This is a genomic window from Asticcacaulis sp., from assembly GCA_024707255.1.
GTDB lineage: Bacteria > Pseudomonadota > Alphaproteobacteria > Caulobacterales > Caulobacteraceae > Asticcacaulis.
Genome location: JANQAC010000001.1, coordinates 340,059 through 570,744 on the forward strand (window position 1 = coordinate 340,059; position 230,686 = coordinate 570,744).

Below are 230,686 nucleotides of genomic sequence, written 5' to 3' on the forward strand. Positions count from 1 at the left end.
CGTCACCACCCAGTTCCGCCCGCACCACTTTCCCTTCACCGAGCCCTCGGCCGAGATGGACGTGCGCTGCTCGTGGGAAAAGGGCGAACTCAAGGTCGGCACCGGCGACTCGTGGCTGGAAATCCTTGGCTGCGGTATGGTTCATCCGAACGTGCTGCGCGCCTGCGGCGTCGATCCGGACGAATACCAGGGCTTTGCCTGGGGCATGGGCGTCGACCGCCTGACCATGCTGAAATACGGCGTGCCCGATTTGCGCGACATGTTCGCCGCCGATACGCGCTGGCTCGGCCACTATGGCTTTAGTGGGTTTAGCGCACCGAATTCGGCCTCTGGTTTAAGCTGATCCAAAGGACATCCATCATGGATAGGGAATTTGCCATCATGACCCTGAACGCCTGTTTCAGGGCCTCACGGGAATTAGGTGAAACCGGCACGATGGTGAAAGCCTTTTCTTCTGATGAAACAGGGGCAGAAATAAAATCACAAATTGGAATGGCTATCGCCCAGATCGGCAATGTCATGGAATCGGTTTTCAAAATTCACCCCGATCTTCGCGACTGGATTGACGAGCGAATTGAGAAATACGGCCGCGTCTCCTGACCAGAAATTCAAATATTAAGACGAGGAGGCGCGCCTCCTCGACCTCGAAACAAAGACAAGCACATGAAATTCTCGCTCTCCTGGCTCAAAGACCACCTCAAAACCGACGCCACCATCGATGAGGTGGCCGCAAGCATGACCATGGCCGGTCTCGAAGTCGAAGACATCCACGATCCCGCCAAGGCGCTCAAGCCCTTCTCCGTGGCCAAGGTCATAGAAGCCGCGCGTCACCCCAATGCCGACAAGCTCCAGGTGCTCCAGGTCGATACCGTCGACGGCCGCAAGGAAATCGTCTGCGGCGCCCCCAATGCCCGCGCCGGCATGACCACCATCTATGCCCCGATCGGCGCCTATGTGCCCGGCCTTGGCGTCACCCTGGTCGAAAAGCCGGTGCGCGGCGTCGTCTCCAACGGCATGATGTGCTCCGGCGCCGAACTGGAACTCGACAGCGATGCCGACGGCATTCTCGACCTGCCCGACAGCCTGGCCGTAGGTACCCCCGCCGCAGAAGTCTTCGGCGCCGAACCGGTCATCGATTTCGAAGTCACCCCCAACCGCCCCGACTGGCTGGGCGTCCATGGCATCGCCCGTGATCTCGCCGCCACTGGCCTTGGCAAATTCACCGAAACCACCATTCCGGCGGTCCCCGGCAAATTCCCATCGCCGATCACCGTCAAGACCGATGGCGATGCCTGCCGTCATTTCACCGGCCGCGTCATCCGTGGGGTGAAAAATGGCCCTTCGCCAAAGTGGTTGCAGGACAAGCTCAAGGCCATCGGCCTGAAGCCGATCTCGACCCTTGTCGATATCACCAACTACCTGTCCTATGACCGCGCCCGCCCGCTGCACGTCTATGATGTCAAAAAGCTGTCCGGCAACACCCTCGAAGCCCGCCTCGGTCACCATAACGGCACACACGACGAACAACTGATCGCGCTCGACGGCAAGACCTATGATATCGGTCCGGATATGTGCGTCATCGCCGATGCTGACGGCCAGCGCCCGATCGGCCTGGGCGGCGTCATGGGCGGCGAAAGCACGGGCGTGGATGAAACCACCACTGAGGTCTTCCTCGAATCCGCCTGGTTCGAACCGATCCGCATCGCCCAGACCGGCCGCACATTGAGCCTCAATTCCGATGCGCAATATCGCTTCGCGCGCGGCGTCGATCCGCAATCGACCCGTCCCGGTCTCGAACTGGCAACGCAACTGATCCTCGACCTGTGCGGCGGCGAAGCCTCCGAAGTCGTAGAAGCCGGTGCGCCAGTTGAAGGCCGCGCCGCTGTGACCTTCGATCCGGCCTATGTCGGTCAATTGACCGGCCTTGATGTCCCGACCGACAAGATCGAACAGATTCTCGTCGCATTGGGTTTCGGCGTGACCAAGGGTGCAAACTGGACCGTGACTGTGCCGTCATGGCGTCGTGACGTGGATGGCAAGGCCGACCTGGTCGAGGAAGTCGCCCGCATCTACGGTTTCAATAACATCCCCGCCACGCCCTTGCCAGTCGTCGGCCTGCGTCCCGGCGGCGTGCTGACCGGCCAGCAGGCCAAGGCCCGCACGGCCCGCCGCGCCTTGGCCGCTTTTGGCTACAGCGAAGCCGTCACCTGGTCGTTCATGCGCCAGGACTGGGCGAAGCTGTTCGGTGGCGGTGACGACACAATCGTCCTTGCCAACCCGATCGCCTCGGAACTGAACTGCATGAGGCCCTCCAGTCTACCGAACCTGCTGGAAGCCGCCGGCCGCAACGCCGCGCGTGGTTTTGCAGGCGTGCAATTGTTCGAGATCGGGCCTATCTATCAGGGTCTCGAACCTTCCGACCAGAAGACCACCATCACCGCCATCAAGGCGCCGGACAAGTCGCGCCACTGGCAAGCGCGCGGCGAAGACGCCCTGTTCGCGCTCAAGGGCGACCTGATGGAACTGCTGGAAGCTATGGGCGCCCCCGTCGCCTCGTTGCAACTGGTCCAGGGCAACAACAATGGCTGGTGGCATCCCGGCCGTTCGGCCCGCCTGCAACTGGGCCCGAAGCAAATCGTCGCCGAGTTCGGTGAACTGCATCCGGCAGTCCTCAAGGCGCTGAACCTTGATGGTGCCCATGTCGGCTTCGAAATCCGCCTCGACCTGCTCCCCTCGCCCAAGGCGAAATCCGGCAAGTCAAAAGGCGCGCTGTCGATCTCCAATCTGATGCCGCTAACCCGCGACTTCGCCTTCCTGCTGCCGGCAGAGGCGACTTCAAGCGATCTGGTCCGTGCCATCAAGGGCGCCGACAAGGTCCTGATCGGTGACGCCCAGGTGTTCGACGTCTATACCGGCGCCGGCGTGCCCGATGGCCAGAAATCCCCGGCGATCGAGGTGACCCTCACCCCGACCGACAAGACCCTGACCGAGCCGGAAATCGAAGCGATCAGCGCAAAAATCATCGCGGCGGCCGGCAAGTTTGGTGCGGCCTTACGCGCATAAGCGAACACAAACCGCTTGCGGGTAAGGCCCCGCAGGCGGATTTTCGATCACGATTCTGTTTTTGGGAGAACGCAGTTCCCCTATTTAGGAAAACGTTAATAACTGGCCAACATAGCTTTGTTTCGCACCTGAAACAGTTACAGCATCTTGGCGAGGGTAAAGACGTGGATTTCCAGGATACGCGCCCAGTAGAACACCCAGAAACCCGAGATGAGCCTGTAGTTTCGCTGGAAGCGGAGCCGGCAGTCGATACAGTTCAAAGTTCGCCCCTGCCCGGCCTGGGCCTGCTCGGCGCCCTCTCGGTAGCCTTGTCCGCCTGTGGAGGCGGCGGAGGCGGTGGCGGTGGCGGCAGCACGGGCGGCGGCACCACGCCCACACCTGTCAATTACAACTACGCCCCGGCTGATGCCGCCCGCTTCCTGCTGCAGGCGCAGTTCGCGTTCAAGGACGCAGATCTCGCCACGCTGAATTCAAAAGGCTATGACGGCTGGCTGACCGCCCAGTTCAACGCGCCAGTCAGCCAGACCGGTGCCCAGTGGCTGACAGCCCAGGGTCATGGCACACCGGATCAAAATGGCAATTATTTCGACGGCAACCCTGGCGACTTTATGGCCTGGCGGATGCTGATGACCGGCGACGACCAGTTGCGCAAGCGCTGTGCCCTGGCCGTCTCGGAAATGATGGTCGCCTCGCTCAATTCGATCGACGGTTTCTGGCCGCCTTATGTCATTGCCGGCTACTGGGACATGCTGAACGCCAATGTATTCGGCAATTTCCGCACCCTGCTGGAAGAGGTGACTCTCAACCCCGCTATCGGCAAGTTCCTGAATACCAAGGGCAACCTCAAGGAAGATCCGGCGACCGGCCGTGAGCCCGATGAAAACTATGCCCGCGAGGTGATGCAGCTTTTCACCATTGGCCTGTACATGCTCAATAATGACGGCACGCCAAAGACCGACCTGCTCGGCAACAAGACCGAGACCTACACGCAATCGGACATCAGCAACCTGGCGCGCGTCTTTACAGGGTACGACTGGGATTTTTCAAAAGTCACCTGGCAGAGCGGCTTTGAGAGCTATGATATCCCAACCACAGAATTTGCCAGCACCCGCATGGCGCTTGATCCGAACGAACACTCCATGCTGGAGGTCACATTTCTCGGCGTCACCATTCCGGCCAATACGCCCGGCAAGGACGCGCTGAAAATCGCGCTCGATACCCTTTTCAACCACCCGAATGTCGGCCCCTTCTTCGCCAGACAGATGATCCAGAGGCTGGTCACTTCCAATCCCTCGCCGGGCTACGTGTCGCGTGTCGCCGACAGGTTCAACAATAACGGCGCCGGCGTGCGCGGCGATCTGAAAGCCGTCTGGCGCGCCATCCTGCTGGACGATGAAGCCCGTACCCTGCCGACCAACACCACCGCCGGCAAGCTGCGTGAGCCAATGATCCGCCTGGCGCAGTTCGCCCGTACCTTTGACATTTACAGCACCACCGGCAAATGGGGCATCTACGATCTGTCGAGTTCCGACTGGGGCCTTGGCCAAAGCCCGCTGCGTTCACCCTCGGTATTTAATTTCTTCAGGCCGGGTTATGTGCCGCCACAGACGGCTATAGCCACCGCCGGTGATGTGGCGCCGGAATTCCAGCTTCACAATGAAACCACGGTCGCCGGTTTCATCAACTTCTTTACCTCGGTCATGCGTGACGGCTATTACGACGTCAAGCCAGACTATACCGCCATGCTGGCCAAGGTGACGGATTCGCAAGGGCTGCTGGACTGGATGAACCTGCACCTGAGCGCCAACCAGGTTTCCCCTGCCACCATCGCCCGGATAAAGACCGCGATCGATGCGAGGCCAATTACAGCGACAAGCACGGACGATAACAAGCTGGACCGCATCTGCAACTGCGTCCTGCTGCTGATGACCTGCCCCGAATACCTGATCCAGAAATAGGAATTCATATGTACAATAACCGAATTCCCGATCTCAACCGTCGCGCCTTCATGAAGCGGGCGGCCGCCGTTGCCGGTCTGGGCGCCGCAGCCCCGATGGCGCTCAATCTCGCCAGTGTCAGCGAAGCCGCCGCCATGGATGCCACCGATTACAAGGCCATTGTCTGCTGCTTCTTCTACGGCGGCAATGATTACGGCAACACCGTCATTCCCTACGACTTGCCAAACTACGATCTCTACAGCGCCATCCGCGGCGGAGCGGCTGGCCGCAAACGCGGTGGCGTGGCACTGGCCCATAGTGAACTGGACGGCACGGCACTGACCACACTAACATCGCAAACCCTGACCAATGACATCCGGTACGCGCTCGCCCCTGAACTGACTGGCGTGGCCTCCCTGTTCAATTCGGGCAAAGCGGCCGTCCAGCTCAATGTCGGCCCTTTGGTGGTGCCCCTGACCCTGGCACAGTACAACAGCGGCAGCAAAGCCTATCCCCTGCCACCCAAGCTGTTCTCCCATAATGACCAGTCATCGGTCTGGCAATCGCTCGGTTCCGAAGGCTCGACCGTTGGCTGGGGCGGGCGCATGGGTGACCTCGCCCTGTCATCCAACGGCCAGAGCCTGATGACGTGTATCTCGGCATCGGGCAATGCGGTGTTTGTTTCCGGGAACAATACGCTGCAATACCAGATCAGCCCGGATGGCGCGATCGCCATCTGGCCGACCAAGGGCTGGGTCTTCGGTTCGGGAGAATCTTCCAATCTGCTGAAGGAACTGATTACCGAACCGCGCACCCATGTCATGGAAAACGCCTTCAATGCCGTGACCAAGCGCTCGATCAACATGGAAACCATCGTCAATACGGCGCTTGACCCGATCACCCTCACGACGACTTTCGATCAGACCAACTATCTGGCTCAGCAGTTCCAGATCGTGGCCAGGCTGATCGCCGCTCGCAACGCGCTCGGCACCAAGCGCCAGGTGTTCTTCGTTTCCATGGGCGGCTTTGACAATCACGATGGCCTGATGACGGACCATCCCAAGCTGATGGCCAAGTTCAACTCAGCGGTGACATCGTTCTACAATGCCACGGTCGAACTGGGCGTGGCCAACAAGGTCACGACCTTCACGGCATCGGATTTCGGCCGCACCCTGGCCTATAATGGCGATGGTTCCGATCATGGCTGGGGCTCGCACCACTTCGTCATCGGCGGCGCGGTCAGGGGCGGGCAATATTACGGTACGGCCCCGCATATCTCGCTGGAAACCGACGATCAGGTCGGCCAGGGGCGTCTTCTGCCATCGACATCGGTGGATCAGATGGCTGCCACCCTCGGCAAGTGGTTCGGACTGTCGGGTTCGGAAATAACATCGGTCCTGCCGAATATCGGCAACTTCGCCACCAATAATCTGGGCTTTATGGGTTAACCCCGGTTAACCGCATCTCTAAAATCCGCTTTAAACTTTGGCGCGCATACTGTGGATATGTCCGCGATCAGCATAGCCACAGCCGGGATAATGTCCGCCACGCAGCGCTTCGAGAAAGCCGCCGCGAATACGGCCCGTAATTCCACCAATGGCCAGGATATCCTGAGCGACCTGGTCGACCAGATCGACTCGCGCAACGCTTTCAAGGCCAATATCAGCGTCATCAAAACCGCCGACGAGATGCTGGGCAGCCTCCTCGACATCAAGACTTAAAGCGCTCATAGGCCGCGCAGGCTCACCGCACTGGCGGTGGCGGGCCTCGCCCTTGCCAAATCAAAGACGATTTGGAGATTTCTTCCTGACTGCAGCTTCCAAACGTTCCCTGCCTGAAACTCAAAAGCCCGCCGGATGATCCGGCGGGCTTTCTTTATGTTCGTTGAGAGACGATCAATAATCTTCGTCTTCTTCCGGCTCGGAAAGCTTGCCGCCGCCGACCCCAAAGACATCCTCAACCGACAGATCGTTCTTCTTGGCGTAGGGGCTGTCCTCTTCTTCCTCGAAGGCGGGCTGCACGGTCACAGCCGGCTTCAGCGACGGATCATCGAGCGGAATGCCGAGCTTCTCCGCCTGCTTGCGCTTGGCTTCCGCGCCCTTACGCACAGCAGCGTCAAGTTCGATCTGGCCGATCAGACCGAGCGTCACCGGATCGACCGGCTTGATATTGGCCGAGTTCCAGTGCGTGCGCGAACGGACCTGTTCGATGGTCGATTTGGTGGTGCCGAGCAGCTTGGAGATTTGCGCATCGGTGATTTCCGGGTGGTTCTTGACGAACCACAGGATGGCGTCCGGGCGATCCTGGCGGCGCGACACGGGGGTATAGCGCGGGGCCTTCTTGGACGGCTTCAGCAACTCGGCGTGGCGCGACACCAGCGCCTTCATGCGGTACTTCGGATTTTCCTCGGCGCGGGTCAGTTCTTCGCGCGTCAACTGGCCGTTGGCGATCGGATCGGCGCCGCGGATATCACGCGCCACTTCACCATCGGCAATGCCCTTGACTTCGAGCGGATGCAGCCCGCAGAACTCGGCGATCTGGTCGAAGGCCAGCGAGGTGTTATCGACGAGCCAGACGGCGGTCGCCTTTGGCATCAGGATATCGGACATAGGCTTATCCTTTATTTGAGGGGACTATGCCCCTCCAGAAATGGCTACGCCCGGCCTTTTCGGCCGGGCGCGGGTGTTGTGGGGGATGGTATAGAGCGATTTTAAGCCGAAGGGAAGCCTGTTTGACACATCCCCTGGCGGAGGCGCGGGAACATGCCTATGTAACGGACTATGAGCGACCTGCCCGTGCCCCACATCGACCTGACGCCCCTGTTCTCGGCCTTCGACCTGACACCCGAGCGGCGCGGCGACTGGTGGCTGATTGACGGCCTCTATCCCGCGATCCGCGTTCAGAGTACCGGCCGAGCCATGACCATCGACCTGGCCCTGACGGATGAGCTGCGGGTCAGCGAAACCTATGCGGCGGATGACGGCCTGTTCCTGTTCGGTGAGGGCGCCCTTCCCCTTCTGCTCAGCGCCTTCTGGGGGCGGCATAATCCCGGCCAGGTCACGCGCCAGATCATCAAACGAGCGGATGGCCCGTGGCAAATCCTGACGGGCCGCTACCTGCGCCAGGTTGAAACCGGTGAACGCCCGCCGCTGCCTTACCTGTTGTTCGGGACCATCGAGACATTTCTGAAAGACCTGCCCCTGCAAGGTGATATCCACTGGCTGTCCATTGGCGTCTCGGTCGATGAAGACGGCCCTTATGCCGATATCCGCCACAATGGCAACCGCCAGCCGGAACTGGAAGCGGCCGTCTGCGCGCTCGACTGGATCCATGATGGCCGTGATTACAGGCTGCGCTTGGCGGTGCTGATGATGAGGGTTTAGATACTCACAGTGGACAGCTTCGTCACGCTTTTTTCGCAAATGATTTGGCGATGAAATCATCCATGGCCTTCAAAGCCATCAACCGCTGCTCCGCATCATTGGGCCCATGTCGCATGGATTTGACCTCAATATAGGTCACATCCTTCCCCGCGGCCTTCATCGCCGCATTCATCTTTCGGCTGTGGGACACATTTACGTTGTCATCCGAGTCACCGTGGATCAGAAGCAGAGGCGCACGGATAGCGTTGACATGTTCGATAGGTGAAGTTGCGTGAATCTTGTCCGCATCTCGCCCCGGATTGCCAATGACACCGCGCCAGTATTCTCTGCCGTAGCCTCCCCACCAAACATCATCGTCGTCGCGGAGCGAACTGAAGAGATCCGAAACGCCGGCGCCAGCGATACCGCAGGCATAGGTATCGGGCGTAAAGGCCAGAGCCGCTTCGGCAAGATACCCGCCCCACGACCATCCCGCGACACACACCTTCCGGGGGTCGATCGTGCCCTGGGCAGCCAGAAAACGCACGCCGTCTTCAAGATCGGTCGTCATCAGATCCAGGTGAATATTCCCGGCGCGTTCCAACGCATCGCCGAAGCCGCTCGAACCGCGATACTGCGGCTGGAGAACAACATAACCTTTCGAAGCCAGATACTGCGCCTGGTAATCGAAATAATAAATATCACGCGAAGCCGGCCCGCCGTGAGGGAAAACAATCAAAGGCGCGTGGGCCGGCGTATCCTTGCGTTTGGTCACATAAGCGGGAATGTCCAGGCCATCGCGCGCCTTGTAGGTGATATAGGTCATGGGCGCCAGCGTCTGGCCTTCCAGTTCCGGATAGTTACCGCCGATACGCACAAGGTCGTGGGTTTCGGCGCTGTAATAGTAATAGCTGTCTGGCGCCTCCGGAGCCGAAATCAGAAAAACAACGCCTTTTTGATCTTCCGTCATGTCGGCAATATCGACAAAGGAATCGGGGAACAGCTTTTCGACCGCGCTGATGATCTTAAGATGAAACGGATCGATCCATTCCGTATGAATCCGGTCGGTGATCGTGCTGATGCCGACAATATGACCGAACTTATCAAAGGTAAGGTCCATATCCTTGTTCGGTCCGCTGCGATAAAGCGACTTCTGGCTTGTGGCGATATCAAAGCGGTACATCGAACAGAGGCTTTTCGAATAGTCGAACTCCGTCCAGTAAATCGCGTTATCGTATTCGCAGTAGTTGAAGTTGATGTAATAGACCTTATTCTGCTCAGGAAGGCGCAGGACCTGCTGAGGCGCTCCTGGCTCAACCCGGTAGTGGAAAATCAGGGAAGTAGAGCCGTAGCTTATCTTCCCATCCATTATTTGCACGGCCACGCGCTCACGGCCCTGCCGGTCGATGAAATGATAATCGGCCGGTAAAAGATGTTCACCGGATGTGATCTTGCCGGTGGCGACGTCCAGATGATGGCTGAATGTCTGGCTCAACGTGACGGCATAGGGGGCCGGACCTTCAACGAAGCCGCCGATCGGCGCCAGATCGCCCGCGCCGACGGGATGGTCCTCGGGCGCGAACAGAAGACGCAGAAATTTGGCGTCTTTAGTTATGACGGCCGGAGAATAGTCGATGACTCTGAGCCAGTTTGTACTTTTCTGAATCTTGTCGTCCTTCAGATAGACAACCAGATAGTCGTTACCTACCCACTGAAGGACGTTGAACATGTGCGTCCCGGCCTCAAGGGCTTTTTCCGAATGGGTGAGCAGATCATGAACAATGATCCGGTTGTCCTCTACCCACGCCAGATGTGTTCTGTCCGGCGATAACTGCGGCGGACTCATGAACATATCACGTGTGAAGAATTCGGGCTTCAGCGGCATTGCTGCGGCATCCGCATGAGCGCGACGCGTTGCCGCAAGCGCATTGGTCATCAGTAAGGCGGCCGATACCAGAAGCAGGTGACGCCGTATCATTTTATCCCCCCAATTTCCCCACTATTCAGAATAGCACATCATACCTTCCACTTTCTTTCAATAGCATCCTTCGCTTCAGGACGATGATTAAAACCGGCCCTTATTCAATACTCGCAGTGTGCCTCTGTCCACTTCCCGCCGCTGTTGCGGCAGGCGTCATGCGGATCGAACACCTTGGCAACGCCCAGAGCCGCGCCGGCAATAATCACCACCGTCAGCCCCAGCCAGATCATCCATTTCTTCATAAGCACACCACAAAATTGAACAACGTTCAAATTTCTATATCATGATGAAACGCGCAGCACAACCTTACCCTTGTGATCGCCCTTGTCCATCCATGCATGGGCGCCGGCGGCATCGGCGAATGCAAATTCCGCCGCCAAGATCGGCTTGATTTGCCCGCTCTCTATTAGCGGCCAGACGCGTTCATGCACCTTCGCCGTAATCCGTGCCTTTTCATCCGGCGAGCGCGGCCGCAGCATCGAACCGGTAACGATAGCCTGTTTTGCCATGATGCGGCGCAGGTCGACCTCAACCACTGCATCCTTGCCGAAACCCACCTGCACAATGCGCCCGCCCATATTGAGGCAGGCCAGGTTTTTGGCGAAGAAATCCCCGGCGACAATATCAAGCACTACATCGGCACCACCAAACGCCTTGACCGCCGCCACAAAGTCCTCCGCGTCGCTGTCGATCACCAGGTCCGCGCCCATCGACCGGGCAAAGGCGCACTTGTCCGCGCCCCGCGCCGTGGCGATGACCTTCGCCCCAAACGCCTTGCCCATCTGGATCGTCATGGCGCCGATACCGGAATTGCCGCCATGCACCAGCACGGTCTCGCCCGCCTTCAGCGCGCCATGCTCCATCAGGTTGGCATAGACGGTCAGGATGTTTTCCGGCAGGGACGCCGCCTCGGCCAGGCTGAGCCCGCGCGGCACGGGCAGCAGGTGGCGGATATCGACCGAGACATATTCCGCATAGCCGCCGCCATTAACCAATGCGCAGATTTCATCCCCAACTTTCCAGCCAATATCGTCCCCGAAATTCACAGGCGGACGGATAGTTTCGATCACACCCGAGACTTCCAGCCCCAGAATCGGCGAGGCACCCGGCGGCGGCGGATAACTGCCTTTCCTTTGAAGGACATCCGGCCGGTTCACGCCGGCGAAAGCGGTCCGGATCAGCACATGTCCGGGCGCCACATCCGGCCTTTGTGTTTCATTCAGGTATAAGTCGGACGGGTTCTGGCCGTCGCCGCGGACCGAAATGGCTTTCATGACTGATTCGTTTTCCTTGATTTCTTCGCGCAAGAGGCGTTTCATCTGTGAGCGGAGGATGGCGCGGAACGCAGCCTGATGTCCATACGGGATAGATAAGCATGGCGATACAGGATGACAATGAACCCCTGGCCCGGCAGACTGCCGGACCGTTGCATGGCCTGGTCCGCGAAGACCTGGACCCTTACAGTGTAGAGGATCTCGAAGCGCGCATAGAGATGCTGCAGGGTGAGATCAGCCGGGCGAATGCGGCGCTGGAGCGCAAAAAAAACCGTCGTTCCGCCGCCGATGCTTTATTCTCTTTTAAGGATAACTAACGATTACTAACCGTCATGCGTCCCCGCTGAATGGCACAAGCGTTGCAGTGCTTAAGGCAGGTTTCAATGACGGTACGTCCGCCGGGTCAGGTGCCCGCCCGGATTTACGCAGGTCAGAACAGACCTTCGCCGACCCGATTTCAGCATAAGGCTTACAGTATATGTCCGACAGCACCTCTTCCAACGCCCGCGTCAGTATCGTACGCGATTTCGCCTCCTCCGATCTGTTCGATCGCACCTTCAAGGAAGGTATGGCGCTGGTAGAAGAAACGGCCGCCTATCTGGATGGCGACGGCCGCCGCGATTCCCGTCTGCTGCCGCGCGAGGATGCCCTGCTTTATGCCGGCGAAAGTATGCGCCTGACCACCCGTCTGATGCAGATCGCCTCTTGGCTTCTGGTACAGCGCGCCGTGCGCGAAGGCGATATGCCGGCCCAGGATGCCTGCGATGAAAAATACCGCATCGCCGCCCTCAATGCCGAAGGCACGGAAAAGCCCCAGACCCTGCCCGGCGGCCTGCTCAACCTGCTCGACCGCTCAAACCGCCTTTATGAACGCATCTCGCACATGGACAAGCGCATGTTCATCGATGGCGAGGCCGAAGAGATCACCGTCAACCCGGTCATGAACCAGATGGCCATGCTGCAAAGCGCCTTCGCCGGTGAAGCCTTTACTGGCCAGTAAGCCGGACAAGTAAGTCAATTTTTCTTCAACAGGCGCGCATAATATGCGCGCCTGTTCTGCGTCGAGGCGGACATAAAGTCGGCGCCTGAACTCACCCCTCTATATATTTTGACATTTCACTGTTATTTATTAAGGTTAACAGCGATACGCGGCGCGGTCGCCTGTCATGGCCTGTGGGGGGCTTCTGATTATGATCAAATATCATTCTGTCTGGATTTTTGGCATGGCGGCGGTGATGGCCGCCATGACGGGAGCGGCTGAGGCGCAGACGCTTCAGGGGAACAATGGCCCGCCGGCTGTCCTCCAGCGCCGTCCCCTGCCCCCGGCCCCGGTCCAGTGGCAGGCCGTCCTCGATCGTCTGGCTCGCGTCAGGGCCAGCCGTCAGGGGCCCGGCGTCGCGGCGCGCCTCGTCAAATCCGAACTCGACAAGACGGAACTGCCGGTGCTGCTGCCGCGGGAAGGCGTGCTGGACACCGCCAAGGCCAGGCTGATGAGCTTTGGTGACGCCTATGCCCTCGACCTGCCGCAGCCCAAGGGCGTCCATATCACGGCCTATGGCAATCGCACCTTCCTGCCCGCGCCGGCAGGGGCTGTGTCCCGGCGCCCCATTACCCGGCTGAAGGACGTGGCGGAAGATATCCGCATCACCCAGATGGAAGACGGCTGGACGGCAACCTTTACCCGCTACGGCATGGTCTATTCCCTCGATGTGAGTTGCGATGATGCCGCCGCGCCCGAATGCAAAACGGACGGCTACCTGAAAACGGTCATTACGCAGTTTGATGATGTCGGCCTGGGCGCCAGGGCACAGGCAGAGGCCGAGAGGTTCAGGGCAAACGCCAACCAGACCGGCAGCCTTGTGGATCAGCTCACCAAGAGCTTCCGCGACCTGACGAAGGGGGGCTGATCATGCAAACCCACACGCGCCTTCAGCCCGTCCTCATTAGCCTTCTCTTCGTCCTGGCCGGCTGCGATCGCTTCACGCAAACGGCCGAGCCATCATCATCATCATCCGGCACCGAAGTTTCGTCCCCGGCCTCTGAGGCTGACGTTTCGGCCGAAGCCAGCGCCGATCTGTCAGAGGCGAGCGCATCTGCCTCGGACTCGGCCTCCGAAGCCGCGTTGACGGACTTCCCGCATGACGACCCCACCAAACTGGTCAGCGGTTCGGGCAGCGGCTATGCCGAGGTCAGCAACTGGGCGCCAGGCATCTGTTTCCCCATACAGAGCGTGGCCTATGCCAATTCCCAGGTCTACAGCCCCGGCGGAGATCACTACCCCACCACCAGCGCCAGCAACCATGGCAGCCAGTGCGATGCAAAAAACTATGCCTATCCCTGGCATGACAATTTCTGCGAGGCGCGAAGCTGGACCAACCCTGTCTGCGCCAGCGGCAGCGGTCATCAGGGCCAGGATATCAGGCCATCGACCTGCAAGGCCAACCTGTACTGGGCCATAGCGGCGGAAGACGGCACCGTCACCCAGGTGGGCTCCTATACGGTCGCCATCACCGGCAATGCGACGCCGCACCGGATCTACCGCTATCTGCACATGCAGAAGACGTCGGTCCAGGTGGCGGTCGGTGACCATGTGGTACGCGGCCAGAAGCTGGGACTGGTCTCGAACAATCTGGGCGTCTCCAATGGCGTCCAGCAATATACCACCATCCACCTGCATTTTGAGGTGCGGGTGGCCCAGGCCGAAACCACGAGCGACGGCAAGCAACTGGCGGCAAACGCCTTTGTCCCGCCCTATGCCGCCCTCGTCGATGCTTATCAGCGAAGACTTTCCGGTGATTGCACCACCGCAACGCCGTAGTCCGCATTTCCCTTCACCGGTGCGTATACACCCCTGTTTAAACGTGTGGCACGAGTTGTGAAACCTATAAGGCGAGCTGTTTCACTCTGAGACAGCGCCACACGTCTGTTTAGGGGTTCCAATCATGGCCACCGATATCGATCTGCACCTGGGTAAGCGTCTGCGTCGCCGCCGCCGTCTGCTCGGTTTGACGCAACAACAACTCGCGCTGGCGGTCGGCATCCGCTTCCAGCAAATCCAGAAGTACGAATGCGGCGCCAACCGCATCTCGGCCGCCCGCCTGTTCCAACTCGCCAAGGCGCTGGAAACGCCGATCAACTATTTCTACGACGGCCTGTCCGACGACAAGACCGAAGTGGCTGCCGTCAATAACGAAGGCATCGAAGTGTTCTCGCGCAAGGAAACGCTCGACCTGATCCAGGCCTATTACCGCCTGTCGGAGCGCCCGCGCCGCCGTCTGCTGGACTTGGCGAAGTCGCTCAATGGTGACAACGAACAGGCGGCTTAAGCCTTTGGCTTACATGGCTTGATTCTTGTATGAATTTTGGAGCCTGTCTTTCTTGTACCTCCCCATCTTTGATGGGGAGGGGGACCGCGCGCTTCTTCAGCGCGTGGTGGTGGGGCTTCTTTCTTCTCCTTGGAATACCCGCACAAACATCTGGACCCGCATGGCTGCTCAGGCTATGCGGGTTTCATGTCAGAAAGCACCCCCGATTTCGCCGTCCTTGAAGCCTTCGCGCTCGACCGGCCGCCGCCGCCGCCGCTGTCGCCGTCCCCCTGTTCCGCCACCGGGATTTAAGCGAAATCAACAAGGGCAATGCCAGCCGCGCCGATGTCCATTTCGACCCGGTGACCGAGGCCGACAAGGGTGCCGAACGCGCCGTCCGCGCCCTGATAAACCAGCACTATCCCGCTCACGGCATTATCGGCGAGGAATATGGCAGTGAAAACGCCGATGCCGACTATGTCTGGGTGCTCGATCCGGTCGATGGCACCCGCGCCTTCATTTCGGGCCTGCCTCTATGGACGACCCTGATCGGCCTGCGTCACCAGGGGACGCCCCGTGCTCGGCCTGATCGCCCAGCCGGTGCTTCAGGAGGTCTATCTCGGCTCGCCTCTGGGATCGCGCTTGGTGACGCCACAAGGCAGCACATCATTAGCCGTGCGCACCTGCCCGGACCTCGCCAACGCGGTGATCGGCACCACCGATCCGCATCTCTATGCCGGTGATGAAGTCGCCGCCTATACGGCCCTTCGCCAGGCCACAAAACTGGTCCGCTATGGCTGCGACGCCTACGCCTTCGCCATGGTGGCGGCCGGCACGATGGATATCGCGCTCGAAACCGGTCTCAAGCCCTGGGATATTGAAGCCATCATTCCGGTAATCGAAAATGCCGGCGGGACGGTCAGCAACTGGCATGGCACGGCAGTGGGACCGGAAGCCGGCCAGGTGATCGCCGCCGGCTCGCAAGCCCTGCTCGATCAGGCTTTGACGCACCTCAGGCCGGCAGCGAGTTAAGCGCTTTTTTGGCCTTCCGGATCGGGCACGTCCGGCAGGATTTCTTCTTCCGCGATCAGGCTTTCCGGCGAAATGCCTTCGGGCAATTCCGAAGCCACCTCGGCGATATCGGCAGCCATCAGCCCCATGCCGACGCCGGCATGATTATCCTGTACATGCATATGGTGGCTGATACCGCGGGGCGCCGCGAAATCAGCCAGTTCATCGAACTCGGCCATTGCCTGGCGGCGGTAGTCATCAATCTCGATCAGCACCTCATGCTCGGCGCCGGCGATCTCCAGATACTGCCCCTTGCCCAGCTTCTTGGCGAAGGTTTTGGACGGCTGCTTATTGATGACATGGTCATCGCCCGAACACACGATGCTGATCGGAAGCTTGAGCTTTTTCAGCACCTTGGCCTTATCGAGCAAAAGCCCCTCGCCCAGCTTCAGGGCAAATTGCAGCCAGCCCCAGGTTGGGGAACCCACCGCCAGATGGGGACAGGCGAATAACTGTTCGTGCCACACCGCGTAACGCTCGCGGTCGTGAGTCAGGGCATCTTCCTCAAAGGTGTGCATGAACGGATCATCGAACAGTTCCGGCACATAGTCCGTGCCCCTACCATGATTGACTTGCCAGTTGACCTGGAAATTGACCGACCACAGCGAATGCTTGCCGGTTTTGACGCGCAGCATCGGATTGGTGAAAAAGGCGCCGGAAATGCGCTGCTCGCCCTTGGCCAGGGTAGCGAGATTGAGCGCCGCCCCCATCGAATGGCCGAGCATGAGCCAGGGCCGGGGCGCCCGGTCTTCAAAGGTATCGAGCAGGCGCTGATAGTCGTCGAGGAACTCGTCCGCCGAACGGGCATGGCATTTCAGGCGGTCGGGCAGCAGCCGGGCCGAAAGGCCCTGCCCCCGCCAGTCATGCGCCACCACGCAGAAATCGCGCGCCATCAGATCGCGGATGATTTCGTAATATTTTTCAATCGGTTCGGAACGTCCTGGCGAAATGAATACCGTGCCTCGCGCCGGCCTGACCGGCTGCCAGAAGCCCAGCCGCAGACGCAGGCCTCCGGCGCCGCGGTACCATTCGCCCACCCCGCCTTCGGGCACGCGCGATTCCGGCGTGAACATCAGCGGTGCGCTGGTTGAAAGGGCGGCGATACGGCTCACGGTTATAACTTCCCCACACAGCGCAATCCGATAAAGTGGATACCACTTTTCGGATAAATTGCGCGACAAACAAAAACTTGGAGCAACCGTTTTGCTTGCATTAAAGCGGTTGATCCAGTTACTGCGGCTTCCTGAACTTGAGCGTCATGCGGTCGCTCTCGCCAATCGATTCGTACAGGCTGCCGTCGAATTCCGGATTAGGCGCCTGTCCGCGGGGTGCTGTCAATCTCTGAGGCGGCAAAGTCCACACCCCGAACGGGTGATCCTTGTCGTCCTTCGGGTTGGCATTCATCTCGCTCTCATTCACGAACTGGAAGCCGGCCTCCGCCGCCATCTGCTTGACCAGGGGTTCCTGAACATAACCCGTGGTGGCGCCAGGATCCTGCACATTGCCGATATCGGCGCGGTGCTGCTCCACCCCCAGAATACCACCGGGCCTGAGCGCGGCAAAGGCATCCGCGAAAGCCTTTTCGGCGATGCCCTTGGCGATCCAGTCATGGATGACCAACAGGAACAGGACGCAATCAACGCTGTCGGCCTCCGCCAGCGCACCACTGGTCTCGCCGAAGGCGGCATAGGTCAATTCGCCATAACGCTTTTTGTCGGCGTCGAAATGCGCCCGGTACTTGGCCTCAAGGGAAGCGGCCGCCTCTTCCGGCACAGGTCCGGCCTCGATCAGGGCGGCTATATACTGGCCCTTGCCCTTGTTTAGGTAGGGCGCCAGGATTTCGGTCATATAGCCGGCACCCGGCCACATATCGATCACCGTATCCTTCGGCTTGATCTCGAAGAAGGTCAGCATCTCGACGGGATGGCGGTATTTGTCGCGGCCCTTGTCAACCGCATTGCGCCAGTTGCCGCTGACCGCCCACTCCAGCGTGCCTTCCTGCGCTGCCAGCTTGGGGTCTATGGGCGTGGCCGTATCGGCATCGGGATCTATTACCACATCGTCGTCCCGCTTGCGTCCGCAGGCCGCAAGCCCTGAGCCGCCCAGCGCGAACACGCCGGCCAAACCCAGCCTGGTAAAGGCTCTGCGACTATAAACGCTCAAAAGACCCGTCCGCTCACTTCATCAATGCGATTTGCCGCGGCACGTTAGGAGGTTCACCCGAAAAGGTCAAAGCTCATTTAGGGGTTTGTTAACCCTCGCCCTCGATTTCCTTCATAGCGCTCTGGATATAGTTCGCCTCGCCCATCAGTTTGATCAGGCCGAGCTGGGTTTCCAGGAAGTCGATATGGTGCTCGGTATCTTCCAGGATGCGGCGCAGCAGTTCGCGGCTGACATAATCCATGTGATCGTCACAGTATTTCACACCGGCTACCAGTGTGGCGTGGCCGCCGGTCTCTACCGCAAGGTCGGCCGTCAGGCATTCGGTGATGTTTTCGCCGATCTTCAGCTTGTTGAGATCCTGCAGATTTGGCAGGCCGTCGAGAAACAGGATGCGCTTGATCAGCAGGTCGGCGTGCTTCATCTCCTCGATCGACTCTTTATAGACGATGCGACCGAGGTGATACATGCCCCAGTTTTCGATCATGCGGGCGTGCAGGAAGTACTGGTTGACGGCGGTCAGCTCATTGGTGAGCACCTTGTTCAACAGCTTGATGATTTCGGGTTGGCCCTTCATGGCGCGCTCCTGCCTGCGGATTGATCAGCGCGCATCCTATCGCGGCAAATCACCGCTGTGAAGACATTTTTTTAATTAAAACAAAAACTTGTGCGAATGAAAATAGGATTTAGTCGCACACATAAACGATGGAATTTAAATACTATTCCGCAGCCATGGCCATGGTGATCTGAGCATTGTCGATCATCTCGCGGATATCGCAGACGCACTTGGCGCATTGTGGACGCGTCTGGCAGTGGTCGAAAACCGCCTTGACCGTGCAGGCGCCCGACTCGATGGCGGCATGGGCGTCACGTTCGCGGATGGCGTTACAGTTACAGATGTACACGGTAAACTCAGGCTGCTGACAATGCGAATGCGTCTCAAATAACACGCCAACAGTTCGATTGCAAGTCATTCGCATCAAAATCCGTGCAAAAAATGAACCCTCCGAAAAGTTCCGAAGGGCTCGTGAGGTCGGCTTAGTTATTGTTGTACCCGTATGACGGGGCACTGCTTTCACGCCAGCGGCCGCTGCTGTCCTTGTAGCCATAGGTCTGAAGCTGGCCCTCATGCCACTTGCCGCGGCTGTCCTTCCAGCCAAAGGCGGCCGGACGGCCTTCATGCCAGGTGCCGTTGTCATCGCGCCAGCCCTGGACACCAGAATAGCCACCGGAATTATAGGCATAGCCGCCATTGTTGTAGCTGCCGTTATAGCCATAGTTCGCGCTGGTGTGGCGCTCGGCATCATAATAGACCGTGCTGTACATCTTGGCGTTCGGCCGCGACTTGTAATAGACGACATTATACCCCTCCGGCGCATAGGCCGGCGAATAAGAGCCATTCTGATAGGAATAGTATTCGCCGTTCAGGCAGGTGTCGTTGCTCTTGTCGACCTTGTTGCCGATCACGCCACCCAGAACCGCGCCGGCGATGGTGCCGAGGCCCTTTTCGTTCTTGGATACCTGGCTGCCGAGCGCGCCACCGGCAACCGCACCGACCACCGTGCCCGTGGTGTTAGAGCCTTTCTTGACGTAGCAATAACCGTCATATTGGGTCTGAGCCTGCGCCGCCAAAGGCGCGCCGGCAGTCAGGGCCAGGATAATCGCGGCCCCCGCCGTCATTGTTTTGGTATTGAAGGTCATAAGATACTCTCCGTTCGTGCCTGTTTCTGCCGCCCGCCAGATGTCCGCCATTCTAGGCATCGATGGCGGTAAAACCATCTGGAAGGCATTGCCTGACGTAAAATGCAGGTAAGGCGTCACCTTTAGCTTTTCCTTGTTCCCAAACGCCTTTTCCCGACTTCAATCTTGCGTTTACGCCCAATTTCGGCCAAACACCGCCTATGTCAGAAAACGCCTTCACCACCCGCCTCTATCTCATAACGCCGCCCGTTATTCCCGATGTCGACGCCTTTGTACGCGAACTGGAAGCAGCGCTCGATGCCGGGGATGTCGCCGCCCTGCAGATCCGCCTGAAGGATATCAATGACTACGATCTGATCGCGGCGACAAAGGTCATCGCGCCGATCGCGCAAAGCCGGGGCGTGGCCGTACTGATGAACGATCGCGTGCAACTGGTGAAATCACTGAAGCTTGATGGCGCCCATATCGGCCAGTCGGACATGCCGCTGAAGGAGGCCCGCGCCCTGCTGGGCAAGGAGGCCATGATCGGCGTCACCTGCCATAACAGCCGCGACCTGGCCATGGATGCCGCCGAGGCCGGCGCCGACTATGTCGCCTTTGGTGCCTTTTACCCGACCACGACCAAGACGGTCGAGCACATGGCCGATCTGGAAACCCTGACCATATGGCAGGAAATGGTCGAAATTCCCTGCGTCGCCATCGGCGGCATCACAGCGGAAAATGCCGGTGAAGTGGCTGCAGCCGGTGCAGATTTCATCGCGGTCTCTGGCGCGGTGTGGAACCATCCGCAAGGCGCGGCGGCAGGTGTAAAAGCGCTTCTGGCGGCGATTTCTGCAACCTGACAGGGTTGTAACTTGGCATATTCCGGAAATATGGCATGGTGCGCCCGAACTGGTGGGGGCCATGAATGGATTACAAACTCAAATATACGGTCGCCTTCGCGGCCCTGGGCTTTTTCTTTGTCGCCGGCCTGGTGCTGGCGGCCGGCCTGCTGTCCTACTGATCGGTATCGTCCTCTGTCGGCGCCTCAGGCTTCGGCCAACCGATAGATAATGCCTGCACGACAGGCCTTGCCGCAATAACCGCCGGATCGGTCGAAACCAGCGTCTTCTCCCCTTCAATCGACTCCGCCACGGGCCCGCCATTATCCGGGATTCCGAAGCGCACACCAAAGGTGCATTTCCCCTTGATTTTCGCCAGCTTGCCGCGATTGAAGTCGCTGACATAACCGCCATAATCCCAGTCAAAACCACCGAGCTTGAACGGCTTTTCGTTCGCCGCTTCGACCTCAGCCAGGCTGCTGTCGAGATGCAGGCCGCCAGGGCCAGACCATTGCGAGTCGCTGCGGATCAGCACGGTTGACACCTCGGTTAAGGCATCATCATAGAAGAAAACCTCCACGCGGCGGCGCGGGTCATTACCATAAAGCACCACGCCTTTTTGCGTGATGCCTTCGGCGCCTGGAATATCGGTCACCTGGGCATAGCTTTTGTAGGTGGCCAGCAGGCTTTCTGCGGTGTCCGTCTTCTTCACCGGCCAGTCGCAGGTCATGACATTGGCCAGAGACGTATAGTCCGCCGGCGCCAGGCTTGAGACTGCCATTGCCTCAGATGCCGCTTCAGATGAGGCGGGCGTTTCAGACGGGCCACGCGGCGAACAGCCCGCCAGCATGATCACCGCCAGACTGGCCACTACGATCTTCGATTTCATGATGCCCTCCCCTGTTCCTTAACAGCTTAACGTCGAGCGAGCCCGGCGTCTATCTGCGTTTGGACCCAAAAGTTTGAAGGGGAGCCACAGATTTCACAGATGACCACAGATGGCGCTGCGCGCCCCTATGTTACGACAATTGAAATATCTATCCACGCAATGAATATCTATGCCCATCTGTGAAATCTGTGGCTCCCCTTACACTTTCCGTTACACCCAAACCGGCTGGGTGGCGCGCATGGCTTTCGCGGCTTCCACCAGGCGCTCCAGCGCGGGCCTCGTTTCGGCCCAGCCGCGCGTCTTGAGGCCGCAATCGGGATTGACCCAGATCTGTTCCGGCTTCAGGCGTTGCGCCGCCCTGGCCAGCAGGCGCACCATCTCTTCGGTTTCCGGCACGCGCGGGCTGTGGATGTCATAGACGCCGGGCCCGACCTCGTTCGGGTATTTGAAGTCGATAAAGGCTTCCAGCAGTTCCATGTTCGAGCGCGAAGTCTCGATCGAGATTACATCGGCATCCATGGCGGCGATCGCCCGGATGATATCATTGAATTCCGAATAACACATGTGGGTGTGGATCTGGGTCTCGTCCGCCACGCCGGCGGAGGCGATGCGGAAGCACTCCACCGCCCAGTCGAGATAGGACGGCCACCCCGCCGGATCGATCGGCAGGCCCTCGCGGAAGGCGGCCTCGTCGATCTGAATGATGCGGATACCAGCGGCTTCGAGATCTAGCACCTCATCGCGGATGGCGAGCGCGATCTGGCGGCACACCGTTCCGCGCGGCAGGTCATCGCGCACAAAAGCCCATTGCAGCATGGTCACCGGGCCGGTCAGCATCCCCTTCACCACCTTGGAAGTAATAGATTGGGCATAAACCGCCCACGCCACCGTCATCGGCCTGGGGCGCGACACATCGCCGAAAATGACCGGCGGCCGGACATAGCGCGATCCGTAGGACTGCACCCAGCCGGCTTGCGTAAAGGCATAGCCCTCAAGCTGTTCGGCAAAATACTGCACCATGTCGTTGCGCTCGAATTCGCCATGCACCAGCACATCAAGCCCGATCTCTTCCTGCCAGCGTATGGCTTTTTCGGTCTCTGTTTTCAGGAAGGCATCATAATCGGTATCGCTGAGTTGTCCCTTGCCGTGCTGCAAACGCGCGGCGCGGACCTCGGCCGTCTGCGGAAAGGAACCGATGGTCGTGGTCGGGTAAAGCGGCAGGCTCAGGCGCTTGCGCTGTTTCAGAATGCGCTCAGCAAACGGGCTTTGGCGTTCCGACATCGGCGGCGTCAGGCTGGCCACGCGTCCGGCCACCGCCAGATTATGGATGCGCGGGGAGGTCTTGCGCGCGGCGATGGCGGCGGCGTTTTCCGCGAGTTGCGCGCCGACATTTTCGCCCGACAGCGCAGCTTTCAGAACTGCCAACTCCTCCAGCTTTTGCTCGGCAAAGGCCAGCCAGGATTTAAGGTCGGCATCCAGCTTTTCTTCCTGTGCCAGGTCAATCGGCACATGCAGCAGCGAACAGGACGGCGCCAGGATTACCCGTTCAAGCTGGCTCACCACCGGTTTCAGGCGCGCCAACAGCGCATTCAGATCGGTTCTCCAGATGTTGCGGCCATCGATCACACCCAAAGACACCGTCTTGTCGCCCGCCAGCACCGGCAGCTTTTCCAGAACGTCCGGGCGGACGGTCAGATCGACATGCACCCCCGTCACCGGCAGGGAAAAGGCCAGGTCGAGGTTGGCATCATGGACATCGAAATAGCTGGTCAGCATCAGCTTGAGCCCCGGCACTTCACGCGCCAGATGGGCATAGGCTTCCGTGAGGGCCAGGGCTACCTGGCCACCCGGCGCATTCGCCAGCACCGGCTCATCGATCTGCGCCCAGCCGGCGCCGGCATCGCGCAGGGACCGCAACACCTCGGCATAGACCGGCAGAAGACGCGGCAACAGGCTGAGCGTATTGAATCCGCCGATCGCCGGCTTGGACAAGGCCAGGAAGGTCACCGGTCCGACCAGCACCGGGCGGGTCTGGTGGCCCAGCGCCTTCGCTTCGTTATAGTCAGCCAGTGGTTTGTTATGCGTCAGTTCAAAACTCTGGTTCGGCTTCAGTTCGCTAACCAGTACATGATAGTTGGTATTGAACCACTTGGTCATTTCCAGCGCCGTGACACTGCTGTGATTATGCCCGCAGGCCGAGACCTCGCCGGCGCCGCGCGCCATGCGGAAATAAGTATCAAGATCACTGCCTGCCCTGTAGGTCTCCGGAATGGCCCCAACCATAAAGGCCGTATCGAGCAGATGATCATAAAGCGAGAAGTCGTTCGACGGCAGGATATCGATGCCAAGGTCTTTCTGGCGTTGCCAATTGCGCGCCCGCAAAGTCGCCGCCGTTTCAAGCAGGGCGGCCTGGTCGCTCTTGCCCGACCAGAAGGCTTCCAGCGCGGTCTTCAGTTCGCGCCGCTTGCCGATCCGCGGAAAACCGAGATTGGCGGTTTGGATGATGGTCATGTCTTGATCCCGAAAACAGGGAGCAAGGGTTTATCGGGCACAAGGATACAGCCAGGCCTGAACCCGTCGCCTGCGCCCACTGGAAACCCCGCCCGTGGTGAATATGAGAACTGGGGCAGGTCTCCTGGCTTGCGCCTCAATGCGCCGAACCACCTTCCCAGGCTGTCACCCAGTGGATTTTGGCTCGGAACTCCGCGCTTACAGTTGCGGGAACAGCGCCGGATTTAAACCGGCTTCCCTCTTAGCTCCCGGCACACGAATGCGACGGCAGACCTCAGTCATAGGGAGGTTAGCGCCTCATTTTGACAGAGTCAATAAAGATATAAAGATATCTTTATATGATTATATAATTGTCAAAAGAGACGGGATGGCCGCCCCCCTTGCCTTTGACCGCCATTCCGAGTAGGAACGCCGCCAACTCAAACGAAATTGACAAGTTGTATCCATGCCGAAAATCAACGCCAACCAGATCAAGCCCGGTCAGGTGCTCGAATATCAGAACGGTCTGTGGACCGTGGTCAAGACCGAACACGTCAAGCCCGGCAAGGGCGGCGCCTTCGCGCAGGTCGAACTGAAGAACCTGATCACCGGCACCAAGCTCAACGAGCGCCTGCGTTCGGAAGAAACCGTCGAGCGCGTCACGCTGGAACAGCGCGAGCACTCCTACCTCTACGAAGACGGCGACATGCTCGTTTTCATGGACCAGAACAATTACGAGCAGATCAGCCTCAGCAAGGACTGGGTTGGTGAAGACCAGGTCCAGTACCTGCACGACGGCATGATCGTCACCATCGAATTCCACGAAGAACGCGCCATCGGCATGACCCTGCCGGATACGGTCGTTCTGGAAGTGATGGAAACCGAGCCGACCATCAAGGGCCAGACCGCCTCTTCCTCCTACAAGCCGGCCAAGGCCAGCAACGGTATGCGCGTCATGATCCCGCCGTTCATGGGCGTGGGCGAACGCATCGTCGTCTCGACCGAGACCGGCGAATATATGAAAAGAGCTGATTAATACAGATTGCGCCCCCTTTATCCTCCCCTGCAAAGCGGGGGAGGTGACAGCGCGAAGCCCGGAGGGCTGGTGTCGCTGACGGAGGGGGCTTTTTGAATTCGGCATTATTACCCCTCCGTCGCGGACTTCGCTCAAGAGGGCGAGCGCCGTGCCACCTCCCCATTTGAGAAATGGGGAGGAGATTAAATTGTAAATCCCCTTTAAAGGCCCTTCCCATGGTGACCGTACTTCAATCCTCTCTCATTCAGGTTATGGTCGGCGCCGTGCGCAAGGCCTGCAAGGGCGTGGCCCGCGACTTCGGTGAGATCACCGAATTGCAGGTCTCGAAGAAGGGCCCCGGTGATTTCGTCACCGCCGCCGACAAGCGTGTCGAGGCCGCCCTTAAGGAAGAACTGCTGCGCGTTCGCCCCGGCTATGGTTTCCTGGGCGAAGAATCCGGCGAGGTCATCGGCACCGACAAGACCCACCGCTGGATCGTCGATCCCATCGACGGCACCACCAATTTCATGCACGGCATTCCGCATTTCGCCTGCACCATCGCCCTGGAACGTGAAAACGAAATCGTCGCCGGCGTCACCTTCAATCCGGTGACCAACGACCTCTACTGGGCCGAAAAGGGCAAGGGCGCCTATCACAACGACCGCCGCCTGCGCGTCTCCGGCCGCAAAACGCTGGATGATGCCCTGATCGGCACCGGCCTGCCCTTTATTGGCAAGGCAGGCCATGCCCAGGCGCTCAAGGAACTGCACCAGATCATGCAGCGCACGGTCGGCATCCGCCGCAACGGCGCCGCCTCTCTGGATCTCGCCTGGGTAGCGGCGGGTCAGCTTGACGCGTTCTGGGAACGCGGCCTGAAGCCGTGGGACATGGCGGCCGGCCTGCTGTTCATCCATGAAGCCGGCGGCAAGTTCGGCGCGATCGACAATGACGAGCGCAGCCCGCTCCTCACCGGCGACCTTATCTGCGGCAATCTGGAGCTTTATCCGCTGCTGCTGGAAAAGCTGCACCTGGCCAAATAGCCTATTGATATTACAAATGAAATAACTTGACGGCGGACGATTTCCGGCAACTACTCTGCAAAAACAGAGAGGATACCATGGGAATCACCCGCCGTTTTGCTTTGGCCGCCGGCGCGGCCGCCTTTGCCCTGCCTGCCTTTGCTCTCCCCACCTTGGCACATGCCGAAGACACGCCGATTGCCCGCTCTTCCGGGGGCGCCATTCTCGGCGAAGGCCCCCTGTGGTCCGCGGCTGACAATACCGTTTACTGGGTCGATATCCGGGGCAAGAAACTGAATGCCCTGAGACTGAGCGACAACAGCGCTCAAAGCTGGGACATGCCCGACCTGATCGACTGGATCGTGCTGCGGAAATCAGGCGGCTTCCTGGTCGCCATCCTGCGTACCGTCCATGCCCTGACGCTCGATCCCTTCAGCCTGACCCCGCTGTTTACCATCGAAGCCGACAAGACCGACAACCGTCTGAACGACGCCAAGGTGGATGCGAAAGGTCGGCTGTGGACCGGCACCATGCATATGCCGTTCAAGGAAAAGACCGCCGCCTTCTATCGCATCGATACCGACCTGAGCATCCATCAAGTCGATGCCCCCTACCTCTGCACCAATGGCCCAGCTTTCTCGAAGGACGGTCGGACGCTTTACCATAACGAAACCAGCGAAGGCTTCGTCTATGCTTTCGATGTGCTGGCGGATGGATCCCTTTCCAACCGCCATGTTTTTGCGAAATTTGCCGAAGGCGTCGGCTTGCCGGACGGCATTACCACCGACGCCGATGACGGTGTCTGGGTGGCGCATTACGGCGGCAGCCGCATCAGCCGCTATACGCCTGATGGCCAGCTCGATTTCGATATCATGATCCCGGCAAAACAGGTCACCAGCCTAACCTTCGCCGGCCCGGATCTCGACCGCCTGTTCATCACCTCCGCAGCCCAGCCGCCAGTCGATACCGATGACCCGCACGCCGGCACATTGTGGGAAATTCCGAAAGCCCTTCTGCGCGGCCATAAGGGGCTGCCGACCAACGCCTTCGCGGGATAGATCAGGCGGAAACCTCATTCCTGATTGGGGAAACAGCTTGCCGACTCAGTTGGTAAAGTGCCAATTCATTCGCGTTGCAGAATGATGAAATGATGAAGATTACCCGTCGTAGCGTATTGATTTCGGGCGCAGCCGCCGGAGGCGCCATTGGATTGACTGCCCTCGCCTTGCCCACACTGGACAATGCGCCCGCGCTCATTCGCCGTTCCCCGCCAGGCGCGATCCTCGCGGATGAACCCTTGTGGTCGGCACGGGATAACACCCTTTACTGGGTCGATATTCGCGGCAAAACGCTTCACGCCCTGTCATTGACGGATGCCAGCACAAAGTCCTGGACAATGCCGGGCCTGATGGACTGGGTCGTATTGCGGGAAAAAGGCGGTTTCCTGGTCGCTATTCTGCGCACGGTCTACACCCTTACGCTTAACCCCTTTCTGCTGACGCCGCTTTTCACGATCGAGGCCGATAAAACAGAAAACCGGCTGAATGACGCCAAGGTCGACGCCAAGGGCAGAATATGGACCGGCACCATGCACATGCCCTTCAAGAAAAGGGATGCCGCTCTCTATCGCATCGATACCGACCTGAGCGTTCGCCTGATGGACGCCCCCTATATCTGCACCAATGGCCCGGCATTCTCGCACGACGGCCGGCATATGTATCACAACGAAACCGGTGAACGCATCATCTACGTTTTTGATCTGGCTACGGACGGATCGCTTTCCGGCAAACGTATTTTCACCCGGTTTTCCGAAGATGCCGGCCTGCCCGACGGCATGAGGGTGGACGCCGATAACGGCCTGTGGGTGGCACATTATGGCGGCGGCCGGGTCAGCCGCTATACGCCGGATGGCCAGCTTGATTTCGATATCAGGGTGCCGGCGAAACAGGTTACCAGCCTGACCTTCGCCGGTCCGAATCTCGACCGAATGTTCATCACCACCGCCGCCCAGCCCCCCGTGGCTGCCGATGACCGGCTGGCCGGCACGCTGTTCGAGGTGCCTGTGGCGCTGCTGCGCGGCCACAAGGGCGCGCCGACCAACGCTTTCGCGGGCTAATCGCTTAAACGCTCGGTCACAAGTTGCACCAGCGCCCGCAGCCGCGCCAGTTTCCCCAGGTCGCGGTGATAGCCGAAATACAGGTTTCGTGGCGGTGGCACCTCGCCCAGGTCAACCGTCTCCAGCCCCTCGATTTGCGCCGCGAGACGGCGCGGCAGGACCGCAAGCCCGGCTCCCATCCGGCACATACGTGCCTGGGCTTCGCGGTTGTTACTGCGGAATATGACCGGCGCGTCTGGTCGCCTCGCCTTGAGCCAGGCGACATCAGGCATATGGTCCAGAGCCGTATCCATCAGGATCAGCCCCATGTCGCGGTGATCGCTGCCCGCTTTTTTGTAGACGTCATAGGTCTGGACCAGCAGCCGGCGTTGCCTGATGTCGGGCTCATCAAACGCGCCGATGCGGAAAACCAGGTCGGCTTCGCGCCGCGACAGGCTGTAAAGCCGCGTATCGGTTACCAGTTCGATCGTTACATCGGGATGCCGGCGGCTGAATTCAGCCAGAATCGGCGTGAGCACATAGGTGCCGAACCATTCCGAAGCCGACAAACGCAGAAAGCCACTCAGGCGATCCGGCTTGCCGCTGACCTGGCGCGCTATGCCCAGCGCTTCCTCTTCCATCCGTTCCGCATGAGCCAGCACGGCCTGACCTTCATCGGTCAGGACAAATCCGCCGGACGTGCGCTGAAAGAGGCTCTGCCCCAGAGCCCCTTCAAGCGCCCGCAGGCGACGCCCCAGGGTCGGTTGGGTCTGACCGATTTGTCGCGCGGCCGCGCCAAGCGTGCCCGCGCGCGCAACCGCCAGAAAGATTTTCAGGTCACTCCAGTCCATGACGCCTCAATCAATTTTGCACGACGACTATGCATGAATAGCGATTTCAAATCAAATTTGCATGAATTAAAGTGGCGTCATTCACGAAAGGATACTGTCATGCGCGCCGCCCTCCTCACCGCAGCCCAGGCCGATTTCACCCTTGCCGATTTGCCCAAGCCCGAACCAAAAGCTGGAGAGGTGCGCGTGCGCATCAAAGCCAGCGGCGTCAATCCACTCGATACCAAGATACGCGCCGGAGTCGCGGCCCATGCGCGCCAGCCCTTGCCGGCCGTGCTCGGCATGGATCTGGCCGGCGTGGTGGAAACCGTCGGTGACGGCGTCACCGCCTTCAAGCCCGGTGATGAGGTTTACGGCATGGCCACGGGCATTGGCGGCCTTCAAGGTTCCCAGGCGGAATATGCCGCCGTCGACGCGGATTTTCTGGCGCTGAAGCCCGCCGCGCTTGATTTTCGTCAGGCCGCTGCCCTGCCTCTGGTGGTCATTACGGCCTGGGAGGGGCTGGTGGATCACGCCCGCCTCCAGCCGGGCCAGACGGTCCTGGTTCTGGGCGGCGCCGGCGGAGTCGGCCATGTGACGGTGCAAATCGCCCGGGCAATGGGCGCGAAGGTGTTCGCCACGGCCTCCCGAAAGGACTTCGACTACCGGCCTCGATCGGCGCCACGCCGATTGACCGTGATATGCCGGTCGCTGACCTGGTCGCGCAATATTCCGGCGGCGAAGGCTTCGATATCGTCTATGATACCGTCGGCGGCCCGGCCATCGACATGGCCTTCGAGGCGGTGAAGGTTCGCGGCCACGTCACCAGCGCCCTGGGACGCGAGGCGCACAATCTGGCGCCGCTCTCCCTCCGGGCCGCCACCTATTCGGCAGTCTTCACCCTGCTGCCCCTGCTGACAGGCAAGGGCCGCAAACACCATGGCGATATCCTGCGTGACATCGCCCAACTGGTCAATGCGGGCCAGATAATACCGCGCCTCGATCCGCGCCGGTTTGGATTGGCGGACGTTACCGCCGCCCATGCCGCCGTCACCGGCAAACCGGCCGGCAAGGTCATCATCGATATATAGATGGTGCGCTTGCCGGCAGGCCAAGGGGTCAGGCCGGAACGAGGTCCGCCGCCAGATAGCCGAGGATCGCTGTCCAGCCCTTGATATGGCCGTCGCGGGCGTCTTCACTGCGGAACTTGACCTGTTTCAGCGTAATCTCGGTCTGGCCCGGCGCCGGCTCGGCGAAATCGATCGTCACCACGCTGTCATCGAGCGAATGCGGCGATTCCCAGGTGAAGGACAGCCGCGTATGGGGCGATACCTCCAGATAGGTGCCGGAATGCGGGATTTCGCGCTCCGGCGTGACCATCACGATCCTGAAACGCCCGCCCTTGACCGGATCGGTCGTGACATGGGCAGCTTCCACGCCATCGGCGGCCGTGCGCATGAATTTCGCCAGGGTCGCCGGCGACAGCCAGGCATTGAATACGGCCTCGCGCGGGGCGGCAATGGTACGGTTTACGGTTAGTTCAAGCTCACTCATCAGGTTTCTCCTTAGATAAGAGTATGTTTTCCAGCGCAGCCAGGCGCAGGTCCCAGATCGACTTCAGTTGCCCGAACCAGCTCTCAGTCAGCCGCAGCGGTTCGAGCGCCGCGGTGAGGAAATGCTCGCGGCCCAAGGTCTGGCGAGTGACAAGCCCGGCCTCCTCCAGCACCTTGATGTGCTTGGAGACGGCATTGAGGGACATGTCGAAATGCGCGGCGAGCGCGGTCACTCTCATCGCCCCTTCCTGAACAAGGAGCGTGAGGATGTGCCGTCGCGTGGTATCGCCAACGGCCTTCAGTATGCGTGACAGATCATCGTCGTTCATTTATTCACCCATTTAGTTGAATATATGAACGCAATGAATTAGTCAACCATTTGGATGAATATTTTCAGTCGAATGGATTTAACGCGGGATCAGGCCCGCAAAGGACGCCCGGACGAGTTGCTCGACCTCATGGTCATTGACCAGGCCGTGCCCGGTCAGGAGCCGCATGATAAGCGGGCCATAAATAATATCCAGCGCCAGTTCGACGCCATAGCAACCGTCTATATCGCCGCGCGCCACGCCGCGTTCGTGGATGACATGCAGGCCGGCACGCCGCCGGCTGAGGAACCTTTCCCGGTAAAGCGCCAGCAGGTCCGGCGAGTTCAGGCACTCCCCCCAAAGCTGCATGATGCAGGGGCCGATCTTTGGATCGGTATAGAAGCGCGAAATCCCCTGGGCGTTCAGGACGAAATCTTCCACCGCCGAACCGGTATCTGGCACTACGGCCTGCACCTTGCCGCGACTCAGCAAGGCATCCAGTCCCAGGTGGAGCTTGCTGGGCCACCATTTATAGAGGGTGGCCTTGCTGACACCGGCGCGCGCCGCGATGGCATCCATGGTCATATCCTTGAGCCCCACCTCGATCAGCAGATCGATCGTGGTCTGGAGCACCGCCTCTTCCACCGCCTGGCTGCGCGGGCGGCCGGGTTTACGTTTCGGTTCATTTGCCGCGGGTGTCGTCACAGAATATGGTCCATCGCCAGGGAAACATCGTGCCAGGCCATATGTTCCTGGCGCAGGCTTTCAAGCTTTTTCAACGCCTTGTAATAGCCCTTGTGGCCCAAGACCAGACGCAGGGGTGGTTTTTCGGCCGTCAGGGCCTCGATCACCGAACTGACCCCGGCCAGCGGATACCAGGCGGGATTGCCAAGCGGCACACCCTGGCGCCGGCGCGTCCGGCCGGAGGTGTCATAATAGTCGTCGATCACCCGCTGGCCCACGATCAGCGAGTCGATCATGAAATCCGAACGAAACGGCACCGGCTCCAGCAGGGTGACGCCGATACCGAGCGGCCCGACCTCTTCGGCCAGCACTTCCGACAAGCCATCAATCGCCGACTTGGTGGCGGCGTAAATGCCCCAGCCCGGCCCCTCGCCCGTGATGGCGAAGGTCGACATATTGACGATCTGGCCCGATCTCTGCCGGCGCATCTGCGGCAAAATAGCACGAGTCATGCGCACAACACCCAGCAGATTGCCTTCGACGGCCTGAAGCACTTCCGCATCGGAAACCTCTTCGATGGCACCCAGAACCCCCATGCTGGCATTATTGATCAGGAGATCGATGCCGCCAAAATGCGCCACGGCCTGATCCACGGCATACGACACCTGGCCGGCATCGGCGAGATCGAGCGAGAGTACCAGCAGGCTGGCATCGCCATCTGGAAACGCCTCGATCACCTTGTCGATATTGGCGGCGGTGGCCACAACCTTGTCGCCGCGCGCCAGAACCTGGCGCACCAGTTCGAGGCCAAAGCCGCGCGTCAGGTTGGAAATGAACCAGACCCTGGGCTTTGGCGCAGGCATAGATTCAGCCGGCGCAGAGGCCGCACTCGCAAAAGATGACATTCGCTTCAGACCTTCCATCTGACGGGCTCAGGCCCGATGCCTCAACCACGGCGGGGTCTGAATGATGGACAATATATATACTATACGTTCAGTATTTACAATTGGTATCGCTATCACATTTTTATTCACAGGCTGAAGCAGGCCGTGACATCAATATAAGTAACTGAAATTATTTAAATTGGCTGTTGAATTGCAACTGTGCCAGGCGGGCATAAAGGCCGCCGCGGGATACCAGTTCATCGTGCGTGCCGACATCGACGACACGGCCGGCCTCCATCACCACGATCCGGTCGGCCTTGAGCACTGTGGCCAAACGATGGGCGATCACCAGGGTGGTGCGCTCAGACATGGCTTCATTGAGCGCCATCTGCACCAGGCGCTCATTTTCGGCATCGAGCGCCGAAGTCGCCTCATCGAGCAGCAGAATCGGCGCCTGGCGCACAAGGGCACGGGCAATGCTCAGGCGCTGCTTCTGCCCGCCGGAGAGCGACTTGGCGCGCTCGCCCAGCGGCTGTTTGAAGCCTTCCGGCAGGGCCTCGATAAAGGCGCGGGCCTGGGCCTTGTCGGCGGCGATGCGGATTTCGGTATCGCTGGCATTCTCACGTCCGAAACGGATATTGTCCTCCGCCGAGCCGGAGAACAGCGCCGTATCCTGCGCCACCAGCGACAGACGTTCACGGACCTCCCCGGGATCGGCAGAGCGGATATCGACGCCATCGATCTCGATGCGTCCGCTCGCATAGTCATAATAGCGCAGCAGAAGCTTGAAGACGGTCGACTTGCCGGCGCCCGAAGGCCCGACCAGGGCTACGGTTTCGCCCGGCTGCACAATCAGCGAGAAGCCATCAAGCACCTTTTGACCCGGCCGCGAGGGATAGGCGAAATGGATATCCTGAAAACGTATCTCGCCCCGCGCCAGCGCCGGCAACGCTACCGGCGCTTCCGGCACGGTAATGGTCGGCCGCGATCCCAGAAGTTCATCGATCCGCATCATGGCACCCGCCGCCTTCTGCACATCGCCCCAGGTCTCATTCAGATTGGCAACCGAACCGCCGGTCAGGATGGCCAGCATGACGAACTGGACCAGGGTGCCGTTCGACATCCGGCCATGCAGCACATCCTGCGCGCCCAGCCACAGCACGAAGGCGATGCCGCCAAAGACCAGCGTGATCACCATGGCGGTCATGGTGGCGCGCGTGGCCATGCGCCCGACCGAGGTGCGGTAGGTTTCTTCTACTGCCTCATCGAAGCGCTTACGCGTAAAGGCCTCACGCACAAAGGCCTGAACCGTTTCCAGCGCATCCAGCGATTCGGAGGCGAACCCAACAGCACGGGCGAAGCGGTCCTGCGTCTCGCGCGTCGCCTTGCCGACCTGGCGGCCGAAGACGATCAGCGGCACCAGCACGAAGGGGAAGGTGCAGAAGACCATCAGGGTCAGTTTCGGACTTACAAAGCTCATCATCACCAGCCCGGCCAGGAAGGTCAACAGGTTGCGCAGGGCGATGGAGATGGACGAAGCGACTAGTGTTTCGATGATCTGGATATCGGCGGTCAGGCGCGAAATCACCTCGCCTGTGCGGATCTTCAGGAAATAGCCCGGATCGAGCTTCAGGATGTGGGCGAAGACATCCTCGCGCAGATCGGCCACGACGCGCTCGCCCATGCGGGTGATGCAGTAGTAACGCAGAGCGGTGGCTATGGCCATGACGAGCGCAACCGCCCCCAGCACCAGAAACCACTGGTTCAGCACGGCGATATTACGCGAACCGAAGCCTTTATCGATCAGTTGCTTGGCGACGAAGGTCATGGCAGGCGTCGCCGCCGCCGACAACAGCAGGAACAGAATCATCGCCGCCCCAAGGCCTTTCTGCTTCCACAGATAGGGAATGAGCCTTGCCAGCGGCCTCAAATTGCGCGTCTTGCCGCGTGTGCCGGCGGCCTGACGGATATCGGCCACCAGTTCGGCGCCCGTGCCGGGGCGCCCTTCGGCGGTGTCTGTTTGTGCGGGAGTTGAATCAGCCATGGACCTGAGCTTTATACAGTCAGGACTTGCCTCGCAAGGAAGCTTCCTGTAAGAGCCGCACCTTCGGCACTCATGCCTCACACTTTTTATGGCGTCCGCACGCTGCTGGCCGGACGTATAAAGGAACAGATCGATGAAAAAGAAGGTCACCCCGACTATCACTGGATCACCGTCACCCTGACCGACGGTTCGACCTACCGCACCCGTTCGACCTACGGCAAGGAAGACGCCGTGCTGAACCTCGACATCGATCCGCGCACCCATCCGGCCTGGACCGGCGGCACCGGCACCCTGCTCGACCGCGGCGGCCGCGTTTCGCGCTTCAACAACAAGTTCGCCGGCTTCCTCAAGAAGTAAGGCGGGGCCGCCCCGCTGCGGTCACTTGTCAGAGTTTGGAAATCCGGTCCGGGGATCGCCCTGGACCGGATTTTTCTTTGGTCGGGAAAGTATCTTTCTTGTACCTCCCCACCTCTGGTGGGGAGGGGGACCGCACGAGACGCGAAGCGACGAGATGTGGTGGTGGGGTATCTTACTTTCTGCCTTTCCCATGCTAGAACCAGCCTATGCACACGCCCTACGACGGTTCCCACAAGCTTTTCACCATCGGCGTAAAGCCGCTCGATCCGGCTGACTGGATCGATGTCGATGACAGGCTGCTGGGTTATCTCGATGAAAAAGATCGGCTGGCCGAGCGTGTGCCGGAGAAAATCTTCGTGGCCGAGCCGGGCACCGAGGATGCGCAAGACGAAGTCCTGACCTTGCTGGCCGATCATCTGCCCGAACGTTTCCCCGACATCTATCAACGCATCGGCCCACAGATCGATATTATTCCAGCCTTCCGCCGCGTCCGGCTCGATACCCCCTATCCGCCCCTGCTCGTGGCCGGCGGGCTGGTGCAGGAAGACCTGGTGCTGATGCGGCGTGGCGAGGATGGCTGGCGGCTGGCGGCAGCACATCTGTGCTTCCCGTCCTCATGGCGGCTGCACGAAAAATTCGGCAGGGCCCTGCAGGACATCCACGCCCCGGTGCCGGATTTCGGCCGCGACACCCGCAACGCCACCATCATCGAGCGCATGTTCGACAATCTGCGCACTGAACAGCCGGTAATGCGCTGGAACTGGTCGCTGCACGCCGACGACACCCTGCATCACCCTCATTCCGCCGGGCAATGGCGCTTTGGTGATGAAAAGATCGACAGCCTTTATTTCCGCCTTGAACGCCAGACCCTGCGCCGTCTGCCCGAAAGCGGCGACATCCTCTTCACCATCCGCATCTATCTCGATCCGCTGGCGGCATTGGAGCAGCAGCCCAATGCCGACGAACTGGCCCGTGCCCTGATCAGCCAGCTTCAAGCCTATACGCCGGCCCAGCTTGACTACAAGGGCCTGACGCTGGAACGCGACCGCCTGATTACGCACCTCGAAGCCATAGCCAGCCGCTGACCCTCGCATTGTTTGCTTACAAATCGCCATGATAGCTTTAGCGCAAATCCGCGCGGGACTTCTCATGACAAAGACGCTTTGGCCTGTTGTTTTGCTGATGCTTTTAGGCGCCTGCCACAAGCCGACGCCCGAAGAACAGGCCGCCGCCGCTTTTACCGTTAGTCCGCTGCAACAGGGCGATGGCGCCGACCTGACCGGCTGCATCACCAAGATCGCCCGCGCCGTTGCCAAGCCTTCGTACATCCTGATCGAGGATTCGCTGCAGGGCGGCGCTACTGGCTACATCCGCATCAACGGCCGATTGACGAAGATTAGCATGATCTCTGGTGGCTCGGACAGCATTCACAGCGTCCGCAGCTTTGTCGACGCCTCGAACACCCTGTCCGTGGTCGAATCCTACGATATCAAGGACGCCGTCCCCGGTCAGACGGTGCGTCCGCTGACCGGCCAACTGATCGTTACCTGGAAGGGCGACACCCAGACCATAGCCATAGGCGGCGCCCGCAACTGCATCGATGCGCCATAAAACTATTCTTCCTTATGCACAAACGGAGAAAAGCCTTCAGTTTGGATGAGATGCTAGCCGGCTAGCGCTGCAGGTACGCTTGTACCTGCAAGCGACGACTGCGACGCAGATCGCCAAAATCAAGGCTTTTCTAAGCGGCCAGTTGTTCCTTGACCCTCTCCGCCAGCGTCTTGATATCCAGCGGCTTGGGCAGGAAGGAGATATTCTGCTCGGCTTCCAGCAGGTCGGAGAACTCCGATTCGGCATAGCCTGAAATGAACATCACCGGCACATTGCCCAGGATCGGCCGCGCCAGTTTCAGCATCGACGGTCCGTCCATACCTGGCATAATGACATCCGAGATCAGCAGGTCGAAGCGGCCATTTTCCGCTTCAATGATGGCCAGGGCTTCCTCGCCATCCTCGGCTTCCAGCACCTCGTAACCGCGCTGGCGCAGCAGGTGCGCTGCGATACCGCGCACGATCTGCTCGTCCTCGACGAACAGGATGCGGCCGACGCCCGACAGATCCTTCGGCACCGGCTTGGCGACGGCTTCGGGCTTCGCTTCGGCCTCAGGCTTTTCCACCTCGATCCATACCGGCAGGAAGATGCGGAAGGTCGCGCCCTTGCCCGGCGGCGAGACGATCTGGATATGGCCGCCGGCCTGCGCAATGATGCCGTGGACAGTTGAAAGGCCCAGCCCCGTGCCCTCACCCAGAGGTTTGGTCGTGAAGAACGGCTCGAACACCTGGGCAAGGATCTCCGGCGGAATGCCGGGGCCGGTATCGGAAACCTCGATCAGGGCCGATCCCTGTGCCGGCGCTTCCGGCCAGCCGTAGTCCTTTGCTTCATCCTGGGTCAGGCTGGCGGCGCGGATATTGACCTTGCCGCCGCCCTGGCCGCGCATGGCATCGCGCGCATTGACCACCAGGTTCATCATGACCATTTCCATCTGCCCCTTGTCGACATGGACATTGGGCAGGTTGCGGCCATATTCGGTTTCCAGCTTGACATCCTCCCGCACCAGTCGGCGCAGCAGAACCTCGGCCTCCGAAACCATCTCGCCGACATTGAGCGTGACGCGCTTGACCGTCTGCTTGCGGGCGAAGGCCAGCAGGTTGCGCACCAGATCCTCGGCGCGGGCAATGATCTGGCGGATGCCGTTCAGGTCTTCATAGGAAGGATCGCCAAGCGGGTGATTGACCAGCAACTGGTCATTACGGAACTTGAAGCCGGTCAGAAGATTGTTGAAATCGTGCGCCATGCCGCCGGCCACCTGGCCGATGGCCTGCATCTTCTGCGATTGCACCAGGGTCTGTTCCAGCTTCTTCTGCTCGGAGACATCGAACAGATAAAGGCTGTAGCCGCCGGAGACCTGCGACACATAGATTTGCAGGGCTCGGTCGGACTTGACGTTCAGACTGATATCGAACGGCCCGCTCTTATGGGTTGCCAGTTTCTCGGCCAGGGCCGCGCGGGAGTTTTCGGTCACCAGGTCGCCGAACACCATGCCGGTCAGCTTATCCGGCGCCAGCTCGGTCAACGCGGCGAAGACCGTGTTGAAATCGGTGATGCGCGCGGCGAAAAGATCATTGCCCGCTACCAGTGCCGCACCGAAGGGTGCCGCCTCGGCGAAGGCGTCCATCACGGCCTCCGGCAGGTCAGTCTTATGGTTTTCGGTTACATCCGGCAGGAAGGCGTCGTCCTGCACTGCCGGCGGATTTTCATGTTTCAGCATCAGGCCGTTGCCGAGCACGCCCTGGGAGGCCGCGCGCACCAGCACCAGGTCTTCGCCTAGGCGCGACACCACCATTTCATAATCGAAGCCACCGAGCCGGACCAGGGCGCGGCCGGTGCCCTGTGCTTTCGCTTCGCGCAGGGCGACGAAAAGCGCCGGCGCATGTTCGCCCTGCGGCAAACGTTTCATGCCGCCGCCGGCATCGCTCCAGGCCGGATTGACCGCCAGCACATGGCCGTCAAAAGCCGCCACCGCGGCCGGCTCGCTCAAGGCGCCGACAATATCGGACGCCCGGAAGCCTTCGCCGCTCAATATATCCGTCTCGCCCGTAAAGGCGAACAGGCCCAGCAGGGCCACACCGGCTACCGCCGCGATCAGGATGCCCAGCACGATACCCACCGGCAGATGTCCGGAAACAAGCCACACCGCCACGCAGGCGCAAACCACGATCACGGCGACAATGCCCGCCGTCAGCGGATTGACGAGATCACGCAGCCGGCTGATCAGCGAGGTCGCGGTGTTTTCCGGTGCGGATACCGGCGGGGCAATAGGCGCTGCGGACAAGAGACAACCTCTCTACACGAAATGCGGATGCTGAACGCCTGTTGTGCAAGCGAATCACTTCCTGAATACTAGACCATTTTGCATTCCGTGCGCAGGTTAACAAAACCGTGCGTTTTCAAGGCACTGATCTTAGAAGGCACGCTTCTTTTTCGCCATGACGAAGCTGATCAGCTTGGCGACGGCAGCGAAGTGCTGCTCGGGGATCACGTCATCCACCTCCATGCTGGCGAACAGGGCGCGCGCCAGGGGCGGATCTTCGATAATCGGCACATTGTGCTTGCCGGCCTCTTCACGGATTTTCAGCGCCACATTATCCATGCCCTTGGCGACGCAGACCGGTGCCGCCATCTCGCCCATTTCATATTGCAGGGCCACGGCATAGTGGGTCGGGTTGGTGACAACGACCGTGGCATTTTTCACATTGGACATCATGCGCCGGCGGCTTTTTTCCATGCGCAACTGGCGCAGCTTGGCCTTGATATGCGGGTCGCCTTCGGTCTGCTTGTATTCTTCCTTCTGCTCCTGTTTCGACATCTTCATGCGTTGCAGGAAACGGAACTTCTGCAGGGCAAAATCGGCCACGCCCTCGACGAACAGGAAGATGCAGACGGCAATCGCCAGGGCAATGACCGCCTCATGCACATAGGGCAGGATCAGCATCGGCGAGGCGGCGGTCAGGGCCAGAATATCCGTCAGGCGGTTCTTGACCACCATCCAGACAATGACGCCGGTGATGGTCAGCTTGAGCAGGGTTTTGCCGAACTGGATGAGGGCATCAACGCCAAACAGCTTTTTCAGGCCGTTCATCGGATTAAGCTTGCTGAAATCCGGCGCCAGTTTCGACGGCGTGAACATCAGGCCGGTCTGCATGACGTTGCCGAAGACACCCAGCGCAATGGAGGCCCCCATGACCATTAGCAGGATGGGGATGATATCCATCACCACGGCACGGGCGATTCCCATGCCGCCGTCGCCTTCCAGAGACCCCAGCAACTGCTCCGGATGGGCCAGGAAGGGCAAGAGGTCACCGGTCAGGGTGCGCGCCAGTTCGGGGCCTTTCATGGCCACGATGGCGCAGGCGCCGATCAGGGAGAGGGCTTGCGGCAGGTCGCCGGACTTGGCGACATCGCCCTTGTCCCGCGCCTGCTGGAGTTTCCGCCCGGACGCCTCTTCTGTTTTATCTTCGCCATCCGCTTCGTCAGCCACTGCGGGCTCCCTTCAGGAACACCCCAAGATACTGCTGATAATGGTCGATGAAGACCATTCCGATGGTGCCGAGCGAGAGGGCCAGCAAGGCCAGGCCCGCAAGGACGCTGACGGGCGTGGCGGCAAAAAAGATCGGAAAATTGGGCATCATGCGCCCGATGAAGCCGGTGGCGATATTGAAGACCAAAGCGAACACAATCACCGGTGCCGAAAGCTGAAGCGCCAGAACAAAGCTTTCCCCCAGAGTCTTGACCATCAGGGAGCCGGCATCGCCGATCATGACGTTTTTGACCGGAGAGAATATCTGGTAGGAATCGACCATGGCCCGGATGAACAAATGGTGGGTATTGGTCACCCAGATCATCACCAGGCCAAAAATGGCGAGAAAGGCACCCAGGCTGGTGCTGGATTGCGCTTCGGTCGGATTGGCGGTCTGGGCAAACGAGAGCGTGGTTTGCAACGACAGGATTTCGCCTGTCGTCACCAGGGTGAACAGCAAGACACGCATCAGGCTGCCCAGCATCAGGCCGATGATCGTTTCGTGCAGCACAATGCCGGTCAGGGCGCCGAGCGTCGGCGGCATGGCCGGAATATAGGGCCCGACAATCGGCGTGATCATCATGGCCAGCAGCAGGGCGAAGCACAGGCGCAGGCGCGGCGGCACGGCCGGGTCGCCCAGCCCCGGCACCAGCAGAACGATGCTGGCCAGGCGGATAAAGATCAGCCCCACCACCCACAATTGCGCCGAGGTGCCGAAAAAGGAGGCAAAATCATCGCCGCCCGTATCCGGAAGACTTGAGCGCAGTTGTACGGCCTGCAACAGAAGCATGGCCTAGATGGCCGCGATCTTGTTGATGATTTCGTGCATGAATGTGGCCAGCAGCGATCCCATCAGGGGCAGCAGCAGCAGCAGGGCAAGAAAGACCGAAATGATCTTCGGGGCATAGATCAGCGTGGCTTCCTGAATCTGTGTCAGGGCCTGAAAGAGGCCGATCACCACGCCCACCACCAGCCCGACCAGGAGAATCGGCAGGCATAGCTGGATGGTCAGCCAGATGGCGTCACGCCCAATTCCCAGAACCTCGGCACCCGTCATTCGTTTTACCCGTTAAATCAAAACACAACCCGGCAATATTTGCCGCGCGAACGGTTAATTTGCCCTTAACCTATGATGAGATTCTCATTCGCCTTAAAGCCCGAAATGACGGGGAAAATTATCGCGGCATTAACTATGGTTAAACCCCGTTCAGGCAAGTTAACGGGAAATGAGTCGAGACCGTAAACCGTCTGTAACGAATGCCGGCCCTGCCGGCATCGCGCCCTCACCTGAGCCGGCGCTTGAGCGTGCGCGCGTTTTACTCGACACACCGTCACCGCCCCCCTCTTCCCGTCAGGCCGCCCTGCGCACCACCGCCATCTTCGCCGCCACCCTGTGCATGGGCATGGCCACATTGGCGCTGGGGGATACCATTGCCCCGCCCCAGGTGGCGCCGCGATCGGATATCGATATCCGCGTCGGCCGCAACAAGTCCTCGGGCCGCATCGAAATCTACGGCGCCATCGGCAGCCGCGCCTCGGTCCGCCGCGAGAAAGGACAGGTGGTCATCCGCCTGCCTGGCCAGAAAAAGCCGGATCTCGGCGATATCCGCTCAAATCCGCCCGTCGGCATCAAGGGCGTCGATCTCAAGTCCGATGCCCGCGCCAGCGAGTTATGGCTCACGGTCAATGACGGTTTCGAGACCCATTTCGGCCGGGAGGATGGCGCCGTTTTCGTCCAGATCGATCCGACCGCCGAAGACAATGCCAGGCCTGATGACGGCAAAAAGGACGGCCAGGTCACGGTCAATCTCCAGGACATCATCAGGGGCGAAGAGACCAGACCCGCTACCCCGAATGACGCCCGTGTCAACAAGGCAGCCAAGGTGCCGGTCGTGGCGCTGGAAGTCGAGGCCATCGATGGCGGCAAGGATATCGCCTTCCCGTTTGAAGGCCCCGTTGCCAGCGCCGTTTTCCGCCGCGGGGAATCGGTATGGATCGTCTTCGATTCCGAAGCCGACCTGCGCCTGCCGCCGGAGCTGAAGGACGGCGCCATCGTTCAGGACGCCCAGTGGACGCGCAATGACGGCTTCACCGCCCTGCGCCTCAAGGCCCCGACCATCGGTGCCCTGTCGGCCATCAATGACGGGCTGGTGTGGCGGGTCCGGCTGGGCGGCCGGCCACTGGACAACAAGGCGGTCGAGGCCAGCGTCATCCGCGACGACAGCGCGGGCGTGCCGGCCTGAACATCAATCTGGCCGGCGCCACCCGCATTGCCTGGATCCGTGACCCCAGCGTCGGCGACCGCATGGCGGTGGTTCCGGCGCGCGGCCCGGTGAAAAACCTGACCACCGCCCGTACGGTGCTGGAAGCCACCCTGGCCTCGACGGCGCAAGGCGCGGCGGTCGTGCACATGACGCCGGACGTAAAGGTCGATGTCTCCGGGGACCTGGTCGAGATATCGCGGCCGGGCGGCCTGACACTGTCTACCCTCGATCCCAATGCGTCACCCAGCGATCCGACCCTGGCCTACAAGAATGCCCTTTATCCTGCCCTGATGAACGCCGACTGGTCGGCCGCACCGGCCGAAGGCTTCCTCGTGCGTTATAATGCCCTCCAGGCCGCCGCCGCCGATGAGGCCAGCCTGGGTCCGGCCGCCGCCACCAAGGCGCGCCTGGCCTTGGCGCGGTTTCTGGTCGGGCAGAATCTCAATTTCGAGGCGCAGGGTGTCCTCGACCTGCTGATCAAGGAAAGCCCGCGCGCCCAGGATAATCCGCAGGTCCGCGGCCTGCGCGTCGTCGCCCGCATGTTGTCAGGACGTTTTAGCGACGCCACCGGCGACCTGTCCTCTTCGCAACTCGTCAACGACCCGGCCTCTCGCCTGTGGGCCGGCTATGGTGAAATGCAGTCGGGCCACCACGCCGATGCCGTCAAGGATTTCAAGTTCGGCCTCAAGGCGCTCGATCAGTTTCCGCCGGAATGGCGCGTCAAGATCGGTTCGGCCTATGCCTATTCCGCCCTGCAACAGAACGACCTGGCCACCGCCGAAGCCATGATCGGCTACAGCCTCGCCCAGGCGGTAACGCCGCTGCAAAAGCTTCATGCCTATCTGATCGACGCTCAGATCATCGAGGCCCAGGGCGACAAGGCCCGCGCTCTGAAGGTCTATCAGGCGGTGGCGCGCGCCACGGACGACAGCATTGCCGCCCCGGCCGCCATGCACGCCGCCATGCTGAGCTACGATCTCAAGAAGGCGACTTCGGCCGAGACCCTGGCCACGCTCGATTCCCTGCGCTTCCGCTGGCGCGGCGGCGACACCGAGATGAAGCTGATCAATGACATGGGCAGCATCTATCTCAGCGAAGGCCGCTACCGCGAGGCCCTGATGGTGCTCAAGAGCGGCGGCCAGACCTTCATGAATGATCCGCAGTCAATCCAGATCCAGGCGACGCTCAACCAGGCGTTCCGCGGCCTGTTCCTCGGCGGCATGGCCGACGGCCTGCAACCGGTCGAGGCGCTCGGCCTGTTCAACGACTTCAAGGAACTGACCCCCATCGGTTCTGACGGCGATGAAATGGTGCGCCGGATCGTGCGCCGCCTCGTCGATGTCGACCTGCTCGATCAGGCCGCCGACCTGCTGGAATACCAGGTCAGCCACCGCCTGGATGGCGTGGCCAAGTCCACGGTGGCCGCCGATCTCGCCGCCATCTACCTGATGGACCACAATCCACAAAAGGCCCTGGCGGCCCTGTGGAACACCCGCACCACCCTGCTGCCGAAGGCGGTGATGGCCGAACGCCGCGTGCTGGAAGCCCGTGCGCTCAACGAACTGAATGAACCGGACAAGGCGCTGGACGTACTGGGCAATGACAATTCGCCGGACGCACAGGATATCCGCGCCGATATCTTCTGGAACAAGCAGGACTATGCCCATGCCGGCGCGATTCTTGAAAAGCGCCTCGGCGACCGCTGGAAAAGCGACGCGCCCCTGACCCTGGCCGACGAAGGCCGACTGCTGCGTGCCGCCATCGCCTACAGCCTGCAAAAAGACCAGCCGTCGCTGACGCGTCTGTCTACGCGCTATAGTAAGTTCTCCGATACCGCTTCTTCCTCCGATGCCATCCGCGTGGCTCTGGCCCCGCTCGATGGCGGCACATTGAGCGCCAAGGATTTCGCCGCCTCGACCGCCGCCACCGACAGTTTCGCCGGCTGGGTTACGGGCATGAAGAAGAAGTTCCGCGAGCGGGACGACGCCGCGGCAAAAGCCGCCGCCAATGCGCCAAAGGGTAAGGCGGCGTAACGCCGACCTTCACAATTATTTCATGCTTCCAAATTTCTTCGTGAGATTTGGCAAGGGCAAACGCCCGCCGCGCATGTTTGCGCGTTCTTCGCACTTTCGTGCGCAAAGTCACATCCATGTGATCGATGTCGTGTTTCGCTTTAAGGACAGCGAATGAACCTGTAACATATGCAGGTCCCCAAGGTTTGGGGGATGTGAACCAAATGAAGGAAAATGATCGTCAGTTAAGTCAGGCATAGCCGCAAGTCTAATGCGCGGCCATTCGTCGAAATCTCGGCACCAGCCCATATTTGCTCTTACGCGATCAAGCCCTCCCCGAAACCAAGACTATAGTCACTCTCAAATCCGAGAGCGCGCATTCGCTTGTTCTGTTTACTTGTTAACTCAACTTATGAAAGGTCGGGGGACCTGAGCCGCGTTCGTAATGGCCGCAGCCCTTGAAACAAAATACATGAATATGAACAACATCCGTCCCAATGGCATCTCCATTCCCGGCAAGTGGAAAGTGCTGATCCCCACCGGAGCGGCGGCCGTCTTGCTGCTGGTGTCGCTGGTTTCGTGCGGTCAAACCATCCAGCCCGGCAATGTCGGCGTCAAGATCCGCACACTTGGCCCCAATGCCGGCGTCGACAAGACGCCACTGCCTTCCGGCTGGCATCTGAACCTGCCTGGCGAGCGTATTGCCGAATTTCCGGTGATCCAACGCACCTATACCTATACGCGCGAACAGGATGAGCGCGGCCCGGAAAACGAGGAGGTCACCTTCTCGGACAACAACGCCCTGCCGATGACCGCCGATGTCCAACTGGTGATGCGCATCGATCCATCCAAGGCACCGGCGCTTTATACGCGTTATCGCCTGACCTTCGACCAGCTCTTTGAAGGGCCGATCCGCAATGATGTGCGCTCAAGCATCGCGGCGGAAACCGAACTGGTCAGCGTCGAATACCTCTATCGCGGCGGCCGCCAGCAGGTGATCCAGAAGGCCCTGGCGCGCGTCAACCGCAAGTGGGAGGCGCAGGGCGTCAATATCAGCCAGCTCGACTGGATCGGCACCATCCGCTACCCGCAGGTAATCCTCGATTCGATTCAGGCCAAGACCAAGGCTGACGCCGACGCCTCTGCCGCCCAGGCGCAGGTGGCCGTGGCCAAGGCCCAGGCCGACGCCCTGATCGAGCAGGCGCGCGGCCAGGCCGAATCGAACCGCCTTCTGGCGCAGTCGATCGCCTCTTCGCCGGAAGTGGTGCAGTTGCGCGCCATCGAAAAGTGGGACGGCAAGCTGCCCACCACGACCGGCGGCGCTGTGCCGTTTATTGATATCAGCAAGCGCTAAACCAAGAGGGAGGTTGCATTGGCAGCCTCCTTTTTACCCGCTTCCGGCCACCGGGTGGAAGCTCTGCACCAGCGAGCCGGCGACCAGATGCCAGCCATCCACCAGCACAAAGAAGATCAGCTTGAACGGCAGGGATATCACCACCGGCGGCAGCATCATCATGCCCATCGACATCAGCACCGAAGCGACGACAAGGTCGATCACCAGGAACGGCACGAACAGCATGAAGCCGATCTCGAACGCCTTTTTCAGTTCGGAAATCATGAAGGCCGGCGTCACCACGCGCACCGGCAGGTCCATCTTGTCGGCCGGCATTTCGAGCTTGGACAAGCCCACAAACAGGCCCAGATCCTTCTGATCAACCTGGGCCAGCATGAAGGCTTTCACGGGCTGGCTGGCGGCATCGAAGGCTTGCGGCAGTTCCATTTCCTGATCCATCAGCGGCCGGATGCCCTGGCTGTAGGCGGCCTCATAGGTCGGCGCCATGACGATCGCGGAAAGAAACAGGGCCAAAGAGATGATCACCGCATTGGGCGGGCTTTGCTGCAGGCCGAGCGCCGTCCGCAGGAGGGACAGCACGACCACGATCCGGATGAACGAGGTCGTCATGATGACGATCGACGGCGCCAGCGAAAGCACCGTCATCAGGCCAATCAGTTGCACCACGCGGGCACTCAGGGAACCGCCCTTGCCGAGATCGACATTCACCGACTGTGCCAGCGCACTGTACGGCATGATCATCATGGTGAAGCCGAGAATGAATACCACAAGAACGATGAAATTCATCGTTTTCGGCCCTAAGGGTTTGCGAACCTTGGGCTCGCTCTCAGTAGTACGCGCGTCAGAACAGGTCATCATTGGGGTCCAGAGGCGCTTTTGAGGAAACAGGAACGGGCTTCGCTGAAACAGAGCCGGGCGCATCGAGTTCGCGTCCTTCTCCCAGCAGAATCAGGCGTTCGGTTTTATCGAGCCGCACCAGCACCAGCCGGCGGGCGGGATCGAGTACGAGTGTTTCGATCACTTCCAGGCGTTTCGTACCGCGCTGCGCCTGCAGTTTCGCCATCAGCGCCGGCGCATAGCGGCGCAACACATAGGCCAGGCCGAGGATCAGCCCGATAACGATGGACAGGCCAAAAAAGGCCCGCAGGATTTCTACCAGACTCATCTCATCCTTCTGCGCCCGCGCCAGTTAACGCGCCGTTTACTTAAAGCCTTCGTTAACCAAAAGGTGGGCATAATTTGCCCCGTATCTGTGGCATAACCTTCATTAGATTGAGTCGCGGGATTTCGGAAAGGCCAGAGCATGACAACAAATATGGCTAATCAGGGCATCGGGTTTTTAAACGCGCTGCAATCGCGCATGAGCTGGCTGAACGACCGTCAGAAGGTCGTGGCGCAGAACGTCGCCAATGCCTCGACGCCCGGTTTCAAGCCGCGTGACCTGATGGGCCAGGACTTCGGCAAGCTGATGGCCGGGCAGGATGAGGCGGCCAATGGCCTCGGAATGACCATGACCAACGCCATGCACCTGCCCTCACCCGATGGCGGCGCCACCCGCGCCAGGGAGATCGTCTCGCTCGATTCGGAAACCACCATGGACGGTAACAGCGTCGTCCTCGAAGAACAGATGCTCAAAATGGCCGAAAGCCGGATGCAATTTCAGGCAGCGGTCTCCTTCTATGAAAAATCGATGTCCATGCTGCGCATGGCAGCCAAGGCGCCGGGTAAATAGGTGATTTATGATCAATAATGACAAGCCTCCTCAATCCAGCCAGACCATGGCGGTCGCCGCCAGCGCGCTCAAGGCGCAGCAGGCGCGGATGCGGGTCATCGCCGAAAATATAGCCAACTCCGATTCGACTGGCCGCACGCCGGGCGCCGATCCCTATCGCCGCCAGACTCCGGTCTTTACATCGGCGCCCGTCGATGGCGCCACCGGCGTCAAGCTGGCCAATGTGGTGCAGGACATGAGCGCCTTCCAGCAGGAATATGACCCGACGCATCCGGCGGCGGACGCCAGCGGTTACGTCAAGAAGCCCAACGTCAACCCGCTGATCGAAACCATGGACATGCGCGAGGCCCAGCGGTCTTACGAAGCCAATTTGAACGTCATCGAGACGGCGCGCGCCATGACCCAGAAAACACTCGATATTCTTGAAAAATAAGGCGTAAATCATGGACCCCTTATCCGCCGCCCGCGCCTATGGCGCCGCCGTCAAACAGGCGCAGAATGCCGTCAAGGACTCAAGTAATGAAGCCGGCGCCACCTCGGCGCCCGACTTCGGCAAGATGCTCCAGGGTGCGCTCGAACACACGATGAAGACGACCCAGGGCGCCGAAAACATGATGGTCCAGCAGTCGCAGGGCAAGGCGGAACTGATCGACGCCGTCACCGCCGTGTCGAGCGCTGAAACCAGCCTGCAAACCGTCATCGCCATCCGCGATCAGGTGATCAGCGCCTATCAGGAAATCATGCGAATGCCGATCTAAATCCGCCTATACCTCCGCACCTATGGCGGAGAGCGGGATCGCGCCACCTATGTGGCGGGGTGGTAGGGCATCTGGCTGTCTATGCAAATTGTTCGCACAAATGGCGGGCGGGCAGGCGTTCGGGAGGGGAATTAAAGTGTCACCGTTAAGAAGCTTTGGTGCCAAATCGGTCGGGTTACCTTCGGTCGCTGCAGGAAGCGTAGCGTTACCGAGTGGCACTATGCCTTTTATATTTCCGTTCCAGAGCCGTACGGTATTTAAGATTCTGAATACTACATATTTGGTGGTCTTGTTATGTCTGTTAAGCCTGCCGTTGTCAGGGTGCGATTATAATGCCCGAGATTACAGGCTTCGGATAACTGCAAACGTCGAGGTTAACGGTAAAGTCTACACGGGTTCGTCCGTGCAAACGTTCCATTGCCGCCCAAGTGGCGGATTTTGGGGAAATATGAACGCGGGAGGGTGTACGGCGAAAGGTGAAGCAGTCGTAGTCGATCTTCCTGGCAACAGACCCTTGTTCCTTTTGTTTAAAGGGCCTCACGGCGATGTTACGTCTGAAGCACATTCTTTGACGGTAGGGCGCAGAGAAGGGGCATGGGCGCTTTCGCTAGCGCAAATGCCAAAAATGGTCACGTTTGACAATTTAATGGACCCTAAATCCGTAAAGGCCGTTAATCCAGCCGCTCTGAAAGATACATTTGGGGCCGAAGTCCAGTTAAAATCCGTGGTAATTGAGAATGCGTTTTCTCTCGTGAGCCGCGGAAAATTAAAAAAATACATACCGTGGATTTATTCTTTGGGACGTTATGCTCTAAGCGGTGAAAACAATATTTCGGATAACAGGCTTTCGTCTGAATTATACACTATAGATTTTGTGAGGTAGAAAAATGTCCGTCACCTACGATCAAATTTTCTTCTCCATTTTGTCGATGGATGTTTACAACAGAATGGAGAACCAAAAATTACGACGATAGGAAATCAATTACACAATCCCCCTGAACTGAATACTCGCATATTTACCCAACTTATCCCCCTGCTATTTTCCCGGTGCATCTTATGCGGATGTCCCTCGATGACCGCACAGCACAGGAAAAACTGACCCCGGAAGAGCGGCGTGCGCTTTTGCGCGCCTTTGCCGACCGGATGCTGCTTAAGGTCACCGCCATGGATGATCCCGCAGATATGCCGGGCATCGAAAAGGCTGTACGGACAGCCGCCGTCATCGAACGCCTTTATAGCCGCTGTGACCGTGCCGAGCGCCAGAAACCGGAGCCTCGCAGGGTCGAAGCCGAACGCGCCACTCATGAGGAAGCGGCAATCAAGGCGCAGGTGTCCCTGGCCAGTACGCTGAGATGGAGCAATGAGCGCCGGCGCGATCTGGGCCAATGGTGGGAGGCGGCCCAGAACGTCACAAAGACGGTCACTCAGGAGGCTCAGCTTGCAACACCGGCGCCGCAAATGGCTATTGCGCCTGAACATATCATGCCGTCTGAGCCAAAAGTCACCTATGTCGATTACACCGATTGTATCGAGCAAGCGCGCGCCGAACTGGCCTTGAAAAAACGCTTAGCGACGCAATCGTCACAAGTTCCGCGCCCACCGTTTCGCGGCCCGCCTTAGATTACCTGTCCTGTAGCTTCCCGCCTGCGGAGTTTGGCGTCAGCGAAAGTATAGCTTTCGAAAGCCATGGGACCGCGAGCCAAAGGCGAAGGGGTGGTGGGGGGCTATAAGGCTGATCGTGCAGAAATTCGCTCTCTTCAGTCTTGAGGCAAATCAAGGCCCCACCACCACGCCGTGAAGAATGGCTCGGTCCCCCTCCCCATGAATGAGGAGGTACAGGACAGGCATAGTCAGCCCTTCTTCGCGGGCGTTGCCGGTTTGGCACCAGCAGGTCCGGGCGCAGCCGGACCACCGGCCGTGGTCTTGTTAAGTTGCTGTTGCAGGCCGTCGGCGCGCTGCATCCGCTTGGCCAGCTTTTCCGTGAGGTCTTTGGCGGCATCGGCCGACATGGCGCCGAGAATAGCCGCCAGCGCGCGATCCTTCATCTTGGACGCAATCGGCAGGCGGACATCGTCGCTCATGATGGTCATGGCGGCGGCCGCGTCCTTTGGCTTCATGGCCGAATAGACGGCAACCAGACGCGTTGTATCGTCATCCTGCACCTTGGTGGCCTGATCGAGCAATCCCTGTATCTGGGTTTTCAGATCGGCCAGTTGCGTGATGCGGGCATCGAGCTTGGAATCGGCGGCCTCGATCAACTGGACGCGCGAATTAAGCTGTTGCTCGCGCTGATCGAGCTGGACCCGGCGCTGGCCAAGGCTTTGCAGGATATTCAGTTCATTGGGCGATATGCCCGCCTGCTTGGCCAGATCGTTTACAGATGTGGCGCAGATCGGCGTCATGGGGGCCGTAGCGGCGGCGTCCTTGGCTTGCGACGCCGCGTCTGCCGCCTTGAGCGCGGGATCAACGCCGTAGCTCTGCGTCGGGTCGTCGGCACGATCGACCTCGCCCTTGCCGCTTGCTTTCGGCGCCACCGTCTTGGCCGCCGGCTTTTCCGCCTTTTTGCCGTCGGCGGCAAAGGCGGAGGCCGCATGAAATACATCCGGCATCACTTCCAGGCTGGTGATCGCCTTGAGGGCAAGCACACCACCGGCGGCGACGGCGATAAGCGGCAGGAAACGGGGTAAGGCCATCTAAAAATACTATCTCTTGATATGGAACTGACGCGGACGGCCTTTCGGCGCTTCCACCGGTGCTGCCGCTTTGTCGCCTGCCACGTCCTTGGCGAAGTCCCCGGCCGCGTCCCCTGGCGAACAGGTCGTCTTCAACGGAAGCAACCTGTCGGGCAGGCAGGTTGAGCGTGCGGATCATTTCGTTGAGATTGGCGACCACCAGTTCGGACATCTGGACCTTGTCGATGATCTCGCTCTCGTCTTCCGGCTCGATATCGGGCAACAGGCTGCGGCCCGTACGATTGTTAGCCGTGCGGACATAGGGCGTCCGATCTGGCCGGACCTCATTCATGAAGGCCGAGCGATCACGCGGCCGCGCCACCGCTTCGGCCTCATGGTGCGCCGGGCGAATGACCTCGTTCGCGGCCGGGCGTGTCACGGTCTGGCTGCGGATCGCCTCATAACTGACCAGTCCCTTGTCCAGTTCGGCCTGAACCCGTTCGGCGCGCGTCACCTGCATGTCGAGCTTTTGCAGCACATCGCGCGCCGCCAGAATCCGGCCATGCAGCAGATCCTGCGATTCATCGGCATGGCCACGCAGTTCCTTCAGCGAGGCATGAGCCCGGATGGCCGCGTCATCGAGATCATGCACTGCCTTGGCGAAGCCTTCATGGGCGGCGCGCAGCGCTTTCAGGCGCTTGTCGAGACGCATACCGAACACCAGCGCCGCCACCAGCAGCGCCATCAGGATCACATCCATGATAATGTTCGTCAGGCTCATTGCGGCACCCTATTTCTTCACCTGCATCAGCCGGCGCTTGGCCGCCGAGGCGAGCGGTGAATCAACCCGCACAGCGATCGAGTGCCCCTTGCGGCCCATCCGTCCCGTGGTCAGCGGAATGGCACCGCACTTGATCTGCACCGGCGATTCCGCATTGGCGTTGAGGATGAGGGTTTCGCCCACCTCAAGGTTAAGCACTTTGGACAGCGGCATCTGCTGCTCATCGAGCACGGCGCGCACCTCCATCTGGGTGGTCCAGATTTCGGTGGCCAGGTGGCTTTCCCAGATATTGTCGCGGCCGAACTTTTCCCCCATGAACTGCTGGAGCAGCATCTTGCGGATCGGTTCCAGTGTAGCATAGGGCAGCAGCAGCTCGACGCGTCCGCCGCGGTCTTCCATATCGATGCGCAGCTTGACCAGGATCGCCGCATTGGCCGGACGGGCAATGGCGGCAAAGCGCGGATTGGTTTCCAGGCGGTCGAGATTGAAATTGACCGGCGTCAGCGGCTCGAAGGCGGCCTTGGCGTCATTGAGGATCACCTCAACCATCCGCTGCACCAGCACGCGCTCGATCGTGGTGTAGGGCCGGCCTTCGATCCGCAGCGCCGCCGTGCCGCGACGACCGCCTAAAAGCACATCGACGATCGAATAGATCAGGTTGGAATCGACCGTCAGCAGACCATAATTATCAAGCTCTTCGGCACGGAAGACGGCGAGGATGGCCGGCAGTGGGATCGAGTTCAGGTAGTCGCCAAACCGGATCGAGGAAATATTATCGAGCGACACTTCAACGTTATCGGAGGTGAAGTTCCGCAAACTCGTCGTCATCAGCCGCACCAGCCGGTCGAAGACGATTTCGAGCATCGGCAGGCGCTCGTAAGACACCATGGCCGAATTGATGATCGCCCGGATGCCGGAGCGTTCATTATAGTCGTCTTCCGACAGGTCGAAGCCGAGAAGGCTGTCGATTTCGTCCTGGTTGAGGATGCGTTCTGCGCCGGCGGGCACATTGAAGCGCTCTCCCATGCCGCCACCGCCGACCATGGCTTCCCATTCGGCCGCCAGGTCGCCGCCGGCGTCACCATCGCCGCCACCGCCGCCACCTGATCCCCCGGAGGCAGCTTCGGCTTCGGCGGCAAGTTCCGCCTCCCAAGCCGCCATCATGGCTTCCTGATCGACTTCTTCCGCCATTAGGTAATCAACATTTCTTCAATAAGAACGGCATTGATCTTGTGGGGCGCCAGAACCAGATTGATCCGGCGCAGGATTTCCAGGCGTAACTGGTAATTGCCCTGCGAACCGCTGAGGTCGTCCGGGCGCAGTTCACGCAGGAAACCCTGCATCACGTCATTGATACGCGGCATGTTCTCGGTCAGGGCCTCAACTGTCTCGTCATCCGGACATTCCAGGGTCAGCTTGAGCTTCAGATAACTGGCGCGGCCATCCGGCGACTGGATATTGGCCACCATGTTCGGCAGGGAAAGATAGGTCGTGCCGTTAGGGCCTTCCGAAGGCACAGGCTGTGTAGCCGGATCGAGCTTGGCATCTGCCCCGCCGCCGTGTTCGCCGCCTTCCTTCTTCTTGTCCTTCTTGGCGTCCTTTTTCTCGCCATGGCCGGCCTTTTCACCCTTGCCATGCTCACCCGCCTTCGCGGCATCCGCCGGCGGCTTGGGCGCCAGGAAAAGGAAATAGGCCGCGGCTCCGCCACCGCCCAGCAGCAGCACGGCCGCGGCGATAATGACGATCAGCAGGGGAAACTTCTTCTTGGGCGCGGCTTCGCCTTCACCACCTTCGGCGCCATCCACCGGGGGCGCTTCCGCATCCTTGGACTTCTTCTCTTTCTTGGCCAAACTGCCCACCCATCGATAATACGCGCCTTAAAGACGCGACAGAGCTGAAAGCCGAAGTCTAGGCCCAACTCTTAAACAAACCTTAAGCACCCGCCTTCAAGTGTTAAGATCACTATCGCCAAACATGGTTAACGATTGCTTGTTATCCGCGCCCCGCACGGCACTTTTTGCCGCCCCTCCATGTGTCGGGATTCGGCGCAAACCGTCAACTTCCTTTTAAAACAAGGCTTTGGCAAAATTAACCATCCGTGGCACGGCGCTTGCATCTTACAAAAACATGGTTAACGGCGCATCTGAGGATTGGCGACGTTTTCCGGTAAGACCCTGAATTTGAACCTTTAATCGGGAGCCGCTGACATGGATAATGCCAACTACGTCGCCTTGTCGCGCCAGATCACCCTGCAACGGGAGCTGGATATCAGCGCCAATAACCTCGCCAACATGAACACGACGGGCTACAAGTTCGAGGAATTGCTGGTCAATGCCGAGCCGGGCGCCCCGGCCGTCAACGCCCCCATCCGTACACCGGCCAATTTTGCCTATGACAACGGCGTCGGCCGTAACTTCACCCAGGGCACGATGAACCAGACCGGCGCGCCGCTCGATCTGGCCCTGAATGGCGAAGGCACCTTCTTCACGGTGGCCGGCAAGAACGGCCAGACCGCCTATACCCGCGATGGCGCCTTTACCCTCAATGGTGAAGGCACGCTTGTCACCGCCCAGGGCTATGTCGTCCAGGGCGATGGCGGCCCGATCACGCTGGACCCCAAGAAGGGCGAGCCCAGCATCTCGGCCGACGGCATCATCACCCAGAGCTACCAGGGCCAGGCCGAACGGGTTGGCAAGCTCAATGTGGTCCGCATCGCAAATATGAGCGACCTCTCCAAGCAGGGCGACGGCACCTACACCCTGACCAGCAACCAGACGCCGATCACCGCCACCGACGCCCAAGTCCGCCAGGGTTTCCTCGAATCGTCCAATGTCAATCCGATGACCGAGATTACCAACCTGGTGCGCATCAACCGCGCCTACACCACCCTCGCCAATATCGTCGACCAGAACAGCCAACTGAACCGCAGCGCCGTAGAGCGCCTGGGCAGAGTTGCATGATGACGATGACGGGCATCGCCATCACTTCATCTTTTGCGTTCAAACGCCACGCAGGCTTAGCCTCGCAACGGCTCGGGCGCGCAGTCGCGCTTGCCGGATCGCGTCACGATCCGGAAGTCACTATCAATTTGAATTTGGGAGCATAGTCATATGCGCGCCTTAAGAACCGCGACAACGGGCATGTCCGCCCAGCAGATGAATGTTGAAGTCATCTCCAACAACATCGCCAACATGAACACGATCGGCTTCAAGAAGCAGCGGGCCGAGTTCCAGGATCTGCTCTACCAAAACGTCGAGCGCATGGGCGCGCAGTCTTCCGATGCCGGCACAGTTGTCCCTACCGGTATTCAGGTCGGTTCCGGTGTAAAGACCGGCAGCGTTTATCGTATTATGGAAGATGGCAGCGCCACCCAGACGGGGAATGATTACGACGTCATGATCCAGGGCAAGGGCTATTTCCAGATCGAACTGCCTTCCGGCGAAACCGCCTATACGCGTGCCGGTAATTTCTCGCTCGATGACCAGGGCCGTCTTGTCACCACGGACGGCTATCTCGTTCAGCCCAGCATCACCATTCCTCAGGGAACAACAGGTGTCAGCATCTCCAAGGCCGGCGAGGTTTCCGTCACCACGGCCGGTGTAACGGCCCCTACCGTGGTCGGCCAACTGCAACTGGCGACCTTCGCCAATCCCGCCGGCCTCGATGCCCAGGGTGATAACCTCTTCCTCGAAAGCGGCGCTTCGGGCGCGCCCAATGTGTCAACTCCGGGCGACACCGGTTACGGCACCCTGTTGCAGGGCTATACGGAATCGTCGAACGTCGATGCGGTCTCGGAAATCACCGCCCTGATCGTGGCCCAGCGCGCCTACGAGATGAACTCCAAGGTCATCACCACGGCAGACGAAATGCTGCAAACCACCAGCCAACTGGCGAGGGCGTAAGTAAATGAAAGTTTTAGCCGCCCTTTCCGTGATTTTGTTGGCAGTTCCCGCCATCGCAAATGCCCAGACCTCGCCCAATCCACTGGTCCTGAAATCCAGCGTCACCGATGGCGACGGCCGCATCACGCTCGGCGACGTGTTCGACAATGCCGGCCAGGCGTCGGACGTTCTGCTGGGCTACCGCCAGGGCTCAACGGCCGTGCTCGACGCCGCCATCGTGCAGTCGATCGCCGCGCGCAACGGCGTTTACTGGGATAATGCCCGTGGCCTGCGCCGCATCATTGTGGCCGCCGGTCCGGAAACCGGCTCCGGAAATGCTCCGCAACTGGCCACCATCACCGGCCCGCAAAGCCCGGTGAACTGGGGTCAGCCCTCGGTCAGCGGCCCAATCGCTGTAAAACGTTCTGAAATGGTCGCCGTCACCTGGACGCAGAACGGCCTCAGCCTCACCCTCTCCGGTCCGGCGCAAAAGGATGGCGCGGTCGGCGATGTGATCCAGATACAGAACCCATCATCGAAAAAGATGATCGACGCCGTTGTGACCGGCCCCGGCCGCGCCGTTTCCGGCCAGGCCGCCGCCCAGATCCGCAACCAAACATTCCTCTCTTCGCGTTAGTTTTGAAGGTCTTCACATGTCCAGACTCCTTCTTGCCGCTCCTGCCCTGCTCACCGGTCTTGTCGTTCTCAGCGGCTGCGGCTCCGTCCGCGAAGCCGTCAACGGCCCGAACCTGACGCCGATGGCCTATCCCTCTGCCCTGGTGCCTTCCGAACAGGCCATCGCCTATCCGCCGGCCAACAATACGCCGGCCTCCAGCAATTCGCTGTGGCGCGTCGGCGCCCGCACCTTCTTCAATGACCAGCGCGCCCGCGCCGTGGGCGATATCGTCACCGTCCAGGTCGATATCAATGACAGTGCCCAGACCAGCAACGCAACCGACCGCTCGCGTACCAACGATTTCAATGCCGCCACGCCATCGATCTTCGGCCTTGAATCCTCGCTCGGCAAGATTCTCCCCGGTGCCTATAATCCCGCCAAGGCGCTCGGCAATTCAAGCGATTCCAGTTCGACCGGATCTGGCTCGGTCAAGCGGGCGGAAAAAATTTCCGTCACCGTCGCCGCCATCGTCACCGGCGTGCTGCCCAATGGCAATCTGATCATCCAGGGTACGCAGGAAGTCCGCACCAACCGCGAGGTGCGCGTCCTGACGGTTTCCGGCATTGCCCGCCCGGAAGATATTTCCTCCACTAACGCCATCAAGCACACCCAGCTTGCCGAGGCGCGCATCTCCTACGGCGGCCGCGGCGACATCACCAACATGCAGAAGCCGCCCGCCACCCAGGCCCTGATGGAAAAATATTCGCCATTTTAGTCGCTCAAGCGCCGCGAGGGCTCGCTGCATCGGCAGCGGCGGGCCTCGCCCTTGCCAATCCTCATGAAAGAGCATGAGGATTGGAATTCATCGCCTTGACCATATATTGAGACTTATAGGCTAGAAGTGGCGGTCAGGTTCCCTGATCGCCACAAGGTCTTATGCCCGCTTCGTCTTCCAGCCTGAAGGACGCCCGCCCCAAAATGCGGGCCGACGGCGCCGCCAGCCCGGCGCAATGGATTATGTATGCCGAAGTAGCGCTAACCGTCTTCTGCCTTCTGATGTTCTCCAATGCCCTGATCGGCCCGCTGTTCGCGCCGCAGACGCTTGACGCTGCAGCGGCCGAGAGCGATTCCGCCATCCTGCGCGTGATGTGGCTGCCGGTCTATGCGGTGACGCTGCTCCTGATCGGCCTGCGCGTAACCCGCCTGATGCACATCCTGCCCGCCCTGTTCATGACCGGCCTTCTGGTCGGCTTGTGCTTTGCTTCCAGCTACTGGTCGATCGCGCCGGACATCACCACCCGGCGCACCATCGCCGTGGCCGTCACCTCGCTGTTCGGGCTTTATCTGGCCGCGCGCTATACAGGCGAGGAACTGGTGCAGATCATTGCCCTGAGTTTTGCGATGCTCGCCTTGGGCAGCTATTTCGTCTGCCTCTTCGTACCGCATCTCGGCATCCATGACGACATCAATGCCGGCGCCTGGAAGGGCCTGTGGTACGAAAAGAACCAGATGGCCGCCATGATGGTGCTGGGCTTCATCGCGTCCTGCGCCTCCGCCTATATCGCGCCGGACCGCCGGAAACTGTGGATCGGGCTGGCCATAGCCATCTTTCTCCTGGTCGTTCTGTCTCGCTCCAAGACTTCGCTTCTGGCCTGTATGGCCAGCGCCGGTGCCTTCCCCGTGCTGACCGCCCTGCAGCGCGGCGGCGTGCGCAGCATCGTCTTTACCTGGCTGGCGGCGACGGCGGCCCTCATCGGCGGCGCTTTGTTTTATATCGCGCCGGATATGATCTTCAAGATGCTCGGCAAGGACCCGACCCTGACCGGCCGTACCGAAATCTGGGCATCGCTGATGCGCCTGTCCGACAAGCATCCTTGGCTGGGTTATGGCTACAAGGCGTTCTGGACGCCGACCTCGGTGCCGGCCTCGGTCGTGCGCGCCGAAACCCACTGGGACGTGCCTTCGGCGCATAATGGCTGGCTCGACCTGCTGATCCAGTTGGGCTGGGTCGGCGTGATCCTGTTCGGTGCGGTACTGGCGATCGGCGTCTTCTGCGCCCTGTTCCGCTTTGCGCGTGTTAAGGATGGCTTCTTTTCGGTGCTGATCCTGCTGCTGTTCAGCTTTCTCATTCTGTCGGAAAGCTTTATCCTGTCGCAGAATTCGCTGATCTGGGCCCTGTTCGTCTGCGCCCTGGCCCGGCTGACAGCCAACGAGATCGAAAACTAGCTATCCGTGCCGGCCGCTTCAGTTACCGAGCGGAAACCATCGGCCTTGAGACGCCCCACCAGATCGCGGCGAATGGCGTCAGCCAGGCCCGGCCCCTTGTAAACCAATGCCGAATAGAGCTGGACCAGCGAAGCCCCGGCCCTGATCTTGGCATAGGCTTGCGCACCATTCGAGACGCCGCCGGCGCCGATCAGGGTCAGTTTGCCGCCGGAGGCCGCCCGTGCGACCTTAAGCGCGCGCGTTGACAGATCGAACAGGGGCGCACCGGACAGGCCGCCCGCTTCCGCCGCCTGCGCGGAAACCAGCCCGTCACGTGACAGGGTGGTATTGGAAACGATCAGGCCATCGAGTTTGTGATCCAGCGTTGAGGTGACGGTATCGATAATTTCCGCCTCGGTCAGGTCCGGCGCGATCTTGAGGAAGATCGGGCAATTGCTGGCGGAAACCTTCACCAAGGCCGCACGGGTTTCCGCCATCTGGCCCAGCAGGTCGTCGAGATAAGACTTGCCCTGAAGTGCGCGCAGGCCAGGCGTATTGGGCGAGGAAATATTGATGGTGAAGTAACTACCTTGGCCCCACAGGCGTTTGAGCCCGGTGACATAGTCGGCCATCCGGTCGGTGGCGTCCTTGTTGGCGCCGATATTAAGCCCGATCACCGCCCCCTTCCGGTGCGCATTGATATGCTCCAGATGACGCAGGAAAACATCCAGCCCCTTGTTATTGAACCCCATGCGGTTGATCACCGCCTGGTCTTCACTCAGGCGGAACAGGCGCGGCTTCGGATTGCCATCCTGCGGCAGCGGCGTGACCGTGCCGCATTCGGCAAACCCGAAGCCGGCGCGCACCATGGCCAGGGGGACGTCGGCATTTTTATCGAACCCAGCCGCCAGGCCGATACAGTTGGGGAAATGTAAGGTTCCGCCCTCAAAAGGCACATCGACAGCCAGTTGCGGGGTATTGAGACTCGATACCGGTCCCAGACCGGCCTTGAGCAGCAGGATGGTCAGGCTGTGCGCGTCTTCGGGCGGCAAAATATGCAGGGCGCGCGTGGCAAGACCGTAAATCATTTGGCTAAATATAATCCATCATATATCGGCCGGCCGGCGGCATCGATCTCGAAGACCGCCGCCGTCGCCGTCGGGAAATTTCCACGCACCTTGTCGGTAATCTCCGGTCCTGCCGCGCCTTCAAACAGATACTCAGCCACCAGATACTGCACACCAGGATTATGCCCGACGACCAGGATACAATGCCCGTCCTCCTCGTGCGTCTCGATGGCCCGGCGCAGCGCCTCGGAGCCGGCATTATAGAAATCCTTCGAGACAAGAGCCGGAATATCGCCCATCACGGCCTTCACGGCTTCAAACGTGCCCAGCGTGCGCGCGGCGCTGGAAACCAGGGCAAAATCGGGCTTCAAACCATAGGCTTTCAGCGCTTCGGCGACGCTTTTGGCCTCCGCCCGGCCGCGATCCGCCAGCGTGCGGTCGAAATCCTCACCGGATTCGGCGTCTTTTTCCGCCTTGCCGTGGCGCATGATGATCAGTTGTTTCATGCTTTCCCTATGGCGCAGAATCTGACCGAGGGTCAAGCCAGCTCACGCGTCACCGGCGCTTGATCACGCGAGGTCGGCACCGGCTGCTGCGCCGGAGCCAGCACCCCCGCAGTTCCTGCAGGATCGACTTCTGCGGCCGCGCCGTATGGGCGATGAATGGCCGGCGCCCGGCCTCCATCAGGATCAGACCGCCGGTGATCGGCCAGACCCGCGGCAGGATATTTTCCAGCGCCCCCGACCAGCGCAGGAACGGACTGAAAGGCGGCGCATACAGGGCATAGGACCAGGCCAGCGGTTCCAGTTCGGCATCGCGCAGCGCGGATTCAAGCTGCATCCGGCTATAGGGCTGGCCATAGCCGAAGGGCGTTTTTTCGGCATGGGCCCAGAAGCCGCCACGCGCCGCCACGCCCAGGATCAAGCGGCCATTGGGCGCCAGCAGGCGCGAGGCTTCCAGCAGCAGCCCCTGCGGCACCGGTGATTCTTCGAGCGCATGGACCATCAGAATGCGGTCAAACAGGGCGGTCGGAAACGGCAGGGCCTCTTCCTCGACCAGAACCGAGCGGACGCGCATATCCGCCGGCCAGATTTCCGCGCCTTGCGAGGCTGGCATGGCCGAAAGCACGCGCCGGGCCTCGTTGAACCGGTCGAGATAGGGCGTGCAGTAACCGATGCCGAGCACATCCAGCCCCCGCACATCCGGCCAGGCTTCCCCCAGTTTGCGATCGATCAAACGCCTGGCCGCAGCGCCTTCCGGCGACTGGTAAAAGCGGTTGAGATCTTCGACCGGACGACGCAACGGGGTTCCTTTGGCTCTGGCAAGTCCTATATAGGTTAGAACATCCAGTTTATCAGGGCGACTCTAAGATGGGCCTAAAGGTCGATATCTTCCCGGCACTGCAGGACAATTACGGCTTTATCCTCCAGGATGAGGCGTCAGGTCAGGTCGCCATTATAGACGCGCCGGAACCGCGCGCCATCACGGAAAGGCTGTCCGCTCTGGGGCTGGAACGGCTCGACTATATCCTCAACACCCACTGGCACCCGGACCACGCCGGCGGCAATGCCCTGCTGAAAAAGCGTTATGGCGCTGAGATTTACGGGCCGCAGGAAGTGACGCGGATCGCGCCGCTGGATCATGTGCTGAAACCCGGCGATGTATTCCGGTTGGGTGAGGCCGTGCTGGAGGTGATCGATCTCAACGGCCATACGCTCGGACATATCGGCTACTATGATCGCGCCGGCGGTCAGGCATTTGTGGCCGATACCCTCTTTCCGCTGGGGTGCGGCCGCCTGTTCGAGGGCACGCAAGAGCAGATGTGGGGCGCGCTGCAACGCATTGCCGAGCTATCGGACGATACCATCCTCTACAGCGCCCACGAATACACGCTGTCCAATTTGAAATTCGCCGAGAGTTTGGGAAGATATCCGGCACTTGAGGCACGGGCCAGGCTTATCCGGGAAAAACGCGAGCGCGGCGAAGCAACCGTGCCATCGACCGTGGCCGAGGAAAAAGCGACCAATCCATTCCTGATCTATCCGTTACAGGAAAAGGATTTCGCATCCCAGGCCGCGAAATTCGGCGAATTGCGCCAGGCGAAGGATAACTTCTAACGGTGATATCAGCGTCTGGCTGTGCTGCCGACCGGAACAGATGTCACAACGACATTGAGGATGCGGCGCGAAGATGGCCGGCCGCTCCAGTCGCCGCGCGAGACATCAAGCTTGAGCACCAGCACGCCGTTTTGCACGGTGGCGCTGGGCGGACGGCCTTCGATGAACTGCACCCCGCGTAAGGGCGCCATGATCTGCTTGCCGCGCGGCTGCTGGGACGCCTGAACGAGGGCTTCGGCAGCCACGCCGGCCGCATCGGCATAGAGAAAATCAGCGCCCGGCGTCACATCAGGGGCATCGAAACCGATGGTGCGGCCGACCGCCAGACTGACGCGGCGGCTGGCATGGACCAGGGACTGGAACAGCAGGCTGGGCGACATGCGTCCCGGCGTAAAGGCATCAGCCTTGCCGGTGACGGCGGCGGGGTCGCCCATTGGCCGGTCATCGCTGAACAGGATCATGCCGCCCCAGCGGGTCGATTTCAGGACGGATTCGCCGACATCGTTCTTGTAGATGACATCGCCTTTCGGCCCTTGCGTCGGCGTCAGCAGCCAGACCTCGTCATCGCCATCGAAGCGCATCAGGCTGCGGCTGCCCGATTCATCGAGAATAAAGCCCTGCCCGTCTTCGGAAGTGAAATGCGCCACGGGCGGGCGGGCGGCAGAACGGTTGTCATCGGCCTTCTTGCCGAACATGGCTTCCTTGAGCGAGCGCGGCCCGTCGGCCAGCGCCGTCCCGGCTTCCGCCAGGCAGAACAGAAGCATCAATGCGGCCAGAAGCTGTGCCAGAGATCGGGCCAAAGGATGTGCCAGGGTCTTGTTCATTGGGCGCAGATTTACCGACCGACTTGGGCAGATTTAAGACGCCAAACCAATTTAGACCGCCCCAATGCAGGTGCAAAAAAGGCGCGGATACCACCATCCGCGCCTTTTGAATCTTGATCAGGAAGCACTTTGATCGAGAGATAAGCCGGCTCGATGTGGCGAAAATTGTTAGCTTTCGAGACCCGTAGCGCAGCGTACTTTTGGGTACGTGAGCAACGGAAGCTCAAAAGATGACGATTTGCAGGCCATCGAACCGAGCTTAGATCCGATCAAAGCATGTGTTGCCCGCCATTGACGGCGATCGTCGCCCCCGTAATGAAGCTGGCCATGTCCGATGCCAGGAAGGCGCAGATTTCGGCGACTTCTTCCGGCGTGCCGAGACGACCTACGGGGATACCGGCCACGATCTTGTCGAGAACGGCCGGCGCAATGGCCGAGACCATTTCCGTCGACGTATAGCCCGGCGCCACGCAGTTGACCGTAATGCCCTTGTTGGCCGATTCCATCGCCAGGGCCTTGGTGAAGCCGATCATGCCGGCCTTGGCAGCGGAATAGTTGGTCTGGCCGGCCTGGCCCTTCTGGCCGTTGATCGAGGAGATATTGATGATACGGCCGTAACCGCGCTCGCGCATACCTTCGATCACCTGGCGCGTCATATTGAAGACGCTGTCCATATTGGTGTGGATGACTTCCTGCCACTGCTCCAGCGACATCTTGTGGAAGAAGCCGTCACGCGTGATGCCGGCATTATTGACCAGCACATCGATCGGTCCCAGCGCGGCCTCGACTTCCTGCGCGCAACGCTTGCAGTCATAGAAGTTATCGACGCTGCCCTTGACGATGAAAACGCCCAGTTCCTCGGCGACGCGCTTGGCGTTTTCCTCATTGCCGGCATAACCGGCGGCAACCGTCAGGCCAGCATCCTTCAGACGCTTGACAATGGCCTTACCAATACCGCGCGTACCACCGGTCACCAGTGCAACTCTGCTCATAGATATTCTCCCTCGAAATTTCTCAGAAACTCTCACAACACCGCTAAGGCGATCCGGTGAGTCGAAAATTATTAGCTCGTGAGAAACGGAGCGGAGCGTACTCTAGTACGTGAGCACCGTCTCGCAGCGAGATGAAGATTTGCAGACCTCCGGAGCGCCTTAGCTGACGGCCTCGACGCAGAGGGCGACCCCCATACCGCCACCAATACACAGCGTGGCGACGCCCTTTTTTGCGCCGGAACGCTGCATTTCAAACAGCAGGGTGGTCAGGATGCGCGCGCCGGAGGCACCAATCGGGTGACCGATGGCAATGGCGCCGCCATTGACGTTCACCTTGCTGAGATCCCAGCCGAGTTCACGGTTGACCGAAATAGCCTGAGCGGCAAAGGCTTCATTGGCCTCAATCAGGTCGAGATCGCCAATCGACCAGTTGGCCTTCTTCAGCGCCTTCTGCACCGCCTGGATCGGGCCGGTGCCCATGATCGCAGGATCGACACCGGCAATGCCGGAGGAAACGATGCGGGCCAGCGGCTTGAGGCCGCGCTTGTCCGCTTCGGCGCGCGACATCAGCACCACGGCGGCCGCGCCATCGTTGAGGCCGGACGCATTGGCGGCGGTGACAGTGCCTTCCTTGGAAAAGGCCGGGCGCAGACCGGAAATGCCATCGATGGTCACGCCATGACGGATGAATTCGTCCTTGTCGAACACCATGTCGCCCTTGCGGCCCTTGATGGTATAGGGGGCGATTTCGGCATCGAACTTGCCGGCCTTCTGGGCAGCCTCGGCCTTGTTCTGCGAGGCGACCGCGAACTCATCCTGCTCCTGACGCGAAATGCCGAACTTTGTGGCGATGTTCTCGGCCGTGGTACCCATATGGTAGTTATTGAAAGCGTCCCACAGGCCGTCCTTGATCATGGTGTCGACCATAGAGAGGTCGCCCATCTTCTGGCCGGCGCGGATATAGGCCGCGTGGGTGGCCATGGACATGCTTTCCTGACCACCGGCCACGACAATGGCGCTGTCACCCAACGCTACCTGCTGGGCCCCAAGGGCAACCGCGCGCAGGCCGGAGCCGCAGATCTGGTTGATCGACCAGGCGGGGGAATCGTAAGGAATGCCGGCCTTCACCGATGCCTGGCGCGCCGGTCCCTGCCCTTGGGCCGCCTGGAGCACCTGACCGAGAATAACTTCGTTGACGTCAGACGCCTGCAAACCGGCCCGCTCGACGGCCGCCTTGATGGCGTGGGCGCCCAGATCATGCGCGGGTACGGTGCCTAAGCTGCCGAGGAAAGAACCGACCGGCGTGCGGGCGGCGGAGACGATAACCACTTCATTGACGGACATGTCGGACTTCCCTTGTAGACTGTATACACCAAAAAAGACTTGTGTAACCGCGACTTAAGGCACCTGAGGGGCGAAATCAAGTTACGCTGTTATCCTTGCGCCTGAACACTGGTTTCAGTTTATGACGGCATTCGTGCCCTATCGTGATGACCGCGTCACGCCCAAAATCCGGTGCGGCCGCCCCTGGCTATTCAACTTTTTGTGCGCAGCATCACCTGCAATAGGACTTGCGCGGAAATTGCGCAGGACACAATAATGAAAGCCTTGAAAAGAAAGGATTTGTGCCATTTTCACACCCCCTCTTTACGCAAAGGCAAAAAAGCGCTTATGTTGTAGGTGCGAAATAAACGCAGACCCGATCAATCGGGCGCACTAATCTCAAGGATAGAGTACAGGAGAAACTGCTCAGATGGCCGAAACAAAAACACGGGCAAAGCGCGGTGAGGGCGATCGCGTCATCATCAAGAAATACGCCAACCGGCGTTTGTACAATACGGCCACCAGTTCCTATGTCACGCTCGACAATCTCAGCGACATGGTGCGGGAAGGCGTCGATTTCGTGGTCTTTGATGCCAAGTCCGGTGATGACATTACCCGCGGCGTCCTGGCCCAGATCATTTTTGAAGAAGAGAGCCGCGGTCAGAACCTGCTGCCGATCCAGTTCCTGCGTCAACTCATTGGCTTCTACGGCGACAGTATGCAGAACCTGCTGCCCACCTATCTGGAAATGTCGCTCGATGGCTTCGCCAAGCAGCAGGAGCGCTTCCGCTCACAGTTTTCCCAAGCCTTCGGCGCAGCACCAGGCATCGGCTTCTTCGACGAGCAGGTATCGCAAAACCTGGCCATGTTCGATCGCGCCATGCGCATGTTCTCACCCTTCTCGTTTGCCAATACCGCTGCGGCCGGCACTGCCGCGCCGGCGCCCGAACCCACTGAGCCGACAGGCAAGCCGGAAACCGACCAGGTCCGCGAACTCCGCGAACAGATGGAAGCCATGAAGGCCCAGATCGACCGCCTGGCTCAAAAGGGATAAAAGAACCGGGCGGTTATCTGGACGGTGGCCGCCCGGCTTTCTATTGTTTTAACCCATGCGGGTTATATTGCCGCCATGAGCGGAAACCTGCCTCCCAATAACCTGCCCGTGCCCGCCGGCCCCGTCATCGACCAGGGGACGAAGGAGGCACCGCACCGCAGGCGGAAAACTTCGACGGAAGCCAATGACGCCACCTATGCCGCCCAGCTTCTGAGCGGCGGTGAAAAGCGCGGTCTGCGCGGCGGGTCGGAAACCCTGGATCGGGCAAAATCGACCTACCTCAAGTCGGAATATTCGGGTCCAAACGACCGCAGGCCGGCGCCCGGCCGCATGACAAAGACTGAAATTTAGAGCGTTTTCCGATCTGATTGGATCAGATCGGCGCTCTAGTTTTTTGCTTTTACGCACTTTTTAATCCGAAAAGTGCGTCACACTTTTCGGAAAGTGCTCTAACAGAAAATTCGCGGCACGCTTATTGCAGCCGATCTGGTTCCCTTACTGCGGAGCCTTGCGTGCTGTCTCTTGTCAAAGCCCATAAAACCCGTCCGGCCTGGACACGCTACGCCACCCGCGCCTTCGATATTTTCGCGGTAACGCTGATTTTCGCGGTGTTTGGGTAATTCAACCAGCCTGAAAAATGCAATTCAAATTCTCCACGGCTCAATGTTCACTTCAAACTGAGCCGTGGCAAGGGCGACCGCCCGTCGCGCAGGTTTGCGCGGGCCATGCGGCCTGAGCTGAAACAAAGCATTTATACCGCAAAGCGGTATCAATGTCCGAAGTCGATATCCTTGCGGGCCGAAACCGCCGTAACGATAAAGCCAGCCAGCACATCCATGAGCGTCATGAAGGTCAGCAGGAAGAAGGCCGAGGTGGCGAAGGGGCGGAACAGCAGGAACTCGACCAGGCAGACGATGAACAAAACCATCGACAGCGAATGATTGACGATGGCCACCTTGTCTGACTTGGTCGATTTCAGCAGTTCGAAGAACAGGCAGATCAGGGCGCCGAACAGGATGACATCACCCACATTGACCGACCAGTGCGTGCCGGCCGAAGGCATGGGCAGGTTGAACAATACCTGCGTGACGGCATTATAGGCCGCTTCATCACTGCCGCCGAGCGAAAACAGGGCCAGGATGTTGTAAACGATGAAGGGTATGACGAGTAGCGGAAACGCGGTAATCACACTGAACCCCCTTTGATGATTATCAGCAGGCTGCTGGTCGTACATGCCGATGGCCGCTTCCTTGGCGATAAGATCACGATCGATAGCCATGAAAAACCCGCTCCTGAGCTGTCGCCTATCGCTCGCTTTCGGTCACCTTGCCGGGCTGGCGTAAACGACTGTTTAACCACATTACACCGGGGAGGTCGGAAAGCGCTACAGCTAAACGTCCGATATTGGTATATTTGGAGTGACCTGTGGTACGCAGGCGATCATCCACCGGCTCGAATAAGATTTCAAAGCCCTCCCGCGTCACCAGGGAAGGCAGGTAGCGGTGCATCTGGTCGAAATAAGGCAGGCGTAGAAAAGCCTCGCGGCGTAAGGCTTTCAGACCGCAGCCGGTATCGTCGGCCTTGTCATTCAGCAGGGCCTTACGGATGCGATTGGCCCAGCGAGAGGCCACGCGCTTGGAGGATGTATCCTGGCGGTTACGGCGCTGGCCGGCCACCATGCCCACGGTTTCCGGTGCGTCACGCAGGATCTGCGACATGCGGGCGGCATCGGCAGCCGGGTTCTGACCATCGCCGTCGAGCGTCACTATCAACGGTGCCCTGGCGGCGAAGACACCGGTACGCATGGCACCGCTCTTACCGACATTGTTCTCATGTCGCAACACGCGCAGGGACGGGATATCAGCCTGTGCTGCAATAAGGCGCGCGTGAGTATCGTCCGAACTGCGGTCATCGACAAAGATGATCTCGAAACCATCGCCCCCGAAAGCTGTCGTGAAAGCCGTCTCTATCTCCCTGGCGACTTGTACGGCCGCCCCTTCTTCATTATAGACGGGCACCACGGCAGAGACGGTTAAGGGCATGATCTGACTGGCTCGCTATAGTGTGGGCAAGGGATTGAAACCCATTGGGTTTTATGCCTCATAGACCGTTTGCCATATTGCGTAAATAGGGACGGCGATGGCTTCGATATCGGCAACGACACAAACTGTGTTTCAGTTTATCCAGAGTCACTTCGCGCAACTGGTCTCAAAAGGCCGCCGGGGGCCGCTGATCGCCGCCCTGCTGGCCATCGCCGTCGCCCTGCCCTGCGCCGTGATGATGCCGCCGCTCGACCGTGACGAATCGCGTTTCATCCAGGCCTCGGCCCAGATGATCGAGACGCACGACTACATCAATATCAATGTCCAAGACGTGCCGCGCTATAAGAAGCCGGTGGGTATCCACTGGCTTCAGGTGGCGGCGGTCAAGCTGACCTCCAGTGTGGCCAAACGCGATGTGCTGGCGTTCCGCTGGCCGTCAATCCTTGGGGCGGCCCTGGCCGCCTTCGCCTGCGCCTGGGGAGCTTCCTATGCCTTCGGCACGCGCGTCGGCACCAAGGCCGGCATCATATTCGCCGTCACCTTCATGCTGTCGACCGAAGCCTTCATCGCCAAGACCGACGCCGTACAGTGCGGTTTCATAACCCTGATGATGGCGGCACTGGCGCAGATCTACCTGCGGACGCGAGATCTCGGCAAGGACGATCCGCGCCCGAAAATGCCCTGGGTCAAGCTGGTCTTCTGGCTGGGGCTGGCCGGCAGTATCATGATTAAGTTCATCATCGGCCCGATGATACTGGCTACCACCCTGCTCACCCTCTGGGCCCTGGACCGCCGCATCCGCTGGGCACGCAATCTCGGGTGGGGCTGGGGATTGATCCTGGTCGCCCTGATTTGTGGTCCATGGATCATGGCTATCACCGTCACTACTGATGGTCAGTTCTGGGTCGGCGCGGTCGGCAAGGACTTCGCCGACAAGCTGAAAGGCGGCTCAGAAGGCCATTTCATGTGGCCCGGCTATCACCTGGCGCTTTTACCGGTGACCATGTTCCCAGCAGCCTGGTTCCTGGGCGGCGCCCTGCAGACGGCGATTTCCCGCCGTCATGAAGCCGCCATCCGCTTCGCCATCGCCTGGTTCGTGCCGGCCTTCCTGATCTTCGAATTATCCCCAACCAAGCTGCCGCACTATACTCTGCCGACCTTCGCGGCCCTGGCCTGGCTGTGCGCCCTGTCGCTCGACGTGCCGCTGAAACTGTGGGCGCGGATCGTCAATGTGGTCCTGGGCATCATCGGTGGGCTGGTTTTGAGCGCTCTGGCAATCGCCGGATATGTACTTTATGGTAATAGTGCCGCTTTCGTCTTCATGATCGCGGTTATCCTGTCGGCTGGTGTTCTGGGCGGGCTGGGCGGCTGGCTGATGTGGATCAACCGCCAGCGTACCGGCTTCGCCTTCATCCTGGCCGCTGGCATACTGGCCCACCTCAGCTTTGTCAGCGAACTGGCCCAGTTAAAGCCCCTGTGGATATCAAAGCAACTGGAAGCCGCCCTGGTTTCCAATCACCTCGATCCGCGCCACGACCTGCGCACGCCCGGCCCGGTGGCCATCATCGGCTATTCCGAACCCAGCTTCGTCTTCGCCATGGGCACCAAGACCCAGTTACTCAATGATGACGTGAAAGGTGCCGTCCGGGCCCTGCGCGAAGGGCGGCCGCTGTTCGTGGAATCGCAATTTGAAAAAGCCTTCCAGAGCGAAGCGGCAGCGCAAGGTCTTTCCCCCCATGCTGTCACCCAGGTCAGGGGGCACAATTACAATGGTCGCGATCAAACCCTGACGCTTTACGATAATCCGCCCACACAGTGATTCCAAATGCCTGCATTTGGCAAGGATGACCGACCGTCGCGCCTGTTGGCGCGTTAGCCAGGCGGCGTTTGAGCAGAAAAAGCCTATTCGGCCGGCAGTTCGTCTTCCTCATCACGCAGGCGATCACGGAACATGGCGCGCGTGACGGATACACCGATAATCAGCGGTGCCAAAAGTCGCACATAGGCCATGCGCCAAAAACCCTTGCCCCTGGCGCGCTTATTAAAATAATAGATCAGGCCGTTGCCCTTGTTGCGCTCGACGAACACCGGCTCAACCCGCGAAGTATGACCTTCGTGAACCACCTCGGCGGTCGGATGAAAAAGTACAGCCCCCCCCATTTCCCGCGCGCGCCAGCACAGGTCAACATCTTCGACATGCAGGAAGAAGTTGCTGTCAAAGCCCTTCAGGCGGCTGAAATCCGACCGCGAAACAGCGAAACAGGCCCCCGAAATGGTCGGGACGGCTTCCGGAGCTGACGGCAGGGGCTGATCCTCCTGGTGGATTTCGTACTTTCGCCAAGCCGGCACATATTTGTGCAGTTGGAGAAGGGATACCAAAGTGGTGAAGGGCGTGACCTCCCCGCGCCGCGCACCACGCTGCTCTGTCAGGTCCGGATTAAGCAAACGGGCGCCAACAATACAGGGACCGTCTGGCGACAGCTTTTTCTGTGCACTGACCGCCGTGACAAGCTTGCGCGGGCAATCCGGTTGCAGCAAGGCGTCCGGATTGAGGAACACCAGCCACGGCTGGGTAGCCAGATGCGCCCCCAGATTGGCCGCTTTCGCGAAGCCAATATTGCCCTGTCCCTGAATCAGCAGAATATGATCATGCTCTTCCTTCAGGTCGCGCAGCCATTGCTCCACTTTTTCGGAACTGCCGTTATCGATCAGGATGAACTGCCTGACACACGGATCATTCAGCACCCGGCCGATACTGTCGAACAGCACACGGCCGGTATGGAAAACGATCATGATGACCGTGATTCCGTCCTTTTCATCGCAGGGCGCGATCTCGTTATGCTGCATGAAGTACTGCGCTTCGCTGGTGGCCAGCTTGCGTTCTTTCAGCATTTCGATGATGGACGGCGGCAGTGCGGTCATCAGGCTTCCTTTAGATCGGGCGGCGTGGCGTCTTCAGCCAGCTTCTTCACAGCATCAGTAATGCTGAGAATGGTCTGGCCTTCGGAACCGAGGAAGCGCAGGGCCACCTCGCCGGTTTCGGCTTCCTTACGGCCGACAACGGCGATCACCGGCACCTTGGCCAGAGAATGTTCACGAACCTTGTAGTTGATCTTCTCGTTACGCAGATCGGCCTCGACGCGCAGACCCGCCTTGCGCAGCGCCTCGACGACAGTCTCCGCATACGGGTTGGCGTCAGAGGTGATCGGCGCGACCACGACCTGGACCGGGGCCAGCCACAGGGGGAAACGGCCGGCATAGTTTTCGATCATGATGCCGATAAAGCGCTCGAACGAGCCCAGGATGGCGCGGTGAAGCATGACCGGGCGCTGGCGCGAGCCGTCTTCCGCCACATATTCGGCTTCCAAGCGCTCAGGCAGCACATAGTCGAGCTGGAGCGTGCCGCAGGTCCATTCACGACCGATGGCGTCCTTGACGATGAAGTCGAGCTTCGGCGCGTAGAAGGCCCCATCCCCCTCAGCAATCACCGGTTCCACGCCGGCGGCGCGGGCGGCCTCGGCCAGCATCCCCTCGGCCTTATCCCAGAATTCATCAGAGCCGGCGCGCGTTTCAGGCCGCGTGGCCAGGTTGATATAGGCGGTTTCCATGCCGAGATCGGCGTGAATCATCTTGGTCAGGCGGACGAACTTCTCCGTTTCCTCGACGATCTGGTCCTCGCGGCAGAAGATGTGGGCGTCATCCTGGGTAAAGCCACGCACGCGCATCAGGCCATGCAGCGAACCGGACGGCTCATAGCGGTGGCAGGCACCGAATTCGGCCATGCGCATCGGCAGTTCTTTATACGACCGCAGCCCCACCTTGAATATTTGGACATGGCCGGGGCAGTTCATCGGCTTGAGCGACAGGGTTTCGCCTTCGACCGTCTCGCAGACGAACATGTTCGGGCGGTACTTTTCCCAATGGCCCGACTTTTCCCAGAAGGTCCGGTCGAGCACCTGCGGCGTCTTGACCTCGACATAACCGGAGGCATCGAGACGGCGGCGCATATAGGCTTCCAGCGTGCGCCACAGCTGCCAGCCCTTGGGATGCCAGAAGACCATGCCGCGGCCTTCTTCCTGCATATGGAAGAGGTCCATGGCGCGACCAAGCTTGCGGTGATCGCGCTTCTCGGCTTCTTCGATGCGGTGGATATAGGCTTCGAGATCGGCTTCCGTAGCCCAGGCTGTACCGTAGATGCGCTGAAGCTGGGCGTTATTGTGGTCGCCCCGCCAGTAAGCGCCGGCCAGTTTGGTCAGCTTGAACGCTTTGCCTATGAATTTCGAGGACGGCAGGTGCGGCCCGCGACACAGATCCTTCCAGGCATCGCCGTGACGATAGACCGTGATGGTTTCGGTGCCCGGCAGGTCACGAATGATCTCGGCCTTGTAGGCTTCGCCGATACCTTCAAAATGCTTGATGGCGTCATCGCGGTCCCAGACCTCGCGCACGATCTTTTCGTCGCGGTCGACGATTTCCTTCATCTTGGCTTCGATTTTGGCGAAGTCGTCCGTCGAGAACGGCTCATCGCGGGCAAAATCGTAATAGAAGCCGTCCTCGATCGATGGCCCGATAGTGACCTGCGTGCCCGGAAACAGTTCCTGCACCGCCTCGGCCAGGATGTGGGCCGTGTCGTGACGGATCACTTCGAGCGCCTCGGGGGCGTCGCGCGTCAAGATTTCCAATGCCCCCCCTCTTCAAGCGGTCGATCCAAGTCCAGCAACACTCCGTCGAGTTTGATAAGGACTGCCTTCTTCGCCAGTGATTTTGACAGGCTTTCGGCAATGGCCCTGCCGGTGGTCCCCTTATCAAAGCTGCGAACGGCGCCATCGGGGAACGTCAAGTCTATCATCATCTTAGTCACTTTGTAGCTGGCGACCTGTAGCCCTTACGGCGGGCTTCATCGCGCAATAATTTAAATAAGGATTCGATGTTGCCTTTAAAAAGCCACACCAAATCCGGCGTCGTGTGCCATCAAAAACACACTGACCTTACTCTTGCCCTCACGCGCATTTAAGTCCGAAAAGTGGGTTACACTGTTCGGGATGCGCTCTAAGTTTCCCTTCCCGGAACCGGATCATAGCCTGTGCCTCCCCCCGGACGGCAGCGACAGATACGTTTTATACCCAGCCACGAACCTCTGACGGGTCCGTGTGTTATCAAGGCTTCGGCCATATATTCGGAACAGGTGGGCCGAAAGCGGCACGCCTGTCCGATATAGGGCGACAATGTGAGCTTGTAAGCCCGCAAGGCCGCGCGCACGGAACGTTTATAAAGAGCGGTCATGCGCAACCGAATGAAGAAAAAGCCTGACGGCGTCAACCCCCGCGACAAGCCCCCTCGTCTCACATATTGAAAAGACATTCGCCCCGGTTGGCAAGCCATAAGCAAGCCCATATCAGTTTTAGTTTATTTCAGTGATGAAATAGCCGCACTGGTTGCCTCGAAGGCCAAAAGCGTCGAGGCGTGGCGCGCGGGGAAATCCTTTACAGATTCAAGAATTTGCAAATCGGAGAAGCGTGCCGGGAAAATTCCCGGCTCACCCTTGAGTAGATTCCGCAACGCATCACAGGCAGCCAGCACCTCATCACCCGTGGCGCCGATGACATGCTGGCTCAAGATCGCCGCGCTGGCCTGGCCCAGCGCACAGGCCTGAACCTGCTGGGCAAAATCCGTCACCACATCGCCCTCCATGTTCAGTTCCACATGGATGGTGCTGCCGCACAGCTTCGCCACCTTGTCGGCCACGGCTTGAGGTTGGTCCAGATGACCGACATGCTGGAGCTGGGTCGTGCGGCGCAGAATTTCGCGGGAATAAAGGTCGTCGATCATTGTGTGTAGATGGCGGAGGATACAGGGAAACGCAAGTGACCGGGGTATCCTAAATGATTCCCTCCAAGATGGATAAAAGACTGCGGCCCATACCCCCTCCGGCGCTGCGCGCCACCTCCCCCTCCAAGAAGGGGAGAGTAGCAAGGCTTATTTCTTCTTGCCCCAGAAATGGGTGTTGAGCCATTTCGGCCTTGGCTTGTGCAGCGGGTCTTCCTTCGGCACCGGCGGCACAATGACCGAAGAGGCGTGCGGATTAGAGGCAGATCTGGCCTCGGCCCGCGCCTTCAGGGCCTCGCCGAAAGCGGCAAAGCCCGTGCGGATATGCTCGCGGTAGGCTTTTCCTTCACGTTCCGACAGGAAGCCAGTGAACAGCGCGCCGATTGAGAAACTGCTGCCATATTCCGACAGGGCATCGAACTCGAAATAACGGATCAGGCTGCCGGCATAGAAGGGCTTCGGCACGGTGATATGGATATGCGACAGGGGCGTCCAGTCGGCGATGATGCCATCGGTTTCCCAGGTGCCGAGACCCTCGAAATATTCTTCCAGATGCACCGCAGCGCCGAAATGCACTTCGCCTTCGGCCTTTTTGTGGATGGGGCTCCATTCCGGCCAGGCATTGATATCGGCGATGACCTCATAAACATCGTCAATGGGCGCGGCGATGCCTACGCGTTTTTCGATTTTGAGCGCCATTATGCCTTGCCTTTCAGTTTCCAGGTCGCGCCCTGCGGCCCGTCCATAACCTCGACATTGAGCGCATTGAGCGCATCACGGATGCGGTCCGATTCCGGCCAATTCTTGGCGGCACGGGCGGCGGCACGCTCGACCAGCAGAGTCTCTACCTGAGCGGTCAGGTCATCGGAAGCCCCCTGCTTGAACCAGACTTCGGGGTCTTCTTGGAGAATGCCGAGGATGTTGGTCAACAACAAGAAATCATGTTTTACGAGTGATGCCGCGGTTGGAGCAACCTCGGCAGCATCAGGAGCTCGCGGAACATCTGGGTCCGCGAAGTGCTCAAGATTGCGTGCCAGACTGGTCGCACTCTCATAAAGCTTAGCCCGTGCGGCCGGTGTATTCAGGTCGTCCATCAGAACGTCCAGAATTTGATCACCGCGCCTGTCCCATGGCACAACATCTTTTGTTCTAAGCTTTACGCCATAAAGATAGTCGAGTTCTTTCTTGCTCTGCTCCAGCAGTTCCGGCGTCCAGTTGAGTGGCGACCGGTAATGTCCGCTCAGCAAGGCCCAGCGGATAACTTCCCCCGGATAGTCCTTGATCAGGTCGTGAACCAGCACGACATTACCCAGTGACTTCGACATCTTCTCACCGGAGAAGTCGAGAAAACCATTGTGCATCCAGTATTTGGCATAAGCTGCCGGATCAGAATGGCCGTGCGCGGCGCAGGATTGCGCTATCTCATTGGTATGGTGCGGGAAGATCAGATCCTGGCCACCGCCGTGAATATCGATCGGCAACTGCAAAACCGCCTCGCTCATGGCAGAGCATTCGATATGCCAGCCCGGACGGCCCGGCAGACCCTTTGGCCCCGGCCACACCGGCTCCCCCGGCTTGGACGGTTTCCACAGCACGAAATCGGCCGCGGCATCCTTGTTTTCCGCTACTTCCACTCGCGCGCCGGCGATCATATCGTCAAGCGAGCGCTTGGCCAGCTTGCCATAGCGGCCTGATCCGCCGTCATAATCCGTCACGCGGAACAGGACTTCGCCGTCGTCGGTGACATAGGCCGCGCCCCGCGCAATCAGGTCTTCGATCATCGCCACCATATCGGGCATGTGCTCCGTGGCGCGCGGCTGATAGGTCGGCGGCAGGGCATTCAGCGCCGCCATATCGGCATTATAGATATCGGCGAACCTATTGGTGATGACGGAGATATCGACGCCTTCGTCGATCGCCTTCTTGTTGATCTTGTCGTCCACGTCGGTGATGTTCCGCGCATAAACGACCTTGTCCTCGCCATAGAGATGGCGCAGCAGCCGGAACAGCACGTCGAACACCACGACCGGCCGCGCATTGCCGATATGAGCGTAATTATATACGGTCGGGCCACAAACATACATGGTCACGCGATCGGGATTTGTCGGTTCAAACGGGACTTTCTGGCCGCTCAGCGTATCGTGTATGTACAGTGTCATAGGCGCTTTTTGGAGGTTTTCGGTTGTAATCAAAGGGCTCCCTCCCATATAGACACCGGCGAACCTTTGCACCACGGAAAATCTCGGCCGGAATGATCCAATTTCGGTCTATGTGTAGTATAAGGGACTGTCTGCTGCGTGTTTCGGCTGCTGCCATCGTCTGGTGAAAGCGTCAAGCATAAGGCCAAATGAGGGATGTCACGCGTCATTCCGGAACCGTCGTTCCGGCGCCACTCGGCCCTCGGGGAACTGTATTTATAATGGATAGCCTTGATCCTGTGTCGAACCTGACCGCCTCTGAAAACAGCCTGCTCAACACCTCCAAGCCCAAGAGCGTCGTCACCTTCACCAACCGCCCGTCGCGCGAGGAAGCGATGAAGGCCGTTAAGACCCTGCTCGCCTGGGCCGGTGACGACCCCGAACGCGAGGGCCTGATCGATACGCCCAAGCGCGTGGTCGATGCCTATGAGGAATGGTTCCAGGGCTATCAGGCCGACCCCAAAAAGGAACTGTCGCGCACCTTCGAGGACGTGCAGGGCTATGATGATATGGTCATGCTGCGCGAGATCGATGTCGAATCGCACTGCGAACACCATATGGCGCCCTTCCTCGGCAAGGCTTGGGTCGCCTATATGCCGACTTCCAAGGTGGTCGGCATCTCCAAGATCGCCCGCGTGGTCGAAATCTTCGCCAAGCGCCTGCAAACCCAGGAAACCATGACCAAGCAGGTGGCCGATGCCATCGAGGAATCGCTGGCCCCGCTCGGCGTGGCCGTGATGATCGACGCGGAGCATCAGTGCATGAGCACCCGTGGCGTTCACCACAAGAACGTCACCACGGTCACCACCCGCTTCACCGGCGTCTTCAAGACTGATATCGCCCTGCAGGAACGTTTTATGCGCCTGACGCATAAGTAAGACTCCCCCTCATTATCAAAAAGCGGCCCCGCTCCGGCAGGGCCGCTTTTTTATTGCCTGAACTTCAGTCTGCATATTTTTCACATACCTTGCTTTACAAAGTATAATGTAAGGCATAAATTATGGTCACGCAATGTGAAAAGGAGAGGCAATCATGGCTATCAAAATCGGAGCCAGCGGCGGCAGCCGCTACACCATCGCGCAGAATGCCGACATCAATGTCACGCCGTTCGTGGATGTCATGCTGGTGCTGCTGATCATCTTCATGGTGTCGATACCGGCCGCCACCGTCTCGATCAAGCTAGACCTGCCGCCGGCCCAACCGCAGGCAGGCCCCAAGCGCCCCGATCCGGTGTTTATATCGGTCATGGGACCGGACGATATCTATATCGGCGCGCAAAAAACCAGCATGACGAACCTGATCAGCGACGTGGCGGCCGCCCTGCGCACTTCAGACCCGGACACGCCTTTGAGCGAGCAACGCGTGCTAGTGCGCGGCGACAAGGACATCGCCTATGCCGACTTCGTACAGGTGATCAACCAGTTGCAGCAGAACGGTTATCTCAAGATTGGCCTGATCAACGAAGACATCGAATAGCGCCTCCCATGATTTGGGATAACATCGGCTGCTTCCTGATTTCCGGTGTTTTGGCTTCTACAGAGGCGCCGGACATGAAATATTCTTAATGATGGGCCGGTTTGAGTGCCTTTCAGGCTTTACTTTTATCCGGGAGTTGTCCTAAATCGCTTCCGACCGGCAAAAGGCGGCGCACTCGATGCGCGGTCGCTGAGCCGATGGCATAATGTTCTTCCCCTGCGGGCTGTTCGCCTGCGGTGGCATAAAGGGAGTTAGACTATGGGCGCAAAGCTCGGCGGCGGCGGCGGTAGCCGGTATACCATCGCACAGAATTCGGACATCAACGTCACGCCTTTCGTCGACGTCATGCTCGTTCTGCTCATCATCTTCATGGTGTCCATCCCGGCCGCCACAGTGTCGATCAAGCTCGACCTGCCGCCCGCGAAGGCGCCCCCCACGAACGAAAAGCGCCCTGACCCGGTGTTTATCTCGATCATGGGCCCCGATGACATCTATATCGGGCCACAAAAGACCAGCATGGACCGCCTGATCGGCGATGTGGCCGCTGCCCTGCGCGTCACCGACCCGAACACCCCGCTCAGCGAACAGCGCGTCTTGGTCCGCGGCGACAAGGACATCACCTATGCCGACTTCGTCAAGGTGATCAACGAACTGCAACAAAACGGCTATCTCAAGATCGGCCTGATCAACGAAGACATCGAATAGTCTTCGGATTGTTTGCTACAGTTATAAGAAACACCGGAGACCACTGGTTTCCGGTGTTTTTGTTTTATACCTCCCCAGTTTACTGGGAAGGGGGACCGTCCGGCGCAGCCTTTAGGCGAAGGCGGATGGTGGTGGGGTTTCTTACTTTTTGACGGCCACAAGTATCCATGACCAACACCTCTGACGACATTGATGACGATGATAGCGCCCCTGAAGACGAGGCCGGTGACAGCCAGATCCTGACAGCGGATATTGAACCCGGCGAGATCGGGCGAGCGGCTGGATCGCGTCCTGGCCGGCCATTTCAACGATCTCTCCCGCGCCCGCCTGCAGGCCCTGATCGCCGAAGGCCGCCTGAGCATCGACGGCAAGGTGATCGCCGACGGCAAGCACAAGGCGCGCGCCGGCACCTATACGCTCTCCATCCCCGCACCCGTCGCCGCCAAACCTGAGCCGCAGAACATTCCGCTCGATATTCTGTTCGAGGACGAACACCTGATCGTGGTCAACAAGCCCGTCGGCATGGCGGCGCACCCGGCCCCCGGCACACGCGACGGCACCCTGGTCAATGCGCTGCTTTTCCATTGCGGAGACACCTTATCAGGAATCGGCGGCGTGCTCCGCCCCGGCATTGTCCACCGGCTCGACAAGGATACGTCCGGCATTCTGGTCGCCGCTAAATCAGACGTGGCCCACCGCGCCTTGAGCGAGTTGTTCTCCCGCCACGATATTGACCGGGAATACAAGGCGATTGTACGCGGCGCCCCGCGCTATATGTCCGGCACGGTAACCACGCGGATCGGCCGTTCGCACCATGACCGCAAGAAAATGGCTGTGCTGCGCGCCGGCGGCCGTGAGGCCATAACGCATTACCAGTTGGAAGAGGTCTATGGAGACACCAAGCCTTTAGCCGCGCTTCTGACCTGCCGGTTGGAAACCGGCCGTACCCACCAGATCAGGGTTCACATGGCGCATCTCGGCTGCCCCTGCCTCGGCGATCCGGTCTATGGTTCCGGTGCGCCGGCAAAGGAGGTTCAGGCCATTCTGAAGGAACTGGATTTCAACCGTCAGGCCCTTCACGCCGGATTGCTCGGTTTCGTCCACCCGATCACCGGCCAGAAACTGAAGTTCAAAGCCCCCCTGCCCGACGACATGCAGGAACTCGCCGATGCGCTGGCGGATATGTTTACCTGATTTCCGGATGCCGTGCATCCGGCAAGGGCAACTGCCCGCCCGAGCTGTTGCGAGGAGCCAAGGGGGACGCCTAGTCCGGCGCTTGAGCGGCAAAAAAGCAGCAGAAAGCCGCCATGCGGCTCTGCTGCACCGCACTCACCTAAGTGTGATCATGTAACAGCGGCCGGTGTGATACCTTTCTGCAACAAATTCGCAGCTTGATGCCATTTTTTTGCGATTTCGCAGTTTATGGGTCTTTTTTTCGCCGAAAGGCTTCCTAAATCTAGGCGCAGTTGTCGGGCAGGATATCCCCTTCGTCTGTGCTCCCCTCACTGATAAGGCGCGGGTCTCATGTCCGACACACCTTCTTTCTCTGACCGTTCGTCAGAATCCCGACCAGAAACAGAAAATTCTACAGAAAGCGACGCGCCGATGAGTTCTCTTGCCCTGACCTCCTCCTCTTCGAACCTCGCAACCCGCGACGGTGCCAGCCTGCCGGCCCTGACGCCGGACGGCGGCCTCAATCGCTATCTGTCGGAAATTCGCAAGTTCCCCATGCTGGCCAAGGATGAAGAGTTCATGCTGGCCAAGCGCTGGACCGAGCATCAGGATCCCAAGGCCGCTCACAAGCTGGTTACCTCGCACCTGCGCCTCGTCGCCAAGATCGCCATGGGTTATCGCGGCTATGGCCTGCCTGTGGGTGAAGTGATTTCGGAAGGCAATGTCGGCCTGATGCAGGCGGTCAAGAAATTCGACCCCGATCGTGGCTTCCGCCCGGCCACCTACGCCATGTGGTGGATCAAGGCGTCGATCCAGGAATATGTCCTGCGCTCGTGGTCGCTGGTCAAGATGGGCACCACCGCCGCGCAGAAGAAGCTGTTCTTCAATCTGCGCAAGGTGAAGTCGGAAATTTCCGCCCTGGAAGACGGTGACCTGCGCCACGAACATGTCGAACAGATCGCCACCAAGCTCGGCGTTTCCGAGGCTGATGTCGTCAGCATGAACCGCCGCATGTCCTCGGCCGATTCGTCGTTGAACGCGCCCCTGCGCGCCGCCGAAGGCGAGTCGGAATGGCAGGACTGGCTGGTCGATGACACTCAGCAGTCGCAGGAAACCGTCCTGGCCGACAATGAAGAGTACGGCCAGCGCATGGACCTGCTTCAGGCCGCCATGGGCGAACTGAATGATCGTGAAAAGGAAATCCTGACCGAACGCCGGCTCAAGGATTCGCCCACGACCCTGGAAGACCTGGCGGAGCGCTTTGGTGTTTCACGCGAACGCGTCCGCCAGATCGAGGTACGGGCGTTTGAAAAACTGCAAAAGGCCATGATCGCCGCCTCTCAGGCAGCGACACCGGTTCCGGCCTGACGACTGAAACTCCAGGCTGTATACAGCCTGGCAAGGGCAAGCGCCCGCCGCGCATGTTTGCGCGAAAGCCCCTGCGGCGATTGAGCTTAAAGCAAGATAATGCCCGCGGTCATTTATGACCGCGGGCATTATGCCGCGTTTTCTTTTTTGGCGTCGTCTATGCGGAAGAGCTTGGCCAGGGCCGCTACCGGCGCCTTGAGCATCTCACCCGTCATTTCATTGGACTTGTAGGCGGTGAAGATTTCCGTCACGGCGGCTTTAAACTTCGGGTCCGTGATTGCCTTGCAGGCCGGCACCAGGACTTCAAGCTGGGCCGTAATGGCCCGCCTCGCCTGTTTGCGGTCATTATCAAACTGATCGGCGGCGGCGCGCAGAATACGCACGCTCTGCTCAAGCCGCTTCATGCCGTCCGACATGTTTTCCGGCGGCCGTGTCGTCGCCCCGCCCAAGCCGGAATTGAAGCGCCGGCGATCAGGGCCGACATACATGACCGCCTCGATCCACGGCCGCGACTTGGTGACAACGTGATTAAGGCGTTGCAGCAGATCACCCGAAGCAAACGGCTTCTTCATGATCTCATCACTGCCGCAGTCGCGTGCCTGCTTCAGGGTTTCCGGCAGGTCGTTCGGCGCCATCATGATCACCGGAATCTTGCGGCACTTCATATCCGAACGGCGAAGCCCCGTCACGAAGGACGCGCCTTCGATATTCGGCCCCTTGAGATCGCAGAAAATGATTTGCGGATCGAAATCCTGGCAGATCATCGTGGCGCGGCGGTCATCCGTTTCGACCTGGACCTTTTCGGCACCCAGGACACGCAGCATATCCATCAGGATGCGCGCATAGGCAGGATTGCCTTCAAGCACCATTACCCGCTTCAGATGCGGTTTCAGTTTGGCTTCCAGTTTGGGATCGAGCGAAAACACGAGGACACTCTGCTGATATTGTGCCGCGATCCTATGCCCGATTAGTAAAAATAGATTTTATGACGCACTGCAATTTCACAACATTTAAAAAAGCAACGCGTATCGGGCTTAGTCCTGAAACGGGTCACGCATCAGAATGGTGTCTTCTCGCTCAGGGCTGGTCGACAGCAAGGCCACCGGCGCGCCGATCAGTTCCTCGATACGGCGGACATATTTCACCGCATTGCCCGGCAGGTCTTTCCATGAACGCGCGCCTTGCGTGCTTTCGCTCCAGCCTTCGATCTCTTCGTAGACCGGCTCGATGCCTTGCTGGTCCTTGAAGCCGGCCGGCAGATAATCGAGCACCTGGTCACCGACCTTGTAGCCGACGCAAACCTTGATGGTTTCGATGCCGTCAAGAATATCGAGCTTGGTCAGGGCGATGCCGTCAATGCCATTGATGGCAATCGACTGGCGGGCCAGCACCGCATCCAGCCAGCCGACGCGACGGGCGCGACCGGTGACCGTACCGAATTCATGACCGCGCGTGGCGATGCCCTGGCCGATTTCGTCAAATAGTTCGGTCGGGAACGGGCCGGAACCGACGCGGGTGGTATAGGCTTTCAGGATGCCCAGCACATAGCCCACGCTCTTCGGCCCCATGCCGGAACCGGCAGCGGCCTGACCGGCCACCGTGTTGGACGAGGTGACGAAGGGATAGGTGCCGTGGTCGATATCGAGCAAGGCGCCCTGCGCCCCTTCAAACAGGATGCGCTTGCCTTCCGTCTTGGCCTTATCGAGCACATACCAGGCCGGCTTGACGTGCGACAGCAGGCGCGGCGCGATGGCTTTCAGCTTTTCGGTCAGGGCGGCAACATCGACCGGCGCGAGTCCCAGACCGGCGCGCAGCGGATTGTGATGCGCCAGCAGGCGGTCAATCTTGGCGTCCAGGGCGTCGAAATCGGCCAGGTCGGCGACGCGGATAGCCCGGCGCCCCACCTTGTCCTCATAGGCCGGGCCGATGCCGCGGCCCGTGGTGCCGATCTTGCCGGTGCCGGCGGCGGCTTCGCGCGCCAGGTCGAGTTCGGAATGGATCGGCAGGATGAGGCAGGCATTGTCGGCAATCACCAGCAGGTCAGGCGTGATGCTCAAGCCTTGCGCTTCAACACGGGCGATTTCATCGAACAGCGCCCACGGATCGATGACCACGCCATTACCGACGATCGAGAGTTTGCCCTGGACCACGCCGGAGGGCAGCAGGGAGAGCTTGTAAACCTTGCCATCAACCACGAGCGTATGGCCCGCATTATGCCCGCCCTGGAAACGAACGACAACGTCGGCGCGATTTGAGAGCCAGTCGACAAGCTTGCCCTTGCCCTCGTCGCCCCACTGAGCGCCAATTACGGTTACGTTTGCCAAGATGATTGCTCCGGTCACAGAATATTGCAGCGCAGGCACAGATCATTTTTTCGGGCCATGCGCGTGTTAGCCGGTGGCACCCTATAGAGGATGAATCAGGGCTTGTAACCCTCTAATTTTGCATGGTCACTGATGTCAGATTTAGGAGGGGAAAAAGATCACGGACAGGCACGGAAAAAAGACGGAAAGACACGGAAGTCTGAATATCGTGGTCTTCGTCTGCCCAATCATACACGGTATGAAGCGCTTTCGCGCGATAGGCATTACATACACCTTCCGTGTCTTTCTGTCTTTTTTCCGTGCCTGTCCGTGATCCTCTTGATCATGCCACTTCCAGCGCCGCAAGCGCCTCAGCATAAGCCCATTCCAGCCACGGCAGCAGGGAATCGATGTCGTCCGCTTCGACCGTGCAGCCGCACCAGATACGCAGGCCCGGCGGGGCGGCGCGATAGCCGTTGATATCAAAGGCCACCCCCTCGATCTCCAGCAGTGACGCCATCTTGGCCGCCAGCTTGGCCTGGACATCGGCCGGCTGTGATTGCACCGCCGGATCGACAAACTTCAGGCACACCGAAGTGGTCGAACGCGTTTCCGGCACTTCGGCAACAAAATCGATCCACGAAGTGGCCCCAACCCATTCGCGCAAGACATTGAAATTGTGATTGCAGCGATTGATTAGCCCTTCCAGCCCGCCTTCCAGCGAGGCCCAGCGCAGGGCATCGAGATAGTCCTCGATCACCAGGAAGGAATAGGTGTTGATGGCATCGCCGCCAATAATCTTCATGTCAGCGGCACCCTTGGCCTTCAGGCGCAGCACCTTGGGGATCGGGCGGCCCGACTCCCAGGTGTTCAGGCGGTCAAGCGCCTTGGGCGACAGCACCAGCACACCGAAGCCCGCCTCGCCGCCCAGCGCCTTCTGGAAGGAGAAGGTGGCGACATCCAGTTTTTCCCACGGCAGTTCCATGCAGAAGGCCGCTGATGTGGCATCGCACAGCACGAGTCCTTCATGGCCATTGAGGAAATCCGAATTGGGCACGCGCACGCCCGACGTAGTGCCGTTCCAGGGGAACACCAGATCAGCCTGCGGATCAATCTTCGACAGGTCGGGCAACTGGCCATAGGGCGAGCTTAGTACCTCGCAATCAAGCTTCAGATGGCTCACCGCGTCATCGGCCCACAACTGGCCGAAACTTTCAAAGGCGAGCAGCTGCACCTTGCGTTGGCCCAGCAGGTTCCACATGGCAGCTTCGAAGGCGCCGGTATCCGAAGCCGGCATAACCAGCACCTGATAATCCGCCGGAATTTGCAGGATCGAGCGCGTCAGGTCGATCGCTTGGTTGAGCCGTCCCACCGTCACCTTCGAGCGGTTCGAGCGGCCCACCGGCGCGCCCGCAAGCGCCTGAACGCTCCAGCCGGGGCGCTTGCTTGTCGGGCCCGACGAAAACCACGGACGCTCAGGGGCGCGGGCGGGTTTATTGGCGGAAAAAGTCGACATGCGGACCCCACTATACGGTACATTTTCCCTCGCTCTTTGCGCTTTCGGGCCTGTCAGGGCAAGCCTTTTTTCAGTCGGGGTGGCTATCCTCCCTTAACAATCCGCGTGATCGAACAAAATCGTATTTTTCTGGCTCGTGCATTAGGCTCTTTGTAGAGCCTGAAATTTATCCTCCTGATTTCGTGGATAATTTTCTTTCGCCATGAACCGAATATGAACCGCGCCGTTCAGGTCAGGCTCAGGGGTCGCGTGTTTATATGGGTTCATCGCTGATGGAACAGCGAAAACAGTTAAGGAGAAAGACGATGAAAAAGACCCTGATTACCCTGGCCGCCGTTGCAGCCGTCCTGACCACCCTGTCCGCCCCCGCCATTGCCAGCGCCCGCCCGGCGCATGTCGTGGTCGTCACCGACCATCGCGGCCCCGACTGGAACCACCGCGACGACCGCGCCTCGGCACAACTCAACAGCCGCATTGCCCGACTGGATGCCCGCATCGACCAACGCCGCCGTACCGGTCAGATCAGCTACCGCGAAGGCCGCCGCCTCAATAACGAACTGAACCTCATTTCCTCGCAAAAGCGCAGCTTTGAGCGTTCGGGCCGCGGCCTGAGCCTCAATGAGATCAGTACACTGGATAATCGCCTCGACCGTCTGCAAGGTCAGATCCGTTACGAGAAGCATGATTTCGACAATCGTCGCGGCTAAACAGCCAACCACGTCTCTTATCCCTCAGGGCGCAGACCTATGGTTCTGCGCCCTTTGGCTGTCCGACTTAAGCTATTGTGAAAATTAATTATTTTTCATCCCAGCCGTTAAATTCCCCGGCTGTCTGAATATATTAAACCCGACATATTGCCGCCTTCGCCAGCCCTTACAAATCCACGATCAAAGTGCCGGCACCGCCAATTCCGGCCAAAACCGGCCCCCTACATGAATACCGCCTGAAACGCCGCGTTCAGGCGAGCCTCAGTTTCACGGACGTAGATTGAGGTCATCGCTGAAGAGCAGCGAGAGACTCAAAAAGGAACATGACAATGAAAACCACATTCACATCCGCTAAAGCCCTAATCGCCATGATCGTCATGAGCGCCGGCCTGGCCACGACAAGCCTGCCGGCCCAGGCGTCGCCGCAAGGCCATGCCCCGGCAGCGGCTGCCCACGCCCAATACGGTATCGACGCCGGCCGTAAGATCGAAGCCCGCATTCAGGAACTGAAGGGCCGCCTCGCCGATGGCAGGCGTTCCGTCCGCATCAGCCGCTCCGAAGGCAGTCGTCTGGCGACTTCGCTGAATAGTATTGTTTCGCTGAAACGCCAATATGAACGGTCAGGTCGCGGCCTCAGCCAGCCGGAGATCAATACCCTGAACACAAAGCTCGACACCCTGTCCGGCAAGATCCGGGTTCAGGCGCATGACGGCAACCGGCGTTAAGCGTTCAGAGCAACCAGTTATGGCGCAGCGGCCCGTGGCCTTCCCCCAAGCCGGGCGCCATCAGGATCGCCCCGCCAACATAATCCCTCGCCAGCCCGACCGTTTCCTCAAGCGGCCGCGCTTCGCGCGTCAGGGCCGCGCAAGCCGACGCCAGAGTACAGCCCGTGCCGTGCGTATGCCGGGTATTGATGCGTTCCGAGGTAAAGCGATGCTCGCCCTGGCGCGTGATCAGCAAATCGACCACATCCGGTGTCTCGATATGGCCGCCCTTGATCAGCACATTTTTGGCGCCCATGGCCAGCAGGGCCTCGCCCGCCTTGCGCATATCGTCTTCCGTTTCGACCTTCAGGCCGGTCAGCGCCGCCGCTTCAGGCGCATTGGGGGTGAGCAGGTCAGCCAACGGCAGCATCAGCGCCTTCATTGCGTCTACCGCATGATGGTTCATCAGGGCATGACCGCCTTTAGCCACCATCACCGGATCGATGACGGTGAAGACTTTTGCGCCTTCAATCACCAATGACACCGCCTCCATGACGGCAATATCAGCCAGCATTCCGGTCTTGATGGCGTCAGCGCCGATATCATCGAGGCAGGCCAGAGCCTGGGCCGTGATGATCGCCGGCGGCACAGCCATGACATCGGAGACACCCAGCGTATTCTGCACGGTCAGGGCCGTGATCGCGGTCATGGCATAACCACCCAGGCAGGTCACCGCCTTGATATCGGCCTGGATACCGGCGCCGCCCGATGAATCGGAGCCGGCAATGATTAAAACGCGCTGCATACTTGTCCTTAATGGCCGAATAGGCTCATAGATGAAAACGGACTTCCGGCCGATTCTCCGGCCGGCAAGGGCGCCACATTACGGTTTTTTGGCCGCCGCCGCAGATGCGGCGAGCCATGCGGCGCTTGAGCTCTCACATAGGAGGGGTGGATGCCCCTGACAACCTCGTTTTATAAAAGCGCCATTCCGCGCGGCACCTATCGCCATTACAAGAACAAGCTCTATCGCGTCTTTGGCACCGTGACCCATTCGGAAACCGAGGAAGATCTGGTGCTTTACGCGCCGCTCGGCCAGACCGCCGGCGAGGCCCGCCTTTGGGTAAGACCGATGGGCATGTTTACGGAAACGGTCATGACTGGAACCGGCCCTGTGCCGCGCTTTGCCTTTGTGGAAGCCTTCCCTGATTTTACGGAAGGCGACAATTGAGCGAGTCCGACAGGTGGATAGAACTGGAACCGGAGGCGTTCGCCGATAATGGTCATCCGATCCTGCGCGCCATGCGCGGGACGCTGATCCTTGTCCGCCTCAATCAGATCGACGCCAATGACGAGATGACCAGTTATGAGATATTGGCGGGGCAACTGATCCGCGCCAACCGTTCCGAAGGCTTCGTGCTTTCACTCGTCGGCAAGAAATCCGGTCAGGAACTGTTCCTGCCGCTGGTGCCGGCGGCCTTCAACCTGCAACCGCCGGGGCAATATATGCTGAGTTGCGGCTCGGTCATCGAAAACCCGGTTTTTCTCGGCGCCTTCGACGTATACAGGCCCTCATGATCGACAAGATGCTTCATGATCCGTTTCTGCTGATCTGCGGCGGCCTGTTTATCGCCATCGCCCTGCTGATGCTGGTGCAGAAACTGCGGAACAGAGATCCATAACACATAGTGTTATGGTAAGGGCGACGCCCGCCGCCGCTGATGCGGCGAGCCACGCGGCGTTTGAGCTAAATCATGCCTCATCCTGGCGGACACCGTCCCAGGGTTCGCGTTTGACCACATACTGCAGCGGCCAGACGTTTTCACGCGAGCGCCCGCAACGGGGGCAGTCGGTTTCGTGCGGCTCGAACACGCCGTAGAAAAAATTGCCGCGATCGGCGCCCTTGGTATCGACATGCTTGCCGCAGCGCGGGCACAGAAAGAAGAACTGCGAGATGGCAATGCCAAGGAAGGCGAAGGAGAAGGCCAGCGGCGCGGTATCGCCCAGCGCACCGATCAGGCAGATCGGCAGCAGGATCAGATAGATGATGGCGCGCGTGCGATAATTCAATTCGAGCACTTTCCGAAAAGTGTCACGCACTTTTCGGATTAAAAAGTGCGTCAACAAGAATGTCCTTGGAGCGCGCTCCATACCCGCATGGCCTGCCTCATGGCAAGCACATCATGGACTCGCACCATTTTAGCGCCATTGGCAATGGCGTGCAAATGCACCGCCAAGGTGCCGCCGATGCGGTTCTGGGCAGCCGAAGCCACGCCCCCTTCCCGTTCTTCCAGAGCGGCGATAAAGCGCTTGCGCGAGGCCGCCATCAACAGCGGAAAACCGTGCGAGGCCAGCCGGTCCGTGGCGCGGATCAGGGCCAGGTTGTGATCGAGCGTCTTGCCGAAACCGATGCCCGGATCGAGCCAGATACGGTCAGGCGACACGCCTGCCCGTATGGCGGCCTCGGCACGCGCCAGCAGCCAGGCTTCCACCTCCGCCACCACGTCATCATAGTGCGGTGCGGCCTGCATGGTGCGCGGCTCGCCCTGCATGTGCATCAGGATAATATCGCCACCCAGTTCCGCCGCCACGTCGAGGCTTTCCGGCGTATGTGTAAGCGCCGTGACATCATTCCAGACGCTGGCGCCGGTCTGAAAAGCCGCGCGCGCCACTTCGGGCTTGAGTGTATCAACACTGATCGCGCCCGGCCATTCGGCGGCAATGGCAGCGATGACCGGCACAACGCGGGCGATTTCCGCTTCGGCGCTGACCGGTTCAGCCCCCGGCCGCGTGGATTCCCCGCCGATATCGAGCACATCGACGCCTTCCGCGATCAGCCGCCGCGCCTGTTCGAGCGCGTCATAGGTGCCGCCATCGGAAAAGCTGTCGGGCGTTACGTTGATAATGCCCATGATCAACGGGCCTTTGGCGACGCGGCTGAGCAAGGTCATTTCAGGCCGGCATCCCGGCTGGCCAGCAGGGACAGGCCGGTCAGGTCGAGATGGCCTTCGCCGCCATCGACCAGCCGGCCCAGACGTGCCCGCAGCAGGTCATTGAGCGGCATGGCAACGCCCAAACTGTCTGCTACCTCGCCCGCCAGACGCATATCCTTGGCGGCCAGTACGGCGGCGAAACCGGCCGGCTCGAATTTTTCCGAGACGATCAGCGCGCCATAGTTTTTGTAGATCGGTGCGCCAAACAGGGTCGAGGTCAGGAAGTCGAGCAGGTCGGCCTTTTCGACTCCCCCTTGGCCACCAGCGCCATGGCCTCCCCCAACGCTTCCGTGACATTGACGATCAGGAAATTGCCCGCCAGCTTGACCAGATTGGCAGCCGAGGGTTTATCACCAAAAACCTGCACCTTCTGGCCGATCACCTCCAGCAGCGGCATGGCTTCTTTGATGGCCATGTCGCTTCCGGCGGCCGCGATAAACAGCTTGCCTTCCGCCGCCACGGGCGGACGACCAAATACCGGCGCCGAGACAAAATGCTGCCCCTTGGCGGCATGGGCCTCAGTCAGCTTGTCGGCCAGGGCCACGCTGATCGTGCTGAGAGATATATGGACACCACCGGCCGACAGACTGGACAAGATGGCCTCTGACACACCTTCGACCGCCGCGTCATCCGCCAGCATGGTAAAGACGGCATCGCCCCGGCTGGCCTCGGCCGGTGTGACGGCGCGGAGCGCACCGCCGGCGACCAGCGGGTCGGCCTTTTCCGGCGAACGATTCCACACCGAAACCTCGTGCCCCGCCCGGATCAGATTCGGCGCAATCGCCGCCCCCATACTGCCCAAACCGATAAAACCAACCTTCATGGTGTGTCTCCTATATTCGTTGTCTCGTGATGCCATGCTGCCCCATTTTAAGGGCTAGTAACCACAAATCCTCGAACTCGTTTTGGCTCAACACTTGTTGATCAAAGTTCACTGTTGTCTCCAGCTTCGGCCACGGCTTTTCGGATATCCAACTATAACTCGGCTCCGTGGCTAGACTGGAATATTCCATGTAGCCATCACGAAATTCGACGATGACCCGGTGTTCCCAACGTTCGGCGTCTAATTCACTATACCAAATGTACGCGTCATCCTGCGGTCCCGTTATCCAGACAGATTTTTGATATTCCACCAGCCCCTCCACGGCGAACTTCCGTCAAGTCCGCGGCTTGCCAATCCGCTTGATTTCCCAGTGCAGGTCTATGCCCAGCTTGGTCATCACATCGGCGCGCACGGCCTCGCCCAAACCTTCCAGCTCGGCAGCGGTGGCGTCGCCGGTATTGATCATGAAATTGGAATGTAGTTCCGAGAACTTGGCCGCGCCGAAGAGTTTTCCGCGCCAGCCGGCCTCATCGACGCATTGCCAGGCGCTCTTGCCTTCCGGGTTCTTGAAGGTCGAACCCCCGGTCTTTTCACGGATCGGCTGGGTCTGCTCGCGGCGGGCGGTGATGGCCTCCATGCGTTCGGTAACGGCGGCGACATCATCCGGCGTGCCCTGGAAAAGGGCCCCTGTGTAGATCACGCCTTCCGGTTCGGAATGGCGATAGCGGAAACCCATATCGGCATTAGAAATGGTAATGCGTTCACCGGCGCGGGTGATGGCGTAGGCCTCGACCAGCACGTCCTTGGTTTCGGAACCATAGCAGCCGGCATTCATGGTCAGGGCGCCGCCGATGGTGCCCGGTACGCCGCGATAGAATTCCAAGCCGGCAATGCCGTTTTGCGCCGCTACCTTGGCGACATTGGCATCCAGCGCCGCCGCGCCCGCCTCGATGCGGGCATCGCCGCGCGGCGTGACATCAGCAAAGTTGCGGCCCAGACGGATCACCACGCCGTCGATACCACCGTCACGCACCAGCAGGTTGGAACCGACGCCGATGGTCAGGACCGGGATGCCGGGATCGAGATTTTTCAGGAATTCGCTGAGATCAGCGGCATCTTCCGGCAGAAAGATAACATCGGCCGGCCCGCCGACGCGGAACCAGGTAAAAGGCGCCAGCGCGGCGCGGGTCATGATCTTGCCGCGCACCAGCGGCAGGTCGGCGATCCAACTCATGAGAGCAATCCTTGTGATTCAAACCATATTTGAATGTCTGGATTCTCATCTGAATTTTTAATCAAAAAAACCTTGATACTTAAATTATAAATATCCCTAGCCCAATTCTTCCATTGATAAGCAAGCCGATGCCCACATGCCATAGCCTCTTGCTCGGTCATATAAAGCATGTCTGGTCTTCCATCTCCAAAAGTATAGTTTTGCAAGTGTATATGGTTCAGCATCGCTTCAACAGACGCCACACTGGCCTTGTCCTGTTCAAACCATCTATCTGCGCTTTCAGGGTCGAACCGTTCAGCCAAGAACCAACCACCACGATAATTTACCAAAACGGGGCAGGAAAGTTGCTGGTGAGCTAAAGCGAGCCGAGGCGATGACTCTTCGCTTAAAATGTTGAGCGGACTGTCCCATTCATGAAGTGGCTTAGGCAGACTATCGACAACTGATTTTATTGCCGCAATACTTCCCGCCTCCACCCAAGTCATGCTTTCAACGCCTCAAGCTGGCCCGGCAGGGCATAAGCCCACTGGGTGATGTCGCCGGCGCCCAGGCATACCACCAGATCGCCCGGCCTGGCTTCCGCCGCGACCAGACCCGCCAAATGCGTCGGGGTATCGAGTGCCACGGCATGACGATGACCGAAGCGGTGCAGCCCCTCGACCAGATGCGCCTTGTCTACACCCTCGATCGGCTGTTCGCCGGCGGAATAGACATCGGCCACGATCACCATATCGGCATCATGGAAGCAGGAGGAGAACTCGTTCATCAGGTCGCGCAGACGCGTATAGCGGTGCGGCTGGACCACGGCGATAACACGGCCCGTGGTAACCTGACGCGCGGCTTTCAACACGGCGGCGATCTCGACCGGATGGTGACCGTAATCATCGATGACGCGGATACCATCGACCACGCCCGTGGTCGTGAAGCGGCGCTTGACCCCGCCGAAGCCGGCCAGGCCTTTGCGGATATCGTCTTCGCCGATACCCAGTTCACGGGCGATGGCGATGGCGGCCGTGGCGTTGGAAACATTGTGGTTGCCTGTCATCGGCAGTTTCAGTTTCTCCCACGCAAAGGCTTCCGCACCGGTCGGCTGGAAAATGACGTCGAAACACGCGCCTTCCGGACCAAATTCAATATTGGCGCAACGCACCTCGGCCTGCGGACTGACACCATAGGGGATCAGGCGGCGGTTATCGATCTTCGCGGCCAGGGCCTGGACTTCCGGATGATCGATGCAGACGGCGGCGAACCCATAGAAGGGGATATTCTCGATGAAGTCGCAGAACCCCTTCTTCACCGCGTCAAAATCGCCCCAATGGTCGAGGTGTTCGGCATCGATATTGGTGACGATGGCCAGGGTCGATTTCAGGCGCAGGAAGGAGCCATCGGATTCATCGGCCTCGACCACGATCCAGTCGCCGTCGCCCACCTTGGCATTGGTGCCGTAATTGTTGATGATGCCGCCATTGACGACCGTTGGGTCCAGGCCGCCGGCATCGAGCAGAGCCGCCACCATCGACGTGGTCGTCGTCTTGCCATGTGTGCCCCCTACGGCAATGGAGAATTGCAGACGCATCAGTTCGGCCAGCATTTCAGCGCGGCGCACCAGCGGGATGCGGCGGCGGCGCGCCTCGACCATTTCCGGGTTATCCTGTTTCACCGCCGTCGAATAGACCAGGGCACAAACCCCTTCCGAAACGTGCGCCGCCTCGTGGCCGATGAATATCTGCGCACCGAGCTTTTCCAGGCGCTCCGTATTGGCCGAGGCCTTGGCGTCGGAACCCTGCACCTTGTAGCCGATCTTGATCATGATTTCGGCGATGCCGCTCATGCCGATGCCGCCGATGCCGACAAAATGGACGGGGCCGAGATCGAAAGGCGTCGGGCGCCTGGAATGGAGGGTCATGGGCGTTTTTCGCAGACAGAATTGAGGTGGGATTCGGCTTTAGACCATCCGCAACGACGTGTCACTTATCCATTTCAACCTTTGACGCCATGCCGGTTCACGGGCATAATCCGGACCGCAAAACAAGGTGCGCACATGGGCAAGATGTCGGTATCGCTGGATGAACAATCCTGGTCGTGGCTTGAAGAACAAGCCGGAGACGCGGAGACCTATGTCAATGCGCTGATCCATCAGGATCAGCGCCGCAAGGCGGCGGAAGCCGAGTTAAGACGGATGCTTGAAGAAGCTGATAGCAGCGGCGACAGCGAAGCCACAATAGAGGGTATCTGGGCAGAGACAGAGGCCGAACATCTGGCGCGACATGGCTGATTACAAGCTTAGCCGTAAGGCTGAAGCCGATCTGCGCGCTATAGCCGCCTTTACTGTGGACACTTTCGGCATCGCGCAGGCAAGAACCTATCGTGATGGATTGCTTGATGCTTTTATTCGCATCTCTGCACATCCCGAAATTGGCGCATCCCTCACTCACATATTTCCAGATACCCGCCGCCTCGTGCACGGTTCACATATTATTTATTATCGCGTGACCCTGTCTCAGATTTTTGTTCGCCGTATCCTGCATCAGTCGCAAGACCCACTTCGTCATCTTTAATCCACTTTCCGCTTCAGCATCCCCTTGAACGGCTTTTCGCCCTTTCCCTGCGTCACATCCTCGCCCGTATAGAGTCGGCGGATCAGGGTATATATGATCACCGTCAGCGGCATGGCGAACAGCACGCCCATCGGCCCCAGAAGTCCGGCGAAGCCGATCACCGCGAACAGGGTGACGATCACCGGAATGGAGGCGATGCTGCGCTGAACCATGGGTGTGATGAAATTGCTCTCCATTTGCGATACACCGACGTAGATGACCAGCGCCCAGATGAAGGTCTGCCATCCGGAGACCGCCGCCAGCAGCAGCCCAGGCGCGGCCGAAATCACAGGCCCCACAATCGGCACGAACTGCGCCAGACCGGACACCAGTCCCAGCGCCAGGGCCGAGGGCACGCCCAGCACGGACAGGCCAATGCCGGTGAGCGTCCCCACAAGCACCATGGAAATGAACTGGCCAACGAACCACAGACGCAGCGCATGGCCCGCCACATTCATGGCGTCGCGCACCTTTTCCTTGTGCGGATCGGCAATCAGGAAAACCACGCCATCGCGGTACTTGCCGGGGTTGATGGCCAGGATGATACCGGCAATGGTCGCCACCAGCAGATTGGCCAGGGCGCCAAAAACATTACCGGCGATGCTGGGCAGCTTCGACGCCACGCCCCCCGCCTGCTGCCCCAGGCTCTGCATCTGTTTCTGCACCTCGTCATTCAGCCCCAGTGATACCAGCCGCTTTTGCAGGGCGGCCCAGGCTGCCGGCAATTGTTCGGTCAGGTTATGCGTCTGTGACACAAGCTCATAGCCGAACAGGGTGAAGGTCACGGTGATGAAGGCCAGCACCAGCACCAGAACGGTTAGTACAGCAAAGGTGTCGTTCAGCGGCGTGTATTTGATCAGCGGCTCCGCCAGGGCGCGCAGGACAGTGGCGATAACGATCGCCCCGAAGATCAGCAGCCACAGCCCCAGCAGCTTGAAAACCAGCAGGGCGGCCGCGATGGCGAGGATGACGAACAGCACCCTTTGCATGAAACCGACGCCGAGTGCCTTTTCCATCACGCCCTATCCCTTGATTCGTTTCACGGTACGCTCGACAAGATCGGCCAGCAATCTGGCCGCATCGGGGCGTGCCACCGATTTCGCCGCACTGGCGCGCATCGGCAAAAGCACAGCCCCTTCGATCAGGGCACGGATTTCGCTGCACAGCTTTTCCGCCGTCACATCGTCCTCACGAATGACCACGGCGGCCTTGGCGGCTTTCAGCACCTCGGCATTATAGGTCTGGTGATCGTCGGCGGCGATCTTGAGCGGAATGAGGATGGAGGGCTTGCCGGCTACCGCCAGTTCACAGACGGTGGAGGCCCCGGCCCGGCCGATGACGATATGTGCCCGGCCCAGGCGCTCGGCCATGTCGGTGAAGAACGGCGCCACCTCGGCATCGATTTCGGCGTCGCGGTAAATTTTCGTCGCCATGTCGATCTGGTCGGCGCGCGTCTGTTGCTCGACATGCAGATTTATGCGCAGGGAAACCGGCAGTAGGGCCAGGGCCTGCGGCACGGTTTCGGACAGGATCTTCGCGCCCTGCGATCCACCCGTCACCAGGATGCGGATGGTCGGATCGATAGGCGGATAGGGTTCGTCATACAGCGCGCGGATATCCGGCCGCACCGGATTGCCAACCACCTGCACCCGCCCTTCCATCTCCGCTGGCGCCATGCGCAGGACCGGGAAGGCGCAGGCCACGGCATCCACCTGCTTCACCAGTTGACGGTTTGACCGACCGAGCACCGAATTCTGCTCGTGGATGAGCGTGATATCCTTGCGCCCCAGGGCCGCCATCAGGGCGGGATAGGACGGATAGCCGCCGAAGCCGATCACCGCCCAAGGCTTCAGGCGTTTGAAAGCCTTGCGTGCCTGCATGATGCCCAGGCCGATCTTGATGGCGGCGCGCGCCATGCCGATCGGATCGCTTTTTTTGAAGGTGGCCGCGTCCAGCGAAAGGCGTTCAATGGCGGGGAAATTGGCCGCAAAGGCGGCGCCGCGTTTATCCGAGGCCAGGACCACATCCCAGCCCCGCTCATTCAGTTCGCGGGCCAGGGCCTCGGCGGGAAACATATGCCCGCCGGTGCCACCTGCCGCCACAACGGCCAAAGGCTTGTCGGAAAAGGAAGACGCTTTGCGTCTCGGTTTGGCTTTTTTAGCGGTGGCCATCTAGTCCCCGGAACCGGCGTACTCAAATCTGGAAATCACCATAGCGGGTTCTGAATAAAAAACTAAATCGTTTCTGGCCTGTATTTACCATTTTGTCGGATCGTCCTGCGGTATTTCTTCCTGACGCCGGCGCGTCAGGGCCAGAATGAAGCCAAGGGTCAGCCCCATGGCCAGCATGGACGAACCACCGTAGGAAATAAACGGCAGGGTCATGCCCTTGGGGGGAATCAGGCCGAGATTGACCGACACATTGATCAGCACCTGCATACCCAGCATGATATAGAGCCCGGAGGTGGCAATCTGGCGGAACGGATCCTGCATCGCCATGGCCTTGAGCAGGCCGCGGATGATGATAAAGGCGAAAATGCCGATGATGATCAGGATCAGCCACAGGCCATATTCTTCCGCCACCACCGAATAGATGAAATCGGTATGCAGGTCGGGGATCAGCCGCTTCATCGTGCCTTCATTGAGCCCCACGCCGAACAGGCCGCCATTGGCGATGGCCGCCTTGGCGCGGGCTACCTGGAAGCCGGAATCGGCGTCCGGCGAAATGAAGCCCATGATGCGGTTGCGGAAGTGCGGCTGGATGAAGAACAGCCCGACCAGGCCAGTGCCGGCCGCAGCCAGCATGCCGATGATCCAGCGGAACGGTACGCCCGAAATGAAGAAACAGGCCCCGAAAGCAATGGTGATCAGGATCGACTGCCCGACATCCGGCTGGATCAGCAGCAGGCCAATGGCCAGGGCATAGAGGCAGAAAGCGACCGTCACCCCAGGCACCCCCTTGCCCTTCTGCCCTTCGCAGAACATCCAGGCGATCAGCACGATCAGGGCCGGCTTGAGGAATTCCGACGGCTGGAGCGCTACGGGCCCCAGTTCGAGCCAGCGCCGCCCGCCCTTGGCCGCGTGACCGATCAGCGGCAGCATGGCCATGATCGAAATAGCGCCGCCATAGGCCAGCACACTGACGCGCTTTATCCCTTTCAGCGACAGCATGGATACCATGATCATCACCACCGCCGTCAGCAGGGCGAAGACGAAATGGCGCTTGGTGTAGTAAAAGGTGTCGTAATGGCTGGTATGCGGCGCCGCCACCGGCGACGACGAGAAGGAAAAGAAGAAGCCCAGCACCAGCAGGATCAGCGCCAGCGTCAAGGTGACGCGGTCGAGCGTCCACCACCAGATGGCGGTCGGCGAGCGATCGGTGCGCGTGAACGGATGGGCGTAAGCGTGAGCCATGGACGAACCTTGGACGATCTGAAAGCGGGGACTGAAACCACAGGATTCAACAAATCGTAGTTAACATCGGCTTAAGTAAAGAGGCGATCTCGTAAGAGAATCTTAAGCACGGCTGCATCAGCAATACGCCGACAGAGAGCATTAGAACCCCAGCACGCTAAATTGGTTCGCCGGTCTTCGCGCTCTCAGTCATCCACCCTACGAGAAGCGCCTTTACCGTTGTCGCCAGTTATGCTCCCGATATCAACCGCTACAATGCGCCTACGCCCACCTGGACGGCAAATCGTTTGATCACGTCTGACCAGCACACAGCGAAGTCATGGTCAGTAGACACTTGAACTGAAAATAGACGCTCAGGTCATTTCAGCTTTATAGCCGTGACCATGTTAGGGTCACCGTATTCCTGCGGCACAATATATAAAATGTAGTTTGCGGACAGACTCAATGAGCCGTGTGCAGGATAAGACCAGACCTGTTGATGTGTCTTCAGATCAATAGCGTAGGTCGTATCCATTGTGCTCAGGAACAGGAGATTATCGGTAACCAACAAGTTGGGTTCCATAGAAGGCGCTGACGCAGGCATCGGCCATGACCACAAAACGCTGCCATCCTTTTCATCCAGAGCTTCCATTACTTTAGGTATGTTGCGCGTGCTGTAAATGACACCATTAGCGGCCGCGACAATAAAATTCCGGCCAGGTGCACGCCAGATTATCGATCGCGTCCCGATATCATAACAAACCAGTTCTGAATTCAGGCTCAACTGCAAGTCTGATAGGATAACATGTCCCGATGCCGTAATTTGCGGAGCACCAAAATAGCTGTAACCTTCCCCCGACGCTTTAGGATCATCTATATTGAAGGCTAGATGGCCATCTGTCTTATTGAAAACAGACAGACCGTAGAAGCTGTTATAATATACGTAATTTGCGTCAACGGCCGGAGTCTGGTTTACCCAGGTAATTGATTTGACATAATCGCTCAACCATTTCTGGGTATTGTCCTTCAAACCGAATTTGTAAACCTGACCCGAGTTTTTCCCATAGGAAAAATACAGGTCGTCGCCATCAAGCACAGGGGTGTTAAGGAAATTGTTTTGTATCGCAAAAGGAAGGGCGGCATTTGACAACCCGCTAGCTGCGTTTACACCGACAATTGTGCCTTCTGTGGTCGTCGCATCATCATTATAAAACGGCAGATAAACCGAACCATTGCCCGTGGCGGGCGTACCTATCTGGGACAGGTTCCTGCCAACATTATACGTCCAGTTCAAAACGCCAGTACTCTCATTCAGACTGTATATCCGAGCGTCTTGGTAGGAGACTGCATGGACAATGTACGCCGCCCCGTCCCCTGTAACGACAGGCTTCAAACGTCCGTTTGGGCCACCCTGCCACTCCCAGGCTTTACTGAAGTTAGCCGGATCAAGTGTTATCGGCACATAGCCCGAATGCGCGGCATTCCTTTGGAACCCGGCCCAATCTCCCAACTTGACCGTCACCCCATAATGATAGGTGACCGTTGAACCAGCATATACTTTGTTGCACCCCGAATCCTGGCAGAGCCTGAGTGTAATATCTCCCGTATGATCACCGACAGTCAGGTTGGATTGCGTAGTTGCCACAAGATGGTAACTATTTGCCGCAGTTCCAGCTTTCGCCGTTACTGACGAGAATACGGCGTTGTCATATTTCACGTCTGCAAACACAGTCGTTGTCAATTTGGTGCTCGGAACACCTATTGCGTCGGCGCTGAAATCGGCGGCAGTCGCTCCTTCGGTTACCGTGGCACTACCAGAAGCGCTTGAAAGCGTTACGTTGATTGAAGGTAGTGGGCCACCGCCGGAGCTGGTTTCTCCACCGCCCCCACAGCCAACAACCAGCATTGGCAAGAACAATGTCCCGATAATCAGGATTTGACGATACATATTGCCCCCCGCAACTTAAAAAGGTCAGCCTCTACGCGAGGCCATAGAGCACATTTCACTCTATGCCTACTAAATCTCACACCTTCTCGCCGGTCACGCCCAGCTTGATCTCGCTGACGGCATCGCGGAAGGCATCGCCGCGGGCCTCGAAATCGGTAAACTGGTCGAACGAGGCGCAGGCCGGGGAAAACAGCACGATCTCTTCGCGGCCGCTTTTCTCGGCTTCCGCATAGGCTTGCGCGACGGCGGTGAACAGCAGGCGCGATTGCGTGCAGGGCGCGGCCTTGCCGATCGTCACCTCGAACAATTCCGCCGCCTCGCCGATCAGATAGGCGTGTTTGATGCGGGGGAACAGGTCGCGCAGGTCTTCGATACCGCCCGCCTTGGCCACGCCGCCGGCGATCCAGTAGAACTTGTCAAACGACGACATGGCCTGGCGCGCCGCGTCGGCATTGGTCGCCTTGGAATCGTTGATAAAGCGAACATGGCCGATGCGGCCGATTTCCTGCATCCGGTGCGCGAGACCTGGGAAGGTCCGCATTCCCGTGACAATCTCGTCCATCTCCAGCCCCAGCGCCTTGCACGCCGAATAGGCCGCGGCGGCGTTCTGCCAGTTGTGGCGGCCGGTCAGGGTGCGCACCGCCTTGAGATCGATCACCTGGCGGGCGCGGACATTGGTGCCATCATAAAGCATACCATTCAGCGCATAGACGCCGTGGCCGAGCGTCCGGCGGGCCGAAATCGACACCAGTTTCACCGGCGAATTGACGCGCATGTCGCTGATAATGGCGGACGTATAGTCGTCGTCGGCGCCGATCACTGCCGTCTGCTTCGAGCCCTGTGCCATGAAGATCCGGCGCTTGGCCTTGATATAGCCTTCCATACCGCCGTGGCGGTCGAGGTGATCGGGGGTGATATTCATCAGCACGGAGACATCCGGCGAAAAGCTCAGGGTCAGGTCCAACTGATAGGAGGAGGTTTCGATGACATAGATGGCGCCAGCGTGCATATCCGGCAGATCGAGAATGCCGACACCAATATTGCCGCCGACATGGACGTCCTTGCCGGCACTCTTCAGGATGTGGCCGATCAGGGCCGTGGTGGTCGACTTGCCATTGGTGCCGGTGATCGCCACGGTGCGCGGCCGCTTATGCGCCGGCAGACAGGCGAGCGTGCGGGCAAACAGTTCGATATCGCCCATCACCGGCACATGCGCGGCATGGGCCATCTCTACCGTCCAGTGCGGCGTCGGATGGGTCAGAGGTACGCCGGGAGACAGCACCAGAGCGGCGAACTGCGACCAATCGGCGGTCTTCAGGTTCTCGACCGTAAAGCCTTCCTTGGTGGCCGGCAGCAGGTTCGACGGCTTGTCATCCCACAGGATGGGCAGGGCGCCGCCGGCCTTCAGCGCGCGCGCCGCCGACAGCCCCGACCGCCCCAGTCCGAAGATGGCGACCTGCTTGCCCTCAAAGCCTTTTACCGGAATCATAACACTTACCTTAGCTTGAGAGTCGCCAGGCCGACCATGGCCAGCATGGCCGCCACGATCCAGAAGCGGATCACGACGGTCGATTCCGCCCAGCCGAGCTTCTCGAAATGGTGGTGGATAGGTGCCATCAGGAAGACGCGCTTCTTGGTCAGCTTGAAATAACCTACCTGGATCATGACCGACAGAGCCTCCATGACGAACAGGCCGCCGATGATGGCCAGTACGATCTCGTGTTTCAGGGCCACGGCCACGGCACCTAAGCCCCCGCCCAGGGCCAGTGAGCCGGTATCGCCCATGAAGATCTTGGCCGGCGGCGCATTATACCACAGGAAGCCCATGCCGCCGCCGATGATGGCGGCCAGCAGCACGGCCACTTCACCGGCGCCCGGCACGAAATGGATGATCAGGTATTCGGCGAATTTGGCGTTACCCACCAGATAGGCGATCAGGGTAAAGGCGCCCGCCGCGATCATCACCGGAACGATGGCCAGGCCATCCAGCCCGTCGGTCAGGTTAACGGCGTTCGACGCCCCCACGATCACTACCGCGCCGAAGACAATGTAGAAATACCCGAGATTGAAGATGAAGTTCTTGAACACGGGCACGACCAGAGATGTGGCCAATTGCGGTGCATCGGCCGGCTGAGGCGAATAATACATCAGCACCAGCACGGCGCCGACGGCAATGGCGATCTGGGCGATCAGCTTCTGGATCGAGGTCAGGCCGGCCGAGGTCTGCTTGGTCACCTTGGCGTAGTCATCGATGAAGCCGAGCAGGCCATAGGCCATGGTGACGCCGAAGACGACCCAGGCCGCCGCCGAATGCGGATCGACCCACAGGACCGTGGCGACAGCAATGCCCGCCAGGATCATCAGCCCGCCCATGGTGGGCGTGCCCTTTTTCGTCAGCAGGTGGGTGGAAGGGCCATCCTCGCGGATCGGCTGCCCCTTGCCCTGGCGGGCGCGCATCCAGCGGATGAAACGGCTTCCCATGGCGACGGCAACGATCATGGCCGTGATCATGGCCAGGAAGATGCGCACCGTCTGATATTTCATCAGATTGATCAGGGGCCAGTGCTGGTGCAGGCTGGTGACGTGCTCGTAAAGCAGATAAAACATTTAATGCCTTGTATCTTAGTCCAGAGCCAGGAGGGTCTTGGCGATCAGTCCGGCTTTCGAACCGTTCGAGCCCTTTACCATAATCACATCCCCCCTTGCAAGTCCTCAATCAGGCGAGGCGTCAGTTCGGCGGCGGTTTCGGCCCAGGCGCCGCGCAAGGCTTGCGGTAAGGCGTTCCACAGGTTTTTCATCAAAGGTCCGGCCAGATATACCCTGTCGATATCCTGCCCCTCGATCACCGGCACCAGTCCGGCATGAAGCGCCGGCTCTTCGGGCCCAAGTTCCAGCATGTCGGTCAGGACGACAATTTTTCGTGACCCGGCGGGTTTTGGCTGTGTTCCCAGTGACTCCAGGGTGGCGCGCATGGAAACCGGATTGGCGTTATAACTTTCGTCGATCAGGGTGATCTCGCCGCCTTTGAACGCCTTCCTGGTCACCTTGCCCCGACCATCCAGCGCGGCGAAGCTTTCCAGCGCCAGCAACGAGGTATCGAGATCGACATCGAGTGCCTCCAGCATCAGCAGGGTAGCCAGGGCATTGACCGCCTGGTGCCTGCCGGTATGGGCCAGGCTGAAAATGATGTCTCGGCCATGGAAGCGCGCCGCCACCGAAGCCCGGTCGCCATTCACCCGATGTGCGATCAGTTGCGCATCGACGCCGTTATGCTCACCAAAGGCCGCGATCAGGGCGCCGGCGCCGCGGGCCTGCTGGCAGAGGAAATCGAACCATTGGTTATCGGCATTGAGGATAGCCAGCCCACCGGGCAGCAAGCCGTCGAAAATCTCAGCTTTGGCGCGGGCCACGCCGGCATCGCCATCGGGGAAGTTCTCGGTATGGGCGCCGCCAACCGTGGTGATGATCACCGCATGGGGCGCCACGAATTCCGACAGCGGCGTGATCTCGTCGGCATGGTTCATGCCGATCTCGAAGACGGCGCGCATCGTGTCGGCCGGCATCCGCGCCAGGGTCAGCGGCACACCGATATGGTTGTTGAAGCTCTTGATGGCCGAATGCGCCCGCCCCGCCAGGCTTAAGCCCTGCATGACCATCTGCGTCACGCTGGTCTTACCGACACTGCCGGTTACCGCGCCGCGTTTGGCCTTCGCCGCGCGGTCGCGGGCAAAGACCGCCATGTCCTCCAGCGCCTTCTGCACGTCCGGCACCAGCAGGCACGGCCCGCCCTCGATTGGCCGCCGCGTCACGGCAATCGCGGCGCCCGATTGGAACGCCTGAGGCACGAAGTCATGACCGTCGCGCACACCTTTCAGCGCCAGAAAAACATCGCCCGGCTGGAGCGCACGGCTGTCGAAATTGATGCCCGTGGCGCTGCGTGATGCCCCCTCACCTATGCCGGTCAGTGTCCCGCCTGTAGCCTTGGCCAGTTCATCGAAGGTCCAGAGGGGGGTATCAGCCATAGGTCACACGCGCAGCAAAGGAAAACGCCATTGAACCCGACTCAGGGATTTAGGCAAGCGCGAGTGTGTTAACGGCCTTAAAAGGATTTATTGGCGAGTAGAATTCGTATCCGGTGCGTCGAAACAAAGTTCGGCGGAGCCAAAACGATTGGCTTTCGAGCATCGCCGCACAGCGTACTTCAGTACGTGAGCAGCGAAGCGGAGAAAGACGGCCGTTTGCAGACCACCGGGACGAATTCTGACGTCAATAAACGGGGCAAGTCATCCAGCGATACGCCCTTGCCCAGCTAACGCCCATCGAGCGGACAATGACGAAGCCCTTCGATTCCGGCGGCCCATCGTTGAGTTGCGTACAATTGTTCATGTAAACACCGGACGGATCGAATGAGTCAAGCCGGCGAGCCGACAGGCTCCTGTCCTTGTTCAGCGTCACCTCGGCGACATCATAGCTGATGTAGCTGCCGGAATAGAGATGGTCATCGACACGGGCGCGTTCGTTCAAAACCACAACGATGGCATTGTTGCGGCCAATATGGCGCAGGTAATCGCCCGCACGGTCGAAACATTCAGCCGCCTGATCACCCTGGTTTTTGTCACTTTTGTCGCGCGGACGGCCTTTTCTCCAGTCATGCCCGCAATCGACAATAAAATAATCATCGCCATAGGCTTCCCAGATTTCGGTCGGCACCGGCGCCAGTGGCGCGCCGCAGCGGTTCAGCGCCTTTTCAGTGATATAGAGGCCGTCGGGCCGGCCGGTGACCCACCAGCCGGTCGCCTCGACCGGCGCACAGTCATCGACTGATGTCATGAACGACTTGTCGATCCAGCGGCTGTCGGCCTTGAACTTGTTGCTGCCCTTGCGTTTCAACACCCACTGGTCGGTCTCGGCCTTGGTCAGCACGTCCCCGGCCTGGACGGCATGACGCGCGGCCACGAGGTCGAGTTCCTTTTCATCGGGATTGTTCTGCATCCAGGCGATTGCCGGCTGGGCGCACCAGGTTATCTTGACGCTGTATTGCGGATCACAAGCGCCCGGCGTCGCCAGGTAGCGCATGGAACCTTCCACGCGCTGGCTCTCCGTGATGTGCCAAACGCCATTATTGCCGGGCGTCAGGGGCGGGCCTTCGGGCGTATAGGGGCCTGTCGGCTGGCGCGGCCCGCCGCCACAGACCACCGTCTGGTGCTCGACCGCCACATCACCCGTCTTGCGGTGTTCGATGGCATAGCCCACCGGCTCGCCGGTCAGCGAAAAACAATCGCGCGGCACGGCGACGCCGGAGGTTTCAAACGCCAGCGCCTCGGCATGAAGCCCTTCGGCGACCGGAAACAGATCATAGAGCCGGAAGTCACGGCCATAGACGCCGGATACCCAGTCGCCCTGCCCTGGCTTGAGGACGGTAAGCACGCGGGTCGGGCCCAGGCTGGCGGGCTTGAGGGTCACCTTGTCAAAACACGGCCCGTCCGCCAGGGGCTGAAATTTCGCCGGACAGCCGGTGCGCGGCGCGGCCACGGCGATTTCGTCGCCCAGCACCTCATGCACCGTGCCGAACTGCGCCTCATGCACCAATACCGGCGGCGTGCTCTGCGCCTGTGCCGTCAGCGGCACAAACGCGGCCAAGACTGCCAGCCCAATCCATCCTGTGACTTGTTTCATAGCCCGCCCCTGAAAATGCCCGCACCTTGATAGCGCCATATGCCGGCCCGGATCAAGCCTGACATAACGACGTTTCAGTGGGAGATTGCATCGCGGAGAATGAATGGCCGCTGAACAGCCGCCTATGCCTTCAGGGCCTCACGTACCACGCTGGCATCATCGAACGGCAGGACGGTGCCCGCCACGATCTGGCCCTGCTCATGGCCCTTGCCGGCCACCACCAGCACATCGCCGGTTTTCAGCCCCGCCACGGCCTCGAAGATGGCCGCCTTGCGATCGCCGATCTCTACAGCGCCTTTTGCCATGCCGGCCAGCACTTCGGCACGAATGGCCGCCGGGTCTTCCGAACGCGGGTTGTCGTCGGTGACAATGGCGCGATCCGCCAGCCTTTGTGCAATGGCGCCCATTTTCGGCCGCTTGCCGCGGTCTCGGTCACCGCCGCAGCCAAACACACAGACCAGCCTGCCCTTGGTATGCGGGCGCAGGGCGTGCAGCACGGTTTCCAGGCCATCAGGCGTATGGGCGTAATCGACATAGACCTCCGCGCCATTATCCTTGGTGCCGGCGCGTTCCAGACGACCGCGCGCGCCTTGCAGCTTCGAGAGGGCGTCGATCACCCGGCCGGCGTCCTCACCGGCGGCAATTGCCAGTCCGGCGGCAACCAAAGCGTTCGACGCCTGAAAAAGACCGGCCAGCGGCAGCTTGGTCTCATATTTTTTACCGTGATATTCCAGATAAAGGATCTGGCCGTCGACGGTCAGGTCACGGCCGGTCAGGCACAGGTGCGACGACCGCTCGCCAACGCTCATGACATTCAGACCCGACATGATCGACAGGGCCGCAAAGGCGTTATAGGCGTCGGAATCGGCATTCAGCACCGCCGTCTTGCCGCGCGGCAAAAGCTGGTCGAACAAGCGCAGCTTGGCTGTCCGGTAGGCGTCCATGGTGGTGTGGTAGTCGAGGTGATCCTGAGTCAGGTTGGTAAATCCGGCGGCCGAAAGCGACACGCCGTCGAGCCGGCGCTGGTCAATGCCATGCGACGAGGCTTCGAGCGCCAGGTGGGTAACGCCGCCCTGCGCCAGTTCGGCCAGGTGGCGGGCCAGGTCGGCGGCGTCCGGCGTGGTCAGGCCGGGACCGGTTATGGCGGTTTCCGTACCGTCCGGGCTTTGCGTGACGACACCAAGCGTGCCCATGCTGGCCGAGGCGTGGCCCAGAGAGGCGAAAATCTGCCGGCAGAAGGTGGCGACGGATGTCTTGCCGTTGGTGCCGGTAATGGCGACGCAGGTTTTCGGCTGGACGCCGTAAAACGCCTTGGCGGCCAGGGCATAGGCCCGGCGGACATCGGACACATTGACCACCACGGAGCCTTCGGCAGCGGTGCCTTCCGGCGCCAGAATAGCAGCCGCACCCTGTTTGATCGCCTGCGGAATGAACTGGCGGCCATCGGCCGCGCTGCCCGGCAGGGCGCAGAACAGCACGCCCTCGCCCACCTTGCGGCTGTCGGCGGTCACGCCGGTCACGACCGGGTCCTGGTCGAGATCGCGCCGCAGGATGTCGGACAGGCGCAGGGCTGTCATCAGTGGTCTCCGGTTACATCTTCGGCGGCAACGGGCGCCTTGTCCCATCCCGGTCCGGTGAACTTGTCTTCCTTGCGCGCCACGCCGACAAAGGGCGCGATGCGTTCGATCACATGGCCCGCCACGGGCGCCGCCACCGGGCCGCCCATGCGTGAGCCGCCGCTTTCAGGCGCACCTTGCGGCGAGTCGAAGGTGACCAGAACACTATATCTGTCGCCATCCACAGGTCCGTCGACCGGGAAGACCGCCAGGAAGGACGACACGTCCTCATTGGTGTAACGGCCATTGCCCGGCTTTTGCGCCGTACCGGTCTTGCCGCCGACCCGCAGGCCGGGCGCATTGGCGCGGGTACCGGTACCCTTGAGCACGTTCTGGCGCATCAGTTCCAGCATGGTGCGCGAGGTGGCGGCCGAGAAGACCTGCGTGCCCGGCAGGGGCGAATGACCATCATATTTCTTGATCGTCAGCGGACGCAGATAGCCGCCATTGAGCGTGGCGTTGGCGGCCTCGATGAAGGAGAGCGGCGTGATGGCCATGCCCTGCCCGAAGGCCGAGGACGCCAGCGAGCTGTCCGACCAGCGGCCGGGCAGCAGGGGCGAAGCCGGTTCGGTCAGTTCGATATCGGCAGAGCGGAACAGCCCCAGCGCTTCATAATAGCGCGTCATGGCCGTGGCCCCGACATCGAGCGCCACCCGCGAGGTGCCGATATTGGACGACTTGATGAAGACGTCGGTCAGGCTCAGCAGTTCACTGGAGGCATGTTCGTCATGGATCAGGCGGTTGCCGAGTTTCAGCGGCTGGCGGCCGTCATAGACCGAAGCCAGCGAGGTCGTGCCGGTATCGAGGCCCACCGAGATCGAGATGACCTTGAAAATGGAGCCCAGTTCATAGCGATCGACGGCGGCATGGTTGCGGCGGTCGGCATCGCTGAAGGCGCCCGGCCGGTTGAGGTCGAAATCGGGCCAGCTCGCCAGGGCCAGAACCTCGCCGGTGCGCACATTGGTGACGATGCCGATGGCGCTCTGCGCCCGCTGGGCCACGGCCATGGCGCGCATTTCATTTTCCAGCGTGCCCTGGATGCGCAGGTCCATGGCCAGGGTCACCGGCTGGTCGGTGGCGGCATTGGCGGCGATCTGGTCCTGCAGGGCCTTTTCCGCGCCGGACATGCCTTCACCGCCGCGCTGGGTCATGCCGATATAGGCCGAACCGGTATTGGCCAGCGGATAGTCGCGCACGCGCACGGCCTCGAAACTGATGCCTGGCAGGCCATAGTTGAGGATTTCATCGCGCTTGGCCGCCTTGATATTATTGGTCAGCAGCAGCCGGCGGTTCATCTTGAACGGCTTGTCGATCTGGTCGCGCGGCAGGTCCGGGAAGATTTGCAGCAGGGCGCGGCGCACCAGGCTGCGGTCATCGCCGGTCATGTCGTTGGGATCGACGAACAGGCTGTAATCATTGACGTCCGTGGCCAGCAACTGCCCGTTGCGGTCAACAAGCTGCGCCCTGGCATTGGGTTCGCCGGTCAGGGCGGCGATCTGTCCGCGCCCCTGCAATGAGCCACGCGCCGCGAAACCCGCCAGGCAGACATAGGCCACGGTCATGCCCACCAGGATACAGAAGATGCGCATCCGCGCGCTCGACGCCTTTACGCCCGAGGCATTAGCGCGCTCGAACGCATGTTCGACTTTCCACACCCGATCAGCGACCCACTGGAAGCCGGACTGGGTGGATTCGATGATCGAGATCCCCATCAGCGCCCTCCCGTCCGGCCGCTGGCCGAAGCGGCGACTTCCGGCGCCTTGCGGGCTGGAGCCGCCGTGATTGGGGTTACCGTGATCAGATCATCACCTTGCCCTGCCGCCGGCGCTGGCGGAGGCGCGGGCACAGCGGGCGCCGCGGCGGGCGCCTGTGACACCGGACGCGAGCCGGTGCGGGAAATTTCCGCCGGGGATTCCAGACGCGCCTCATGGTTCGGATCGGTCGGCTTCATGCCCAGGTACTGGACCGCCAGTTGTTCCAGCCGGCCGGGGCGCTCCAGTTGCGCCACCTGGATCTTGAGGCCGTCGACGGCCGTCTGTTCGGCGGCGATCTGGCGGTCGAGATCGTTCATGCGGCGGATGTCCTCGCCCTCCTTCGCCTTACTAAGGCACACCCAAAAGATCAGGCCGAACATCAGCACGCCGCCAACCAGTTCGATCAGGCGAATACCGCGGACGCGTTGTTCAAACAGTCGCATCAAACCGTTCATGATCGGACCTTTTGACGGAGAGGTATCTGGACAAGAGGTGTGGACGTGCGGCGGACGGCGCGCAGCTTGGCCGACCGTGCGCGCGGATTGGCGGCGATTTCGGCCTTCGATGCCTGCACGGCCTTGGGCGTCACCAGCGTATAGATCGGTTGGCGCGTCTCGATCTTCTGCGGCGCATAACGCGAACCGGAAGAGACCTTGCCGGCGCGTTCATTGAAGAAATTTTTGACGATGCGGTCTTCCAGCGAATGGAAGGTCACCACCGCCAATATACCGTCCGGCTTCAGCAGGGTCTCAGCCACGTCGAGCGCGCGTTCCAGTTCGCCCAGTTCGTCATTGACGGCGATGCGCAGGGCCTGGAAGGTGCGCGTGGCCGGATGGACCGGCGCGCCGCGACGGCCACCCAGGGCGCGCTCAACCACCTCGGCCAGGTCCAGCGTCCGCTCGAATTTCTGCGCTTCGCGGCGCTTGACGATGGCGGCAGCGATGCCGCGCGACTTGTGCTCCTCGCCATAGAGCCAGATGATGTGGGCGATCTCGTCCTTTTCATCTTCGTTGACGATATCGGCGGCGCTGCGCCCATCGACGCTCATGCGCATGTCGAGAGGACCATCACGCATGAAGGAGAAGCCGCGCTCGGCTTCGTCAAGCTGCATGGAGGAGACGCCGATATCGAGTACGATGGCGTCGCACGCCTCATGCCCCAGTTCCGCCAGCCCTTCCTTCATCTCGGAAAAACAGCGGTTGACCCACTGGAAACGATCCGGGTAATCGGCCTTGAGCGCCTCAACATAGGGCCTGACACGGGCATCACGGTCAAAGGCAATAACATGCGCGCCCCGCTCCAGTATGGCGCGCGAATAGCCGCCGGCGCCGAATGTGCCATCCACCACCAGCTTACCGGAGACATCGCCCAGCGCGGCCAGCACTTCGGGCAACAGGACAGAAGCATGGACATCCTGACTCATATGAGCGCCTCGCGTTTCGCAAAGGCGGCCTCGACCAACTGGTCCTGCTCGGTGGCGTAAGTCGCATAGGCTTGCGGCGCCCAGATCTGGAAGCTTTCGCCCAGGCCGGCAATAACCACATCGCCGCTCAGGCCGAACTGCTCGCACAGTTTTTTCCGGCAGGGTGATGCGGCCGGCCGTATCGAAGCTCAGGCGGTGCATCGAGGCATAGAAGCGGCGCTGCATGGCGGTGCGGGTCGGGGACATGGGCGGATACTCGTTGATCACGTCGCGGTACATGGCAAAGAACGCGGCCCCGCCGCATTCGAGACACGCGGCGTTGATCGCAGCAAAACAATACACCCCTTCAAACGGCTCGACGCCCTCATGAGGCGCCAGTGCGGCGGCGCGGAAATCCTGCGGGACCAGAAGCCGCCGCTTGGAATCCAGTTGCTTCTCATGGGTCGAGAGAAACACGCACCCGCCTCAGACCGTTTTAGCCTGCTCCCTGTCCGCCGAAACCCCTGGCCAGCCCTCCCGGCCGGGTCGCTTCGGGACGAATATAGGGTTAACATGGGATTAAGTGGGATGCAATGACTCTGAATGACACCAGATGAGGATTCAGAGCATAAAAATGCCCAATAGTGGATAAGTTTAGAACAAAGCAAAAACATTTATACTTACGCCTGTACGCTACGGAGATACTGGAATCATAAATGCGACCGATCATCCCTTGAGGACGAGCGGCCGCATTGCAATACCGTAAGTTGTAGGCAATTATACTTAACAGATATTTAAAACGCCGTTACGCAAAGGCGGATAAAAGGGCCAGATGACCTGTAAGCCGGGTTCTGTTCAGGGATTGCTCCCCTTGGCGATCATTCCTCTTGGCCGGCCATTGCTGGACGGCTCACGCAACCTACCCGAACGGTCCGGGGCGGTAATGCCCTGCCTTTGTTGCCAAAAGCGCGCCGTTCCTATTTGGTCTTGCTCCGGACGAGGCTTGCCATGCCATTTCCGTTACCGGAAACGCGGTGCGCTCTTACCGCACCCTTTTCACCCTTACCTCAGCAGGCTGAGGCGGTCTGCTCTCTGTGGCGCTCTCTCTGGGGTCACCCCCGGCGGGTGTTACCCGCCGTCCTATTACCGTGGAGCCCGGACTTTCCTCAGGCGCCCCGAAGGACGTCCCGCGACCACCCGGTCATCTGGCCCACAGGCCTTCTAGTTTAGTTCTTCGGTTCGATCAATGGCGCAATGACGAGCACCAGCCAGCCGAGCATAGCGATCCCACCACCGATCGGCGCCAGGCCGGGCAATATCACGCCGGTGGTCGCGTGAATGATAATCTCGAAGGCAAAGACGCCGCTGCCGGTCAGCATCAGGGCCATAGGCAGGGCACGGCGCCAACCCGAAACCAGATTGGTGCCAAGAATGGCGATCACGGCGGCGGCATGGAACAGCAGGAACTGGCCGCCGATTGCCGGGGTGCCGGTCTGCGGCGGATGCGATCCGGCCGCCAGCATGATCACACCCACCAGCCCCCACAGGGCCGCTATGGCCAGAATGATGCGTTGACCAGTCATCTAAACCTCCATCAGGGTGATATGGCGCAACAGGGCCATCAGGGTGACGCGCAGCTTCGCATCGGCTCGCCCCTCACGGTCGGTGCCGATCTGTTCCGGCAGCCAGTGGCGCTGGAAAGCGGTGATGATGGTGGCAGTCTCGGCATCAAAAGGACCGCCGGCCAGGATTTCGTAGCCCAGCTTGCCGAGCGCAGATTGCAGCGAAAAGACGCCCAGGCCGGTATCGCCTTCGCCCAACGACGGCCCCATAGCGCCTTCAGGCGGCATATCGGGCGTCACCCACAGGCCATGACCATGCGCCGCCAGTTCGGCCCACGGAAAGCGTTCACCCGGATCCTCTTTCCGCGCCGGCGCCACATCGGAATGGCCCAGAATGCGATGATCGGGGATTTCCCAGCGCTCCCGTATGCCATCGAGCAGGCCGATCACCGCATCGATCTGCGCCGGCGGAAAGTCACGATAGCCGAACTCATGGCCGGGATTGACGATCTCGATACCGATCGAACAGCCATTGATATCGGTCTCGCCCTTCCAGAAGCTGACCCCGGCGTGCCAGGCGCGGCGCTCTTCCGGCACCAGCCGGAAAATCCGCCCATCCTCTTCGACCATGTAATGCGCGGAGACCCTGGCGTCCGGATCGCACATACGGGCGAGAGCCGCCTGGCCGCTTCTCATGCCGGTATAGTGCAGGACCACCATGTCAGGCGGCGATTTGCGTTCGTTGAAATTGGGGGATGGGGTTTCAATCATATGCTGGTCTTAACGGCAATCCCGCATCCGGCCAAATAAAAACGCCACCATCGTGAGACAGCGGCGTTTTTGAAATCTCATACGTAGTGGTCTTAGTAGACCGTCCAGGTCGAACCGGTTTTGCGCGCTTCATAAACGCCCTTGCCGTCATCCGCCTTGATGCTGATCTTCGCGTGTCTGCGCGTCAGGAAAGCGGTCAGCCCCATGACGCCGATAACCGCAGCGCCGACCACCGCCATCGAAGCGGCGAACAGGGCCAGTACAGCCAGTCCGGCCACAACCGCGAGCCCCGCCAACGTCATCACCACGTTGGTGACAATACGGGCGATCAGGTTCTTGCGGCGGACATCTCCCCATGGCTTATAGCCACGGTCGAAACGGGCGAAGGCAGCATCACGCTTGGTCATGAAGGCAAACTCCAAACACTGAGACAATACGCGTCTCTTACTAGGGAAGATTGGCACGAATAAGTCCCGCGTCAACCTCCGGAAACGTTTCATGACGAAATTATTAAGGCTTTCTTAGCATTTCGGGCGCGTTTCTGATCGCGCCTGAGCATAAAAATCCCGCAAATATCGCCAGTTAAGCGAACTTAAGCCAGAAGCGCCCGCTCCTTCACAATCTGGTCATAGGCCGAATTGATAAGGGCGGTCTTCTGCGTATAGAGGGTCTCGAAATCGATCGGCAGGCCGCGCGCGCGGATGCGATCGGGGTGAAAATCATTGAGTCGGGCGCGCCTGGCCACGCGGATATCGTCGTCCGAGGCATCGGGTTGCAGGCCCAATATATAATAGGGATCGTCCTCGCCCAGCGGCACGTAACCGGCGCGGATGCGGCGATAGGCCGGCGCCTTGATGCCGAAAAGCTCGGCCACGGTTTCCAGATAGGTCTCTTCCTGATGGCTGAGGTGACCATCGGAAACGGCAATATGAAACAGCCCCTCCAGCACGTCCTCCAGGATCTGCGGGCAATTGCTGTAGCGCTTGGCCAGCCGGCGGGCATAGGATTCAAAACCCAGGCTGGTCTGGCGCGCCAGATCGTAGAGGCGCATGACATCGCGCATCGCCTTTTCGTCGGGCTGGAAGACATGCAGAAAGGCGGTCTGCTCGACATCGTGCGCCAGGCCATCGGCCATGGCGAGCTTGGCGCCCAGCGCCGTCACCGCCGTGGCGAACGCCGGATCGGCGCCCGGCGGCCCTTTGGGGCATTCGGTGCATTCGGCGGCATCGAATTTACGCACCGCCAACTGAGCCAGGTTTTTCCAGAACGACATCATTACCCACTGATTATGGAGAGCGATCTTAGCTTAAATACGGCGCAAGATGTGCTTAAGTTTCTGTAAGACTCGCAAAAAAACATACCTAATGGCGATTTTATGCCTTACTTGCTGTATAGATTAGCTGTCTGGCCAAAGCCATGTGCGCTTTTGCCGCAATATATTCAGGGTTCAAACCCACCCTAACCGCCGCCCGGAGCCGAATTTGCGCCTGCTGAAATCGTCTGTTCTTTCCCTGTCCGTTTGCGCCTTCGCCGTATCCGTTGCCCTGCCGGCCGATGCCGCCGTCAAAAAGCGCCCGGCTGCCGCGCGGACAGCGGCGAAAAAGACAACCGCCAAACCGGCGATCCCCGCCGCGACCGATCCCGCCCTGACCGGCCGCAATGCTGACGGCAGCCTGCACGCGCCCAATCTCGATGACGCGCCAAAGGATGACTTCCTGCGCGTGGCTTGGTGCCATGGCGTGCTCTCCGGCAATATGGAAGTGGCCGAACTGGTCGATTCCGTCATGCCGGTTGATGACCAGATCCAGATGATCGGCATGTCCTACCTGCGCGCCTACGAGGCAGCGCTCACCCTCTCCGGTAAGGGCAAGGACGAGGCGGCCCACAAAAAAGCCGAAGAGGTCCGTGACTTCGGATACAATGAATGGGCCGCCACTCGCTCCGCGCCCACGAAGGAAGCCGCCATGGCCTACGCCAACTGGCAGCTACCGGGTGATTGCGAGCACGCCGCCGTGCGCCTGTCCGGTCACCCCAACCTGTTTGCCGAAATGGCGACCGAGGACGAACTCGACGCCATTGCCCTGGCGCTCAATTCCGGCGGCCCGCATGATTACAACGAAAAGCCGAAACCGGTCCTGACCGCATCCACGGCGCCAGTCGATGGCGATGGCCCGCTGGCCACAAATACCCTGGCGCGCCGCGCCACGGCGTCGCGCGCCCTGCCCGCCGTGCCGAAAACCGATACCCCGACGACGGACGCCGAAACCACCTACGCGACGCAACAGCCGCCCGATCCGAACCATGTCGAAAAGCGTAGCTGGTCGGAGGGACTCGGCTATCGCCTGGGCTGGACCAATACACCTAAAAAGAAGATTAACTGACGTAAATTCTTCGGTGGCTTTGTGTTACGGACTCCCTTTTCCGTTGCTGCGACTCTGCGGGACGCTTATCATCTGAAAGCTGATTCTACACGTCTCCTCCCCGAAGACTCAGGTGCATCTTGGAAGTGTTCCCCTCATTGCCGTCAGAGACGGCGATCGCCCTTGTCGGCGACATGAATACGCGTGGTTATGGCGTCGCCGAAAACTGCATTTCGCCTGACGCCCTGGCGAGCCTTCGCCGTCACGTCCAGGACAGCGTCAGCCAGACCGGCGGTGAATATATCGCTTTTGGCGGCCCCGACGCCTTGCGCGGCACCTTCCTGCAGGAAATGGCCCGCTCCGCCAATTTCCAGGCCCTTTGCCGCGACCTTTACCGTATCGGCACACATAAATCCGCGCCACCTGTATCCTTTTATCAGCTCCTGCGCTGCCTGGCGGGCAAAACAGGCCAGCAAAATGCCTGGTTCTTCCATTACGATTCCTACGTCCTGACCGTACTTGTGCCGATCCTGATCCCGACAGAGGGGCAACCCGGCGACCTGATCCTGTTTCCCAATACGCGCCCGATACGCAAAACCTATCTTGGCAATCTCATTGACAAGATTCTGCTCGATAACGCTCTGACACAGTTTCTTTTGCGCAAGGGTGTGCAAACGGGCCGCATAAAGCCTGAAAAGATTCGCATGACGCCCGGAAACGTCTATTTTTTCTGGGGTTGCCGCTCGGTTCACACCAATGAACCCTGTGATCCAGACAAGATCAGGGCGACCGCCCTTTTCCATTACGTCGATCCCCACGCCCATAGCTGGCTGCGCAAAACCCTTCTCAGACTGCGCAACCGCCAGCCCCTGATGACACCCGTTGAAACGGGCATAAAAATACCTCAGCCCGCCTGATCAGAGCTGGCTCAAGGCACATAGTTCAGGATGGGCGACAGCCAGCGCTCGGCCTCTTCAACCTGCCAGCCCTTGCGGCGGGCATAGTCCGCCACCTGATCCTTCTCGATCTTGCCGACGCCGAAATAATGCGCCTTGGGATGGGCGAAATACAGGCCCGAAACCGAGGCCGGCGGGGTCATGGCCGGGGATTCCGTCAATTCCATGCCGGTGCGGGCGCGGGCATCGAGCAGGTTGAAGAGGGTCCATTTCTCGGTGTGATCCGGCTGGGCCGGATAGCCCGGCGCCGGACGAATGCCTTTGTACTTCTCGGCGATCAGCTCTTCGATCGACAACTTTTCATCCGCGGCATAGCCCCACAGTTCGCGGCGAACGCGGGCATGGAGCGCTTCGGCGAAAGCTTCGGCCAAGCGGTCGGCCAGGGCGGTGGAGAGAATGGCGTTGTAGTCGTCACCCTTGGCCTTGAACGCCCTGGCGATCTCCATTTCACCATGACCGGCGGTGACGGCAAAGCCACCGATCCAGTCTGGCGTCCCTTTCGGGGCAATGAAGTCCGAAAGCGCGGTATTCGACTGCCCCTCGCGGGTCTTCTTCATCTGCTGGCGCAGAGTCTGGAAGCGCGCAATGACCTTCGAGCGTGTCTCGTCTTCGTAAACCTCGATATCGTCGTCTTCGGTGGCATTGGCCGGCCAGAAACCGATCGTGCCGCGCGCCTCGAACCACTTCTCTTCAAGGATCTGCGCCAGCATTTCGCGGGCGTCCTTGTAGAGGCTGGTCGCCGCCTCGCCGACAATCTCATCCTCCAGGATGGCCGGGAACTTGCCGGCCAGTTCCCGGTGGCGAAGAAGGGCGTCCAGTCGATATGATCGGCCAGGTCATGCAGATCGTAAGGGCTGAAGGTCTTCAGACCAAGAAAGGATGGCGCCACAGGCGGTTCGGCGGCGAAGTCGATCCTGAACCTGTTCGCCCGCGCCTCTTCCAGTGAGGATCGCGGCTGCGAATTGCCCTTGCCATAGGCCAGGCGCACCTTCTCGTAGTCTGCCTTAGCCTCAGCCTTGAAGGTTTCTTTTTCATCACCCAGCAGGTTCGACACCACGCCCACCGCGCGCGAGGCGTCGAGCACATAGACGACCTGATTATTTGAATAGCCCGGCTCAATCTTGACCGCTGTGTGCGTCTTGGAGGTGGTGGCCCCACCGATCAGCAGAGGAATATCAAAGCCCTGGCGCTGCATTTCGCGCGCCACGAAGACCATCTCGTCGAGCGACGGCGTGATCAGGCCGGAAAGCCCGATCATATCGACCTTGTGCGCTTTCGCTTCCGCCAGGATGCGATCGGCCGGCACCATGACGCCGAGATCGATCACCTCGTAATTGTTGCACTGGAGCACGACACCGACGATGTTCTTGCCGATATCGTGGACATCGCCCTTCACCGTCGCCATCAGCACTTTGCCGGCTGCCTGATATGTGCCGCCGCCGGCGACGTGCGCCTCCTTTTCGGCCTCCATATAGGGCATGAGATAGGCGACGGACTGCTTCATGACGCGCGCCGATTTCACCACCTGCGGCAGGAACATCTTGCCAGCGCCGAACAAATCGCCGACCACGTTCATGCCGGCCATCAGTGGCCCTTCGATGACATGCAGCGGACGTTCGGCCTGTGACCGCGCCTCTTCCGTATCGGCGTCGATGAACTCGGTGATGCCATGGACCAGGGCGTGCTTCAGGCGTTCGGCCACCGTGCCCTCGCGCCAGGCCAGATTTGCCACCTGCACCTGACCTTTTTCACCCTTGTATTTTGGCGCGAGGTCGACGAGGTATTCGGTATTGCTGACATTGTGGCGCTGCGGTCGGTTGAGAATGACGTCCTCGACCGCCTGGCGCAGTTCGGGGTCAATATCGTCATAGACCGGCAGGTCGCCGGCATTGACGATGCCCATATCCATGCCTGCCTTGATGGCATGATAGAGGAAGACCGAGTGGATCGCCCGGCGCACCGGCTCATTGCCACGGAACGAGAACGACACGTTCGACACGCCGCCCGAAACCCTTGCATAAGGCAGGGTCTGCTTGATGGCACGGGTGCCTTCGATGAAGTCGACCGCGTAATTGTTGTGCTCGTCGATGCCGGTGGCGACCGCAAAGATGTTCGGATCGAAGATGATGTCTTCCGGCGGGAAGCCGACCTCATCGACCAGAATATGATAGGCGCGCGTACAGATTTCGATCTTGCGCTCGGCGGTATCGGCCTGCCCGGCCTCATCAAAGGCCATGACCACGACCGCCGCGCCATAACGCATACAGGCGCGGGCGTGGGCCTTGAATATATCGACGCCTTCCTTCATCGAGATCGAATTGACGATCGGCTTGCCTTGCACACATTTCAGACCGGCCTCGATGACCTCCCACTTGGATGAGTCGATCATCACTGGCACGCGGGCGATATCGGGCTCGGCCGCCATCAGGTTCAGGAAGGTGCGCATGGCCATTTCTGAGTCCAGCAACCCCTCGTCCATATTGACGTCAATGACCTGGGCGCCGGCCTCGACCTGCTGACGCGCCACATCGAGCGCCGCGGTATAGTTGCCCTCGACGATCAGCTTTTTGAACTTGGCGGAACCGGTGACGTTGGTGCGCTCGCCGATATTGATAAAGGTAGGGGTCAAGTCAAAGCCTCATCGATGGCGGCGATTGTGCCGAGCCATGTATTGTAGGAACCACTATCGAGATAGAGTTCGCGGATTTCCGAATCGCCCGTACTCAGGCGCTTCAAAGCGATTTTGGCCACGGCGGCCAGATCTTCGGGCGGCGGCCCCATGGTCTCAAGCGTCATATGGATATCCTGCGCCGACACATCACTTTTGCCGAGCGCCACGGTCAGTATGGCCGCCGCCGCGCAACCGCGCGCGCCATCCGCCAGTTCGACATAGTCCTCATTGGCCATGACATCGTCAAAGGCCAGCCGCACCATGTCCCATGACGGCGCTGCCTCCAACTCCATCAGGAAGTCGGCGGCGTCATCATTATCGAACGGTCCGCTGGCCCATGACCCCATTAGTCTAATGACTCCGTGTCTCAATAAATACAGCTAGTTCCGTCAGCCCCTTTAGCCAAGTTTCAAACTCATCACTATCCTGCCATAACTCGTAGAGATGAGAATCTCCCGCTTTCAGACGTTTCAATGAACGAATTGCCAAAGCGGACAAATCCTGGGGCATCACCCCCATGTCCGTGACAACGTTTCCAATCTCATCATCGGCATCATCAAATGAAGCCCCAAGCGCCTTTGCAACAAGCGCGGCTGCTGTCCAACCATGAACAGCTTCCGTAAATTCAATATAGTCGCTTGTAGTGGCAACGACAGTGAGCTTTTCGCGGATGGTCGCCCAGTCGGGCGCATCTTCGACAAGCTCCATACCGGTATCGTCGTCAAAAGGTCCAATGCCCCAAGCACCCATTATTTGCTCACTTTCTTGACCGCCAGATCGATCTGGCCCTGCAAAAAGTCGATAAACGCGATGCCCTGCGCTTGGAGCGACTTCGGATAGAGCGAGGCCTTGGTCAGGCCCGGCAAGGTGTTGGTCTCCAGATAGACCGGCCCCTTGTCCGAGATGATGAAGTCCGAGCGCGAATATCCCCGGCAGCTCATCGCCCTGTGCGCCTTGATCGCCAGGCGTTGCAGTTCGGCATTAATCTCAGAGTCGAAACGCGCCGGACAGATTTCCTGCGTTGTCGATTTGAGATACTTACCGGCATAATCGAAGGCGCCGTCACCCGGCACGATCTCGACCGGCGGCAGGGCGATGACCGAGCCGTCAGCCTGTTCCAGCACGCCGCAGGTCGCTTCCGGACCAGTGATGAAGGGCTCGATCAGATAGGCCATGCTGGCGGATTCGCGTCGCACCGCCGCGATATCCTGTGAGGAATTAACATAGATCAGGCCGTAGGAAGACCCCTCCGAAGCCGGCTTGGCGATCAGGCGGCCATAGTGCGACAGGGCCTCGTCAGCTTCATCGATCGTGACGGTCGAGGGCGAATACACGCCGGCCAGACCGGCGAACAGCTTGGCCGCCGTCTTGTCGAAGGCCAGATGCGAGGCCGCCGAACCGGAGCCGGTAAAGGGCACGTTGCGCGCCTCGGCCAGCACCTGGAACTGGCCGTTTTCGGCGGTGCCGCCATGCAGGCCCAGCACCAGAACGCGGTCATCGGCGGCGGCCGCATCCAGTGCCTCAGCCATGGTGCCGAGCGTCGCGCCATCGGCCTTGAACGGCACTTCAAACGGCTTTTCATGCCCCAGAAGCCGCGCCTGCGACGTAACATGCACTGAACCATCAAGGTCCCAGAACCACAGGTCGGCCGCCGGCAAAGCTTGCGTCAAGGCTTGCGCTGACGCTACTGAAACAAGGCGCTCGCGGCTGGTGCCGCCGAAAAGGATAGTCGTTTTCATGTCAGCTCGAAAGGCTCAAGGCCCGCCAGCCTCAGGGCCTTGGGGCGTTTGGGTATCTGGCGCGGCGTGATGCCGCGGACTTCATCAGCCACATGCTTTATGTGATCCGGCGTGGTGCCGCAACAGCCTCCCAAAATATTGACAATGCCGTCCTTGGCCCATTCGTGCAATTCATGGGCGGTTTCGTGCGGTTGCTCATCATACTGGCCCATGGCATTGGGCAGGCCGGCATTGGGATAGGCGGCCACCAGACAATCGGCCACGCGCGACAGTTCAGCGATATGCGGACGCATCAGATCTGCGCCCAAGGCGCAGTTAAAGCCGATGGCGAACGGCTTGGCGTGCTTGACCGAATTCCAGAAGGCTTCGGCGGTCTGGCCCGAAAGCGTGCGGCCGGAACGATCGGTGATGGTGCCGGAAATCCAGATCGGCAAGGTTTCCTGGCCCTCTTCCTCAAGGTCGAGAATCGCCTTGATCGCCGCCTTGCAGTTCAGCGTGTCGGTGATCGTCTCGATCAGGTAGAGATCGACCCCGCCTTCATAAAGTGCGGCAACCTGCTCCCGATAGGCCTGATAGACCTGATCGAACGTCACCAACCGTGCGCCGGGATCGTTCACGTCGGATGACATGGACAGCATCTTGTTGAGCGGTCCGATTGAGCCGGCCACAAAACGCGGCTTGTGCGGTTCCCTCGCGGTCCACTCATCGGCTTTCGCGCGAGCGATCTTCGCCCCTTCGCGGTTGATATCGATGACCGATTGCAGGTCGAGATGATAGTCGTCCTGCGCGATGGTGGTGGCCGAAAAGGTATTGGTCTCGGAAATATCGGCGCCGGCTGCATAATACTGGTTATGCAGGTCGGCAATGATATCCGGCCGGGTCAGGCACAGGATATCATTATTGCCCTTCATCTGGCCTTTATGGCCCTTGAAGCGCTCCCCGAGGAAATCGGCCTCGTCCAGGCCGCGGCGCTGGATCATCACGCCCCACGAGCCATCAAGGATCAGGATGCGTTCCTTCGCGGCAGCTTTCAGCGCGGCAATACGTTCTTTACGGGTCATATCTTAGCTTCCTTCAATCCCAGTATCCGGCCGATGGCAAAAACCAGGTCGGCGCGGTTCAGCGTATAAAAGTGGAAGTTTTCGACGCCTTCGCGTTCCAGCCCCAGACACAGCTCCACCGCCACGGCCGAGGCCAGCAGTTTGCGCGTATCAGCATCTTCATCCAGCCCCTCGAACAGCTCACCCAGCCAGTCGGGGATGGCGGCTTCGCAGGCGGCAGCCATGCGGCGCAGGCCCTTGAAATTGGTCACCGGCATGATGCCCGGCGTCAGGTCGATGCGGATTCCGGCATCGGCCACGGCATCGCGGAAGCGCAGGAAGGTGGCCGGCTCGAAGAAGAACTGGCTGATGCCACGCGTCGCGCCGGCATCGACCTTCTGGCGCAGGACATCGAGATCGAAGGCCAGCGATGGCGATTGCGGGTGCTTCTCCGGATAGACCCCCACACTGACCTCGAAATCGCCGATCCGCTTGATGGCGGCGGTCAGTTCGGTGGCATTCTGGTAGCCGTCATTGCGCGGCTTGTAATCACCAAACCCTGAGGGCGGATCGCCGCGCAAGGCCACGATATGGCGCACGCCCGCCGCCCAGTAGGCGCGGATCACCTCATCGACCTCTTCACGCGAGGCATCGACGCAGGTCAGGTGCGCGGCGGGCTTCAGGTGCGTCTCGTCGAGGATGCGCTTGACCGTGCGGTGGGTGCGTTCGCGGGTAGAGCCGCCAGCACCATAGGTCACCGAGACAAACTCAGGGTTTAACGGCGCCAGACGGCGGATCGACTCCCACAAGGTCGTTTCCATCTCTTCCGTCTTCGGCGGGAAGAATTCAAACGACACTTTCAAATTCTGCCCGCCGGCGGCGAGCGAACGCGCAATGGGAGCGAGATCGGATTTCAGATTGGGATTCAGCGAGGGGCTCATATCGGGAAATTCTCAATGCGTGCCTGTTCAGGCAAATTCAGGGGTCAGCTCTTGATGGCGAGCCAGATCTTGACGGTCAGGCCGGCCTCTTTCGGCGGCAGCGAACGGGTAACATTCAGCCTAAGACCGGCGGTTTCGAACCAGTGGTCCATGTCCTCATCCAGCATACCCAGCCGCCGATGCTGGTACTGTTCGCGCATGATTTCGAGATCGTGGTGCGCGAAGTCGGCAATCAGCAGACGGCCGCCAGGTTTCAACAACCGCGCGGCTTCGGCGATGGCACGCCCCGGATCGGCCAGAAAGTGCAACACCTGATGGACCACCACGAAATCGGCCGAGGCCGCCGGCAATCGTGTTTCGTAGATATCGCCATGGCGGAAATCGATGGTTTTCAGCCCGGCATCATGCGAGCGCGCCCGCGCCACATTGAGCATGTGCTGCGACAGGTCCAGGCCAATGGCCGTCTTCGCGCTGCCGCCCAGAAGCGTCAGCATACGCCCGGAGCCGGTGCCGAGATCAACCAGGTGCGCATAGGGCTGGCGGGCGGCCAGGCGCAGGATCTCGGCCTCGACATCCGCCTCGGCTATATAGTGGCTGCGGATTTCATCCCATTTCGGCGCGATGGTCTCGAAATACCCTTCCGCCGATTTGCGCCGGTGACTGCGGACCCCTTCGAGCTGTTGCAGGTCTTCGCCATAGGCATCGTCCAGCGACGCCAGAATGACATCGACCAGCGGGCGGATGGACGGTGCTGACGACAGGCGGTAAAACACCCAGGCGCCGTCCGGAAAACGTTCGATCAGCCCGGCTTCGCTCATCAGCTTGAGATGGCGCGAGATGCGCGGCTGGCTCTGGTCGAGGATAGACACCAGTTCCATAACTGACAGCTCTTCGCGCGCCAGCAGGCGCAGCAGGCGCAGGCGCGTCGGCTCACCCGCCGCCTTCAGGGCCTCAAGGAGCGTATTAAATCGGATTTTGGATGCGTAATCATCAGCCATATAATCATATAAAGATATCTTTATATGATGCGCAAGTGTTTTTTCAAACCGGCGAATGACCTATAGTCGCTGCGTCAGCATAGCGCATGGCAATTGGGGCCACCATACCCCATTATAAGATCCTGAAACAGACGAGGTTATATTATGAGAGATGGCGTTGGTATCGGCAAGGCCCTGCTGCGCGGCTTGCAGCGAAAATGCCCTTGCTGCGGCAAGGCGTCCGCCTTTCGCGGCTACCTGAAGGTGGTCGACGCCTGCCCCGTTTGCCAAACCCCGCTCAGCCTCTACCCAACCGATGACGGCCCGGCCTATATCACCATGATCCTGATCGGCCACCTGGTGATTGCGCCGGCCTTCATGTTCGGTTTTTTCTACGCCTATCCGGTGCAGGTTCTGGTGCCGGTGCTGGTCGGCTCTATCGGCCTGCTGACCCTCCTGGCCCTGCCCTTCATCAAGGGCGCCTTCTTAGGGCTGATGTGGTATCTGGGCCTCAAGCAGGCGCGATAATACCTTGACAAGACTTCCCCTTTGGCGCGAAATAGCCGTCCATATTCCGCAATAAAAGGGAGTTGCGTCATGGCTCACAAGTTCGAAATCCGCAAGAACAAGGCCGGCGAATTCGTTGCCTATTTCACCTATAATGGGGAAAGCATCTGGTGGACCGAAGGCTACAGCTCCAAGGTGTCCGCCAAGAACGCGATTGAGTCGGTCCTGAAAAATGGCCCTAATGCCGAAATCGACGACCAGACGGATTAACTGACCGGAAAACGCGGCCTCCCAGACAGGCCGCGCTCAGCTTACATCATGCCGAGTGCATCCTGGATCAGAGCAATCGAGCCCTGAGCTTCCTCGGTGCATTCCATGGACAGGCGATCAATCTCTTCCTGGGCGAAACGGCGCATCAGCATAGCCGCCTGCGGCGAAAGCGCCATCAGGGTGCGGGTTGAGGCGCGCGCCAGGGCAAGGGCGGCATCCACGTCAACCAGGTTCGCCGTGTCGCGGGCGACAGCGAGGGCATAAAGACGCGAGGCCACATCCGGGGAGGAATTTGACATCATTTTCTTTTTGGACATAGGTGAACACAAACTCAAACTTGGCCGGAACAGAGGATGCTGAAACACACACGACACATCCAGGCCGTACACAACGCATACGCTTAATTGCCCCCGATATAGCGAAAGATTGTGACTAAAACCAGCCTTGCAGCCGGTTACCGCTTTCCGCCGCGGCAATGTCATCCTTTTGTAATACATCGAATAATTGCATTACCTGCGAGAGAAATTCCAATTAGCCGCGTGTAATAACGAATTTATTTCAAGATAGCGGTAACATTCATGGAAAAATTCTACACTATGAGAAGTTTTCCCGCCACAATCATGACATCTCGTGACAAAACGGCGAAAATGCGGCAATTATACGCCTGAAAATCGCCTGAAAGCCGAATCCCTGGCCATAATCCGCGCCCGCCTGCGCAAATTCCGCCAGAACCGTCTCCCACAGGCCATAATCGGTGAACGCCGACGCTTACTGCAAAATATTGCAAATAGCCCAGGCTTCCCCGACAATAAAAAAGACCGCCATATTTTGCGGATATGGCGGTCTTTTGCAATCAGGCAGACAGCATTAAAGGCTTAGCCAATCTTCTGGGCCAGGCGTTCCTGACCATCGCGGATAAGTTGCGCCGCCGCTTCCGGCTCGACCCAGCCGATGACATTGGTCATCTTGTTCTTTTCCAGATCCTTGTAGTGCGCGAAGAAGTGCGTGATCTGGTCGATCAGGATGGACGGCATCTGGCGATAGCTCTGCACATTGGTATAGTAGGGGTGCAGCTTGTCGACCGGCACGGCCAGGATCTTCTCGTCGCGGCCCGCTTCATCTTCCATGATCAGGGCGCCGATCGGGCGCACGCGAATGACCACGCCAGGGTAAACCGGCGTCGGGCCGACGACCATAACGTCACACGGATCACCGTCATCGGCCAGGGTGTGCGGGATGAAACCGTAATTGCCCGGATAATACATCGAGGTATAGAGGAAGCGATCGACGAACAGGGCGCCGGAATCCTTGTCCATCTCGTACTTCACCGGCATACCGCCCTGCGGGATTTCGATGACCGCGTGGACGTCCCACGGCGCGTTCGGACCTACGGAGATTTTATCAATATTCATTGCGTGACTTTGATTTGGAGCCAAAAAGGTGCGCTTTCATAAGCGTTGCCCCCTGTTCGCACAAGCGAAGAAAAGTAAATTCACCAATCTTTCTGACAAATCACATGACGAAGCCCGGCAAAGACACTTATAAAGTGTCATTAAAAGCCACATCTTCGCTTCACAGGCATTCCAATGTCCATCCTGAATACCCTGGTACGCGCCGCGCAGGACAGCCCGCTCGATATAGCCGGCCTTGTCATCTTCATGTTCTGCTGGCTGGGCTATGAACCTTTCCTGCGCCGGATATCCAAAAGCCGCGGCCTCATCACCAAGGATCTGAGCGTGGTGCGCCGGGCCTGGATGAGGGAAATGACCGTGCGCGAGGTCAAGCTCTACGATTCCAACCTGATGGCCCACGCGGTCAATTCGGCCACCAATTTTTCGTCGGCCAACCTGCTGCTGATCGCGGCGGTCGCCGGCGTCCTGTTCGGCGGGCACCTGCCGCTGAAGTCGCTGACGACCCTCGGCCTCGATGTCTCCTCTACCCAGCTTTTCCAGATCAAGATGGCCCTTGTGCTCATCTGCCTGTCGCGCGGCCTGCTCGATTTCATCTGGGCCCTGCGCCAGATGAATTACTGCGCCGCCGCCATGGGCTCCCTGCCGGAAAACATGGATGTCGATACGGCCGCCAAGTTCACTAATGCCATTACCAATGTGCTCGAACCGGCGATGACCAGTTTCTCGCAGGGCGTGCGCGCCTATTACTTTTCCCTGGCCGCCACCGCCTGGTTGTGGGGACCGATCTATCTCGCCCTTGCCAGCATAGGCGCCGTCGCTCTGCTCGGCTGGCGGCAGTCGCGCTCGCAATCGGCGCGGGGCCTGCGGCAATTGCGTGAACTGCTGGAAGAACATCCCTACCCGACCCCGCCGCGCCCCATCGCCGCGGAACTCCAGACCAAGGATAAAAATGCGGCACCGCACAATGCGCAAGGCGGCTATTAACTTAGTGCCTCACGCGCAAACCCCGGCACCGGCTCGAATTGTAACGATATGTGATCATATTATGTTACATTTCGACTTGTATTCTTTCGCACCGCAAACTAAATTGAACCCGTTCGGCGCCTTCCTGGCGCTGATGCCCTTCCTGGGCGTTTCCTCCCTGTAAACTTGGCCGCGCCGTAGAGCGCGGCTTTTTTTGGCCAAAAACAGAAACCGGTGTCATCACAAAACCGTTACCCTACAGGCTTTTGAGCGTGTCCGTCAGCTTGCGGAAAATCGTCCGCAGACGGATGGCGCCCGCGTGTGGTTCGAGCCGGTCTTCATCCATATAGATGGCGCGGTTGATCTCGATCTGCAGGGCTTCGATTCCCGCCGCGGGCCGGCCGTAGGTTTCAACAATATAGCCGCCGGCGAAGGGTTTATTGAGCCCGACACGCAGTCCCGCCCCCTCCAGGACGCCCCGAACGCGCCGGACCAGACTTTCGGAACAGGTTTCACCGTGACGGTTTCCCAGCACGATATCCGGCTTTGGCTCCCCATTGCGAAACTGATTGAGGGCGGCGCTCGGCATGGAGTGCCAGTCGATCAGTATGGCCGGTCCGGTTCGGCGCGCCTCCGCCAGCAAACCTTTCAGCGCCTCGTGATAAGGCCGGTGGATCAGATCGAGCCGGCGATTAACCTCTTCCATATTGAGCGGCTGGCGATAAATGTCCTCTTCCGCGCTCAGGCGGCGGGCGATAACGCCGAAACCGGCCTTGACGCGCGCGCTCAAGGCAAGCGCTGCCCTGGGCAGCTCACCACGTATCAGCCGGGCATCGAGTTCCAGCGCATTGCGATTGACATCGCAGAAGGCGCGCGCATACCGGCTGGTCAGTCCGTAGACGCCGAGTTCGGGCGTGATACCCACCAGGTCATCGACAAAAGCATCCTCGCTGACACGCAGGCCTTGCGGCGATTGCCTTGCCTCGGCGATAAAGCTTTGTGGATAATAGCGCCCACTGTGCGGCAGGCTGTAGACCAGCCGGCTGGCCTCGCGCGGCCTGACCACGATCGGCGCATGATCGGGACTGTGCACAAGATGCCAGGGTGTCGGGAGGAGATCGCTCATATTAGCACTTTAGTAGGACATTCCTGCCACGTCTTCACCCCTAATTTACATTCCACCTGCAAACATGGTGACTTCTGCGCCAAGGCGCATATGATAAGGGCGCCTTGGGGGTTTTACATGACCGATCCGATGAAGAAGATTCTCCTTGCCGAAGATGAGGATTCCGTCCGCAGCTTCCTGTCGCGTGCCCTGCAGCGCGCCGGCTATGAGGTGGTGAGTTGCCCTGACGGCGACACCGCTATCCTGGCCCTTGACCAGGGCCCTTACGATCTTCTGCTGACCGACATCGTCATGCCCGGCGCCGATGGCATCGAAGTGGCCAAGCGCGCCGCCCAGTTGCAGCCCGATCTCAAGATCATGTTCATCACCGGCTTCGCGGCCGTGGCACTTAATGCCCAGAAAGCCTCCCCAAACGCCAAGGTGCTGGAAAAGCCCGTGCATCTCAGGGAAATCGTAACGGAAGTCGAAAGGCTTATTGCCGCTTAAATGCGGTTTTTCACTTTTCCCCGAAAAAAGGGATTTCGGCGCTTGCTAAGCGGCAAGGGCTTGGCTATACACCCGGTCTCTTCGGGAATGGGCGCTTAGCTCAGCGGGAGAGCACTACCTTGACATGGTAGGGGTCACAGGTTCAATCCCTGTAGCGCCCACCATTCCCGAAACGAAAAAGCGCCGGACCCGCCAAGGGCCGGCGCTTTTTGTTTTACCATTTCGTGTCTTCAGGCCTTGCCTTCCAATATGCCGAAGCGGAACAGAAGCCCCGCCACCGCCGCGCCGATCAGTGGGGCCACGATAAACAGCCACAACTGCGAAAGCGCCTGTCCGCCGACAAACAGCGCCGGGCCTAAGCTGCGCGCCGGATTGACCGACACACCGGTGATGCGAATACCGACGATATGAATGACCGTAAGCGTCAGGCCGATGGCCAGTCCGGCAAAACCGACCGGCGCCAGCTTATGGGTCGAGCCCAGTATGACGACCAGGAAGATAAAGGTTGCCACCACCTCAAACGTAAAGGCCGCGCCGACGCCATAACCTCCCTGATATCCCGCGCCCCAGCCGTTTTGCCCCAGGCCGCTGACAGCGACATCATAGCCACCCAGCTTGCCGGAGAGGATGGCGTATAGTACCGCCGCGCCAAGAATGGCGCCGACGCATTGTGAAATCACATAAACCAGCAGATCTTTGACGGTCATGCGCCCGGCGATGAAAGCCCCCAGCGACACCGCCGGATTGACATGACAGCCGGACACCGGCCCGATGCCATAGGCCATGGCAACGATGGCCAGGCCAAAGGCGAAGGCGATCCCCAGCGGCAACATGCCCGCCTGGTCACCGGCGAAGACCGCCGAACCGCAACCGAAGAATACGAGTACGAATGTGCCGATCAGTTCGGCGAATGCCTTTTTCATGAGGAAGCTCCCTGCACCGGCGGATGACGCACGACAGGGGCGAGTTCAACCTGCCGAATCCACCAGATAACACCGCACGCCCGCATAAGGATGTACGCTGTTTCCGCGAGTCCGGAAAGGGGCAATTGCGGATATCGGATAACTTCGCTTACTGCGCCGAAGCGTAGGTATCGGCCAAAGCCGAGGCCTGGCGCATATCGGCCTCATTCAGCAGGTGGCTGCCGTCTATGGTCTTCATCAGGTTCTGCCCGTCGGGATCGCCGTCACCGGCCGCCAGCAGCGCCCAGGCATAGGCTTTCACCCTGTCCTGCGGCACGATTTCGCCGACATAGTAGAGACCGGCCATGCGGCTTTGCGCCAAGGGGAAGCCCTGTTTCGCCGAGGCTTCCACCAGGCCCAGCCCTTTGGCCGTATCCTTGTCGACGCCATGCCCGGTCAGGTACATGTTGCCGAGATTGTAGCGCGCCGGTGCATTGCCCTGGTCGGCGGCCTTTTGATACCAGTCACGCGCCGAAGCGAGATCCTGAAGCACGCCCTGCCCCGCCTCGAACATGGTAGCGACATTGAACTGGGCGATATCATAGCCCTGCCGCGCCGCCTTCAGATACCAGTCGAAGGCGGTTTTCAGATCGGCCTCGACCCCCAGGCCGTTATCATAGGCGACGCCCAGATTATACTGCGCCCCGACATAGCCCTGCTCGGCGGCGATGCGCGTCCAGTGGAGGGCTTCCTTGTAATCGACTGGCGTGACATCATAGCCCTTGGCATACATCAGCCCCAGTTCGGTCTGGGCTTCCGGATTTCCGGCATTGGCCGCCTTCTTGTACCAGTCGAACGCCTTGGCATAATCCTGACCTATGCCATTACCGGTGAAATAGTCGTCGGCCAGTTGCACCTGGGCTTTCACATCTCCGGCCTGCGCCTGAATCTGCAAGGTGGCGATATCGGCGGTTTCGGCCTTTTTATTCTGATCGGCCACGGCTTGCGGCGGCAATATGCCGGAGGTCTGCGCCAACACAGGCGATGAAAAGACCAGCAGGGCCGCAAGGCTGACAAGAGGATAAGGTTTCATGACGTATCTCGCCGTTCGTTATGGCGAGTATATGGATCGTCAGGCCAAATTCTGCCAGTATGGAGCGAACCATATTATCGCATTGCAACACCATTGCCACGCACCTGCGGCATCATGGCCACAGTTTGACGCGCTTTTTGTGCGATTCCGGTCGGATATAGTCATAAATCGCAAGGCCGGCATCAGGATCGCTGAAGGTCCGCCAGCTTGTTTCGGCCACGGCGATACCGGCGTCATGGCGGCCGTCATGCCAGTGCTCCTCCAGTGAGGCACGCCAGAACTCATAGTCCTTCGACTGGATCTCGCGGCGGTTGGCCCGGTTGATGATGTGGACCAGGCTGACCCGCCCGCTGTAGAGATCGGTCGGTTCGTCGCTGCCGCACAGGCTTTCCAGCACGTCCGCCGGCACATATTTCGCCAGTTCGCGCACCGCCTGGCGCAGGCGGTATTTCTCCAGGAAGGCGTCGGTATTGAGGCGCGTCCGGCTGGAATAGGTGATGTCCTTCATCCGCTCCTGCACCTCGTCCATGGTGGCCGGTTCCGGCCCTTCGGCGCTGAAGAGGTCGATCTGGAAGATCAGCGTGTCCTTGGCCACCCCGGCATCAAGCACATAGGACAGCGGCGTATTAGAGACCAGTCCGCCATCCCAGTAGGCTTCACCATCGATATGCACGGCCGGAAAGCCCGGCGGCAGGGCGGCGCTGGCCATGACATGCTCCGGGCCGATCCGGCGGTCGCCGCTGTCGAAATAGACGAAGTTACCCGACTTGATATGGACCGCCCCAAGACTCAGGCGCATGGGGCCTGAATTGATGCGGTCGAAATCGACATGACGCTCAAGGCTTTCGCGCAGAGGCGCCGTGTCATAAAAGCTGGTCGCTTCCGGCGTGCCGGGCCTGTTGAACCAGGGTGGCAGAAACCACGGCCGGTAGAAATTCTGCACGCCGGCCGTCAGGCCCAGAAATCCGCTCATCTGCCGGAAGGTGAAGTCACTGATATCGTGCGTGCGGGCCAGGCTTTCACCCGGCATGACGGTGGCGATATCCTTCCAGAACTGCCGCAGGTGGGAAATGCGGTTTTCCGGCGCATTGCCGGCGATGATGGCGGCGTTTATGGCGCCGATCGAGATACCGGCCACCCAGTCCGGCTCGACGCCATTTTCATGCAGCACTTCATAGGCGCCGGCCTGGTAGGCGCCAAGCGCGCCGCCGCCCTGAAGGACCAGGACGGTCTGGTCATAGGCGGCGGTCAGGGCAGCGGGTGCGGGGGAGACTTTTTCAAACGACATGACACAAAATCCCGACCTCACAAATGAAACCGGGACTTATATTGCGCCGCAATAGGTTTATTTCAAGACTGGATCAGTTCAGGCCGTAGACCACGCAGGCTTTCGCCTCCAGCCTTTGCAGCGGCGGTGTCTGGATAAATGGATTTTGCAGGGCCTTGGCTTCCAAATATTCGGCGGAGCCCGGCGCATATCCTCCCATATCGGCCATGGCGGCAGGGGCTACCATAGGCGGTGGTGGCGGTGCAGACGCATAAGCGCGGCTCTCATAAGCAACTTCCTGCGCCTGCGTGTTATCGTATGAACCATCCGGTGCCCGCGCCAGGATATCCGTCTCACAGGCGCGACCGGTCGGATCAATCACCTTGATACCGCTCAGCTTGCCGCCCGCCGCCGCCGCCGATTGCAGGGCGCGGGTATGGGCGTCCTTCACCGCTTCGGTATAGAGCCAGGTATTGGTCTCGTTATCGGGCTGGAGATTGAAATTGATCGGGGTCGATGAGGTCGGCGCCGCCGCCAGAACCAGCGCATAGGCGCGTTCCAGCAGGGCGGTATCGCGCACCTCGACCGAAAGGTTCAGCGACACCTGATACTTTTCGATCTTGTCGCCGCGCTGATCCTCGATGCGGTTGCCGTTCTTGTCGCGGTACTGCTCATAAAGCGCGCGCATGGAGAAGCTGGTGCTGATCCGCACCTTGTCCTTGCCGAGCTTGTCCAGCGCCTGATTGAGGCCCTTGGTCTGGGCAATGGCCAGGTTCTGCGCCTTTTCGGCCGTATCGGCCACCGTCAGGAAGGTGGCGGAAAAATTGGCGCGGTTGGCGGGGATTTCGGTAAAGACGTAACCCGTCTGGGTAATGACGCTTTCCTTCATCCACCACGGTGCGCGGTCATAGGGCGAGGCTTGCGGCGCCACCGTCTGGGCAGAAGCAGTACCCGCCAGGGCCAGGCCCGCCACAACGGTCATAAGTAAGATTTTACGCATATCACCCTCCCAAATATGTCAATCCCGACACTAAACCGGCGCCTTGCGGCAAAACTGAGACCGCCGACCGTTTAGTCATTTCTTATAGATGACGCGTGACAAATCCATCGAAATTTACCGCGCGAGGTGATTAGCCTGCCGCATGTCCGATCCCTTCAGCCACGGTCTATTTGACGGCATCAATCCGACGCTTTTTTACGCCGGGCTGATGCTTGTGTGTGTGGTTACCCTGGTTCTGGCAATCCGCGACCTGTGGCCGGAACGCCTCCAGTTTTCTCGTAAGCCCACCCCTTACCTGTTGGCATGGCGCAAGGCGCGCAAAGGCAATGCCCGGGCCTGTATTGATTGCGCCGACATGCTCGAAAAAGGCACGGGCGGCGCCTCGCATGATCCCGGCCGGGCGCGTCAGTTCGTGCATCGGGCGCTGGATATCTACCGCCGCGATGCCCGCAACAACAACGGCTATGCCTGGCTCAAGATGGCGGAAATCCATAACCGTCATCACAAGGGCTACGGCTTCGCCGACAAGGCCGACCGCGCCTATCACAAGGCATGGAAACTGCATGTCCGGCAGGCGGCGGAAGGCAACCTGGACGCCCTGTTCTATGCCGGCTACCAATACCGCTACGGCATGGGCATCACGGCCGATCTCGACCGGGCCGCGGACTATTTCGAAGCGGCGGCGCGAGGCGGTCATGCGGGCGCCATGAAACATTTGGGCGATCTCTATCTGCTGGGCTTCAAGGGCAAGCCGGAGCCGGTCAGGGCCGCACAGCTTTACCGTCAGGCGGCACTGAAAGGCGATACGGAGGCGCTGGAAAGAGTCGGCGACAGCTATTTCGGCAGCGCCGGCGAAGCCCACAGCCGGGAGAACGCCTATTTTTGGTACGCCCAGGCCGTGCGCAAGGGGCGCGACACCGCCCGCGACAAGCTGCGCCGCGTCTCGGAGAACTGGTCACCGAAACACCTGCGTGAGGTGCAGGAGCGGCTGCAAGACTGGAAGCCGGCCTAAGGTTTCCACCTCAGATCAAGCGTATGCGGATAGTCCGGATTAATGACCAGCGGCGGGATCTTTACCCTGCCAGCCGTATGGGTCGGGGCCTCGAAGCGCGACAGCCGGCGGCCCTCGGCCTCGTTCTCGTTCAGCGGCAGAGTGTCGTAATTGCGCCCGCCGGGGTGCATGACGTGGTATTTGCAGCCGCCGAGTGACCGGGCCAGCCGCGTATCGAGCACATCGAACTTCAGCGGCGTATTGACCGGCAGGTTGGGATGTAGGGAAGACCACGGATTCCACGCCTTGTAGCGGATGCCGGCCACCTGGATATTGCCGTCGCGCGTCGCTGAAAGCGGCAGGCGCAGGCCGTTGCAGGTGACGACATGCTGGGAGGAGACCGCTCCCTTCAGCCGGATTTCCATGCGCTCGACCGAGGAATCCACGCCACGCGAGGTGCCGCCCCCGCTCTGTTCCTCCCCCATCACCGGCCAGGGCTCCAGCGCGTTTTTCAGTTCCAGCGTAATGTCGCCGATCTGCACGGTGCCGACCGTAGGGAAACGAAAGTCGAAGAAGGGAATGAACCAGTCCGGCGAGAAACTGAACCCGCTGCCGCGCAGATAAGGCAGCACCTCCATCATGTCTTCGTGGACATAGTGGCCGAGCATGAAACGGTCGTGCAGTTGCGTGCCCCAGCGCACCAGCGGCGCAGTGTAGGGTGTCTGCCAGAAGGCCGCCACCAGAGCACGAATCAGCAGGGCCTGGATCAGGTTCATCTGCGGATGCGGCGACATCTCGAAGCCGCGCATCTCTAACAACCCCAGACGGCCGCGATCGCTGTCCGGCGAGTAAAGCTTGTCGATGCAGAACTCGGCGCGGTGGGTATTGCCGGTCAGGTCGACCAGCAGGTTGCGCAGCAGGCGATCAACCAGCCAGGGCGAAACCTCCCCGCCAATCGGAATGGATTTAAGCGCGATTTCCAGTTCGTAGAGGCTCTCGTGGCGCGCCTCGTCGATGCGCGGCGCCTGCGAGGTCGGCCCGATATAGAGGCCGGAAAAGAGATAGCTGAGCGAGGGATGGTTCTGCCAGAAGCGTATCATCGAGGCCAGCACATCCGGCCGGCGCAGAAAGGGGCTATCTTCCGGCTTAGACGCCCCCATGACAATATGGTTGCCGCCACCGGTGCCGACACGCTTGCCGTCGATCATGAACTTGTCGGCGACCAGGCGAGCCTGCGTCGCCTCCTCGTAGACCGTGGTGATGATCGATTTCAACTCCGGCCAGGAGCGTGCCGGCTGGATATTGACCTCGATCACGCCGGGGTCGGGCGTGACCGACATGCTTTCGACGCGATGGTCGCGCGGCGGCGAATACCCTTCGATGATAACCGGGGTTTTCAGCACTGACGCCACGGCTTCGATGGCGTGGATCAGGTCGAGATAATGTTCGATATAGCTGAGCGGCGGCAGGAAGAGGAACAGAGTGCCGTTGCGCATCTCGGCGCAGATGGCGGAGCGGATCAGGCCGTTAGGATCAATTTCTCCTCCCTTGCGAGCCTCTTGGCGAAGCGGGGGAGGAGAAAAAAGAATGGCTTTATACGTCTCAACCACCTTCTCAGCATCCGCCAGCGGTTCCGTCTCGGCAAAAGGCGAACGCGGTGGAAACAGATGCTCATCCACCAGAGCCTGATCGACAAACGGCAGCGCCCCCAGAGGCAGGCGCAGGCCGACCGGCGAATCCCCCGGTAGCAGCATCATCTTGTCAGTACGGAACTTCCACGCATTGCTCAGCCAGCTATCCGTCTTGGCCGAAAAGGCCAGAGGCAGGACATAGCCCGTGGGCTTGCCGACATTCTCATCCAGCCTGGCTTGCAGGCGTTTGCGTTCGGCGGCCTCGAATACGTCCGCCTTGAGCATTTCGCCTTCCAGCGGGATACGCTGCTCCTTCCAGAGCAGGTACGGAATATCCTCATAGGCGGGCAGCACATAGTCTCCACCGACAGCCAAGGCGCTGGCCAGATGGCGCAGAAACACGCCCGCCATGTCCGGTGTGGCATCGCCCTTCACTTCCGGATCGGCCAATAACGACTGATCGAGCCAGATCGGCTGCCCGTCATTACGCCAGTACATATTCATCGCCCAGCGCGGCAGGATTTCACCCGGATACCACTTCCCTTGCGCGTGCTGCGCCAGTGCGCCGTTAGCGAAGCGCCCAGATAACCGCTGGAACAGGTCATAGCCCAGCTTCTTCTTGGCATCGGAAAGCGCCGAGAAGTGCCACTCATCCCCCAACCGGTCATCGAGACTGACAAAAGTCGGCTCACCACCCATGGTCAGGCGCACATCCTGCGCCACAAGCTTTTCATCGACCTTGCCACCCAGCGTGTCGATATCGGCCCATTCGGCTTCCGAATAGGGCCGCGTCACGCGACGGCTCTCATAGATACGCGTCACGCTCATCTCGTGCGCGAATGTCGACTCCGCCTGTTCGTGCGCCCCGCTGATTGGCGCGGCCGAGGTTGGGTTCGGCGCGCAGCACAGCGGAATATGGCCTTCGCCGGTGAACATGCCGGATGTGGCGTCAAGCCCGATCCAGCCGGCGCCCGGCAGATAGACCTCGTACCAGGCGTGCAGGTCGGTGACATCCTCCGATACGCCGGAAGGCCCATCGAGCGACTCCACATCGGCCTTGAGCTGGATCGAATAGCCGGAGACAAAACGCGTCGCCAGCCCCTTGTGGCGCAGCACCTGGCAGGCCAGCCAAGCCATATCACGGCAAGAGCCCTGCAACAGGTTCAGCGTCTCGGCCGGCGCCTGTACCCCGGCTTCCATACGCAGGGTATATTTCAGGTCGGCATTGAGCTTCTGGTTGAAGGCGACGAGGAAATCGACCGTGCCCATCGTCTCGTCGGAAATGGACGCCACATAGTCCATCAGGACCGGATCGCTTTCCTTGACCTCCAGATAGGGCGCCAGTTCTTCCTTCAGCGCGTCGGAATAGGCGAAGGGGAAGGTCATCGCCGTATCTTCAAGAAAAAAGTCAAACGGATTGAAGACCTTGATCTCCAGCACCAGATCGACCGTCACCTTGAAGGACGAGGTCTTTTCCGGAAAGATGATGCGGGCCAGCCAGTTGCCGAAAGGGTCCTGCTGCCAGTTGATGAAGTGGTTGGCCGGCTCGACCTTGAGCGCGTAGGACTGCACATGCGCACGGGTATGCGGCGCGGGACGCAGACGAATGACCTGGGGGCCGAGACTGATCGGTCGATCATAGCGATAATCCGATACATGATGCAGCGCAGCCAGAATACTCATCGAATCCTTCCGGTGAAGCCGTAACAACACAGTTACGGAATCGCAAAAAAAGTGTCATCTACAAGTCTTTAGGGACTAGACAGCCGCAAATTAAAAAAGTCTAGTTGCAATGCAACAATACGTGAAAAAGACGCTTTTTCACTGGGGCAGCATGGGAAGCAATTTCTTTGAGCGCGATTTCGAGTGACATCCTGGCTTTCAGTTTCGACGGTTTGAGTTCGCCGGCGATCGACCTCAAGTTCCGCAAGGCGGACGTGAAGGGCGAGCACACACTGGGCTGGGGCCTGACCTGGTATCCGGGTGACACCAAGGCCGCCATTGTGGCGAAAGACCCCTCGGCGCGCGACACCAAATCCCTGCACGGCGCCATGCACGACTGGGACAGCTTCCGTTCCACCGTCTTCTTCTGCAAGGTGCGCGGCGCCGCTTCCGGCTATACCCATTTAGAGACCCAGCCGTTCTCGCGCAGCTTTGCCGGTCAGGACTGGGTGTTCATGCACAATGGCGATCTCGACAAGACCGCCATGCAGAAACTGCATTTCAACAAGTCGATCTTCCTCGAACCGATGGGCCGCACGGATTCAGAGCTGGCCTTTTGCTTCCTGCTCGGCAAGGTGCAGGATTACGGCGCCCGGACGCTTGCCGACGTCGATCATCAGGTGCTTTTGAGCTGGTTCCTGCAACTGGATGACATGGGCAGCGCCGACATGGTGATCTCGGATGGAACCAGCGTCGCCGCCTTCTACGGCTCCCAGTCAGAAAGCAACCTGTATTACGGCCGCCTGACGCCGCCGCATGACGAGCGGGGCTATCATTCAGACTCCGCCTCCTTCGCGCTCAACAATCCGCGCGACACCTTCCGTACCGGCCTGGTCTTCTGCTCCTCGCCGTTCCGCGAAGGCGACTGGAAGCCGATGCAGAAGGGGCAACTGATCATCGCCCGCCGCGGCGCTATGGTCTGGACCAACAAGAAGGACAGCAAGACCCAGCCCGCCCAGCAGCCGGTGCATGAGCAGGAAGGCCACCTGCAGGGCGCGCGCACGATCCAGCCCAACCTGTTCGCCGACCAGCAGGCCCAGGCCCAGCAGCTCTCCATCCTGCAATCCCTGCAACAGATGAAGGCGGTGCAGCACAACATCCTCAATGCGCGTTCGCTCACCCACGCGCCGGACGGCTCGCCCCTCACCTACCGGCTGTACGACGTCACCCACTCGACCGAATATACCTACGAACAGGAGGTCGAGCACTCGACGCACAGCTTCCGCCTGATGCCGATGGAGGACGCGCTGCAGGAAGTGGTCAATTCCACGCTCAGCATTTCCGCCGAGGGCGAGGACATGCGTTTCGAAGATGTCTTCGGCAACCAGACCATCCATTACAGCATCATCAAGCCGTACAAGAAGCTGACCATTTCCTGCCGCTCGCTGGTCAAGATCTATGGCCGGTCCGCTGACGATCTGTCACCGGAAAAGCGCCAGCATTTCATTCCGCTGTCGCTTATGCCGTGGCAGCAGGTGATGATGGAGCCCTATCTGCGCTCGCCCGAACTGCCGGAGACCCAGATTTCCGAACTCCTAGTCTACGCCATGAGCTTCGCCGAACGCAACGGCCGCCATCTGATTGACACGCTTAACGACATCAACCAGACCATCTACCGCGATTTCCGTTACGTACCGGGTTCGACCTCGCTGAAGACGACGCCGTTCGATGTCTATGCCTCGCGCGAGGGTGTCTGTCAGGATTTCGCCAACCTGTTCATCTGCCTGGCGCGTCTGCTCGGCATCCCGGCGCGCTATCGGGTCGGCTACGTCTTCACCGGCGCCGACTATGAAAACAAGATGCAGTCCGACGCCAGCCACGCCTGGGTGGAAATCTATATCCCCTATCTCGGCTGGCGCGGCTTCGACCCTACTAACGGCATATTGGTGACGCAGGACCATATCCGCGTCGCCTGCGGCCGGAACTACCTGGATGCCACCCCCACGGCGGGCACGATCTACCGCGGCGGCGGCAAGGAAACCTTGCGGGTCCAGGTCACGATGAATGAGGTTTTTGGATGAGCGCTTTCCAAAAAGTGTGACGCACTTTTCGGATTAAAAAGCGCGACAAGGCAAAGAGTAAGCACCCTGCCTCATGCCCGCGTATCTGGTCCTGAGGCGATTTTATTACCGGATTAAAACGTGGCGCTGGAAACCTACAAGACCGATGGCTTCTATGACGAGCTTTTTGCCGATAACGGCGTGGCCCATCCGGGCGCCCGCCCGCTGGTGGCGCAACTGGATACGCTCAGCCGCGCCGAACTAAAACGGCGGCAGAAACTGGCCGAGGACATCCTTTATCAGTCCGGCAACACCTTCAATGTCTATGGCGACAAGAAGGGCACCGAGAAGATCCTGCCTTTCGATATCATCCCGCGCATGGTCTCGGGCGCCGACTGGGCGAAGCTGGAACGCGGCATCGCCCAGCGCATCACGGCATTGAATCTCTTCATCCAGGACATCTACAACGACCAGAAAATCCTCAAGGACAAGGTGATTCCGGCCGAACTGATCTTCTCCTCGGCCTGCTACCTCAAGCCCTGCGAAGGTTTGAAGCCGCCGAAAGGCGTCTGGACGCATATTTCCGGCACGGACTTCGTGCGTGACGGCGACGGCGAGTTCTATGTGCTGGAAGACAATCTGCGTTGTCCGTCAGGCATTTCCTACGTGCTTGAAAACCGGGCCGTGCTCAAGCGCATACTGCCGGCGGCCTTTCACACGCTGAAGATCCGCCCGGTGTCGGACTACGGTGATCATCTATACAAGACGCTGAAGCACATCGCGCCGCACGGGAAAGATGATCCCAATATCATCGTGCTGACGCCCGGTATCTATAATTCCGCCTATTTTGAGCACGCCTATCTCGCGCAGCAGATGGGTGTGCCGCTGGCGCAGGGTTCCGATCTCGTGGTCGAGGACGATATCGTCTACATGCGCACCACCGAAGGCTTGAAACAGGTCGATGTCATCTATCGCCGTATCGACGACGAATTCCTTGACCCGCAGATTTTCCGCAAAGAGTCGCTGCTTGGCGTTCCCGGCATTATGGGCGCCTACCGCAAGGGCAATGTGGCGCTCGCCAATGCACCTGGCACCGGCATTGCCGACGACAAGGCGATCTATGCCTATGTGCCGAAGATCATCAAATACTATCTCGGCGAGGACGCCATCGCCAACAATGTGCCGACCTATATCTGCGAAGACGACACCGACCGCGAATACGTGCTGGCCAATCTCGACAAGCTGGTGGTCAAGGCGGTCAATCTTTCCGGCGGCTACGGAATGCTGATCGGCCCCAAATCCACCAAGGCCGAACAGAAGGAATTCGCCGCCCTGATCAAGGCCAAACCGCGCGACTATATCGCCCAGCCGACCCTGTCGCTGTCCCGCGCGCCCACTCTGATCGGCAACAGCATCGAAGGCCGTCATGTCGATTTCCGGCCCTACTCGCTCTATGGCGAGGAGATATTCACCCTCCCCGGCGGCCTGACGCGCGTGGCGCTCAAGAAGGGCTCGCTGGTGGTCAATTCCAGCGAGGGCGGTGGCTCGAAGGATACCTGGGTGCTGGAAGACGAAGGGGAGGCCAATTGATGCTGAGCCGTGTCGCCAACTCCATCTACTGGATGGCCCGCTACCTCGAACGCGCCGACTGCGTGGCGCGCTTCATCGATGTCAATACCCACCTGATGCTTGACCTCGCCCTCGATCAGAACGCGGCGCAATGGTATCCGCTGGTCGCCACCTCCGGCGATGACGAGGACTTCACCCGGCGTTACAGGCAGGCGGATGAGCGCGCCGTGGTCAGGTTCATGACCTTCGACCAGAGCAACCCCAATTCGATCCTGCAATGTATCTTCCGCGCCCGCGAGAACGCCCGCACGGTGCGCGAGGTCATTCCGGTCGAGATGTGGGAAAAGATAAACGAAATCTATCACCTGACCCAGAGCCAGAGCCGCAAGCGCTCAGTGGCCGATCTTCAGGACTATTACCGCGAAATCCGCCAGTCGGGACACCTGTTTACCGGCCTGATGCACAACACCATGAGCCGCGACATGGGCTGGCAGTTCGCCCATATGGGCCAGATGCTGGAACGCGCCGACAAGACGGCCCGTCTGCTCGATGTGAAATACTTCCTGCTGCTGCCCCACAACGATGTCTGGAAGGACAGCGCCTATGACGCCGTCCAGTGGGGCGCGGTGCTGAAATCGGTCAATGCGCTGGAAATGTACCGCCAGCAGTTTCACACCATCAACTACAAGGACGTGACCCAGTTCCTGCTGTTCTCGAAAGCCTTCCCGCGTTCGGTGCAGTTCTGTCTGGAAAACGCCGCCGCGGCTCTGGATACCCTGACGCCGGACATGGACGAACCCAGCCAGGCCACGCGCGAAATGGAGACGCTTTGCAAGACCCTGCATCGTTCCGACACCAGCCACATCATTTCGGCCGGCCTACATGAGTTCATCGATATCTTCCAGGCCAATCTGAATCTGGTCGATGAAGCGATCTATGAGTCCTATTTCAAAAATTAGCGGATTTGCCATCCACTCGTCTCGAAGCGATCACGGCGTATGCGTAAAGATCACGGCCATGAATTTGATGGACGAAAAGGACTGCCGGGCTGATCATCGGGCGTTCAGGGAATCCTTCGTTCCCTGATGAAGCCCGGTGCCCAGCCCCTCAAGATTGATCTTACAATTTCAAACGATAAGCCTTATAGACTAAAAGTGAATCAGGACGCCTGCCGGTTGAGGGAAATGACTGGCAAAACCTCCTTATCAAGCGCCGTTCAAGGCGTGATAAAAACAAACCCGCAGCGGAAATACCAGCGCGGGTAAGACAATATACTTACCCCGGAGGGGTTGCTTATGGGTGCGGATCAAAGGGGCGTGGATGAGCGGGTGGGCACTGGCCGGCCAGAGCCCAGGGGACACGCGCTCGGCGACTCGCTCTCCGGCACCAATCTCGAACGGGCCGGCGATCACAACCAGCGCGTCACCCTTCAGGCCATCCGCGCCGCCGGCGGTCCGATCACCCGCGCCGATATCACAGACCTGACCGGCCTTACCGCCCCCGCCATCGCCAATATCACCAAACGCCTGCTGAATGACGGCATGATCCTGAAAGCCGGTCGCCAGTTGGGCGGACGCGGCCAGCCGGCCACCAAGCTGGTGGTCAATCCGGATGGCGCCTTCTCCATCGGGCTGAATATCGACCGCGACCACATTGCCATCGTGGCGCTTGATTTCGTCGGCAATGTGCGCGCCCGCGTCTGCCGCGAAGTCCACTTCGCCATGCCCGATGAAGTCGTCGCCTTCTTCAAGGCCGAGGTCGACCGGATCGTGGCCGACAAGGCCATCGATATGTCCCGCCTGATCGGCATTGGTATCGGCATCCCTGACGATCTCGGCCGTGTACCCGTGGCCAATCGCCCCGACGCCTACCACATCTGGTCCGAAATCGATGTCGCCGCCCTGTTCGCCGAAGTCCTGCCCGTGCCGGTCTATGTTGAAAACGACGCCGCCGCCGCGTCGATCGGTGAAATGCAGTTCGGCCATGGCCTGAGGCATCGCAGCTTTATCTACACCATTATCAGCGCGGGCCTTGGCGGCGGACTGGTGATAGACGGACACTATTATCGCGGCGCCGATGGGCGTTCGGGCGAGATCGGTTTTCTGCCCGTGACCGATGAAAACGGCCAGCCGCAAACCCTGGAAGACATGGTCTCGCTCTATTCGCTGTACGATTACCTGCGCAAGGCCGGCATCAATGCCTCCACGCCCGAAGACCTCGAATCCTTAGGCGCCTCCGCGCAGGCCCGCGTGGACGCCTGGCTTGATCGCGCCACCGACAAGCTGTTCGAACCTTTCCTGGTCATGAGTTGCGCCATCAATCCGGAAGCCCATTTCATCGGCGGTCGCCTGCCCGCGGCCTATATCGAACAGCTTTGCATCCGCCTGAACCGCAAATTCGCCGCCTATCAGGGCCGCATCAAGACGCTGCCGCCCGTCATGCGCGCCGATCTGGCCGTCGATGCGGCAGCGCGCGGCGCCGGCATCCTGCCGTTCAACGACCGCTTCCTGCCGATCCGCGAAGCCTTGATGAAGACCGGCTGATCATGGGAAGATTACTGATGTCAATACTCCTGACTTTTGTGGGGGTGACCTGCATCTTCATAGCCATTCTGGCATGGCTATATGCGCAGTAGCTACCAGCGCAGCAGTTTCCCGCCCAGCAATGCCGCAATCCCGGTAAGGATCGCCACGGCCATGCCGTAGACCAGCAGCAGATAGACCGGCGCATCCCCCTGGCAATGCAGGGCATAGGCCGCCGCCATCAGCGAGGCCGTCGCCAGGCCACTCAGGGCACCCAGACTTACGGGATGCGAGGTCGCCGAGCGCCGCAACCATAGGCGCCACAGCACGATCAGCCCGGCCATACCGCCGCACAGGATGGTCATGTAGCAGATCAGCACGCCATCGCTGAGATTGGCCATGGTGCTGTCCCAGCCGTCATGCTGAAATTCCACCAGCAGGGCGCCGAATACGATCGCGCCGATGATCAGCACCGGCATCAGATAGCGCAGTTTCGGCCGTCCTTCCGGACGGACCAGGCCGGACGCCCCCAGAAGGGCGCTGATACCAAGCGCCAGGAACATCAGGGGTTTGACGACCGGCATATGGCTGCGTGGCCACTCGCCGCCCATCAGCGCCGTCAACTCCGGGCGAGGACCATAGAAAAACCAGATGTAGAACACGGCCACGACCAGACCGGCCAGAGCCCCCAGCCACAATGGCCGGCTGCGCAACGGCTTCACCGGCTTCAGATCATGGGTCAGACTGTCAATAAGGTCACTCATTGACGCCTCTCCTTGATACCCACGAGCGATTGCAGCTTTTTCAGCCCGCGATGGACGGTGACCTTGACCGCCGAAGCGCTCTTGCCGGTCTGCCCCGCCACCTCCTCGACGCTCAGGCCGTCCAGCTTGTGCAGCTTGATGATCCGCGCCTGGTCCTTCGGCAACTGCGCCAGCAGAACCGCCACGTCGCGCGCCGCCAGGTCGGGCTGCATCCCGTCTTCCAGGCCCAGTTCCTCGTTCAGTTCGACATGGACATGACGGCCGCTCTTGCGCACAAAATCGATCAGCTTGTGACGCGCCACCGCCGAGATCCACGGCAGGAAAGGCGATCCGGGATCGTAGGTGTGGCGTTTCTCATGCAAACTCAAAAGCGTCATCTGTACTAAATCTTCACCATCGCTGCCCATCAGGCGCCGCCGGAAATAGGCCACCAGCCAGGGTCTCAGGGCTTCCAGCAGGGCACGGTATGCCGCAGCGTCACCGCCCTGCGCCCGGCGCATCAAAGCCTGCCATTCACTGATATTATACGAGGCCATGCGCGTTAAGGTTACGTTCCGCGGTTGAGGTGCTTGTTATTAACCGTCGAACAGGTCCGGCGCAATGGGGGGCGAGGGCGGCGGTGTCAGGCCCAGGTGCAGGTAGGCCCGCGCGCAGGCCGTCCGTCCGCGCTGGGTCCGCTGGATAAAGCCCTGCTGGAGCAAGTAAGGCTCGATCATGTCCTCCACCGCGTCGCGCGCCTCGGCGATGGCCGCTGACAGCGTTTCCAGCCCCACAGGCCCGCCGCCATAGTTTTCGATCAGCGCCTTGAGATAGCGGCGGTCGGAGTGATCCAGCCCCACCGGATCGACCTCCAGCCGTGCCAGCGCCTTGGACGCGGCCTTTTTATCTATAATTTCTGCCCCTTCGGCATGGGCAAAGTCACGCACCCGCCGCAGCAGACGCCCCGCCACACGCGGCGTGCCGCGCGAGCGCGAGGCAATCTCCAGCGCACCATCTTCGGATAGCGGCGCGCCCATCTTGCGCCCCGCCCCCATGACCACACGTACCAGTTCCTCCGGCGTGTAGAATTCCAGCCGCAGCGGAATGCCGAAACGGTCGCGCAAGGGGGTAGACAGTAACCCCGCCCGCGTCGTCGCGCCCACCAGGGTAAAGGGCGCCAGGTCGATGCGCACCGTGCGCGCCGCCGGCCCGTCACCGATAATCAAGTCGAGCACATAGTCTTCCATCGCCGGATAGAGGATTTCCTCGACCGCCGGATTAAGCCGGTGGATTTCGTCGATAAACAGGACGTCGTTCGGTTCCAGATTGGAGAGGATCGCCGCCAGGTCGCCCGCCTTAGCCAGAACCGGCCCGGACGTGGCGCGAAAACCGACGCCCAGTTCTCGCGCCACGATCTGCGCCAGGGTCGTCTTTCCCAGCCCCGGCGGACCATAGAACAGCACATGGTCCAGCGCTTCCTTGCGCTGCGCGGCGGCGGTCACGAAGACCTTCAGATTGGCCTTGAGCGGCGCCTGGCCGACGAAATCGTCAAAGGTCTGCGGCCGCAGGGCACGGTCCTGCGCGCGCTCTTCGTAATCAGTGTCAGATTCACCGGAGATTAATCTAGCCATGCTATTTACTCAACGCCTTCAACGCGGCGCGGATTACCGCCGGCAGTTCGGCATCAGCCCCAAGCTGCGCCAAAGCTGTTTCCACCGCCAGCCGCGCATTCTGTTCGGCAACGCCCAGCCCCATCAGTCCCGCCACCGCTTCGCCATTGACCGTGGTTTTGACGACCACGCCCACCGGGGCATGGATCACCGGCCCGAAATCGGCCGTGGTCAGTACCTTGCCCTTCAGCTCGATCACGATACGCTGCGCCAGCTTGGGGCCCACACCGGAGGCGCGCACCACGGCCGTCTTGTCCTCGTGCGCCACCGCCTGGGCCAGTTGTTGCGGTGTAAGCACATCGAGCACGGCCAGAGCCGCCTTCGGCCCTACACCCTGCACACTTTGCAAGGCTTCAAACGCCTTGCGCTCATCCTTATTGAGGAAGCCATAGAGCCGTGTGCCGTCCTCGCGCGTCTGGCTTTCGATATGCAGGATCACCTCGGCGCCCAGGTCCGGCAGGGCGGCGATCGTGCGTATGCCACAGCGCACGACATAGCCGACGCCGGCGCATTCGATCAGCACCTCCTCGTCGGTGGTTTCCAGCAGCAGACCGCGCAGACGACCGATCACGCGAGCATCCTTTTCAGAGTGTTCATCTTGCGTTTGTGCGCGTGTGTAATGGCGCAGGCCAGGGCATCGGCGGCATCCGCCTTCATGCTCGCGTCCGCCTTGGGGAGCAGGCGTTTGATCATGAACAACACCTGGTCCTTGTCGGCCTTGCCGGCCCCAACCACCGATTTCTTGATATCCAGCGCGGCATATTCCGCCACCGGCATCCCCGCCTTGGCCGGCGCCAGCATGGCGGCCGCGCGCGCATGGCCCAGTTTCAGGGTCGATGACGGGTTCATATTGACGAAGGTTTCCTCTATGGCCGCCTCGTCCGGCGTCCATTCGGCAATGACCGCCCCAGGCTCTCAAACAGGTGCAGCAGGCGCACCGACAGGTCGAGATCGGTCGGTGGCTCGATAACGCCATGCGCCACCCATGAGAGCCGTGCGCCTTCGACATCGATCAGCCCCCACCCCAGACGCCTCAGTCCCGGATCAAGCCCCAATATGCGCACAACGTTCTTCATATGTTCGCTTGTATCCGCAACGGCTGACTCGCGCAAGCCCGCCGAAGCTCTATGGCCAGAAAGTTGCAAGACTGCCGCGAAAAGCCGCTTAATTCGCCTTTTGGCACAGGTTTTGGAATTTACCTTTGCCATAAAGCCAAAGCTGGGGTTAATGTTTTATGAAGATAAGCGTTGCGGGGGCCGTATGAGCAGTTCGAATCCGACAATGGGTGCCGTAAGCGGGACGCGCCGGAGCAGTCCGGCGGGTTTTTTCGTGCTGATCGCCCTGGCTGTCGCCCTGGCGGCTTTCGCGCTTTACAAGGGCCAGGCGCCTGTGCGCACCCCCTTTCCGGAAGACTGGATCATCTGGGCCCGCGGCACCGCCACCTGGGCCGGGGCCCTGGCCGTCGGTGTGGTCGTGCTGCTGATCGGCGTCATCGGCCTGGTCGTCAACCTTTTCAGTGCGGCCCGTCCGGCGCGCAAGACGCACCCTAAGGCCATGCCGGCCGAAATCGAACTGGCCGCCGCACCCGCCGTCGATCTCCAGACTGCCACGCGTGCCAGTGAGAGCCGGAATAGTGAAAGCCGGGGCAATCTGCGCTTCAATGCACAGAATGTCGCCGCCCTCGGCCTGTCCGGCGATCATCTGGAAACCGTTGCCGCTCCCTCCCTGGAGGTCCAGTCGCTCGAACCGGCCATTTTCAGCGATCACGGCGCCTTTTCCGATAACGCCTCCGACAGCTTCATGACGCGGATGCCGGAAGCACCAGTCGAAGCTGCCATCGAAGCCCCTACCCAGGCCCCACTCCAGGCCCCCGGCGAAGTCCCCGCCTTTGATGCCACCGCTGCCCTTTCCGAGACGCACGGCCTGCACATCCACACGCCGACGGCCGAAATAGTGCCGATTCGCCCGGATATTGTCCTGCCGGCGGAAGCCGAACATGATCCACTGGCCGCTGCCCTGCTGGCCGAAACGCCGGATGTCGTTACCCATGCCCCGCAAGGCGATATCAACGCCGTGATCAGCTCGGCCATGCGGTTCGCGCCGCAAAGCGAGCCGCAGCCGGAAGCGATAGTTCATCCCGTTGAGGCCGTCGCCGAAACCATTGCCGCGCCCGCTGCCGAAATCATCCCCGATGTCGTGCCGGCGCCCATGCCCGAACCACTTGATGACGAAGCCGAAATCCGCCAAGCGGCTCGTACCGCATTGTCTGTCTGGCCGGATTCGACCCGCGCCATCGCCGCCGATGAACTGAGCGTGCGGATATCGCATCTATATTATGACAAGTCCCCGGCCAGCCAGAAAGCCTTCCAGCTCATCGCCTCCGGTGACCTGTCCGCCGCCGCCGCCGCCCTCGCCGCCCAGGCGGACGCCCTGGCCGAGGCCGGCAATCATGCCGCCGCCGCCGAATTGTGGCGCGTCTCCGGTGCCCTGCATATGGGCCGTGACGACAGCAAGGCCATGGCCGCATACGAGCATGTCTCGGAACTAGATCCGAACGACGCCAATATTCATCTCTATCTGGCGCGCCGCTACCAGATGGCCGGCGATACCGCCCGCCAGCCCGCCGTCATCGCCCGTGCGCTTGGCGTGATCAGCGATCCGGCCATCCGCGCCGAACTGCTGGCGCCCTATGCCGATCTCAAGCTGAAAGCCGGCGATGCCGGGGCCGCCGGCGATGCCTTCGAGGAACTGAGCCGTTTGCACGAAACCGAAGCCTATCTGCGGCCGGATGATGTCGGCGTCCGCTCCACCCTGGCCATTACCGTGGCCCGCCTGGCACAGGCGCGCGAAATGCAGGGCGCCTTTGAAGAAGCCGGCCCGCTGTATCGCAAGGCCCACAAGGTTTTTGCTGATCTTTCGGCTCTGAAGCCAGAGCATCCCGGCCTGCGCGCCATGGCGGATAATGCCCTGCGCGACGCCCAGCGCTTCAATATTGCCTGATCCCTATTGACACTTTGCACGGCAGCCCGGAAGCAGGACGCTCCATCTTCCGGAGTTTGTCGTGCTCAAAATCTCCCCTGCCTTCGCCACCATTGGCCTGCTGATCTGTTCCAACCTGTTCATGACCCTGGCGTGGTATGGCCACCTCAAGTTCAAGATGGAAAAGCTGTGGGTGGTCATTCTGGTAAGCTGGGGCATCGCCTTCTTCGAATACTGCTTCCAGGTGCCGGCAAACCGCATCGGCTATGGCACCTTTTCCGCGGCACAGCTCAAGACGATCCAGGAAGTCATCACCCTGACGGTCTTCGTCATCTTCTCGGCGGTCTATCTCGGCGAACCCCTGAAATGGCAGACTGCGGTCGGCTTCACCCTGATCGCCTGCGGCGCCGGCTTCGTCTTCTACAAGCCGTGAATTCACCTCACGCCTGAATTGTGTGACAATCTGAAAGCTTCATGATAACGCTGTCATCAATACAGCCGCACAAACAACTCGCGGCCAGAAAAGACAACGGGAAGAACCATCATGAAGCCGATATATTCCGCGCTCACGGCGCTCGGACTGACCATGCTCATTACCGCCTGCGGTGGCGGGGGCTCGGGAGGGAGTTCCGGCGGTGGCGGAGGTGGCTCATCCAGTTCGTCTTCAAGCAGTTCATCCTCATCCAGCAGTTCGTCCTCGTCCGGCGCGCTTATCGAGCCCTCAATCCCGGCAGCCGCTGCGGTCAGCTTCGAAATTCACAGCGACCAGGACCGCAAGGCTATTTCGCCCCTGATTTACGGCACCAATTCCGGCGACTTCACCAATGCCCGCCTGCGCCACATGACCTTCAACCGCGCCGGCGGCAACCGCATTACCGCCTATAACTGGGAGACCAACGCCTCCAACGCCGGCAATGACTATTTCAACCAGAATGACGACTTCCTGAGCGCCAGCAATACGCCCGGCGCTGCCTTCACCAGCCAGATCCAGGACACGCTGAATGCCGGTGGCGATTACGTCATGAGCCTGCCGATGATCGGCTATGTGGCGGCCGACAAGAACGGCGGCGGCGATGTCAACCAGACAACCGATTTCATCCATACGCGCTTCAACGTCTCGCTGCCGGCCAAGGGCGCAGCCTTCACCACCACGCCTGACCTGACGGACGGCAAGGTCTATCAGGATGAGTTCGTTTCCTTCCTGAAAACCAAGTTTCCGACCGCCTTCAGCGGTACGACGGCGCGCACCAGCTTCATGCTCGACAATGAGCCCGACCTGTGGGCCTCGACCCACCGCCGCCTGCGCGGCTCCAGCACCTCGGCGGAAGGCACCAAGGCGACCTATGCCGAGATATTTCAACTGACCAAGGACTATGCCAAGGCGATCAAGGCGGTGGCGCCGAACGCGCTGGTCTATGGTCCAGCCAGCTATGGCTGGGGCGGCTATGTCGATTTCCAGGGCGCGCCGGACGCCGCCAGCCGTGATTTCATCAATACCTATCTCGATGAAATGAAGAGCTATGAGACAGCCAACGGTCAGCGCATCCTAGATGTGCTGGACCTGCACTGGTATCCCGAAGCCCAGTCGAGCACCGGCGTGCGCATTACCGATAATGACAATTCTGCAGCCGTGGTGACCGCGCGCCTCCAGGCGCCCCGCTCGCTTTACGATACCGCCTATGTCGAGAATAGCTGGATCAGCCAGTATTCGGCGGCGGGCGGCGTCATCCGGCTGATCCCGCTCATGAAGGACAAGATCGCCGCTCACTATCCCAATACGAAGCTGTCCTTCAGCGAGTATAATTACGGCGGCGGCAATCATATTTCCGGCGGCGTGGCCGAGGCCGACGTACTCGGCATATTCGGTCGTGAAGGGGTGTATTCCGCCAATATGTGGCCTCTGCTGAGCGATAATTCATTCATCTTCGGCGGCTTTGACATGTATCGCAATTTCGATGGCGCAGGGGCCGCCTTCGGCGATACCTCGATCAAGGCCACCACCACGGATGGCGCCAATACGGCCATCTATGCCTCGATCGACGCCGCCCATCCCGAACGCACGGTCATCGTGCTGGTCAATCGTGGCGGCACGACCGTCACCACCAATGCCCGGCTGTGGCAGACCACGGCCTATGACACCGGCCATGTCTGGCGACTGGAAGGTACGACCTCGACACCGCAAGACAAGGGCACGGTCGTGGTGTCCGGCAACAGTTTCTCTATGAGCCTGCCGGCCTACAGCGTCACGACGATCGTTTTCGGATCGTAACCCCTATCGATTTCTTCACCTGATGGGGCGCTGGAGGCAACTCCGGCGCCTTTTTCCTTTAGAGGGTTGGGGTTGCCAACCTTACTACTATTTAATGATATATACCTTGCATCAACAGGTAGCTTGTCATATTCAATGATCAAGCCACCGCCTCCCCGGTTGCGACACCCAGCGCCTCAAAGGAAACAGAGATGCCTGAAACCATTGATATCCAACTGAAAAAAGGCGTGCTTGGCCTGTGCGTGCTGGCGGTGCTGGCGCGCAACGAAAGCTACGCCTATGAGATCGCCAGCCATCTCTCCGATGCCATCGGCATGAGCGAGGGCACGATCTACCCGCTGATGCGCCGGATGCAGACCGACGGCCTGGTCGCTACCTATATGGTGGAATCGCCCGCCGGCCCCTCGCGCAAATATTACAAGCTCACCGATGCCGGCCGCGCCGCGCTCGAAGCCCAGCGCGACGAATGGCGCGGCTTCGCCACCGCCGTCGATGCCCTGCTTGAGCCCCTCCCCGCTACGCCCGAATCTTTAGAAGAGGCCTGAGATCATGACCCGTATCGAATTTCTGGACCGGCTGTGCAAGGGCCTGAAGGGCCTGCCGCCTGCCACCCTCAAGGAAATCATGGCCGACTATGAGGCCCATTTCAAGGACGCTGCCGCCGAAGGCCGCGCCGAATCCGAAGTGGCTGAAGCCCTCGGTGACCCCGACCGCCTCGCCCGCGAACTGCGCGCCGAAGCCGGCGTCAAAAGCTGGGACGAGGCCAAGACGCCTTCCAACGCCAGCTCCGCCATAATCGGCATACTGGGCCTCGGCGCCATCGATATCCTGATCCTGCTGCCGCTGGCCGGCGGCGTGGTCGGCACCCTGATCGGCATCTTCGCCGCGGCCATCGGCGCCTTCATCGGCGGTGGCGTGCTGTTCGCCGCCGGCCCGTTCATGGGGTTGCCCGGCGGAATAGCGGCGGCGCTTATGGGCGGCTTCGGCGTCATGGCGCTGGCGGCCACCATCGGCGCCATCACCCGGCCCTGACCATCTGGCTGGTCAACGGCCTCGTCTGGTACGCCCGCCTGCACTACCGCGTGCTCAAACCCGCCCTCGAAGCCTAAGGAAACACCATCATGATCCGCAAACTGTTTCTCTTCTCCGGCGGCGCCTTCCTGGTGGCGCTGGTCTGCACGGCCGGGGCCGCCGCCCTGGTCTCCAACGAAGTCGGCACCAAGGGCTGGAATATCGGCCTGATCAAGGACGGCGACCATGTGCGCATTGGCCGGGGCGAGGCTGGCAAGCCGGAACCGAGCACCAGCAAGACCATCGCCTGGACCGGCGGCGACCTGCTGGCCGTCGATCTGCCCGCCGATGTTGTCTATACGCAGGGCCCGGCTGCTTCGGTCACCGTCACTGGCCCGCAGTCGCTCGTCAACCGCATCACGCTCGATAATGGCCGCTTGTCGATTGCCGATGGCCCGGAACACCGCGAAAGCATCAATTTCACCTGGGGCAAAGATGGCTTCGAGGCCCGCACCAGCCACCAGGGCGCGCGCATCACCGTCACCGCGCCGAACGTCAAGCGCTTCGAGATGACCGGCAGCGGCGATCTCGACCTGCGCGGCTATGACCAGCCGTCCATCGATATCAGTATCGCCGGCTCCGGCTCGGTCCATGCCGTGGGCCGCACCCAGGCCCTGAAACTGAACGTCTCCGGCAGCGGCAGCGCCGACCTGGCGGCCCTGGAAACGAAGGACGCCGATGTCAGCGTCAATGGCTCCGGCGACGCCACCATCCATGCCACCGGCCAGGCCAAGATCGATATTTCCGGCTCCGGCAATGTCGATCTGGCTACCAAGCCGGCCAAGATCGACACCACGATCTCAGGCTCCGGCACGGTGGATAATGGCGAGGATGCCAGCGACAATTAAGGGCTGACGTCAGCCTGCCCAAGGCGCCGGTTCGCATGAGCCGGCGCTTTTTTTGTCCGCATAGCCATATAAGAATACAATCGGCTTTTGCCCATGCTGAGACAGCGCAGAGTAATGTTCCCCAGTGACGTTATTCTTACCAGTTGGCCTGAAGCCTCCTACGGCGCTTTTGCACCCATGCCGTTATCTTTGCCCCTGTCATTCCCCGACACGCAGACGAAGAGAGTGCGAAAATGGTAACCATCAACAATTCCCAACCGCCGGCCCAGGTCAATAACAGCAGCAATGCCGGCCTGATCATTCTGGCCGTGGTGATCCTGGCCGCCGTGATCGGCGGCATCTGGTACTTCACAACCTATGGGCCGATCGAGATCCACCCACACCAATACGGTGGACCGGACCATCACCCGTATCGAAAAGGCCCCGGCCGCTGTTGGCAATGCGGTCGATAACGCCACCACCAACAACCCGGCCAACACGACCCCGCCGTCGAATGCCGAACCGGCCCCGGCTCAATAAGTCGAGTAGATCGATAAAGAAAAAGCGCCGCCGTTTTCCGCCGGCGCTTTTTCTTTGATTAACGGGTGCAGGGACCGTGTCCCTGCGTCTTAACGACTAAATTTCTGGAACTTGATCCGGTGCGGGATCAGGCTGTCTGTACCCAGGCGACGCTTCTTGTCTTCCTCGTACATTTCGAAATTGCCTTCGAACCACTCCACATGGCTGTCGCCCTCAAACGCGAGAATGTGCGTGGCCAGGCGATCGAGGAACCAGCGGTCGTGGGAAATAACCACGGCGCAGCCGGCGAATTCTTCCAGCGCCTCTTCGAGCGCCTGCAAGGTTTCGATATCCAGATCGTTGGTCGGTTCGTCGAGCAGGATGACATTGCCGCCGGCGGCCGGGGTCTTGGCCAGGTGGACGCGGTTGCGCTCACCGCCGGAGAGCAAGCCGACCTTCTTCTGCTGGTCGCCGCCCTTGAAGTTAAACCCGCCGACATAGGCGCGCGAATTGATTTCCTTCTTGCCGACCACCATGATGTCGGTGCCGCCGGAAATGGCCTGCCAGACGGTATGGTTCGGATCTAGGTCGTCGCGCGACTGATCGACATAGGCCAGCTTGACCGTTTCGCCGAGCTTGATCGTGCCGGCGTCGGGCTTTTCCTCGGCCGGTGATCAGCTTGAACAGGGTCGACTTGCCGGCGCCGTTCGGACCGATAATGCCGACGATGCCGTTGGGCGGCAGGCGGAAGGTCAGGTCCTTGAACAGAACCTTTTCGCCGAATTCCTTTTCCAGACCCGTGACTTCGAGCACGACATTGCCGAGGCGCGGGCCAGGCGGGATCTGGATGGTGGCAAAGCTTTGCGCCTGACGCGAATTTTCCTGTTCGCGCACCATGTCCTCATAAGCAGCCAGACGAGCCTTGGACTTGGCCTGGCGGGCCTTGGCGCCGGAACGCACCCATTCCAGTTCCTTGGTAAGGGCGCGCTGACGGGCTTCTGATTCCGACTGCTCCTGCACGACGCGCTTCTGCTTCTGCTCCAGCCAGCCGGAATAGTTGCCTTCATAGGGGACGCCCTTGCCGCGATCGAGTTCGAGGGTCCACTTGGTCACCTGGTCGAGGAAGTAACGATCGTGGGTGACGAGGATGACGCAGCCGGGGAAATTTTCCAAGTGGTGCTGGAGCCAGGCCACCGATTCCGCATCAAGGTGGTTGGTCGGTTCGTCGAGCAACAGCATGTCGGGCTTGCTAAGCAGCAGGCGGGCCAGGGCCACGCGGCGCTTTTCACCGCCGGAAAGCTTGGTCACGCCTGAATCGTTCGGCGGGCAGCGCAGGGCGTCCATGGCCATTTCGATGCGCGAGTCGATGTCCCACAGGTCGCCCGCGTCGATCTTTTCCTGCAGGGCGTTCATTTCTTCCATGAGCTCGTCGGAATATTCCTCGCCCATGAGTTCGGCCACCTTGTTGAAGCGGTCAAACGTCTTCTTCTCCTCGCACCAGTCGATGACGTTTTCCCAGACGGTCTTCGTCTCGTCGAGGTGTGGCTCCTGCTCCAGGTAGCCCATCTTGGTGCCTTCGGCGGCCTTGGCCTCACCGGAGAATTCCTTGTCGATGCCGGCCATGATCTTCAGCAGGGTGGACTTACCCGAGCCGTTGACGCCGACAACGCCGATCTTGGCGTCGGAATAGAAGGAGAGCCAGATGTTTTCGAAGACCTTTTTACCGCCGGGGTAATGCTTGGTCAGGCCCTGCATCTGGAAGATATATTGTTGCGCCATGGGGAGCTTGCGCCCTTCTCAAAAGAATGCGTTTTTAAGGATGCTGTCGTTTAGCGGCTTAGGCGCAAAAGCGCAATAATTAGATGCAGCACTGCTAAGGGGACGAGATAATGGCCGATTTCATATTTTTGATGCACGACACGCCGAACGAAACGCCTAACGAAGCGAACACCTGGCCTGCCTATCTTGACACCCTGGCACGCGGCGGCCATTTGCGCGGCGGCAGCGCTATCGGCAATGGCGCCGCCTTTCGCAAGGACGGCGCCGCCCCTTCGATTACCGCCCACCTGACGGGCTTTATCCGTATCGAGGCCGAAAGCCTTGCCGCCGCGCAAACCCTTTTGGCCGGCAATCCGGTTTACGAAGCCGGCGGAATCGTGGAAATCCGCGAACTGCCCAGGACGGACTAACTTCCCAAAGTTTGCTCAAAACGTCTTTCCAGTCGCTTTAACTGGGCGGTGATTTTTTCTCCATAACCAAAAGCCTTCGCGCTACGGCGCCCATAGGATGAGAAATTGCGAAATTGCAGCGGGGCGAATTTCCGACGCAATTTCTTTGTGTAGGGCTTCGCATCTTTGCCTTTTTTGCCTGCCGCCTTCGCGGCGGCTTTGGTTCGACGAATGGCGCGTTTCATCTTACGCCACTGGCGCGACAATGAGCCTGGCCGAATACCGGCACCGCCAGGATAGTAGGAAAACCCAAGATATTGCGCACTTTTGGTGCTACTAATGGTCGTCGCATCGAAGGCCGTACGTTCAGTTTTGTCCGTGCTGATTTCAAGCTTCTCGACCTTGATCAAATCAAGTATCTTCTTCTCCAATGCGTCGGCATCCTTAGCACGACATACAACTAAAATGTCGTCCGAATACCGACGATAAAGCGCTCCTAACAAAGCGCAGGCATCTCCCACACTCTTATCAAAGTCCATCATGTAAAGATTGGAAAAGACGGCACTGATCGGTGTGCCCTGCGGAATTCCCACATCGACTTTAGGGTTGGCGTGAAACTGGATGCCATGCTTCTTGAGCTCCGCCACCGTGCCAATCATTCTCGGTCCGTTTGGCTTTAAACGTTCCGTGAAAATTGGATGGGCTTTAAGTTCATCCGTTTTTACGTAATGAAACCGTGTCACCGTACGCAAGACTTGAAGCCAATCTTCCGGCAAGCTTCCCACATCTAGGATCCGTTTCAATCGGGCCTTTAGCAATCCATGATCAAGGTTGTCGAAAAATCCTGTTACATCAAATGCAAGAATGACGCAGGGCAAATGTTCACGCGCATAACTATAGACTTCAGCCGAGAAATCATAGTTCGAACGCCCCAAAGATCGATAGGCGATGACAGTATCCCCCAAGCCTTGGGCTTGATAATATGCATCTAGTCGGGCGTTTAGCTGATGAGTATAGTACGACAGAATGCACGCATCCCTGTGCGACGCATACATAATATCGCGCTTCTTAATCTCGGTTGTGCCTTTGAGCGGCTTATATCGCTTAGTTTCTTTAATATAGTGGATGAGTGGCGAAAAGGAATGTGCCTGAACGAAACTAGGCATTATAACATTCGATAAGAACTTGGCCGATACCGCGCGGTCAAAGTGCTTATAGCCTCTCGGCTTGTACCAGTCCGGTTCGCCCATGCGCCCCCCCCCAATTCGCAGAGTTCGGGGGGCTAGCACTGACCCTGTGCCCCACAACCATTCTGCAGAATGGCTGTGGACGCCCCCCGAACGCACGCCGCAATCCGCCGGTTATCGTTCGTGTGTCTCAACCCGAACGCATCTCCAACGCGGGTCTAAAAACGAGATGCGGTATAATAGTGTAACCGAGGAGGTCCGAGCTATGCTCTATGTCTCATATCATCTGGCCATAGTCCGAGTAACGTGTTGCGTTATTCGGGCCGAGGTCAAATTTCAACTTGACGCTCTCAACGATACAACCACATGGCCAATCCCATGAGGCTAAGAAGAAATAAGGCCATACAACACAACTTCAAGGGGTGAAAGTAAAGAAATAGCAAATTTTTTTGCAACTATTCTCCCGTGGCACACACTGCTAACTGATGGTGGATTGTTACTTTTCCCCTAACCCGCAAACACCGCCTTCATCAGCTTTTCCAGGTTTTCCGCGTCTTCGTCGTCATAGGTGCCGAAGCTTTCCGAGTCGGAATCGAACACCGCGATCAACTCGCCCGCCGCATCGAACACCGGCACCACGATCTCCGAATTGGAGCGCGAATCGCAGGCGATATGATCGGAGAAGGCATGGACATCCGGCACCACCTGGGTCTGGCCCGTGGCCGCGGCCGCGCCGCAGACCCCCCGCCCGAAGGCAATGCGCAGACACCCCAACGTGCCGTTATAGGGCCCCACCACCAGTTCATTAATTCCGGCGGATTTCTTAACCTTATCCACGACATAGAAGCCAGTCCAGAACCAGGAATCGAATGCCTGATCGAGCAGCGAAACCACGGTCGCCATGCGCGCCGTCACGTCGGGCTCGCCTTCGAGCACGGCCACCGCGTCCCTTATAACTTCTTGATATTTTTCGCCTTTGGACATCATTGCCAAAGCGTCGTTAACCATATAACTCAATATTGTCTCCTGATTTTTCCCCTCTCGCGGGCATTTCGGGACGGGGTTTGCGGGCTTGGGCGCGCAAAACGCGAAATCGGCGTCGGGTCGGGCTTATTAACACTTTTTTCTGGCCAAGGCACCGCTTTTGACGCATGATGACTATGCGCGCGTTCAGGCGTAAGTGGGGTATGGGTTATGAGGGGGTTCCGCGCATTTCCGGCGCGACAATCCGGCAACGCTCAACAAGATTAAGTCAGTCACTAGCTGCATTGGGGGGCCAAAGCTTGACACTCTTCGTAATCCTTACAAAAGATGTATTAACCATATTTATGCCGACGCTGTCGGAGCGATGACTGATGTCAGAATGTGATCAGGCGAGGTTAGCCAAAGCATCCCTGAAAAAGGATAGCGGCGGAATCTCCAGGGGCCGGAAGGTGTTTGTCCGCATAGGGGCAACGCTGATGGCGGGTCTGTGCGTCAGCATGTCCCTCTCCGGCTGCGACATGCGTGACTGGCGGTGGTTCAACCGCAAGGTAGGCATCGATGGCACCTATGCCTGCCCGCGTCCGCCCGATCCCTTCCAGACTCAAGGGTTCAACGGCCAGGAACGCGAAATCCGCTATTATCGCCACCTCGGCTTTGCCAATGATTTCTTCGCGCAGCTCGAACTGGCCAATCGCTATGCGGCCATAGATGCTTCCGACAAAAATCTCGAAGACCATATCGAATCGTCGGTCTGGCTGGTGATGGCCCTGGCCAACCAGCAGGGCTATGCCCCGGCCAGCCGCGCCATGGACCCGCGCGGCGGCGTCCTGGCCTCGCGTTACGACAAGTGCCGCGCCTTCGAGCGCGAGCGCGCCTACCGGATGCTCGATAACGAGCTGTCGATGATGGATTCGGGTGAGCGCGACAAGGTGCGCGACCGCGTCATCTATATCCAGGCATCATTAGGCGCCGACGGTTTCCGCACACTGGGCCGGCTGTATGACGATCAATACGGCCCGATGGGCGAACCGGCCGATAATCCGCAGGCTATCCGCGCCATGATGCGGGGCCGCAATTACGGCATGTCCAATGTCCGCACCCTGTTCGAGCGCTCGGATGTCGACGCCTATCTCTATAATTACAAAGCGTCGGAAACCGGCGATGTCGGGGCCTACGTCCTTTTGAAGGATTTCGAGAAATCGGCGCCAACCCGCGCGAAATATTCGTCCTTCGTCGAATCCAAGGCCCGCCGATGGGTGGCACCCTATGAGTTCTATCCGCCCGAAGCCCCGCAGGGCGGCGTGCCGCATTCGGATGAAAGCCGTCCGGATGACGCCGCATCCTATGCCCTGTCGCGCATGGAAGAACTGCCCTTTATCCATGTGGTCCGTGCGCTTGACTACCTGAACCTTCTCAATGTCGCCTGTTTCGAGCCGAAAGACGTGCCGAAGCAGACGATTGACGGCCTGCGGTCGATGATTGGCATGCCGGGCGGCGAGCGCCTGACCTATCTCGATCGTGTCCGCGCCATCCAGTTGGCGGCCGTGAACGGCGATTCCCGTTCGCAGCTCGTCCTGGCGGTCATGTATTCCGAAGGCGTCGGGGTTGAGGTTGATTATGCCCGCGCCTTCTACTGGTATCAGAAGGCCGAAAGCCAGGGGTCGCCCGAGGCCCGCTACGCCATGTCGACCTATTTCGACCTGGGCATGAAGGGCGTGGCCGATCAGAACAAGGCCGAGTCCGTCGTCATGCAGCTTGATGCGGCCCTGGCCGGCTTCAAGCCTTCGGCCGGCCGCCTGCAAGCCGTGCTGGCGCAAGTATCGCGTACGCCTGAAAATTAATACGGCGCGGCCCCTCGTTTACCGGGGCGGCGATTTAAGGAAAAACGAAGATGTGGATGCGTAAGGACCGTCAAACACGTTCGCAAAGGGGGCAAGGCCTTGTGCTGAGCCTGACGCTCCTGCTTGTGACCGCCGTCATGTGTCTGTCCGTGCCGCAAGGCGCTGTTGCCGGCTCCAATGTCGCCGCCCGCGTCAATGCCACCATCCGTCCGTGCTTTGGCGTCCTGCTCGATCCCGAACTGCGCACCTGCCGCTCGCAGCAGCGCTATGGATACGGCAATGGGTACGGGTACGGCTATGACGACTGGAACCGCCGCTTCCGCAACGGCACGGTCGCCCATTTCGATTGCAGCGAAGGCCCCTACGCGCTCGATCGCCTGCTGGCACGCCTGCCTTCGGGAAGCACGCTTTACCTGCGCGGCTCCCGCGGCTGGCGCACCTCCAATGGCCTGGGCGCTGCCGACCTGCCGGAAGCCTATGCCAATTACAGCGTCTGCGAAGTCAGCCTGCGCCTGCGCAAATCCATCATCATCCAGCCCGAAACCGGACCGGGCTATGACAACCATCCGCTGGTGCTGAAGGCGCCTCAGGGCGAAAACTGCATCCGCGTCGAGCCGACGGCCGACATGGTCATCGTCCGCAACCTGACCCTGATGTCGACGCGCGGTGCCAGCCAGTCGTGTATTTCGGCCTCCGGCGGCGAATTTACCCTGGAAAACGCCAACCTGCGTTATGATGGCGAACGCTCCGCCGTGGCCATCGAGGCCGGCCGCTTCAACATGTCGGACACCAACCTGATCGCCCGCACGGAAGACGCCGCGCTGGAGATCAACCACGCGTCCCTCTATATCTATAACAGCCGCGTCGCCAGCACCTATAACGGCATCCGCGGAGACATCACCAATGACAGCCGCCTGCTGGGCGTGACCGTGCTGCAACTGGGTGACTGGCAGGGCTTCGAGCGCGGCGAAAACGCCAAGGCGATCGATCTCAGCCTGGAAACCAACCGCAGCATCATCACCATCGACCAGACCAAGACCCTGTTCTATGGCAATGGCCTCTATCTCGATGGTGTTGGCGAGGCCCTGGTCTCCAACTCCCTGTTCTATTCCGATCACGCCATCACCAGCAATCTGGAGCGTGTCCGCATACTCAACAACTACATCTTCGCCGATGAAGTGGGCATCAATCTGGAACGCGGCACCGCTTATGTCGGCAACAACCATATCCGGCTGGTGCGCACGGCGGCGATCCTGAAAAAGCCGGGCGCCATGCTGCGCGCGGTCAATAACCACATCGAAACCGAGCGCTGCGAGGATCTGAGCTGGGGCGATGTCCCACCGGAATTCCGCAACTGTACGCCCTGGCATCAACAGGCCGCCTTTGGTATTCCCGGCGGTGGCGTCGACTGGAGCATCTACGACCTCCTGAGCGAGGCCTGCGCGGATTCGCCCTCCGACGGCCACGCCGGCGCGGTGTGCAGCCGCTTCCACGCCACCACCTTCAAGACGCTGAACAAGGAACGCACCTATGACGATCGTTCCTACAGCGAACTGATCAAGGCCGGATGCAGCCGCAACATGACCCAGGTAACCGCCGTCTCGTGGCAGCAGTGCCAGGATTACCAGAAGCTGCGCCTGCCGGCTGACAGTGGCAAGGTCGATCCGGTCATCGAGGAAGCCTCCTACCGCGCGCTGAAGGCGATATGCACACAAAAACCAGCCGACCCGGCCTGGGGCCAGCGCTGCGATACCTATACCAAGAGCGCCAATGCCGAGATCAACAGCGGCGACCAGTATCCCTTCGAGGATGACGATACCAACCTGGCCCTGGCCGATGGCAAGGAATGGCTGTCCCAGGAACTCTACAGCAATGAGAATAACCTCTATTCGGTAAACGCCGGCACCTTCATGCCGCTGTTCGATACCTACCTGCCGCGTCCGCCCTATCGCATGGCCACCTCCAATGTGGCCGGCCCGAACTCGCCGGATAATCCGGAATCGAGTCAGGGCGCCCCGCCGCCGCGCAATCCGTCGCCGCGCCGCGATGCGCCGGCCGTGCCGAACCCGGTGCCGCCTATCCCGCGGATCAATTAAACCAAAAGCCGGACCAGAAGGTCCGGCTTTTTTATTGTCCAGTGCCGAAATGAAAAAAGCCCCGATTAATATCGGGGCCTTTTTACATTCCTGATTTCAACGGTCAGTTATCATCGCTGTCATCATGATGACGGCCCCAGTGCCAGCCGCCTTCCTGCTTGTCCTTGGCCTGGAGACCAAGCACGGCGCCAGCCACAGCACCGGCCGCCGCATCATTCGTATCGCCGTTTGCCCCACCGATCAGGGCCCCTGTCGCCGCGCCCAGTGAAATGGCGTTGGAATCGCCGGCATTCAGGCTGGAGCCCATGGTGGCGCCGATCACGGCGCCCTGCTGGGCGCCCTTGGAATTATTGGTCACCACGCTACCGACAACCGCACCCGCTACCGCCCCCACGATCACCGGATTGGGGCCGCCGCGCACAAAATCAACGCCATAGGCGCCGCGCCGCGTACAGACATAGCTGCCATCGCGTGGGTTCTGAGCATAGGGATCGAGACCGACCGAATTGCGGGTGGCATTGGAGGACATAACCGGCAGGTCACTCGTCCGCGTCACGCGGGTTTCGACATGCGTATAGGGATCGTAGGTCATGATTTCCGGCGCCTGGCCGTTAAAATCGGACCGGCAGGCTTCATCGGCACGCGCCGTATTGATGGCCCGCGGCTCCGGTGTGGTGACGCAGGCGGATGTCGCCAGCCCCGCACCCAACGCCAGACCTGTAAGAATAAAACGTGACGCCTTCATCGCATCCCCCGACCACGGCATTAAAGATGGTTAACGGGGCATAGTCGCACACTTTCCGGCTCAAGCAAAGGCTTGAATCGGCGCGGGAACACAATTGAAATAACCGCAGTTACCCAGGCGCAACGCTTTTATAAGCAAGCGATAAAGACGACACGGTCCCTCAGCCCAGGGCTTCGTAATCCTCGTCCGAGATTTCGAAATTGCCATAGACATTCTGCACGTCGTCATCGTCGTTCAGGGCGTCGATCAGCTTCATCAGGGTGCGCACCGGATCGCCGGTGATTGGCGTCGTGGCCTGCGGCTTCCAGACGAAGCCGGTTGACTTCGGGTCGCCCAAAATCTTGGAGACGGCCTCTGCGACTTCGTTCAGATCTTCGAAGGCGGTATAGATGGTGTGGCCGCCCTCGTCCTCGTCGCCGTCACCCGGATCGGTCTCGACATCGGCGGCGCCCGCCTCGATGGCCGCTTCAAAAATCTTGTCGGCGTCCCCCGCCGTCAGAGGATACTTGATCTCGCCCAGGCGGTCGAACATGAAGGCGACGCTGTTGGTATCCCCCATCTGACCGCCGAACTTGGTGAAATAGCTGCGCACATTGCCGGCGGTGCGGTTGCGGTTGTCTGTCAGGGCCTCGACGATCAGGCCGATACCGCCGGGGCCGCGGCCTTCGTAGCGGATCTCTTCCATGTTGTCGGCTTCACCGGAGGCGCCCTTCTTGATGGCGCGTTCGATATTGTCCTTCGGCATCGATTCGGCCTTGGCCATCGAAACCGCCAGGCGCAGACGCGAATTCATGGCCGGGTCCGGCATACCCATCTTGGCGGCGATGGTGATATCGCGCGACAGCTTGGAGAAGAGCTTGGAGCGCGCGGCGTCGGCGCGGCCCTTCTTGTGCATGATATTCTTGAATTTACTATGGCCGGCCATGGGTCCTCAATGTCAATGTAGTGCCTCCAAACGTCCCTGACGTTTGGCAAGGGCAAGTGCCCGCCCGAGCCGATGCGAGGCAAGCCCCCGCGGCGCCTGAGCGGAAAAAGATGCCGGTTTCTAAACCGAAACCAGCGCTTTAGGCAAGGTCTGGCTTAGGCGCCCACCGATGCGGATCGGTTCGATACGCGTGGCCAGTCCCGTGCGGTCATCGCTCTCGACATAGACGCCGCAGACCGTGGCCGGACCGGACGCCGGACGATAGCGTTCCTTGCCGATCCGCGTGGTAAACCGGCGCAACGGCTCTTCCTTGTCCATGCCGATCACACTGTCATAATCGGCACAGGCCCCGGCATCGGTCTGGTAGGCCGTGCCGTTCGGCAGGATCTGCGCGTCGGCTGTCGGCACATGGGTATGGGTACCGACCACCAGGGTGGCGCGGCCGTCGCAGAAATGCCCCATGGCCATTTTTTCCGACGTCGCCTCGCAGTGCATGTCCACCACTATGGCATCGGCCGCCAGGCCCAGCGGACAGGCATCCAGTTGCTTGTCCACTGCGCCAAACGGATCATCCATCGACGCCATATGCACCAGGCCCAGAACATTCATGACCAGGATGCGCTTGCCCGATTGCGTCTCGAACAGATTGGCCCCACGCCCCGGCGCATCGGCCAGCGGCGGATAGTTGATCGGCCGGATCAGGCGCGGTTCGCGGACAATATAGGTCAGGGCCTCTTTCTGGTCCCACGAATGGTTGCCGAGCGTCAGGCAATCGGCGCCGGCGTCAAAGAGTTGGCGCGCCGAATTTTCCGACAGGCCGAAGCCGGCCGAGGCGTTTTCCGCGTTGATAATGACGAATTCGAGGTCAAGCTCACGCCTGAGTCGCGGCAGGTGCTCGGCAAGTCCGTCGCGTCCGGCGCGGCCCACCACATCACCAAAAAAAGCAAAGCGCATTAAAAGTCCAGTTTCTAAGTTCCGCTTTGGTGGGAACTACACCTTGGAGCGCACCTGAATGACGCCCTGATCGGTAAATATACCGTCAAGCGGCTGATCATGCACCTCAAACGGTATTTCGGCAAGTTGCTGCCCCGAAAAAGCGACCCCGTAGCCTTTTACGTCCTTCTGCGCCCGCAAACGCGCCAGCACGCGGTCGTAATAACCGCCGCCATAGCCCAGCCGCCAGCCCTGGTCATCAAAGGCCAGCAAGGGCATGAACACGACATCCGGCGCAATTTCGTCAGCCTCATCCGCCGGCTGATGGATATCGAACGGCCCGCTGACCAGATGATCGCCCAGGCTGAACCTGCGGAAGATCATGCGGAAACCTTCCCCTTCCGTCACCAGGCAGGGCAAGGCCAGCGCATAGCCGCGCGCCTCGAAAATCTGTAACAGCGGGAAGGGATTTATTTCGCTCTGGATCGGCCAGTAGGCGGCGATGATGGCGTCCCTGTCAGGCCACGCCCGGTGCTCATCGAGATGTGCCTCGGCGACCTCGGCCAGTACGTCCCCCGCCAGGGGAGAACTTGATGCGAAAGCGGCGCGGCGGCGCTTCATTTCGTTGCGCAGCAACGGCTTCTGGTCGGCCATCAGCATAGTCAGTTCTCCGGCTTGCTGATCAAGCTTAGCAAATCCGGCATAAAAAAGCACGGCTGAATGTGAGGCAGGGTGGCGGCGCCATAAGAGCCGTGTCGATGCGTTTAAATCCTCTCAGACCTGACTAGTCAGGTGGGAACCAGGTAACTAGGACCACGGTCCAGATCAGAGCCAGTCCCCGTTCTAAGTGATTAAGGTCAGAAGGAATAGTGATCGCCACGCGAGCCACAGCAAGACCCGCCAAGGCTTATATAGGCCGCCATCCCGGCGAACTCAAGAACCTTCGTTTAAAGCAGGGTCGCCGCCACGGGCAGGACGGGCGGCGTCGCGGCCTCGACATTCAAAAGGCTGTCCTCGAAATCGACGAGAATATCGGCAAATTCCTGCGGCGTCAGGCGCATATGGGTCATGCGCGCCCCCATGCGATAATCCCAGAACGAACCGATATGGCTGAGGATACCGATGCTTTCGCCCAGTTCGAAGAACATCTTCGGACCGGCCAGCAGGAACTTGCGGAAAGGCGCCGGGTCAGACCCCTGCGTCAGGGCCAGATAGGCTTCGTCATAGACCTTCAGCGTCTTGCGGGTCGAAACGATGGCGGTGATGATCTTCTTCGCCAGCCGCGGCCTGACCTCGGCCAGGTAGTCGCGCGTCGCGGCATCGATCGGCCCCATGGTGCGGTAGGTCTGCAAACCGTCGATCACCTGCTTGATGTCGGCCTGGAGGTGCGTCTGGCGCCATTTGAAATAAAGGAATCCGCGCCATGAGAACATGCCCTCGGCGAAATCACCGTCGCTCATGCGGAAGGTCTGTTTGAGCGGATCTAGGTCACTGTCGAGATTATTGGCCAGGATTTTCGAGGTCAGCTTTATCGCCGCGGCTTCCATGCCGGCGCCGAAGGCCGTCATGACCAGATGCTCGATTTCCGCATTGGCGAACCCAACCATCTCATTGAGATCGCTTGGCGAAATCTTCAGGTAGCAGGGATCGGGCTGAAAGCCGAAGCGCGCCAGATGCTCACGCACAAGGAACGGATCGAGCGAGGGAATGACATCCAGATGCTGGAGTATCTGCAGGTCGGGATTGCTGGCCAGGTTTTCGTCGCTGAAATATGAGCGGGTAAAATTGACAAAGCCGGACTGATTGACAAAGATCGATCGGCCACCCAGGCGCAGATCGCTGGCGTCGAAGGGCAGGATGATCTTGGTGGCCGTGCGTCGCGGATGGGCAAAAAGCTCGCGTTCAGCCGGACGCAGGGTGTGCTTGACGAGCAGGGCCTTGTTCAGTTGCGAATTGCGGAAGAACGGACTGCCGGCATAGCCTGCACTGCGGCCGCTGGTGGCGAATATCTGCGAGAGATTGAGCACCCGGCTGGTTGACGCCGTCTCGCCGAGATTGGCCAGGTTACGCACATCGCGCGCGCTCTGGCCGCCGGATTTACTATAGCCAGACTTACTGTAAGATGCCGCCCCCGCGTGCATGAATGAACTTTCTGCTCAGAAATAGCTGGGGCTTTTTGCCACCAGTCTATAGAATACACTACTGGCCCTGAGCGTAGTCAAAAACAATTAAGGGCGTATAAATTTTCCATAAAGATGCTGCGTAAAATGGCTGAAACTCCCTCAAAAACGGACGGCGCCTGCAAACAGGCGCCCGGCATTTTCACCCCCGTCATCGATCGGGCGCGCTGCGAAGGCAAGGCCGATTGCGTGGTTATCTGCCCCTATGACGTTTTCGAGCTGGATATCCTGCCGCCGGAAGACCGCAAGGGTCTTGGCACACTGGCGAAGGTAAAGGGCTTTATCCACGGCTGGAAGCAGTCTTTCGCGGTCAACGCCGATGCCTGCCGGGCCTGCGGCCTGTGCGTCAGTGCGTGTCCGGAAAAGGCGATCAGGCTGGAGAGGCGTTAGGAAAAGTCGGCATCGCTGAGCGTTTCGCCGGTCGCTTCTTCCGCGGCCTTGGCGACTGGCATCTCGTGCGAGCGCAGCGGGCGCTCCTGCATAGACAGCAGCGCCAGAAAGGCCAGCCCCATAGATACCGCCGCGCCCGTAAATATAGGCTTGTAGATGCGTGCCGGATCGCTGACACGGCTCAACGTATCCGCCGACAGCGCGCCATGAAAGCTACCGCCCAGCAAGGCATAAAGCTCGCCGAACAGAATCGCCCCGAACACCGCCACCAGCAGCGCGCCGCCTAGGGACCGGAAGAAGTTCATCACGCCTGTGGCCGTGCCCATCTCGTGGCGTTCAACGGCATTCTGCACCACGACTGTCGCCACCGGGAAGGTCGAGCCCACCGCCGCATTGGCGAAGAACAGGCCACCGATATAGGCCCAAAGCGTTAGCCGGTCCCCGATCACGGCCATGCCCGCATAGATCACCGCGCCCGCGAACAGGCCGATCATCGGTATGAGCTTGTAGCCGGTGCCCTTGCCGCGCGCCATCAGTTGGCCCGACAGGATCGATCCACCGACCACACCAAGCGCCGAGGGCGTCATGACCATGCCGGCCTGCGTCGCGCCCATGTGGTAGATCAGTTGTACGTAAAGCGGGTTATAGGCGCTGACTGACATCAGAGCGCCCATGCTCAGTGTGGAGACCAGTATGGCGCGCACAATGACGCCATCCTTGAGGATGCCGGTCGGGATCAGCGGCTCGGCGGCGGTGCGCAGGCGGAAGGCGAACAGCACCCAGAAGACCGCCGAAACGACATAAACCGCCCAGAGCGGCAGCCCCATCACCGCCGCACCGCGCGTATTGATGGCCAGCAAAAGGACGATGGCCGCCGCCGCCATCAGGACCGCGCCCAGCCAGTCGATGCGATGCGGGCGTTCATAGCGCGGCAGTTTCATCAGGCCACGAGAGACGATCCACAGTGCCACGGCGCCGACCGGCAGGTTGACCCAGAAAATCGACTGCCAGCCCAGGTGTTCGGACAGCACGCCGCCGAGGATCGGGCCGCCCAGGCTGGAAGCGGTGAAAACCGCCGCGAAAACGCCCTGAATGCGGCCGCGCTCCTTCGCCGTGACGATATCGGAAATCACCGTCTGGACCAGCGACATCAGCCCGCCGCCGCCCAAGCCCTGCACCGCGCGCGCGGCGATCAGCACATACATGTTGGGCGACAGGCTGCACAACAGAGAGCCGAACAGGAAGATGCCGATGGCCATCAGCAGGGTCGTGCGCCGGCCGATGATGTCGGCCAGCTTGCCATAGAGCGGTGTCACCACGGTTGATGACAACAGGTAGGCCGTGACCATCCACGGCAGACGCTGCACGTCACCCAGTTCGCGCCCGATGGTCGGCAGGGCGGTCGAAACAATGGTCTGGTCAAGCGCCGCCAGCAACAGCACCGCCATCAGGCCGATAATGATTCGCTGGACGTCCTTCGGGTCCATGGCCGGGGCCGCTGCAGCTATTGTCTGGTTCATCCGGTCATCCCCGTTATTTCAGTTTACAGACTGTATTATTTTCTCAGTGCGCGCAAGCCCCGGATACAGCCTTGACGTCACGCCGGCTTTTCATCAGACATAGGGGTACAAAAAAACAATATATAACCGTTGGGAGCCGCCTGAATGAAACGCCCGATCACTGCAATCACCACCGTCCTTATAGCTGCCGCCCTCCCCTTAACTGCAATGGCCGCGCCCGATATCGCCGGCCGCATGGTCAATCATCCGGCGGCCGACCAGTGGGGCGTCTATGGCACCGGCGAAAAACACGAGTTGGTCAAGGACACCACCGTGCGCGGCGGCGCGGCCCTGCAAATCACCTCGGCCGGCAAGGGTGCCAATCCGTGGGATATCCAGGCGGGTATATCCAATTCAAAGGCGGTCAAAAAAGGCGATGTCGTTCTGCTGGCCTTCTGGGGCCGCACCGTGACGCCGGGCAGCGCGGCTGTTCCCGCCGTGGTGCAGCAATCCGCCGCGCCCTATACCCGTATCGGCGAGCAAACCCTCACCCTGACGCCCGACTGGCGCCTGCATTACGTCACCGCCACCGCCGACCAGGATTACCCCGCCGGTACGCTGGGCGTCAGCGTGCAACTGGCGACCGGTGCCCAGACCGTGGCGCTCGGCCCGGTCTTCCTGCTCGATTTCGGCCCCGGTTACGATCCAAAATTCCTGCCGCGCAATATTCCGTAAAAAGAGCGTTGTTACTGCAAACGTTATCAGCCCACTTCCTTTTGCAGAGCCTGTTTTTTCGCTTTTGACGCAGCGGATTTCGTCTATAAACATCCCAAGCCAGTCCGACTGTTCCAGTCGCAATAAATATGCGGTGCCGCCAAAGGTGCCCTGCGTTTAACATCTTGGGAGATACCTCATGACCTCGTTCCGCCCGGCCGCCTTCGGCCTGCGACTTCTGGCGACCACAGCCCTTATTGGCGCCTTTGCCCTCGTCCCCGCCGCTCAGGCGCAAACCACCAACGCCCCGCCGCCCGCCCCGACCGTCCGCACCGATGTGCCGGCCGATCGTCCCTGGATGGACACCAGCCTGAGCGCGGAAGCCCGCGCCGACCTGATCCTCAAGGAAATGACCCTGGCGGAAAAGCTGCAACTGACCTTCGGCTACTTCTCGACCGATGCCAAATGGTCGATCACCCCGATCAAGAACTTCGTCTTCCCGGCTGAGGGCCTGCCCTACTCCGCCGGCTTCGTGCCCGGCATTCCGCGCCTCGGCATCCCCAACCAGTGGGAAACCGACGCCGGCGTCGGTGTCGCCACCCAGACCGTGCCTGAAGCCGCCCGCACCACTGACCTGCCACGCGGCCGCACTGCCCTGCCTTCCGGCATCAATACCGCCGCCACCTGGAACCCGGAAGTCGCCGAGGCCGGCGGCGCCATGATCGGCAATGAAGCCTTCCTGTCCGGCTTTAATGTGCAACTCGCCGGCGGCATGAACCTGATGCGTGAGCCGCGCAACGGCCGTAATTTTGAATATGGCGGCGAAGATTCGCTGCTGGCCGGCATCATCACCGGTCACGAGATCAAGGGTATCCAGTCGAACCACGTCATCTCGACCCTGAAGCACTACGCCTTCAACGGCCAGGAAACCAACCGCAACCAGATGGATCACCAGATCGAGGACAAGGCGGCGCGCGAATCGGACCTGCTCGGCTTCCAGATCGCCTATGAAACCGGCAATCCCGGCTCGGTCATGTGCTCCTATAACCGCGTCAACGGTCACTATGCCTGTGAAAACGACTGGCTGCTCAACCAGGTTCTGAAGACCGACTGGGGCTTCAAGGGCTATGTCATGTCGGACTGGGGCGCCACCCACTCCACCACCCAGGCGGCCAATGCCGGCCTTGACCAGCAATCCGGCTGGGCCTTCGACCGCTCGCCCTATTTCCACGGCGCCCTGCGTGAAGCCGTCAATAACGGCTATGTGTCGCAGGAACGGGCCAATGACATGGCCAAACGCATCCTGTGGGCGATGTTCGAGGTCGGCCTGTTCGATACGCCGGTCAAGGGCGACCAGGCGACCACCATCGACTATGAGAAGAACGGCAAGATCAGCCAGACCGATTCCGAAGAAGGCATGGTCCTGCTGAAGAATACGCCGGGCCTCCTGCCTCTCAGCAAGACGGCCAAGTCGATCCTGATCATCGGCGCCCATGCCGATGTTGGCGTGCTGTCGGGCGGCGGCTCGTCTCAGGTCTATCCGAAGGGCGGCTCGCCGGTAGCGGATGAATATGGCAAGGGCTTCCCCGGACCGAAAACCTGGTATCCGTCCTCACCGATGAAGGGCCTCCAGGCACGCACTTCCGCCACCGTCACCTATGTCGATGGGAAGGACGTGAAAGCCGCCGCAGCGGCGGCGAAAAAAGCCGATGTCGTCGTCGTCTTCGGCGAACAGTGGACCGGCGAAGGCTTTGACGTGCCCGATCTGAACCTGCCGAATGGCCAGGACGCCCTGATTTCAGCCGTGGCGAAAGCCAACAAGAAAACTGTGGTCGTGCTGGAAACCGGCGGCCCGGTTGTCATGCCGTGGCTCAGCAAGGTCGGCGCCGTGATCGAAGCCTGGTATCCCGGCTCAAACGGCGGCGAGGCCATTGCCCGCGTCCTGACCGGCGAGGTCAATCCGTCCGGCCACCTGCCGGCCACCTTCCCGGCCTCGCTCGACCAGTTGCCGCGCCCGGTGCTGGAAGGCGATCCCAAGCTTGATTCCGACTCGCACCCGATGAGCAATTACAACATCGAAGGCGCCGCTATCGGCTACAAGTGGTTCGACAAGAAGGGCTATAAGCCGCTCTTCCCGTTCGGCCACGGCCTGTCCTACACCACCTTCGCCCTGTCAGACCTGACGGCCGCCGCCGAAGGCAAGGGTGTGAAAGCCAGTTTCTCGGTGAAGAATACCGGCGCGGTTGCCGGCAAGGAAGTGGCGCAGATCTATGTGTCCGGCAATGGATGGGAAGCGCCCAAGCGCCTCGGCGCCTTCCAGAAGGTCGAGGTCGCGCCCGGCCAGAGCCAGTCGGTGTCGGTCACGGTCGATCCGCGCCTGCTGGCCACCTATGATTCCGCCAGCAAAACCTGGAATATCGCCGCGGGCGATTACAAGGTGATGCTGGCGACCTCGGCCGCCGATATCGTCCAGACCGTCACCGTGCATCTCGATGCGCAAACCCTGGACGTCAGAGGCAAGTAATGGGTCTGCGTTTCGAGGTCACGACCGACACAGCGAAGATCGATTTCGACGCCGTCTATCGTTTCCTCAACGCAGAGACTAACTGGGTAAAGGGCATTCCGCGCGACCTGTTTGACAGGGCGATGCGGAATGCCCTTTGTTTTGCCGGCCATCTGGCGAGCGAGCAGATTGCCTTCGCCCGCGTGATCACCGACCGCGCCACCTTCGCCAATCTCGTCGATGTGTTTGTCGTGCCGGAATATCGCGGCAATGGCTACGCCTCCCGCCTGCTCGAACTGGTATTTGCCCATCCGGACCTGCAAGGGTTGCGCCGCTTTACCCTGGCCACCAGTGACAAGCATGGCCTTTATGAAAAGTTCGGCTTTCATGCACCTATGCGACCGGATACCCTGATGGAACGATACAACCCGGATATCTATAAGAAATGAGACTTTTGCTGTGCCTTGCCGCACTGGTGTGCGCTTCTCCGGCTCTGGCCGAAGACTACCAGAGCTCTCCCCCGCGCCAGCGTGCGGTGGAAAAGGACTGGGGGCCGTGGCTTGGCCCCTACCGAGCCGGCATCGTCGCCAAGATGGGCGAGGACTTCGGCGAACAGTATATCTATGCCGCGCAGAATGCCGCCCTGCCCGCCCCAGCCACCAATGAACAGCGCGTGATCTTTCTGGGCGATTCCATCACCGACCGCTGGAACCTGACGAAATTCTTCCCCGGCAAACCCTATGTTAATCGCGGAATCGGCGGCCAGGTCAGCCCGCAGATGCTGGTGCGCTTCCATGCCGATGTCGTGGCGCTGAAACCGAAGGCCGTGGTGATTCTGGCTGGCATCAACGATATCCAGGGCGCGCTTCAGGTCGAGACCGAGGCCCAGATCGTCGCCAACTACACCGCCATGGCCGAAATCGCCGAGGCCAACGGCATCAAGCCGATCTTCACCCTGCTGATGCCGGTCAATAACTATACGCCCAATGCCGTTACCATGCTGTCGGACCGCAAACCGGAGCGCGTGGCCTGGCTCAATGCCTGGCTGTCCGGCTTCTGTCAGGCGCACGACTATGGCCTGATCGATTACGGCCCGATCCTGCGCGATGACAAGGGGCTGCTGAAAGCCGAATATACCAGTGACGGCATCCATCCGAACGACGAAGCCTATGCCCTTATGGCGCCGGTCGCCGAGCGGGCAATAGAGGCCGCGCTGAAAAGATAGTCCCCGTCTTGAGCCGTCCTGAAAAGCCTGTTAGCGTCGCGCGATTATTGAGGGACCACAACCATGGGATTTGACCGTATCGCCGCGGCCGCTGATGAAGCTGAGCGCATCGCCCGCCTGCGTCTGGCGCGCACCCAGCGCATCGGGCCGGTCAATTTCGCCCAGTTGATGCAGCGTTTCGGCTCCGCCATCAGGGCACTGGAAGAGCTGCCGCATGTGGTCAGGCGTACCGGCGGATCGCTGACGCCTTACCCTGTTGCCAAACTCGATGAAGAACTGGCCCGCGCCGAGGCGGCCGGCGCCCGGCTGATCGTGCTGGGCGACCCGGATTATCCCGCCCTGCTGAAACAAATCGACGCCGCCCCGCCGGTTCTGTGGACCCTTGGGCCGCTCAAACCGCGAAAGAAGGCCATCGGCATTGTTGGTGCGCGCAATGCCTCCGCTGCCGGGCAAAAGATCGCCCAAACCCTTGCCCACGAACTCGCAGAGGCCGGCTTTCATGTCATTTCCGGCCTGGCGCGCGGCGTCGATACGCGAGCGCACGAAATGTCACTGAAAAGCGGCACGGTCGCCGTGCTGGGCGGCGGCGTGGACGATATCTATCCGCCGGACAATCGCGGCCTGTACGAGCAGATCCGCGCCCATGGCCTGCTGGTCTCGGAAAGCCCGGTTGGGCATCGCGCCACGGCTTCGGACTTTCCCCGCCGCAACCGCATCATTTCCGGCCTGTCGCTCGGCACCATCGTGGTCGAGGCCGAACTGCGCTCCGGCTCGCTGATCACCGCCCGCCTGGCCGCCGAACAGAACCGCGAGGTCTTTGCTGTCCCCGGTTCGCCGCTCGATCCACGCTGTCGCGGCACCAACGACCTGCTGCGCCAGGGCGCCAACCTGTGCGAAGGTGCCGAGGATGTCATCCGCGTTCTGGAGACCCAGATGGGCTTCAATGCCCCCGAAGCCAGTGCTTCCGACTCCACCTTGCCGGAAATCACCTTCCAGCCGCAAAATGAAGATGATATCGCCCGCGTCAGCCGCAGCCTGCTCGATCTGGTTAGCGAAACGCCGGTCCACCGTGACGACCTGCTGCGCTTATGCGGCGCGCAGACCTGGATCGGCCTGGCCGCGCTCAGCGAACTGGAGGTGGCCGGACGGTTTACAGTCAGCGATGGCGGCTTTTACAGCCGTTCCTGACTGCACCCGGCATCCAGGCCATTTGAAACATTTCCCTCATTAGGCGAAACATTCCCGCTGACATGTGCAGCTGTGAGGGCCCGTCGGAGATCATGCCCCAGCGCAGCGCAACCGGCGCGCTCGGCCATCTGCGCCAGTTCCTGGGCGATTTCATTGATATATTCCAGCACATCGCTTTGTTGATGCACCAGACTGGCGGCGCTATTATCCAAAGGCACAGACATGTAAATACTCCCCGCGATTACATGGTTAACATGTATCACTGATTGTATTTAAAAAACTATCAATTTTAGATTGCGTTCTGAAATATTTTATTAGCGTTGACAGAAAACAATTCGCTCAGCATGTATGCCGCCTGTTCCTTGAGCATCCGGCCGGCCGCGGCACTTGATTATTCGGCGCGGCATCTGATCTAAGGGCTGCGTTTGTCGTCCCCATTCCTTTGTCCGCAAGCCCCTTCGCGGACACGATTTTCGCCTGACAAGAGATTTTATGACCGTTGTTATCGTAGAAAGCCCGGCCAAGGCCAAGACCATCAACAAGTATCTTGGCAAAGGTTTCACCGTTCTGGCCAGCTTTGGCCACATCCGCGACCTGCCTTCCAAGGATGGATCGGTCAAGCCGGACGATGACTTCGCCATGACCTGGGAGGTCGATCCGAAGTCCTCGAAACGACTCAACGATATCGCGGATGCCATAAAGACCTCCGACCGCGTTATCCTGGCCACCGACCCGGATCGGGAAGGGGAAGCGATCTCGTGGCATGTGCTGGAAGTGCTCAACAAGAAAAAGGGCCTGATGAAGGACAAGCAGGTCCAGCGCGTCACCTTCAATGCCATCACCCAATCCGCCGTCCAGACCGCCATGGCCGCCCCGCGCGATATCGACATGGAACTGGTCGATGCCTATCTCGCCCGCCGGGCGCTCGATTATCTTGTTGGTTTCACCCTGTCGCCCGTGCTGTGGCGCAAGCTGCCGGGCGCCCGTTCGGCCGGCCGCGTGCAGTCTGTGGCGCTGAAGATCGTCGTTGACCGCGAAATCGAGATCGAGAAGTTCAAGACCGAGGAATACTGGACGGTCGATGCCGAGGTTTCGGCCAATTCGCCGCCCTTCAATGCCAAGCTGTTCACCTATAACGGCAAGCGTCTGGGCAAGTTCGACCTGCCGAATGAAACGGCGGCCTTTGCGGCGCGCGATCTGGTGAAGCGCTCGCAGTTCACCATCACCGAAGTCGATCAGAAGCCGGGCAAGAAGTCGCCGCCCCCGCCCTTCACGACCTCAACCCTGCAACAGGAAGCCGCGCGCAAGCTCGGTTTCTCGGCGTCGCGCACCATGCAGACGGCGCAAAAGCTCTATGAAGGCGTCGATATCGGCGGCGAGACCGTCGGTCTGATCACCTATATGCGGACCGACGGCGTCTATGTCGAACCCGGCGCCATCAACGAGATGCGCAAGGTGATCGGCGAGCGTTACGGCGCACCTTACGTGCCCGAAAGCCCGCGCCTCTACAAGGCCAAGGCCAAGAACGCCCAGGAAGCCCACGAAGCCATCCGCCCGACCTCCGCCTTCCGTCGCCCGGAAACCCTACGCCTCGAAGGCGATCAGGCGCGCCTATATGAGCTGATCTGGAAGCGTACCCTGGCCTCCCAGATGGAGCAGGCGCGTGTCGAAAACACCACGATCAACCTCTTCACCGCCGACAAGCAGACGAGCCTTCGCGCCACCGGCCAGGTCGTGACCTTCGATGGCTTCATGGCCGTCTATGAAGAAGGCAAGGATGACAGCGACGATGATGAGGGCGGCCGCCTGCCCGCCGTCCAGGCCGGCACGATCGCCGATGTCCATACGTCCAAGGCCGACCAGCACTTCACCGAGCCGCCCCCGCGCTATTCGGAAGCCACCCTGGTCAAGAAGCTGGAAGAACTCGGCATTGGCCGCCCGTCGACCTATGCCTCCATCCTGACTGTGTTGCGCGACCGCGCCTATGTCCGCATGGACAAGAACCGCTTCATCCCGGAAGACAAGGGCCGCCTGGTCACCGCCTTCCTTGACCAGTTCTTCCACCGCTACGTGCAGTACGATTTCACCGCCGATCTGGAGGAAAAGCTCGATCTCGTTTCGGCCGGCGAACTGAACTATAAAAAGCTGCTGGCCGATTTCTGGAAGGATTTCCACGCCGCCGCCGAGGGCATGACTGAACTGCGCACCACGCAGGTTCTGGATGCGCTGAATGAGAGCCTTGGGCCGCTCATCTTCCCCGATAAGGGCGATGGCTCCAATCCACGCGCCTGCCCGGTCTGCGGCAATGGCCAGCTAAGCTTGAAAACCTCGCGGTTCGGCGCCTTTATCGGTTGCTCCAACTATCCGGAATGCAAGTTCACCCGCCCCGTCGGTTCGCCTGACGCGGAAGGTGCTGAAAATGGCGCCTCCGGCGACCGCGAACTGGGTGTTGATCCCGAGACCGGCAAGACCGTGGCGCTCAAGATCGGCCGCTTCGGCCCCTATGTGCAGTTGGGTGAAGCCGGATCGAAAGAGGACAAGCCGCCGCGCTCCAGCCTGCCCAAGGCACGGCCGGCGGCCTCGATCGATCTCGAACGCGCGCTGAAACTGTTATCCCTGCCGCGCACCGTCGGCATCCATCCGGAAGACAAGACACCGATCAAGGCCGGCCTCGGCCGCTTCGGGCCCTTCGTGGAAACCGGCGGCACCTATGCCAACCTGTCAAGCTTCGATGAAATTTTCGAGGTGGGCCTCAATCGCGCCGTTGACCTGATCGCCGAAAAGCGTGCCGGCGGCGGCGGCAAGGGCCGTGGCGCGGCCGCGGCGCCGCTTAAAGAACTGGGCACCTTCGGCGAGGGCGGCGACAAGATCTCGGTCATGGCTGGCCGCTACGGCCCTTACATCAAGTGCGGCAAGGTCAATGCCACCCTGCCCAAGGATGTGACGCCGGAGACCGTGACTTTGGAACAGGCGATCGAACTGATCAACGCCAAGGGCGGCGCCTCGACCAAGGCCAAGAAGGCGCCGGCGAAGAAGGCGCCGGCCAAGAAACCAGCGACCAAAACCGCAACAGCAAAAAAGCCTGCTGCCAAAAAAGCGCCCACGAAAAAGAAGACGGCATAGAATCTCCTCCCTATCGCTTGCGATGGGGAAGTGGCAGCGCGAGGCTCGAAGAGCCGGTGCCGCTGACGAAGGGGCGCCCTTCCGTCAGCGATACCTTCCTACTTCGTAGGGAGGAAAGTCTAAATAACCTTGCGAAACGTGAGATTATAGCGATGCCCGCCAATCGGGTGATGCCCGGCCCTCAAGGTCAGCACCCCGTGAAACGCCTTACGCGCCGGGCCGCCCCAGACCACGACGTCACCGTGATGGAGCGTGATCTTTTCCACCGGATCGGACCGTTTCAGACCACCAAACTGGAAAGTCGCCGGCAGTCCCAATGAAACCGACACGATCGGCGCCGAATAGTCACCTTCATTGATATCCTGATGCAGGCCCATTTTCGCGCCCGGTTCATAGCGGTTGATCAGGCAGCCATCCGGCGTGAAATCAAAGCCGACTTCATACGCCGCCCGTTGCGCCAGCTCGAGAAAGACCTGCGGCAACGCCGGCCACGGCTGGCCGGTCAGCGGGTCTGCGCGATCATAACGATAGCCTTTTGTATCCGCCACCCAGCCGATGCCGGCATTGGTCATGGCCACCGACATCCGGCCACCGCCCGGCACCGTCATATGACGAAACGGCGCCTCGGCTACGATGGCGTCAATGGCGGCCACCAGGGCGACATCATCAGTCAGGGCAAAGCCGCGCAGGATCGCTACGCCTTCGCGCGCAAAGGATTCTCCGAAGAGATCAGGCTGCGTCATGAAAGATGATACCCAGCGTATGCCGCCGCCCCGACCTTATGCGCGAAACGCCGTGGCGCATGGCGACGCGATAACTGCCGCGCGTCCCCTCTACCGGTCTTTGCGATACCGCGAAAATCACCGCATCACCCTGCTGCAAAGGCACCACCGCCGGCACGGACTGCATACGTGGTCGCTGTTCGGTCAGGACAAATTCGCCGCCGGTGAAGTCCTCTTCGGGCCGCGACAAAAGGATAGCCACCTGCAAAGGGAAAACATGCTCGCCATAGAGATCCTGATGCAGGCAGTTATAATCGTCCGAGCCATATTGCAGCAAAAGCGGCGTCGGGCGCGTTTGCCCGGCGGCATGGCAGCGCTTGAGAAAATCGTCATGCGCGGCCGGAAAGCGCGTTTCCAGTCCCATGCGGTCCTGCCAGCGATTGGCAATCGGCACGAGTTGCGGATAAAGGCGCGCACGCAATTCCGCCACCTTGTCCGGCAGGGGATAGGCGAAATACTTGTACTCGCCGCGCCCGAAGCCGTGCCGCGCCATATGGACCTGGCTGCGGAACACAGGCTGCTCATAAAGCCCCGCCAGCGCCTGGCAGGCTTGCGGCGCAATCAGCCCCGGCAGGACGGCAAAGCCCCGCTCATCGAGATCGCGCCCGACGGTCTGCCATTCATCAAAAATCTGGTCCGGGAAGAGATCGGCTTCAAACATGCTTTACCACCTTTTGGCCCTCCTTCAGTAAAAGGGCGCGCTTGCGTTCCACGCCCCAGCGATAGCCGGACAGCGCGCCATCGGTTCGCACCACGCGATGACAGGGAATAGCGATGGCCAGCGCATTGGCGGCGCAGGCCCCGGCGACGGCGCGCACAGCGGACGGCGCGCCGATCATTTCCGCCACCTCGGCATAGGCGCGGGTTTCTCCGGCCGGTATGGCGCGCAGGGCCTGCCAGACGCGCTGCTGGAAGGCGGTGCCGCGAATATCGAGCGGCAGGTCCAGTGTCTGCCCCTGATCAACCAGACCGATCACCTGCGCCACGGTCTGCTCGAAGGCCGTATCAGCCCCGATCAGATTGGCGTTCGGGAAACGATCCTGAAGGTCGCGCGCCAAACCTTCCGGATCATCGCCAAGCGTAATGGCGCAAATGCCCTTGTCCGATTGCGCTACCAGGACCGCGCCCAGCGAACAGTCACCGACGGCAAAACGGATATCGCCCGCGCCACCGCTTTGGAAGGCTTTCGGCGTCATGCCGAGGATCGCGTCCGAGCGCTCGTAAAACCGGCTTGAGGAACCATAGCCCGCCTCATAAAGCGCCGCCGTTACCGCCTCTCCGGCGGACAGACCCTCGCGCACCTTTTTCGTCCGGTGCGCATCGGCATAGGCTTTCGGCGTCAGGCCGGTCACCGCCTTGAAGCGGCGGTGAAAATGGTGCGGCGACAAACCCGCCCGCCCCGCCATATCCGCAAGCGAAGGCACCTCTTCCGCCCCTTCGATAAACCGGCAGATATCGGCGATCATTTCCGCCTGTTTTGCCTGTTCGCTTTGGCCGCGCGGCCGGCAGCGCTTGCAGGCGCGGAAACCGGCGGCTTCGGCGGCCTCGCAGGTGGCGTAGAAACCGATATTTTCCGGCCTGGGCAAACGCGAGGCGCAGTCCGGCCGGCAATAGACGCCGGTGGTTTTGACGCTGTAGACAAAGTCACCGGCTTCCCGGCGCGTGAGGGTTTCCCAGCGCGGATCGAGCGTCACCGATGTGGCGGTATCTGGCATGAGGTCAAGCATAGCATTTTCCTTCCTAAAAGGCGTGTGAATTCCTGTTTAGAAGAGGGCTGTGGCCACGAAACTCCGTCCCTTGCGGTGTAATTCGCACAGGCGGGTCAAAATGCGAATTCCATGCACTTTCCACATCGATTTTTTGTGCAAATTTAACGCACCAGACGTAAAGATCGCGCGCGGCATTCCCTTGCCGCATATTCCGAGGGCCCGATTATTCCTACCTCTATGACCCGTTTCGCCTTGACCGCCACCCCAGTCATGCTGGGTCTGGGGCTTTTAGCGACGGCTGTTCAGGCCCAGGAAACGGCCCAGGAAGCGACGACGGTCGAAGTGCCGGCGATTAAGCCTGCCCAGGAAGAATCGCCGCCCCTGCCCGACAATCCGCAGGACGTCCCGATCATCATGGATGACGATTTCAACGCTGCCCTGCCCCCGATCGAGACTACCGCCGCGCCGCCAGCGGAACCCACACCAGAACCCACGCCAGTGGAAACGACGCCTGACGCTCTGCCCGAAGTGACCGCCACGGACGATCCCGAACTGGATGCCCCCCTGCCGGCACTGGAAGGCTATGATGTCCAGCCCAATCAGATGGCCGCCGCCGAAGAGGCCCTGCCGGAAATCCGCTATGTCACCGTGGTCGATGGTCTGCACGACATCCACCTGAATGACGAGTTCAAGCCATTGTCCGCCCTGATGAACGGCAAGGGTAAGGCGGCAAACGTCGCCCAGTGCGTGCCCGCGCCACGGAAGACGAGGCGCTGATCCTGCGCCTGCTCAAATCGCAGGGCTATTACGACGGCACAGTGACCACCAGCCTCGCCCAGCCGAGCGAGGCGGGCGGACCCGTCCAGGCCCATATCGTCGTTACACCCGGCCCGGCCTATCATTTCGGCCTGATCATGGTCGATTCCCAGCCTACTTTGCCGCCCGACCTGATCCGCAATGCCCTGCCGCTTCAGCCCGGCGAACAGATCATCGCCACCCATGTCCTGGCGGCGGAGGCCAATGTCAGCGTCGTCATGCAGCAATCCGGTTATCCGTTCGTCAAGGTCGGCGACCGCGATATCCTGCTCGATGGTTCCAAACTGACCGGCGACTATACGCTGAAGGTCGATACCGGCCATCGCTCGCGCTTCGGCGGCTTCAAATCCGATGGCAAGGAAGCCTTCGGCGCCGATCATGTCGCGGTCATGACCCGTTTCAGCAAGGGCGATCTCTACGACAACCGCAAGGTCGATGACCTGCGTGAAGCCCTGGTCTCCACCAGCCTGTTCCGCTCCGTGGCGGTTGAGCCCGTCGCCACCGGCACCTTCGCCGATGACGGCTCGGAATATGTCGATTTGCTCGTCCATCAGCAGCGCGGCCCCTACCGGACGATCGCCGGCGAATTCGGTTACAATACCGGCGAAGGCGTCACCGCCACAGCCTCCTGGCAGAACCGCAACAAATTCCCGCCCGAAGGCGCCCTGATCATCACCGCCGCGGCCGGCACCCAGGAACAGGGCCTGACCACCACCTTCCGGCGGTCAAACGCCAAAAAACGCGACCGCACCTTCCAGCTCTCCTCGGCCCTGACCCACAATATTTATGACAGCTACGAAGCCTACACCTTCAATGTGGCCGGCTCCGTGGCCCGCGTCTCGACACCCTTGTGGCAGAAGGTCTGGACCTGGTCCTATGGCTTCGACCTGGCCGCCTCGCGCGAAGCCACCGACGGGGTGGTCAATTTCAGTGACGCCGCCGACAACTACTATATCGCCGCCCTGCCGACTAAAATCGCCTATGACCGTTCAGACAGCCTGCTCAACCCCGCCACCGGCTACCGCGCCAGCGCCGAGGTGACGCCGCTGATTTCGCTCTCCGGTGGCGGATCGAGTGTGCGCACCGTATTTGACGCCAGCTATTATTATCCCATGGGGGCCAAGGCGGTCATCGCCGCTCGCAGCCGTCTGGGCGTCATCTATGGCGGCGAACTGGACAAGATTCCGCCCTCCCGTCGCCTCTATGCCGGCGGCGGCGGCAGCGTACGCGGCTATGCGTATCAGCAACTCGGCCCGCACGACGCCACAGGTACGGCGACCGGCGGCCTGAGCCTGTTCGAAGCCTCGGTGGAATATCGCTACCGCATGGGCGATATCGGCATCGTGCCGTTTATCGATATCGGCCAGTCCTACGCCTCGACCACGCCGTCCTTCTCGGACCTGCGCGTCGGCTTTGGCATAGGCGCGCGACTCTACACCAATTTCGGACCGATCCGCATTGATATTGCCACACCGGTCAATCGTGACAAGACCAACAGCGAGCCGCAGATCGCGCTCTATGTCGGCATTGGCCAGGCGTTCTAGGATGACTTTCTGATGGCGCGCAAACCGAGACAGCCAAAGCCACCTGTAGAGCCCCAGGAAACGCGCGAGGCCCTGCCGCAGCCCGCACCCCATAATGACGATCTCCATCTGAAGGACCGCGTCGAAACCGCCACCGAAGAGGTGGTCGAGACCGTCAAGGCCCGCACGGGTTTTGACCTGAAGCGCGTCAACTGGTGGCAGGTGTCGCGCCATATCGCGCTTTTCTTTGTCGGCCTGGCCGTCCTGCTCATCGCGGCGCTGGCCGCGCTCAATACCCCGCCGGGCCGCCGTCTGCTGGTCGAATTCGCCACCGGCATCAAACTCAATTCGGGCCTGCAGATTGAAATCGGCGAGATCGACGGCTCGCTCTATGGCGAAATGACCCTGCATGATGTCAAGGTTAAGGATCTGAAAGGCGTCTTTATCCAGAGCCCGGTCATTCACCTCGACTGGCGGCCTTTTGGTTATCTCAACAAACACGTCGATATCCGTGATTTCTCGACGTCGAAGATCGAAGTGCTGCGCCAGCCTGTGCTCAATCCCAGCGAAACGCCAAAGGACAACGGCCCGCTGCTGCCGGACCTCAATATCGATGTCAACCGCCTGAAGGTCGATGCCCTGGTGCTCGATGCGCCGGTGCTGGGGGAGGCCCATACGATCGCGCTAAACGGCCAGGCGCACTTGCGCCACAAGCGCCTGAAGATTGATGCTGCCGCCATCAGCGAAAAGGGCGATCATGCCCAGGTGCTGATCGATGCCATGCCCGATAAGAACCAGCTCGATATCAGCGCCGACCTGGACGCCCCCGGCGATGGCGTGGCGGCAAAGCTATTAGGTTTCGACAAGGCATTCACCGCCAGTGTTGGCGGCAAAGGCACCTGGAAGCAGTGGAATGGTCGCGCCGTCGCCGATTTCGGCCCGGACAACCTGCTCAATCTCAATGTCACCGCCCAGAGTGGTACTTTCCACGTCACCGGCGCCACCCATCCAGACCTGATCCTGGCCGGTGATACGGCGGTTCTCTTTAAACCGGCGGTGATGATCGACCTGACCTCGAAGATGAAGGACCGCGTGTTTGATAGTGTGCTGGCCCTTACTACCGACGCCCTGCGTATCGACTCCAAGGGAACAGTCGATCTCGGCCATAACCATTTCCGCAAGCTCGAACTGCACGCCCGCCTGCTCAAACCCGATGTGCTCGGCAAGGACTTCACCGCTTCCGACCTGCGCGCCGATCTGATCGTCGATGGTGATTTCAATAAACCCCGCATCGACTATGACCTCGCCGCCAAACGCTTTGACCTGGCGGGTATAAGGCTCGACGGCTTTACCGCAAAAGGCAAAAGCCGGATCACAGATGACGGCGTGATCGTGCCCATCAATGCGCAACTGACCTCACTGACAGGCATTGCTAATCAGGTCGATCCTTTGCTGACGCACCTGAAACTCGATGGCGAGGCACGCCTGGCTGATGGCAAGCTGACCAGCAACACGATCCGCGTCAGTTCCGACCGCGTCAAGGCGACCGGCACCCTCACCGGCAATCTGAAAGACAATCTGTTTCTGGCCAAGGTGAAAGCCGACCTGAACAACTATGCGATCGAAGGCGTGGGCACAGTCAATGTATCCACCGTCGCCGATGTCAAACTGAACAAGGGCCATGTCAGCGTGGCCGGCACCGCCAACGCCCAGACGACAAAGTTGGAAGACGGCCTGAAAGGATTCCTCGGCGGCAATGCCAAAGTGAGCGGCGCCTATGCCTACAGCGAACAGGGCGTGGTGAGCCTGCGCAATCTCAGCGGCAAGGCGCCCAATTTCACCCTGATCTCGGCTTCCGGCTCGCTGGCCCCGAACGGCGCCATCTCGCTGAACGCCAAGGCCAGTTCAACCCAATATGGCCCGCTCGATGCCGTGGCATCCGGCACGCTCGACCACCCCAATGCGGTCATCCATGCCGCCAATCCCGGTCTCGGCGTCCAGATGGTCGATGTCACCGCAAAACTCTCCAGCACGCCGCAGGGCTTTACCTTATTGGCCGATGGCGGCAGCGCCTATGGCCCGTTCAACGCCGATGCCCTGATCACCACCGAGGGCAAGCCTCTGCGCATCGATATCCACAAGGCGACCTTCGCGGGTGTGGATGCCGCAGGCCTGCTGACCCAAAGCGACGCCGGTCCTTTCACCGGCGCTCTGGCTATCAGCGGTTCCGGTCTCAAGGGCACGGCCATGCTCTCGGCACAAGCTGGCGATCAGGCCGTGGCGGTTACTGCCACCGGCAGCGCCGTCACTATCCCCGGTGATGTGAAAATCTATGTCGGTCGTACCCTCCTCACCGCCAATATCGTGCTGCATGACCAGATGTCGCTCAATGCCGATGTCCAGATGGCCGACATGCGCTATCAGGATTTCGTACTGGCCACCAGCCGCGCCAAAATCCGGATGACCGGCGAGCACGGCACCCTCCAGGCCGTCGCCACCGGCAAAAAGGATGTGCCGTTCAATCTCGCCGTTAATGGCACCATCGCGCCGGATACCTACACCTTAGCGGCGCAAGGCTCCGCTAATGACATTCCCTTCAGGCTCAATCATCCGGCGGTCATCCGCAAGAGCGCCGCTGACTGGGTGCTCCAGCCGGTCAAGGTGGTCATGGCGCAAGGTGATATCGATCTCTCCGGCCGCTTTGGCGAAAACCTGAAGGCCCAGGCGCGCCTGAACAATCTCGATCTCAGCCTGGCCAATATGGTGCAAAAGGATCTGGGCCTCACCGGCACCGCCGACGGCGCCATCGATTTTTCCCAGGCCGGCAACGGCTTCCCGGCCGCCCGCGCCAACCTCAAGATCAGCCACTTCTCACGCGCCAGCGCCGCCGTCGTCTCCACGCCGGTCGATATCGCGCTCGATGCCCAGCTTAATCCCGACCGCAGCCCGGCCAATAACTATGTCCACGCCATTATCCGGCAAGGTGGATCGGTGGTCGGCCGCGCGCAACTGGCGCTTTCGCCCGCCAATGGCGGCGACTGGATTGCCGATATCAACAGCGGCGGGGTCAGTGGCGGCGTACGTTATAATGGCCCCGCCGGTATGCCCTTCTCGCTCGCCGGCCTGCCGCGCCAGCAGCTCTCCGGTGCCGTGGCCCTGGCGGCCGATATTTCCGGCCAGCTCAATGCGCCGCGACTCAACGGTGTGGTCAAGGCCACCAGCCTGACCTATGACAATGAAAGCATCGGCACACGCATCACCAATATCGCGCTGGATGGCCGCTTTACCAGTGACCGCCTGGAACTGACGAGCTTCACCGGTCGCGCCGGAGACGGCACGGTAACCGGGAATGGCTGGGTCAGCCTGGCCGCCGCGCAGAAATTCCCCATGCTGATCCATATGGAAATGAACAATGCCCGCCTGGCGCGCAGCGATGCCATCAACTCCACCGTTTCCGGCACGATCGACGTCACCAACAGCGAGGCCGATGGCGGGCTGATCAAGGGCGATCTGCGCCTGCCCCTGCTCAGATATGTCATCGTCAAGCAGGCCGCCGCCGAGGTGGCCGTGCTCGATGGCGTGCGGCGCAAGGGCGAGGACACCATCACCCAATCGGCCATCGCCCTGCCGGCCTTCTGGCGGCTCGATATCCGCGCCCGTGCCGATAACCAGATCTTTGTCTCCGGCATGGGTCTTGAATCGGAATGGTCGGCCCGCCTGCGCGTCACCGGCACCACGAAAGACCCGCGCATCGTCGGCGACATGAAGGTGGTGCGCGGCAACTATACCTTCGCCGGCCGCTCCTTCGATATCGATACCGGCACCATCACCTTCGACGGCGGCCCGGTGACCGATCCCGAAATCAACCTGACCGCCAGCGCCGATGTCGAGGATGTCACCGGCATCATCAAGGTCACCGGCTCGGCCCAGCGCCCCAATATCGCCTTCTCCTCCACCCCGGCCCTGCCGCAGGATGAAATCCTGTCGCGGATGCTGTTCGGCGAAAGCGTCGCCAATATTTCCCCCACCGAAGCCCTGCAACTGGCCTCGGCGGTCAATGGACTCAACGGCGGCACCGACTATCTCAATCCGCTCGGCGCCCTGCGTTCGGCCACCGGCATAGACCGCCTGCGCGTGGTCGGCGCCGATACATCCACGGGCCGCGGCACCTCGGTGGCGGCGGGTAAATACCTGACCAACAATGTCTATGTTGAGATTGTCACCGACGCCAAGGGCTTCACCGCTACCCAGCTTGAGGTCGCCCTGTCGCGTTCCTTAAGCATCCTCTCCACCACCGGCAATGCCGGCACAGGCGCGAGCGTGCGCTATTCAAAAGACTACTAAGTCACTTTCTCCTCCCCTGCGCAGCGGGGGAGGTGTCGCGGCGCAGTCCGCGACGGAGGGGGCGTTCCAGTGTTGACAGGCCCCCTCCGTCAGCGACATCGGCTCTACGAGCCTCGCGCTGACACCTCCCCCGTACGCTTCGCTACAGGGGGAGAACTGCTTTTACGTCTCTGCTGCTTCCAAATCCGCCAGAAACGCCTCAATCGCCGTCAGGGCTTCCGGTTCATCCAGCATCGGCGCATGGCCGCGATTGGCCACCGTCACCGCGCGCATACCGGGATGTGTCTCCAGCATCCGGCCAAAGGTCGCTTCCGACAACAGGTCAGACAAGGCCCCGCGCACGCCCAGCACCGGTATTTCCTTCAGCGCCTCCCAGATGCCCCACATATCCGGCGGCGCCACCACAGGCCCATCCGGATCGAAGGCGCCGGAAATACCCGGATCGTAGGCGGATACCGGAATACCCTCCCGTTCGTGATAGGTCCGGCGCGCGAAGGCCAGCCAGTCATCATCCGTATAGTCCGGGAAAGCGACGTCATTGGTCTGTTTCGCCCGCGCCGCCGCATCAGCCCATGAACGGATCGGCGGCGACTTGCCGACATAGGACTTGATGCGCTCCAGCCCGGCCACGTCGATTTCCGGCCCGACATCGTTGATCACCATGCCGATCACGGCCTGCGGGGCGATCATGCCCATGATCATCGCCATGATGCCGCCCATGGAGGTGCCGATCAGGGCGGCGCGGGCAATGCCCATATCCCCCATCAGCTTGAACATATCCTGCACATAGAGCGCCGGCGTATAGTTGGCCGGTTCCGCGTCCCAGCCCGACCGGCCGCGCCCGCGCTGATCGACCGTGATCACCCGATAACGTTCGGCCAGACGCGGCGCAATCACCTCGAAATCGGCTGAATTACGGCTCAGGCCGTGCATACAGATGACCGGCATTCCGTCGCCGCCCCCAGAACGCTTATAGTCGCGGGCATAAAGTTTCACACGCAGGTCATGGCTGTCGTAAAACACATCAGAATAGCCGGTCACGCACAGTCCTCTTTAAAAAGCGACATAGGGCCCCAGCGTGCCGCCGGCATTGCGACCGGCAATGGCCGTATAAACCTTGCGCCCGTAAAAGAACGGCAGGCCGAAATCGAAGCTGTTGCTGTAGGGCTGGAGATTGTCAAACCCGTTCGGATCGCCGCCCAGGCCCGGTAGCACATAGTTCGGCCCCTGGACCAGTTGATCGGTATTGTCGATGGTGAAATTGACCACCTTGCTGGCGCCGTTACTGCCCGCCAGGGTGGCAGTCAGATCAAGCGAGGAGGTCGGGCAGTAGAAGCCCGCCAGGTTGCCGGTACAACCGGTAATGGCGCTGTCGCTGAAACCGTAGAAATTGGTGCCGCTGTCGATAAAGCTCTGGGTCAGGCTGACGCCCTTGTAGGTCGCCGTGATCAGACCGTAATTGTTGGCTGTCAGTATGGTCTGGCTGCCAAGCTGGTTATTGGTCTGGGTGCCGATACCAAAATAAAGTTTGCCTGTCAGGCCGACCACGCCCGGATGGGCCACGGCCGGCAGGTCGATCACCGTGCCGTTGTTATTGACCGCCATCCGCGCCACCGGATTCGGCACCTGAGACGAGGTGGCCAGTATCGTGCCCGTGCAGGTGGCCGAAACGCAGGTGTAGTAATAGCCGTTGTTCGTCGTACTGGCGCAGTAGCTGCCGCAATCGCTCACACCCATGCCGATGCCGATAATGCCGTTGGCGCCGAAATCGGCAATAGTGTCGTGGCTGGTGCCGCCGCCGGACGAACAGTCCGTCGGCACAGTGGCGTAATCGCCGCTGTCGCCGATCACCAACATGGGCAGATTGCTCACGGATTCACCGCCGATGGTGAAATCCGCCGTGCGTACCGAACCGAAGACGTAACCGTCAACATACTGGTAGCATTCGCCGACACCCTTGCCGCCGGTCATGGTGTGCGGCAGGGCGGCGCGCATGGCCGTGCTCAGGGCTTCGTTTTCAATGCGCAGGCCGACCGAGCCGGTATCCATGATGATGTGGTCGATGGTCTGGCAGGTAGCGGTGCCCGGCGCGCAGATCTTCACCGTCACGAAGCCGATATTGACATTGCCGGCCACGCCGGTCGGGCCCGGATCAACCGAGATGGTGGTGAAGTTGGCAAGGGTTACGCTACTTGAAGACGAGGACGACGACGACGAACTGCTGGAACTGCTGAACCCGCCGCCGCCCCCTCCGCCACCGCAGGCGGCGAGCAGGAGCAGAAACCCGACGAAGAGGATATGCGGCTTCATTGGGCGCCTCCCTGCAGGGCCTGGACCGGGAAATCGCCGGGCGCGGTCTGCGGCAGATAGGCGAAGCCCCAGAAGGCCCCGCTGTGGCCGCCGGTGCGCACCACGAAATCGCCGTGCGTCGAGGCCAGGGCCCGACGCATACGGATGCGCGGATTGGGTTTGTTATCCGCCTGGAAGCGGCTGAAATAACTGTCGCCGAAAAGCTGTCTGAGGTTCGGCCGCTGTGGTCCCTGCCAGCTTACCGCGAAAACCGTACCGTCCGGCCGGATGAATTCACGCGCCGTCGTGCCGCTGTCCAGGGTCATTTCATGCACGCTGTAGGTCGTGTGATCGAGCCGCGAGGCGATGCGGGCATTGAGCCGCGCGCGATCCGTATCGATGCTGGCCGCCTTGCCGCCCAGCGTGGCCTGTGCCGGTGAGGTCAGGCCCGCAAGGACCAGACACATGGCACCCAAAATCCAAAATCGCATCACCAGACTCCACTTCGGCTTGGCCGAGACTATTCAATATGCCGGTTAATGCAATATGACCTGCCATCCGAATGGATCAAACTTATGGCATATCACCCCTGATCGAAACGGGCGACCAGCCGGTAGGCGCCGCCATCGAACACCTGCCGGACCGTGGTGATGCGTTCCGTTCCCCGCCAGGTCTTGCGCTCGACCACCAGACAGGCCGCGCCTTCGTCCAGCCGCAGATGGGCGGCGGTCTGCCCCTCTGCAGCTTGAGCACTGATCTGATTTTCAACATGTGTCCAGGGCACGACGCCAAGCAGCCAATGACCGGGTGACTGGCGAGTAAAATCAACGACTTCGGCCTGCGGCACTGCTTCGAGATTGATCAGCCGACGCTCATAGGCCAGCGGCTTGGCCGAGGCGAAATGCAGGCCGGTCAGCACCAGCACCTTGCCGTCCCCGGCCAGTTCCCTTTCCTCGTCGGTATTGGCCTTATGAAGAGTATAGGACAGCAGCTCGAACCGGTAGGCTTCCCCACGCGCCGTGATTTCATGCTGGATATCGGGAATATCGAGCACCGTCGAATCCAGCCGCGGCAGGCGCACAAACGAGCCGGCGCGCTTGCGGCGTTCGATCAGACCGGCCTCGTCCAGGGGCGTCAGGGCCTTGTTGACCGTCATGCGCGAGACGCCGTACTGCGTCATCAGCTCATGCTCGAACGGAATGCGGTCACCGGGCTTCAGCGCGCCGGAACGGATCTGCTGTTCGATATCGTCACGAATCTTCTGATGGAGCGGTTTCATGCCGACAGCTTTTGCATCAGCCGGCGGTAGTCGGCAAGCAGGGCGTCGCGTTTGATATGCCGCCCACCTGCAACCTGTTTGCGGCCATAACGCCAGACGCAGTCGATCGGCGATCGCGCCGAGGCGAAGACGAAGCTGTCAAGGTCGCAATCGAGGCTGATCAGGTCGGCCGGTTGTCCTGCAGAAATACCGCTCTCAACGCCCAGCGCCTGCCCGCCATCGAGCGCACGAACATAGAGGTTATCCAATACATTTCGTTCGCGGTGGATCAGGCGCTGGCCGTATTCGAGCAGGCGCAGTTCCTCGGCGGCGCTGATCAGGACATTGGAATCCGAGCCGATACCAAAGCGGCCGCCCTGTTTCAGATAGTCACGCGCCGGAAAAAGCCCATCCCCCAGATTGGCTTCGGTGATTGGACACAAACCGGCGATAGCACCCGATTTTGCCAGCTGCGTCGTCTCTTCCGAAGTCATATGAGTGGCATGGACGAGGCACCATTGCGTATCGACCGGCGCGTGATCGAACAGCCATTCGACCGGACGCTGGCCGGTCAAGACCTGGCAATCCTCGACCTCGCGCATCTGCTCCGCGATATGGATATGGATCGGTGCGCCCTCGGCCATCGGGATCAGGGCGGTCAGTTCCGCTTCGGTGACAGCGCGCAAACTATGCGGCGCGATGCCGACGATGGCGTCATCCAGCGTGACGACATGACGGCGGCTGGAGTCGAGCAGCTTCTGGAAGCCATCGAGATCATGGATAAAACGCGCCTGACCGGCATTGGGCGCCTGTCCGCCAAAGCCGCTGTGCGCGTAAAAGACTGGCAAAAGCGTCAGGCCGATGCCTGTTTCCGAGGCGGCGGCGGCAATGCGCGCGGCCATCTCGGCCGGATCGTCGAAAGGCTGGCCATCTTGCGCATGATGCAGATAGTGGAACTCACCGACGCAGGTAAAACCGACCTCCAGCATTTCCATGTAGGCCAGTGAGGCGATGGTTTGTAGTTCTTCCGGGCCAATCTGGACCTGATATTTGTACATCTGCTCTCGCCACGACCAGAAGCTGTCTTGCTCGGATGTCCGTCGCTCACTCAGGCCAGCGATGACGCGCTGGAAGGCGTGGCTGTGCAGATTGGGCATGCCCGGAATGCCGATGGCGTGGCGCTCCCCTTGCGGCGACACATCGGTTTCGATGTTTGCAATCCGGCCATCGCTGATGGCCAGCAATACGCCCGATTGCCAGCCGGACTTAAGCAGCGCTTTTTCAAACCAAAGTGACGACATTTTGCGAATTTGGAGCCTTGCGTTCAATATGTCTATACATTATGCCTTATGTATAGACATATTAATCGAGTCTGTGAAGGCTGCAATCATGCAATGCAATACCGTCTGGACGAATTGCCGCCTGATGGCCCTCGCCGGCCAGCCGCTGATCGATAACGGCATGATCGCCGCTAAAGATGGCCACATCGTCTATGCCGGACCTGCGGCTGATTTCGACGCCCCGACTATAGACCTCGGCGGCCGATTGGTGACGCCCGGCCTGATCGATTGCCACACCCACCTCGTCTTCGCCGGCAACCGCGCCCATGAGTTCAAACTACGACTCGATGGCGCCTCTTACGAAGAGATCGCCCGCGCCGGCGGCGGCATCCTCTCGACCGTCACCGCTACCCGCGCCGCTTCCGAAGATGAGCTGATCGCCGCCGCTCTGCCCCGGCTGGATGCCCTGATCGCTTCCGGCGTCAGCACAATCGAGATCAAGTCCGGCTACGGCCTGACGCTCGAAGACGAACTGAAAATGCTGCGCGCGGCCAAGGCACTGGAGCACCTGCGTCCGGTGCGGGTCATGACCACCCTGCTCGGCGCCCACGCCCTGCCGCCGGAATATAAGGACCGGCCCGACGCCTATATCGACTCCGTCTGTAACGAAATGATCCCGGCGGCGGTCGGCCTCGCCTCGGCGGTCGATGTCTTCTGCGAGGGTATCGGCTTCTCCCCCGACCAGACCGAACGCGTCTTCCAGGCGGCACAGGCGCACGGCTTGGCTGTCAAGCTCCACGCCGAACAGCTTTCTAACCTGCACGGTGCCGCCCTCGGCGGCGCGCTACGGCGCCCTCTCCGCCGACCACCTCGAACATCTCGACGCCGATGGTATCGCGGCCATGCGCGACGCCGGCACGGTCGCCACCCTGCTGCCCGGCGCCTTCTACTTTATGCGCGAAACGGTCAGGCCGCCAATCGAGGGCCTTCGGGCGGAAAACGTCCCGATGGCCATCGCCACCGACTGCAATCCCGGCACCTCGCCCCTGACCTCGATCCTGATGGCGATGAACATGGCCGCCACCTGCTTCCGCCTGACGGTCGATGAGTGCCTGGCCGGCGTCACTACAAATGCCGCCGGGGCGCTCGGCCGCGACGATATTGGTGCGCTGGAAGCCGGCAAGTGGTGCGATTTCGCCGTCTGGGACTGTGCCGAACCCGCCGACCTCGTCTATTTCATGGGCGCCACGCCCCTGCATTCCCGCGTTTTCCAAGGCTTACCCGCATGATCCTCACCCCCGGCTCCATCACGCTCGCACAATGGCGCGATATTTATCGCGGCGAGGTGTTTGCGCTCGACGCCGGCTGTCTGCCGGCTGTGGCGGAAAGTGCGGCGGCCGTTACCCGCATTCTGGCGAAGGGCGAGCCGGTCTATGGCATTAATACCGGCTTCGGCAAGCTAGCCTCGAGGCGTATCGAAGACACCGATCTGAAGACGCTCCAGCGCAATATCATCCTTTCCCATGCCGCCGGTGTCGGCGCGCCGTCGCCCAAGCCAGTCGTGCGGCTGATGCTGGCGCTGAAACTGGCCTCGCTGGCGCAGGGCGCTTCCGGCATTCGCGTCGAGACGCTGGAGCTGATGCAGGCGATGCTCGCGCGCGACCTGATGCCGGTCATTCCCCGCCGGGGTCTGTTGGGGCTTCCGGCGACCTCGCGCCCCTGTCGCATATGGCCGCGGCAATGCTCGGCGTCGGTGAGATCGACGCCAGAGGCACACGCAAGCCCGCCATGCAGGCCCTGCTGGATGCCGGCCTGAAACCGCTCGATCCCGGCCCGAAAGAAGGCCTGGCCCTGCTCAACGGCACGCAGTTCTCCGCCGCCAATGCCCTGGCTGGCCTGTTCGAGGCCGAGGTATTGATGCAGACGGCACTGGTCACCGGCGCGCTCTCCACCGAAGCCGCCAAGGGGTCTGACGCACCCTTCGATCCGCGCATCCACGCCGTACGCCGCCACAGAGGTCAGATCGATACCGCCCAGACTTTGCGCGAGCTGATGAGCGACTCGGCCATCCGCGCCTCGCACCTGAAAGGCGATGAGCGCGTGCAGGACCCCTATTGCCTGCGCTGCCAGCCGCAGGTCATGGGCGCCGCGCTTGATGTCCTGCGTCAGGCGGCGGTGACACTTGAGACCGAAGCCAACGGGGTTACTGATAATCCGCTGATCTTTACCGATCCAGATGAAGCCTTGTCCGGCGGCAATTTCCATGCCGAGCCGGTGGCCTTCGCCGCCGACATGATCGCCCTCGCCATCTGCGAAATCGGCTCGATCGCCGAGCGCCGCATTGCCATGCTGGTCGATCCGGCTCTGTCGGGTCTGCCGGCCTTCCTGACGCCGAAGCCCGGCCTCAATTCCGGCTTCATGATCCCGCAGGTCACCGCCGCCGCGCTGATTTCCGAGAACAAGCAACGCGCCTATCCAGCCAGCGTCGATTCCATCCCAACCTCTGCTAATCAGGAGGACCACGTCTCTATGGCCGCCCACGGCGCGCGCCGTTTGCTGGAAATGGCGGAGAACGCCTTCGCCGTCATCGGCATTGAATTATTGGCCGCCGCGCAAGGCTGCGATTTCCATGCGCCGCTCACCTCATCGGAATCTCTGGAACGCGTCCGGACACTTACCCGTTCGGCCGTGCCCGCGCTCGATCACGATCGCCATTTCCATCCGGATATGGCCGCCGCCATCGAGCTGGTCCGTTCGCAGGCCGTGACACGCGCCGCCAATATCGCCTTACCCGGAGTTGACCAATGACCCGTCTCGATAATTCGCGCATTATCAAACCCGCCACTGGCACGACGCTCTCCGCCAAATCCTGGCTGACCGAAGCCCCCTTGCGCATGTTGATGAACAACCTGCATCCCGATGTTGCCGAGCGCCCTGAAGAGCTGGTCGTCTATGGCGGCATCGGCCGGGCGGCGCGCGACTGGGAAAGCTATGACCGCATTGTCGAGACCCTGAAGCGATTAGAGAACGACCAGACCCTGCTGATCCAGTCGGGCAAACCGGTCGGCGTCTTCCAGACCCACGAAAATGCCCCGCGCGTCCTGCTGGCCAATTCCAACCTGGTGCCGCACTGGGCCAACTGGGAGCACTTCCACGAACTCGACCGCAAGGGCCTGATGATGTACGGCCAGATGACCGCCGGCTCGTGGATCTATATAGGCACACAGGGCATCGTACAGGGCACCTATGAGACCTTCGTCGAGATGGGCCGCCAGCACTATAACGGTAACCTGAAGGGCAAGTGGCTGCTGACCGCCGGCCTCGGCGGCATGGGCGGCGCGCAACCGCTGGCGGCGGTCATGGCCGGCGCCTCGTGCCTGGCCATCGAATGCCAGGCCTCTCGCATCGATATGCGCCTGCGCACCCGCTATCTCGATTACCGCGCCGACACGATCGATGAAGCGCTGGAGATGATCAAAAACGCGCAAAAGCCGATCTCGGTCGGTCTGCTCGGTAACGCCGCCGATATACTTCCTGAGCTTTACCGCCGCGGCGTCCGGCCAGACCTGCTGACCGACCAGACCTCAGCCCACGATCCGGTCAATGGTTATCTGCCCTCCGGCTGGACCGTGGAACAGTGGCTCAATAGACGCGAACGCGACCCGCAAGGCGTGGCGAAAGCGGCCAAGGCCTCGATGGCGCAGCACGTCCAGGCCATGCTCGATTTCCAGACAGCCGGCGTGCCGACCGTCGATTACGGCAACAATATCCGCCAAGTCGCTTTCGATGAGGGCGTGAAAAATGCCTTCGATTTCCCCGGCTTTGTGCCCGCCTATATCCGCCCGCTGTTTTGCCGCGGCATCGGTCCGTTCCGCTGGGTGGCGCTTTCCGGCGATCCGGAGGATATCTACAAGACCGACGCCAAGGTGAAGGAACTGCTGCCGGATAACAAACACCTGCATAACTGGCTCGACATGGCGCGCGAACGCATTGCTTTCCAGGGACTGCCAGCGCGGATCTGCTGGGTCGGTCTGGGCGATCGTCATCGCCTCGGTCTGGCTTTCAACGAAATGGTGCGTAACGGCGAGCTGAAGGCGCCAGTCGTTATCGGCCGTGACCACCTCGACTCAGGCTCCGTTGCCTCGCCCAACCGCGAGACCGAGGCCATGAAGGATGGCTCAGACGCCGTTTCCGACTGGCCCCTGCTCAATGCCTTGCTGAACACCGCTTCCGGAGCGACCTGGGTTTCGCTCCATCACGGCGGCGGGGTCGGCATGGGTTATTCGCAGCATTCCGGCATGGTCATTGTCTGCGATGGCAGCGAAGACGCCGACAAGCGACTGGCGCGGGTGCTGTGGAACGATCCGGCCACCGGCGTGATGCGTCATGCCGACGCCGGTTACGAAATCGCTATTGATTGCGCACACGAAAAGGGCTTAGACCTCCCCAGCCTTTAAGTGAGCCCGTCCTGTGATTACCCATCTGCCCGCCCTGCAACGCGTCCCCCAGCCCTGGAAAAACGGCGGCGGCGTCACGCGCGAGATTGCCGTCTTCCCGGAAGGCGCGGGCATGGATGACTTCCAATGGCGGATCAGTATGGCCGAGGTCACCGAACCCGGCCCCTTCTCAAGCTTTGACGGCATCGACCGCCATTTAACGGTGCTGAGCGGCCGCTTGCGGCTGGACATGCCCGATGGCCGTCATGTGTTGGATGCCGGTGACAGCTCCGTCTTTGCCGGTGAAACGCCTGTCGAGGCCACGCCTCTGCTGCCGGTGATTGACCTCAATGTCATGACCCGTCGCGGTCAGTCGCAAGCCGAGGTCAGGCATATCGCGTCCGGTGTCATCCTGCCGTCGGACCTGATATTTCTAATCGCCACGAAACCGATGATCGTCACCGCCAACGGCCAGCGCTATGCCTTGCAGCCGTATGATGCGCTGAGATTCGAGGGCCTGGAAGGTGAGCCCGTATCCTCGGGCGACGGCTATCTGATCGCGTTTTAGGTCAATTCAATCGCCACCGCTGTTGCTTCGCCGCCACCAATGCAGACTGCGGCAATGCCACGCTTCAGGCCGCGTTGCTTCAGGGCATTGATCAGAGTCACCAGTATGCGCGCACCCGACGCCCCGATCGGATGACCCAGCGCGCAGGCACCCCCATGGATATTGAGCTTGTCGTGCGGGATGCCGAGGTCGTGCATGGCGATCAGCGCCACTACCGCAAAGGCTTCATTGACCTCGAACAGATCAACCTCTTCGATCGTCCAGCCAGTTTTTTCCAGCAGCTTTTTGATCGCCCGCACCGGCGCGCGGCTGAACCATTTCGGTTCCTCGGCAAGGCTGGCATGACCGACAATGCGGGCAAGCGGTGTCAGACCTTTCGCTTCCGCCACCGAAGCTCTGGCCAACAGCAGGGCCGCCGCGCCATCGGAGATCGAGCTGGCATTCGCCGCCGTCACCGTGCCATCCCCGGCGAAGGCCGGTTTAAGGGTCGGGATTTTCTCCGGCCGCGCCTTGGCGGGTTGTTCGTCTGCCGTGATCAGGCCTGCCTTGGTTTCCACCGGCATGATCTCGGCGGAAAAATCGGCTTTCAACGCCCGATCGAGCGAGGCGAGGGCATAGTCATCCTGCATCTGGCGGGTGAACTGATAGTGCGTGGCGGCTTCGTCAGCGAAACTGCCCATCAGGCGGCCCTTATCATAGGCATCTTCCAGACCATCGAGGAACATATGGTCCTTGACCTCGCCATGCCCCATGCGCATCCCGACCCGTGCCTTAGGCAGCAGGTAAGGCGCATTCGACATGCTCTCCATGCCGCCGGCCACGACCATATCGGCAGAGCCCGCCGCGATGGCGTCGCAGGCCAGCATCACCGCCTTCATGCCGGAACCACACATCTTGTTGACCGTGGTGGCGGGTACGCTGACGGGCAGCCCTGCCCCCAGGGCCGCCTGACGTGCCGGCGCCTGTCCCTGCCCGGCCGGCAGAACACAGCCCATGATGACTTCATCGGGCACCTGTCCGTTCAGCACGGCGCGGATCGCCGCCGCCCCCAGTTCTGGCGCTGTCACGCCCGCGAAATCGCCCTGAAAGCCGCCCATAGGCGTCCGCGCGGCACCCGCTATGATGATTGTTTCTGGCATAATCGTTTCCTCTTGTTTTGAGAAAGATACACCCGAAACTATCTAGTGCAAACCCATTTACGGCAATGTGTAGGCGATGATAGAACCGCCGGGCCTGCCCTTCGGGTTTTTGCCACCGCCGGCGCCGATCACGACATATTGCTTGCCGGCTACGCTGTAGGTGGCGGGTGTCGCCGCACCGGCCGCCGGCATGGTGGTCTGCCACAACAGCTTGCCGGTTTTCTTGTCGAAGGCGCGGAACCGGTTATCGTAGATGGTGGCGGCGATGAACAGCAGCCCGCCTTTGGTCACCACAGCCCCGCCGTAGTTTTCGCTGCCGGTCGTCGGATCATGCAGTTCCGGATATTCGCCGAGTGGAATCTGCCACAGGTATTCGCCGGTATTGACATCGAGCGCCGACAGCACACCCCATGGCGGCGCAATGGCCGGATAGCCATCCGGATCGAGAAATTTCGTATATCCGTCAAAGACATAGGCATCATTGTCCGTAGACGGATAATCCGGCGCAGGCTTGGCTTGCTGGGCCGGATCACCCGACAGGTAGCCGACAATCGCCTCGATATCTTCCGGCGAATATTGCCCGCCGAAACCCGGCATCCGGCCGCCGCCATTCTGAATCTGCCGTGCCATCTGCGCGGCGCTCAGCCGATGGTCGACACCAACCAGAGACGGGAATTCCGGCGGCGAGCCCTTGCGATCATCCCCGTGGCAAGCGGCGCAGGCATTCTGGTAAAGCGCATAGCCGCTGCGGCCGCGTATCATCGGCGGATGCTTCTTGACTTTCAGAATCCACGCCATTTCGTTGGAATTTATATAGAGAATGCCGCTCGTCGGATCATAAGAGGCCCCGCCCCATTCCGCGCCACCATCCATGCCCGGCAGCAGGATCGTCCCGCCCAGAGACGGCGGATCGAATGGCCCGCGCGAGCGCAGGCCCGCGAAGGTTTTCGCCACCGCCGCATGGGCGTCCGGCGTCCGCCGGGTCAGATTATCGGCCGTCAGTTGCTGGCGGTTATAGGGCAGCGGCTTGAGCGGCATGACCTGGGTGGGCGATGTCATTTCGCCGGGAATATCCGAAGCCGGCGGATGGACCTCCTGCACCGGATAAAGCGGTTTGCCGGTCTTGCGGTCGAGGATAAACACCAGTCCGGCCTTGGTGGTCTGGGCGACGGCCGCCCGGCCATTCACGGTAATCAGGGTCGGCGGCGTCGGCGGATCGCGGTCCCAGACATCGTGTTTCACGAGTTGGAAATGCCAGATGCGCTTGCCGCTATTGGCATCGAGCGCCACCAGCGAGGTGCCGAAGAGATTGTCGCCTTCGCGGTCGCCGCCGTAGAAATCCTTATTGCCCATGCCAGCCGAGCCCAGCGGCGCGAACACCAGCCCACTTTCCGGATCAAGCGTCAGGCCCGACCAGGCATTGGCGCCCATCGCCGTCTTCCAGGCGTCTTTGGGCCAGGTGTCGTAACCGACCTCGCCGGGCTGCGGTATGGTGTGGAAGATCCACTTCATCGCGCCGGTCCGCACATCATAGGCGCGGATATGGCCGGGCGTATTGCCGGTCGAGCCCATGATGATAAGGTCTTTATAGACCACACCGGGCGAGACATTGCTGACCGACACCGACACCGGATCACGGCCCAGGCCCTCTTTCAGATCGACCTCGCCATTATGGCCGAAGGTGTCGATCAGATGGCCGGTTTTGGCATCGACCGCCAGCAGGTGATTTCGGAAGGTGAACAGGATACGCTCATCCTTGCCATCAGACCAATAGGATACCCCGCGCAGGCGCTGCTTGGTATTGACTGCATCGCCAAAAGCCGGATCGAAGACCCAGATTTGCGTTCCCTTCGCGGCATCGAGGCAGAACAGGCGGCCCTTCGGCGACACGAAATAAAGCCGCCCGTGGATGATCATCGGATTGCCTTCCATGTCGGACTGGTTGTCACCCTCGCCGAAGGCATCGCCGGAATCGAACGTCCAGGCGATCTTCAGGGTTCTGACATTACCGGTATTGATCTGATCGAGCGTCGAATAGTGCGTGCCGTTCGGATTACCATGATACCACGGCCAGTCCGCCCCAGACTGCGAAGACGAGGCATCTATCGGCTTTTGCCCGCACCCTGCCAGCAAAAGCGCACACGCCGCCATAGCCCCCAAATATTTCATGATCTGTCCCTGTTATCGCGCGCCGGTCGGCCATTTTTCAACCAACGTAATCGATTACAAGGCAAAGCGGAAGCGGCAAGTTTTCCGCATTGCTTTTTAGCGAGAGAGGTGGAAATTGTGCGCAGCCGAATACCTCACATTTTCAGGACTCACCATGCGCACCGTCAAAATCGCTCTCACCGCCCTTGCCCTGACCCTGCCCGCCTGCGCCCAGGCCGGCCCCAAGCCGGACGATGCCCAGGTCACGCCTGAAGCCCACGCCTTCCACATCGGCGCATATCCCGCCTGGAGCCTGCGTGACCTCGTTAATGTCGTGCCTAACGACAACAGTGTCATCGGCCAGGGCCAGACGCCTGATGAGGTCGCCGCCGTGCTGAAAGCCGCCGGCCAGCCGACCGACCATATCACCCTGTCGATCGACGCCCTGCTGGTAAAGGCCGGCGATCATCTGGTGCTGATCGATACCGGCATGGGACCGAGGGCCCACGGCGTCCTGATGGGCAGTCTCGCAAAAGCAGGGGTGACGCCCGATCAGGTCACCGATGTGCTGATCACCCACAGCCACCCAGACCATATTGGCGGCCTCTTGACCACCGACGGCAAACCCGCCTTCCCGAAGGCCGTAGTGCGCCTGACCGATGCCGAGTGGGCCTCCGTGAAAGCCAATCCGCAACAGGCGGATTTCGTGACCGCCATCACACCACAAGTCCAGACCTTCGCCGGCGGTGCCGAAGTCCTGCCCGGCATCACCTCGGTCATTCTGAAAGGCCATACGCCCGGCCATACCGGCTACGAAATCGCCTCCGGCAACGCCAAACTGCTCGATATCGGCGACATGGCGCACAGTGTCGTGGTCTCCCCTGGCCAAGCCGGAATGGGCCATGGGCTATGACAGCGACAAGCCCGCCGGCGAAGCCACCCGCCACGAGGAACTGACCGTCCTGGCCAAAAGCGGCGAAACCATCTTCGCCCCGCATTTTCCCTTCCCCGGCACAGGCCAGATTGTCGCCAAGGGTGACGGCTTCGCCCTGAAACCAGCCGAATAAAATTGCCTTATCCAAAAATCAAAAATTACTGATTTTATTTGTTCCGATGCGCGGCGCACATTGATGACACCACAGCCAAAGGAGATGCCCGCGTGTCAGACCAAGCCCCCCAATGCCCGTTCCACCAGACGACCACGGCCGGTTCGCCGGTTGTCGATAACCAGAACAGCCTGACCGCCGGTCCGCGCGGTCCGGTCCTGTTGCAGGATTGCCAGCTTATCGAAAAGCTGGCCCACCAGAACCGCGAGCGCATCCCTGAGCGCGTCGTCCATGCCAAGGGTTGGGGCGCGCACGGCACCTTCACGGTGACGCACGACATCACGCAATATACCCGTGCCGCCATCTTTGCCGGGGTCGGTAAGCAGACGCCCCTGATCACGCGTTTCTCGACCGTGGCCGGCGAACTGGGCGCCGCCGATGCCGAACGCGATGTGCGCGGCTTCTCCGTGAAATTTTACACCGAGGAAGGCAACTGGGACCTGGTCGGCAACAATACGCCGGTCTTCTTCATCCGCGATCCGTACAAATTCCCGGACTTCATCCACACCCAGAAGCGTCACCCGAAAACGCACCTGCGGTCCGCTACCGCCATGTGGGATTACTGGTCTCTGAGCCCTGAAGCCCTGCACCAGGTGACCATCCTGAAGTCGGACCGCGGCATCCCCGTCTCGCCCATGCACATGAACGGCTACGGTTCGCACACCTACAGCTTTATCAATGCCGCCAATGAGCGTTTCTGGGTCAAGTTCCACTTCAAGCCGCACAAGGGCAAGGTCAACCTGACCAATGAAGAGGCGGCGAAGCTGATCGGCGAGACGCGCGAAAGCTATCAGGAAGCCCTGTTCGGCGCCATCGAGGCCGGCGATTACCCGCGCTGGGATCTGTTCGTGCAGGTCATGCCGGAACTGGAGGCCGAGACCACGCCCTATAACCCGTTTGACCTGACCAAGGTGTGGCCGCACGGCGATTACCCACTGATTCCGGCCGGGGTCATGGAGCTGAACCGCAACCCGGACAACTATTTCAACGAGGTCGAGCAGGCCGCCTATTCACCGTCGAACATCGTGCCAGGGATCGGCTTCTCGCCGGACAAGGTGCTTCAGGCGCGAATCTTCTCCTATGCCGATGCGCATCGCTACCGCTTAGGCACCCATTACGAGGCCCTGCCGGTCAATGCGCCGAAGTGCCCGGTCAATACCTATCATGCTGATGGCCAGATGCGCTTTTTCGCGCAGTTCGGCGGCAATCCGGATGCCTATTACGAGCCGAACAGCTTCAATGGCCCAAAGCAGGCGCCGGAATACCGCGAACCGCCTCTAAAAATTTCGGGGGATGCCGACCGCTATGACCACCGGGAAGGCAATGATGACTACAGCCAGCCGCGTGCGCTTTTCAATCTGTTCTCGGACGGGGAAAAACAGCGCACCTGCGCGAGCATTGCCGGTTCGATGAAGGGTGTGCCGCAGTTCATCATCGACCGCGCCCTGAGCCATTTCGACCGGATCGACCCGGCCTATGGCGCCGGCATTCGCAAGGCCCTGGCCCACGGCGGCGACGCCGAGGTCCAGGCGACGCGCAGCCTCGACTGATCAACAGGAGCGCCGCTGTCTCTTATGAGAAGGCGGCGTTTTCATATACCGTTTTTTCAGGCGTAATGACGATAGGGCAGTTCGCTGCGGGCGTGGGGCGTCTTGGCCTTCACCGCCTGTTCGACCACCGGCCAGACATCGGGGTGGATGGATTGCTGGTGGATTTCGTAATCGGTATCCATGAACCAGGCGTTCTCCAGCGCCTCATCGAGCACCAGAGACCAGACATTCGGCGGCAGTCCGAGCCGATCGATAAGGGGTTGTGAAATGTCGGCTTTTTCAAACATCAGATCTGCATTCAGGGACATGGGGGTTCATCCATATGTGACGGTGGCAGCAGTTTCAGCCCCGTCACTATGGCGTTAACCTTTGGCGGTGGCGACTCAATTCGTCGCCCGGAACTGCCGCCGCTGAAAAGCGCTTTCCGGCCTTCCTCCGCCTACGGAGCAATACTGTTTCTGCTCGGCAGGATGACGAAATCCATCTCATTGAATCCGCACTCCGTTTCCGCCACTCCCAGGCAAGCCCATGCGTGTCACAATCCAAAACCGTTTCGACACGGGGCTGACATCATATGTTCACAAATTGTGACAGCCCGGCTCAGGCCCGCATGGGTGCGGCTTTGAAGGCCGCAGCCATGGCCGTGTACAGCGGCTTCGGCCGGAACTGGTCGTCATAGGGCGTTGGGCGCAGGGGCAGTTTGTCGGTGCGCGGCGTGGTCGATTGCAGCCAGCTATATTTATCGTCAAGGCCCCAGCACAGGAAATCCGTCACGGCCGTATTGCCGAGGGTCAGGTCGATATAGGTTTTGGCCACCTCCGCCACCACGGCGTCGCGGTGGGCGATATCACCCTCCACCTTGCGATCATTGACATCAAATTCGGTGACCAGAAGCGTGTAATCGAGCGCGGCCACGTCCTTCAGGAACTGCGTCCACTCGGTATATTGCGGCGTAGTGTCGTCAGTCGTCATCTGGCCGACCACGCTCTGATCCGTTCCGATGTGCCCTTGGATACCCAGCGCATCGACCGGTAGTTTCTCGTCGCAGAACCAGCGCAGCAGGTCGAGCGCGGCCTTACGATGCAGGGCATCCTTTGGGCGCCAGCTCATATAGTCGTTATAGACAAGCTGCATCTTAGGCAGGTGTTCACGCGCTGCCTCAAAGCAGATGCGCAGGACGTCACGGCCGAGAATGCGGGTAAAGACATTGGCGCGGATATCGCCTGTCTTTTCGTCGATGGCCTCGTTGATAACGTCCCACGAGGTCAGGCGATCGCCGAAATGCGTGGCCACCCGACCGATATAATCGCGCAGCAGGGCCTCGGCGGCGACCTTCGGTTTCGGGCCGAAATCGTGGGTCAGCAGCCATTTCGGCAGGAATTCATCCTTGGCCCAGAAAAGCGTATGGCCCCGCAAGGGCATATGGTTGGCTTCGGCGAAAGCCAGCACTTCATCACCCGGCGCGAAGTCGTAGACCGCTTCCGGCGTATCGCGGATAGTGTACATCTTCAGTTCGTTACGCGGCACCAGGATGCGGCAGTCGCGCCTGAGGATTTGCGCCACCTGCGGATCGGTCAGGCCGCCGGTTTTCACACCGGTGGCAGAACCGAAGCGAATGCCTTTGGCGGCGGCCAATTCACCAAGCGACGACGTAGATTGCGCAAATGCAGGCATGGCCCCAAACGCCACGCCGCCCGCCAGAAACAAACGCCGATCCATTACCTGACCTCATGCGTGACGTGGACCCAGTCGATATCGACCGCACCATTCGCGCTATTTTTATTGAAGGTGAACAGCGCCGGCCGGCTGCCTTTCCACCACGAAAATTGCGACAGCGGCACTTGCTCGCCAAATGGAATGAAGGTCTTGCCATCGAGGCTGTAAGCAAAACGCGTGGTCTGATCCGGCAGTGCCTCGGCGCGCAGTTCCACCGTCTGACCGGTGATCTCCGGTCCCGGCGTTTCGATGCCCGCCGAAGCGTAAGCGATCCGCGATACGCCATTTTCATGCACGACACCGATCCATACCGGTTTGACGCCGAACAGACTCAATCCGGCGCGCTGGCCATCAGCCATATGCGAGATATCGAGCCGCGCCGTCGTCTGCATAGCCGGACCTTGCAGGATTTGCGTCAAGGTATTGCGCGCCGTTGTCAGGCTTTGCGCTTCGCCGGCCTTGAGGCGCAGCCAGCCGGGCCGCTCCGTCAGGCTCCACTTCGCATTGTCGGGATTATGGTTCCATGACCATTGCAAACCAAGTTTCGCCGCGCTGAACTCATCCGCGTCCTGCAAACGATAGTCCGAATGCGCACCCGTATCCGGCACCGCATGGCGCGATACAGGCTTGCCGTTATCCCCCATCACCGGCCAGTCATCGACCCATTTGACCGGCTGGAGATGATCGATGCGGCCAAAGGCGCCTGCCGAATTGAAGTGCAGAAACCAGCCCTGGCCGGACGGCGTCTCGACATAGCCGCCCTGGTGCGGTCCCTTGATATCGGCCGTCGGCAGCAATACATCGCGCCATTCATACGGTCCGTAGATATTGCGTGCCCGCCCTACCGCCTGCGGCCCGGTGCCGACCCCACCGATCGGCGCGAAGATATAGTACCAGCCATTGCGCTTGTAGAGTTTGGGCCCCTCCAGCACCGGCAGGCGCCCCTTGTCCTCGGCCACCACCACGCCGTCATCGAGTACCTTGGTGCCATCGGTACTCATACGGTGCAGGATCAGCGGCCCGGCGCCAACCTTGCCGTGGATCAGATAGGCCTGGCCGTGATCATCCCAGAAGGGGCACGGGTCTTCCAGCTTCGGCTCGGCCATCACCGCCACCGGCGCCGACCACGGACCCGCGGGGTCTTTCGCGGTGATCATGAAGATGCCTTCGTCAGGCGTCGGGAAATAGATGTAGAACAGGCCATCATGGAAGCGGATCGACGGCGCCCAAATGCCGCTGGCGTACTTTGTGCCGGTGATCGGCTTCGACTTAGTGTCATCCAGTTCAAAAGGGCCGGGCATGTCATATTCCGGCGCGAAGGTCAGTTTTGGCACGGCATTGGCGATAATCTTCCAATTCACAAGGTCTTCCGATTTCAGCACCGGCAGGCCCGGCGAAAAATGGAAGCTCGACGCCACCAGGTAATAGCTCTTGCCGACGCGGATGACATCCGGATCGGAATAGTCGGCATAGAGGATCGGATTGCTGTAGGTCTCAGGCTTCGGCGCGGCAGTGGCGCAGGCGGAAAAAAGCAGTGTCGCTCCCGAAAGCAAGGCCGCAGCCCCCAAAAACCTCCCCCTCTTAGAGGGGGATGTGGCGCGTAGCACCGGAGGGGGTAATATCGCCGTTTGTTTACCCCCCTCTGTCTTTTTGCTGACGCAAAAATCCAGCTCCCCCTCCAAGAGGGGGAGAGTTAAAACCGAATTGCTTCATATGAATACCCTTTCATTCGGTTTGATTGTCAGTTTGCGCGCCGGACGCCCCATTAAGCGCAGAGTGATCTTTTCCGCTTTTTCGGAAATACCCAGCAGGGCCTGCGGCGCCCCCGCCTTACCGGTAACCAGGCGCGCCACGCCATCGATACGGCCAAGCGGCTTGCCGGCCAGCGACAACACCGCGCCCCTGCCGTCATAGGTCATGATCGCCGCCACACCGCCATCGGTCGGCAGGCTGAACCGCGCACCTTCCGCCGCCGCATGGCCGGGCCGGACATTCCAGTGCAGGGCCTCGGCCTCTTCCACCACGCCCGCCAACCGCCAGGTGTAGTCCATCATCACCAGCGCCGCCGGCGAATAGTTCGGCAGGTCTTCCTGCGTGAATTTGCCGGTTTCCGGGTCCATCTGCTGGCGGAAGGTCATGTCGGCTATCAGCCCTTCGCACCACCGCGTCATCATGAAGCTGAACTCGGCCGAACGGCCGTAATGATCCATCCAGCGCGGCGCACGCAGGGCGGTCAGCGCTTGGGACGGCCCGCCCCAACTGTTCTTCGGCAGCGGACGGATGAATTTCGGATCATCGAGCGCCACGGACGGCATCGGGTAATTTGTCCAGAAGGCTTTCGGATTATGAATTTGCCGCGTCCACAGGTCATCGAACAAGGCCTGATCGACCACATGCTCGCCACACATCCGGCTGAGGATATCCGAACGCACGCGGACAAACTGCCCATTGGCATCAAGGTCATAAAAAGCGGCATCCTCGGCAACGTAAAGCTTTTCCAGGATCAGCCGGCGCATCGTCTCAGCGCTTTCGGCCCAACGATCCGCCTCGGCGCCCTTCCCCAATGCCTTTGCCATCTTGCTCAGGGCCAGCCGCGCGCCATAGGTGGTGGCCGACAAGTCCGGACACAGCCGCGGCAGGGCGAACCCATTCGGGAAATACTTAGCGTCCTTGTTGGGGCACTGCGGCGGAATGCCTGCCCAGCGCGGCGAATTGTCATGGCCGGTATCATAGGTGCAGAAGCCCTCCGTCAGGCCCGTGCCGCGTGTATTGCGGTATTTGAGCAGCCAGGCATCCCAGGCCGAACAGGCGGTATAGGTCGCGCGCAGCAGCGCCTCATCGCCGGTCGCCCGCGCCAGTTCCCAGGCCGTGGCGGCGATCGGCACCACCATCTGAATCTGGCCGAAACCGGTCTCGGTCACCTTGTTGTTGCACGGCAGTTGCCCGTCCATGCGTTGCAGATCGAAGAAGGTCATGTGGCTGTTGCGCGCCACGTCCGGCCGGAACTTGCGATAAACCAGCGCCTCATGCGGCCCGCATTCCATCCAGATACCGGCATAGTCGGCGCCCTCGATCAGCACCGGCCCGGCATAGCGCGGCACCACCTGCACATTGGCCGCCAATACCGCCAGCGCCTTGTCATAGGCCGCCTGCCATCTAGCGTTACGCGTGCTATACTGCGGCTGGCTCACCGCCTCTTGCGCCCTGCCTTGCGTGGCTATCAAGGCGGCTGCACCGGTGGCGATAAAAGTCCGACGATCGATCATGCCTGACACGCCTCCGTATCGGTCCTGAACAGGAACTCCGGTCGTGGATCGGGCGCCGCCGGCAGGAATTGCGTCTTGATCACCGTCAGGCGCGTGACATGCCGCGCCCACAGGCCATAGGCCGGGGCATTGTGCGGTTTGCCTGGCGCCACTTCGTCCAGCATATGCGCATCTGGATATATGCCGCGCATCTCCGGAATTTCGTCTTCTTTCAGCCATCGGCCGGCGGCCGCCACGCCAATTTTGATATCGTGCAGCACCACGTCCTCGATATGCTTTTCGGGAATACCGATGAAGTAAGAGCCGCGCGGCCCATTATCCGTACCGGTAATGCGCTCGAAAACCACCCGCCGCAGTGTCCCCACCGGCGGCTTGGGCTGATCCGGCTGCACCCGCCCGCGATCCTCCAGCCGCATGAAAAACGGACTGCGCGCCCGTACGATATGGATGTCGGTGGCGAGAATGTTCTCGGCCGTGCCGCCATCGACCACCTCCCACGAAATGCCGGAATCGCACCCGACCGGCTTGACGTGACGCATGGTCTCGGACACCCCGCCGATCTCGCAGCGGCGCACCAGCACATTGCGGAAGACGCTCTGTGAATCCGTGCCGAGCTTGACCGCATTGCACGAACTGAAGAAGGTGCAGTCCTCGACCAGCACATTCTCGGTCGGGGCCTGGGCCGCTCCCTTGAAGCACAGGGAATCGTCGCCGGAACTGATAAAGGATTTGCGTACGATGACATTGCGGCAACCGTCGATATCGATGCCGTCATTATTGAAATTGGCCTGGTTCTCGACCGTTATTTTCTCGACCAGCAGGTCGTCGCAATTGAGGTAGTTCTGCATCCAGCACGGTGAATCTTTCAGCGTAATGCCGTGGATATGGATGCGCCGGCAGTCGATCACGCGGATGACGAACGGCCGTCCCGGCGTGCCGTGAATGCCCTCCTCGCCGTGGAAATTGGCGCCACGTCCGTCGATGATCCCTTCACCGCTGATCGAGATATCCTCAGCCCCTTCGGCGAAGATCAGTGACTGGTTCATGCCCATATTGGTGTCCTGAACCGTGCGGCGTTTCGCCACGCGCTCCGGAAAATCCTTCAGGTCGAACGAGGCCAGAAGCCGCGCGCCTCTGGCCACCTCCAGCCGGACCTGGCTGCGCAGGTCAAGCGTGCCCGAAACATAGTCGCCCTTGGCCAGCCGGACCGTGCCGCCGCCCTGAGCCGCCGCGTCAATGGCCTGCTGGATAAAGGCGGTGGCCAACCCATCGCCGGTATAGCCGAACTGTTCCGGCGTTAGGATGCGCTTGGGGCCGTTCCACGGCTTCAGGGTGGCGGTCAGGCGCTTCGCCATGGCCTCCAGGTCGGCGCGCAGCGGCGCGACCCAGTCGGGCAAGGCGCAGGTTTCGGCCGAGGCGGTGCGGAAGGTCGCGGCCAGACCAAGCGTAACGAGCCCAGCGCCAAGCTGGCGGCGTGAAGGGGAACGAGGCATCGGTTTCCTTTCCATGGAGCGCATCCCAAAAAGTGTAATGCACTTTTGGATCAAGATGCGCGTCAAACAAGTCTCCGCTTCTTCCGGCGGTTTTGCATCAAAGCACTGTATCAGAAGAAAAAAGAAGCCCGGCAGGGAGACCGGCCGGGCTTAAGTGGCAGAACCGGGGAATAAAGCAGGTTCTGGTGGTTATGGCGGGCAAAGCGACAGGGAGGAAACGCCGCACCCGCCAATCGGATAAGCCTAGAACTTCGCGTCCACGCTGACGAAGAAGACGCGGCCCTGGACATCATAGGTCGCCGGGATGGTGTTATCCGAGGGCAACTGCGAGGAACCGAGGATCGGCGGGTTCTTGTCGAACAGGTTGCGCGCACCGACCGACAACTGGATCTTCGACGTCAGATCATAGGCCGCCGTCAGGTCGATATAGGTCTGGGCGTCGATGACCGGATTGGTCAGGGTGTTGAGCGCCGGCGGCGTCAGGCCCTTGGAAAGCGGCAGCATGTAGGTATCGACCGTCACCTTACCGATATAGCGGGCGCGGGCCGAAAGGGTCAGCGGCCCGGTCTTCCAGGTCACGCGGCCGGAACCCTTCCATTTCGGAATCGGCTGGCCGCAGGTGCCACCGAAGGCGCCCGGGCAGTCGTTCTTGACGTCCGGCTGGTCCTGGATCGGCGTGCCGACAAACTCGCTGACATAGTTGACATTGGCCGAGACATCCCAGCGGCTGGCGCCCATCAGGCCCCAGTCGGTGCCGAAGCCGTAATGGCCCTCGACATCGACGCCGGCGGTCGCCAGGCGGCCGACATTGGCATTGGTGGTCGAGACGTAATCCGGCGCGGTAACCTGGCCGGAGGACGGATCGCGGTGGATGGCCTGACAGAAGACGCTGCTGGCATCCATGATCGTCTTGTAGCACAGGTCAAGCACCGACTGCACACCGCCGCCGCCGAGTGTGGAGATGGCATCATCCAGCGTGATCTTGTAGTAATCGACGCTGACCTGCAAACCGCGCACGTAGCTGGGCGTCCACACCAGGCCAGCCGTGGTGGTGTTGGAGGTTTCCGGGCTCAGGTTCGGATTGCCGCCGGTCGTCTGATAGACGAAGGCCGTCGGCTGAACCGCCGAGGTGAAGACGGTCGCAGTGGGCACGCCGGTGGCCGTGCAGAGGGCCTTGAGCTCGGCCGTCTGGTTGGCGACGGGGGTGCGATCGGAACAGGGATCGTTCGCCATCGGCCCGTTGGTGCCGGCGCCGCCGAACAGTTCGCCGACGTTCGGCGCGCGGATGGCGTGCTGGTACTGGGCGCGGAAGGCGATGTCGCTGTTGAGCGCCCATTCCGAACCGATCGAATAGGTCCAGACACCGCCGACGCCCTTCAGGTCATAGTCGGAATAGCGGAAGGCGCTGTTCAGGCTGAGGCGCTTGGCCAGCGACAGGTCGGCCAGGATCGGGGCGCGGACTTCGCCGTAGATTTCCTTGACCGTGGTCGAGCCCTTGGTGGCCTTGGCAGCGTTCCAGCCGGAAACATCACCCGAGGCCAGGTAGGTGTCGGGGATATATTCGGCCTTGCTGTAGCGCCATTCGAAGCCGGTGGAGAAATCGACCGGACCGGCGGGCAGGTCGAAGGCTTCACCGGTCAGGTTGCCGGCGAAGACCTGCTGCTCGGCGCGCAGGCCGGCATTGGCGTTGATGATGATGGCGGCCTTGCCGGCATCGGTCATGTTCTGACCGAAGGGATTGAGCACCGGCGCCGCCCCGCCCTGCGACAGCACGGCCTGCTGGAAGTGGCTGAGCGAGATCGACCCCGTCTGGGTGTCGGATTCGGTCGTACGGGCATAGGTGTAGTAGACATCGTATTTCAGATCGCGCAGGGCCTTCGACGACACATCGCCGAGATTGCCGCGCACGCCCAGCGCCGTGCGGAAGACCGCGTGGTCGGACGTGGTGTAGCGCGGGCCGATATCCGACAGGCGGCGGTTGAAGTTGATCACCGCGCGGCCATCGCCCGGCGCATTGGTCAGGCTCAGTGTGCCGTTGGTAACCGTGGTCGTGCCGGTTTCCTTCAGGTCGAGCTGGCGCAGGACTTCCTGCATCGGCGCGCCGAGATAGGGATTGTTGACATCGAGCAGCAGGTTGCCGCCGTAATTAGTAGGGGCGATCTGCACATCGGCGACATTGTCGCTGTAGTGCATTTCCATGTAGCCCGTTGCCTTGTCGTTGAAATCATAATGGGCGAAGATATTGCCCATCCAGCGTGTCTGCGGGGTGATGATGTTCGACATGCCGCCCAGATCGTAGCTGTCGGACGCCCCGGCATAGGGACGCACCGTCTTGCCGTCATCGCTGAGAAGGGCGCCGTTGGAGCCCATGTTCTGCAGACCGGCCGCCGCAAGGGCCGCATCCAGCCCGGCATTGGAACCGGCCGACCCGTAAACCGGCAGGTTGCCAATGCCGAAACGGCCATTGGGGACGTTGGATGAACCGCTGTAAACCAGGCCCATGCGGCCGCCGGAATCCAGACACGCCTGGCCGTTGCCGGCGCCATTGGGCGTGCCCGCACTATCATCACTCCACGAATCGGCGGTGACGCAGCCATCGGAAAGTGACGGCATGGCCCAGCCGCCGCGATCATTGCGCGTATAGCCGCCGCGGTTCATGTAGTTGACCGAAGCGACTATATTGCCGCGGCCATCGGCGAAATTACCGCCGGCCGTGATATCGACGCTGTAGGTCGGCGTACCGGTATGCTCGTCCAGGTTCTCTGCACGCTCGTTTCCACACCCTGGAAATCATCGCGCATGACGAAGTTGACCACGCCGGTGATGGCGTCAGAGCCATAGACCGCCGAGGAGCCGCCGGTGACGACTTCCACGCGCTTGATCAGCGCCGCGGGAATGGTGTTGATGTCGGTCGTAAAATCCGGACCGGTGATGGCGAAGCGGCGGCCATTGACCAGCACGAGGTTGCGCGTCGGGCCGAAATTGCGCAGGTTCAGGGTGGCGGTGCCGACCGGCTGGCCGGCCTGGACCGTATTGGCCGTGGGGCTGTTGAGCTGCGAGCCGGTGAATTGCGGCGTGTCGGACAGCATGACATCGACATTCTGCGTGCCAGAGAGCTTCAGTTCCTGCTGGTCGAGCACGGTGACCGGCGTCGGCGCCTTGAAGCCGCGATTGGACAGGCGCGAACCGGTGACGACCACCACGGTTTCATCCGGCGAAGGTGTCGCCGTATCGGTCGCGGCGGCATCCTGGGCCATGGCCGGCAGGGCATTCAGCCCCGCCCCCAAGGCCAGCATCGATATTGATGCCGCCAGCACTGGCCGTAAATTCCCTGATCTGTTGCACTTTTTCATAATCTCTAACTTCCTTCCAGTTGTCTTTTTTTACCGCCCGTATCGGTCGCTCCGGACACAGACCATCCCTCTTCGGATGGCGCAGGCCACCCGGCTCGGCACGGACATGGCTCCGGCACGACGCGTTGATTCAAGGGTTAAGGCAGGGCGGTTTGCGCCCATATCCTGAGTGTGACCCTGTTTTATCGGGCTGCGATCACCGGCATGAACCGGCGCAGCTCTTTCGTTTTGACAAACCCGCTTTTGCCCGGCACCCTCACTGTGACACCGGTGTCAATTTATTTGATAACGCTAACATCTCGCAACACACGTAGAAGCGCCTGTTGCCATAACAAGGTACGCGCCTGTTTTCGGCAAATCAACTGCCCGACCTGGACGCGCCATCACACGCAACGCTTTGCCGGGCAAAGCTTCCCAGATAATGAGATTTCACCGTTTCTCATTCCCGAATAGTGGGATCAAAAAGACCGTGATCGCTGTAAAGCGGCCCTTTCATTTCAATATCCGGGACTGAAGCGCGAAATGTGACTTTTCAATCACATCGCCGAAATATTGCCGCACCCGCCGGAATAAGCACTATTTTACCGGCGAAAGTCACCGCTTCACCCGCGCATTGGCCTCATTGACCAGTTCGATATAGGCGGCGCCGACATTGATGACATATTCGTTTTCGCCCCAGAAGAACGGCCAGTCCTCCTTGTTCTCAGGGAAGTCGGGCTTGAGCACCAGCACGCCCGGCACCACCCCGCCAGCGATGAAGCTGAAATCGGCGCGGTTATTGCCATAGGCCACTTCCTTGGAAACCGTTCCGACGCCGGAGACAAACGATACATTCGAACCCGGATGGGTGCCGTAGATATAGTCCAGCGCCTGATAGACCGCATCCGTGCCGACGATATCCGGGAATTCCCGGTTCAGCGCCGCCGCGGTCAGGCCGTATTCGACCACCGTGCCATCGCCGGCCCAGCCGCCTTCGGTGATCGGCACACCGAACGGATTGGCCGTCGCCAGCTTATTCGCCTCGGCCTGCCAGGCCACCACCGCCGGGCGAACCCGGCCTTGAAGGCTTTCGGCATCAGGGGCAGCGCCTTGGCCGGGGTCGCGGCATTGGCCGCGAAGCTCTTGCTGACCTCCGGCCACAGGGCGTCGATCCGTTTGGCATATTGCGGGTCTTTGGTGGTGATCAAGAGCTCGACCGCGGCGGAAAGCTCTTCCTCGACCAGGTCGCCGCCCGTGGTATTGCCGTGATGATAAAGATTCGGCGCGTGGCTGTGTTCCTCGGCCCAGGTCCGTTTGGCGATCGCCAATGACTTGTCAGCCAGTGGATCGTCAAAGCCTTTCAGCGCGCGGCTGGCGGCGGCCAGCGCCGCGATCGAGCCATAGTTCAGCGCCGAGGTGGTATTGGTAAAGGCCCAGCGGTCGTCGGGCATCCCGCTCTTGCCATCCTTCACCTCATCGCGCCCCAAAGAGAGATCATAGATCAGGCCGTCTGTCTTGGTGACGGCATCGCCCAGGTGCGGATATTCCGCCACGTCCGGCTCGACAATCCCATTGATGGCGTGGCCCACGGCATCGAACTGCGCCACAAGCTGGAGCGTGCCGTGCTGGATCTGCTGAAGCAGGTCGGGCTTACCATCCGGCACATGAATATCGACATAGCGGCGCTGGTGATCGATCAGGGTGTCGTCACGCGTCAGGCCAAACTTTTCCCAGCTCTGCACCAGCGAGCGCACCACGGCATAGTGCGTCTGGGTGCGGATATCGAAATCGCCGGCATCGAACCAGCCGCCGACATTCAGCCCCGGAATATGCTCATAGGGCTTGTATTTTGTGTCCGTGCTTCCCGGCTTGGAGGCGTAAAGATCGATATGATCATCGCCCGGCGGGGCCTGCATGGCGTCGTCGCGGTGGCTGTCGCCGTGCCAGACCCGATAGGCTTCATTGACCTTCATATGGTCCATCGCCACCGGCAGATAGACATCAAGCGTCGGCTCCCAGGCATTGGCGTAGATATCCGGCGCGATGCGGAACGGGCTGGTGCGCTGGCCTTCATACTCAATGACATAGAGGCCGGGCTTAGTGACGCCTGAGAAATCGAAAGTCCGATAGTCATAGCGCAGATAGTGGCCCCACGGCTTGGCTTCGGCGGTCAGCACCGGCGTGAAGCTGCCATCGGCGCCCACCTCCAGCAGACGCGCCTCGGCGGCGGGCTTATCGTTCGGATCGAGTTCGATCACGGCTGTCTTGGCCTGCTGCGGCGCATAGCCCAGTTGTGAATGGGCGATCATCGGCGGCCGCACCCAGTCGGCCACCGAATTGGCCGTCAAGGTCGAGGACACCACCTCGCCGGTCTTTCCGGGCGGCAGCAGCGACCGCACCACATACCAGCCGTTCTGCGCCTGGTTGCGGCCGTCATAGAGGGCAATATCGGCATCGGAGGTCAGGGTCACCCGACGCGCCGGATCTTCCGGCGCCAGCACGAGGGTCTTGCCGTGCGCCAGCGGCAGCGGTTCGGTCTGCGGCAGCAGGCGCGACATCGGTACGCCCTCGCCCAGGCTTTTCATCGATCCGGAGGGATATAGCGGGAACGTCCCCGCCACGCCATCGGCGAGATAGCTCTTGTGGAAATAAGCGGCCGGCAGGAACTCCATGTTCAGCCCGGCCTTGCCCGCCAGCGCTTCCGGCAGAGGCTTGTCGAGGATCACGCTTAAGGCCACCCCCTCGCCTTTCGGCGCCACGCGCACCTGATAGGTGAAATCATATTTCGGATAGCTGATCGTCGTGGTGACAACGCCCGTGGCCTGATCCACCTGGCGATCCTTGACCAGGCCCATCTCGTCCCACTGGCCCGGCGTCGGCATCAGGCGGACATCGCCATTGGTGGCCGTGCGCACGCCCTGCTGGATCAGCTCGACCCCGGCGATCTTGGCGTCATTGAACAGGCTGTTGGCGCCATTGGCGAAGACCAGCACATTGACGCCGCGCGTCTCGAAATAGCCTTTGTTGTTCAGATGCAAGGGTTCGGCCTGTGCGGCCACCGATAACATGACACCGGTGGCGACGGTCAGCATAAGCCTGTTCAGATAACGCATGATATTTCCCTGCTTATTTTTTATGATAGCGGTAACATATCTCGTCAGGGCAGACTGTCAACCATCTTGCCGGGCGTATTATCGGTTCAGCTTGTTGAGCAATATGGCCCGCAGTCGGCGGGCCTTCATCTCGTCCATCGGCCCCAGGTTGCCGCGGGCGTGTTCAGGCAGATGCGCGCCGGCGCGCTCGGCCGGACCGAACACATAGTAGTCGAACAGGTCGCGCCAGGCGTCCTTCTCCGCCTGCGGCCGGTCACGCAGAGAGAGCAGCGCGTGCAGCAGTGTATTTTGCGGCGTATCCATGAAAGCCGGCGAGGTGTTCCACCAGTAATTGATGAGGATATTGAATGGTTCCAGCGCCTCGACATGATGCCACCACAGGGCCGGATAGAACAGCAGATCGCCGGGTTCCAGTTCCGCCACCTGCCCGGCCGCGACCGCCTCCCGAAAGCGCGGATAACGGTCGAAATCCGGATTATTGAAATCGACCATGCTGATCACCTGCCCGCCGGGCGTCGGCTCCAGCGGACCGGGATAGAGATTGGCCACCTGGTCCGGCGGAAACAACGTGAAACGCCGCTTACCCGCAACACAGACCGCCAGATTGTGCGACATGTCGTAATGCGCCGTGGCCGTGGTGCGGTTGCCGATCCAGATGCTGGCCAGCGGCGGATTGGCGGCAAACATCGGGTGGTTGAGCACCAGTTCGTCATGCGCCCGCAAACCCGGCAGGAACAGGTCGAGATCGGTCGAACCGATGTAAAAAGACGGCGGGTTCGGATCGTCTATATGTTCGGCGATCCGATCAAGCGCCTCATTGAGGTCGCTCCGCCCGCCTTGGAAATTGAAACCCGTGACGTCTTCATTGTAGGCAAAGCGCCCCGCCTGTTCCGGTTCGGCGACAAAAAGCGTTACCGGCCGCCCCTGGTAGAAACCCTTGAGGTAATCCATGGCGGTCTGTGGAGACGTGAGTCCGGCCTGCACCAGCGGCCAGTCCCGCGCCACGCCCTTCATGATGAGCGGCGCCTGCTCGGCCATCAGGTCGTCGTAAGGTATCCGGTCAGGCGAGATGCCGGTAACGACGCGGGTTCTGGCAATAACGCCCGACATATCCGTCAGGCGCCCTGTAGCTTGCGGGTCTTGAGCGCGATCAGGTGCGGCACATTGCCAAGCGAGGTCAGCACATAAAAAGCCATGGCCAAATAACCACGCGCATTGAGACCGGCCAATACGGCGCCCTCCAGCCCCGCCAGCGCTTCACCATTGATCGAGAACAGGTCGGGAATATCGTAGCCCAGCTCTTCATTGATACGGATATCGACCTTGACCGGCGCCACAAGACCGGCCTCAAGCCAGGCAGCAAAAACCTCGTCATTGAGGCCCAAGCCGCTGTGAAGCGTGCGCAGAACCTGAAGATAATGCTCCAGAACCGGCGCATTGCCGCCTTGCGGCTTGAACAACGGCTCTCCCTCGCTGCGGCTGACACGGGGATGCGCAGGCTCCATCAGCATCATCGGCCCTTCGCCATCGCTCCCTTCGCGGAAACCCAGCAGGAAAGGCCCGCGCGCCTGCTCGGCCGGCACATAACGGGCATTCCAGCCATTGCTGTCGAGAAAAAGGTTTTCATCGCGGTCAAAGCCCAACAGGGCGACAGCATAAAAGCTTCCCTCTGCATCACGACGGAAAAAGATGGGATATTCGCGCTGGACCTCGGCAAACTCATTCGGATAAACCCGCACCTGGTTTACGGCGTCGCCAAAGGCGGCGGCATGGCCGGTAATGACGCGCAGGTCGTGATGCGCGACATTATCGAGAAGCACGGGTTTGCTGTTTTCCATATTCATCAGGTCCATTTTAAACGACGGCGGTGGGGCAATATTGCTTCAGGAAAGCCTCTTGCGGCATCATATTGGCCACGGTGTTATCAACCGTCGCCTTGAGGCCGTCAAACACCTGTTTCATATCGGTTTCGTTCATGAGCGCGCCCAGTCGATGCCAGCCTTGCGGTTCCAGCCGCTGCCCCAGCATGACCTGCGCCCACGAATCCGTCCGGAACAGCTCCCCCGGTTCCTGGTAAGCCATGCCCGACTCGCGGAAGAGGTCGATGCGGGCCTGTAAAGAGTCCGGCACGTCCATCACCGCATTTTCCGACCAGAAGGACGTGTCGGTGCGCTCGGTCAGCTTGTAATGCAGTATGACGAAGTCCCGCGCATATTCGGCCTCCCGGTCGGACAATTCATTATAGCGCGCCACCAGCGCGTCATTGATGCCGAAGAACGGAAAATTCTGGATCAGGTTCAGTACGGACTTCTGGAATAGATGAATGCTGGTCGATTCCAGCGGCTCGATAAAGCCACTGGACAGGCCCATGGCCACGCAGTTCTTGTTCCAGATTTTCCTGCGCCGGCCCGTCTTGTATTTGATCACCCTGGGCGTATTTACCATCGGTGCATCCAGGCTCTTCGTCAGAAGCATGTGCGCCTCATCGTCCGACATATGGGCACTGGAATAGACCAGGCCATTGCCGACACGATTCTGAAGCGGAATGCGCCAGCGCCAACCGGCGGTGTGGGCCACGACTTTCGTATAGGGCAAGGGGGCGCCCGCGGACTCGGTCTGCACCGCCAGGGCCCTGTCTGTTCGAATCCAGTGGCTCCAGTCTTCATAACCGGTGTCCAGCGTCTCCTCGATCAGCAGGCCACGGAATCCAGTGCAGTCAATGAAGAGATCACCCTCGATCGCCTCTCCGGAGGCCAGAGTAACCGAGGTGATAAAGCCCGTGCCGGCGTTCTGCTGGACGCTAACAATCTGGCCTTCCTGACGCTTGACGCCGGCCTCTTCGCTCAGCTTGCGCAGGTATTGGCCGTAGAGCACCGCATCCAGATGATAGGCGTAATTGATGGACAGGTTCTTATGGAGCTGAAACTTTCCGGCCATCGCCGCTTTCGTTTCCAGGCTGTAGTCATCCAGCGAGCCGCCAAGTCCCTTTGAGCGGGCTTCCAGCCAGATATTATAAAAATGCCCCATCCAGGGCGATTTCCCAAGCGTGCCGAAAGAGTGGAAATACCGGTCACCCTCTCGCCCCCAATTTTCAAAATCGATGCCGAGTTTGAAGGTCGCCCCTGTCTCACGCATGAACGCCTGTTCGTCGACGCTGATCAGATGGTGAAACGCCCGCACGGTGGGGATGGTCGATTCACCGACGCCCACAATGCCGATATCGCCCGATTCAATCAGGGTTATGTCAAGCACAGCCCCGAGCAGACGCGACAGGGCGGCGGCCGCGCACCATCCCGCGGTCCCGCCGCCGGCGATCACTACCTTTTTTATCACCTGTGCATTCATCCGCCTGTTCCTGTTCGCTTGACCGTCTATAAAAAAAGGAAGGCCGCATTGTTATGCGGCCTTCCCCTCAAGTTAAACCGTTATCTGGTTTAGAACTTGTAACGAATACCAACGTCGTAACGTGTATCGAGTTCCTGATACATGACAACATCGGTCGGCACGCGGATATACTGCACCACATGTTCGCGGTTGATGTTCAGGGCCTCGAACGTCAGCATGAGGTTCGGACGCAGTTCGTAGTTCAGAGTCGCATCCCACTGGCCGAAGGCCGCGACATAACGACCACCGTTTTGCGACGCATTGGCCTGGGCCAGATACTTGTCGCGCCAGTTGTAGACGATCCGGCCTTCGAACCCGTATTTCTCGTAGATACCCGTGATGTTGTAGGTATTGCTGAGACCTTCCAGGGCGAACTGGTTGCTGCCGTTTGGATCGGCGGCATCATCGAGCGCCACGTCACCGTTGACCGTGGTGCCGCTGGCGGCGATGCCGAAGCCGGTGTCGCCGAAGAAGTGCTGGATGGCGAATTCGAACCCGTCAATATTAGCCGTATGGTTATTGACCGGTTGCGAAAGGACGAATGTCGCCAGGGGATCAGCGCTGTTGCTGACGACCTTCCAGTTGGGGTTGCCCCACAGGTAGACCGAAAGGGCATCCGTATCCGCAGAGACGTGTCCGTCCGGCGCGGTATTGGTGTTCCATTCGTTCAACGCCGTCGCCACATCCCCGCCAGCCTGATCGATGAGGATCGTCATAGCGGACAGGTTATTGGTGTTGGTGGGGACGCCGATGCTCTGAAGAGCCGTGACCGCAGCGCCCGAACGCGTGCCTGCCTTGCCGGAGGCCGGATCGGTTATGCCGAACAACGTGGTATTGGTTGTCCCGTTGCCGACGAAGTTCTGCACGGCCTTACGATAATAGCCCAGCGAAACATAGCTGTTCTTGCCGTAATACCATTCAGCCGACAGATCGAAGTTTTCCGAAACCAGCGGCTTCAGGGCCGGGTTGCCCGATGAGGCCCGGTAAATGCCGCCATTATAGCTGGCATCACCCGGTGCGCCGACACTGGTCGTGGCATACATCGAGCTGTACTGCGGGCGCGCATTCGTCACCGAGAACGACATACGACCAATCAAATCGTCGGTGATATTCATCGCCATATCAAGGCTCGGCAGCAGGTTGCTGTAGTGAGACTTCACAGCATAGGGCTGAACGTCCGTGCCCTGAACAACCGAGAAGTTGTTCTTCTGATCCCAGCGCAGACCGGTCGGGATGTTCTGATAGGCGGTAACTGTGACATCCGTATTTTCATAGCGCACACCGGCCAGAATTTTGACCGGACGGCCAACGAGCTCAGACTTCATGGAGAACTGGGCGTAAGCGGCCGTAACCTGCTCGTCAACTTCGTTATGGGCGAAGCCGTTGAGTTTAGGTGTGTTGGCCTTGGCACCGCCTGAAGGCAGAACGTTCGCAAAGGTCGGGCTGCCGTAATAGGCCTTCAGACCGTTGTAAGCGTCCACCGCATTATAGCGGTAAGCCGTACCGTCAGCCGACGGCATGTCGACCGAGGTGAATTGGCAGCTCATGCAGAAGGTCTTGATATCCTGGGTGCCATACTTTTGCAGATCGCCAGGGTTGAGACCGCCCCAGTCACCGAACTGCGCCTGATAGCCAGTGAATTCGGATTCGTTGACATTCTTGTAGGCGTCAAGACCAAAGCTCAGCTTGCTGTTTTCATCAACCTGATAGGTGGCGTCAAACTTGGCCTGCTGAAGCTCGTCGGTCTGCTGCGAGAAGTACTGATTGCTGTAGCCCGAAGCGAGCGATGCGATGTCCTGCTTTCCTGTCACCGACTTGGTCGGATCGAGCACAACATTTTGAATCGGCGCAGCCAGTTCACCAAAGGTGGTGGTGTTCGACTTCACGTAGGTCTGGGCCGAGCTGACTGTGTCCGAAGAAGAGCCATCCGGATTGTTGCCACCCGAGCTGGACTTGGAGGTCGACAGATCGGCCGACAGGGTCCAGTTGTCATTCGGGTGATATTTGACATTCAGGCCCGTCGACTGGATCGTGGATTCCACGGCGCGCAGTTCGTTTTCGTAACCCTGATCCTTGCCGGTCGGGATCGTGTCGGTTGCCGAAATCGCCGACTTGATGATCGGGTTATCGTCAAACGTGATGGCCGCGTAAGGGCTGCGCGAAAACCAGTTGGTCAGTTCGGAGCGCGCTTCCTCTGCTTCCACATGCGTGTAGAAGCTGTTGGCCGTGACGGTCAGATCTTCGGTGGGGTTCCAGCGCAGGGTGACGGCGGCGTTGGAACGCTTCAGCGAATTTTCCGCATATGTCAGGCGGCTGTCGGTCGGCACAGCGATCAACTGATTCATGTCGGTCGGCGCATTGGTGATGTTCGCCGCCGCAGGCGCCTGGCCGGTCGTCAGCCACTTGGCGTAGGTCTGGACGTTCCAGGAGTTGACGGTGTCCGAACGGGTCGAACCGGTCTTTTCCTGATAGGAACCAAACAGGGCGACGCCGAAATTGCTGGAATCGTTGGTCCACTGATAGGCGCCCGAGATTTCCGGTGTGACGCTCTTCTTCTTCAAAACAGTGCCGAGGCCCGGATTATCGGTGGTCAGAGCCTTGACCGTGAAGCTGCCCTTCGAGCCCGAATGGGCGAGCGGCTGCAGGGTGGCGACATTGATGGTGGCGCCGATGCCGCCGGAGTTAAGGTCGGCGCGGCCGGTCTTGTAGACCTGAACGGCCGAAACACCATCCGATGCGATATTGCTGAAATCGAACGCACGGGTGTTGCCCTGATTGCTGTCAGCGCCCTGACCGCCGCCGATGACACCGATGGTCGAAGCCGGCATGATGCGGCCATCAACGGTCGTCATGTTGTAGCCCGGACCGAAACCGCGAACCGTGATCTGTTGACCTTCGCCGTTGACACGGTTGATCGATACGCCGGTGACGCGTTGCAGCGAGTCAGCCAGGTTGGTGTCCGGATACTTGCCGACGTCTTCGGCCGAGATACCGTCGACCACACCGTCGGCGTTTTTCTTGATGTTCATCGAACGCTGCAGCGAGCCGCGGATACCGGTGACGATAATCACCGTGCCGTCGTCCGCCGGCGCTGCCGCCGGGGCGGCGTCCTGAGCCGCGTCCTGCGCGAACGAAGGCGCGGCGATGGCGCAAATGGCCAGCGTCGAAACGCCACCCAGGAACGCTGTACGCAACACACCACCGGCGCGTTTCCCATTTACTCTACTTGTCATGTAGTCCTCCCAACTTTGGTTTTTATGACAGACAGCGCGCCAGTCCATCGGGCGTCGTTTGAAAAACGATGCCCCCTCCAGACAGACGCAGTTCTCCGTTCCGCAACGCCGGCTCATCCGGCACACGGTTGAAGTTTTTGCGGAAAGCCATGCCCACAACGGACATGCCCGCCTATTTCTACGAACGCTTACTAATCGAGACCGGACGCGGGCCTGTACTTGAGCCCCAAAAAGACCAGTCCGGATTTCCCGACAACGTTGTCAGTATCAAATTCGATCATTAAACGCTATAGACGCATTTATGCCGCAATGAAAAATTCCGGCGCTTCCTTCTCCAAACTTATCATTATCGCCGCGACCGTTTTTATGGCCGCAGTCCGCCGCAGTCCCTTTCCGGGCATGGTTTTCCCACTCCGGTCCGGTTTTGGTACGTTAGCGGTAACACCCAGCCTCAAAACCGTCAATTATGGAAAAAGCCCAATGCACATTTTTATGTGTGATTTGCAATTATGCAACAATACCGACGTCCGAAACACAGTCACAGCCATTAATTGTAATATTATTGAATTAATTGATGCTACAATTACGCACGGTTTTTGGCTTTTTTCCCACTCGTCTGATTCGCCCGATCTATGAAAATTCGGTTTTTGTCACTTTCTGAAACCGGCACATAATACCGAATACTAATTTCCGTATGGGCAGTTCATGCGGCCAGTTCACCCCCCATGAAAGAAGTCATATATCTTCTGCGCCAGGGCGGCACTGACGCCTTCAATCTTCATCAGTTCATCGACCGTGGCGCGGCCGACCTCACGGCCTGAGCCAAAAGCCGCCAGCAGGGCGCGCTTCTTACGCGGGCCGATGCCCTCGATTTCGTCGAGCGGATTTTTGGTGATGGCGGCGTCGCGCTTCTGGCGGTTGGCGCCGATGGCATAGCGGTGGGCCTCGTCGCGCAGGCGCTGCAAGTAATAGAGCACCGGTGATTTCGGCTCCATCATGAAGGGCAGCCGGCCGGGCATGAAGAAGCGCTCCATACCGGCATCGCGGTCCGGCCCCTTGGCCACGCCGACAATGGGGATATCCTCCAGCCCGAGTTCGCTCATCACCGCCAGAACCGCATCGAGTTGTCCCTGCCCGCCATCGACCAGCACCAGATCCGGGCGGCCGAAATTCTTCTCGCCTTCGGGAAGGTCCTTTTCCTTGATCAAGCGCATGAAACGCCGGCGAAAGACTTCCGCCATCATGGCGTAATCGTCACCCGGCCTGGTATCGAGATCACGGATGGTAAACTTGCGGTATTGTCCCTTCAGAAACCCTTCCGGGCCGGCCACCACCATGCCGCCGACCGCATGGGTGCCGCCGAGGTGGGAGTTGTCATAGACCTCGATCTGCGTCGGCGGCGCGTCCAGCCCAAAGGCTTCACAAACCCCTTGCAGCAGCTTTGATTGCGCGCTGCTTTCCGCCAGCCGGCGGCCCAGTGCCGCGCGGGCATTGTTGAGCGCGTGCTGTACCACCTCGCATTTGTCGCCGCGCTGCGGACGCACCACCTGCACCTTGCGTTCGGCTTTCAGGCTTAACGCCTCCATCATCAAATCGGCTTCATGCAGGTCGTGCGACACCAGGATGAGGCGCGGCACCTGCCGGTCCTGGTAGAATTGCCCCAAAAACGCATCGAGAATGCTGCCGGCATCATCCTCCTGATCGACACGCGGGAAATAGGCACGATCGCCCCAGTTCTGGCCAGCGCGATAGAAAACCACCTGCACGCAGGCCGCGCCGCCTTCGTTGAACACGGCGAAGACATCGGCCTCTTCCTCGCGCAGATCGACCGAGGCAGACAGCGAGACATGGTTGAGCGCCCTGACCCGGTCACGCAGATGGGCGGCGCGTTCGAAATCCATATCGTCTGAAGCCTGCATCATCTCTTTTGACAGGCGATCGATCACCGCCCGGCTTTTGCCCTTCAGGAAATCGTGCGCCTGCTTCGCCAGGTCGCTGTAATCGGTCAGGCTGATGACACCGGTGCAGGGCGCGCTGCACCGTTTTATCTGGTGCAACATGCACGGACGGGTGCGCGAGGCATAGACGCTGTCGGTGCAGGTGCGCAGCAGGAAGGCTTTCTGCAGGGTGTCCAGCGTGCGGTTGACCGCCTGGGTCGAGGCAAACGGGCCGTAATAATCACCAGGAATGGTATGGGCGCCGCGATGCTTGGTGATCTGCGCCGCCTCATGATCCTTGCGCACCAGGATTTCGGCGAACATCTTGTCGTCGCGCAGCAACACATTGTAACGCGGCTTCAGCGCCTTGATAAGCCGTGCTTCAAGCAGCAGCGCCTCACCCTCGGTATCGGTGCGCAGCAGGACCATTTCATGGGTCAGGGCAACCATGCGGGCAATGCGCTGGGTATGAAAGCGGCCCTGCGCATATTGCAGCACGCGCTTTTTCAGCGATTTCGCCTTGCCGACATAAAGCACTTCACCGTCATGCCCCAGCATCCGATACACGCCGGGCTTATCGGGCGCCAGCGCCGCCTCGCGCCGGATCAGGGCCGATCCGATCAGTCGGGGCTCTGGTGCTTCAATTGTGATGTCTGGGTCTTCGGCGTCTGGGGTCATTACGGGCTTATTAGCATGAATTGGAGCTTGTATATGGGAAGCCTGACGCAAAATCACACAGGTTTCCGGCAGCAGAGGCCACAACTGAAACAATCCGGCAATCACGCGTCCGTGATTGTGATTTGGTGTATGGCGCGCATTGCCCTATATGGGGGCATCACCTCCGCCATCGAGACTCAATGACGCCCGCCGCTTCCCTGACGCCTGCGCCGAAATCGCGCGAAATCCGCGCCCTGACGGGCCTGCGCGGAATCGCGGCCCTGTATGTGGTCTTCTTCCACGCCAACGGCCTTCACGCCTTTCCGATGGCGGTGCGCCCCTTTGTCAGCCACGGCTACATGGCGGTCGACCTGTTCTTTATACTGAGCGGCTTCGTCATGGCCATGACCTATGGCGGCCTGTTCGAGCACGGTTTCGACCTGAAGAATTTCAAAACATTCCTGCTACTGCGCCTGGCGCGCATCTATCCGCTCTATATCCTGATGACGGTCATCACCGCCGTGATGATCACCACCGTGCTCAGCGACACCTACCGCTTTGACGATAGTGTCCTGCGCGCCCTGCCCTTCAATATCACCATGAGCCACGTCTGGGGCCTGGCCTATTCGATCGTGCCGCCGTCGTGGTCGATCAGCACCGAATGGGCGGCCTATCTGCTGTTTCCCGTTAGTATCTTCCTGGCCCTGTGGCTGCCGCGCCGCTATGCCCTGATGGGCGTGGTGGCGGCTTTCGGCATCCTGATCGCCGTGGCCTATGGCCCGCAGTGGATGACGCACCACCCGTACAAGGGCATCGGCAAGCTCGACGTCGTCCATTCCTACGCGCCGGGCACCACCCTGCGCTGTCTGGCCGGCTTCTATATCGGTCTCGTCGCCTTCCGCTTCAAGGATCTGGTGCCGGCCCGCGCCGCCGGGCTGTTCCTGCCGCTGGCCCTGTTCCTGCTGTGCTATAAGTCGAACGATGTCTGGCTGGTCGCCGTCTTCGCCGGCCTGATCATGAGCCTGAGCCATGATGAAGGCGTGATCGCCCGCCTGCTGCAAAACCGTGTCGTCTACTGGCTGGGCCTGGTGTCCTTCGCCCTCTATCTGGTGCATGACCTGGTGCAGAAGATAATACTCAAGTCCTTCCCGGCCTGGGGCGTCGATCTCGGCCTATCGAAAATGACCTGGGTGTTCGTATCGGTGGCCATATCGCTGGGCCTCGCCGCTTTGGCGCACTACTATTATGAAAAGCCGTCGCGCGTCTGGGCCCGTAACCTGATAAAGGCGCTGGAAGCCCATGCACCGGTCCTCAGCCGCGCCAACTATGTCAAACTGGCCAATTATGTGCGTTCGGTCGCCGTGCGCCCGACGACGCCAGCGGAATAGTCACCAGATCGGATCGGGTGGAAAGCCCATAAGTGCTTCTTGTATGCGTCTTAGCGAGCCTTCATTAATATTGTCCGGCAACGCATCAAGCGCAAAAAATCCGACATTCTTTATCTCGGCGTGCGAGGTCATCGGCACGTCTTCATACCGGTCGACGCGGAACAACAGGACATGATCGCCGGGAAAGAACTGTTCGTTGCTGTGAACCGACAGGAGTTTCGGCTGCTCCAGCGGATTGACGCCGGCTTCCTCGCGCAGTTCGCGCGCCACCGCCTGGTGCGCCGTCTCGCCGGCATCGACTCCGCCGCCCGGCAGCCACCAGCCTTCGAGATAGGTATGCTCGATCAAAAGCACCTCGCCCTTCGGATTGACCACCAGCCCGCGCACGCCGAGCGTCTTGCCCCGCGTCGCCCGCGAATAGGCGAAAAACAGCGGCCGTGAATAGGGTTCTACAACGCGTTTCCAGTCTTCCATGGATATACGATGGCGGCATCAGGGCACCGATGCAAGGCTGGAACGACACTCTGTCGGATTAAATATCGTTTATGTCGCCGTGATTAAACGTGAACAGCGACCGCTTACCCCTTGTCTCCTCCGTGTAAGCCGGTTATCAAAAACCATTCATCTGCGGAGTCTGTCCATGCTCGCCATTTCCATCCTCGGCCTGTTCCTCATTTTCATGGCCATTATGAACATCATCGACTTCGGCCGCGTTGACTAAGACTGCTCTAGTCACCGGCGCCGCCAAGCGGATCGGTCGCGCCATTGCCATCGCCCTGGCCAATGCCGGTTACGATATCGGTGTCCATTATGGCCAATCGCATGATGATGCGTTGGTGCTTGTCCGCGAACTGGAAACACTGGGCGTAAAGGCCCACGCCATTCAGGGCGATCTCAACGATGTGGCCAATGTCGCCGGCCTGATCACCAAGGGCCGTGAAGCGCTCGGCCCCATCGATGTCCTCGTCAACAACGCCTCTGTCTTCGCCGATGACCGCGCCCGCAGTCTGACCATCGATAGCTGGCAGATGCACATGGACACCAATCTTCTGGCGCCCGTTCTGCTCTCCCAGGCGTTTGCCGCGCAAAGCGATATCCGCGCAGGTGCTTCGATCATCAATATGATCGACCAGCGGGTTCTGAAGCCCTCCCCGCCCTTCTTCAGCTACAGCCTGTCCAAGGCCGGCCTGTGGCACGCCACGCGCACCCTGGCGCAGGCGCTCGCGCCCCATATCCGCGTCAATGCCGTTGGCCCTGGCCCGACCCTGCGTTCGATTCACCAGAGCGAAAAGGATTTCGACCGAGAGGCCCGCTCGACCCTGCTGCAAAAGCCGACCTCACCGGAGGAAGTGGCCGCGGCGGTGATTTACTTATTGAACGCCCCCAGCGTCACCGGCCAGATGATCTGCGTCGACTCCGGCCAGCATCTGAACTGGAAGACACTGGATATGTTTGATCTTTAAACCCTACCGCCGCCGCTTGGCATTCCCCATCATGCCGCGGATCAGCGAACCGGCGATGGCAATGCCGATCGAACGGATAATTGGCACGGCGACCGAAGTCACCGTCTTGGTCATTTGGGCCGCCGCCTTTTCCTTGGCCTTCTGTTCAGCCAGGCGCTCACGTTCTTCCAGCTTCGCCTGTTGCGCGGCGGCCTTGGCGGCTTCCTTTTCGGCGGCGGAAGGCGGCGGAGGCGGCGCATCGGCCTGCGCCTGGGCAAGCTTGGCGCTCAAAATCTCGTAGGCCGACTCGCGGTCTTTCAACGTGTCATAGACACCGGCCACCGGCGACTTCGCCATGATATCGGCGCGCTCCTGATCGGTGGCCGGTCCCATGCGCGAAGCCGGCGGCCTGATCATCGCCCGGTCGCAAATATTGGGAATGCCCTTCACGTCGAGCAGCGACACCAGCGCCTCGCCCGTGCCCAGTTGCTGGAGAACCTCGATCGTCTTGAAGGCCGGATTTTCGCGGAAGGAATCCGCCGCCGCTTTCAGGCCCTTCTGTTCCGAAGGCGTATAGGCGCGCAGGGCGTGCTGCACGCGATTGCCGAGTTGCCCCAGCACCGTATCGGGGATATCGGCCGGATTCTGCGTGATGAAATAGATGCCGACGCCCTTGGAACGGATCAGGCGCACCACCTGCTCGATCTTTTGCAGCAGGGCGGGCGACGCCTCGTTGAACAGCAGATGCGCCTCATCGAAGAAGAAGACGAGACGCGGCTTTTCCGGATCACCGACTTCGGGCAGTTCCTCGAACAGCTCCGACATCAGCCATAGCAGGAAGGTCGAATAGAGCTTCGGGTTCTGCATCAGCCGGTCGGAGGCCAGGATATTGACATAGCCCTTGCCGGAAATATGGGTGCGCATCAGGTCTTCCAGCCGCAGGGCCGGTTCGCCGAAGAAATGCGCCGCGCCCTGGTTTTCCAGGGTCAGCAGATTGCGCAGGATGGTGGCCACCGTCGTCGGCGAAATCTGGCCGTAGGTCTGGCTGAGGTCCTTCGCATTATCCGAAATATGGTTGAGCATGGCGCGCAGATCGTTGAGATCGAGCAACAGCAGCCCCTCCTTATCCGCCACGGCGAAAGCGATGTTGAGCACGCCTTCCTGCACATCGTTCAGTTCTAATAGGCGCGCCAGCAAAAGCGGTCCCATCTCGGAAATGGTGGCGCGGATCGGATGGCCCTTCTCGCCATACAGATCCCAGAAGATGACCGGCGCGGCCGTCGGCTGAAGGTCAAGCCCCATCGATTTGGCGCGATCCAGCACCTTGTCATTAAACTGACCCGGCTGCGAAATGCCGGACAGGTCGCCCTTGATATCGGCGGCGAAGACCGGCACGCCGGCATCGGAAAAGGCCTGGGCCAGGATCTGGAGCGTGATCGTCTTGCCCGTGCCGGTGGCGCCGGCCACGATGCCGTGGCGATTGGCACGGCCATAGAGCAATATTTCCGGCTGGGTGGCCTGCCCGACAAAAGCACCTGTAGAATCCGCCATGATCTTGCTCCTTTTAAAATCGCGTCCGTTTTACCGCACCACCGCCCCCGGCGCCAGTAAGTGCCGCAGGCGTTTTGTCAGATATCGCCGCGCCGGCATTTCGAGATAGTGAAAACTGAGCCAGCCCAGTCCGCTGGCCAGCGCCATAAAGGCCAGCAGGCTCAGGGGCGAACCGAACAGCGCCAGCCGAAAAGCCGGAGACAGGCCCGACAAGGCCAGCATGATCGTCAGTTGCAGCGGGAAATGGATCAGATAGACCGAATAGCTGATATCCCCGATCCAGGAGACGCGGTGCAGGCTCTCGCGGCTGAGCCAGTTCACCCGCCAGTGCCCCTGCATCAGCCCCAGGGCCAGCAGGCTGAAGGGCAGGACGACATAAAGAAATACCGGCACGCTCAGCCAGGTGCCCGCCAGACCGGGCTCCATCAGCACATTGACCGGCCGGAAACCGCGCGCATAGCTAATAATCCAGGCCACCGGCAGGATTACGCACAGCCACAGCATCACGCGCCGGCGCCAGACCTCATGCCGGCGCAGCGCCTGAACGGCATAGTAGATCAGCCCGCCCTGGAAGAAACTCGGCACGCCGCGCACGAAATCCACCGTCGGATCGCTCATCAGCCGCAAGGTCGCCCCAGCCACAAACAGCCCGCCAAGCACCCAGGGCCGGTTCCAGCCAAAAAAGCAGATGAGGAAAAACAGCGCATAGAGAAAGACCTCGACCGAGATCGACCAGGCCGGCCCGTTAAAGGACTGCACCGCATAGGGCACCCATTGCTGCACCATGAAGAGGTTCAGCACGAAATTGAGCGGGGTATCCTGGCGGTAGATGAAGTCATCCCCCGGATAGAGCGCCTGGAGCGCCACCACGACCAGCAGGGTGACGATATAGAGCGGATAGAGCCGGCTGAAACGCGCCACGAAAAAGGCCCACGGCCCGGTATGGCGGCTGGCAATCGCCTCAGCATAGAGCCAGAAGAAGACATAGCCCGATATGGCGAAGAACAGCTCCACAAAGAACTGGCCATAGAGATAGAGCGGCATCAGGAGCCCGCTCAGCGGCATGTGGGCATAGTCAAAGCCAGCCGCGTCACTGATCAGCAGGAAATGCTTGTAATGAAAAAACACCACTACCAAAGCTGCCACACCGCGCAGGATATCCAGCTCGTAAAAGCGGGCTTTATGCGGATGGAGCGGCGGCTGTGACAAAACTCAGGTCTGGCGTTCGACGCTGTAGACAGCGAGGTTTTCCAGAGCGCTCCGCCACGGACCGCCTTCGAATATCTCAAGCGATGCGCGGGCCTTTTCGGCATAGGTGCGCGCCACCGAGCGGGCCGCTTCCAGCGCACCGGAAGAGATCATTAAATCCTGCGCGTGGCTGAAATCGCCGTCTTTTTGCTCGCGCTTGCCGATAACGCGATCCCAGAAGGCGACTTCCGTCGGCGTGGCCTGCATGGCCAGGATCAGCGGCAGGGTGGCCTTGCCCTCGGCGAAATCGTCGCCGGCATTCTTGCCCAGATCGGCGGCCGAGCCCTGGTAATCGAGGATATCATCCTGGATCTGGAAGGCGAGGCCGAGGTTCATGCCGTAATCGTACAGCGCCTTGATCTTCTCTTCCGAGGCGCCCGAAGCCACGGCGCCGCTTTCCGAAGCGGCGGCGAAAAGCGCGGCCGTCTTCGATGAAATGATTTCGATATAGTCGGCCTGGCTGAGGTTCAGGTCGAACGCCTTCATCAGTTGCAGGACTTCACCCTGGGTGATAACCGCCGAAGCTTTCGACAGGATATCCAGCGCGCGCAGGGAACCGGTTTCGACCATCAGCTCAAAGGCGCGAGCGAACAGGAAATCACCGACCAGCACCGATGACGGCGCCCCCCAGATCAGGTGCGCGGCCACCTTGCCGCGGCGCAGTTGCGAGGAATCGACCACATCATCATGCAGAAGGGTAGCGGTATGGATGAACTCGACCGCCGCCGACAGATTATGGTGATGCGTATTGCCGGTGCCGCACAGGCGCGCCGCCGCCACGCACAGAAGCGGGCGCAGGCGCTTGCCGCCGGCGGCGATCAGGTGCGCGGCCAGGGCCGGGATCACCGCCACTTCGGACTGCATCCGTTCGGTGATCAGGGCATTGATATCGACCATGTCCGGATCGCACAGGCTGACCAGCGCTTTCACGTCCGGTTTTGCCGTGGTCTGAACCGCCTCCGGTGCGGGGCGCACAGTGTCGATATTGGCCGAATCCAAAGCTGATACTCCTGAACTTTAACCTTTAGGCCATAAACCGCCTTGACCGCGCAGGCAATGGCCCGCGATACTATTTAGCCACTTTCCGTGTGACAGTTTGCGCGACTGTGGCGCAAAAACGATCTGGGATATGGCCGGTATATGACTAGGAACTTACCTGGGAACTTAGCAGAGATAAGCCTGCAATCCGACATAAAAACGACCGCGACCTATCTGCTCGATGGCCGCGTCAAATTGATGCAGCCGAAGACCGGTTATCGTATCGGCATGGATGGCGCCCTGCTGGCGGCGGCCTGCGCCAGCCTGCCGAAGTTCAGGACCGCTCTGGAACTGGGCTGCGGCGTCGGCGGCGCGCTTTTGTCGTTGAAAATGCGCCGGCCAGTACTTGCCCTGACCGGCATCGAACGCGAACCGGACTATGCCGCCCTGGCCCGCGACAACATCCGGCTGAATGCGCTTTCCGGCGTGACGATTATCGAAGGCGATATCGGCGAAGGGTATAAAGCTACAGATTTTAACCCGCTTTCGCCCGCCCCGTTTACGGGGAGGGGGGACCGCGAAGCGGTGGGAGGGGTAAAGCCACCTCCTCCCCGCTTCGATCTCGTCTTCTCCAATCCGCCCTATTTCGATGATCCCGACACCCTGCGTGCTCCGCATGAAGCCAAGCGCCCGGCCTGGATCGCCGATGACGGCCTGGACGCCTGGCTCGACTTTGCTCAGAGCGCCGTCGTTGATCAGGGCCATATCGTCTTCATCCATCGCGCCGACCGTCTGGCGGATATATTAAGCGGCTTATCGAAGAAATGCGGATCATTCGTTATCCGTCCGATCCAGCCTTTCGCCGACAGGGAGGCCAAGCGCGTTCTGGTGCGCGCCCAGCGCCTGGGCAAGGCCCCTCTGCGCCTGCTGCCGCCGCTGATCCTGCACGACAATGGCGCGCGCAAGCACACGCCGGAGGTCGAGGCTATTTTGCGCGGGGAAGCGGAATTAAGCTGGTAAGCTGTCTGGCCCCGGCCATGCTCAAATGCTGGCCATTGAAATAGAGCACACCTGATGCCGGATCGTATACCCGGCAGCGCTGCGCATCACACAGCACATCCGAAGGCCGCAATACCGCCAAATCATGGCTACGAGCAAAATCATCGAGCGCGGCAATCGTCCGGCCATTTTCACGGTCGAACTGCGCGCGTGACATACCGACACTTAAAGGATCGCGTCCCAGCCACATCGCCAGCCCGACCTGTGACGGCGGATCGAAGTCATAAACCGGCACCGGATAGAGCAGCACGACCTGTTTGCCGGCCGCCTGCAAATCGAGCGCGCTCAGTTCCAGACCGCCCAGCATGGCGGCGCTGTTTTCATCGTCATAGCGACGATAATTGACCGCCAGGATCACGGTCCTGATGTTCGGATCGGATTTCAGGTGCAGCAACATATCGGCATTATGCGCACGGCAGGCACGGTTATAGGCGATGGTGTAACGGAGACTGGGTGGACAGGCCGAAGCCGTGATCTGGCGCACGCCCGCGCCCTGATCCGCCAGCGCCTTCGCCAGTTCGACACCCTCGCTGTCGCCCCACACAGCCACCGATGGCGCATGGCCGAGTACGCAGGTGTCACGGTAATCGCGGCGGCTA

The 230,686-nt window shown here is 60.3% G+C and carries 212 protein-coding genes, 1 tRNA gene, 1 other RNA gene, 10 pseudogenes and 1 riboswitch (2 of these 225 only partly in view); of the genes and pseudogenes, 94 read left to right on the forward strand and 130 right to left on the reverse strand.

Annotated features, from left to right (window positions below; genetic code table 11):
* The 6 genes from pheS to NVV72_01695 form a co-directional block, all read left to right on the forward strand.
* On the forward strand, nt 1-343 hold the end of the coding sequence (gene pheS, locus NVV72_01670; GenBank protein ID MCR6658095.1) for a phenylalanine--tRNA ligase subunit alpha. Its footprint begins 731 nt before the window's first position; the window shows 343 of its 1,074 coding nt (coding positions 732-1,074); the start codon falls outside the window, past its left edge; it ends in the stop codon at nt 341-343.
* Nucleotides 344-360: 17 nt separating this feature from the next.
* The gene (locus tag NVV72_01675) at nt 361-600 is read left to right on the forward strand and encodes a hypothetical protein (protein MCR6658096.1); all 240 of its coding nucleotides are present in this window, start codon (nt 361-363) and stop codon (nt 598-600) included.
* Between the two features lie 63 nt (nt 601-663).
* Nucleotides 664-3,063: a phenylalanine--tRNA ligase subunit beta gene (gene pheT, locus NVV72_01680; GenBank protein MCR6658097.1), complete on the forward strand. Its 2,400-nt coding sequence runs from the start codon at nt 664-666 to the stop codon at nt 3,061-3,063.
* A 164-nt stretch (nt 3,064-3,227) separates the two neighbouring features.
* The gene (locus NVV72_01685) at nt 3,228-5,021 is read left to right on the forward strand and encodes a DUF1800 domain-containing protein (protein MCR6658098.1); all 1,794 of its coding nucleotides are present in this window, start codon (nt 3,228-3,230) and stop codon (nt 5,019-5,021) included.
* Nucleotides 5,022-5,029: 8 nt separating this feature from the next.
* Nucleotides 5,030-6,448, forward strand: coding sequence for a DUF1501 domain-containing protein (locus NVV72_01690; protein ID MCR6658099.1), 1,419 nt, complete (start codon nt 5,030-5,032; stop codon nt 6,446-6,448).
* 90 nt (nt 6,449-6,538) lie between these two features.
* Complete coding sequence (locus NVV72_01695; protein MCR6658100.1) at nt 6,539-6,721, forward strand: flagellar basal body rod protein; 183 nt, start codon at nt 6,539-6,541, stop codon at nt 6,719-6,721.
* Nucleotides 6,722-6,895: 174 nt separating this feature from the next.
* Here NVV72_01695 and NVV72_01700 read toward each other — a convergent pair whose 3' ends face one another.
* The gene (locus NVV72_01700) at nt 6,896-7,609 is read right to left on the reverse strand and encodes a DUF1013 domain-containing protein (protein ID MCR6658101.1); all 714 of its coding nucleotides are present in this window, start codon (nt 7,607-7,609) and stop codon (nt 6,896-6,898) included.
* A 171-nt stretch (nt 7,610-7,780) separates the two neighbouring features.
* Between NVV72_01700 and NVV72_01705 the strand changes: the two genes are divergently transcribed.
* Nucleotides 7,781-8,383: a DUF6348 family protein gene (locus NVV72_01705; protein MCR6658102.1), complete on the forward strand. Its 603-nt coding sequence runs from the start codon at nt 7,781-7,783 to the stop codon at nt 8,381-8,383.
* A gap of 22 nt (nt 8,384-8,405) precedes the next feature.
* Here NVV72_01705 and NVV72_01710 read toward each other — a convergent pair whose 3' ends face one another.
* The 3 genes from NVV72_01710 to NVV72_01720 all read right to left on the reverse strand — a co-directional run bounded on the left by NVV72_01710 (nt 8,406) and on the right by NVV72_01720 (nt 11,662).
* Nucleotides 8,406-10,340: an alpha/beta fold hydrolase gene (locus NVV72_01710; protein ID MCR6658103.1), complete on the reverse strand. Its 1,935-nt coding sequence runs from the start codon at nt 10,338-10,340 to the stop codon at nt 8,406-8,408.
* A gap of 104 nt (nt 10,341-10,444) precedes the next feature.
* Nucleotides 10,445-10,585, reverse strand: coding sequence for a hypothetical protein (locus NVV72_01715; protein ID MCR6658104.1), 141 nt, complete (start codon nt 10,583-10,585; stop codon nt 10,445-10,447).
* A gap of 39 nt (nt 10,586-10,624) precedes the next feature.
* Nucleotides 10,625-11,662: an NAD(P)H-quinone oxidoreductase gene (locus NVV72_01720; protein MCR6658105.1), complete on the reverse strand. Its 1,038-nt coding sequence runs from the start codon at nt 11,660-11,662 to the stop codon at nt 10,625-10,627.
* 56 nt (nt 11,663-11,718) lie between these two features.
* Here NVV72_01720 and NVV72_01725 point away from each other — a divergent pair, with 56 nt between their 5' ends.
* From NVV72_01725 to hisN, 6 genes and pseudogenes are all read left to right on the forward strand, one after another.
* Nucleotides 11,719-11,934 (forward strand): DUF1192 domain-containing protein, encoded by a 216-nt coding sequence (locus NVV72_01725; protein MCR6658106.1) that lies wholly within the window; start codon nt 11,719-11,721, stop codon nt 11,932-11,934.
* A 161-nt stretch (nt 11,935-12,095) separates the two neighbouring features.
* Nucleotides 12,096-12,617, forward strand: coding sequence for a DUF1465 family protein (locus tag NVV72_01730; GenBank protein ID MCR6658107.1), 522 nt, complete (start codon nt 12,096-12,098; stop codon nt 12,615-12,617).
* A 190-nt stretch (nt 12,618-12,807) separates the two neighbouring features.
* On the forward strand, nt 12,808-13,524 hold the full coding sequence (locus NVV72_01735; GenBank protein ID MCR6658108.1) for a hypothetical protein: 717 nt from the start codon (nt 12,808-12,810) through the stop codon (nt 13,522-13,524).
* Between the two features lie 2 nt (nt 13,525-13,526).
* Nucleotides 13,527-14,435: a M23 family metallopeptidase gene (locus NVV72_01740; protein ID MCR6658109.1), complete on the forward strand. Its 909-nt coding sequence runs from the start codon at nt 13,527-13,529 to the stop codon at nt 14,433-14,435.
* A gap of 124 nt (nt 14,436-14,559) precedes the next feature.
* Nucleotides 14,560-14,943, forward strand: coding sequence for a helix-turn-helix transcriptional regulator (locus NVV72_01745; GenBank protein MCR6658110.1), 384 nt, complete (start codon nt 14,560-14,562; stop codon nt 14,941-14,943).
* Between the two features lie 186 nt (nt 14,944-15,129).
* Nucleotides 15,130-15,954: pseudogene (gene hisN, locus NVV72_01750) on the forward strand (histidinol-phosphatase).
* On the opposite strand, the gene NVV72_01755 reads toward hisN, so the two are convergent.
* From NVV72_01755 to NVV72_01775, 5 genes are all read right to left on the reverse strand, one after another.
* Nucleotides 15,951-17,105 (reverse strand): alpha/beta hydrolase, encoded by a 1,155-nt coding sequence (locus NVV72_01755; protein MCR6658111.1) that lies wholly within the window; start codon nt 17,103-17,105, stop codon nt 15,951-15,953. The pseudogene hisN and the gene NVV72_01755 sit on opposite strands and share 4 nt — an antisense overlap.
* Before the next feature lie 118 nt (nt 17,106-17,223).
* Nucleotides 17,224-18,156, reverse strand: a complete 933-nt coding sequence (locus tag NVV72_01760; protein MCR6658112.1) for a methyltransferase — start codon at nt 18,154-18,156, stop codon at nt 17,224-17,226.
* An 88-nt stretch (nt 18,157-18,244) separates the two neighbouring features.
* On the reverse strand, nt 18,245-18,730 hold the full coding sequence (gene bfr, locus NVV72_01765) for a bacterioferritin (protein ID MCR6658113.1): 486 nt from the start codon (nt 18,728-18,730) through the stop codon (nt 18,245-18,247).
* 142 nt (nt 18,731-18,872) lie between these two features.
* Complete coding sequence (locus tag NVV72_01770) at nt 18,873-19,058, reverse strand: (2Fe-2S)-binding protein (GenBank protein ID MCR6658114.1); 186 nt, start codon at nt 19,056-19,058, stop codon at nt 18,873-18,875.
* A 133-nt stretch (nt 19,059-19,191) separates the two neighbouring features.
* On the reverse strand, nt 19,192-19,854 hold the full coding sequence (locus tag NVV72_01775; protein MCR6658115.1) for a glycine zipper 2TM domain-containing protein: 663 nt from the start codon (nt 19,852-19,854) through the stop codon (nt 19,192-19,194).
* Between the two features lie 200 nt (nt 19,855-20,054).
* On the opposite strand from NVV72_01775, the gene thiE reads away from it, so the two are divergent.
* On the forward strand, nt 20,055-20,696 hold the full coding sequence (thiE, locus tag NVV72_01780; GenBank protein MCR6658116.1) for a thiamine phosphate synthase: 642 nt from the start codon (nt 20,055-20,057) through the stop codon (nt 20,694-20,696).
* A 154-nt stretch (nt 20,697-20,850) separates the two neighbouring features.
* Here the strand turns inward: thiE and NVV72_01785 are convergent, their stop codons facing one another.
* Both NVV72_01785 and metE read right to left on the reverse strand, forming a co-directional pair.
* Nucleotides 20,851-21,564 carry a hypothetical protein gene (locus tag NVV72_01785; GenBank protein ID MCR6658117.1) on the reverse strand — a complete coding sequence of 238 codons (714 nt, stop codon included), beginning with the start codon at nt 21,562-21,564 and terminating at the stop codon, nt 20,851-20,853.
* A gap of 210 nt (nt 21,565-21,774) precedes the next feature.
* Nucleotides 21,775-24,075 (reverse strand): 5-methyltetrahydropteroyltriglutamate--homocysteine S-methyltransferase, encoded by a 2,301-nt coding sequence (gene metE, locus NVV72_01790; protein ID MCR6658118.1) that lies wholly within the window; start codon nt 24,073-24,075, stop codon nt 21,775-21,777.
* 96 nt (nt 24,076-24,171) lie between these two features.
* Nucleotides 24,172-24,367: riboswitch (cobalamin riboswitch) on the reverse strand.
* Between the two features lie 153 nt (nt 24,368-24,520).
* On the opposite strand from metE, the gene efp reads away from it, so the two are divergent.
* From efp to NVV72_01810, 4 genes are all read left to right on the forward strand, one after another.
* Complete coding sequence (gene efp / locus NVV72_01795) at nt 24,521-25,090, forward strand: elongation factor P (protein ID MCR6658119.1); 570 nt, start codon at nt 24,521-24,523, stop codon at nt 25,088-25,090.
* 215 nt (nt 25,091-25,305) lie between these two features.
* Nucleotides 25,306-26,109 carry an inositol monophosphatase gene (locus tag NVV72_01800; GenBank protein ID MCR6658120.1) on the forward strand — a complete coding sequence of 268 codons (804 nt, stop codon included), beginning with the start codon at nt 25,306-25,308 and terminating at the stop codon, nt 26,107-26,109.
* A 77-nt stretch (nt 26,110-26,186) separates the two neighbouring features.
* Entirely contained in the window at nt 26,187-27,146 is a 960-nt protein-coding gene (locus NVV72_01805; protein MCR6658121.1) for an SMP-30/gluconolactonase/LRE family protein, read from the forward strand.
* Nucleotides 27,147-27,235: 89 nt separating this feature from the next.
* Nucleotides 27,236-28,204 (forward strand): SMP-30/gluconolactonase/LRE family protein, encoded by a 969-nt coding sequence (locus tag NVV72_01810; protein ID MCR6658122.1) that lies wholly within the window; start codon nt 27,236-27,238, stop codon nt 28,202-28,204.
* Here the strand turns inward: NVV72_01810 and NVV72_01815 are convergent.
* Entirely contained in the window at nt 28,201-29,034 is an 834-nt protein-coding gene (locus NVV72_01815) for a LysR family transcriptional regulator (GenBank protein ID MCR6658123.1), read from the reverse strand. The two genes, NVV72_01810 and NVV72_01815, sit on opposite strands and share 4 nt — an antisense overlap.
* Before the next feature lie 99 nt (nt 29,035-29,133).
* On the opposite strand from NVV72_01815, the gene NVV72_01820 reads away from it, so the two are divergent.
* Nucleotides 29,134-29,820, forward strand: a complete 687-nt coding sequence (locus tag NVV72_01820; GenBank protein ID MCR6658124.1) for an alcohol dehydrogenase catalytic domain-containing protein — start codon at nt 29,134-29,136, stop codon at nt 29,818-29,820.
* Nucleotides 29,715-30,104: a zinc-binding dehydrogenase gene (locus NVV72_01825; GenBank protein MCR6658125.1), complete on the forward strand. Its 390-nt coding sequence runs from the start codon at nt 29,715-29,717 to the stop codon at nt 30,102-30,104. Before NVV72_01820 ends, NVV72_01825 begins: the two co-directional genes overlap by 106 nt.
* 28 nt (nt 30,105-30,132) lie before the next feature.
* On the opposite strand, the gene NVV72_01830 is transcribed toward NVV72_01825, so the two are convergent.
* The 5 genes from NVV72_01830 to NVV72_01850 form a co-directional block, all read right to left on the reverse strand.
* Entirely contained in the window at nt 30,133-30,567 is a 435-nt protein-coding gene (locus NVV72_01830) for an SRPBCC domain-containing protein (protein MCR6658126.1), read from the reverse strand.
* Nucleotides 30,560-30,895, reverse strand: coding sequence for a metalloregulator ArsR/SmtB family transcription factor (locus tag NVV72_01835; protein MCR6658127.1), 336 nt, complete (start codon nt 30,893-30,895; stop codon nt 30,560-30,562). Before NVV72_01835 ends, NVV72_01830 begins: the two co-directional genes overlap by 8 nt.
* Nucleotides 30,896-30,973: 78 nt before the next feature.
* Nucleotides 30,974-31,579 (reverse strand): TetR/AcrR family transcriptional regulator, encoded by a 606-nt coding sequence (locus NVV72_01840; protein MCR6658128.1) that lies wholly within the window; start codon nt 31,577-31,579, stop codon nt 30,974-30,976.
* Nucleotides 31,576-32,421, reverse strand: a complete 846-nt coding sequence (locus NVV72_01845) for an SDR family NAD(P)-dependent oxidoreductase (protein MCR6658129.1) — start codon at nt 32,419-32,421, stop codon at nt 31,576-31,578. Before NVV72_01845 ends, NVV72_01840 begins: the two co-directional genes overlap by 4 nt.
* A 211-nt stretch (nt 32,422-32,632) precedes the next feature.
* Nucleotides 32,633-34,486, reverse strand: a complete 1,854-nt coding sequence (locus NVV72_01850) for an ABC transporter transmembrane domain-containing protein (protein ID MCR6658130.1) — start codon at nt 34,484-34,486, stop codon at nt 32,633-32,635.
* A gap of 72 nt (nt 34,487-34,558) precedes the next feature.
* On the opposite strand from NVV72_01850, the gene rpmE reads away from it, so the two are divergent.
* The 3 genes from rpmE to NVV72_01865 all read left to right on the forward strand — a co-directional run bounded on the left by rpmE (nt 34,559) and on the right by NVV72_01865 (nt 36,454).
* Nucleotides 34,559-34,843 (forward strand): 50S ribosomal protein L31, encoded by a 285-nt coding sequence (rpmE, locus tag NVV72_01855; GenBank protein ID MCR6658131.1) that lies wholly within the window; start codon nt 34,559-34,561, stop codon nt 34,841-34,843.
* Between the two features lie 206 nt (nt 34,844-35,049).
* The gene (locus NVV72_01860) at nt 35,050-35,928 is read left to right on the forward strand and encodes a DUF3445 domain-containing protein (GenBank protein MCR6658132.1); all 879 of its coding nucleotides are present in this window, start codon (nt 35,050-35,052) and stop codon (nt 35,926-35,928) included.
* A 64-nt stretch (nt 35,929-35,992) separates the two neighbouring features.
* Nucleotides 35,993-36,454 (forward strand): hypothetical protein, encoded by a 462-nt coding sequence (locus NVV72_01865; protein ID MCR6658133.1) that lies wholly within the window; start codon nt 35,993-35,995, stop codon nt 36,452-36,454.
* Nucleotides 36,455-36,584: 130 nt separating this feature from the next.
* Here the strand turns inward: NVV72_01865 and NVV72_01870 are convergent, their stop codons facing one another.
* From NVV72_01870 to fliQ, 4 genes are all read right to left on the reverse strand, one after another.
* Nucleotides 36,585-38,735, reverse strand: coding sequence for an ATP-binding protein (locus NVV72_01870; GenBank protein ID MCR6658134.1), 2,151 nt, complete (start codon nt 38,733-38,735; stop codon nt 36,585-36,587).
* Nucleotides 38,736-38,864: 129 nt separating this feature from the next.
* Entirely contained in the window at nt 38,865-39,941 is a 1,077-nt protein-coding gene (gene flhB / locus NVV72_01875) for a flagellar biosynthesis protein FlhB (GenBank protein ID MCR6658135.1), read from the reverse strand.
* Complete coding sequence (gene fliR, locus NVV72_01880) at nt 39,934-40,770, reverse strand: flagellar biosynthetic protein FliR (protein ID MCR6658136.1); 837 nt, start codon at nt 40,768-40,770, stop codon at nt 39,934-39,936. The genes flhB and fliR overlap by 8 nt, the downstream gene beginning before the upstream one ends.
* 3 nt (nt 40,771-40,773) lie before the next feature.
* Nucleotides 40,774-41,037, reverse strand: coding sequence for a flagellar biosynthesis protein FliQ (gene fliQ / locus NVV72_01885; GenBank protein ID MCR6658137.1), 264 nt, complete (start codon nt 41,035-41,037; stop codon nt 40,774-40,776).
* Nucleotides 41,038-41,206: 169 nt separating this feature from the next.
* Here fliQ and NVV72_01890 point away from each other — a divergent pair, with 169 nt between their 5' ends.
* From NVV72_01890 to NVV72_01900, 3 genes are all read left to right on the forward strand, one after another.
* Nucleotides 41,207-42,223 (forward strand): hypothetical protein, encoded by a 1,017-nt coding sequence (locus NVV72_01890; protein MCR6658138.1) that lies wholly within the window; start codon nt 41,207-41,209, stop codon nt 42,221-42,223.
* Entirely contained in the window at nt 42,133-44,277 is a 2,145-nt protein-coding gene (locus tag NVV72_01895) for a hypothetical protein (GenBank protein MCR6658139.1), read from the forward strand. Before NVV72_01890 ends, NVV72_01895 begins: the two co-directional genes overlap by 91 nt.
* 457 nt (nt 44,278-44,734) lie before the next feature.
* The gene (locus NVV72_01900; GenBank protein ID MCR6658140.1) at nt 44,735-45,610 is read left to right on the forward strand and encodes an SPFH domain-containing protein; all 876 of its coding nucleotides are present in this window, start codon (nt 44,735-44,737) and stop codon (nt 45,608-45,610) included.
* Between the two features lie 33 nt (nt 45,611-45,643).
* Here NVV72_01900 and fliP read toward each other — a convergent pair whose 3' ends face one another.
* Both fliP and NVV72_01910 read right to left on the reverse strand, forming a co-directional pair.
* A complete protein-coding gene (fliP, locus tag NVV72_01905) occupies nt 45,644-46,396 on the reverse strand; it encodes a flagellar type III secretion system pore protein FliP (GenBank protein ID MCR6658141.1) in 753 nt (250 codons plus the stop codon).
* A 55-nt stretch (nt 46,397-46,451) separates the two neighbouring features.
* A complete protein-coding gene (locus tag NVV72_01910; protein MCR6658142.1) occupies nt 46,452-46,775 on the reverse strand; it encodes a flagellar biosynthetic protein FliO in 324 nt (107 codons plus the stop codon).
* 138 nt (nt 46,776-46,913) lie between these two features.
* Here NVV72_01910 and flgB point away from each other — a divergent pair, with 138 nt between their 5' ends.
* The 5 genes from flgB (at nt 46,914) to NVV72_01935 (ending at nt 49,720) form a co-directional block, all read left to right on the forward strand.
* Nucleotides 46,914-47,342 (forward strand): flagellar basal body rod protein FlgB, encoded by a 429-nt coding sequence (flgB, locus tag NVV72_01915; GenBank protein ID MCR6658143.1) that lies wholly within the window; start codon nt 46,914-46,916, stop codon nt 47,340-47,342.
* Nucleotides 47,343-47,349: 7 nt separating this feature from the next.
* On the forward strand, nt 47,350-47,775 hold the full coding sequence (flgC, locus tag NVV72_01920) for a flagellar basal body rod protein FlgC (protein MCR6658144.1): 426 nt from the start codon (nt 47,350-47,352) through the stop codon (nt 47,773-47,775).
* Between the two features lie 10 nt (nt 47,776-47,785).
* Entirely contained in the window at nt 47,786-48,100 is a 315-nt protein-coding gene (gene fliE, locus NVV72_01925) for a flagellar hook-basal body complex protein FliE (protein ID MCR6658145.1), read from the forward strand.
* 403 nt (nt 48,101-48,503) lie between these two features.
* Entirely contained in the window at nt 48,504-48,983 is a 480-nt protein-coding gene (locus NVV72_01930; GenBank protein MCR6658146.1) for a hypothetical protein, read from the forward strand.
* Between the two features lie 173 nt (nt 48,984-49,156).
* A complete protein-coding gene (locus NVV72_01935; protein MCR6658147.1) occupies nt 49,157-49,720 on the forward strand; it encodes a hypothetical protein in 564 nt (187 codons plus the stop codon).
* A gap of 230 nt (nt 49,721-49,950) precedes the next feature.
* Here NVV72_01935 and NVV72_01940 read toward each other — a convergent pair whose 3' ends face one another.
* Genes NVV72_01940 through NVV72_01955 form a run of 4 tightly spaced genes read right to left on the reverse strand, consistent with a single transcriptional unit; the run spans nt 49,951 to nt 53,403 of the window.
* Complete coding sequence (locus tag NVV72_01940) at nt 49,951-50,634, reverse strand: hypothetical protein (protein MCR6658148.1); 684 nt, start codon at nt 50,632-50,634, stop codon at nt 49,951-49,953.
* Nucleotides 50,564-51,553, reverse strand: a complete 990-nt coding sequence (locus tag NVV72_01945; GenBank protein MCR6658149.1) for a DUF6468 domain-containing protein — start codon at nt 51,551-51,553, stop codon at nt 50,564-50,566. Before NVV72_01945 ends, NVV72_01940 begins: the two co-directional genes overlap by 71 nt.
* 9 nt (nt 51,554-51,562) lie before the next feature.
* Nucleotides 51,563-52,744, reverse strand: coding sequence for a flagellar motor switch protein FliM (gene fliM, locus NVV72_01950; GenBank protein MCR6658150.1), 1,182 nt, complete (start codon nt 52,742-52,744; stop codon nt 51,563-51,565).
* Complete coding sequence (locus NVV72_01955) at nt 52,744-53,403, reverse strand: flagellar basal body-associated FliL family protein (GenBank protein MCR6658151.1); 660 nt, start codon at nt 53,401-53,403, stop codon at nt 52,744-52,746. The genes fliM and NVV72_01955 overlap by 1 nt, the downstream gene beginning before the upstream one ends.
* Nucleotides 53,404-53,760: 357 nt before the next feature.
* On the opposite strand from NVV72_01955, the gene flgF reads away from it, so the two are divergent.
* From flgF to NVV72_01980, 5 genes are all read left to right on the forward strand, one after another.
* The gene (flgF, locus tag NVV72_01960; GenBank protein MCR6658152.1) at nt 53,761-54,513 is read left to right on the forward strand and encodes a flagellar basal-body rod protein FlgF; all 753 of its coding nucleotides are present in this window, start codon (nt 53,761-53,763) and stop codon (nt 54,511-54,513) included.
* A 150-nt stretch (nt 54,514-54,663) separates the two neighbouring features.
* Nucleotides 54,664-55,455: a flagellar basal-body rod protein FlgG gene (gene flgG / locus NVV72_01965; protein MCR6658153.1), complete on the forward strand. Its 792-nt coding sequence runs from the start codon at nt 54,664-54,666 to the stop codon at nt 55,453-55,455.
* Between the two features lie 4 nt (nt 55,456-55,459).
* Complete coding sequence (gene flgA, locus NVV72_01970; GenBank protein ID MCR6658154.1) at nt 55,460-56,071, forward strand: flagellar basal body P-ring formation chaperone FlgA; 612 nt, start codon at nt 55,460-55,462, stop codon at nt 56,069-56,071.
* A 16-nt stretch (nt 56,072-56,087) separates the two neighbouring features.
* The gene (flgH, locus tag NVV72_01975; protein MCR6658155.1) at nt 56,088-56,825 is read left to right on the forward strand and encodes a flagellar basal body L-ring protein FlgH; all 738 of its coding nucleotides are present in this window, start codon (nt 56,088-56,090) and stop codon (nt 56,823-56,825) included.
* A 161-nt stretch (nt 56,826-56,986) separates the two neighbouring features.
* Nucleotides 56,987-58,276: an O-antigen ligase family protein gene (locus NVV72_01980; protein ID MCR6658156.1), complete on the forward strand. Its 1,290-nt coding sequence runs from the start codon at nt 56,987-56,989 to the stop codon at nt 58,274-58,276.
* On the opposite strand, the gene NVV72_01985 is transcribed toward NVV72_01980, so the two are convergent.
* Genes NVV72_01985 through NVV72_01995 form a run of 3 tightly spaced genes read right to left on the reverse strand, consistent with a single transcriptional unit; the run spans nt 58,273 to nt 60,624 of the window.
* Nucleotides 58,273-59,343, reverse strand: a complete 1,071-nt coding sequence (locus tag NVV72_01985; GenBank protein ID MCR6658157.1) for a quinone-dependent dihydroorotate dehydrogenase — start codon at nt 59,341-59,343, stop codon at nt 58,273-58,275. The genes NVV72_01980 and NVV72_01985 overlap by 4 nt on opposite strands.
* Entirely contained in the window at nt 59,340-59,828 is a 489-nt protein-coding gene (locus NVV72_01990; GenBank protein MCR6658158.1) for a histidine phosphatase family protein, read from the reverse strand. The genes NVV72_01985 and NVV72_01990 overlap by 4 nt, the downstream gene beginning before the upstream one ends.
* Nucleotides 59,829-59,877: 49 nt before the next feature.
* Complete coding sequence (locus NVV72_01995; GenBank protein MCR6658159.1) at nt 59,878-60,624, reverse strand: methyltransferase domain-containing protein; 747 nt, start codon at nt 60,622-60,624, stop codon at nt 59,878-59,880.
* Between the two features lie 68 nt (nt 60,625-60,692).
* Here NVV72_01995 and gloB point away from each other — a divergent pair, with 68 nt between their 5' ends.
* Nucleotides 60,693-61,439 (forward strand): hydroxyacylglutathione hydrolase, encoded by a 747-nt coding sequence (gene gloB, locus NVV72_02000; protein ID MCR6658160.1) that lies wholly within the window; start codon nt 60,693-60,695, stop codon nt 61,437-61,439.
* An 8-nt stretch (nt 61,440-61,447) separates the two neighbouring features.
* Here gloB and NVV72_02005 read toward each other — a convergent pair whose 3' ends face one another.
* The 3 genes from NVV72_02005 to NVV72_02015 form a co-directional block, all read right to left on the reverse strand.
* A complete protein-coding gene (locus NVV72_02005; protein MCR6658161.1) occupies nt 61,448-62,263 on the reverse strand; it encodes a DUF4908 domain-containing protein in 816 nt (271 codons plus the stop codon).
* 269 nt (nt 62,264-62,532) lie between these two features.
* Entirely contained in the window at nt 62,533-63,255 is a 723-nt protein-coding gene (gene phbB / locus NVV72_02010) for an acetoacetyl-CoA reductase (GenBank protein ID MCR6658162.1), read from the reverse strand.
* A 159-nt stretch (nt 63,256-63,414) separates the two neighbouring features.
* Nucleotides 63,415-64,599, reverse strand: coding sequence for an acetyl-CoA C-acetyltransferase (locus tag NVV72_02015; protein MCR6658163.1), 1,185 nt, complete (start codon nt 64,597-64,599; stop codon nt 63,415-63,417).
* A 409-nt stretch (nt 64,600-65,008) separates the two neighbouring features.
* On the opposite strand from NVV72_02015, the gene phaR reads away from it, so the two are divergent.
* Both phaR and NVV72_02025 read left to right on the forward strand, forming a co-directional pair.
* Nucleotides 65,009-65,632, forward strand: coding sequence for a polyhydroxyalkanoate synthesis repressor PhaR (gene phaR / locus NVV72_02020; protein MCR6658164.1), 624 nt, complete (start codon nt 65,009-65,011; stop codon nt 65,630-65,632).
* Nucleotides 65,633-65,707: 75 nt separating this feature from the next.
* Nucleotides 65,708-65,983, forward strand: coding sequence for a hypothetical protein (locus NVV72_02025; protein ID MCR6658165.1), 276 nt, complete (start codon nt 65,708-65,710; stop codon nt 65,981-65,983).
* Nucleotides 65,984-66,401: 418 nt separating this feature from the next.
* Here the strand turns inward: NVV72_02025 and NVV72_02030 are convergent, their stop codons facing one another.
* A complete protein-coding gene (locus tag NVV72_02030) occupies nt 66,402-66,911 on the reverse strand; it encodes a hypothetical protein (protein MCR6658166.1) in 510 nt (169 codons plus the stop codon).
* Between the two features lie 25 nt (nt 66,912-66,936).
* Nucleotides 66,937-67,674 carry a glycosyltransferase family 2 protein gene (locus NVV72_02035; GenBank protein MCR6658167.1) on the reverse strand — a complete coding sequence of 246 codons (738 nt, stop codon included), beginning with the start codon at nt 67,672-67,674 and terminating at the stop codon, nt 66,937-66,939.
* 127 nt (nt 67,675-67,801) lie between these two features.
* On the opposite strand from NVV72_02035, the gene NVV72_02040 reads away from it, so the two are divergent.
* Complete coding sequence (locus NVV72_02040; GenBank protein ID MCR6658168.1) at nt 67,802-69,493, forward strand: glycosyltransferase family 39 protein; 1,692 nt, start codon at nt 67,802-67,804, stop codon at nt 69,491-69,493.
* Between the two features lie 83 nt (nt 69,494-69,576).
* Here the strand turns inward: NVV72_02040 and NVV72_02045 are convergent, their stop codons facing one another.
* From NVV72_02045 to cysS, 6 genes and pseudogenes are all read right to left on the reverse strand, one after another.
* Nucleotides 69,577-70,596, reverse strand: a complete 1,020-nt coding sequence (locus NVV72_02045) for a glycosyltransferase family 2 protein (GenBank protein MCR6658169.1) — start codon at nt 70,594-70,596, stop codon at nt 69,577-69,579.
* A pseudogene (gene thrS / locus NVV72_02050) lies at nt 70,596-72,523 on the reverse strand (threonine--tRNA ligase). Before thrS ends, NVV72_02045 begins: the two are co-directional and overlap by 1 nt.
* A 200-nt stretch (nt 72,524-72,723) precedes the next feature.
* Nucleotides 72,724-72,957 carry a membrane protein insertion efficiency factor YidD gene (yidD, locus tag NVV72_02055; protein MCR6658170.1) on the reverse strand — a complete coding sequence of 78 codons (234 nt, stop codon included), beginning with the start codon at nt 72,955-72,957 and terminating at the stop codon, nt 72,724-72,726.
* Between the two features lie 123 nt (nt 72,958-73,080).
* On the reverse strand, nt 73,081-73,503 hold the full coding sequence (locus NVV72_02060; GenBank protein MCR6658171.1) for an iron-sulfur cluster assembly scaffold protein: 423 nt from the start codon (nt 73,501-73,503) through the stop codon (nt 73,081-73,083).
* 147 nt (nt 73,504-73,650) lie between these two features.
* Entirely contained in the window at nt 73,651-74,199 is a 549-nt protein-coding gene (locus NVV72_02065; protein MCR6658172.1) for an SRPBCC domain-containing protein, read from the reverse strand.
* Nucleotides 74,199-75,659, reverse strand: coding sequence for a cysteine--tRNA ligase (cysS, locus tag NVV72_02070; protein MCR6658173.1), 1,461 nt, complete (start codon nt 75,657-75,659; stop codon nt 74,199-74,201). The genes NVV72_02065 and cysS overlap by 1 nt, the downstream gene beginning before the upstream one ends.
* A 260-nt stretch (nt 75,660-75,919) precedes the next feature.
* Between cysS and folE the strand changes: the two genes are divergently transcribed.
* The 5 genes and pseudogenes from folE (at nt 75,920) to rpoH (ending at nt 80,420) form a co-directional block, all read left to right on the forward strand.
* Complete coding sequence (folE, locus tag NVV72_02075) at nt 75,920-76,576, forward strand: GTP cyclohydrolase I FolE (GenBank protein MCR6658174.1); 657 nt, start codon at nt 75,920-75,922, stop codon at nt 76,574-76,576.
* 154 nt (nt 76,577-76,730) lie between these two features.
* Nucleotides 76,731-77,174: a biopolymer transporter ExbD gene (locus NVV72_02080; GenBank protein MCR6658175.1), complete on the forward strand. Its 444-nt coding sequence runs from the start codon at nt 76,731-76,733 to the stop codon at nt 77,172-77,174.
* Nucleotides 77,175-77,432: 258 nt separating this feature from the next.
* Nucleotides 77,433-77,879, forward strand: coding sequence for a biopolymer transporter ExbD (locus NVV72_02085; GenBank protein MCR6658176.1), 447 nt, complete (start codon nt 77,433-77,435; stop codon nt 77,877-77,879).
* Nucleotides 77,880-78,046: 167 nt separating this feature from the next.
* Nucleotides 78,047-79,073: pseudogene (locus NVV72_02090) on the forward strand (RluA family pseudouridine synthase).
* A gap of 411 nt (nt 79,074-79,484) precedes the next feature.
* Entirely contained in the window at nt 79,485-80,420 is a 936-nt protein-coding gene (gene rpoH, locus NVV72_02095) for an RNA polymerase sigma factor RpoH (GenBank protein ID MCR6658177.1), read from the forward strand.
* A 128-nt stretch (nt 80,421-80,548) separates the two neighbouring features.
* Here the strand turns inward: rpoH and NVV72_02100 are convergent, their stop codons facing one another.
* The 3 genes from NVV72_02100 to NVV72_02110 form a co-directional block, all read right to left on the reverse strand.
* Nucleotides 80,549-81,346 carry a response regulator gene (locus NVV72_02100; GenBank protein ID MCR6658178.1) on the reverse strand — a complete coding sequence of 266 codons (798 nt, stop codon included), beginning with the start codon at nt 81,344-81,346 and terminating at the stop codon, nt 80,549-80,551.
* A gap of 108 nt (nt 81,347-81,454) precedes the next feature.
* The gene (locus NVV72_02105) at nt 81,455-82,744 is read right to left on the reverse strand and encodes an adenylosuccinate synthase (GenBank protein ID MCR6658179.1); all 1,290 of its coding nucleotides are present in this window, start codon (nt 82,742-82,744) and stop codon (nt 81,455-81,457) included.
* 322 nt (nt 82,745-83,066) lie between these two features.
* On the reverse strand, nt 83,067-84,239 hold the full coding sequence (locus NVV72_02110; protein ID MCR6658180.1) for a phosphoserine transaminase: 1,173 nt from the start codon (nt 84,237-84,239) through the stop codon (nt 83,067-83,069).
* A gap of 305 nt (nt 84,240-84,544) precedes the next feature.
* Between NVV72_02110 and NVV72_02115 the strand changes: the two genes are divergently transcribed.
* The gene (locus NVV72_02115) at nt 84,545-84,946 is read left to right on the forward strand and encodes a hypothetical protein (GenBank protein MCR6658181.1); all 402 of its coding nucleotides are present in this window, start codon (nt 84,545-84,547) and stop codon (nt 84,944-84,946) included.
* Between the two features lie 329 nt (nt 84,947-85,275).
* Nucleotides 85,276-85,671, forward strand: coding sequence for a hypothetical protein (locus tag NVV72_02120; protein MCR6658182.1), 396 nt, complete (start codon nt 85,276-85,278; stop codon nt 85,669-85,671).
* A gap of 4 nt (nt 85,672-85,675) precedes the next feature.
* Here the strand turns inward: NVV72_02120 and thiD are convergent, their stop codons facing one another.
* Nucleotides 85,676-86,455 carry a bifunctional hydroxymethylpyrimidine kinase/phosphomethylpyrimidine kinase gene (thiD, locus tag NVV72_02125; protein ID MCR6658183.1) on the reverse strand — a complete coding sequence of 260 codons (780 nt, stop codon included), beginning with the start codon at nt 86,453-86,455 and terminating at the stop codon, nt 85,676-85,678.
* A gap of 150 nt (nt 86,456-86,605) precedes the next feature.
* Between thiD and NVV72_02130 the strand changes: the two genes are divergently transcribed.
* Nucleotides 86,606-86,881, forward strand: coding sequence for a DUF1653 domain-containing protein (locus NVV72_02130; protein ID MCR6658184.1), 276 nt, complete (start codon nt 86,606-86,608; stop codon nt 86,879-86,881).
* Nucleotides 86,878-87,228, forward strand: coding sequence for a hypothetical protein (locus NVV72_02135; GenBank protein MCR6658185.1), 351 nt, complete (start codon nt 86,878-86,880; stop codon nt 87,226-87,228). Before NVV72_02130 ends, NVV72_02135 begins: the two co-directional genes overlap by 4 nt.
* Nucleotides 87,229-87,402: 174 nt before the next feature.
* Here NVV72_02135 and NVV72_02140 read toward each other — a convergent pair whose 3' ends face one another.
* Genes NVV72_02140 through murC form a run of 8 tightly spaced genes read right to left on the reverse strand, consistent with a single transcriptional unit; the run spans nt 87,403 to nt 92,606 of the window.
* A complete protein-coding gene (locus NVV72_02140) occupies nt 87,403-87,720 on the reverse strand; it encodes a hypothetical protein (GenBank protein ID MCR6658186.1) in 318 nt (105 codons plus the stop codon).
* 50 nt (nt 87,721-87,770) lie between these two features.
* Entirely contained in the window at nt 87,771-88,601 is an 831-nt protein-coding gene (folP, locus tag NVV72_02145) for a dihydropteroate synthase (GenBank protein ID MCR6658187.1), read from the reverse strand.
* Nucleotides 88,598-88,852 carry a hypothetical protein gene (locus NVV72_02150; protein ID MCR6658188.1) on the reverse strand — a complete coding sequence of 85 codons (255 nt, stop codon included), beginning with the start codon at nt 88,850-88,852 and terminating at the stop codon, nt 88,598-88,600. The genes folP and NVV72_02150 overlap by 4 nt, the downstream gene beginning before the upstream one ends.
* An 8-nt stretch (nt 88,853-88,860) precedes the next feature.
* The gene (locus NVV72_02155) at nt 88,861-89,466 is read right to left on the reverse strand and encodes an NAD(P)-dependent oxidoreductase (protein ID MCR6658189.1); all 606 of its coding nucleotides are present in this window, start codon (nt 89,464-89,466) and stop codon (nt 88,861-88,863) included.
* Between the two features lie 10 nt (nt 89,467-89,476).
* Nucleotides 89,477-89,788: a hypothetical protein gene (locus NVV72_02160; GenBank protein ID MCR6658190.1), complete on the reverse strand. Its 312-nt coding sequence runs from the start codon at nt 89,786-89,788 to the stop codon at nt 89,477-89,479.
* 12 nt (nt 89,789-89,800) lie between these two features.
* Nucleotides 89,801-90,700 carry a UDP-N-acetylmuramate dehydrogenase gene (gene murB / locus NVV72_02165; GenBank protein MCR6658191.1) on the reverse strand — a complete coding sequence of 300 codons (900 nt, stop codon included), beginning with the start codon at nt 90,698-90,700 and terminating at the stop codon, nt 89,801-89,803.
* Nucleotides 90,697-91,185 (reverse strand): hypothetical protein, encoded by a 489-nt coding sequence (locus NVV72_02170; GenBank protein ID MCR6658192.1) that lies wholly within the window; start codon nt 91,183-91,185, stop codon nt 90,697-90,699. The genes murB and NVV72_02170 overlap by 4 nt, the downstream gene beginning before the upstream one ends.
* On the reverse strand, nt 91,182-92,606 hold the full coding sequence (gene murC / locus NVV72_02175) for a UDP-N-acetylmuramate--L-alanine ligase (GenBank protein MCR6658193.1): 1,425 nt from the start codon (nt 92,604-92,606) through the stop codon (nt 91,182-91,184). The genes NVV72_02170 and murC overlap by 4 nt, the downstream gene beginning before the upstream one ends.
* A gap of 135 nt (nt 92,607-92,741) precedes the next feature.
* On the opposite strand from murC, the gene NVV72_02180 reads away from it, so the two are divergent.
* Both NVV72_02180 and NVV72_02185 read left to right on the forward strand, forming a co-directional pair.
* Nucleotides 92,742-92,975 (forward strand): hypothetical protein, encoded by a 234-nt coding sequence (locus NVV72_02180; GenBank protein MCR6658194.1) that lies wholly within the window; start codon nt 92,742-92,744, stop codon nt 92,973-92,975.
* Nucleotides 92,968-93,258 carry a type II toxin-antitoxin system RelE/ParE family toxin gene (locus tag NVV72_02185; protein ID MCR6658195.1) on the forward strand — a complete coding sequence of 97 codons (291 nt, stop codon included), beginning with the start codon at nt 92,968-92,970 and terminating at the stop codon, nt 93,256-93,258. The genes NVV72_02180 and NVV72_02185 overlap by 8 nt, the downstream gene beginning before the upstream one ends.
* Here NVV72_02185 and NVV72_02190 read toward each other — a convergent pair.
* The 18 genes and pseudogenes from NVV72_02190 to NVV72_02275 form a co-directional block, all read right to left on the reverse strand.
* Nucleotides 93,255-94,313 (reverse strand): AI-2E family transporter, encoded by a 1,059-nt coding sequence (locus NVV72_02190; GenBank protein MCR6658196.1) that lies wholly within the window; start codon nt 94,311-94,313, stop codon nt 93,255-93,257. The genes NVV72_02185 and NVV72_02190 overlap by 4 nt on opposite strands.
* 6 nt (nt 94,314-94,319) lie before the next feature.
* The gene (murG, locus tag NVV72_02195) at nt 94,320-95,468 is read right to left on the reverse strand and encodes an undecaprenyldiphospho-muramoylpentapeptide beta-N-acetylglucosaminyltransferase (protein MCR6658197.1); all 1,149 of its coding nucleotides are present in this window, start codon (nt 95,466-95,468) and stop codon (nt 94,320-94,322) included.
* An 84-nt stretch (nt 95,469-95,552) separates the two neighbouring features.
* On the reverse strand, nt 95,553-96,710 hold the full coding sequence (locus tag NVV72_02200; protein ID MCR6658198.1) for a putative lipid II flippase FtsW: 1,158 nt from the start codon (nt 96,708-96,710) through the stop codon (nt 95,553-95,555).
* A gap of 358 nt (nt 96,711-97,068) precedes the next feature.
* Nucleotides 97,069-98,637, reverse strand: coding sequence for a PQQ-binding-like beta-propeller repeat protein (locus NVV72_02205; GenBank protein ID MCR6658199.1), 1,569 nt, complete (start codon nt 98,635-98,637; stop codon nt 97,069-97,071).
* A 76-nt stretch (nt 98,638-98,713) separates the two neighbouring features.
* Complete coding sequence (murD, locus tag NVV72_02210; GenBank protein ID MCR6658200.1) at nt 98,714-100,126, reverse strand: UDP-N-acetylmuramoyl-L-alanine--D-glutamate ligase; 1,413 nt, start codon at nt 100,124-100,126, stop codon at nt 98,714-98,716.
* A gap of 5 nt (nt 100,127-100,131) precedes the next feature.
* Nucleotides 100,132-101,244: a phospho-N-acetylmuramoyl-pentapeptide-transferase gene (mraY, locus tag NVV72_02215; GenBank protein MCR6658201.1), complete on the reverse strand. Its 1,113-nt coding sequence runs from the start codon at nt 101,242-101,244 to the stop codon at nt 100,132-100,134.
* A 15-nt stretch (nt 101,245-101,259) separates the two neighbouring features.
* Nucleotides 101,260-102,659: pseudogene (gene murF, locus NVV72_02220) on the reverse strand (UDP-N-acetylmuramoyl-tripeptide--D-alanyl-D-alanine ligase).
* Nucleotides 102,660-102,903: 244 nt separating this feature from the next.
* Nucleotides 102,904-104,313 (reverse strand): hypothetical protein, encoded by a 1,410-nt coding sequence (locus tag NVV72_02225; GenBank protein MCR6658202.1) that lies wholly within the window; start codon nt 104,311-104,313, stop codon nt 102,904-102,906.
* Nucleotides 104,314-104,435: 122 nt separating this feature from the next.
* Entirely contained in the window at nt 104,436-105,890 is a 1,455-nt protein-coding gene (locus tag NVV72_02230) for a UDP-N-acetylmuramoyl-L-alanyl-D-glutamate--2,6-diaminopimelate ligase (GenBank protein ID MCR6658203.1), read from the reverse strand.
* On the reverse strand, nt 105,890-107,641 hold the full coding sequence (locus tag NVV72_02235; protein ID MCR6658204.1) for a penicillin-binding protein 2: 1,752 nt from the start codon (nt 107,639-107,641) through the stop codon (nt 105,890-105,892). The genes NVV72_02230 and NVV72_02235 overlap by 1 nt, the downstream gene beginning before the upstream one ends.
* On the reverse strand, nt 107,641-108,138 hold the full coding sequence (locus NVV72_02240; protein MCR6658205.1) for a septum formation inhibitor MinC: 498 nt from the start codon (nt 108,136-108,138) through the stop codon (nt 107,641-107,643). Before NVV72_02240 ends, NVV72_02235 begins: the two co-directional genes overlap by 1 nt.
* Nucleotides 108,135-109,106: a 16S rRNA (cytosine(1402)-N(4))-methyltransferase RsmH gene (rsmH, locus tag NVV72_02245; GenBank protein MCR6658206.1), complete on the reverse strand. Its 972-nt coding sequence runs from the start codon at nt 109,104-109,106 to the stop codon at nt 108,135-108,137. Before rsmH ends, NVV72_02240 begins: the two co-directional genes overlap by 4 nt.
* A complete protein-coding gene (locus NVV72_02250) occupies nt 109,103-109,225 on the reverse strand; it encodes a hypothetical protein (protein ID MCR6658207.1) in 123 nt (40 codons plus the stop codon). The genes rsmH and NVV72_02250 overlap by 4 nt, the downstream gene beginning before the upstream one ends.
* A 684-nt stretch (nt 109,226-109,909) precedes the next feature.
* Nucleotides 109,910-110,294: RNase P RNA component class A (gene rnpB, locus NVV72_02255), an RNA gene on the reverse strand.
* Between the two features lie 17 nt (nt 110,295-110,311).
* A complete protein-coding gene (locus NVV72_02260) occupies nt 110,312-110,668 on the reverse strand; it encodes a hypothetical protein (protein MCR6658208.1) in 357 nt (118 codons plus the stop codon).
* Nucleotides 110,669-111,418 carry an N-acetylmuramoyl-L-alanine amidase gene (locus tag NVV72_02265; protein MCR6658209.1) on the reverse strand — a complete coding sequence of 250 codons (750 nt, stop codon included), beginning with the start codon at nt 111,416-111,418 and terminating at the stop codon, nt 110,669-110,671.
* A 92-nt stretch (nt 111,419-111,510) separates the two neighbouring features.
* The gene (locus NVV72_02270) at nt 111,511-111,825 is read right to left on the reverse strand and encodes a hypothetical protein (GenBank protein ID MCR6658210.1); all 315 of its coding nucleotides are present in this window, start codon (nt 111,823-111,825) and stop codon (nt 111,511-111,513) included.
* Between the two features lie 185 nt (nt 111,826-112,010).
* Complete coding sequence (locus NVV72_02275; GenBank protein ID MCR6658211.1) at nt 112,011-112,691, reverse strand: TerB family tellurite resistance protein; 681 nt, start codon at nt 112,689-112,691, stop codon at nt 112,011-112,013.
* Nucleotides 112,692-112,899: 208 nt separating this feature from the next.
* On the opposite strand from NVV72_02275, the gene NVV72_02280 reads away from it, so the two are divergent.
* Together NVV72_02280 and NVV72_02285 are read left to right on the forward strand one after the other, a co-directional pair.
* Nucleotides 112,900-113,799 (forward strand): hypothetical protein, encoded by a 900-nt coding sequence (locus tag NVV72_02280; protein MCR6658212.1) that lies wholly within the window; start codon nt 112,900-112,902, stop codon nt 113,797-113,799.
* 119 nt (nt 113,800-113,918) lie between these two features.
* Nucleotides 113,919-114,695, forward strand: coding sequence for a hypothetical protein (locus tag NVV72_02285; GenBank protein ID MCR6658213.1), 777 nt, complete (start codon nt 113,919-113,921; stop codon nt 114,693-114,695).
* Nucleotides 114,696-114,706: 11 nt separating this feature from the next.
* Here the strand turns inward: NVV72_02285 and metH are convergent.
* The 7 genes and pseudogenes from metH to NVV72_02320 all read right to left on the reverse strand — a co-directional run bounded on the left by metH (nt 114,707) and on the right by NVV72_02320 (nt 122,123).
* Nucleotides 114,707-117,363, reverse strand: a pseudogene (gene metH / locus NVV72_02290) (methionine synthase).
* Nucleotides 117,360-117,752: a DUF4259 domain-containing protein gene (locus tag NVV72_02295; protein MCR6658214.1), complete on the reverse strand. Its 393-nt coding sequence runs from the start codon at nt 117,750-117,752 to the stop codon at nt 117,360-117,362. The pseudogene metH and the gene NVV72_02295 overlap by 4 nt, the downstream one beginning before the upstream one ends.
* A 4-nt stretch (nt 117,753-117,756) precedes the next feature.
* Nucleotides 117,757-118,155, reverse strand: coding sequence for a DUF4259 domain-containing protein (locus tag NVV72_02300; protein MCR6658215.1), 399 nt, complete (start codon nt 118,153-118,155; stop codon nt 117,757-117,759).
* Nucleotides 118,155-119,144 (reverse strand): ATP-grasp domain-containing protein, encoded by a 990-nt coding sequence (locus NVV72_02305; protein MCR6658216.1) that lies wholly within the window; start codon nt 119,142-119,144, stop codon nt 118,155-118,157. The genes NVV72_02300 and NVV72_02305 overlap by 1 nt, the downstream gene beginning before the upstream one ends.
* Nucleotides 119,141-120,205 (reverse strand): homocysteine S-methyltransferase family protein, encoded by a 1,065-nt coding sequence (locus NVV72_02310; GenBank protein ID MCR6658217.1) that lies wholly within the window; start codon nt 120,203-120,205, stop codon nt 119,141-119,143. The genes NVV72_02305 and NVV72_02310 overlap by 4 nt, the downstream gene beginning before the upstream one ends.
* Complete coding sequence (gene metF / locus NVV72_02315; protein MCR6658218.1) at nt 120,202-121,125, reverse strand: methylenetetrahydrofolate reductase [NAD(P)H]; 924 nt, start codon at nt 121,123-121,125, stop codon at nt 120,202-120,204. Before metF ends, NVV72_02310 begins: the two co-directional genes overlap by 4 nt.
* A gap of 44 nt (nt 121,126-121,169) precedes the next feature.
* Nucleotides 121,170-122,123: a metalloregulator ArsR/SmtB family transcription factor gene (locus NVV72_02320; GenBank protein ID MCR6658219.1), complete on the reverse strand. Its 954-nt coding sequence runs from the start codon at nt 122,121-122,123 to the stop codon at nt 121,170-121,172.
* A 144-nt stretch (nt 122,124-122,267) separates the two neighbouring features.
* Here NVV72_02320 and NVV72_02325 point away from each other — a divergent pair, with 144 nt between their 5' ends.
* Nucleotides 122,268-122,630, forward strand: coding sequence for a DUF983 domain-containing protein (locus NVV72_02325; protein MCR6658220.1), 363 nt, complete (start codon nt 122,268-122,270; stop codon nt 122,628-122,630).
* 69 nt (nt 122,631-122,699) lie between these two features.
* Nucleotides 122,700-122,879 carry a DUF1508 domain-containing protein gene (locus NVV72_02330; protein ID MCR6658221.1) on the forward strand — a complete coding sequence of 60 codons (180 nt, stop codon included), beginning with the start codon at nt 122,700-122,702 and terminating at the stop codon, nt 122,877-122,879.
* Between the two features lie 41 nt (nt 122,880-122,920).
* Here the strand turns inward: NVV72_02330 and NVV72_02335 are convergent, their stop codons facing one another.
* A complete protein-coding gene (locus NVV72_02335; protein MCR6658222.1) occupies nt 122,921-123,178 on the reverse strand; it encodes a hypothetical protein in 258 nt (85 codons plus the stop codon).
* A 576-nt stretch (nt 123,179-123,754) separates the two neighbouring features.
* On the reverse strand, nt 123,755-124,291 hold the full coding sequence (ppa, locus tag NVV72_02340) for an inorganic diphosphatase (protein MCR6658223.1): 537 nt from the start codon (nt 124,289-124,291) through the stop codon (nt 123,755-123,757).
* 174 nt (nt 124,292-124,465) lie between these two features.
* Here ppa and NVV72_02345 point away from each other — a divergent pair, with 174 nt between their 5' ends.
* Nucleotides 124,466-125,275 (forward strand): DUF599 family protein, encoded by an 810-nt coding sequence (locus tag NVV72_02345; GenBank protein MCR6658224.1) that lies wholly within the window; start codon nt 124,466-124,468, stop codon nt 125,273-125,275.
* Nucleotides 125,276-125,510: 235 nt separating this feature from the next.
* Here NVV72_02345 and NVV72_02350 read toward each other — a convergent pair whose 3' ends face one another.
* Entirely contained in the window at nt 125,511-126,380 is an 870-nt protein-coding gene (locus tag NVV72_02350) for an N-formylglutamate amidohydrolase (GenBank protein MCR6658225.1), read from the reverse strand.
* A gap of 129 nt (nt 126,381-126,509) precedes the next feature.
* Between NVV72_02350 and NVV72_02355 the strand changes: the two genes are divergently transcribed.
* The gene (locus NVV72_02355) at nt 126,510-126,866 is read left to right on the forward strand and encodes a response regulator (protein MCR6658226.1); all 357 of its coding nucleotides are present in this window, start codon (nt 126,510-126,512) and stop codon (nt 126,864-126,866) included.
* A gap of 89 nt (nt 126,867-126,955) precedes the next feature.
* Nucleotides 126,956-127,030, forward strand: a tRNA-Val gene (locus NVV72_02360).
* 66 nt (nt 127,031-127,096) lie between these two features.
* Here the strand turns inward: NVV72_02360 and aqpZ are convergent.
* The 4 genes from aqpZ to NVV72_02380 form a co-directional block, all read right to left on the reverse strand.
* Nucleotides 127,097-127,789, reverse strand: a complete 693-nt coding sequence (gene aqpZ / locus NVV72_02365; GenBank protein ID MCR6658227.1) for an aquaporin Z — start codon at nt 127,787-127,789, stop codon at nt 127,097-127,099.
* Nucleotides 127,790-127,937: 148 nt separating this feature from the next.
* On the reverse strand, nt 127,938-128,861 hold the full coding sequence (locus tag NVV72_02370) for a sel1 repeat family protein (GenBank protein ID MCR6658228.1): 924 nt from the start codon (nt 128,859-128,861) through the stop codon (nt 127,938-127,940).
* A gap of 112 nt (nt 128,862-128,973) precedes the next feature.
* Nucleotides 128,974-130,149: a patatin-like phospholipase family protein gene (locus tag NVV72_02375; GenBank protein ID MCR6658229.1), complete on the reverse strand. Its 1,176-nt coding sequence runs from the start codon at nt 130,147-130,149 to the stop codon at nt 128,974-128,976.
* 73 nt (nt 130,150-130,222) lie between these two features.
* The gene (locus NVV72_02380; protein ID MCR6658230.1) at nt 130,223-131,128 is read right to left on the reverse strand and encodes an SIMPL domain-containing protein; all 906 of its coding nucleotides are present in this window, start codon (nt 131,126-131,128) and stop codon (nt 130,223-130,225) included.
* A 142-nt stretch (nt 131,129-131,270) separates the two neighbouring features.
* Here NVV72_02380 and NVV72_02385 point away from each other — a divergent pair, with 142 nt between their 5' ends.
* On the forward strand, nt 131,271-132,140 hold the full coding sequence (locus tag NVV72_02385) for a sel1 repeat family protein (GenBank protein ID MCR6658231.1): 870 nt from the start codon (nt 131,271-131,273) through the stop codon (nt 132,138-132,140).
* Here NVV72_02385 and NVV72_02390 read toward each other — a convergent pair.
* Nucleotides 132,137-135,433 (reverse strand): transglutaminase family protein, encoded by a 3,297-nt coding sequence (locus NVV72_02390; protein ID MCR6658232.1) that lies wholly within the window; start codon nt 135,431-135,433, stop codon nt 132,137-132,139. The genes NVV72_02385 and NVV72_02390 overlap by 4 nt on opposite strands.
* Nucleotides 135,434-135,600: 167 nt before the next feature.
* On the opposite strand from NVV72_02390, the gene NVV72_02395 reads away from it, so the two are divergent.
* The 4 genes from NVV72_02395 (at nt 135,601) to NVV72_02410 (ending at nt 141,584) form a co-directional block, all read left to right on the forward strand.
* Nucleotides 135,601-137,493 (forward strand): class II glutamine amidotransferase, encoded by a 1,893-nt coding sequence (locus tag NVV72_02395; protein MCR6658233.1) that lies wholly within the window; start codon nt 135,601-135,603, stop codon nt 137,491-137,493.
* A 120-nt stretch (nt 137,494-137,613) separates the two neighbouring features.
* The gene (locus NVV72_02400; GenBank protein ID MCR6658234.1) at nt 137,614-139,062 is read left to right on the forward strand and encodes a circularly permuted type 2 ATP-grasp protein; all 1,449 of its coding nucleotides are present in this window, start codon (nt 137,614-137,616) and stop codon (nt 139,060-139,062) included.
* Nucleotides 139,062-140,000: an alpha-E domain-containing protein gene (locus NVV72_02405; protein MCR6658235.1), complete on the forward strand. Its 939-nt coding sequence runs from the start codon at nt 139,062-139,064 to the stop codon at nt 139,998-140,000. Before NVV72_02400 ends, NVV72_02405 begins: the two co-directional genes overlap by 1 nt.
* Nucleotides 140,001-140,336: 336 nt before the next feature.
* On the forward strand, nt 140,337-141,584 hold the full coding sequence (locus tag NVV72_02410; protein MCR6658236.1) for an ROK family protein: 1,248 nt from the start codon (nt 140,337-140,339) through the stop codon (nt 141,582-141,584).
* A 92-nt stretch (nt 141,585-141,676) separates the two neighbouring features.
* On the opposite strand, the gene NVV72_02415 is transcribed toward NVV72_02410, so the two are convergent.
* From NVV72_02415 to ruvC, 5 genes and pseudogenes are all read right to left on the reverse strand, one after another.
* Nucleotides 141,677-142,327: a DUF1109 domain-containing protein gene (locus tag NVV72_02415; protein ID MCR6658237.1), complete on the reverse strand. Its 651-nt coding sequence runs from the start codon at nt 142,325-142,327 to the stop codon at nt 141,677-141,679.
* Nucleotides 142,324-142,827, reverse strand: coding sequence for a sigma-70 family RNA polymerase sigma factor (locus NVV72_02420; protein ID MCR6658238.1), 504 nt, complete (start codon nt 142,825-142,827; stop codon nt 142,324-142,326). Before NVV72_02420 ends, NVV72_02415 begins: the two co-directional genes overlap by 4 nt.
* A 75-nt stretch (nt 142,828-142,902) precedes the next feature.
* Entirely contained in the window at nt 142,903-143,937 is a 1,035-nt protein-coding gene (gene ruvB, locus NVV72_02425; GenBank protein MCR6658239.1) for a Holliday junction branch migration DNA helicase RuvB, read from the reverse strand.
* A 1-nt stretch (nt 143,938) separates the two neighbouring features.
* Nucleotides 143,939-144,547 carry a Holliday junction branch migration protein RuvA gene (gene ruvA / locus NVV72_02430; GenBank protein ID MCR6658240.1) on the reverse strand — a complete coding sequence of 203 codons (609 nt, stop codon included), beginning with the start codon at nt 144,545-144,547 and terminating at the stop codon, nt 143,939-143,941.
* Nucleotides 144,544-145,052 (reverse strand): annotated as a pseudogene (gene ruvC / locus NVV72_02435) (crossover junction endodeoxyribonuclease RuvC). Before ruvC ends, ruvA begins: the two are co-directional and overlap by 4 nt.
* Nucleotides 145,053-145,236: 184 nt before the next feature.
* Between ruvC and NVV72_02440 the strand changes: the two are divergent.
* The 7 genes and pseudogenes from NVV72_02440 (at nt 145,237) to NVV72_02470 (ending at nt 151,595) form a co-directional block, all read left to right on the forward strand.
* On the forward strand, nt 145,237-146,976 hold the full coding sequence (locus NVV72_02440; GenBank protein MCR6658241.1) for a hypothetical protein: 1,740 nt from the start codon (nt 145,237-145,239) through the stop codon (nt 146,974-146,976).
* 61 nt (nt 146,977-147,037) lie between these two features.
* The gene (locus NVV72_02445; protein MCR6658242.1) at nt 147,038-147,388 is read left to right on the forward strand and encodes a DMT family protein; all 351 of its coding nucleotides are present in this window, start codon (nt 147,038-147,040) and stop codon (nt 147,386-147,388) included.
* A 111-nt stretch (nt 147,389-147,499) separates the two neighbouring features.
* A complete protein-coding gene (locus tag NVV72_02450; protein ID MCR6658243.1) occupies nt 147,500-149,224 on the forward strand; it encodes a glycoside hydrolase family 44 protein in 1,725 nt (574 codons plus the stop codon).
* 191 nt (nt 149,225-149,415) lie between these two features.
* Nucleotides 149,416-149,769: a PadR family transcriptional regulator gene (locus NVV72_02455; GenBank protein MCR6658244.1), complete on the forward strand. Its 354-nt coding sequence runs from the start codon at nt 149,416-149,418 to the stop codon at nt 149,767-149,769.
* 4 nt (nt 149,770-149,773) lie between these two features.
* A pseudogene (locus NVV72_02460) lies at nt 149,774-150,333 on the forward strand (DUF1700 domain-containing protein).
* Nucleotides 150,334-150,345: 12 nt separating this feature from the next.
* Nucleotides 150,346-151,143: a DUF2807 domain-containing protein gene (locus NVV72_02465; GenBank protein MCR6658245.1), complete on the forward strand. Its 798-nt coding sequence runs from the start codon at nt 150,346-150,348 to the stop codon at nt 151,141-151,143.
* Nucleotides 151,144-151,376: 233 nt separating this feature from the next.
* Nucleotides 151,377-151,595, forward strand: coding sequence for a hypothetical protein (locus NVV72_02470; GenBank protein MCR6658246.1), 219 nt, complete (start codon nt 151,377-151,379; stop codon nt 151,593-151,595).
* Nucleotides 151,596-151,751: 156 nt separating this feature from the next.
* Here NVV72_02470 and ettA read toward each other — a convergent pair.
* Nucleotides 151,752-153,420, reverse strand: a pseudogene (gene ettA / locus NVV72_02475) (energy-dependent translational throttle protein EttA).
* Nucleotides 153,421-153,530: 110 nt separating this feature from the next.
* Here ettA and NVV72_02480 point away from each other — a divergent pair.
* Nucleotides 153,531-153,830, forward strand: coding sequence for a YciI family protein (locus NVV72_02480; GenBank protein MCR6658247.1), 300 nt, complete (start codon nt 153,531-153,533; stop codon nt 153,828-153,830).
* Here the strand turns inward: NVV72_02480 and NVV72_02485 are convergent.
* Both NVV72_02485 and NVV72_02490 read right to left on the reverse strand, forming a co-directional pair.
* Complete coding sequence (locus NVV72_02485; protein ID MCR6658248.1) at nt 153,827-155,059, reverse strand: reverse transcriptase/maturase family protein; 1,233 nt, start codon at nt 155,057-155,059, stop codon at nt 153,827-153,829. The two genes, NVV72_02480 and NVV72_02485, sit on opposite strands and share 4 nt — an antisense overlap.
* 444 nt (nt 155,060-155,503) lie before the next feature.
* Nucleotides 155,504-156,004, reverse strand: coding sequence for a GAF domain-containing protein (locus NVV72_02490; protein MCR6658249.1), 501 nt, complete (start codon nt 156,002-156,004; stop codon nt 155,504-155,506).
* Nucleotides 156,005-156,456: 452 nt separating this feature from the next.
* Between NVV72_02490 and NVV72_02495 the strand changes: the two genes are divergently transcribed.
* Both NVV72_02495 and NVV72_02500 read left to right on the forward strand, forming a co-directional pair.
* Nucleotides 156,457-157,821: a sel1 repeat family protein gene (locus NVV72_02495; protein MCR6658250.1), complete on the forward strand. Its 1,365-nt coding sequence runs from the start codon at nt 156,457-156,459 to the stop codon at nt 157,819-157,821.
* A gap of 56 nt (nt 157,822-157,877) precedes the next feature.
* Nucleotides 157,878-159,917, forward strand: a complete 2,040-nt coding sequence (locus NVV72_02500; GenBank protein MCR6658251.1) for a hypothetical protein — start codon at nt 157,878-157,880, stop codon at nt 159,915-159,917.
* Nucleotides 159,918-160,020: 103 nt separating this feature from the next.
* Here NVV72_02500 and NVV72_02505 read toward each other — a convergent pair whose 3' ends face one another.
* The 5 genes from NVV72_02505 to NVV72_02525 form a co-directional block, all read right to left on the reverse strand.
* Nucleotides 160,021-160,662, reverse strand: a complete 642-nt coding sequence (locus tag NVV72_02505) for a glycine zipper domain-containing protein (protein MCR6658252.1) — start codon at nt 160,660-160,662, stop codon at nt 160,021-160,023.
* A 160-nt stretch (nt 160,663-160,822) separates the two neighbouring features.
* Complete coding sequence (locus tag NVV72_02510) at nt 160,823-161,587, reverse strand: YebC/PmpR family DNA-binding transcriptional regulator (protein ID MCR6658253.1); 765 nt, start codon at nt 161,585-161,587, stop codon at nt 160,823-160,825.
* A gap of 120 nt (nt 161,588-161,707) precedes the next feature.
* Complete coding sequence (locus NVV72_02515) at nt 161,708-162,541, reverse strand: YmdB family metallophosphoesterase (GenBank protein ID MCR6658254.1); 834 nt, start codon at nt 162,539-162,541, stop codon at nt 161,708-161,710.
* 36 nt (nt 162,542-162,577) lie between these two features.
* Nucleotides 162,578-163,180 carry a 5-formyltetrahydrofolate cyclo-ligase gene (locus NVV72_02520; protein MCR6658255.1) on the reverse strand — a complete coding sequence of 201 codons (603 nt, stop codon included), beginning with the start codon at nt 163,178-163,180 and terminating at the stop codon, nt 162,578-162,580.
* Nucleotides 163,181-163,467: 287 nt separating this feature from the next.
* A complete protein-coding gene (locus NVV72_02525) occupies nt 163,468-164,661 on the reverse strand; it encodes a hypothetical protein (protein MCR6658256.1) in 1,194 nt (397 codons plus the stop codon).
* Nucleotides 164,662-164,787: 126 nt separating this feature from the next.
* Here NVV72_02525 and NVV72_02530 point away from each other — a divergent pair, with 126 nt between their 5' ends.
* Complete coding sequence (locus NVV72_02530) at nt 164,788-165,090, forward strand: ferredoxin family protein (protein ID MCR6658257.1); 303 nt, start codon at nt 164,788-164,790, stop codon at nt 165,088-165,090.
* On the opposite strand, the gene NVV72_02535 is transcribed toward NVV72_02530, so the two are convergent.
* Entirely contained in the window at nt 165,087-166,610 is a 1,524-nt protein-coding gene (locus NVV72_02535; protein MCR6658258.1) for an MFS transporter, read from the reverse strand. The two genes, NVV72_02530 and NVV72_02535, sit on opposite strands and share 4 nt — an antisense overlap.
* A 144-nt stretch (nt 166,611-166,754) precedes the next feature.
* Between NVV72_02535 and NVV72_02540 the strand changes: the two genes are divergently transcribed.
* The 5 genes from NVV72_02540 to dprA all read left to right on the forward strand — a co-directional run bounded on the left by NVV72_02540 (nt 166,755) and on the right by dprA (nt 172,219).
* Complete coding sequence (locus NVV72_02540; protein MCR6658259.1) at nt 166,755-167,324, forward strand: hypothetical protein; 570 nt, start codon at nt 166,755-166,757, stop codon at nt 167,322-167,324.
* Nucleotides 167,325-167,502: 178 nt separating this feature from the next.
* Nucleotides 167,503-169,827 (forward strand): glycoside hydrolase family 3 C-terminal domain-containing protein, encoded by a 2,325-nt coding sequence (locus NVV72_02545; protein ID MCR6658260.1) that lies wholly within the window; start codon nt 167,503-167,505, stop codon nt 169,825-169,827.
* Entirely contained in the window at nt 169,827-170,255 is a 429-nt protein-coding gene (locus tag NVV72_02550; GenBank protein MCR6658261.1) for a GNAT family N-acetyltransferase, read from the forward strand. Before NVV72_02545 ends, NVV72_02550 begins: the two co-directional genes overlap by 1 nt.
* On the forward strand, nt 170,252-171,031 hold the full coding sequence (locus tag NVV72_02555; protein MCR6658262.1) for a GDSL-type esterase/lipase family protein: 780 nt from the start codon (nt 170,252-170,254) through the stop codon (nt 171,029-171,031). Before NVV72_02550 ends, NVV72_02555 begins: the two co-directional genes overlap by 4 nt.
* A 63-nt stretch (nt 171,032-171,094) precedes the next feature.
* Nucleotides 171,095-172,219: a DNA-processing protein DprA gene (gene dprA / locus NVV72_02560; protein ID MCR6658263.1), complete on the forward strand. Its 1,125-nt coding sequence runs from the start codon at nt 171,095-171,097 to the stop codon at nt 172,217-172,219.
* Here dprA and NVV72_02565 read toward each other — a convergent pair.
* The gene (locus tag NVV72_02565) at nt 172,204-172,443 is read right to left on the reverse strand and encodes a hypothetical protein (protein MCR6658264.1); all 240 of its coding nucleotides are present in this window, start codon (nt 172,441-172,443) and stop codon (nt 172,204-172,206) included. The two genes, dprA and NVV72_02565, sit on opposite strands and share 16 nt — an antisense overlap.
* Nucleotides 172,444-172,711: 268 nt before the next feature.
* On the opposite strand from NVV72_02565, the gene topA reads away from it, so the two are divergent.
* Nucleotides 172,712-175,342: a type I DNA topoisomerase gene (gene topA / locus NVV72_02570; GenBank protein MCR6658265.1), complete on the forward strand. Its 2,631-nt coding sequence runs from the start codon at nt 172,712-172,714 to the stop codon at nt 175,340-175,342.
* Nucleotides 175,343-175,461: 119 nt separating this feature from the next.
* Here the strand turns inward: topA and alkB are convergent, their stop codons facing one another.
* Genes alkB through ada form a run of 3 tightly spaced genes read right to left on the reverse strand, consistent with a single transcriptional unit; the run spans nt 175,462 to nt 177,839 of the window.
* Nucleotides 175,462-176,085: a DNA oxidative demethylase AlkB gene (gene alkB / locus NVV72_02575; protein MCR6658266.1), complete on the reverse strand. Its 624-nt coding sequence runs from the start codon at nt 176,083-176,085 to the stop codon at nt 175,462-175,464.
* Nucleotides 176,072-176,785, reverse strand: a complete 714-nt coding sequence (locus NVV72_02580; protein MCR6658267.1) for a 2OG-Fe(II) oxygenase — start codon at nt 176,783-176,785, stop codon at nt 176,072-176,074. The genes alkB and NVV72_02580 overlap by 14 nt, the downstream gene beginning before the upstream one ends.
* Nucleotides 176,778-177,839, reverse strand: coding sequence for a bifunctional DNA-binding transcriptional regulator/O6-methylguanine-DNA methyltransferase Ada (gene ada / locus NVV72_02585; protein ID MCR6658268.1), 1,062 nt, complete (start codon nt 177,837-177,839; stop codon nt 176,778-176,780). Before ada ends, NVV72_02580 begins: the two co-directional genes overlap by 8 nt.
* Nucleotides 177,840-178,070: 231 nt before the next feature.
* Here ada and NVV72_02590 point away from each other — a divergent pair, with 231 nt between their 5' ends.
* Genes NVV72_02590 through NVV72_02600 form a run of 3 tightly spaced genes read left to right on the forward strand, consistent with a single transcriptional unit; the run spans nt 178,071 to nt 184,516 of the window.
* The gene (locus NVV72_02590) at nt 178,071-178,610 is read left to right on the forward strand and encodes a hypothetical protein (protein MCR6658269.1); all 540 of its coding nucleotides are present in this window, start codon (nt 178,071-178,073) and stop codon (nt 178,608-178,610) included.
* The gene (locus NVV72_02595) at nt 178,577-180,193 is read left to right on the forward strand and encodes a BamA/TamA family outer membrane protein (protein MCR6658270.1); all 1,617 of its coding nucleotides are present in this window, start codon (nt 178,577-178,579) and stop codon (nt 180,191-180,193) included. The genes NVV72_02590 and NVV72_02595 overlap by 34 nt, the downstream gene beginning before the upstream one ends.
* Nucleotides 180,194-180,205: 12 nt before the next feature.
* Complete coding sequence (locus NVV72_02600) at nt 180,206-184,516, forward strand: translocation/assembly module TamB domain-containing protein (GenBank protein MCR6658271.1); 4,311 nt, start codon at nt 180,206-180,208, stop codon at nt 184,514-184,516.
* Nucleotides 184,517-184,678: 162 nt separating this feature from the next.
* On the opposite strand, the gene NVV72_02605 is transcribed toward NVV72_02600, so the two are convergent.
* The 5 genes from NVV72_02605 to NVV72_02625 form a co-directional block, all read right to left on the reverse strand.
* The gene (locus NVV72_02605; protein MCR6658272.1) at nt 184,679-185,557 is read right to left on the reverse strand and encodes an alpha/beta hydrolase; all 879 of its coding nucleotides are present in this window, start codon (nt 185,555-185,557) and stop codon (nt 184,679-184,681) included.
* A gap of 12 nt (nt 185,558-185,569) precedes the next feature.
* Nucleotides 185,570-186,826, reverse strand: a complete 1,257-nt coding sequence (locus NVV72_02610) for a DUF3443 domain-containing protein (protein MCR6658273.1) — start codon at nt 186,824-186,826, stop codon at nt 185,570-185,572.
* Nucleotides 186,823-187,272 (reverse strand): DUF2844 domain-containing protein, encoded by a 450-nt coding sequence (locus NVV72_02615; protein MCR6658274.1) that lies wholly within the window; start codon nt 187,270-187,272, stop codon nt 186,823-186,825. Before NVV72_02615 ends, NVV72_02610 begins: the two co-directional genes overlap by 4 nt.
* A 116-nt stretch (nt 187,273-187,388) precedes the next feature.
* Entirely contained in the window at nt 187,389-188,084 is a 696-nt protein-coding gene (hutC, locus tag NVV72_02620; GenBank protein MCR6658275.1) for a histidine utilization repressor, read from the reverse strand.
* A complete protein-coding gene (locus tag NVV72_02625) occupies nt 188,081-189,364 on the reverse strand; it encodes a formimidoylglutamate deiminase (protein MCR6658276.1) in 1,284 nt (427 codons plus the stop codon). The genes hutC and NVV72_02625 overlap by 4 nt, the downstream gene beginning before the upstream one ends.
* Nucleotides 189,365-189,452: 88 nt before the next feature.
* Here NVV72_02625 and hutI point away from each other — a divergent pair.
* The 4 genes and pseudogenes from hutI (at nt 189,453) to NVV72_02645 (ending at nt 194,347) form a co-directional block, all read left to right on the forward strand.
* Nucleotides 189,453-190,632, forward strand: a pseudogene (gene hutI / locus NVV72_02630) (imidazolonepropionase).
* A pseudogene (gene hutH / locus NVV72_02635) lies at nt 190,629-192,151 on the forward strand (histidine ammonia-lyase). Before hutI ends, hutH begins: the two co-directional pseudogenes overlap by 4 nt.
* Nucleotides 192,148-193,800 (forward strand): urocanate hydratase, encoded by a 1,653-nt coding sequence (locus NVV72_02640; GenBank protein ID MCR6658277.1) that lies wholly within the window; start codon nt 192,148-192,150, stop codon nt 193,798-193,800. The pseudogene hutH and the gene NVV72_02640 overlap by 4 nt, the downstream one beginning before the upstream one ends.
* Before the next feature lie 13 nt (nt 193,801-193,813).
* Nucleotides 193,814-194,347 (forward strand): HutD family protein, encoded by a 534-nt coding sequence (locus NVV72_02645; GenBank protein ID MCR6658278.1) that lies wholly within the window; start codon nt 193,814-193,816, stop codon nt 194,345-194,347.
* On the opposite strand, the gene NVV72_02650 is transcribed toward NVV72_02645, so the two are convergent.
* Together NVV72_02650 and NVV72_02655 are read right to left on the reverse strand one after the other, a co-directional pair.
* On the reverse strand, nt 194,344-195,486 hold the full coding sequence (locus NVV72_02650; GenBank protein MCR6658279.1) for an acetyl-CoA C-acyltransferase: 1,143 nt from the start codon (nt 195,484-195,486) through the stop codon (nt 194,344-194,346). The two genes, NVV72_02645 and NVV72_02650, sit on opposite strands and share 4 nt — an antisense overlap.
* 57 nt (nt 195,487-195,543) lie before the next feature.
* A complete protein-coding gene (locus NVV72_02655; GenBank protein MCR6658280.1) occupies nt 195,544-197,655 on the reverse strand; it encodes a PQQ-binding-like beta-propeller repeat protein in 2,112 nt (703 codons plus the stop codon).
* Nucleotides 197,656-197,809: 154 nt separating this feature from the next.
* On the opposite strand from NVV72_02655, the gene NVV72_02660 reads away from it, so the two are divergent.
* From NVV72_02660 to NVV72_02670, 3 genes are all read left to right on the forward strand, one after another.
* Nucleotides 197,810-198,547, forward strand: a complete 738-nt coding sequence (locus NVV72_02660) for an MBL fold metallo-hydrolase (protein ID MCR6658281.1) — start codon at nt 197,810-197,812, stop codon at nt 198,545-198,547.
* Nucleotides 198,537-198,701 carry a hypothetical protein gene (locus tag NVV72_02665; protein ID MCR6658282.1) on the forward strand — a complete coding sequence of 55 codons (165 nt, stop codon included), beginning with the start codon at nt 198,537-198,539 and terminating at the stop codon, nt 198,699-198,701. Before NVV72_02660 ends, NVV72_02665 begins: the two co-directional genes overlap by 11 nt.
* Before the next feature lie 92 nt (nt 198,702-198,793).
* Nucleotides 198,794-200,290, forward strand: a complete 1,497-nt coding sequence (locus NVV72_02670) for a catalase (GenBank protein MCR6658283.1) — start codon at nt 198,794-198,796, stop codon at nt 200,288-200,290.
* A 56-nt stretch (nt 200,291-200,346) separates the two neighbouring features.
* On the opposite strand, the gene NVV72_02675 is transcribed toward NVV72_02670, so the two are convergent.
* The 13 genes from NVV72_02675 to NVV72_02735 form a co-directional block, all read right to left on the reverse strand.
* Nucleotides 200,347-200,598, reverse strand: coding sequence for a hypothetical protein (locus tag NVV72_02675; GenBank protein ID MCR6658284.1), 252 nt, complete (start codon nt 200,596-200,598; stop codon nt 200,347-200,349).
* Nucleotides 200,599-200,890: 292 nt separating this feature from the next.
* Nucleotides 200,891-202,009, reverse strand: a complete 1,119-nt coding sequence (locus tag NVV72_02680) for an endo-1,4-beta-xylanase (protein MCR6658285.1) — start codon at nt 202,007-202,009, stop codon at nt 200,891-200,893.
* Nucleotides 202,009-203,559, reverse strand: a complete 1,551-nt coding sequence (locus NVV72_02685) for a glycoside hydrolase 43 family protein (protein MCR6658286.1) — start codon at nt 203,557-203,559, stop codon at nt 202,009-202,011. The genes NVV72_02680 and NVV72_02685 overlap by 1 nt, the downstream gene beginning before the upstream one ends.
* A gap of 156 nt (nt 203,560-203,715) precedes the next feature.
* Complete coding sequence (locus NVV72_02690) at nt 203,716-205,272, reverse strand: alpha-L-rhamnosidase (protein MCR6658287.1); 1,557 nt, start codon at nt 205,270-205,272, stop codon at nt 203,716-203,718.
* Nucleotides 205,269-206,765, reverse strand: coding sequence for a glycosyl hydrolase family 28 protein (locus tag NVV72_02695; protein ID MCR6658288.1), 1,497 nt, complete (start codon nt 206,763-206,765; stop codon nt 205,269-205,271). The genes NVV72_02690 and NVV72_02695 overlap by 4 nt, the downstream gene beginning before the upstream one ends.
* A gap of 243 nt (nt 206,766-207,008) precedes the next feature.
* The gene (locus NVV72_02700) at nt 207,009-209,423 is read right to left on the reverse strand and encodes a TonB-dependent receptor (GenBank protein ID MCR6658289.1); all 2,415 of its coding nucleotides are present in this window, start codon (nt 209,421-209,423) and stop codon (nt 207,009-207,011) included.
* Nucleotides 209,424-209,440: 17 nt separating this feature from the next.
* Entirely contained in the window at nt 209,441-210,082 is a 642-nt protein-coding gene (locus tag NVV72_02705; protein ID MCR6658290.1) for a TonB-dependent receptor plug domain-containing protein, read from the reverse strand.
* A 630-nt stretch (nt 210,083-210,712) separates the two neighbouring features.
* Nucleotides 210,713-211,105: a hypothetical protein gene (locus NVV72_02710; protein MCR6658291.1), complete on the reverse strand. Its 393-nt coding sequence runs from the start codon at nt 211,103-211,105 to the stop codon at nt 210,713-210,715.
* The gene (locus tag NVV72_02715; protein ID MCR6658292.1) at nt 211,048-213,210 is read right to left on the reverse strand and encodes a glycoside hydrolase family 9 protein; all 2,163 of its coding nucleotides are present in this window, start codon (nt 213,208-213,210) and stop codon (nt 211,048-211,050) included. The genes NVV72_02710 and NVV72_02715 overlap by 58 nt, the downstream gene beginning before the upstream one ends.
* A gap of 78 nt (nt 213,211-213,288) precedes the next feature.
* On the reverse strand, nt 213,289-214,320 hold the full coding sequence (locus NVV72_02720) for a cupin-like domain-containing protein (protein ID MCR6658293.1): 1,032 nt from the start codon (nt 214,318-214,320) through the stop codon (nt 213,289-213,291).
* Between the two features lie 5 nt (nt 214,321-214,325).
* The gene (locus NVV72_02725) at nt 214,326-215,048 is read right to left on the reverse strand and encodes a SapC family protein (protein MCR6658294.1); all 723 of its coding nucleotides are present in this window, start codon (nt 215,046-215,048) and stop codon (nt 214,326-214,328) included.
* 16 nt (nt 215,049-215,064) lie between these two features.
* Nucleotides 215,065-216,555 (reverse strand): tryptophan 7-halogenase, encoded by a 1,491-nt coding sequence (locus NVV72_02730; protein MCR6658295.1) that lies wholly within the window; start codon nt 216,553-216,555, stop codon nt 215,065-215,067.
* A gap of 89 nt (nt 216,556-216,644) precedes the next feature.
* Entirely contained in the window at nt 216,645-219,827 is a 3,183-nt protein-coding gene (locus NVV72_02735) for a TonB-dependent receptor (protein MCR6658296.1), read from the reverse strand.
* A gap of 219 nt (nt 219,828-220,046) precedes the next feature.
* Here NVV72_02735 and NVV72_02740 point away from each other — a divergent pair, with 219 nt between their 5' ends.
* A complete protein-coding gene (locus tag NVV72_02740; GenBank protein MCR6658297.1) occupies nt 220,047-220,463 on the forward strand; it encodes a hypothetical protein in 417 nt (138 codons plus the stop codon).
* 80 nt (nt 220,464-220,543) lie between these two features.
* Here the strand turns inward: NVV72_02740 and uvrC are convergent, their stop codons facing one another.
* On the reverse strand, nt 220,544-222,442 hold the full coding sequence (uvrC, locus tag NVV72_02745; protein MCR6658298.1) for an excinuclease ABC subunit UvrC: 1,899 nt from the start codon (nt 222,440-222,442) through the stop codon (nt 220,544-220,546).
* Between the two features lie 179 nt (nt 222,443-222,621).
* Here uvrC and NVV72_02750 point away from each other — a divergent pair, with 179 nt between their 5' ends.
* Nucleotides 222,622-223,809: an acyltransferase gene (locus NVV72_02750; protein ID MCR6658299.1), complete on the forward strand. Its 1,188-nt coding sequence runs from the start codon at nt 222,622-222,624 to the stop codon at nt 223,807-223,809.
* Here NVV72_02750 and NVV72_02755 read toward each other — a convergent pair whose 3' ends face one another.
* Nucleotides 223,810-224,283, reverse strand: a complete 474-nt coding sequence (locus tag NVV72_02755; protein MCR6658300.1) for an NUDIX domain-containing protein — start codon at nt 224,281-224,283, stop codon at nt 223,810-223,812. It abuts the gene before it with no gap.
* A 239-nt stretch (nt 224,284-224,522) separates the two neighbouring features.
* On the opposite strand from NVV72_02755, the gene NVV72_02760 reads away from it, so the two are divergent.
* A complete protein-coding gene (locus NVV72_02760; protein MCR6658301.1) occupies nt 224,523-225,272 on the forward strand; it encodes an SDR family oxidoreductase in 750 nt (249 codons plus the stop codon).
* A gap of 3 nt (nt 225,273-225,275) precedes the next feature.
* Here NVV72_02760 and NVV72_02765 read toward each other — a convergent pair whose 3' ends face one another.
* Genes NVV72_02765 through NVV72_02775 form a run of 3 tightly spaced genes read right to left on the reverse strand, consistent with a single transcriptional unit; the run spans nt 225,276 to nt 229,049 of the window.
* Complete coding sequence (locus NVV72_02765; GenBank protein ID MCR6658302.1) at nt 225,276-226,802, reverse strand: DUF853 domain-containing protein; 1,527 nt, start codon at nt 226,800-226,802, stop codon at nt 225,276-225,278.
* A gap of 30 nt (nt 226,803-226,832) precedes the next feature.
* Nucleotides 226,833-228,011 carry an acyltransferase gene (locus NVV72_02770; GenBank protein MCR6658303.1) on the reverse strand — a complete coding sequence of 393 codons (1,179 nt, stop codon included), beginning with the start codon at nt 228,009-228,011 and terminating at the stop codon, nt 226,833-226,835.
* A gap of 3 nt (nt 228,012-228,014) precedes the next feature.
* A complete protein-coding gene (locus NVV72_02775; protein ID MCR6658304.1) occupies nt 228,015-229,049 on the reverse strand; it encodes a polyprenyl synthetase family protein in 1,035 nt (344 codons plus the stop codon).
* 141 nt (nt 229,050-229,190) lie between these two features.
* Between NVV72_02775 and NVV72_02780 the strand changes: the two genes are divergently transcribed.
* A complete protein-coding gene (locus NVV72_02780) occupies nt 229,191-230,048 on the forward strand; it encodes a methyltransferase (GenBank protein MCR6658305.1) in 858 nt (285 codons plus the stop codon).
* Here NVV72_02780 and NVV72_02785 read toward each other — a convergent pair.
* A protein-coding gene (locus NVV72_02785) for an acyltransferase (protein MCR6658306.1) crosses the window boundary here: on the reverse strand, nt 230,014-230,686 show its 3' portion. It continues 1,181 nt past the right edge of the window; only the last 673 of its 1,854 coding nucleotides appear in the window; its start codon lies off the right edge, out of view; its stop codon occupies nt 230,014-230,016. The genes NVV72_02780 and NVV72_02785 overlap by 35 nt on opposite strands.

Bases quoted from the DNA above. Each gene is read 5' to 3' on its own strand.
- NVV72_02045 (MCR6658169.1), bottom strand. From the start codon at position 70,596: ATGACCGCACTGCCGCCGTCCATCATCGAAATGCTGAAAGAACGCAAG.
- fliR (MCR6658136.1), bottom strand. From the start codon at position 40,770: ATGCTTCTGTTGCAGGCCGTACAACTGCGCTCAAGTCTTCCGGATACG.
- NVV72_01830 (MCR6658126.1), bottom strand. From the start codon at position 30,567: ATGAGTGAGCTTGAACTAACCGTAAACCGTACCATTGCCGCCCCGCGC.
- NVV72_01990 (MCR6658158.1), bottom strand. From the start codon at position 59,828: ATGAAACAACTGATCATCATGCGCCACGGCAAGGCGGAAAAAGACGCC.
- NVV72_02615 (MCR6658274.1), bottom strand. From the start codon at position 187,272: ATGTGTCTGGTCCTTGCGGGCCTGACCTCACCGGCACAGGCCACGCTG.
- NVV72_02035 (MCR6658167.1), bottom strand. From the start codon at position 67,674: ATGCCCTTAACCGTCTCTGCCGTGGTGCCCGTCTATAATGAAGAAGGG.
- NVV72_01695 (MCR6658100.1), top strand. From the start codon at position 6,539: ATGTCCGCCACGCAGCGCTTCGAGAAAGCCGCCGCGAATACGGCCCGT.
- NVV72_02510 (MCR6658253.1), bottom strand. From the start codon at position 161,587: ATGGCCGGCCATAGTAAATTCAAGAATATCATGCACAAGAAGGGCCGC.
- NVV72_01800 (MCR6658120.1), top strand. From the start codon at position 25,306: ATGGTGACCGTACTTCAATCCTCTCTCATTCAGGTTATGGTCGGCGCC.
- NVV72_01810 (MCR6658122.1), top strand. From the start codon at position 27,236: ATGATGAAGATTACCCGTCGTAGCGTATTGATTTCGGGCGCAGCCGCC.
- NVV72_02415 (MCR6658237.1), bottom strand. From the start codon at position 142,327: ATGAGTGACCTTATTGACAGTCTGACCCATGATCTGAAGCCGGTGAAG.
- cysS (MCR6658173.1), bottom strand. From the start codon at position 75,659: ATGACACTGTACATACACGATACGCTGAGCGGCCAGAAAGTCCCGTTT.
- NVV72_01705 (MCR6658102.1), top strand. From the start codon at position 7,781: ATGAGCGACCTGCCCGTGCCCCACATCGACCTGACGCCCCTGTTCTCG.
- NVV72_02325 (MCR6658220.1), top strand. From the start codon at position 122,268: ATGAGAGATGGCGTTGGTATCGGCAAGGCCCTGCTGCGCGGCTTGCAG.
- NVV72_02185 (MCR6658195.1), top strand. From the start codon at position 92,968: ATGGCTGATTACAAGCTTAGCCGTAAGGCTGAAGCCGATCTGCGCGCT.
- NVV72_02450 (MCR6658243.1), top strand. From the start codon at position 147,500: ATGAAGCCGATATATTCCGCGCTCACGGCGCTCGGACTGACCATGCTC.
- NVV72_02535 (MCR6658258.1), bottom strand. From the start codon at position 166,610: ATGAACCAGACAATAGCTGCAGCGGCCCCGGCCATGGACCCGAAGGAC.
- NVV72_01700 (MCR6658101.1), bottom strand. From the start codon at position 7,609: ATGTCCGATATCCTGATGCCAAAGGCGACCGCCGTCTGGCTCGTCGAT.
- NVV72_02565 (MCR6658264.1), bottom strand. From the start codon at position 172,443: ATGTCTGTGCCTTTGGATAATAGCGCCGCCAGTCTGGTGCATCAACAA.
- NVV72_01890 (MCR6658138.1), top strand. From the start codon at position 41,207: ATGAGTCGAGACCGTAAACCGTCTGTAACGAATGCCGGCCCTGCCGGC.
- NVV72_02295 (MCR6658214.1), bottom strand. From the start codon at position 117,752: ATGGGGTCATGGGCCAGCGGACCGTTCGATAATGATGACGCCGCCGAC.
- NVV72_02680 (MCR6658285.1), bottom strand. From the start codon at position 202,009: ATGGATCGGCGTTTGTTTCTGGCGGGCGGCGTGGCGTTTGGGGCCATG.
- NVV72_01850 (MCR6658130.1), bottom strand. From the start codon at position 34,486: ATGGCTGATTCAACTCCCGCACAAACAGACACCGCCGAAGGGCGCCCC.
- murG (MCR6658197.1), bottom strand. From the start codon at position 95,468: ATGGCCACCGCTAAAAAAGCCAAACCGAGACGCAAAGCGTCTTCCTTT.
- NVV72_02665 (MCR6658282.1), top strand. From the start codon at position 198,537: ATGGGCTATGACAGCGACAAGCCCGCCGGCGAAGCCACCCGCCACGAG.
- NVV72_02720 (MCR6658293.1), bottom strand. From the start codon at position 214,320: ATGTCGGGCGTTATTGCCAGAACCCGCGTCGTTACCGGCATCTCGCCT.
- NVV72_02390 (MCR6658232.1), bottom strand. From the start codon at position 135,433: ATGAGTATTCTGGCTGCGCTGCATCATGTATCGGATTATCGCTATGAT.
- NVV72_02640 (MCR6658277.1), top strand. From the start codon at position 192,148: ATGACCCGTCTCGATAATTCGCGCATTATCAAACCCGCCACTGGCACG.
- NVV72_01835 (MCR6658127.1), bottom strand. From the start codon at position 30,895: ATGAACGACGATGATCTGTCACGCATACTGAAGGCCGTTGGCGATACC.
- NVV72_02130 (MCR6658184.1), top strand. From the start codon at position 86,606: ATGCCCCTGACAACCTCGTTTTATAAAAGCGCCATTCCGCGCGGCACC.
- NVV72_02085 (MCR6658176.1), top strand. From the start codon at position 77,433: ATGGGCGCAAAGCTCGGCGGCGGCGGCGGTAGCCGGTATACCATCGCA.
- NVV72_02755 (MCR6658300.1), bottom strand. From the start codon at position 224,283: ATGGAAGACTGGAAACGCGTTGTAGAACCCTATTCACGGCCGCTGTTT.
- NVV72_02540 (MCR6658259.1), top strand. From the start codon at position 166,755: ATGAAACGCCCGATCACTGCAATCACCACCGTCCTTATAGCTGCCGCC.
- NVV72_01805 (MCR6658121.1), top strand. From the start codon at position 26,187: ATGGGAATCACCCGCCGTTTTGCTTTGGCCGCCGGCGCGGCCGCCTTT.
- NVV72_02300 (MCR6658215.1), bottom strand. From the start codon at position 118,155: ATGGGTGCTTGGGGCATTGGACCTTTTGACGACGATACCGGTATGGAG.
- NVV72_01675 (MCR6658096.1), top strand. From the start codon at position 361: ATGGATAGGGAATTTGCCATCATGACCCTGAACGCCTGTTTCAGGGCC.
- efp (MCR6658119.1), top strand. From the start codon at position 24,521: ATGCCGAAAATCAACGCCAACCAGATCAAGCCCGGTCAGGTGCTCGAA.
- NVV72_01715 (MCR6658104.1), bottom strand. From the start codon at position 10,585: ATGAAGAAATGGATGATCTGGCTGGGGCTGACGGTGGTGATTATTGCC.
- NVV72_02730 (MCR6658295.1), bottom strand. From the start codon at position 216,555: ATGAATGCACAGGTGATAAAAAAGGTAGTGATCGCCGGCGGCGGGACC.
- NVV72_02375 (MCR6658229.1), bottom strand. From the start codon at position 130,149: ATGTCGTTTGAAAAAGTCTCCCCCGCACCCGCTGCCCTGACCGCCGCC.
- NVV72_02405 (MCR6658235.1), top strand. From the start codon at position 139,062: ATGCTGAGCCGTGTCGCCAACTCCATCTACTGGATGGCCCGCTACCTC.
- NVV72_02545 (MCR6658260.1), top strand. From the start codon at position 167,503: ATGACCTCGTTCCGCCCGGCCGCCTTCGGCCTGCGACTTCTGGCGACC.
- metE (MCR6658118.1), bottom strand. From the start codon at position 24,075: ATGACCATCATCCAAACCGCCAATCTCGGTTTTCCGCGGATCGGCAAG.
- flgH (MCR6658155.1), top strand. From the start codon at position 56,088: ATGTCCAGACTCCTTCTTGCCGCTCCTGCCCTGCTCACCGGTCTTGTC.
- fliQ (MCR6658137.1), bottom strand. From the start codon at position 41,037: ATGACGGGTGCCGAGGTTCTGGGAATTGGGCGTGACGCCATCTGGCTG.
- NVV72_02270 (MCR6658210.1), bottom strand. From the start codon at position 111,825: ATGACCAAGCGTGATGCTGCCTTCGCCCGTTTCGACCGTGGCTATAAG.
- NVV72_01735 (MCR6658108.1), top strand. From the start codon at position 12,808: ATGATCAAATATCATTCTGTCTGGATTTTTGGCATGGCGGCGGTGATG.
- NVV72_02780 (MCR6658305.1), top strand. From the start codon at position 229,191: ATGACTAGGAACTTACCTGGGAACTTAGCAGAGATAAGCCTGCAATCC.
- NVV72_02440 (MCR6658241.1), top strand. From the start codon at position 145,237: ATGAGCAGTTCGAATCCGACAATGGGTGCCGTAAGCGGGACGCGCCGG.
- gloB (MCR6658160.1), top strand. From the start codon at position 60,693: ATGGGCCTAAAGGTCGATATCTTCCCGGCACTGCAGGACAATTACGGC.
- NVV72_02525 (MCR6658256.1), bottom strand. From the start codon at position 164,661: ATGCACGCGGGGGCGGCATCTTACAGTAAGTCTGGCTATAGTAAATCC.
- NVV72_02420 (MCR6658238.1), bottom strand. From the start codon at position 142,827: ATGCGCCGGGCGCAGGGCGGTGACGCTGCGGCATACCGTGCCCTGCTG.
- ppa (MCR6658223.1), bottom strand. From the start codon at position 124,291: ATGAATATTGATAAAATCTCCGTAGGTCCGAACGCGCCGTGGGACGTC.
- metF (MCR6658218.1), bottom strand. From the start codon at position 121,125: ATGAGCCCCTCGCTGAATCCCAATCTGAAATCCGATCTCGCTCCCATT.
- NVV72_02355 (MCR6658226.1), top strand. From the start codon at position 126,510: ATGAAGAAGATTCTCCTTGCCGAAGATGAGGATTCCGTCCGCAGCTTC.
- bfr (MCR6658113.1), bottom strand. From the start codon at position 18,730: ATGAAGGGCCAACCCGAAATCATCAAGCTGTTGAACAAGGTGCTCACC.
- NVV72_02260 (MCR6658208.1), bottom strand. From the start codon at position 110,668: ATGACTGGTCAACGCATCATTCTGGCCATAGCGGCCCTGTGGGGGCTG.
- NVV72_02580 (MCR6658267.1), bottom strand. From the start codon at position 176,785: ATGTTTGAAGCCGATCTCTTCCCGGACCAGATTTTTGATGAATGGCAG.
- NVV72_02080 (MCR6658175.1), top strand. From the start codon at position 76,731: ATGGCTATCAAAATCGGAGCCAGCGGCGGCAGCCGCTACACCATCGCG.
- NVV72_01775 (MCR6658115.1), bottom strand. From the start codon at position 19,854: ATGACCTTCAATACCAAAACAATGACGGCGGGGGCCGCGATTATCCTG.
- NVV72_01910 (MCR6658142.1), bottom strand. From the start codon at position 46,775: ATGAGTCTGGTAGAAATCCTGCGGGCCTTTTTTGGCCTGTCCATCGTT.
- NVV72_02495 (MCR6658250.1), top strand. From the start codon at position 156,457: ATGGCGGGTCTGTGCGTCAGCATGTCCCTCTCCGGCTGCGACATGCGT.
- NVV72_01730 (MCR6658107.1), top strand. From the start codon at position 12,096: ATGTCCGACAGCACCTCTTCCAACGCCCGCGTCAGTATCGTACGCGAT.
- rpmE (MCR6658131.1), top strand. From the start codon at position 34,559: ATGCCTCACACTTTTTATGGCGTCCGCACGCTGCTGGCCGGACGTATA.
- flgB (MCR6658143.1), top strand. From the start codon at position 46,914: ATGACAACAAATATGGCTAATCAGGGCATCGGGTTTTTAAACGCGCTG.
- NVV72_01980 (MCR6658156.1), top strand. From the start codon at position 56,987: ATGCCCGCTTCGTCTTCCAGCCTGAAGGACGCCCGCCCCAAAATGCGG.
- NVV72_01745 (MCR6658110.1), top strand. From the start codon at position 14,560: ATGGCCACCGATATCGATCTGCACCTGGGTAAGCGTCTGCGTCGCCGC.
- rpoH (MCR6658177.1), top strand. From the start codon at position 79,485: ATGAGTTCTCTTGCCCTGACCTCCTCCTCTTCGAACCTCGCAACCCGC.
- rsmH (MCR6658206.1), bottom strand. From the start codon at position 109,106: ATGAGTCAGGATGTCCATGCTTCTGTCCTGTTGCCCGAAGTGCTGGCC.
- NVV72_01740 (MCR6658109.1), top strand. From the start codon at position 13,527: ATGCAAACCCACACGCGCCTTCAGCCCGTCCTCATTAGCCTTCTCTTC.
- NVV72_02190 (MCR6658196.1), bottom strand. From the start codon at position 94,313: ATGGAAAAGGCACTCGGCGTCGGTTTCATGCAAAGGGTGCTGTTCGTC.
- NVV72_02750 (MCR6658299.1), top strand. From the start codon at position 222,622: ATGACGCCCGCCGCTTCCCTGACGCCTGCGCCGAAATCGCGCGAAATC.
- NVV72_01720 (MCR6658105.1), bottom strand. From the start codon at position 11,662: ATGAAACGCCTCTTGCGCGAAGAAATCAAGGAAAACGAATCAGTCATG.
- fliE (MCR6658145.1), top strand. From the start codon at position 47,786: ATGGACCCCTTATCCGCCGCCCGCGCCTATGGCGCCGCCGTCAAACAG.
- flgC (MCR6658144.1), top strand. From the start codon at position 47,350: ATGATCAATAATGACAAGCCTCCTCAATCCAGCCAGACCATGGCGGTC.
- NVV72_02530 (MCR6658257.1), top strand. From the start codon at position 164,788: ATGGCTGAAACTCCCTCAAAAACGGACGGCGCCTGCAAACAGGCGCCC.
- NVV72_01820 (MCR6658124.1), top strand. From the start codon at position 29,134: ATGCGCGCCGCCCTCCTCACCGCAGCCCAGGCCGATTTCACCCTTGCC.
- NVV72_02120 (MCR6658182.1), top strand. From the start codon at position 85,276: ATGAAAACCACATTCACATCCGCTAAAGCCCTAATCGCCATGATCGTC.
- NVV72_02470 (MCR6658246.1), top strand. From the start codon at position 151,377: ATGGTAACCATCAACAATTCCCAACCGCCGGCCCAGGTCAATAACAGC.
- NVV72_02155 (MCR6658189.1), bottom strand. From the start codon at position 89,466: ATGAAGGTTGGTTTTATCGGTTTGGGCAGTATGGGGGCGGCGATTGCG.
- NVV72_02465 (MCR6658245.1), top strand. From the start codon at position 150,346: ATGATCCGCAAACTGTTTCTCTTCTCCGGCGGCGCCTTCCTGGTGGCG.
- flgG (MCR6658153.1), top strand. From the start codon at position 54,664: ATGCGCGCCTTAAGAACCGCGACAACGGGCATGTCCGCCCAGCAGATG.
- thiE (MCR6658116.1), top strand. From the start codon at position 20,055: ATGTCAGAAAACGCCTTCACCACCCGCCTCTATCTCATAACGCCGCCC.
- NVV72_01825 (MCR6658125.1), top strand. From the start codon at position 29,715: ATGCCGGTCGCTGACCTGGTCGCGCAATATTCCGGCGGCGAAGGCTTC.
- NVV72_01945 (MCR6658149.1), bottom strand. From the start codon at position 51,553: ATGAGCCTGACGAACATTATCATGGATGTGATCCTGATGGCGCTGCTG.
- NVV72_01785 (MCR6658117.1), bottom strand. From the start codon at position 21,564: ATGAAATCGAAGATCGTAGTGGCCAGTCTGGCGGTGATCATGCTGGCG.
- NVV72_02380 (MCR6658230.1), bottom strand. From the start codon at position 131,128: ATGCGTAAAATCTTACTTATGACCGTTGTGGCGGGCCTGGCCCTGGCG.
- NVV72_02205 (MCR6658199.1), bottom strand. From the start codon at position 98,637: ATGTATCGTCAAATCCTGATTATCGGGACATTGTTCTTGCCAATGCTG.
- uvrC (MCR6658298.1), bottom strand. From the start codon at position 222,442: ATGACCCCAGACGCCGAAGACCCAGACATCACAATTGAAGCACCAGAG.
- NVV72_02660 (MCR6658281.1), top strand. From the start codon at position 197,810: ATGCGCACCGTCAAAATCGCTCTCACCGCCCTTGCCCTGACCCTGCCC.
- thiD (MCR6658183.1), bottom strand. From the start codon at position 86,455: ATGCAGCGCGTTTTAATCATTGCCGGCTCCGATTCATCGGGCGGCGCC.
- NVV72_02335 (MCR6658222.1), bottom strand. From the start codon at position 123,178: ATGTCAAATTCCTCCCCGGATGTGGCCTCGCGTCTTTATGCCCTCGCT.
- NVV72_01985 (MCR6658157.1), bottom strand. From the start codon at position 59,343: ATGATTTACGGTCTTGCCACGCGCGCCCTGCATATTTTGCCGCCCGAA.
- NVV72_01900 (MCR6658140.1), top strand. From the start codon at position 44,735: ATGAACAACATCCGTCCCAATGGCATCTCCATTCCCGGCAAGTGGAAA.
- NVV72_02065 (MCR6658172.1), bottom strand. From the start codon at position 74,199: ATGGCGCTCAAAATCGAAAAACGCGTAGGCATCGCCGCGCCCATTGAC.
- NVV72_02030 (MCR6658166.1), bottom strand. From the start codon at position 66,911: ATGGCTATCGATCGTGATCTTATCGCCAAGGAAGCGGCCATCGGCATG.
- phbB (MCR6658162.1), bottom strand. From the start codon at position 63,255: ATGAGCAGAGTTGCACTGGTGACCGGTGGTACGCGCGGTATTGGTAAG.
- NVV72_02715 (MCR6658292.1), bottom strand. From the start codon at position 213,210: ATGCGTTATCTGAACAGGCTTATGCTGACCGTCGCCACCGGTGTCATG.
- NVV72_02025 (MCR6658165.1), top strand. From the start codon at position 65,708: ATGAGCGGAAACCTGCCTCCCAATAACCTGCCCGTGCCCGCCGGCCCC.
- murB (MCR6658191.1), bottom strand. From the start codon at position 90,700: ATGAGTTGGATCGCCGACCTGCCGCTGGTGCGCGGCAAGATCATGACC.
- NVV72_02230 (MCR6658203.1), bottom strand. From the start codon at position 105,890: ATGACAGCCCTGCGCCTGTCCGACATCCTGCGGCGCGATCTCGACCAG.
- topA (MCR6658265.1), top strand. From the start codon at position 172,712: ATGACCGTTGTTATCGTAGAAAGCCCGGCCAAGGCCAAGACCATCAAC.
- NVV72_02500 (MCR6658251.1), top strand. From the start codon at position 157,878: ATGCGTAAGGACCGTCAAACACGTTCGCAAAGGGGGCAAGGCCTTGTG.
- NVV72_02320 (MCR6658219.1), bottom strand. From the start codon at position 122,123: ATGGCTGATGATTACGCATCCAAAATCCGATTTAATACGCTCCTTGAG.
- NVV72_02765 (MCR6658302.1), bottom strand. From the start codon at position 226,802: ATGGCGGATTCTACAGGTGCTTTTGTCGGGCAGGCCACCCAGCCGGAA.
- NVV72_01860 (MCR6658132.1), top strand. From the start codon at position 35,050: ATGCACACGCCCTACGACGGTTCCCACAAGCTTTTCACCATCGGCGTA.
- NVV72_02005 (MCR6658161.1), bottom strand. From the start codon at position 62,263: ATGAACAAGACCCTGGCACATCCTTTGGCCCGATCTCTGGCACAGCTT.
- hutC (MCR6658275.1), bottom strand. From the start codon at position 188,084: ATGAAACCGCTCCATCAGAAGATTCGTGACGATATCGAACAGCAGATC.
- NVV72_02235 (MCR6658204.1), bottom strand. From the start codon at position 107,641: ATGGGGATCTCGATCATCGAATCCACCCAGTCCGGCTTCCAGTGGGTC.
- NVV72_02555 (MCR6658262.1), top strand. From the start codon at position 170,252: ATGAGACTTTTGCTGTGCCTTGCCGCACTGGTGTGCGCTTCTCCGGCT.
- NVV72_02725 (MCR6658294.1), bottom strand. From the start codon at position 215,048: ATGGAAAACAGCAAACCCGTGCTTCTCGATAATGTCGCGCATCACGAC.
- NVV72_02370 (MCR6658228.1), bottom strand. From the start codon at position 128,861: ATGAAACCTTATCCTCTTGTCAGCCTTGCGGCCCTGCTGGTCTTTTCA.
- NVV72_02480 (MCR6658247.1), top strand. From the start codon at position 153,531: ATGGCCGATTTCATATTTTTGATGCACGACACGCCGAACGAAACGCCT.
- NVV72_02305 (MCR6658216.1), bottom strand. From the start codon at position 119,144: ATGAAAACGACTATCCTTTTCGGCGGCACCAGCCGCGAGCGCCTTGTT.
- NVV72_02485 (MCR6658248.1), bottom strand. From the start codon at position 155,059: ATGGGCGAACCGGACTGGTACAAGCCGAGAGGCTATAAGCACTTTGAC.
- fliP (MCR6658141.1), bottom strand. From the start codon at position 46,396: ATGAATTTCATCGTTCTTGTGGTATTCATTCTCGGCTTCACCATGATG.
- NVV72_02240 (MCR6658205.1), bottom strand. From the start codon at position 108,138: ATGAACGGTTTGATGCGACTGTTTGAACAACGCGTCCGCGGTATTCGC.
- NVV72_02385 (MCR6658231.1), top strand. From the start codon at position 131,271: ATGTCCGATCCCTTCAGCCACGGTCTATTTGACGGCATCAATCCGACG.
- NVV72_01710 (MCR6658103.1), bottom strand. From the start codon at position 10,340: ATGATACGGCGTCACCTGCTTCTGGTATCGGCCGCCTTACTGATGACC.
- NVV72_02695 (MCR6658288.1), bottom strand. From the start codon at position 206,765: ATGCCTCGTTCCCCTTCACGCCGCCAGCTTGGCGCTGGGCTCGTTACG.
- NVV72_02015 (MCR6658163.1), bottom strand. From the start codon at position 64,599: ATGTCCGTCAATGAAGTGGTTATCGTCTCCGCCGCCCGCACGCCGGTC.
- NVV72_02600 (MCR6658271.1), top strand. From the start codon at position 180,206: ATGGCGCGCAAACCGAGACAGCCAAAGCCACCTGTAGAGCCCCAGGAA.
- yidD (MCR6658170.1), bottom strand. From the start codon at position 72,957: ATGACCGCTCTTTATAAACGTTCCGTGCGCGCGGCCTTGCGGGCTTAC.
- NVV72_02625 (MCR6658276.1), bottom strand. From the start codon at position 189,364: ATGTCGTCACTTTGGTTTGAAAAAGCGCTGCTTAAGTCCGGCTGGCAA.
- NVV72_02650 (MCR6658279.1), bottom strand. From the start codon at position 195,486: ATGCCAGAAACAATCATCATAGCGGGTGCCGCGCGGACGCCTATGGGC.
- NVV72_02060 (MCR6658171.1), bottom strand. From the start codon at position 73,503: ATGATCGACGACCTTTATTCCCGCGAAATTCTGCGCCGCACGACCCAG.
- NVV72_02410 (MCR6658236.1), top strand. From the start codon at position 140,337: ATGGGTGCGGATCAAAGGGGCGTGGATGAGCGGGTGGGCACTGGCCGG.
- NVV72_02350 (MCR6658225.1), bottom strand. From the start codon at position 126,380: ATGAGCGATCTCCTCCCGACACCCTGGCATCTTGTGCACAGTCCCGAT.
- ada (MCR6658268.1), bottom strand. From the start codon at position 177,839: ATGCCAGATACCGCCACATCGGTGACGCTCGATCCGCGCTGGGAAACC.
- NVV72_02655 (MCR6658280.1), bottom strand. From the start codon at position 197,655: ATGAAATATTTGGGGGCTATGGCGGCGTGTGCGCTTTTGCTGGCAGGG.
- flgF (MCR6658152.1), top strand. From the start codon at position 53,761: ATGGATAATGCCAACTACGTCGCCTTGTCGCGCCAGATCACCCTGCAA.
- ruvB (MCR6658239.1), bottom strand. From the start codon at position 143,937: ATGGCTAGATTAATCTCCGGTGAATCTGACACTGATTACGAAGAGCGC.
- NVV72_02180 (MCR6658194.1), top strand. From the start codon at position 92,742: ATGGGCAAGATGTCGGTATCGCTGGATGAACAATCCTGGTCGTGGCTT.
- pheT (MCR6658097.1), top strand. From the start codon at position 664: ATGAAATTCTCGCTCTCCTGGCTCAAAGACCACCTCAAAACCGACGCC.
- NVV72_01690 (MCR6658099.1), top strand. From the start codon at position 5,030: ATGTACAATAACCGAATTCCCGATCTCAACCGTCGCGCCTTCATGAAG.
- NVV72_02225 (MCR6658202.1), bottom strand. From the start codon at position 104,313: ATGAAACAAGTCACAGGATGGATTGGGCTGGCAGTCTTGGCCGCGTTT.
- NVV72_01845 (MCR6658129.1), bottom strand. From the start codon at position 32,421: ATGCCTGCGCCAAAGCCCAGGGTCTGGTTCATTTCCAACCTGACGCGC.
- NVV72_02735 (MCR6658296.1), bottom strand. From the start codon at position 219,827: ATGACAAGTAGAGTAAATGGGAAACGCGCCGGTGGTGTGTTGCGTACA.
- NVV72_02115 (MCR6658181.1), top strand. From the start codon at position 84,545: ATGAAAAAGACCCTGATTACCCTGGCCGCCGTTGCAGCCGTCCTGACC.
- NVV72_02265 (MCR6658209.1), bottom strand. From the start codon at position 111,418: ATGATTGAAACCCCATCCCCCAATTTCAACGAACGCAAATCGCCGCCT.
- NVV72_02610 (MCR6658273.1), bottom strand. From the start codon at position 186,826: ATGAAGCCGCATATCCTCTTCGTCGGGTTTCTGCTCCTGCTCGCCGCC.
- aqpZ (MCR6658227.1), bottom strand. From the start codon at position 127,789: ATGAAAAAGGCATTCGCCGAACTGATCGGCACATTCGTACTCGTATTC.
- NVV72_02345 (MCR6658224.1), top strand. From the start codon at position 124,466: ATGTCCATCCTGAATACCCTGGTACGCGCCGCGCAGGACAGCCCGCTC.
- NVV72_02675 (MCR6658284.1), bottom strand. From the start codon at position 200,598: ATGTCCCTGAATGCAGATCTGATGTTTGAAAAAGCCGACATTTCACAA.
- NVV72_02520 (MCR6658255.1), bottom strand. From the start codon at position 163,180: ATGCTGATGGCCGACCAGAAGCCGTTGCTGCGCAACGAAATGAAGCGC.
- folP (MCR6658187.1), bottom strand. From the start codon at position 88,601: ATGACCTTGCTCAGCCGCGTCGCCAAAGGCCCGTTGATCATGGGCATT.
- NVV72_01865 (MCR6658133.1), top strand. From the start codon at position 35,993: ATGACAAAGACGCTTTGGCCTGTTGTTTTGCTGATGCTTTTAGGCGCC.
- NVV72_02700 (MCR6658289.1), bottom strand. From the start codon at position 209,423: ATGAACCGCGGCGGCTATACGCGCAATGATCGCGGCGGCTGGGCCATG.
- NVV72_02490 (MCR6658249.1), bottom strand. From the start codon at position 156,004: ATGGTTAACGACGCTTTGGCAATGATGTCCAAAGGCGAAAAATATCAA.
- murC (MCR6658193.1), bottom strand. From the start codon at position 92,606: ATGACCCTCCATTCCAGGCGCCCGACGCCTTTCGATCTCGGCCCCGTC.
- NVV72_02515 (MCR6658254.1), bottom strand. From the start codon at position 162,541: ATGCGCTTTGCTTTTTTTGGTGATGTGGTGGGCCGCGCCGGACGCGAC.
- NVV72_02110 (MCR6658180.1), bottom strand. From the start codon at position 84,239: ATGTCGACTTTTTCCGCCAATAAACCCGCCCGCGCCCCTGAGCGTCCG.
- NVV72_02690 (MCR6658287.1), bottom strand. From the start codon at position 205,272: ATGATCGATCGTCGGACTTTTATCGCCACCGGTGCAGCCGCCTTGATA.
- NVV72_02455 (MCR6658244.1), top strand. From the start codon at position 149,416: ATGCCTGAAACCATTGATATCCAACTGAAAAAAGGCGTGCTTGGCCTG.
- phaR (MCR6658164.1), top strand. From the start codon at position 65,009: ATGGCCGAAACAAAAACACGGGCAAAGCGCGGTGAGGGCGATCGCGTC.
- NVV72_02310 (MCR6658217.1), bottom strand. From the start codon at position 120,205: ATGACCCGTAAAGAACGTATTGCCGCGCTGAAAGCTGCCGCGAAGGAA.
- NVV72_02200 (MCR6658198.1), bottom strand. From the start codon at position 96,710: ATGGCTCACGCTTACGCCCATCCGTTCACGCGCACCGATCGCTCGCCG.
- NVV72_01935 (MCR6658147.1), top strand. From the start codon at position 49,157: ATGCGGATGTCCCTCGATGACCGCACAGCACAGGAAAAACTGACCCCG.
- NVV72_01725 (MCR6658106.1), top strand. From the start codon at position 11,719: ATGGCGATACAGGATGACAATGAACCCCTGGCCCGGCAGACTGCCGGA.
- fliM (MCR6658150.1), bottom strand. From the start codon at position 52,744: ATGGCGGAAGAAGTCGATCAGGAAGCCATGATGGCGGCTTGGGAGGCG.
- NVV72_02275 (MCR6658211.1), bottom strand. From the start codon at position 112,691: ATGTCGTTCTGGAAAAACCTGGCTCAGTTGGCGGTGCGTAAATTCGAT.
- NVV72_02330 (MCR6658221.1), top strand. From the start codon at position 122,700: ATGGCTCACAAGTTCGAAATCCGCAAGAACAAGGCCGGCGAATTCGTT.
- NVV72_02170 (MCR6658192.1), bottom strand. From the start codon at position 91,185: ATGACTTGGGTGGAGGCGGGAAGTATTGCGGCAATAAAATCAGTTGTC.
- dprA (MCR6658263.1), top strand. From the start codon at position 171,095: ATGGGATTTGACCGTATCGCCGCGGCCGCTGATGAAGCTGAGCGCATC.
- NVV72_02505 (MCR6658252.1), bottom strand. From the start codon at position 160,662: ATGAAGGCGTCACGTTTTATTCTTACAGGTCTGGCGTTGGGTGCGGGG.
- NVV72_02550 (MCR6658261.1), top strand. From the start codon at position 169,827: ATGGGTCTGCGTTTCGAGGTCACGACCGACACAGCGAAGATCGATTTC.
- NVV72_01815 (MCR6658123.1), bottom strand. From the start codon at position 29,034: ATGGACTGGAGTGACCTGAAAATCTTTCTGGCGGTTGCGCGCGCGGGC.
- murD (MCR6658200.1), bottom strand. From the start codon at position 100,126: ATGATTCCGGTAAAAGGCTTTGAGGGCAAGCAGGTCGCCATCTTCGGA.
- flgA (MCR6658154.1), top strand. From the start codon at position 55,460: ATGAAAGTTTTAGCCGCCCTTTCCGTGATTTTGTTGGCAGTTCCCGCC.
- mraY (MCR6658201.1), bottom strand. From the start codon at position 101,244: ATGTTTTATCTGCTTTACGAGCACGTCACCAGCCTGCACCAGCACTGG.
- alkB (MCR6658266.1), bottom strand. From the start codon at position 176,085: ATGACGCAGCCTGATCTCTTCGGAGAATCCTTTGCGCGCGAAGGCGTA.
- folE (MCR6658174.1), top strand. From the start codon at position 75,920: ATGGATAGCCTTGATCCTGTGTCGAACCTGACCGCCTCTGAAAACAGC.
- NVV72_02590 (MCR6658269.1), top strand. From the start codon at position 178,071: ATGACCCGTTTCGCCTTGACCGCCACCCCAGTCATGCTGGGTCTGGGG.